This window comes from Phycisphaera sp. (assembly GCA_025916675.1).
Taxonomy (GTDB): domain Bacteria; phylum Planctomycetota; class Phycisphaerae; order Phycisphaerales; family UBA1924; genus JAHCJI01.
Genome location: CP098402.1, coordinates 2,132,978 through 2,363,663, shown reverse-complemented (window position 1 = coordinate 2,363,663; position 230,686 = coordinate 2,132,978). Strand labels below are relative to the sequence as shown.

Sequence of the window (230,686 nt, the reverse complement as noted above, 5' to 3'; positions counted from 1 at the left end):
GTGGTCAGGACGTGCAGCAGGTCGCCGGCCGCGGCGAGCAGGAACGCGCCGGGCAGCTCAACGTCGCCCAGCAGCGGCAGCGCGGTCGGGTCGGTGGCGTCGTACAGCTCCACGCGCTGCTGGTCGGAGGCCACCGCCAGCACGGCCGCGGCGGTGCTCCCCGAGGGGGCGGCCTGGGCTAGGTTGGTGATGCGGGCGGTGGTGCGGTGCTCGGCGATCTCGGCGGGGCTGGTCGGGTCGGTCAGGTCGATCGAAACGACGAGCCGGTCGTGGTAGGACCACGCCGTCTGGCCGACGACACTCGCGCCCTTGTACGGCCAGGGCAGGTCGAGGTTGGCGACCAGCCGCAGGTCGGTCGGGTCGCTGGCGTCGATGACGCGCCAGTCCTCGCCGGGCGCGAGCAGGTACCGGCCGTCGCGGACGAGCTCGGCAACGGGCGTGGGTGGGACGAGGATCGCTTCGACGTAGGCCCCCGCCTGGCACAGGGCGCTGCGGGTGTCCTGGGCCGCGGCGGGCGGGGTGGCGGACCCCAGAAGCAGATTGAGACCGATCAGGGCCGCCGCCGGGCGGCTTGTGAGATTCGTACGCATGGTCTCTCCTCCGGCAGGCCGTGCCGCCGCGTGAGGATACGGGATGGCGATGGTGGGCGTTTCGGCGTGGACGCGGCTTTATGCCGCCCCGCGTCCCGACGACGCGCGGGGCATCGGCACCGCACCGATCCCCTCGCCCGCCCGGCAGCCAAACTCGACGGTGACCGGGTTGCTCCAGGCGCTCGCGCGGCCCGAGGTCCGGTGCGCCCGCACGCGGTAGAGCACGGTGGCGACGCCCCGCGGCACCCTGCGGTCGCGCACGCGCTGGTGGCCCGTGCTGGTGACGTGCTCCCAGGGCGTCCGCGGCCCTTCGAGCGGGACCACGCTCCGCTGGATGTCGTAGAAGACGCGCTCGCCGCAGGGCGTGAAGCGCAGCTCGATGGGGCCGTACGCCAGCGTGCGCACGCGCTCGAGCTGCGGCGTGGGCGGGGCGGGCCGCGCGCCGGGCTTCTCGGGCGGCGCGATGAGAGCGGTGGCGTACACATCGGGGTCACCAGTGGTCTTGGCGTAGGCGTCGATGGTGCCCGTCGCGGCGCCGAAGCTCGCGCGCAGCTCCGCGACCGCGGTGCGCTTGTCGTGCATCGCCGCGTCGAGCGCCGCTTGGGCCCGCCGCACCGCCTGGGCGGCGTCACGGGCCCCGGCCTGCTTCTCGTCGAAGGCCCCCACGGTCTGTGGCGTCATGCCGATGTCCGCGGGGTCGATGGCGTTCCAGCGATCGGCCAGCATGCGGCATTGCAAGAGGAACGCCGCCTCGCCCTTCTTCGCCCGCCTGGCCATTGCCGAAGCTCCGCCGCACGGTGACACCCGACCGCCGCCCGGCCCGATGCGGGCGGCCTGTTCCATGGTCGGCACGATCCGGGGCCGGCTTGAGCGGATGCGCCGAGCGAGCGCGAGAATGCGTCGCCGGCCCGCGCGGACGCGTCGATGGGGGGTGCGGACGCGTTCTTGGGGCGGCCGGACGCGTCCTCGGAGGTCGGGAACGCTGTCCCGGGGGTCGGGACAGCGTTTCCAGGGGGCCAGGACGCGTTGGGACCGGTTCAGGATGTACGGGGAGGGGCTCTTCGGGCGTGGGATGGGGGTTTTGGGGCTCTCGTCGTGGCCCTCGGGCGGTCCCGGCCGTCTGGGCCAGACGCCCTCGCACTCGTTCTGGCGTCGCTCGTGGGGTACATTGTCCCCCTGGGCGCCACCGATGGGGTCCGATCGGGAAGCGACGCTCGCCCTGGTTGTCTGGGGCGGGGAGGAACGGCGGCGATGGTGCTCCGACTCGATGCCGACCGCATCACCGACTGGAACTCGTTCCACAACGTGTTCGCCGAACTGCTGGGGTTCCCGGGCTTCTACGGACGCAACATGGCCGCATGGATCGATTGCCTGACCAGCCTGGACGAGCCCGCCGATGGCATGACAACCGTCCACGTGGAGCCGCCTGAGGTCCTCACGCTGCACATCGATCACGCCGCCGCGTGGTCGCGTCGGTCACCCGAGATGTTCCGCGCGATGGTGGACGGCGCGGCGTTCGTCAACTGGCGCCGGTTGGAGATGGACCAGCCGCCGGTGATCGGCCTGTCGTACTTCGAGGCCCAATGAAGGTGGCACGGTCCGACTCGGGGCCGGAGACCCTGGCTCTGATCCGCCCGCGCCCACCAAAATCCCTTTGCAAAAGCCGGCCTTTCTGGTATGCTGCCCGTTGGACACCCACGAGCATCCGAACAGACCCCGCGAGGACACGCCATGACGATTCGATCAGAACGCGCACGCCCGATATCCCGCCCGCTCGCCCGCGTGATGCTTGCGATCGTGACCCAGAGCCTGACCCTGTTCCTGGCCGTCGGCGAGACCGCGTTCGCCCAGTCGTGCGTGCCCACCTGGGCCGAGGGCGTCTTCTGCGTGGAAGGCCTGGATTGGGACGTGCGCGCCGCCGTCGCCTTCGACGACGGCACAGGCGAGAAGCTCTACGTCGGGGGCGATTTCGTGACGGCGGGCTGCGAGGTGGTCAACCACGTGGCGGTCTGGGACGGCACGCGGTGGGCGGGGCTGGAGGGGTCCGATGGCGTGGGCGTCGACCGGATCGTGTGGTCCATGGCCGTGTACGACGACGGGGCTGGTCCGGCGCTGTACGTGGGCGGAGAGTTCCGAACCGCCGGCGGGGTCCCCGCCGAGTACCTCGCACGGTGGGACGGCTCGGCGTGGTCCGCCGTGCAGGGGGCTTCGGGGGCGTCCGCTCGATCGGGCGTCGACGCCCTGCACGCCGGGGATGATGGCTCGGGGGCAGCGCTCTTTGCCAGCACGCGGCTGAGCGCGGCCGGCGGCGCGCCCTACGGCGTAGCGCGATGGGACGGCGGCGATTGGTCCATGGTCATGCCCGCGGGCGGCTCGGGCTTCGCGCGGCCCAGTGGCACCTCGGGCAGCATCCAGACCATCGGGACCTTCGACGACGGCTCGGGACCATCGCTCTACGCGGGCGGCCTGTTCGAGACCGTCGATGGCGAGCTGGCCAACAACCTCGCCCGATGGGACGGAACCGCGTGGCGCGGCCTGCGCACCCCAGGCGGCGGGACGGCCGGCGGCACGGGCGTGGATGGCACCGTCTACGACCTGGAGATCTATGACGACGGCCGGGGCGATGCGCTGTACGTGGGCGGCTTCTTCCGGGAGTTCGAACGCGGGGCCACGGCGAACTACATCGTCCGATGGGATGGCGCCGACTGGGAGACGCTCGATGGTCCCAGCGGCACGGGCACGACCAACGCCGTGTTCGCGCTGGCCACCTTCGACGATGGCCAGGGCGAGCACCTGTACGCCGGCGGCCAGTTCTTCTCGGCCGGCGGCGTCTTCGCCGATGTGGCGCGTTGGGACGGGGCGCAGTGGTCGGCGCCGCCCGGTGACGTCCGTTCGGATTTCGACGGCCGTGTGTACGCCCTGGCGGCATGGGATGGCGGCGACGGGCCGGCCCTCTTCGTGGGCGGCGACTTCGAGCAGATCGACACGATTGGCGCCCTGCGGGCCGCGCGGTTGCGTCCGGGGGCGGGGTGGGAGAGCTTCCTGCCGATCGTGGGCAATGGGCTCAACAGCGTGTCGGACCTTCTGGTGTCGAACGAGGGCGGCGTGGACGTGTTGTACGCGGCGGCCGGCGCGTTCGAGCCATCCGGAGAGATCCGGAGCATCTGGGCGCGGTGGACCGGCGAGCGATGGGTCGAGCCGGTCACCGAGGGCGATGCGCGTGTGTGGTCGGCGCGGGTGATGCATGAGTTTGATGATGGGGCCGGCGACGCCCTGTATCTGGCCGGTACGTTCCGTACCCCGAGCGGTTTGGACGTTGGCACGCTCGCGCGCCGCGAGGGCCTGCGTTGGCAGCCATTGCTCGGCCCCGGCGGTGGGGGCGCCACCGGCGGCAGCATCAGCGCGCTGGCCGGCTTCGATGATGGAACGGGCCCGGCCCTCTATCTCGCGGGTGGGTTCACCGAGGCGGATGGCGCGGTTGTCAACCGGATCGCGAAGTGGGACGGTGCGCAGTACGTGCCCCTGGCCGGCCCCGCCGGTGTGGGCGTCGACGGCCAGATCAGGTCGCTCGCTGTCTTCGATGATGGGAACGGCCCGGCGCTGTACGTGGCTGGCAACTTCACGCAGGCGGGCGGCGTCCCGGCGAGTTCCATCGCGCGTTGGGATGGATCGGCATGGTCGGCGGTCGCCGGCCCGATGGGCGAGGGGCTTTCACGGGAGGCCTGGGGGCTCGCGGTGTACGACGATGGCTCCGGCCCCGCGTTGTATGTTGGCGGCCTCTTCGACACGGCGGGCGGGGTGGAGGTCGACCGCATCGCGCGGTGGGACGGCGTGCAATGGACGCCGCTGGTCGCGCCCGGGGGCATCGGCGTCCGCGGCCGCATCGAGACGCTCGAGGCGTTGGTCGATTCGAATGGGCCGGCGTTGTATGCGGGCGGCTCGTTCAGCGGGGCCGGAGGTCGGACGGTCAATCGCATCGCGCGGTGGGACGGCCAGGACTGGTCGCCCCTCGAAGGTCCGAAGGGCGTCGGTGTGAGCACGCAGGTCGACGCGATCGTCAGCGTTGTCGAAGGAGGCCGTGCGGCCGTCTATGCGGGCGGACGGTTCCGGGTTGCCGGCGGTGTCGCGTCGAGCGCGATCGCGCGCTGGTCGTGCGAGGCGCCCGCCTGCCCCGCCGACCTCGACGGCGACGGCGCCCTCACCATCTTCGACTTCCTCGCCTTCCAGAACGCCTTCGACGCGATGGACCCGGCGGCCGACTTTGACGGCGATGGCGCCTTCACGATCTTCGACTTCCTGGCGTTCCAGAACGCGTTCGATGCGGGGTGCGTCTGATCCTTGCCGATCATCAAAGAAATCGATTCGATTGAAAACGCCGAGCGTTGGCAAGCCAGCGCTCGGCGTTCGTGTTCTTGAAAGGCTTGGACTGGCGAGACCTACTTGTCCTCGTCCTTCACCTTGAACTCCGCGTCGATCACGTCGTCGTCGTTCTCGGCGGCATCCTTGGGCTCGGCCTGGCTGGCGGCACCGTCGCCGCCACCGGCGGCGGCCTGGGCCTCGTACACGGCCTTGCCCAGCTCCATGCTGGCGGTCTCGAGCTCCTTGGTCGCGGCCTCGATGGCGGCGATGTCGTCCTCCTTGAGCTTGCTCTCAAGATTCGACAGGGCGCTCTCGATGCTGCTGCGGACGTCGCCGCTGACCTTGTCGCCGTGCTCGTCGAGCGCGCTGCGGGTCTGGTGCAGCATGCTGTCGCCGCGGTTCTTGGCTTCGACCACCTTGCGACGCTTCTCGTCCTCTTCGGCGTGGACCTCGGCGTCACGCTTCATCTTATCGATCTCCTCCTCGGACAGGCCGCCCGAGTTGGTGATCTTGATGTCCGCGCTCTTGCCGGTCTTCTTCTCGGTCGCGGTGACCTGCAAGATGCCGTTGGCGTCGATGTTGAACTCGACCTCGATCTGCGGCATGCCGCGGGGTGAGGGCGGGATGCCCTCGAGGTCGAACTGGCCCAGCAATCGGTTGTCGCTGGCCATCTTGCGTTCACCTTGAGAGACCTTGATGGTCACGCTGGGCTGGTTGTCGGTGGCCGTCGAGAAGGTCTCGCTCTTCTTGGTGGGGATGGTCGTGTTGCGCTCGATGAGCGGGGTCATCACGCCGCCCATGGTCTCGACACCCAGCGAAAGGGGCGTGACGTCCAGCAGCAGCACGTCCTTCACGTCGCCCTTGAGCACGCCGCCCTGGACGGCGGCGCCCACGGCCACCACCTCGTCGGGGTTCACGGTCTTGTTGGGCTCCTTGCCGAAGATCTCCTTGGCGATGGCCTGCACCTTGGGCATGCGGGTGCTGCCGCCGACCAGCACGATCTCGTCGATCTTGCTCGCGTCGAGCTTCGAGTCCTTGATGGCCGCCAGGCAGGGCTCGCGGAGCCGCTTGTACAGGTCCTCGCACAGGCTCTCGAACTTGCTGCGCGTCAGCGAGATCTGCAGGTGCTTGGGGCCGGTATCGGTCGCCGTGATGAACGGCAGGTTGATTGAGGTCTCCTGCATGGTCGAGAGCTCGACCTTGGCCTTCTCGGCGGCTTCCTTCAGGCGTTGCAGAGCCATGGCGTCGTCGCGGACGTCGACGCCCTCCTGCCGCTTGAACTCGTCGGCCAGGTAGTTGATGAGGCGCTGATCCCAGTCGTCGCCGCCCAGGTGGGTGTCGCCGTTGGTGCTCAAGACCTCGAACACGCCGTCGGCGACGTCGAGGATGGAGATGTCGAACGTACCACCACCAAGGTCGAAGACGGCGACCTTCTCGCTCTTCTTGCGGTCGAGGCCGTACGCCAGCGCGGCGGCGGTGGGCTCGTTGATGATGCGCTTGACGGTCAGGCCCGCGATCTCGCCGGCGTCCTTGGTCGCCTGCCGCTGGCTGTCGTTGAAGTAGGCCGGGACGGTGATGACCGCCTCGGTAACCTCCTCGCCCAGGTAGTCCTCGGCGACCTTTTTGAGTTCCTGGAGGATGAACGCGCTGATCTGCTGGGGCGTGTAGCTCTCGCCCCGCACGGTGACGTTCACGAACTCGTCGGGCCCGCCGGTGACCTCGTAGGGCACGTTCTTCTCTTCGCTGGCGACCTCCTTATGGCGGCGGCCCATGAAGCGCTTGATCGAGTAGACGGTGTTCTTGGGGTTGGTCACCTGCTGGTGCTTGGCCTGCTGGCCCACCAGGCGCTCGCCCTTGTCGGTGAACGCGACGACCGAGGGGGTCGTGCGGTTGCCCGAGGCGTTGATGAGCACCTTGGCCTCGCTGCCTTCCATGACGGCCACGACCGAGTTGGTCGTGCCCAGGTCGATTCCGATGATTTTTGACATGGTTGTGGCCCTCCTTACAAGACCGGCCGGCCGGCCCCGCGGCCTTCCGTACTCAGAGGTGTTGCAAGGGCGATGCCAACGGAAATCATGCGGCCCAACGGCCCTGAAACGCCGCGAGAGGGGTGTCGGGATGCAGGCCCTGGCAACCCGGTGCCGATCTGGCAGGCTGCCATTTGGAGTCAGGGTGGCGGCGGTGGCGGCGGGACGCCGTCCGCGGCCGTCCACGGGCCGGTGCCGCTGGTCATGGTGTTCAGGTCGGGCAGGGGCGGCAGGCCGGCGGCCACGCGGCTCGTGTTTTCCATGCCGATCCTGTACATCGGTAGCATCGAACTCGACTGCCAGCCGGTCATGTGGATCGAGTGCCAATCGCCGCCCGGCGTCGCGGGCATGACGATGAGCAGTGTCAGGCCCGGATCGTCGCCCGGCTTGATGCCGTGGTGGGTGAAGATCAGCCGACCTACGCGATGGGCGGTTACGTCGGCCGGCCAACTTGATGTAATGGCCGCCAGCGCCGCCTCGCGATCGCGCGGTCGCATGGCTTCGAGGGTGCTGGCGGTGTGCGAGCCGATGGTCACGTCAGGGGTCGAGGGCTCCGAGAAAGCGCGATGCGTGATGCCCATCGCCGGGTCCATGAGGCCTGCGCCGTGGAGAGGGGGAGACCCGTAATTCACGCCGTACCTCAACTCGTCGACGAGGGCGACGACGTCAGGGTCGAGCCCGGTGCCCTGTGCCCAACCGGGCGGGGGCACGGGGCTGTAATATGAACTGGTGGTACCCAGGCCACCCATGGTTCCGAAGATCATCCACGCGTACAGCCCGATGCCCGTGGCGGCGGTGATCACCGGGAGCACGAGCGTGGCCACGATGGCCGAACCCAGCCGGCACTTGTGCGCCGCCCGCACCGCCGCGGGGGCGCACGCCGTCCAGGCGACAAACCCCAGGAACCAGCCCATGCACGGGATGAGCGCGAACATCCACGCGCCGCTGGTGAACGCGATGGCCTGGAGCGTCCGCCCCATGCCGTCGGGCGTGGACTGGCGGAACAGCTTCAGCACGCCGTGGGTGACCGCCGCCCACAGGAACATGTACAGCGCGGGCACGAGCACGCCGGAAATCAGCATGAAGGCCAGCACCCCAACGCCCGAGCCCCCGCTGGCGATCATGAGCAGGACGCCCATTACGATGCCCAGCAGCCCGGCCATGAAGAAGTTCAGCGACGCGAAGACCACCGCCTTGCCCGTGGTGCCGAAGACTGGTGTCGCCTCGAGCATCCGTCCCGGCTGGCCGATGCCCGCGGCGATCGCGCCGAACCAGCGGCGCTTTCGGTGCGGGTCGAGCCAGGGGTTGGTCGATCGCGTGGGCTCGCGCTTGCCCAGCGCGTCGGCCGGCAGAAGCAGCATGTCGTCGATGGTGACGTGCCCGCCGCACGACACGCAATCGAATTCGCTTGGCTCGAGCTCACCCTTCTCGCCCGTGCCGTAGTAGGCTTGCGAGCAGTGCGGGCAGCAGAACTTGACGGCGTTGGCCAGGAAGTCGAACTCGCTGGGCTTGAACGGCCGTCCGCACTCGGGGCAGGGGCCGGCCTTGAGGTTCCACAACTCGTACTCGCAGCCGGGGCACTTCATGGGTTGATGCGAGCCTCCTCGCGGAGCTCGCGCCGGTGACCGGGCAAGACCAGCCAGATGATCAGGAATGTTGGCCACGCGATGGCAAACAGCCCGCCGATGACCCCCATGGCCAGCCCGAAGCCCGACCCGAGCACGGGCATCGCCGGTGGCGGCGCGCCGCCCTGGGACTGCTGGGCCATCTGCTGCTGCATGCCTTGCATCTGCGCTTGCTGCACCTGCCACTGCACGATCGAATTGGGGATGTGCAGCACGACCACGATCACGAGGAACGCGATCGCCAGAGCCATCGCGCTCGGCCGGCGTCGCAACAGTTGGATGCCAAGGGCCAAGTGGATCACCGTGATAAGGAATCCGGCGATCGACAACGCGATCAGCGCTCCGGTCAGGTGGGCCGGCGGCTTCATCCACTCATCGATCGGCAGATGCTGCATCGCGAACACGCCGGCGGTCTGGAACAGCCGCATCAGCAGCCCGACACCCGCGAACACGCAGCACAGGATGCCCAGCACCTTCGGCCAACTTGATCGGTGGGCGGCCAGCGGGGCGGTCGGCAGCGTGGGCGGTGCATGAGCCGGCACGGCCGGTGGCGGGGCAGGGTCGTGTTCCATGGCGAGGGCTCCCGGCAAGGGTGATCGGCGTGCGGACTGGGGACAGCATACCAGCCATCGGCCGGATCGGCGCACCGTATTGTCTTTCGATGAACGCCCAAGACCATTCCACCCCCGGGGACAATAACAGAGCGCTCGTGGTCGGCGGCACGGGCATGCTCGCCGGCGTGGTCGAGGCCCTGGCGGCCCGAGGCTGGCAGGTGGCCGTGTTGGCCCGGGGCCCAACGAGGCTCGATGCGCTCGCAAGCCTGCCCGGCGTGACGCCGCTCAGAGCCGATTACACCGATGCGAAGGCGTTCGCAGACGCCGTGCGGAGCGTGCTGCCGGTTGATGTGGTCGTCGCGTGGGTCCACTCGACGGCCCCGGAAGCGCCCCAGCAACTGGCCTCGCTGGTGACCGGGCTCGCCGATTCCGTGGACTTCTACCACGTGCAAGGCAGCGCCGCGGGGCGGGCACCGGGCGACGACGAGATCGCCAGCGTGCCCGGCGTGGCGTACCGGCGGGTGGTCTTGGGCTTCGTCGTCGATGCCGGCCGCTCTCGGTGGCTGACCGACCAGGAGATCAGCCAAGGCGTGCTGGAAGCCATCGATCGGAGGGCGTCCTGGCATGTGGTCGGGCAACTCGAACCGTGGTCTCAGCGGCCCTGAACATGCCTGGCTCGGCTTAAGGGTTTGCTTCGAGCCGATCTTGATGAACTATCCGGACCAGTCGCAAGCCCTTGCATCCCCGGCACCAGCCGAGGGTTGCCTTAACCGCCGACCGGTTGCCGCCCAGCCGGATGCCCCCGACGCTGGCGAGCGTCCGGGTCCGGCCGCACCGCGTGCAGCAGGCGTGCCAGCCAGGGGCGAGTTGTTCGGGCAAGTCGGCGGGTGGGGTCGATCGGATGATGCGGGCAAGCCTGGGCCATACTACAGCCGCGACGGCGATGCCGCCAATGAACGCCAGGATGACCCAGAGCCAGAACGTCATGCTGCTAATGTACTCGGAAACGGGGCGATCCACTTCCAAATCGAAGTCCTGATAACGTCGGACGGGTTGGTATTTTGTATTTTCAGGAATTTTTGAAACTTGATCGCCGATTGCTATGATTTGAGCATGTCGATCGCACCACTGCCCATCCCGACCACGGCTTCCCTGTCCGATCCTCGCTTGGAGGCCATCCGATCGAAGGTCGAAGCGGGGCAGCGTCTCTCGCTCGACGACGGCGAGGTGCTGTACGCCACCGACGACGTCTGGGGCGTGCTCGCGCTGGCCGACTTCGTCCGCCGCCGCATCCACGGCGATGCGGCCTACTACAACATCAACCGCCACATGAACTACAGCAACGTCTGCGCGCTGAGCTGCAAGTTCTGCGAGTTCTACCGCAAGAAGGGCGACGACGGCGCGTACACGCGCGACATGGACTACATCCGTGATCAGGCCAAGGGTGCCATCGAGAGCGGCGCCACCGAGATGCACATCGTCGGCGGGCTGCACCCCTACCTGCCGTGGGACTATTACACCGAGATGATGCGGACCATCAAGGAGGCCGCGCCCACCCTGCACATCAAGGCACTGACCGCCGTCGAGATCGTGCATCTTGCGAAGATTGCGAAGAAGTACAAGCGCGACGACCGCCAAGCCGGCATCCGCTGGGTGCTCAGCGAGCTCAAGGCCGCGGGCCTCGACTCCCTGCCCGGCGGCGGGGCCGAGGTCTTTGACGACCGCGTGCACGACGAGGCGTACAAGGGCAAGATCCGCAGCGACGAGTGGCTCGACGTGCATCTGGTTGCGCACGAGCTTGGCCTGAACACCAACGCGACCATCCTCTACGGCCATATCGATCAGCGCCGTGAGCGGCTGGTGCACATGGAGATCCTCCGCCGCGCGCAGGATCAGGCGCTCGAGCGGTTGGGCTACACGGGCGAAGACGGCTTCATCGAGCCCGGCCTTCCCGCGACCGCCAACGTCACCGCGCCGGTCATCACGCTCTCACGTGAGGGCACACCCAAGCCCACGCCCGCCATGGCCGCAGGCAAGGCCGGCTACTTCCAGACCATCACGCCCCTGCCCTTCTTCCCCGACGGCAGCGAGATGGAGCACCTCTACGGCCCGACCGGTCTGGAGAACCTGCGCACCATCGCCATCGCCCGCCTGATGCTCGACAACTTCCCGCATGTCAAAGCGTTCTGGATCATGCAGACCCTGAGCATGGCCCAGTTGATGCTTGAGGCCGGCGCCGACGACATCGACGGCACTGTCGTGTGGTACGACATCACCAAGGTCGGCGGCGCCAGCACGCACCAGGAGACGACCAGCCTCGACCTCCAACGCGCCATCCGCGAGGCCGGCTTCACGCCCGTCGAGCGCGACACGCTGTACCGGCGTGTGGAGCGGGAGGGGAAGGAATGGCGGGTGGTCGAGTAGACGACGGCTCCGGCCGAGCCCCGAGCGCAAGCGAGCGGGTCTTTGGCGCCCGGTCCTAAGGAGATCCCCGGCTAGTGGCTGGGGCTCGGATGGAGCCAGAACACCATCTGTTTCAACCACTTCCACCCACACCCGACACCAACCGTCAAGATTCCATGAAACCAGCCACCCAGGCCAGGTTCCGGCCGGGCTTGAGCGGCGGACAGCGATAGGATTGCGCAAAGATTGCGCGTGGGGCGGTGTGGCTCCACGGCGACCCATCCTGGCTCATTCCCAACGGAGAGAGACGATCATGAAGACCGCCTTCGCCCTCGTGGCCCTGGCCGCCGCCGCCACCACCGTGTCCGCCCAGAGCGACGTCGCCTACTGGTCCTTCAACAACCAGTCGCTGCCCGGCGGCGGCTTCGGCTACACCGCCGACGAATTCCCCTTCCCGGCCGAGTTCGGCGATCAGGCCGGCACGGCCGAGATCTCGCTGATGGGCGGCATCCTCGACGAGACCACACTCAGCGGCGGCGGCGACGAGGTGCTCCGCTGGGTCCAGTCCTTTAGCGGCACCGACCTGGGTGCCCAGTTCGGCGAGGGCAGCGGCGGCTCGCTGGCCATCCAGGGCGGCACCGACACGTTCAACAACGGCTCGATGGTCATCGCCAGCTTCAACGCCGCGGGCCTCGAAGACCTCGCCTTCCAGTTTGATGCCCGCCGCACGAGCACCGGCTTCAGCATGATCACCATCGACCTGTTCGACGGCGGCACGCTCGTCTCGACCATCGAGGCCGGGCTCGACCTGACCGGCGACTTCGCAACCCAGATGTATGACATCAGCGACCTGGACGGCGTCGCGGACGCGCAGATCGTCCTCACGCTCGACGGCGCGACCAGCACGAGCGGCAACGTCCGCACCGACAACTGGTTCATCCAAGGGGGTGCCGGCACCGGCGGCTGCCGCGCCGACCTCGACGGCGACGGCGTGCTGACCCTCTTCGACTTCTTGCAGTTCCAGAACCTGTTCGACGCAGGCGACCTGGCCGCCGACTTCGACGGCGATGGCAGCCTGACTATCTTCGACTTCCTCGAGTTCCAGAACGAGTTCGACGCCGGCTGCCCGTAAGCCGCGGCAGTTCCGAGAATAACCCACCGGCCACGCAGCGATGCGGGGCCGGTTGTCGTTTGGGGCGAACCGGTCTGGGCCGACCGAATTCCTCGGCGTCACCGCGCACGGCCTGGCGTGGACCATGCGCGCCGCATCTATCGAACGCATGTGACGCATCGTGCGCGAGCTCGTCAACAACCGCTCGGCCTGCGGCTACCCGTGCGAGGGTCTGACGACCAACGCCTGTCCCGAGCGTGGTACGGCCCAACCCTCGCGATGATTATCTACGGGCAGCCGATGTCGAACTCGTTCTGGAACGCGAGGAAGTCGAAGATGGTGAGCGCACCATCGCCGTCAAAATCGGCCAGCAGATCACCGTCCTGGAAGAGGTTCTGGAACACCAGGAAGTCGAAGATGGTCACGGCCCCGTCGCCGTCCATGTCCACGCGGCATGAGAGCGCCCCGCGCCCGAAGACCACCGCCACCTCGCCCGCGCCATCGCGCCCACCGGGCGACGCACCGGCCAACCCCAGCAGCAGGTCGTCGCGCCCATCGCCGTTGAGGTCGGCCCGGCCGGCGATGGAGTCGATGCCCACGCTCCCGCGGATCGTGAATCCGAGTACGCCGTCGAGTTCGGTCACATTCATGACGTCGGGGAAGCCGCCGCTGCTCGCCGTGTCGCGACCAAAGAGGACATGAGCCCCGTGGATGTCGGTCGCAATGAGATCGTCGTAGCCGTCACCGTTCACATCGCCCGCGCCGGCCACGCGCGTGCCGAGCAAGTCGCCCACGGCCGCACCGTTCAGGCGGAATCCCTCGCCCTCGCCCGGGTCGATCAGATCGATCAGCGGGGCCAGCCCGGGGCGACCGAACACCACCAGCACCGCGCCGCGCGAGCGTTCAGTATCGCCCGATTCTCGGCCCGGCTCGCCGATGGCCAGGTCATCGATGCCATCGCCGTTGATGTCGCCCACGACGGCCACGGCACTTCCGCTGCCGGCCAGCTCACCAGAGCCCACGAGTTGGATGCCCAGGTCGCCATCCAGGTCGTCGCGATCGAGTTGGTCGGGAAACCGTTCGCCCGCGGTGGTGTCTCGCCCGAAGATGACATAGGTCGCACCGGTAAGCTCGTCGTACGCGTGCGAGGGCGCGATGGTGTACTCGCGGGGCGTCCCGAACACGGCGTCGGCAAGCCCATCGCCGTTCACGTCGCCCACTGCCGTCGAGGTGCCGCCCCCGTTGGCGTACCAGATCGAGTTGAAGACGAATCCGCTGCTGCCATCGAGGTCGTCCGCGCCGAGCGATTCGGGGAACGCGCCACCGCCAGGAGCGCTGCGACCGAAGAGCACGTAGCTGTCGCCGTAGCAGTAGCCCTCGAATGCCCCCGCCGCTCCGATGGCTACGTCGTCCACGCCGTCGCCGTTGATGTCGGCGCCGCCGGCCACCGCCGACCCGCTTTCGGCGAAGATGCACGGCCCGAACACGGCAAAGCCGTCGTTCCCTCCGAGCGTCGCGACGTCGATGGACGCCGGGAACGCCCCACCCGCATCTTCGCGTCCGAAGATGGTGTACGACACACCCATCGGGTAGGGCCCCTCGTAGGGGTTGCCCGGCCAGGTGAAGGGCGCGCCCACGAGCGCATCGCCGAAGCCGTCACCGTTGATGTCGCCCGCGCCGGCAACCGCGAAGCCAAGGCGGTCGCCCCATGCCGTGGGTCGCGAGGTGAACAGCCGCGCACCGGTTTCGCCATCGAGGTCGGCCAGGCCCACGCGCGCCGGCCACGGCGTGCCGCGACCGAAGACCAGGTACGCCTCGCCCGGCCCATCGGCCCCGCCAACGAACGGCGCGCCGATCATCGCGTCGGCGATCCCATCGCCGTTGATGTCGGTCGCCGCCGCGACCGCCAACCCAGCCGAATCGCCAGCCGCCACGCCCTCGAGCGCGAAACCAGTCGTGCCGTCGAGCGTGCTCAGATCGAACACGGCGGGGAATGGCTCGGCCAGCGGATCGTCTTGTGGGTCTGCAAACGCCGACCACGAACCGGCCATGCCAGCAAGCGTCGCGAGCAGGATCGAACGGCGGTCTGGGGCCTGCGGCATGGTCTTTCTCCTCTTGTCTCCCCGCGGAACTCCGACGAGCGGCAGGGCAGCGCCGGCAAGCCGCTACGACTCAAAATCGGCCAGCGACCCGTCCAGATTGAGGGGCATCGCCGTCGCGACGCACAAGCACGCGCCGCCCCTTTGTGTTCCTGCCCATAACGACATCCGCTTTCTCGGACCAGAATACAGCCAATCCCCGGGCGATGCAAGCGCAATTTTGCCATGCCGGGGCTCTCCAAGCCCCTGGTGACTTCGTGCCATTGCCTGTCCTGGATGTCAGTTTCCTATTTCGGCCGGGGAATCACCAGCACGACCCAGCACCAACGCCGCGCATTGCCCGCCCAACGCGTGCGTACAGACGAGCACGCGGCGGAGTTGCATCTCGCGCGCCGGGGATGAGTTCGTTTTCAGATTGCCCCGGCCTGCCCCCGGCTGCGCCCGCGCCGGCAAGTGCTGACGCTCCAACGCCATCGCCGCGGCGGCCACCAGCAGCGACCCACCCGCCGCCATCGTCTCGCCAATCATCGGCCCGAGCCAGAACAGCTCAACCCCTCTGGCGTGATCCCCAAACGCTGCGTGCAGCGCCCGAGCCTCGGCCTCATCGAGCGCCACCTCACCCGCGCCGTGGCAGAAGACGGCGTCAATCTCCCCCGGCCGCACACCCGCATCATCCAAAGCCCGCCCGATCGCCTGCGCCAACGCATCATCGAGCCCACCGGCCGAGCCCCCGGCCGTGGCCCCAAGCCCCGCCATCACCGGCCCGCCGTCGCTCCAATTCGTCGGCACAGCCTGTGCCGCGCCGAAGCCCAGCAGTGTCGCGATCGTTTTGGCACTTCGCGCATCCGCCGCCTCGGGCGTTTCCAGGAAGCAGATCGCCGCCCCCTCCCCCGGCACGCTGCCCTGTGCATCGGCATCAAAAGGCCGCACGATCCTCGAAGGATCATCAAGACCTGCCGTCTCTACCAATCGCCCCGCCAGCCGCAAACGCTCGATCGCAAGGTGGTTCACACGGCTGTCGCCGCTGCCCGCCAGGCTCGCATCGGCATCACCCCGCTCGATCACGCGCATCGCTTCACCGATAGACAGCAGCCCGCTGGCCTCGCCCGCCGTGATGGTGTTGCTGGGCCCCTTGGCCTGATGCAGGATGCTCACGTGGCACGCCAGCATGTTGGGAAGGTACTTGAGCATCCACAGCGGGGTGAGCTGGCCCATGCCCGTTTCTCCCCACTTGCCCATGTCCCAGTTGCCGTCCTCGTCGGCCGCCGCGTGCATGGCCCGGGCGAGCTCGGGGATTTCCGGCGCGATCAGCGCCGCCCCCACGTGCGTGCCCAGGCGATGGGGCGGGTAGGGGGGCGTTGCCCCTTCCTCTTCGTCCGTTCCGCCGATGGTGCCTAACCGGGCGCTCCGCGCCGCCTCGTTCGCCGCGACGACCGCCAGTTCGGTATCCCGCGCCATCACCCGCGCAAACTTCCGGTAGCTCTTGGGCAGGTGGTCCTTCATCGCCAGCTTCGGGGCCTCGGCGGCGTACTGGCAGTAGAACGAACTCGCGTCGAGCGTCTCCGGCCGCCCGATCGCGCACCGCCCCGCACAAACGCCATCCCAGAACGCCTCCACCCCAACCCCGAACGGGCTGACAACCCCCAATCCCGTGATGGCAATCGGCGTGGCCATGGGGCCACTGTAGATCCCCGGGTGCCACGGCTTGCCCGTCTTCGGCAAGCCGTGCTCCGCCCTCGGCCCCCCAAACCACGGCTTGCGAAGACGACAAGCCGTGGCACCCAGCCCGCCTGTCAGCGCCCAAGCCCCACCCTGCCGATACGGTCTCTCGTGGCCGCACGCTCACCCATATCCCGATTCGACACCGGCTGGCCCCTCGTGCTGGCCGGCCTGGCCCTGGTCGCCGCCGTGGTGCTCATCCCCGCGTGGGAGCAGCTCGAGCGGACCCGCTTCGAGCGGGACAAGCTGCTGGCCATGGACGCCCAGGGCCGCGAACGCATCCGGCGCCAGGCCCGCTACCTGGCCGCCCTCGACCGCGGCGACGAGGCCCTGGTCCGCTCGCTGGCCCTGGATCAGATGCGGCTCGTTCCCGCCGGCCGCACCGCCGTGCTCGAGCCCCCGCCCCCCGGCCCGGTCGACGTCTACGCCCAGCTCGAACCCGCCCCGGTGACGATCCGGGCCGTCCGCCCGGCCGACAGCGTCCTGGCCCGCCTCAGCCGCAGCGACCGGCTGCGGCCGTGGCTGCTGGGGCTCGGGGCGTTGATGGTGCTGGTGGGGGTGCTGCCGCAGGGGCGGAGGTAAGTATCACGCGTTGCTGGCACTTCGCCGCTCCGCTCCGCCATAGCGTCGAGCGTGCGAGTCCCCAAAATTGCATCACAAAACAATAAGAAGTCTCGGACTCAGCCGAACCCGGTAGGGCGTGGCGCCATCCCGTTGATCAGAAGAACGGGGCCCGGGCTCGCCGCTCAGGTCGCGAGGGTTGGAAGCCGGCCATCAGCACCCCCCGGGCTCCGGCTGGTCGGCCGGGCCGTCCTCGCGCGGCGTCTCGAACAGCGCTTCCATCTGGTTCACCAGGCGTTCGACGCTCGTGACCTCTTCGGAGAGATCGGCGCGCACCTCGTCGGCGAGCGGGCCGTGCTCGCCCTGGACCCGCTTGAGCCTGCGCACGGCGAACCGCATGAGGCACAGGCTGTTGCGCAGGTCGTGGGCCAGCACGCGGGCCTGGGCACGGGCGCCGGCGGGATCGCCCGGCGAGCCACCGGTCGGACGGTCGCCGGCGGTCATGGCGCCGTGTCCCGCGTGTCTTGCATGAGCGCCTCGAGCTCGTCGAAGTCGTACGGCTTGGCCAGGTGGGCGTCGAAGCCCGCGGCCGTGGCCTTCCGCACGTCGGTGTCGCGGCTGTAGCCCGTCAGGGCGACCATCCGCCCTGCGTAGCCGCCGGGGCCGAAGCTGGCCGTGTCGGCCCGGAGGACCGAGGCCACCTCGTAGCCGTCCATGCCGGGCAGGCCGATGTCCAGCAGCACCACGCCGGGGCGCCACCGGCGGGCCATCGCCAGGCCGTCGAGGCCCGTGTAGGCGGTCCGAACGGAATACCCCTCCTGCTTGAGCGCGGCGGCCAGCATGGCGACCAGGTCGGTGTTGTCGTCGACCACGAGCACGCTGGGCTTGCCCGTTGGGGTGCTGGGGGCACCGGCTGGGGCGGGGGCTGCCCGGCCGGCCGGGGTCGGGCCCCGGGGGGCCGGGGGCCGGTCCACCATCGGCAGGCGCACCACGAACTCGCTGCCGGCTTCGCGGCCGGGCGCCGGGCTGAGCGCCTCGATGGTGCCGCCGTGCAGCTCCACCAGGCGGCTGGCCAGCGAGAGGCCGACGCCCAGCCCGCCCTGGGCGCGGTCCAGCGAGTGGTCGGCCTGGGCGAACAGCTCGAAGACGGTCCGCAGGTGCTGCGGATCAATGCCTATCCCGTTGTCGCGCACGCGCACGACGGCCGTGGGGCCGTCCGGCTCGCCCGCGCTCCCTGGCACGCTCCCCCGCTCGGCTTGGCACTCGACTTCGCACTCGACCTCGATGGCTCCCCCCGGCGGGGTGTACTTGGCCGCGTTGCCCAGCAGGTTGGTCAGGACCTCTTCCAGGCGTGTGGCGTCGGCGTGGACCCAGGCTTGCTGGCCCGGCCCGATCCGGGCCGGATCGGTCCGCCCGGGATCGTCGGACACCGTCAGCCGCAGGGTGTGGCCGCGCTGCTCGATCGTGGGCGACATGGTCTCCACGGCGTGCCGCACGATCTGGCCGAGGTCCACGACGGCGCGCTGGAGGTGGATGCGGCCGCTGATCACCCGGGCGACCTCCAGCAGGTCGTCGACCAGCCGGGTGAGGGTGCCCACCTGCCGCTCGATGATCTCGCGGGCCTGTTGGTGCACCGGCGGCTCGCCGGGCTGGGCGTTGGCCTTGAGCACGTGGGCCGCCGAGCGGATGGGCGCCAGGGGGTTGCGCAGCTCGTGGCTGAGCATGGCCAGGAACTCGTCCTTGCGCCGCGATTCGTCGGCCAGCGACAGCGCCTGCTCGTTGATCTTCTGCCGCATCAGGATCCGCTCGGTGACGTCGGCCAGCGTGCCATCGAAGCTGTCCAGCTCGGGCCCGTGCGCCCCTTGGACGACGTTGGCCCGCCCCTTGGCGTGGACCCAACGCACCGAGCCGTCGGCGAGCACGATGCGGTACTCCGAGTCGTAGGGCGCCGGGTTCTGGGGGTCCATCGCCGCCGCGACGGCTTCCTGCACGTGCTCGCGGTCGTCGGGATGGATAATCCCCATCGCGGCCTCGTAGGGCAGATCGCCATCGGTCACGCCGAAGATCTCGCGGAACCGCGCGTCGGTCTCCAGGGACATGCCCGCCGGATTGACGTGCCAGGTGCCCAGGTTCGCCGCGTCGAGCGCCAGCCGGCGCTGGCGCTCGCTGGCCAGCAGCGCCCGCTCGGCCTCCTTGCGTGCGGTGATGTCCAGGGCCACCCCCGGCAGGCTGACCGCGCGGCCGGCCTTGTCGCGACGCACTCGGCCGCGGGCCAGCACGTGGCGGGTCTCGCCGTGGGCCAACACGCGGTACTCGCTCTCGAACGCGTCGCCCCCCCCGATCGCCTCGGCGATGTGCCCCTCGACACGCTGGCGATCGTCGGGATGGATGACGGAGGTGTAGGCCTCGAGCGGCGTGCCGTTGACCGCCGTCGCGTCGATACCGAAGAGGCGCGAGAGATTCGCGTCGCCCTTCACGACATTGCGCACGATGTCGTACTCCCAGGTGGCGATCTCGGCGGCGCTGAGCGCCAAATCCAGGCGGGACCGAGTCTCGGTCAGGGCCCGTTCTTCCCGCCTGCGCTGGCTGATGTCCTCGATGACCAGCAGGATCAGCCGCGAGCCGTTGCCGGGCTTGCGCACCTTCCGGGCGTTGAGGGCCATGACCCTAGTCCCCATGCCCGGGAAGTCGTGCTCGACGACGAAGTCCTCCATCACCCCGTTGTCGGGCAGGACCCGCTCGAGCAGGTTTCGCAGCGCCGGGATGTTCCATTGCCCATCGCCCAGTTCGTACACCAATCGTCCCACGGTCGCCCCGGGGTTGGTCGCAAAGACCCGATAGAACGCCCGATTGGCCGAGACCACCCGCAGATCGGCGTCGAGCACCAGGAAGCCGTGGCGGAGGGTGTCGATGATGTTCGTGGCGTAGTCGAGGGCGTCACCCACGAGCCGCTCGTGCGTATTACGCTCGCTGATATCGCGGAAGACCAGCACGGCCCCGGCGATCTCACCGGCCGGGTTCGGGATGGGTGCCGCCGAATCGTCGATGGGCCGCTCGGTGCCGTCCCGGGCGATCAGGATCGTGTTGTTGGCCAGGCCAACGATCCTCCCCTCACGCAGGGCCCGCAGGGCGGGGTTTTCCACCTCGGTGCGGGTCTGCTCGTGCACGATGCGGAACACGTCGTCCAGAGGCTTCCCGGCGGCTTGCTTGGTGGCCCAGCCGGTCAGCGCTTCGGCCACGGGGTTGAGAAAGACCACGCGGCCCTTGGCGTCGGTCGTGATGACGCCGTCACCGATGCTGGCCAGTGTGACCCGGAGGGACTCACGCGACGCCAGGATTGCTCGATTGGATTCCATCGTGGGGTCCACAACTGCCCGAAGTCTAGCTTTGGTGGGCTCGCCATGAGATTCTCTTCATGCGCGTGTTCAACCCAGGCGGGCCACGGCCATTCCATAGAATCGATCGTGCCCCTCACCTTCCGCCCCCGACACCGCCTCACCCACGCGCGAGAGTTCCAGGCGGTCTACGCCGCCCGGTGCCGCAAGAGCGCGGGGCTGCTGACGGTGCATGCCAGCCCCAATCACCTGCCCGAGCCGCGGCTGGGGCTCAGCGTGGGCAAGAAGGTCGGCAAGGCCCACGACCGCGTGGCCGCCAAGCGGGCGCTACGCGAGGCCTTTCGCCATATTCAGCACGAGCTGCCGACGTGGGAAGTGGGGCATGAGTCAGGCCGCTACGACATGATCATCCAGGTCCGCCCCCACGAGCGATTGCCCGCCGCCGAGTACCAGCGGCTGCTGCTCGAACTGGCGAGCGCCTGCCACGAGGTGTGGGCCAAGCGACTCGCCCGCGGCGAGCGGCCCCAAGGATGGCCAGATGCACACGCCGGACCATGACGGCCCCCGCCCCTGGCGCTCGACCCCTCTGCGCCGCCTGGCCATCGCACCCTTCGTGCTGCCCATCCGGGCCTACCGCCTCACGCTGAGCCCGTTCCTGGGCGGCCAATGCCGCTTCGAGCCCACGTGCAGCCACTACGCGCTGGACGCCTACCACACCCACGGCCCCCTCAAAGGCACGCGGCTGACGATCTGGCGACTGCTGCGCTGCCAGCCGTTCGGCAAGGGCGGCTACGACCCGGTGCCTCCGGCCGATCGAGCTGCGGGCGGCCAGGCGAGACCGGGTTCTCGGCCCAACCGTCCTAGTCAGGGCTAACATAAGCCACCACGCCGGCCTCCCTCCCAACCGGCCCCGCTTTGCCCAGTTGGAGCTCGTTCTTGCCCAGGTTGCCAGCGGCCGCCCGTCGCGCCCAACTCCTCAAGACCGCCGCCGAGCTCTTCGCCGAGCACGGGTACGCGCGTGCCACGACGAGCCAGCTCGCCAAGGCCGCCGGCGTCACCGAGCCGATCATCTACCGCCACTTCGGGTCCAAGCGCGACCTGTTCATCGCCCTGGTGAAGCAGACCAGCGAGGAGACCATCGGGTTCTGGGAAGAGCAGCTCGACGCCGCCCAGACCCCCGCCGAGCGGCTCTCGACGCTGGTGGACGGCAACCCGATGGTGCACCCCAGGTTCCAGAGCGCCTACCGCGTGATCCTCCAAGCCATCACCGAGGTGGGCGACGACGGCATCGCCGACGCCCTGCGTGAGCACATGGAGACGGTCCACAGCTTCCTGGCCCGCGAGATCGAGAGCGGCCAGGAGGCCCACAAGGTCACCGGCCGCTACAGCCCGGAACTGATCGCCTGGCTGCTCATCGACGTGGGCCTTGGCTTCGGCGTGCTGACCGCCTGGGGCCTGGAGGGCCACGGCACCGACGCCAAGGGCAAGCACGTCAGCGACGCCATCAAGCGCATGCTGCTGGGCAAGGCCAAGGCCGCCCCTTCCGAGCGCTGATCCCGGGCGAGTTGACGCCTCTACGCTCTGGGCGTGCCGGACCTGAAGATCGCCAACTCGATCACCGAACCCAAGAAGCTGACGCCCGCGATGCGCCAGTTCCACGAGTTCAAGGACCGCTTCCCCGGCTGCGTTCTGCTCTTTCGCATGGGCGATTTCTACGAGATGTTCTACGAGGACGCCGTCGAGGTGTCCAAGGCCATCGGCCTGACCCTCACCGAGCGCAGCCCCGGGCAACCGATGGCCGGCGTGCCGCATCATCAACTGGACAACTACCTCCGCAAGCTCATCGACAAGGGCTTCCGCGTGGCCATCGCCGACCAGGTGCAGGACCCTAAAGAAGCCAAGGGCGTCGTCGAGCGCGCCGTCACGCGCGTGCTGACGCCCGGCACGCTGGTCGATGACGACCTGCTCGAATCACGCCCCGCCGGTGGCACGCTCGCCGCGGCCTACCTCGATGGCGACGGCGTGTCGCTCGCCGCGCTCGACGTCTCGACCGGCGCGTTCACGCTCGACTCGGCACCCCTGAACGACCTGCTCGACGGCCTCTCGCGATTGGCGATCGCCGAGTTGCTGCTGCCCGACGACTGCCCCGCGGGCCTGCGCAGCCGCATCGAGATCGAGGCAGGGCGCTCGGGCTGCGCCATCACCGAGCGCCCCGCGTGGCACTTCCGAAAGAGCGAAGCGATCGAGGCGGTGCTCAAGCATTTCTCGGTCGGCTCGGTCGAGGGCTTCGGCCTGAGCGACGACGACCCCGCGCTCGTCGCCGCCGGCGCGGTGCTGCGGTACGCGGGCGAGACGCAGACGCCCGCGGGCACGCTCGCGAAGGGCGCGCTGACGCCGTCGCTTTCCTATATCCGACCACCCAAGCGTGCCGCGCCCGGCGATCGCCTCGTGCTCGACGCCACGAGCCTCCGCGCCTTGGAGATCGAACGCACCATCCGCCGCGGCGGCACCGATGGCTCACTGGCCGGTGAGGTCTTGAACGGCGGCCAGTGCATGACCGCGCTGGGCCGCCGCCAGGTCGCCACGTGGCTGCGCGAGCCGGCGGCAAAGCTCGATGAGATCACCGCGAGGCACGCCGCCGTCGCCGCGCTCGTCGAAGATTCCAAGCAGGCCAATGAACTGGCAAAGGCGCTCGAACCCATCCAGGACATCGCCCGCATCGCCGCACGATTGGCCCTCGGCCGGGCCGCGCCGCGAGACCTCGTCGGCCTGGGCCAATCCCTCGCCGCCATCCCGACCGTGTGTGCCGCGTGCGAGAACACGCCATCGCTCGCCGTTCGGGCGAAGGAGTTGGGCCAGACCCTCGACGCCCTCACGCCGCTGGCCACCGAGATTACATCCGCCTGCGTCGACCGCCCCCCGGCCCGCCTCGCCGACGGCGGCCTCATCCGTGATGGTGTCGACGCCGAGCTCGACGAGGTCCGCGGCCTCCAGCACGACGCCGGGCAGTGGCTCGCCGACTTCCAGCAGCGGCTGGCCGAAGAACTCAAGATCCCCGCGATCCGCGTGGGGTATAACAAGGTCTTCGGGTATTACATCGAGCTGACCGCCACCCAAGCAAAGGAGTACGGCGACACGCTCATCTCCGCCGGCCTCAGCCGCAAGCAGACGCTCAAGAACGCCGAGCGGTACGTCAACGACGAGCTGCGCCACTTCGAGCACCGCGTGCAGACCGCCGAGGCGAGGGCGCTCGAACGCGAGAAGGCCATCTTCGATCAATTGTGCCTCAAGGCCCGCGACCAGCTCGACGCCATCGCCGTCGCTGCTGAGGCTATCGGTGCATTGGATGCCCTCTCCTGCTTCGCCGCCCTCGCGCGCAAACGCCGCTGGGTGCGGCCCGAGATGGTCGAGGAGGCCAACCTCGAGCTCGACGCCGCCCGGCACCCCGTGCTCGAACGCACGCTCGCGGACCGGCTCGTTCCCAACGACGTGGCCCTCAACGAGTACGCGCGCCTCGCGATCATCACCGGCCCGAACATGGCCGGCAAGAGCACGTACATCCGGACCGCCGCGCTGCTGGTCGTGCTCGCGCACGCCGGCAGTTTTGTTCCAGCGGGGTCCGCCCGCATCGGCCTGACCGACCGGGTCTTTACCCGCGTTGGCGCCGACGATGCGCTGCACGACGGCCAGTCCACCTTCATGGTCGAGATGGCCGAGACCGCCGCCATCCTCAACAACGCCACCGACCGCTCGGTCGTCGTCCTCGACGAGATCGGCCGCGGCACGAGCACGCTCGATGGCCTCAGCCTTGCGCGTGCCATCGCTGAGCGGCTCGCCGGTGACGCCAAGAACCCCGGCCCACGCACTCTCTTCGCCACGCATTACCACGAGCTGACGACCCTCGAAGAAGAACGCGCCGGCCAGGTCCGCAACCTCGCCGTCCGCGTGCGTGAGGTCGGCGACGAGGTCGTCTTCCTCCACCACGTCGAGCCGGGCCGGGCCGATCGCAGCTACGGCGTGCAGGTCGCGCGGCTGGCCGGGATCCCGCCCGAGGTCGTCGAGCGGGCCGCTCAGGTTCTCGCCTCGCTCTCGGTGCGAGAGGACGGTGCCGCGCCCGCGCCTGCCAAGCAGGCCCCCGAGCCCCAGATGCCCTTATTCGCCAGGGCGGCCCCACACCCCGCTGTCGATCGCCTCACGGAAGTGAGGATCGAGTCGCTCACGCCCCTGGACGCCTTCGACCTCCTTCGCGAACTCCGAGGCCTGGTCGAAGAACAGCCGTGAACGTCCGAGCCATCATCTTCGACGTCGACGGCGTCCTCGTCCGCACCGACGTCCTGCACGAGAGGTCCTGGCGGGCGCTCGCCGAACGGGAAGACCTGCCATTTCCGGACGACCTGCCCGACAAGCTCCGGGGCGTCAGCCGCGAGCGCTCGCTCGAACTCGTCCTGGGCGATGCCTTCGACCGCTACACACCCGAGCGGCGCACGGCCCTTACGGATCAGAAGAACGCCGCGTTCCTGAATGCCGTACACGCCATGACCCCCTCCGAGACCCTCCCGGGCGTGCGTGAACTCTTGCAATCCCTCCGCGAAGCGGGCATCAAGCTCGCCGCCGCATCGGCCAGCCGCAACGCACGAGTCGTCCTCGATCGTGTCGGTCTCACGAGCCTCCTGCACGCCACCGTCGACGGCAACGACGCCCCCAAGGCCAAGCCCGACCCCCAGTGCTTCCTATTGGCCGCTGAGAAACTAGAAGTACCGCCCGCGCACTGCGTCGTGGTCGAGGATGCCCCCGCCGGCGTCGAAGCCGCCATCAACGCGCGCATGGCGGTGGTGGGGGTGGGCCCGGTCCAGCACGACTCGCGGGTGACGCTCGGGGTTCCATCGCTCGCGAGCGTCACGGCGCGCGACCTCACCGCGCTGTCAGTGTGAGTCCGTCGCGTACGCTTGCCGATGAAGCCCGCGACCCTCGCCATCCTCCTCGCCATCGCCGCCGGTTTATGCTGGGGCATCGGCGAGGTCTTCACCCGCCAGGTGCTGCACTCTAAGGAGATCGGCCCCTTCGCCGCCCTGCTCGTGCGCACGCTCGTCGCCCTGCCGCTCATCGCGCTGGCCTACCTCGCCGCCGCGCACTCGGGCCTGCTCACCAGCGAGATCCCCGGCTGGCGCGTCAACCTCTCGACGGCCAACTGGCTGCGGCTCACGCTCGGTTCCGGCCTGCTCGCCGCCGCCCTCGCGCTGGTGTTCTTCTATGCCGCCCTGAGCCTGGGCCAGGTCTCGGTGGTCAAGCCCATCGCCTTCGCCGTCGCCCCGGTCACGGCGGTCTTCGTGGGCGCCCTCATGCTGGGCGAGCCCCTGACCATGCGCAAGTGCTTCGCCATCGCCTTCATCGCCGTGGGCATCGTGCTGATGGCGGCGCCCTCGAAAGCGCGGGTGGAGGCGCGGCAGGTCGTCGATGGGCGTGAAACCGAGCCGAGCGGCTGACCAGGCGGCCATCTTTGGTTCTCCGCTTTCCTATTGCCTCGTGCCTGATCCCCGATGCCCTTTCCTCACGCGCATCCAGTATCGAACGCCGCCCGGAAAGCCAGGAAGTCGAGGATCGTCAACGCACCGTCGGCGTCGAAGTCGGCCCTCGGATCGCCGGCTTCGAACAGGTTCTGGAACGCGAGGAAGTCGAACACGGTCGCCATGCCGTCACCGTTCAGGTCGACGCGGCAAGAACCCGGCAGCCGCAGCCCGGTGATGAGGAACGCCGAACCGCGGTCCTCGAAGTTGCCTTTGCCCGCGATGGCGGTGCCATCGCCCGAGATGGCGCTGGCGTCGATCAAGTCCCAGCCGCTCAGGTCCACACCCGTACTCTCGAGGTAGGCCTGCAGGTCGACCATGCCGGTCGCTTCGGTCCAGAAGATCGGCCGCCTGCTGCCCGCCGCGAGGCTGACCGCCTCACCCACGGCGATCGCGCCATCGTCGCTGAGCTGGAACAGGAAAGGATCGTACAAGCCATCGGGTACGGCCAATTCGACGTAGCCGCCAGCCTCGGTCCATCGGTAGACCGTGCGCGAGCGCCCATCGGCGTCCTTGAGTTCGCCGATGATCACGCCGGCGTCGTCGCTGGTGGCGCGGATCTCCGCCGACGCCCAGGGCTCGGGCACGCCCAGATCCTCGGCCCCTGCCGCTTGGGTCCAGCGGTAGGGGTGGGTCTTCTCGTCGACGCCGGGCCGCCACCCGGAGCCGACCACGATCGTGCCGTCGGCGCTCACCGCCTTGGCTGTGGTATTGTCCCAACCGGGCATGTCCAGGGTCTCCATGCCTTCCCCTTCTCGCCACCACCACGCGTTGGTCCCGGTCCCGCCGTCGCCCACCGCGACCCGGCCGTCCGCGCTGGCGTCCCACGCGACGCGGGTCCGCGATGGGAGGTCCACGCCCAGGTCCTCGCGCCCCGTTCCCTCGCTCCATCGGAACGCCCGCTGCCCGTCGCGGGTCCGGAACTCCCCGAAGGCGTAGCGGCCATCCTGATTGGTGGCAAAGGCGAGCGACCGGACCCCGTCATCGAACAGTGCCTCGACGTTGCCCGCCGCGTTCCAGCGGACGGCCGAGATGGTCGAAGCGCCGGCGTGTGACCAGCCCACGACCACCGAGCCGTCCGCGTTGATGGCCCGGGGCTCACCCCCGCGGAGCCCCGGGCTGGGCAACAAGTCCAGTTCGATGATGGTCGGACCTTGGGCCATCGCCGCCGCCGTGCCACACGCGGCGGCGGCCACTGCGGATGCCCTCATGGCGGTGGGGCCCCAAGAGCTGGGGGAATGGCCCATGGGTTGGCGTGGGGCGATGGATCGTGCCATGGTCTGGCTCCTCATGGTCTGGCTCTTCAATGTCCGGGTCCTACGGATCGGCGACCAACCGCGTGGCGGTCTCGGTCCGGAGTGTGGTTCTGTGCTTGAGCCGCCCTGGGGGTTGGTTGGGCGGCCGGGGGCGTGGGCCAGCGTGGTGTGCCAGCCCGAGCCTTGCGGTCGTGTGCGGATGCGCGTTGCAGGATGATACGTCCGGGCATCCGTGCGGGTTGCTCACCATTGGGCTATTGATGCGTTTTGGAGGACGCCTGCGGCCTTACGGAGTCCATTGCAATCGACATCCGGGATGGATGCAAGGCGAAGCGGGCCTTTCTTGGATTGGGGTGCCTCTCCCCGCGCCGCATCGGCTCCCGTGCCGCCCGCCGCCGCCCCAGACACCCCCGGCACGACGCCAGGACCCCGCGTCTTTGCCGCAGAAGTTCGTGTCAACTCGGCAAAGACCCGAACTTCTGCCCCGATGTCGCCCGCTCCTGGCTCGAAGCCCCCCGGCAACGCCCCAAGGAGCGCAGCACCTGCGCCCATGACGGCCGGCATCATCGCCCGCGCGGCTCGGGATCAAGTCCCCCTGGCGATCGGCCGATGACTTTCTGGACCCACCCCGCCGCACGGCGGAGCTCAAGAAAGGACCCGATCATGGCCCGCCGCGCCCCGCGCATCGACGCCCTGTTCCTGCTCAAGGCCCGATTGCTCGCCAGGCGATGGCAGGAGCAGGGGGCCGCCAGCCTGGGGCTCGATCCCGCCCACGTCGATGCGCTGATCGCCCTGGTCGAGAGCGCCGACGAGGCAACCGCCGAGAATCTCCGCGCGCAGAGCCTGGCCCGGGCGGCCAACCTGTCACGCCGCACCGCCATGAAGAAGGCCCGGGCCGCCTTTGGCGCCCTGGTCACCAGCATCGACGGCTACGCCAGGTTCACCGGCGACCGGGGCGTGTGGGCCCGGGCGTTCATCGCCCCGCCGGCCGACCCCGGCCCCCGGCCCGCCCCCGCCGCCCCGCGAGATGGCGGCTTCACGCTCCAGAGCCGCGGGTCGATCGAGGTGCGCTTCAAGGGCACCGGCGAGGGCGTGCTGTACGAGATCCAGCGGCAGGTGGTGCCGCTCGACGGGCGCCCCGGCCCGTGGGCGACCGTCGCGAGCGGGACCGGTAAGACCTGGACCGACGAGTGCCCGCCCAGCGGTGTCCAGGAAGTGCGCTACCGCGCCCGCGCGATGCGGCCGGGCCGCCGCGGACCGTTCGGGCCCGCCAGCGTCAGCCGCTGGTCGAACGCGGTAGCGGCGACGTTCGGGTGCGGTGACGTGGTGCCGGTGGTGGAGTTGGCGCCGGGCAAGGCGGCGTAGGAGAAGAGTTCAACACAGAGACACAGAGGCGCAGAGAAGAGCCTGAGGTGCGAGGCGGCCCCGCTCAACCCTCCTCCAATCTGCTCATCGTTCCTCTGCGGCTCTGTGCCTCTGTGGTTCGCTTCACTCCGAGCCCTCCGCGACCTCCGCGTTCAAGCCCTTGTCAGAGCCCCACGCGGAGCGGCTTACTTCCGCCGGTTCGCCTTGCCCATCATCTTCGCCCGGATCGCCGCCGCGCGCTCCTCGGCGGTCTTAGGCCGGCTCGCGGGCTCTTCCGCTGGTTTCTCTTCCTCGGCCGGCACGTCGGGCTCGTCCGCCTCGCCGCTCTCTTCCTTGAGCAGCCGCTCGCGCGCGACCTCGTAGCACGTGGCCAGCAACCCAACCAGCGGGAACTTCGCGTCCTCGAATGGGCTCGAGCCCAGGCGCCGCAGCATGGGCGTGGGCACGGGCGGGGGTTCAAGCGCGAGATCGAGCGCGTCCAGGTCGGTCGGGCTCTCCCAGAAACGCTCCAGCATCGCCTCGTCGTCGGGCAGGGCTGCGTCGCTCGCGCCCTCGACCCGGGGCTGATAAATCGGCTTGGGGTTCGCCCCGCCCGCGCTGAGCAGCCGCCGGTGGCTCATGCGTTCGGCAAGCTCGCCGTCGGGCAGGCCGCGGAGCGTGAACGCGACCGACGGGTCCGCCGCGATGCGCTCGCTCAGCAGCATGACCACGCAGCACGCGTGCTTGCTCCAGCCGCCACCCTCGGTGGAATCTGGGCACGTTGTGACGATCTTGACCGCGTCGGACGCGGCCGGCAGCAGGCTCAGCCCGAGCGGCTCGAACACCTGCTCGACGTCCTGCGGTAGCCGGCCACCGAGCACCTCGGCGGCGATATGCGGCTGCTCGTTGAGCTGGTCGGCCACCGCGTCCCACTGCTCGGGCGTGAACGCGTCGACCTTGAGCTGGATGTCGTAGCTGCGCGTGCGCCGCCCCTGCACCGCAGCACGCACGAGGCCGGGCTCGACCACCAGGGTGCGCGTTTGTCCGAGGCGGGCGTACTCGGTGCCCTCCTCGATCGCGTTGGGCCCGGCGCTCAGTTCGAGCAGGCGCATCAGCCGCCGCTCGGGCACGCTGGCCAGCTCGTCGCCCTCCTTGCGCTTCAGCCGGATGCCGCCCGACACCCGCCGCGGCTTGGTCGGCAATGGGCGCGGGTGCGGCCGCATGGGCGCGTTGGGCTTGGTCAGGCTCTCGCGCAGCGCCTGCACCGCCTTCTCGGTCGTGTCGGGCGTCGCGTCGGTCGAGGCGTCCGAGGCGATCTTGCCGGGGATCTTGGGCCTGGCCGCGGGCTTGGGGTCGGGTTTGGCGTCCGGTTTATCGCTGGGCTTGTCGGGCATCACGCGACCTCTTCATCGCCAACGGCGTCGCCGCGCAGCGTCAGCAGGTCGCGCAGCTGAGAGGTATCCAGTTCGGTCAGCCACCGCTCGCCCGCGCCCACGATCTGCTCGGCCAGCTCGGTCTTCTGCTCGATCATGGCGTCGATGCGCTCCTCCAGCGTGCCGCGCACCACGAACTTGTGCACCTGCACCCGCTTGGTCTGGCCGATGCGGTACGCCCGGTCCGTCGCCTGGTTCTCCACGGCGGGGTTCCACCAGCGGTCGAAGTGGAACACGTGCGTCGCGGCGGTCAGGTTCAGGCCCACGCCACCGGCCTTGAGGCTCAAGATGAGCAAGGGCGTCGTGCCGTCGGCCTTCTGGAACTTGTTGATGAGGTCCTGCCGCTGCTTCTGCGTCGTGCCGCCGTGCAAAAACAGCACGGGCTTGCCGAGTTCCTGTTGCAGCAGCGAGACCAGCAGCCGCCCCATCTGGCGGAACTGCGTGAAGAGCAGGGCTTGTTCGCCCGAGGCCTGGACCTCCTGGAGCATCTCGACGAGGCGCACGCACTTGCCGCTGCGCGTGGCGTCCGGTGCGCCCGGTTGGCCGAAGTCGTGGTCCTTCAAGAGCTGCGACGGATGGTTGCAGATCTGCTTGAGCCGGATGAGCGTGCTCAGCACCATGCCGCGGCGGTGCATGCCCTCCACGCGATCAATGTCGCGCAGCATCGTGTTGACCGTTGCTTCGTACAGCGCCGCTTGCTCGCTGGTCAGGTGGCAATACTCGCGGCTCTCGACCTTCTCGGGCAGGTCGCCCGCCACGCCCTCGTCGGTCTTCAGGCGACGCAGGATGAACGGCCGCACCAAGCGACGCAACTGCTCACGCCGCCCGCGGTCGCTGTAGCGCTCGATCGGCAGGCTGAATCGCCGCCGGAAGTTGCCGATGGTGCCGAGGTAGCCAGGATTGCAGAAATCGATGATCGACCACAGCTCGCTCAGGCGGTTCTCCACGGGCGTGCCCGTCAGCGCCAAGCGATGATCGGCGTGCAACTGCCGCACGCTCTGCGCCTGCTTGGCGGCGGGGTTCTTGATGTTCTGCGCCTCGTCGAGGATGATCCGCCGCCACGGCATGCGCGCCAGCAGCTCCTGATCGCGGTGGGCCAAGGCATAGGTCGTGAGCACCACGTCGGTCTCGCCGGCCCTGGCGATGAACGCGTCGTCCTGGTGCCGCTCGGCCCCGTGGTGCACCATGACCTTCAAGGAAGGACAGAACCGCCGCGCCTCGTGCTCCCAGTTGCCCAGCACGCTCATCGGCACGATCGCCAGCGTCGGTGGCACGGGAGCCTGGGCGTACGGCCCCTGGCTGTGCAAGTGCCGCTCGCGCGCCAGCAGAGCCAGCACCTGGATGGTCTTACCCAGGCCCATGTCGTCGGCCAGGCACGCGCCGAAGCCGAAGCGTTCGAGGAACGCCATCCACGCCACGCCGCGGAGCTGGTACGGGCGAAGCTCGCCGTGGAACGTCGGCGGCGCTTCCACCTCGGGCAGGCTCTGGCTCTCGTCGCTCGAGCCGAACACCGCGCCCAGCCAGCCGCTGGTCTCGATGCCCACGATCGGCAGCGCCGCGCCCTCCTCGTCCATCGAGCCGTGGGCCATGCGGATGGCCTCGAGCACCGTCATCTCGCCGCCGGGGTGCTCGCGGATGAACTTGGCGGCGGCCTTGACGTCCTCGGCCCGGACTTCCGCCCATTGGCCCCCGACGCGCACTAGCGGCGTCGAGCCGTCGCGCGCAAGCTTCTCGAACTCGGCCAGCGTCAGCTTCAGCCCGCCCAGCGAGATCTCCCACGAGTACCGCACCAGGGTCTGCAAGCCGAGCTGCGACTTGTGCGTGTGCGGCGCGCCCGGCACACCCTCGTCCTCGGGTGCCACACCCCAGCCCTCGGCGTCGCCGGTCAGGCTCTCCATCGGGTCGCTGTCCAATCGCAGCGTGGCACCGACGCGGATGCTGGGCGAATCCCACCACGGCGGCGCAACGACGGTGATGCCCTGCTCGCTCAGCACCGGGGCCGTATCGCGCAAGAACTGGTACGCCTGCTTGGTGGTCAGCTCGAGCCGCGTCGGCTCGCTCTGCCGCAGCGCGCCCTCGAGCTTGTCGAACAGCCGCGACGCCCGCCCGAGCTCGCTGAGCATCAGCTGCTGCGGGTCATCGAGCTGCCGGCCCTCGACCGTCACGCCCCGGCCCGTCAGGCTCCATACCTCTTCGGCGTCGACCTCGACGTTCTCGGTGCCCACCGCGCGCAGGTGGAACGTGAGCGCCCACTTCGTGTCGCCCGGCGGCGGCTGCAAGTCGGGCAGTTCTTCGGTATTCACCGGCTCGTGCAGCTTCAGGCACAAACGCCACAGCGCACTCGCGCCGCGCTCTTCCAATCGCGCCAGCCACCGCCGCACGCCCCGGGCCGCGTCGGTCCGCTCCGATGGCTTAATGCCCGACTCCTGGGCCCCGTCGAGCAACCCGCTCAGCCACGCCACGTGCGTGTCGTGCTCCTTGTTCTCGACGGCTTCGACGAGCTTCTCACGCCCGAACGCCGCCCGCGCCTGCGCGTCGAGCACCAGCGTCAGGAAGTCGCTCAGCACCAGCCACGGGTCGTGCTCCAGGTCGTCCACGCCCGCGCTGCTCGCGAGCGGCATCGCGTTGAGGAGCGCGCTCGTCGCCTTGGCCGTGTGCTCGTCGGCCAGCCACGGCTGCCAGCACCCGAGCAGCCGCCCGTCGGGGTGCTGCCGCAGGCTCGGCACGAACCGCTGCTGGATGACCAACTGCCGAACGAGCGCGAGCGCCACGATGAAGTGCCGAACGGTGGGGGCCACCAGCACGCCCGCCTGCGGGGTATCGCCGCTGGCCGCCAACTCGAACCGCCCCTCACCCAGCGCGACCTCCGAGGCGCCGCTAGCCAGGTCGTTGATCGCATCCAGCACCGCCGCCGCATGATCCGGACCAAAGCTCACGCCCTGGATGGTGACCTTCTCGAACCCGGCGCCATCCTCTTCGGAGCCCTCGCCGCCCGGCCGATCGACCACGCCCGCCGCCCGCGCCATCGCCGGGCTGGGCACGCGGCCGCCCAGCGGCAGCCGCAGGTCGATCTCGCCGGCCTCGCCGTGCTCGCCGAACTTGGAGCCGAGCGCCTCGACGACCCGCCGAACAAACGCCTCGCCCGCGATCCACGCCGTGTCTTCGGACGAGTTGGCATCGCGCGATGGCGCGACCTCGGCCCACAGCCACAGGCGGCCGGCAACCCACGCCGCGTGCAAGCACGCCGGCTGGCGTCGGACGGCAGTGCTCACCATGGATAGCCCCCAGAGCCGGCCAGGCCAAAATCAGACAGAGAAGTAGGGGCGCAGGGACTCGAACCCTGGACCTGCGGATTAAAAGTCCGATGCTCTACCAACTGAGCTACACCCCCAAAAGGCGGGCCTTCTCGCACGACGGCGATTCGCTCGCCACCAGAGGGACATTGTTGGGACCAATCTTGCCCAAAGCCAGAAGCACCAATGATCCACGCCAAAACCCGCAGGTTCCCGTTCTGGCAGGGTGCTCGATGCTGCCAATAACCCTTGCACGATGGGAGCCCTTCAAGTACACTGGGCCTGAGAAGGAGCGACGAATGAATCCTGCCGCCAGCACCACTGCAATCCTGCTCGCCCTCGTGGGGTTCCCAAAGTGGTCCCTTGCCCAATCGTGCGCCGTGCTGAACGCCTTCCCCGACGAGCAACTCGTCGCGGTGGGCGGCGGCCCCAACGCCATCGTTGCCGCCGATTTCAACGGCGATGGGTTGTTGGACCTGGCCTCCAGCAACGCATTCAGCGACAACCTCTCCGTCCTCATTGCCACGGCCCCGGCCGAGTTCGCCCCCAGGATCACCCTACCCGCCGGCAACTTCGCGGCCGGGCTGGTGGCCACCGACCTCGACGGCGATGGTTTTATTGACCTCGCCAACGCCAACATCATCAGCGGCAACGTCTCGGTGTTCCTCGGCAACGGCGACGGCACTTTTAGGGCCGAGCGACGCTACCGCGTGGGATTCGAGCCCAACCTCCTGGTCGCCCTGGACGCCAACCGCGACGGCCTGCTCGACCTGGTCTCGGCTAACCGCGCCAGCGACTCGGTCACCGTGCTGCTCGCCGACACCGAGGGTGGGTTCGCATCGGGTGGCGCCTTCGCCGTGGGCGATCGACCAGAAGGCCTGGCGACTGCCGACTTCAACGGCGATGGCATCGCCGATGTTGCCGTCACGAGCCGTGAGGACGATGAGGTCTCGATCCTCCTCGGCGACGGTGCGGGCGGGTTCGCCCCCCAGACGCGCTGGCCCGCGGGCGATGGCCCGCACCGGCTGAGCGTGGCCGACCTCGACAACGACGGGGCGATCGACCTGGCGATCCCCGGCTACGGCGACGACGTCGTCACGATGGTCTTCGGCAACGGCGACGGCACCTTCGGCGACCCCGTCGCGTTCCCCAGCGGCGGGCTCGACCCTTGGTGCGTCACCACGGCGGACGTCAACGGCGACGGCCTCATCGACGTGGCCGCGGTCAACACCGCTTCAGACACCATGGGTGTGCTGCTGAATCTCGGCGATCGCCTGTTCGCGCCGGCCGAGTCGATCGACGTTGGCCGGGCGCCGCGGTGGGTGGCGGTCGCCGACCTCGACGGCGACGCCCGTCCCGACCTGATCGCCGCCAACCGCGGCAACAACAACCTGTCGATCTTCCTGAACCAGTGCGCCCCGTGCGTGGCGGACATGGACGGCGACGGCGAACTCACGTTGTTCGATTTTCTGGCGTTCGGCGTGCTCTACGACCTGGGCAGCCCCCTGGCCGACTTCGACGCCGACGGCTCCCTCACCATCTTCGACTTCCTCGCCTTCCAAAACGCCTTCGACCTGGGCTGCCCATAAGAGGAGATGGCAGTTGGCAATGGGTAGTTGGCAGCTGGGCGGATCGCAGCGATAGGCTCGCTTCTTTCCAATTGCCTATTGCCCATTGCCAATTGCCCCTCTTATCTACGACTCCGCGTCCGTGATGACCCCCCTCCCCCGCCCTTCTACACTCGCCACCATGCGCACGAGGCTCCTCTTCGGGCCCATCCTGATCGCCCTGCTGCTCGCGGGCCTCTGGCTCGACCAGGCCATCGAGGGCATCCAGTGGCCCCTCGACTACCCCCCCCTGGGCTTCGACGGCACCGCGCCGCCGGGGGTCGTCGTGCTGCCGGTCATGCTGGTCATTGCCGCCCTCGGGGCGCGCGAGCTGGCCATCATGCTCAAGGCCAAGGGCATCCACGCCTCGCGCCTCACCCTGGCGGTCACCGCCGTACTGGGGTTGCTGGCCTCCACGCCGCTCTTCGCCACGCTCGCCAAGGGTGACGGCGCCGCCGGCCTGGCCTCGGCCGCGAGCGCGATGGTGCTCATCGGCATCCTCCACCACGCCCGGACCAAGAACAGCCAGGGCGCCATGCTCAGCATCGGCGCGGTCCTCTTCGCCTTCGTCTACCTGGGCCTCACCTTCGGCTTCCTGCTGCGCATCCGCCTGGACCACAGCGCCTGGGTGCTCGTCTGGGTGCTGGCCACCGTCAAGAGCTGCGACATCTTCGCCTACTTCACCGGCAAGGCCATCGGCAAGCGCAAGCTCATCCTCTGGCTCAGCCCGGGCAAGACCTGGGAGGGCCTCGTCGGCGGCGTCATCGGTTCGGCCGTCGTCGGCGGCGCGGGGCTCGCCCTGCTCACCTCGCAGGACATCTTCGACCCCGGCGGTTCGCCCGCCACGCTCGCACTCGTGGGCGCCGTCGCCGGCGCGTGCATCGGCCTGGCCGGCCAACTGGGCGACCTGATGGCCTCCATGATGAAGCGCGACGCCGGTATCAAGGATTCCAGCACCATCCTGCCCGGCTTCGGCGGCATCCTGGACGTCATCGATTCGCCCATCCTCGTTGCCCCACTGGCCTACTGGACGCTGGCCATCTGGGCCTGACTCCGGCGAAACCAGTCGCGTCGGCGACGCGACACCGCCGCGTTCGGGTTTTTTCACCTGCCACGCTCGTTCCCGACGCGTGCGCTACACTCTCTTTCGATAGTTTGGACCGAGGGAGCTCAGCGTACATGACGATGACGGAAACCGATCGGTTGCTCAAGGTTTTCAGGGTCGATAACAGCATCGACGGGTTGCAGGGCAGGCTCCGCGCCGCCGAGCGATTCCTGGCCGAGCAGGAGCGACAACTGGCCGCCATCACCGATGAGCACAAGGCCAACCAGAGCGAACTCCGCAAGACCAAGGCCGCTGCGGCCAACGCCGAGGGCGAGGCCAAGCGTCTCGAGGCCCACATCACCGAGCTCCGCGAGAAGATGAACTCGGCCGCCTCCAACAAGGAGTACCAGGCCTACCTCGCCGAGATCGCCACCTTCAAAGAACAGCAGGACGAGCAAGAGTCGGTTGCTCTCGAGCTGATGAACCGCGTCGAGGCGCTCACCGCCTCGGGCCAGGAGATGGCCAAGGCCAAGGAAGAACGCCAGGGCGTGCGTGCCGTGGCGCTGAAGCAGCGTGACGAGCGTGCCTCGGAGATCTCCGACCGCCTCGACGAACTCAAGAAGGAACGCGAGACCATCGTCTCCGACGTCCCCGAGCATACCCTGACCCATTACCTCCGCGTGCGAGGCCAGCTCGGCGACGAGGCCATGGCACCCGTCGAGGTCGTCGACGTCAAGCGTCACGAGTTCGTGTGCGGCACCAGCATGCTGGCCGTCCCCATCGAGATCGTCAGCGGCCTGCTCAGCCACGGCCGCGTGACCATGGATCCCCAATCGGGCTGCATCCTCTACCTCAGCGAAGAGGCCCGCAAGGCCATGGAACCCGCCACCAAACGCTGATTCAGCTACACACCAGAAACAAACGAGGCCCGGGCGTAAGTTCGGGCCTTCTCTTTGCTTTGCGCCCATAGAAAAACCCGGGCAATCACCCGGGCTGAACCGATTCGCAATTCACGTTGGGGTCGCGGAGTCAGCCGGCTGCCTTGGCGGCCTGAGTCGCACGATACTGCGTCAGCCAGCGGGGGCGCGGTGCGTCGTCGTCCATCGGGTCGATGTGGACGCGGCGGCCCTGGAACACGACCTTGCCGGTCGTCACGCTGAAGAGCGTGTCGTCCTTGCCACGCTGCACGCCGAAGCCCGGCTGGAACTTCGTGCCGCACTGGCGCACCAGGATGTTGCCCGGCTGGGCGAACTGGCCGCCATAGAGCTTGATGCCCCGGTATTGGGGGTTCGAGTCGCGACCGTTCTTTGACGATCCCTGGCCCTTTTTATGCGCCATGGCGAGATACTCCTGGAAGCTGGCCGGCGTCTGTTCCTCATCAAAGTCGAGGGGCCGGGTCAGGATAGTAGCGAACGATTACCGCATGATCCAGCGGGTCTCGGACCGCGTGATCGGGTCCGAGCCCAAGCCGTCGACGTGCCCGGGCACCTCATGCACGGCCATGAGCGTCTTGCGGAGCACGACGTCCCTGGGGTTGCCGCTCTCGCGATCGATCAGTTGGATGCGGGCCGTCTCGCCGCTGAAGCCGGCCATGTAGACCCGAGTCTCGTCGGCCTGCACGTCGCGGACCGGCCAGACGACCAGCCCGTCGCGGGCGTGGGCTTCGCCACGCCGCAGGACGCCGATCATGTTCACCTGATCGCTCAGCAGTGGGTTGCTGAGGCGGTCCAGCAATTCACGGGTCACGCTGGCGGGCACGCCCTGGCCGGCGACGACGTTGGTGCCGGTTTCGGTGCTCAGCTCGAAGCTGGGCGCCAGGAGGATGTCCTGCTCGGTGTTATTGGTCACGGTGTAGGTCAGGTAGTAGTACAGCATTGGCCCCTGGCCTGGGGTCTCGACGCTGGCCACGCGGAGCGGCCCGACGTCGAGGTCGAGTTGCCAACGCAACGGGATGGGGTTGGGCTCGGGGGGCAGGGCGGCCGAGGCGGCGACCACGCCCACAACCACCAACAGGACGGCGAGCACGCGGGAAGGCAGATTCAGCAAGGCCATGGAATTCTCCGAGGCGAGTGGGACGGCCCGAACGCGGGCAGCTGCGAACCAGGCAGAGATAGGATTCTGGGCCCGAGTAGGCCTTCGGCCAACCCTACACCCCAACAGTCTATATTCGTTTCCCCGCCCGCGACGGCAGCTCCGCCGGGGAATTTGCCGGGTTCTGCCACTCCGCACCGCCGCAACGGGTCCAGACGCCCAACGGATACGAGCATGGACGCCAGCGGTTTCCCACAAGATTGCCTGCCAAGGTTGCTGCCTCCCGATCTGAGGCTTGCCGCGGCCGAGCGCCTGGTTGAGGCCACCGGCCCGGCCGCCCGCCAGGCCGCCCGCCGCATCGTCGAGGCCGGGCCCGACGGTGGGGTCGCCTTCGACCACGTCTTCGCGACCATCGACACCGACCGGCGGGCCGTCCGCGAGATGGCCCTGGCGATCCCCTCCCCCGGGCGGAGCGCCCTGGTATTCCTAAGCCGGCCAGACCCGACCGACGACCGGCCCGCCGAGCGTGCCAGGTGCGCCGTTTCCCTTACCGAACACCTGGCATCACTGCCCGGGCACACCATCGACATCGCCCAGGCCCTGCCGGCCGTCGGCGAGCGGTGGGCCGTGGACGCCCTTATGGCCGCCGGCTGGAGGATCGTGGGAGAACTCGCGTACATGCGGCGGCCCCTGAGCGCCGAGGACGCGCCACGCCAGGGGCTGCTCCGCCATCGCGAGCCCGAGCCCGACCTTCCCGATGGGGTCGAACTGGAGTCCATCAGCATCCCCGAGAGGGGCACGCCCAACCTCGGCCTCCTCGTGGCCGCACTCGACGATTCGTACGCCGACACCCTCGATTGCCCCGAGTTGTGCGGATTGCGTCGCACGAGCGACATCATCGCCTCCCATGCGGCGATAGGCCGTCCCGAGTTGGCGATCTGGACGCTCATCCGTCACGAGGGCCGCCCGGCCGGCGCTGTCCTGCTCGCGGGTTTGCCCGAGCAGCGCTGCTACGAACTGGTCTACATCGGCCTCGGGCGGTCGCTACGCGGCTTGGGGTTGGGTGAACTGCTCATGCGGCGTGCCATCGGCCAACTCTCGGCGCGCGTGAAGCAGAGTTCGGCGCGCTCCGGGTGGTCGCTCACGTGCGCCGTCGATACCGCTAACACGCCGGCCGTGCGACTGTACCAGCGATTGGGTTTCACACCGTTTGATCGGCGCGTCGCGTGCGTTCATAACCTGGGTAGCGAGCTATCCACTGCCGATGAAGGCCGCTAGCGCGTTGCGGTACGGGGTCTTGCGCGACCAGTTCGGGGTACTCTCCACGATTTGTCCACAGCCAATGTTGATAGCTTGCGCCGCGCTTGTGTATAAAGAAATTATAAAGCTCTAACCCGTTGAGGAACCGGGCTTTTCGCCGAGTATTTGGCCCGAACACCGAGATTATTGGTAGCGAAGCGGCGACAACTCGGATACATTCTGTCGGCGTCGAAGGAATGGCGTCGCGTCGGGGGGCCAGAAGACCAGAGCAGCCAAGCCCAACAGCCATCGGGCACCACCGCCGTGCGTACTCCGGCGGTTGTTCAGCACGCTCCGATGGCCACCACGAGCTTCTTGGGCGAGGCGGCGGCACAGCGCGGGGATCGCGCGGTCTACGGCCCAGCGTCGCATGGATGAACGGATTCTTTGGGACGAGCGAGCGCATCAAGGCCTTGGGCCGTGATGGGGGTATTCGTGTGGCCCGAGAATGGGCCAGAAGGGTTCGCAATGGCAGCGACCAGCAGGGACAAGACCGTTCGGGCAGACCAGCCGCAGCGCGCCGTCCGCTTGCATCCAGGTCAGGGACAGAACGGCTCAGCGGCGGGGCCTGGTGACCACATTGCGAACCTGAACCTCGTGCCCGCTCCGAGTACGTCCAATCCCTCACGTGTGCCCACACGCCTGCCCGGCCGAGACGCCGCCGGTGAGCGTGTGCGCACCCGCCACATCCATCCCGGCCGGGGCGACGCCCCCGCCGCCGAGCCGGCTGATGTATCCGCCACAGCGCCGACCACCAGCCAGAACCTCGAGCGCCTGCTCGCCGGCAAGGTCGGCACGCTGACTTTTGAGCGGTACTTCCAGGGCCAGGCCAAGCTGGAACGCACCGAGGACGGCCTGCGTGTGGTCGTGGCTTCCAAGTTCCTGGTGCCCATCGTCGAGGGCCGCTTCCGCCGGCACCTGGTCGAGATCGCTGGCGGCGGTGCGGTGAGCTTCATCGACAAGCCCGAGGCCTTTCCTGCCGCTAAACCCCCAAAGGCCAAGGCCATCCGCCAGAAACCCCAGGAAATCGCGCCCAAGCCCCACGCAGCCCAGCGCGACCGCACGCTGCGGCTGGAAGACTTCGTCGTCGGCGAGAGCAACCGCCTCGCCCACATGGCCGCCCTGTCGATCAGCGACCCCAACGCCACCCCCCGGGCCGGCAACATGCTCGTGCTCCACGGCGGCTGCGGCTTGGGCAAGACCCACCTGCTCCGCGGCATGGCCCACAACTACAACCGCCTGCGCGGCTCGGGCGGCAAGGCCAAGTACCTGACCGCCGAGCACTTCACGAACGGGTTCCTGGCAGCCCTGCGCACCGGTACCACCGATCGCTTCCGCGACCAGTACCGCGGCGTCGAGTTGCTGTGCCTCGACGACGTCCATTTCCTCGCTACTAAGGAGGCCACCAAGGCCGAATTGCTCCACACCCTCGACCAGATCATCCAGGGCGGCTGCCGCCTGGCGCTGGCCAGCGACGAGCACCCGCGCCAGGTGAATGGGTTGGGCAAGCAACTCATCAGCCGCCTGCTGTCGGGGTTGACCATCGAGCTGGGCTCGCCCGAGCAGGAGCTGCGCGAGGCCATGGTCCGCAAGCTCGCCCGCCAGCGTGGGCTCACGATGGATGACCAGGTCGTGGCGGCCATCGCCCAGGGCGCCGTGGGCGAGGACCACGACAGCGAGCCGGGCTCGTTTAGAGACATCGAGGGAGCGATGGCCCGCGTCGACGCCTTCCATAACCTGCTGGGCCGCGTCGGCGGCCAGCCCGCGGGTGACCTTGTGGCCATGTCCACCGTCCACCAGGCTCTGGGGGTTCGTGCGAACGTGGCCCAGAAGGCCGGACCGGTGCGCGTCGAGGCGGTCATCGAGGGCGTGTGCGGGTTCCTGGGCGTGGGCAGCGCCGAGTTCGCCGGCCGCGGCCGCCACCGCCGCGTCGTGCTGGCTCGGGCGTTGGTCGCCCTGATCTCCCGCCAGCTCACCACGGCCAGCTATCCCGAGATCGCCAGCGCCATGGGCCGGCCGAACCACTCCTCGATCATCACCGCCGTCCGGCGGATCGAGCGGCAGATCGCCGATGAGGAACTGGTCGAGGTGGGCTGCGAGGCCGATGGGACGGCCATCGCCGAGCTCGCCGCATCGCTGGCCAAGCGGATCCGGCCCCGGGGGCGATAGAGTTCCCCAAGCGAGGCGGATCACAAGCCAACGCCTCAGGACACGGGAGCCGATTTGTCACCCAGCGACTACCCCAGCAGGCCCGCATCGCGACCGAACGCCAACCAGGAGATCGCCCTCAGCGGGCCAGATATCTCCGAACTCGAGATCGAGGCGGTCGCTCGCGTCCTGCGGTCGGGCCGCCTGAGCATCGGACCCATGCAGGAGGCCTTCGAGGCGTCGGTCAGCGAGGCCGCCGGTTGCGACCACGGCGTGGCAGTCAATTCTGGTACTTCGGGGCTGCACCTGGCGCTGCTCGCCCTGGGCATCGGGCCGGGCGACGAGGTCATCACCACGCCATTCAGCTTCGTCGCGTCGGCCAACGCCATCCTCTATGTGGGCGCGACGCCCAAGTTCGTCGACCTCTGCCCGCGCAGCCTCAACATGGACCCCGACAAGGTCGAGCAGGCCATCGGCCCGCGCACCAAGGCCATCCTAGCCGTCGAGGCCCTGGGCAACCCCACCCACATGGACCGCTACGCGGCCATCGCCAACAAGAACGAGATCCACCTCGTCGAGGACTGCTGCGAGGCGCTCGGAACCACCTACAAGGGCCGCAAATGCGGCAGCTTTGGGCGCGTGGGCGTGTTCGGGTTCTACCCCAACAAGCAGATCACCACCGGCGAGGGCGGCATGATCGTCACCGACGACCAGCACCTGGCCGACCTGTGCCGCAGCCTGCGCAACCAGGGCCGCACCATGCCGAGCGAGCTCGACCAGGAGGGCAGCAGCGGCCTGGGCCTGTGGCTGAGCCACGAACGTCTTGGGTACAACTACCGCCTCAGCGAGATCGCCTGCGCCCTTGGCGTCGCCCAGATGCGGCGGCTCGAAGAGATCCTGGAGCGTCGCCGCCGCGTGGCCGGCGAGTACCTCGACCGCCTCATGGGCATCTCCGGCATCATCCTGCCGACCATCGAGAGCGGCACGAGCATGAGCTGGTTCGTGTTCACCATCCGCCTCGAACGCGGCTACACGGGCGAGGAGCGCGACCGCGTCATCCAGGGCCTGCGCAACCACGACGTGGGCTGCGCCCCGTACTTCCCCTGCATCCACCTGATGCCCGAGTACGTCCGCCGCTTTGGCTACGAGCGGGGCATGTACCCGATCGCCGAGAGCGTGTCGGACCGCACGATCGCCCTGCCGTTCCACAACGGGCTGACCGAGCGGGACATCGACATGGTGGCGCAGACCCTCAGCGTGATCCTGTCGCGGGAAAATCTGGCGCGGGGGTGAGGGCGTCTGGGGTTTCCGGCCGGCAATATTCCGCCTACCATCCCGACCCACCGGCCAGATTCAGGCCGGCCGTACGCCCGTGGTTCGAGACCGAGGATTGCCCTGATGCCCTACAAATGCCATTTTACCGGACGTAAGACCCGCTTTGGCAAGTCCAAGGCCTACGGCGGTGCCAAGATCTCCAAGGGCGGTTTCGGCCTGAAGACCACCGGCATCACCCGCCGCACCTTCCGGCCCAACCTCCAGAAGGTCAACGCCATCATCGATGGCAAGCCCGTACGCGTGCTGGCCAGCACCAAGGCCATCAAGAGCGGCCTGGTGGTCAAGCCCCTGAAGCGCAAGTATGGCTATACCCGCCAGCAGAAGGAACAGGCCGGCGGTTGAGCCGGTTCCTGCCCGAGGGCCATCCCGGCCCGCGGCGCGATCTCCTGAACAGCGCCAGCACGTGCCCGTAGGATCCAACTGGGGCCGGCACCACCGCCCGGCCCGGGGTGTGCAGCGTGAAGTGCGACCTATGCGAAGCCGAAGCGACCGTCCATGAGACGCAGATCGTCAATGGGCAGGTCATGGTGCGCCGGCTGTGCGAGCGGCACGCGGGCGAGGTGGGCCTGACCGGGCACTCGAGCGTGAGCGTGCCGGGTTCGGGCGCGTCGGTGGTGCTGAGCGTCCAGCAGCAGGGGGCAACCCTCAAGTGCGAGACCTGCGGGCTGTCGTACGCGGCCTTCCGCCAGCACGGGCTGCTGGGCTGCCCGGTGTGCTACGAGACCTTCGAGGACAAGCTGGCCCCGCTCATCGAGCGGGCCCACCAGGGCGGTACCCACCACATCGGCAAGACGCCCCGGCGGATGCTGGCGGCGGCCAAGGACGGCGACACCGAGGCCATCGAGCGCGTGCTGGGCGGCGCCCGCGAGCGGGCCGAGCGTGTGGCGCTGCTGCGCAAGCAGCTCGAAGAGGCGCTGGCCATGGAGCAGTACGAGCGCGCGGCGGCGCTGCGCGATGAGCTTCGGCGGTTCGAGGCCGAGTCGTCGCAGGAAGAAAGCTCCAAAGAAGGCCCATCGGGCGAGAACGGATGAACACGGGCAACGCCGAGAACGCGGGCAACTGGCTGGCCGTCGCGGGGCGATCGGGCGATGTTGTCGTGTCGTCGCGTGTGCGCATGGCGCGCAACCTGGCGGGCTTCCGCTTCCCCAATCGCGCGCCCGCCAGCGAGCGCAGTGCGATCCTCACCAAGCTCAAGCCCATCGTGCTCGGCTCTCGGCTGAGCCCGCAGATGGAGTGGGTGGACCTGAGCTCGACCACCTCGGGCCACCGCACGTCGCTGGTCGAGGAACGACTCATCAGCCGCCAGCATGCGATGGGCAAGCCCGGCGAGCCCATGCACGCGCGTGCCGTCGCCATCGGCCTGCCCGAGCGCCGCCTGTCGATCATGATCAACGAGGAGGACCACCTGCGCCTCCAGGTCATCCGAGGCGGCTTCGACCTCTCGGGCGCGATGGACGAGATCGACTCGGCCGACGACGCCATCGAGCAGCGCATCGATTACGCGTACAGCCCGCGTTTCGGCTACCTCACCGCGTGCCCGACCAACGTGGGCACGGGCGTACGGCTGAGCGTCATGCTGCACCTGCCCGCCCTCAAGATCACGCGGGAGATCGAGAAGGTCAAGCGAGCCGCCGACGACCTGGGCCTGACCGTCCGCGGCTCATACGGCGAGGGCAGCGACGCGACGGGCGACTTCTACCAGATCAGCAACCAGACCACCATCGGCAAGAGCGAGGCCGTGCTGCTGCGCGAGATGGAGGCCGAGATCATCCCCTCGGTCATCGCCTACGAGCGCACCGCGCGCGAGCGGCTGATGAAGGGCGGCCGCCGCGGCATGGAAGACCAGGCCTGGCGGGCGGTGGGGGTGCTGCTGCACGCGCGGCTGCTGAGCACCGAAGAGGCCACGCAGTTGCTTAGCCGTCTGCGCCTGGGGATCGCGCTTGGCGTGGTGCCGAATCTCGACCTGCCGCTGGTGAACCAGTTGCTCGTCGCGGTGCAGCCCTCGCACATCCAGATGGCCATCGGCCAGGAACTGACGCAAGACCAACGCCGAGAGGCGCGCGCGTCGCTCCTGCGAGGCAAGCTCGGCGAGGCGTTCGCGCCCAAACGCAAGCCGCCGAGGCTGATTCGGCCCGACACGCCCGAGCCACCCGCTGGCCCCAGCAACCGCCCGCCAGATGGCGGAGACCGGTAGGCGTGTGGTGCGTGGGGGCGTAACCAATATCGTGCGAAGCGGCCTGCTCAACATCGAGCGGGCGATGCTCAGCGATCGTCCCGGCCCGCTCGAAGCATTGCGCGAGAGTGGGTTCGTTGCCAACGACAGGGACGACTACTGCCCGCGCTGCGGGCGTGGCGTCGGGCCGGGTGAGTTCGTCGATGGGCGATGTAGCTCGTGCCGCGAGTCGCGTGTGGCGTGGGGCGGCTGCGTGCGGCTCGGTTCGTACGACTTCGCGCTGCGCGAGGCGGTGCACGACTTCAAGTTCAACCGCTGGCACGCCGTGGGCGAGCACCTCGGCAGAGCCCTGGGCGCGGCCGTCGCCGAGCGGTTACGGCTCGTCGCGCGGCACGCCGGCGAGCCCGAGGCCCAGGTGCTTGGTCGGTCCATCGTGGTGCCGGTGCCGATGAGCTTCTGGCGCCGGGCCAGCCGGGGCATCGACCACGCGACGTGCCTGGGCAAGGCGGTCGCCGAGGGCTCGGGGCTGTCGTGCCGGAGGACGCTCGTCCGCCAGCACCGGCCGGCCCAGACCGGGCTCTCGGCCGCCGCCCGCCGGAAGAACCTCAAGCACGCGATGCAGCCCCGGGTGGGCCCCGAGGCCCTGGCGGGCGTGCGGGTTGTGGTGCTGGTCGACGACGTGATGACGACCGGTGCCACGCTGACCGAGGCGTGCCGGGCCGTTCGGGCTTTAGGAGGATCGAATAGCGAACTGGTGATCCTTGCGGCGTGCATCGCCGTGAGCGAGCCTGGCCGGCAAAAATCGGCCCTGGGGCCCGATGGGGAGGGGTTGCCGCTGGTGGTGTCGGGCGCAGATGCTGCCAAGGTCCAAAAAATGTGAAGGTTCTACGCTCGCCTAGCTTGACGCTGGCTGAGGGTGGTGTATCATCTCAACCGCTCTGGCGAAGGCCAGAACCGGGACGGACGACGGCTTGCGGATGCGGGCCCGACTCCAAGCTCTTTGAAATCTGAGCGGTCGAGATGCCCTCGAGAGTGTGTGGCCTTGCCAATGCGGATCATCACCCGCAAGCCCGTAACTGGGTCGGTAAGGCCGGTCAAAACCGGTGGCTGGGATTTCACAGATCCTAGTCGTTGGCACACTCTCGTGATGAATTTGAGTATGCCAACTTAGACCGTCGTCTTTGCCGACGACGGCTCGTGATCACTTGTGATCGCGAGAATGACCGGCCGCTGTGCCTCACGAGCTTTGCTTGTTTGGGGTGCAGCGGTTACAACGGATCATTCCGAGATTGGCGGCAACCGGGTGAAAGCTCGGTTGTCGCTTCAATTGAAGAGTTTGATCCTGGCTCAGATTGAACGCTGGCGGCATGGTTAAAGCATGCAAGTCTGGGAGAACCTTCGGGGGAAACCGGCGAAAGGGCGAGTAATGCGATCGAACGTACCCCAATGTGGGGGATAGCGTCGGGAAACTGGCGGTAATACCCCGTGTGCTCTACGGAGGAAGTTGGGAGCGGCGATCGTCCTATCAGGTTGTTGGCGGGGTAAAGGCCCACCAAGCCGAAGACGGGTAGCGGGTGTGAGAGCATGGCCCGCCGCATCGGAACTGAGACACTGTCCGGACTCCTACGGGAGGCTGCAGCGACGAATCTTCCGCAATGCGCGAAAGCGTGACGGAGCAATGCCGCGTGTAGGATGAAGGCGTTATGCGTCGTAAACTACTGTCAGACCCTAGAACCAACGATCAGGGTCAGAGGAAGGGCCGGCTAAACTCGTGCCAGCAGCCGCGGTAATACGAGTGGCCCAAGCGTTAATCGGAATCACTGGGCTTAAAGCGTGCGCAGGCGGACCTTCAGGCGTCCCGTGAAATACCCCGGCTCAACCGGGGAATGGCTGGGCGAACCGTTGGTCTTGAGGCAGGTAGGGGGGTACAGAACTGTCGGTGGAGCGGTGAAATGCGTAGATATCGACAGGAATGCCGAAGGCGAAGGCGGTACCCTGGGCCTGTCCTGACGCTCATGCACGAAAGCGTGGGGAGCAAACAGGATTAGATACCCTGGTAGTCCACGCCGTAAACGATGCACACTAGATCGGAGTGAGTCTGACCTCTTTCCGGTCGAAGCGAAAGCGTTAAGTGTGCCGCCTGGGGAGTACGGTCGCAAGGCTAAAACTCAAAGGAATTGACGGGGGCTCACACAAGCGGTGGAGCATGTTGCTTAATTCGAGGCAACGCGAAGAACCTTACCTGGGTTTGACATGCACGGATTAACTCTGTGAAAGCAGAGCCACGCCCGCAAGGGTGGAACGTGCACAGGTGCTGCATGGCTGTCGTCAGCTCGTGCTGTGAAGTGTCGGGTTAAGTCCCTTAACGAGCGCAACCCCTATCGTTAGTTACTAACGCGTTATGGCGAGGACTCTAACGAGACTGCCGGTGTCAAACCGGAGGAAGGTGGGGATGACGTCAAGTCCTCATGGCCCTTACGCCCAGGGATGCAAACGTGCTACAATGGCGCGTACAGAGCGATGCTAACCTGCGAAGGTATGCAAATCGCAAAAAGCGCGCCCCAGTTCGGATTGCAGGCTGCAACTCGCCTGCATGAAGCCGGAATCGCTAGTAATCGGAGATCAGCTACGCTCCGGTGAATACGTTCCTGAGCCTTGTACACACCGCCCGTCAAGTCATGGAAGCCGGGAGCGCCCGAAGTCGCCACGATTCAGTGGTGCCTACGGCGAGTTCGGTAACTGGGACTAAGTCGTAACAAGGTAGCCGTAGGAGAACCTGCGGCTGGATCACCTCCTTTCTAAGGGATTTCCTTAGACTCGCGGAGTGCCCTTTGACCAAGGTATTCCACGGAGTGCGAACTCCAGCGAGCGATCAAAATCGTCAGTACACTCTCGTTCGCACCGCTGCTCAGGCTTGCCTGGGCAACAACGCGACGAGCCAGCCGGTGACGGCTGGCGAGGATAATCTCGACCGCTTTGGACTTGAGACGGCCCGGAGCAATCCGGGCCGTTTTCTTTTGGCCCGTGTTATTTTTTTGTCCCGGTTCCAAGCCCCAATCGCGAGCGCGGGGTGCTTGGATACCCTCCCGCAGATGGATCCACACCAACCGATGCAGCCAAACGACGCCAACGCCCAGCCCATCAAGCTCGACACCCAGTCGGCCACCCGCCGCGGCAGCACCGACGATGCCCGCGTAATGGCCATCGACCTGGCCCGCGCGCTGACCGACGACAAGTGCGAGAACGTGCTGGTGCTCGATGTTTCGGGCGTGAGCCCGGTGACCGACTACATCGTCATCGCCTCGGGCACCAGCGACCGCCAGATGAACTCTGTGCTCGATAACGCGATGGAACTGGCCGAAGAGGCTGGTATGGCGGCGGTGAGGCACGCGAAGGACGAGCGGGCGACCTGGCTGCTGGCCGACTTTGTCGACGTGATGCTGCACATCTTCGAGCCCAACACGCGGGCCCACTACGACGTGGAGAGCCTCTACCCAGACGCAACGGAGGTGGCGTGGGCCCGGCCCGACCAGATCGACCGCAACCGCGCGGGGCTCAAGCCCGACGAGCGATTCCCGCAATGACTGGGGGCGGCCCGACCAGCGTGCGAGTCGCCCTAGCCGATGGGGGCTACGAGGCGCACGTGGGCCGGGGGTTGCTCGGGCAACTCGGTACGCTGTGCGGGCGTGCCGGGATCGAAACCAGTCGGGTCCATGTGTTCGAGGACGAAGGCGTGCCGCGTTCGTTGCGGGATGCGGCCGTGGCGTCGTTCGATCGCACGACGGTCACGCGCTCTACGTTCCGGCTCGATGAGCCCTCCAAGTCGATGGCCACGCTCGAGCGGATGCTGGTGGATCTTGCCGAAGCGGGGCTGGAGCGGACCGACCTCGTTGTTGCGCTCGGCGGGGGCATCCTGGGTGACGTCGCCGGCCTGGCGGCTGGCTTGCACCGCCGCGGGGTCCGGGTCGTCCAGTGCCCTACGACACTGCTGGCGATGGTCGATGCCTCGGTGGGCGGCAAGACAGCCGTGAACCTGCGGGCCAGCATCGGCGGCTCGACCATGCTCCTGAAGAATGGCGTGGGCGTGTTCCACCAGCCCTCACTGGTTGTGGCCGACGTGGACGCGCTCGCCTCGCTCGAACCGCGCGAGCTGCGGTGCGGCATGGCCGAGTGCATCAAGCACGCGGTGATCGCCGGCGAATCGGGCCAGGGCCTGCTCTCGCTCGGGAGGCTGACCGAGTCGATGCCCAGGCTGCTCGGCGGAGATACGGATCTGCTGGTGTCGCTGGTCGAGCAGGGCGTCGGGCTCAAGGCCGGCATCGTTGCCGGAGACGAGAGAGAGACCGCGACCGGCTCTACGCCCGGCCGCCGCGCGCTCAACCTGGGCCACACGTTCGCGCACGCCATCGAAGGCTGCGATGGCACCCGTGTAGAGATTGATGGAACCAGCCAGCACCCCAAGCACGGCGAGGCAGTAGGGATCGGCCTGATCGCGGCCGCCCGGCTGGCCGAGGTTGTTCGGGTCGGATCTGCGACAGTCCGTGAAGGGATCGAAGCTGCCGCCCTCGCGGCCGGGTTGCCCACGAAGCTGAATGGGGCGCCCGACGGGACAACACTCATCGCCGCCATGAGGCAGGACAAGAAGGCCAGTGGTGGCGGGATGCGTCTTGTTCTACCCACGAACATCGGGGTCGTCATGCGGGATGACCCAGGAGATGAGGCACTCGATCCGGCTTGGCAATGGGTGCTTTAGCCCAATTTCTTATGTCGCCTATCTCAATTTTTGCTGGTAGGTTGGCCAATCCGGGCGAACTGGAGCCATCTTTGGAGCCGTTCGTACGAACATCCCGATAACGCGGCCGGAAGGGTTGAGAGAGGGAGGTGTTCTGGCCGCGTTCAAGCCAGGATTTTGAACCGTTGCGTTCACCGGGTAGGCCTCCATGCGCACGATCGCCATCGTGAACCAAAAGGGTGGCTGTGGCAAGACGACCACGGCGATCAGCCTGTCCGGGGCCTTGGCCTCTCAGGGAACGCGGGTGCTGCTGGTGGATATGGATCCCCAGTCCCACTGCGCCGCGGGGCTGGCCATCCCCGAAGCGCACATCGAGAACGACGTCGGCGACGCCATGCTGGCCGACGATCCGCGCAACCTCGACCTCACGAAGCTGCTCTGGCGGATTGGCCGCAACCTCGACCTGGTCCCCAGCCGCATGAAGCTGGCGGGCCTCGAAGCCAGTCGGGGCGGCCTTGCTTCGCTGGAAGACAAGGACCAGCGGTTGGCCAAGCTGCTCGGCTCGATCGAGGGCTATGACCTGGCCGTCATCGATTGCTCGCCGTCCATCGGCCTGTTGACCTACAACGCGCTGTGCGCCGCCGATGAGGTGCTGATTCCCGTCGAGATGAGCTATTTTGCGCAGCAGGGGGCGAGCCGCCAAGTGGCCACGCTGCGGAGCCTGGGCCAGCGGCTGGGTCGCCAGGCGAAGCACTGGATCGTGCCGACGATCCATGAGCCCGATGCCGCATTGCCTTGTGAGTTGCTCGATCAGCTACGTTCGCGGTTTGGCTCGCAGGTGTGCCCGATGGTGATCCATAAGGACGAGAAGGTGAAAGAAGCGGCCACGTTCGGCCGCCCGGTGGGCGAGTACGCCCCTGAATCGCAAGCGGCCCGAGACTACACCGAGCTGGCGCAATGGCTGCTGGGCCAGTGTGCGACCGTCGCGGTCGAACTTGTCGATCGCACGGCGCCGCCACCACCGGCCCCGATCCCCGCAAGCGAAAACAGCACGCCAACCGAATCCTGGGACAGGATTGTGGAGCAGCCGAACAACCAGCAATCGGTCGCCCAAGTGGCCGAGCGCGCGCGGCGGGCGATGGAGTTGGAAGAACCCGTTGCAACAACTCCGCAATCGAGCCAGCAGCCGGCAGACAGCAGGTCGACGACTTCGACGCCCGCACCCAATGGCACGCTCGAATTGGAGCGTTTGCTATTGCCCATGCGAGGATCGGAGGCCTTCGGCACCCATCCCGTTTCGGATGGCGTGTGGCTGGTCCAGCCCATCGGCTTGGGTATCTGCGTTGCTGCCGCCGGAGAGTTCAACAACTGGTCGGCCCAGAGCCATCGCTTCACACGGTATGAGAACCTTGGTGTCCATGCCCTGAAGCTCGCGCTGCCGCCCGGCCGGCACGCGTATCGGCTGACGGTCGACGGATTCTGGACGGCCGACCCGTTCAACCCGATGGCCGAAACCAACCCATTTGGCGAGCCCAACAGCATCGCCGAAGTCCCCGGCGGACCAAGTGCTTCGCTGGGGACGGGCACCGGAGGCCCACAGCCTGCCGTGTAGAGTCAGGCACCATGCTCGGAGGATCCCCGGGCGGGACGCACGCGACGGAGCGCACCATCATGTCCAACCAGCCGCCATCAACACCGATCGCACCAACCAATGGTTCGCTGCGTCACTTGCACGCCGCCGATGAGAATGGGCGGTACGCACGCGCCGACACCCCCGAGGGTGTGTCCGATGAACTCGCCGCGCTGTTCCTTGGCGGGGGTGATGATGAGGCCGAGGCGCCGCGTGAGGCTCCGAGGACACTGACCGAACTCAAGCCAACAGGCGTTTCGCGTAAGCCGACGCTCTCGCTCTTGGTGCTGGGCAACCTGCCCGTGTTCGCAGGGGCGTGGGCCGGCCAATATGCACGCGACCGCCAGAGCGCGACGGGCCGCCCGCTCGGCTTGCTGACGCTGGGTGATGAGGCCGCGCGACTCGAGGTCTTCGGCGCACCAACCACCGATATGGGGCGGGGAACGGATCTTGCAAGGGCCTTGACCACGCTCGGACGCATCGGGGCCGACCTCATCGTGCGGTTGCCCGAAGCCGAGGCGGGATGGATCGGCGGCGAGTGTGATGCGGCCTCGATGACGATCCTGACCGGTGCCGATGATCCGGCGATCGTGGGGGCCTACCAGAGCTTCAAGTCTATCGCCCAAGACCTGCCCGCCGATGCGCAGGGGCCAGCCATGCGTGTAGCGATTGCCGGGTGTGATGAGCCCATCGCGGCGGATGCGGGCGCCAAGCTTGCCGACGCGACCGAGCGGTTCCTTGGCTTCAGCGTCGATCGCGAGACGCCGGTGCGGCGTATCGACGCCGGTGCGTCGGTGGAGTTCTTCCACGGGCAGCCGCCGGCGTGGGCGGACGTGCCCGACCTGCTCGCGCAGTTCGTGAGGCAGCCCCGGTCGGTCGATCCGATCGAGGTGCGTCCCGATGCGGGCGAGGGATTCGAGCCCCGCCGAGTCGTTGCGCCGGTTGGCTTCGAGGCCGAGGGTGCCGACATGCACGCCCCCAAGCCGGCGGACGGGAAGGCGATAGCCCCCGAGTCTCAACCCAAGATCGAGCCACAACCCAAGATCGGGCCGCAAGCCAGCCCTCTGCCCGAGGGCCTCGAACCGGTGGACGTGGCCTGCCCTTACGCACGGGGTGTCGGCATGGCGGTCGACGATGCGGGCGTGCTGCACGCCGTGGCATGGGCGGCTGACAGCGACTCGGCTTCGACGGCGGTGCGCGATCTGGTGGTCGCGTCGAGCTGGCTGCGCGATCACTCCGAATTGGTGGCCGTGGTCATGGGGCGGCCGCTCTCAGCATTGCCCAGCGTGCGGCACCTGGTGCTCCGCGAGGGGCGCGGTGCGCTCGGCCTGGCGATGGGGGATCTGCGCGTGCACGTGACGGCCCCGGGCGCGAGCGGGCTCGTCGCGCTGAACTGAGTTCGGAGGGCGTGCTCCCTGGTGCTACGAGATAGCCCGGGCTAGCGCCCGGGCCTCGTGTTCGATCGGGTTTGTTGGTCGGGCCTAGGCGGTCTTCTTCGACTCGACACGCAGGTCATCCAGGTTCATCTTGCCCTTCAGGTCTTCGGCGTCGATGAGGTACTTGTCGCCCTTGTGGTCACGCTCGGGCAGCTCGTAGAGCAGCTCGAGCATGAGGTCTTCCATCACACCGCGTAGGGCGCGGGCGCCGGTGTCACGCTTGAGGGCGCGAGTGGCGATCTCCTTGAGCGCCGACTTGGTGAACTGGAGCTTGGCGCCCTCCAGATCGAAGAAGTGCTGGTACTGACGCACCAGGGCGTTCTTCGGCTGGGTGAGCACGGTCATCATGACTTCCAGCGTTAGCGGCATGAGCGGGCTGATGACCGGCAGGCGGCCGACCAACTCTGGGATCATGCCGTACTCGATCACGTCCTCGGTGGTGGCCTGGGCCAGCAGCGCGCCGCTGCGCTCGCCGACCTGCGAGGCGTCCTCACCCGAGCTGAAGCCGATGCGGCTGCGGCCGATGCGCCGGCGGATGATGTCTTCGAGGCCCTGGAACGAGCCGCCGCAGATGAACAGGATGTTGGACGTGTCGACCTGGATGTACTGCTGCTCGGGGTGCTTGCGGCCGCCCTGGGGTGGGACGTTGGCCACGGTGCCCTCGAGCATCTTGAGCAGGCTCTGCTGCACGCCCTCGCCCGACACGTCGCGCGTGATCGAGACGTTCTGGCTGGTCTTGCCGATCTTATCGATCTCGTCGATGTAGATGATGCCGCGCTGGGCCGCGTCGAGGTCGAAGTCGGCGGCTTGCAGCAGCTTGAGCAGCAGGTTCTCGACGTCCTCGCCGACGTACCCCGCCTCGGTGAGCGTGGTGGCGTCGCCGATCGCGAAGGGCACCTTGAGCATGCGCGCCAGCGTGCGCGCCAGCAGCGTCTTGCCGCTGCCGGTCGGGCCGATGAGCATGATGTTGCTCTTGTCGAGCTCGACCGAGTTGTCGTTGCTCTCGAGGTGCAGCAGCCGCTTGTAGTGCGTGTGCACGGCCACGGCCAGCGTCTTCTTGGCCTGATCCTGGCCGATGACGTACTGGTCGAGGAACTCGGAGATGTTGCGCGGGGTGGGTACCTCGCCCAGCGCGCTGCCGACCGCCGAGACCTTGCGGCGCTCCTGGCGGAAGATGTTCAGGCACAGGTCGGTGCAGGGGTTGCAGATGTAGACCTGTCCCGGGCCCTCGACCATGGGGCCAACCTCTCGGCTCGACTTGCCGCAGAACGAGCACGTGGTGACGCGCCGGCCCTGGAAGCCGTCGCCGCCGGTGGGCTTCGTCTTGGATTGGTCGTTACCGCCGTCTCGGGTGTTCTTTGCCATGCTCTTCCCACTGCCTCACCACCGGGCCCCTCGCCCGAGCGTTCAGGACTGTATCGACGCGTTTCCCGCTTGTCTGGATGCAAAAGGGCCAGATCCAGCGTGTTTTTACTACCGTTCAGAGGTCGAACCGGCTTCGCCGCGTGGGCGATTCCCGCCGGTTGCCCTGGCGCCCGCCTTGGGCGCGTTTTGGGACCCTCGGACCTTGGCGATCATCGCTTCTCGGACCTGCTCGTATTCTTCTTTGGACATCTCTCCGCGATCCACCATCGCCCGCATGTCCTCCATCGTCGTAAAGGCACCCGGGTCTTCTCTCCTTTGGTTCTCCATCCATCGCCGGATCATCAGGAGGATGATCGTCCCGATAACAACCGCGACAATGAGCACGCCCACCCAGATGAGCATCTGGCCCATATCGCCGCCGCCCCGGCCGGCTTGCGCAAGCATAACCCCAGGCACTACCCCCACGTGCTGGTCCCTCCAGATGAGATGAACGAGCGGATGGGCTGGACGAGCCTCGGCATGACCGAGTTCTCGATGATCCGCTCACCGCAACTGCCCAGGTCCGCGAACTCGAGCTTGGGCGTGGTGACGTCGTCCATCGGACCGTGGCGGCGGACGGTCAGATAGACGCTGATGGGCTCGCCCTCGGTGGGGCGATCGGCCACGGTCGTGGGCCGGGTCTTGATCTCGAAGTAGGCCTCGCACCGTCGGGGGATGCCGTCGCCCCGCAGCGCGACGCCAAGTATCGGCTGGGCATCGATGGGTGCGGCCCCCATGTCGTCGACCAGGCCCGCGAGTGGAGAGCCCCGAAGCAGCGATTCGAACACGATGCGGTCGTGGTCGCCGCTGGCCTCGATATCGAAGCCGAAGAGGGTTTCGTAATAGTCGATGTCCAGCGGCGAGATGCCCAGGTAGTACGGCGCGAGTTCGAGGACGGCCCCGTGGAGCGCGTAGGCCTGCTCGAACGATTCGGGATTCACCGCGCCGGCGCGCACGCAATTGCCCCGGACGGCCACCCAGTGCTGGGGATTGATGCCCGGGGCCGATTCGAGGGCGAGCTCGCCCTGGACCTGGCGGAAGGTCTGCAGGCCGGGGAACTCCTTGCGGAGGCGGTCGAAGAACTCGACGGTGACCTGGCGCGAGGTGTCGAGCTCGTTGTGGAAGGCGAGCTTGAGGTTGACGTACATGTCCGAGCAGAGGGCCTTGTAGCTCTCGATGGATTGGCTGTCGATGGGCATGTGGGTCATTCCTTTGAGCCGACGTGCGGACCGGGTTGTCGGCACCAGAACCGGTGCCTCGCTCGGGGAGGGAGCGAAAATCAGCGGGCGATCTGGAAGGCCGCCTCGTGCTCTTGCACGGGCAGTTCTTCGCGGTTGGCCCGGTCGATGCAACCATGCATCGCCCGGGTCAGTTCGCCGAGGAAGGCCTCGACATCGCCTGGCTGGCCCTGGGCCTCGAGCCAGACGGTGCCGTCGGGCTCGTTGCGGACCAAGCCCGTGATGGGCATGAGCTGGGCAAGGGACCGGGCGGTGGCCCGGAAGCCCACGCCTTGTACCCTGCCGAGATAGCGCACCGCGGTTCGGATCGCCATGATCGCAGAGCGTATCCACGAATCGGTCGCGGCGTGGGTGTTGGGGCGCGATCAATGGCGTACCGTGGATCTTGGGCGTTGCGCAACGGGGTGCCATGAGCGATCGAGGGGACATCGAGCGGGTTCTGGCGGCCACCGACATCGTGCGGGTGGTGCGCGAGCGTGTGGATCTGCGGGAAAAAGGCCGAGAATGGGTGGGGTTGTGCCCGTTCCACGACGACCGATCGCCCTCGATGTTCGTTTCGCCGGCCAAGCAGATTTTTAAGTGCTTCGCGTGCGGGGCGGGCGGCGACGCGCTGTCGTTTGTGCAGAAGTACGACGGGGTGGAGTTCCCCCAGGCGCTCGAGCACCTGGCCGAGGGGGCCGGCATCGAACTGACCCCCCGCGGCCGGCAAGCGCCCAGCGGGCCGGGCCGGAGCGAGCGGGCGGCGGCGATCGACGCTAACGCCTTCGCGCAGGAGCACTTCCGGAAGTCGCTGGTAGACCCCAACGCGGGCAAGGCCGCCCGAGCGATGATCGAGGCCCGGGGCATCTCGCCCGAGATGGTCGAGGCGTTCGGGGTCGGGGCGGCCCCCGAGGGCTGGGACGGGCTGGTGCAGGCCGTGCTGCGGGCCAAGCGGCCGGTGGAAGCCTTCGCGGCGGCCCAACTGGTGAAAGCCCGCGAGCAGGGCGGCGGGCACTACGACGTGTTTCGCAACCGGCTGATGTTCCCGATCCATGACCAGGGCGGGCGGGTGATCGCCTTCGGCGGGCGGCGGCTGAGCGAGGATGACCCGGCCAAGTACCTCAATAGCCCCGAGAGCCCGGTGTTCAAGAAGTCGGGCGTGCTGTATGGGCTCTGGAAGGCCAACGCCGGGATCCGCCAGGCGGGCTACTGCATCGTGACCGAGGGCTACACCGACACGATCGCGTGCCACCAGGCGGGGTTCACCAACACGGTGGCCACGCTCGGCACGGCCTTCACGGCCGAGCACGCGGCATTGCTGCGGCGGCTGTGCAGCCGCGTGGTGCTGCTCTTTGATGGTGACGAGGCCGGTCTGACGGCGGCCGACCGGGCGGTGGGGGTGCTGTTCGCCGAGCCGCTGGACGTGCAGATCGCCATCCTCGGGCGCGAGGGCGGGGCCAAGGACCCCGACGAGTTGCTCAAGCAAGAGGGGGGCAAGGAACGGTTCGAGGCCATGCTGCGCTCGGCGGGTGACCTGCTGGCGTTCCGTTTCGATCGGCTGAAGGGCCGGCTGGAGGGTCGGGGGCGTTCGGCGCTGTTGAGCGGCGTGGAGGAGGAGGTCCGATGGCTGGGTGAGCACGGATTGCGGAGCATCGAGCCGGCGCGGCGGGATCGGATTCTGGCGCAGCTCGGCAACCTGAGCGGGCTTGATCAGTATCGCCTGCGTGAACTGGCCCTGAGCGCGCCCTGGCGGGCGCGCGGGGGCGATGCACCCATGCCGGCCTCTGGGGAGGGGCGGCCGTCCACGGAGTTCTCGGTGGGCGACAAGCTGGTGGGCGTGGTGCTGCTCGAGCCGGCGGCGTGGGGATTGCTCAGTGAGGACGACGCCACGATGCTTCGCGACACGGTGGCCGGTGGCCCCAGCGAGCCGGTGGCGGCGGCGGTGGATCGCTTGGCGGCCGAGGGCGAGCCGCTCACGATGGCGGCGCTGCGGGGTGAGTTGGACGAGGAATCGCTGCAGTGGGCCAGCACGCTGGTGGCGTGGGCCGAGCGGCAGGCTGGTGGCGGGCGCGGCATCGAGGCGTCGGCGGTGGACGAATCGGTCCGGGAGGCCGTTGCCGGGTTGCTTCGGCAGATGCTGGGGCGGCAGTCGAGCCAGGACGTGGACCCGTTCGAGCGGATCCGGGCCCGCAAGGAGCAGCTGGCGCGGTTCCAGCACGACCCCGGGCGTATCGCCAGGCCGTCGTAAAAGGTTTTCGGGCCTAGGTTTGGGGGTTCCGGTGGGTCTTTCTGCGGGGGCGCGGGTAAAGTCTCTGTTGGACGCTTCATGCGTTTGGCGGGATGTGTGTTCGATTTCCCGAAAGAGTGCAGGAGGGATGGGCTTCACGGGCCCGAGCGTGCGATGACCGGATTTCCTCCTTCGGTAGCTGGGATGCTGGAGTCGGCCGCTGGCCGTCGATGGCTGAGCTATGAAGAAATCAACGCGGCGGCCCCCGATGAGTGGGTGGGGCCGCGGTCGCTGCACACCTTCCTCGCTCGGGTGGACGAGCTGGGAATCGAACTGGTCGACGAGCCGACGTACCGGGCACGCATGCGCCACCAGCCCGGCGGTGCCCCGACGGTGGCAGATGTCCCCGAAGCCAAGAAGGATCTCGTTCCAGAACTCGAGGAGACCGCGCACGACGTGCCCTCGGATGATCGCCCGGTGGAGGACCCGGTGCGGAGCTATCTGGCGCAGATGGGCTCCATCCCGCTGCTGACGCGCGAGGACGAGACCCGGCTGGCCAAGAAGATCGAGACCACGCGCATCGTGTTCCGGCGGCGGTGCCTGCAGTGCGATTACGTGGCCACGCAAGCCGTGGAACTGCTGCGGCAGGTGCAGGCCCGCAAGCTGCCGTTCGATCGCACGCTGCGGGTGTCGACGATCACGCCCGAAGCGAAAGAAATGCTTGGCCGCCGGTTGCCGACGAGCCTGCCGACGATCGAGGCGATGCTCGAACGCAACCGGGCCGAGTGGGCGCGGGCCGAGCGGGCGTGCGCGACGGGGCGTGGGGCTGACGGCCGGCTGACGGTACGAGCCGTGCAGGAGCTGGCGGCGATCGAGCGATCGCTGCGTGCGCGGCGGCGGCGGATATCGGCTTTGATCGAAGAGTTGGAGCTGCGCACGAGCAAACTGGTGCCGATCTTGCGGAAGCTGCGGGCGATCTCGGGCAAGATGCGCGAGATCGAGGGGCTGCTGGCCAAGGACGAGGGCGCCGAATCCAACGGGGTCTCGGCGGACGACGACGACCGGCTGGTGATGCGCGATGAGCTCGAGGGGCTGCGGTCGCTCGTGCTCGACACGCCCGACGCGCTGGCGCGGCGGGTGGCCGAGCTAAACTGCGTGTTCTGGGAGTACGAGCAGGCCAAGCGGGATTTGTCGGGCGCGAACCTGCGATTGGTGGTTTCGATCGCCAAGAAGTATCGCAACCGCGGGCTGAGCTTCCTGGACGTGATCCAGGAGGGCAACACCGGACTGCTGCGCGCGGTGGACAAGTACGAGTACAAGCGCGGGTACAAGTTCAGCACGTACGCGACGTGGTGGATCCGCCAGGCCATCACCCGGGCGCTTGCGGACCACGCGCGGACGATCCGCCTGCCGGTCCACATGATCGACACGATGGGCAAGATCCGCACGATCCAGCGTCAATACATGCAGGAGCACGGGCAGGAGCCGACCGATGAGCAGATTGCCGAGGTCGCCGGATGCACGTCGGCCGACGTGCGCAAGGTCATGAACCTGACGCGCAGCCCGGCGTCGCTCGATAAGCCGGTGGGGTCCGATGACGGCTCGATGATGGACGTGCTCGAGGACAGCCGCAACGGCGCGCCTGCCGACGGCATGGCCCAGGACATGTTGCGCGAGAAGCTCGAGCAGGTACTGCGGACGCTGAGCTATCGTGAGCGCGAGATCATCAAGCTGCGCTACGGCATCGGTGATGGGTATACCTACACGCTCGAAGAGGTCGGCCGGATCTTCAAGGTCACGCGCGAGCGCGTGCGGCAGGTCGAGAGCAAGGCCTTACGCAAGCTGCAGCACCCGCTGCGATCACGCCGGCTCGAGGGCTTTGTCGACCGGGCGTGAGGCCTTGGCTTCGATGATGGACTCGTAGATCGACTGCACCTCGGCCAGGTGGGCGGGGTAGCTGGTCAGGTGTGGCGTGATGTCGTGGATAGTTTTGGCGCTGGGCAGGGCCACGTTGCCGCACACGAGGTCGGTGATGCGGTCGGCCAGGGCCCGGGCGTCTCCCGAGGGGAAGAGCAGGCCGTTGGTGGCGCCGTCGCGGTCGACGATCCACTCGGGCGGGCCGCCCAGGCGGCTGGTGATGACGAGTTTGCCGGCGTGCAGGTGCTCGAGCAGCACGAGCGGCGAGTTTTCCATCCAGATGTGGGGGAGCAGGCCAACGTCGTACTCGGGGACGGACGCGGCGCGCTGCATGAGGTCGTATGCCCCGGCGAACTGGATCTGGGGGTAGCCGCTCAGGAGCTTTCGGAAGGCCCAGTCTCCGCCGGAGGCGCGCACATGGAAGAGGCAGCGTTGGCGGGTGTCGGCGGGCAAGAGGGCGATGGCGTCGGCCAGCACACGCAGGCCCTTGTTGGGGCGCACGGTGCCGAAGAAGGCGAGGCGGAGCGGTCGTTCGTCGGCGGGTGTCCAGGGCGCGCGGTCGTAGCCGGGCTGGGCGATGGCGGCGCGGTGCATGCGATCGAAGTGGGGCTGACCCAGACGGACGGTGCGTCGCTTGGCGGGGTCGAGGCCCATGGATTCGTGGACACGGCCCAGGAAGTCGCTGGGTGGCGTGACGACGCTGGCGGCGTTGAGGGCGGCGACGCCGTCTGCTCGGCGGCGGCCGTAGTCGTTGAGGACCTTGAGGTGGATGTCGGTGTTGGCGAGCATGCGCTCGTTGGTGTCGTCGGGCAGGATGGGCGCGGGTTTGGGCAGCTCGCGCGGCTCGGCGCGCACGCCGTAGGTGCTGGCGGGGCCTTCGGCGGTGGCGGCCGACTCGATGGCGCCGTTGTCGTAGCCCAGGTAGCGCAGCTCGTCGGTGGGTGTGTTTTCTTTGGAGCGTCCGCTGGCGATGGATTTGGCCGAGGCGCGCGCGTGGCCCGTGATGGCGTGGCCGACGAGGCGCTGGGCGGTCTGGCCGAGGCGTCGCTTGAGGCGGCGGTTTGCTGGGCTGGGCGCATCGAGGCATGTGGCGCAGCGGTTGCCGCCGTCGTAGTCGAGGCAGACCTCGTGCTCGCTGTAGAGCAGGTCGACTTGCGGGCACACGTACGAGTAGTTGTGCGTGGTGGCAACGACGGGGATGCCGCCGGCTTCGATCGCGGGGATGAGATCGAGGCTCAGGCCCTCGGTCGAGTGGGCGTGGACGACTTCGGCGTCGATGTCTCGCAGCCAGCGCAGGACGAGCTTGGTCGTGCTCGGGCTGGATCGTTCGGAATCAACGTTGCGCAGGTTGATGGCCGAGGGCGCGAGGTTGGGGCTGTTGAGCAGCTCGAAGTTTCGCACGCCGCGCCAGGGCTTGATCTCGCGCACGAAGGGGCCGGGGCGTAGGGAGTATCGCAGGCCCGAGCCCAGGTAATGCACGCGATGGCCGGCCTGGGCGAGGCCGATGGCCAGCTCGGACGCGTTGAGGTTGTAGCCCGAGCCCTCCTCGGCCTGCTTGCTGAGCGCGGCCCAGCCCAGCAGGGCGATCGTGCGTGGGCGGTCGGCTTGGGGCGGCGTGGTGGTGCTCATCCGAAGGGGGCCGGGGGCTGCTGGGGCTTGTTGCGCAGGACGTACCAGATGGCGCGCATCGTCGTTGCGCTCCAGCGGCAGAAGAACGCAAGGCGGCACCCGAGGCTGTCGTGCTCGACCTGACACCGATTGGGATCGCGGTGATCGATATGAAGCGTGGTGGGGCAGCGCAGAAGCGGGAAGTCGTTGGTGTTGTTGAGCACGACGCAGGCGTCGGGTGCGTTTGTCAGCAAGGGGAGCTGGCGGCGCAGGCGCGAGCGGGTGGAGGGGGCATAGGTGATGTCGCCGGTGCCCGCATCGTTTCGCGTGATGAAGCGTGGCCTGGGGCAGGTGTTGCCGAGGGCGCTGCGCAGTGTGGTGGTGATGTCACGCGCGAGGGTGGCCTGGTCCGCGGTCATGCAGAGGAACGCGAGGCTCGCGTCGGCGCGGTTGAGATTCAGGCGTTCGAGCGCGGCGGTGATGGGCTCGTGCGGCGGCTCGGCTTGTGTGAGCCTGCCGGCGGTGTTGGTTGCGGCGTCGCTGGCGGTCTTGCGGAGGATCTCGGCGTGGTACAGGCGGCGGCGCAGGCCGGCGGCCAGGCTGGATCGCAGGACCGATCGCATCCATCGGGCGGTGCTGGTGCGCCGCGCGCTGCCAGAGAGGCCCTTGCGCATGGTCCAGATGGCGTTGCGCTCGGCGTAGTAGAGGCGCGTGGGCGTGAGCTTTTGGAACCACGGCGTGTGGTAGACCACGGCGTCGAGGTCGCACACAACCTTGGAGCCCGAGCGGCCAACACGCAGGCACCAGTCGGCGTCGTCGCAGTAGATGAAGTAGCGGCGGTCCCAGTAGCCGACTTGTTGCACGACGCTCCAGCGGGCGAGCATGCTGCACGCCGAGACAACGTCGACCTCGCGCACGCCCGCGAACTCGAGGTCGCCGCGGGTGTCGCCGACGGCATCGACCCATTGCGCATGCGTGTCGCGCAGGCGGTGGCCGGTGTGTGGGGTCTCGGCCATGCGGCCCTGGCGCGGGTCGTAATAGATGGTGGTTTCGTACGTGGTCTGGCGGTCGGCGATGTCGACGGCGCGCGAACCGACGAGCCCGGCTGCGGGATCATCGGCCGTGGTTTGCAGGAGCGAGGCGAGCGCGGTGGGATCGGCGACGGCGTCGTCGTCGAGCAGCCAGAGGAAGTCGATGGGGGTGTCGGTCGTCAGGATGTGTTCGACGGTCAGGAAGCCGGTGTTGAAGCCGCCGGTGCCGCCGAGGTTGGCGGTGTTGCGGACGAGGGTGACGCTGGCGAGGCCCGCGGTGTTGGCGTGGCCAGTATTGGTTGCGTCGAAGGCCGGCTTGTCGGCATGGGTGGTGTTGTTTCGTACGAGGCGCTCGGGCTTGAGCCAGCCGGTCAGGGCTTCGGTCGTGCCATCGGTCGAAGCGTTGTCGACGACAACGAGGTGGATGGCACCTTGGTCAACGTGCTTCTGTGCGAGTACGGATTCGATCGACCGGCGGACTTCAGACACGCGGTTCCACGTCACCATGACCACGGCCACGCTGGGCGTGGCGGTCGCGGGGGGCGCGGTGGAAGCCGCGTGGCGCTGGTTGGCCTGTGAGGATGCGTGGGCGTGTTGGGTCAACGTATGGTGTGGGGCGGGTGTTGGTTGGGTAGCGGCCGTCGGGGTCACGATACGCCTCCCGCGCCGGTTTGCTCCATGTAGATCGGCTCCATTTCCTGTGCGTGGACAGGCATCGTTTTGGGTGGTCGAACGCCGGATCGGAGCCGGGCGACCATGGCGGGCTCGTTCACGCAGCGCGCGATGGTGGCGGCCAGGGCGAAGCGGTCGTTGGCGGTGAAGAGCAGGCCGTTGGTGCCGTCTTGGACAAAATCGGGGATGCCCCCGGCGTTGGCCCCGATGACCGGAAGGCCGTTGGCCTGCATCTCGAGGACGGTCTGGGGCCCGTTGTCCCACCACACGCTGGGGACGACGCCGGCGTCCTGGCCGCCGCACATCCAGGGCAGGTCTTGCGGCCCATACTCGTAGCCGTAGCGGAGGGAGGCCAGGCGTGGCTCGAGGCGGCGGAAGCGGTACTCGATGGTCTTGCCGGCGGCGGCGAAGACCGAGAGGGCCACGTTGCGCAGCGTGTCGGGCGTCACCATCTCCAGGCTGTCGGCCAGCATCGACAGCCCCTTGTACCAGTTGTTGACACCGATGAAGACCAGGCGCAAGGGCCGGGCGTTGATGGTTGGTCGTGGGGGTGGATCGAAGGCGAGCTCGGCGTTGTGCTCGCGTAGCTCGTTGGCGATGGTGCCGATGGTGAGCGTGTGCACGCGTGAGGCGTCGACGCCGTGGGCGATGAACTTGTTGGCGACGAAGTCGGAGACGGCGTGGACGGCGTCGCAGCGGTTGAGCGTGTCGATGAAGGCCTGGCGGCGGGTGCTGTAGTCGGTCGGTGTGCCGTGGTGCGTTGGTTCGGCTCGGGGTGTGTTGTCGAAGGGCTGCCAGGTCGGGTCGCCCGGGATGCACCAGCGGCGGGGCGTGTCCCATGATCGCAGCAGCGCGCTCATCCCGCGGGGGTCGTGGTTGGGGTCGATGGCGGGCGGTGTTTCGTTGAGCGCGACGCCCTCGGCCGGGAGCACGGGCAGGGGCACGCGCTTGGGTTCTGCAGCGGGCGCTTCGAAGGGGGGCGGCTCCTTGGGCCAGGCCTCGGCGCGGCGGGCGCGTTCGTGGGCGGGGTCGGGCGCGGGGATGCACTTCTCGCACGCTCTGCCGCCGTCGTAGTCGGTACACAGCGTGCGGTGCCTCTGCATCAGGTAGACCTGCGGGCACAGGGGGTGGTAGTTGTGCAGGCTGTAGACGACGCGGCAGCCGGCGGTTCGCGCGACATCGAGGCAGCCGAGGCTGAAGCCCTCGAGCGATTGGACGTGCAGCACGTCGGGCTTCTCTTGCCTAAGGATCTGCGCGAACGCGGCCTCGAGTTCGGGGCTGCCGACCTCGGCCAGCGGCTCGTTGAACTGCAAGAGGCTGGGCGCGAGGACGGGGCTGTTGGCGATCTCGTAGACGCCCATGCCGAACCAGTCGGCGTGGCGGTGGGGTGTGCAGGGGCCGGGGCGGTCCTTGTGGCGTTTCGAGGCCGGGGTGTAGGCGGTGCCGCTGGCGATGGTGCTGACGCGGTGGCCCCGGGCGGCGAGCGCGAGGGCGAGGGCCTGGGTATAGCCGGCGATGCCGCCCTTGGTGGCACCGTCGTAGGCCTTGGGCCAGTTGAGCATGCAGATGCGCACGGGCGAGGGTAGGGGAGGGTTCTTCTGGTCGCTTCGCCAGCGGGGCCGGTTTGCCTTGCCGCCTCGGCAGCGGGCCCGCGCGCTTCGGGCTTGCGCTCGCGTGGGCGAGTGGCTTGCCGGACATGTTCTGCCCCCAATAGGCAACGGGCGCCGTAAACTGCATTTTCATGCGGGCCCGGCGGCTCCGTTGCGTCGATTGTTTGTCGCCTCGCCGACGGCGGGCCGGTTCGTGCCGGTTGTGCCGCCTGTACTACTTGTATCGAGCGGATCGGGGTGTGACTTCAGTTGGTGAAGGGGGAAATCTGAAAATTGTTGGGAATCGGGCCTGGGGGGGTTGTGGAGGGGTTCGGAATCCCAAAATACTGTCAGCGGGTCTCTTGGATGGGCCCAGGCCGAAGCGATTCGGTCACCGTATCGGCCCATCGTGTAGTAGCCAAACTGATGGCGCCGTCCGCCATGTGCTTGGAGTAGCGGCCCGGGAACAAGCCGTTCTCGTCCTCGCTGAGCGTGCGTATCACCTTCGCAGGGTCAAACCGAAGCTCGGCAAGCTTCATGAGTGTGTCGAACTCGCCTATGGACAGCAGGAGATAAGGGATGGGGGTGCAGCCCTTGTCCGCGAGCCGCTTGGCAATGCGGTTCCGAAGCAGATCGCCCTGAACCCCGAGCACCTGTCCGAAGCTGACGACGACACCAACGCATGGCTTGGGACCGATGCCATGTTCCGCCCACTCGCCGCGGTTGATCGAGGCGGCGTGCTGGCAAACCTGCTCCATCGCGTCGGTCAACCGCTCGATGATCTTCTCGACGTCCTCCGTTCGACCGAGCGAGAGGAGGCGCTGGCTCGCCTGCAACGCCTTGCACTCGACGAGCACGTGGCACTCCGGGCCCGTGATGACGACATCGGCACTCTTCGTTCCAATCTCGCTACCGAGGTTACTGGGCAGGTCATGCTCTTGGATGACGGTCTGCCCCTCGATAGTGCTCGCCGCGAGATGGCCTACAAGATTCTGAAATCGGAACCCGAAGGCGGTACGAAAGGCGTTGCCATGTGCGGCATTCAGGTCGTGCCACATGCTTCGTGTGATGCGTCCGACAACGTAGTCTGGCACCGGGGCGATCCACCTGTCGTCAGCAGTCTCAATGAATGGACGGTCCTTGAGGGGATTGAAGGCATACATCCAATATCGATCGTCGGCCAGCGTCTCTATCTCCTGATTGGCTCGTGCGCGAAAGTCCTCCGGCGTACATGCCAGTCGCCTTGTGACGGCAAGCCAGTATCGCTCCATGTTCTTTCCAAGCATGGAGAGGTGGTCAAGGACGTAGCCCTTGCTCGCGATGCCCGACATGCGGATCCCCCCGGGGGTCTGCATGGCTGCGAGAGACATCGAAACGAAACCCGCCCGCATGAACTCGAACGCTGGAAACCCGAGCGCTGCATCGATGCCTCGTGGGACATCCATCGTTTCGCCCGGACCAACCGGCATCGCGTCGGTAAACAGCGCAAAGGCGAGGCCGATGGCTTGCTTCGGGTTTGGCTCACGCTCCGTCTGGGCAGAGCCGTATCGCATCAAGAAGCCGAGCACGTCGGCCGTACCCGAGGCCAAATCGGCAGACGCCGGATCGTTCACATGCGAGTCCCAGATCAACCGCACGACGCGCACCAGCGTGTCGCCGTCCATTGGCCTCCCCCCGCGCTCCGCACAATGCAGGAGGATCACGCGGGCGAGGTTGGCGCCGTGGAACAACGGTTGGCTCTGCACGTCCGCGCTGTCGAGGAGATGGCGGAGATAGTCATCGCAGAGTTCGCTCTGCCAGAAGGCCTGCGCATGGCGGCAGGTCAGGAGGGCGTGCTTGAGATCGATGGGCCGCAGGAGCGCGGCGATCTCGTCGAACACGGCTCGATGGTCGAATGGGGGTGGCGGTGGAAGCTCAGTTGCCATGGTAGGGTCACGATAGGGTGTGGGGGTCAGGCTAAGGGAATCAGGTCTCGCCTTTTCAGCCTGTTCCAGCAACGGCATATGCCAAACAGTGGAGACGCGAGGCGCTCAGAAGCGCTTCTCGAGGGCTATCCGCTGCTCGCAGCCCGGATAGGACCGCCCCCGATCGACCGGGGACCGCTCCCGAGCCGCTCCGCCGCCGGTCCGATCATGTTTCGGGTCCCGGTGTGCGGGGGCGTCCGTCGCGTTTTCGCTTTGGGTGGGAGCGCTACGCGGGGGCGGTGGCGGGCGTGGGGGCCGCAGCGCGGTGGGCGCGGCGGCGCTTCAAGCGGCGGACGAGCCAGACGGTCAGGGCTATGGCGTTGGCCAGCAGGAACAGGAGCAGGCCGCCGGCGACCAGGGCGGCCTTGGCGATGGTCGCGTCGTGGCCGCCCAGGCCGAAGAAGCCGTCGGGCATCTCGGGCATGCTCGATGGCTCGGCCCAGGCGGCGAAGAAATCGGGGTGGGTGTCGGGGTGCTGGCCCTGTTCGAGGCGCGTCGTGATGTAGGCGGTGCGGGCGGCGTGCCGGGCGTCGGCCTCGGCGCGGGCTTCTTTATAGAAGCGTTCGAGGGGGGCGGCGCTGGACAGGTGCGCGCGGGCGTAGCGGTCGGCCTCGAAGCCCGAGGCGTCGTAGTCGGGGTGCAGGCTCCGGCCGCCGTCGTTGGCGATTTCCTCGGCCCGGAACCAGGCGAGCGCGGCGATCGAGCTGTCGCCGCCGCCCTGGAGCGCCCCGCCGAGCGAGAAGAACACGTCGAAGCTGTTCCACGCGTTGCCCAGCGCGACGAGCCCGGCCAGGCCCTCGCCCGCGTCGGCGTGATCGGTGCCTTCGAGTTGCCCCAAGAAAAAGCTGCCCTGATGGACACCCAAGGACGGGTCGGCCGCGAGGATGTTCGAGGGTGCATCGTACAAAGGCTCACGGGCGGGTGGCCGCAGGATCCAGTCGAGCGCCATGAGCTGGTAGCGTTCGCGGCCGAAGTGGGCGTCGGGGTTGAGCTGGATGGCCTGGTCGATCAGGTCGCGGGCGCGCTGGATGTCGGCGAGGTCGGAGCGGTCGGCACCGCTGCTGATCCAGCGATGGGCGTGGAAGGTGCCAAGGTTGGCGAGGTACCGGTACTCGTGTTCCTCGTCTGGTGCCGCGTCAAGCGCACGACGCTTCCTGGCCATCCACGCGACGGCTTCGTCGTAGCGGCCCAGGCGATCGCACGCGACGCCGGCGTCGTCGTAGGCGGCGAGATCGGTTGGGTCTGTCTCGAGTTCCTTGGCGACGCGCTCCAGACGCATCTCGTAGTAGAGCGGCGGGTAGCGATCGAAGCGGCCGACGATGGTCTCGACCATGCCCGGCGCGCCGGCGGCCTCGGCGCGCAGGGTGTCGCTGTCCCAGAGGCAAGCGAGTTCGTTCGTGCGGGTGCCTGGCAGTAGGAGGGCGGCGGCCACGGCCAGGAGCAAGACGCCGGTGACGAATGTTCGGGCGGCAGTCATACGGGACAATACGGCCAGGATCGTGTGCGGTTCTCACGGCTCTCATGCGCCGCGGGGTGCCGAGGAAATGGCCCTTGTTTGGAGGGGCGGTTTCTGGTATGCTGGTTTGACAGAAGGAGGCCCTAAATGCCGCGCATAGACCAGTCAGTCGCTCTTGCCCGAGCCGCGATCTCGAACGCCAATCGACCGGGACATCGCGGGGGGCACGCCCCGGGCTCTTGGATCGGGGGCTGGGTTGTTGTCGGGTTGCTTGTGGCGTCCGCGCCATCGTTCGCGCAGCCGGTGGAGTGCGTGCCGGTCGAGGTTGGCATCAACGGCGGCACCGCGGTGGGCTCGGAGGTCCGCGACAGGCTCGCGTTCGTGGCCAATGCGGAGACCGGGTTGCTGGTGTTCGACGTGACCGATCCGGCCAACCCGGTGCGGGTCACCCAGCTTGATCTCCCCGGCCGGGCCCAGACCGTTGATCTGTTCGATTCCGACGAGGGGCCGCTGGCGTACGTTGCGTGTACACAGGATGTGCACGAGCGTGGTGGGGGTGTGTACGTCGTGGACATCGCCGATCCCGCCGCGCCGAGCCTATTGGGTGTGGTGGGCCAACCCTGGAGCGCCTTCGACGCCCGGGTGTACACGGGGCGGATCAACGGCCCGCACCTGTACGTGTGCGAGGGCGCCGGTGGGCTGTCGATCTACGATCTGAGCCGCGACGCCCGCGAGCCGTTGACGGTGGCCCGGTTCGATGGGGGCGGCAGTGCGGCCGATGTCGATTTCATGCGCGTAGATCGGCAGGACATCGCGATTGTCGCCGGCTTCCAGGCCGGTGTTCACTTCGTGGACGTGACCGATCAGGACGACCCGGTGCTGCTGTACACAGCGCCCGAGCCGGAGCGCAGCATGGCGGTCCAGGTGTCGTTCCGGCGCGTGTACGTGGCCGCCCAAGGCGATACGCCGACGGGCTGGGACGAGCGATTCTGGGCTTATGACGTGCTCGATCCTTCGGCGCCGCGGCTGGTGGGCAGTTTCGCGCTGGAGAGCTGGCCCTCGGACGTGGACGTGAAGCGGCGGGTCGGCGCGGGCGATCTGGTGTATGTGGCCGAGGGCTACGGGGGTCTTGGCATCTTCGAGGAGGTGAGCGATGGCGTGTATGAGCGGCTTGCGACCGTCGCCGAAGACACCACGGCCTGGGATGTACATCTGGACGGTGACCTGGCGTACGTCAGCGGCATCGACGGGGGGATGACGGTGCTTGACGTGGCAAACCCGAGCGTGCCAGTGGAGGTCGGCGCCTTCACCCAGCTCGGCCGGGTGCGCGGCGTGTTCGCGCGCGGTGGGGAGGACCACGTCTATGTCTCGGGCATGGGTGTGGTGGACGTGACCAATAAGGCCGACCCGCGGTTGATCGGATATCCCGATGGGGCCCAGCCGGTGTCGGCCTGGGACGTGGCCTTCCGGGGGGATTTGGCCGTGGCGTCGGGATCGCGCGGGATCTACACCATCGACCTGACCGACCCGCTCGCGCCCCGCGTGCTGGCCACGGCTCCGCCGAGCTCGGGCGGGCATGCGGCGGGCGTAGCCATCGACGGCAACGTGGCCTACCTGTGCGGGCCAGACGATGACTTCGAGGTACTGTCGTTCCTGCGGTCCTATGACATCAGCGATCCGGCGGCGCCGGTCGTCCTTGATGAGATCGAAACGGTGGCGTCGGGCTATGACGTGGACGCCGCCGATGGCATGGTGTACTACGCCAACGGCAGCCTGGACATCGTCGACGCCTCCGACCCGATGGACCTGGCGGTGGTCTTTTCGCAACGGCCGGCGTTCGTGACCGATGCGGTCGCGCGCGATGGCGTGTTGTACGCGATCGATTCGACCGTCGGATTGCGGATCGAGGACGTGACCGACCCGGCCAATCCCCTCCGGCTGGGGACGCTTGGCGGGTTCTCGCCCCGCGGCACGCTCGTGCTCTCGGGTGACCGGGCGTTCATCGCTGACGCCAACAGCGGCGTGGTCATCGTTGATATCCAGGACCCCACCGACCCGAGGCTCATCACGATGGTGGACACGCCCAGCGAGCCGACCGGCGTGGCCGTCGATGGCCGGTGGATGTACGTTGCTCTGAATAGTGATGGCTTGAGGGTGTACGACCTGGGCCCGTGCGATCCGTGCGCGGTCGACCTCGATGGTGATGGCGAAGCGACGTTGTTCGACTATTTGGCTTTCGGCGGGCTCTTTGCCTTGGGCGACCTGGCGGCCGACTTCGACGGTGACGGGGATCTCACCATCTTTGACTTCCTCGCGTTCCAGAACGCGTTTGACATCGGCTGTGGGTAGGGCTTACTGCTCGACGCTGCCAACCCACACGCGCTCGACCGGGTTGGTCCCGAAGGAGTGGGCGAGCTCGCGTTCGTTGGTGTGGTGCAGGAGGATGGCGTCGGCGGTCGCGCCAGGCATGAGCGTGCCGTGGTCTTGGAGGCCGAGCATGCGTGACGGTGTTCGCGTGGTAGCGAGGATGGCTTCTTCGGGAGTGATCGGCGGCGAGCCGTTGAAGCGGCAGGCCAGGGCGATAGCCATCGGCATGGATGGGCACGGGGCGCTGCCGGGGTTGAGGTTGGTGGCGATGCAGAGGTTGGCGCCGTTGTTGAACAACGTGCGTGCGTCGGCGTATCTCTGATCGACATGGAAGCCGCTGCAGGGGAGGACGACGGCGTGGGTATCGCTCTGAGCGACGCGTTGTAACAACTCGGGGCTGCTGGCTTCGAGATGGTCGACGCTCAGGAAGTTCCGTTCGAGCGCGGCCTCGACCATGCCGAAGCTGGTAAACTGGTCGGCGTGGACGCGGCAGGGATGGCCGGCGGCCTGGGCCCTGTCGAACAGTTCGAGGCACTCTTCGAGGTGCCAGGCGGCGGGCTCGGCGTAGGCGTCGATGGCGATGCCGGGAAACTCGGCGGTGACGGCGGGGAGGGTCTCGTCGATGGTCGTGCGGACAAACATGTTGCGCGGGATGTTGGGGTCGAGGGCGTGGCCGATGCAGGCGGTGGGAATCGCCGTGCCGGGGAAGCGGTTGTTGGCGTCGGCGATGGCGCGGAGCATCTTGAGCTCGTCGGCGGTGGTGAGGCCGTAGCCGGACTTCACTTCGACGGTGGTCGTGCCATGGGCGAGCATGGTGTGCAGGCGTTCGAGCAGGAGATCGGCGAGTTCTTGCTGCGAGGCGGCGCGGATGGCGCGGACGGTGGCCATGATGCCGCCGCCGGCTTCGAGGAGTTCGAGGTATGACGCACCGGCGAGGCGGGCGGCCCACTCGTCGGTCCTATCGCCGGCCCAGCAGGCGTGGGTGTGGCAGTCGGTGAAGGCGGGCATGAGCACCTTGCCCTGTGCGTTGACGTCGGCGCTGCCGGGCGGGTCGCCGGTGTGGACTTCTTCGACGCGACCGTTCTTGAAGCGCAGCCAGCCGTGCTCGATGAGGCCGAGGGGGCCTTCGCCGAGGGATGGGTCGAGGGTGAGGATTCGGGCGTTGGCGATAGTTGTCATTGGTTGCGGGGGTCGATGACATCGAGGGCTTCGAGAAAGAGGTAAGCCGCAAGTTGTGCGGTGCGGTCTTGGTCGTCGTGCGGCGGGCTGAGTTCCATGATGTCGAAGCATCGCAACGAGGGTGAGCGCAGGTTGTCCCGGATCCAGCGTCTGGCCGTCTGGGCCAGAACGCCGCACGGGTTCGTTGCGCTCACGCCCGGTGCCTGGGACACGTCGATCGCGTCGAGGTCGAGACTTGCGAAGTAAGGCAGGCGGGGTTCATCTTCCTCGTCATCGGTCTCGTCGACAACGGGGTCGTCGAGAAAGAGCACACCGCCGCGGTGCTCCATGAACCACTTCATATGCTCATCGGAGTTGACCTTGCGTTCGTAGCCGGCGATGGTGAGTGATTCGATGCCGCAGTCCTCGACGAGTCGGCGGAAGGGCATGCCCGAGCCCTTGGTCTCTCTGACGTCGAGGTGCGCATCAAGGTAGATGCCCTCTCGCGGTGCGTCGTCGCTGGCCAGGCCATTGATGACCCCACGCACGAACGCGAAAGTCAGATCGTGTCCGCCGCCCAGGCCGATCGGGAAGAAGCCGGCCCTGACGAGCGCCGCCGATGCTTTACTCACGCGGCGGTGGGTCTCGTCGAGATCATCGCCCGCTGGCAGCACATCGCCAGCGTCGTAGACCTTTGGCCACAATCCGAATGACGGCTTCTTGACGCCCATCGTCGAGAGCACACGTCGGATGGCACTTGGTCCTTCTTTCGCCCCGGGCCTGCCGTTATTGAGCTTGACACCGGTGTCATCTGGCATTCCCAAGATTGCGAAGGGTTTGCGATAAAACGGCTTGGGCTGGTACGCGTCGATCGGTTGGACACGCTCCGAAAAGCGCCCTTCGTGCAGCTCGATCGGCGTCTGCGGCGGTGTCGCGTATGGAACTTCCATGAACGCTCCTTACGGCGTGAAGTGCGTGGGCGAGCCCGGGCCGACGGGCAGGCCCAGGGCGAAGACCCAGACGTAGAACAGGATCATCCAGCCGATTAAGAACGCAATCGAATATGGGAGCATGGTCGCGATCATGGTGCCGATGCCCAGCTTCTTGTCGTATCTCGCGGCGACGGCCAGGATGAGGCCGAAGTAGCTCATCATGGGTGTGATGATGTTGGTGGTGCTGTCGCCGATGCGGTAGGCGGCCTGGATGACTTCGGGTGAGTATCCGACGCCCATGAGCATGGGCACGAAGATTGGTGCGGTGGCGGCCCACTGAGCGCTCGCGCTGCCCAGCATCAGGTTGATGAAGCAGCACATCAGGATGAAGGGGATGAACACGATCGGCGAGTCGATGCCCAGGGCCCGGATGCCGTCGGCCCCGACCACCGCGAGCATGCTGCCCAGGCCCGAGTACTTGAACATCGCCACGAACTGGGCGGCGAAGAAGACCAGGACGATGTAGAGCCCCAGCGTGCTCATGCCGTGGGCCATGGCGTCGATGATGTCGCGGTCGTTCTTCATGGTGCCCACCGCCCGGCCGTAGACGAAGCCGGGGATGATGAAGAAGACGAAGATCATGGCGACGACGCCGCGGAGGAAGGGGCTGGGCATGAGCCCGCCGGTGTCCTGGTTTCGCAGGACGCCGTAGCCAGGGAGGGTGTTCAGGACGCGATTGATCGCGAGATCGCGGGTGATGACGAGTTTCCGCTTTTTCGCGGCCAGGACGGGTTGTTCTCCGGCCTCGTCCGCCTCAGCGTCTGGTGCCGATTCGACCCGTGGTCCGGTGGTTGGGGGCGAATCGATCGTGGCTTCGACTGGCGGACCCATGACCTCCGCTTCGAGTTGCTCGCGGTCTTCGGGGCTCGCGCTGAGGTACTCGCTGAGGGCGACGTCCTCGCCGACGTAGACCGCTTTGGTAATCTGCGGCCCGGCGACATACGCGAACGCCAGGGCGGTGAGCAGTGCGGCGATGCCCGCGCGCTTCAAGCCGCGCTTCTCTTCTTTCGTCAGCTTGCTGAGCGACGGGTCCTTCTCGACGGACTCCTCGGCATTGGCGGGGTCGTACTTGCCCAGGCGGGGCTCGACGATAAAGGTCGTGACGGCCCATCCGACGATCGTGATCATGAACACGCTGACGATCATGAAGTACCAATTGACCGCGGCGTGGACCTCGTAGCCCGGTGCCACGATCTGGGCTGCCTCTTGCGTGATGCCGGCCAGCAGCGGGTCGATAGTGCCGATGAGCAGGTTGGCGCTGTAGCCGCCGCTGACACCCGCGAAGGCGGCGGCCAGGCCGGCGTAGGGGTGGCGGCCCAGCGCGTGGAAGACGACCATCGCCAGGGGGATGAGCACGACGTAGCCCATCTCGCTGGCGATGTTGCTCTGCACGCCGGCGAAGACGACGACCAGGGTGACGAGCTTGGGCGGGGCGGCCAGCACCATGCTGCGGATGACGGCGCTCAGCAGGCCGCTGCGTTCGGCGACGGCCACGCCCAGCAGCGCGACGAGCACGGTGCCCAGGGGCGCGAAGCTGGTGAAGTTGGTGACCAGGTTCTGCACGAGCCAGCGGAAGCCCTCGCCGCTCATGATGTTGGTGGCGACGTACCGCTCCTCGACGAATCCGCCGCCGGGCTCCATCTTCTGGAAGACGACCTCCCACTGGAGCCACGAGGCGATGCCACTCACGATGGCGACGGCCAGGGCGAGCAGGGCGAAGAGGGTGACCGGGTGGGGCAGGCAGTTGCCCAGCCATTCCACGATGCGCAGGAAGGTGGCGAAGGCCCGGCCCGGGGCGGCCAGCAGCGTCTTTGGGGGTGCTTTGGGTTCGGGCATGCCCGCAGGATACGCCCCGGCGTGGGTTGGGCGAATAAGCTACTGCCATCCGAGATTGGTTTCTGTTCGCAAACCCCGGAGCCGTGTATGTCCACCGAAGGCCAGCCCGTCGCCCAGAACGACGATCGGGTGACCGAGATTTTCCATGCCGCCGCGGATCTGGCGGCCGAGTACCTGAGTCGCAGCGACGACCCCCGGCAGCCGGTGACGCTGAACCCGCCGCCCAGCGCGATCCACCAGCGTGTGCCGCTGACGCTCGACGGGCCGGCTGTGCCGGTCGACGAACTCATGGAACAGGCACGCGACCTGATGGAACTTTCGGTTCGCACGGGCAGCGCGAACTTCTCGAACCAGCTCTTCAGTGGTTTCGATCCGGTGGCAGTCGTGGGCGAGTGGCTGACGGCGGTGCTCAACGCCTCGATGTACACCTACGAGGTGGCGCCGGCGATGACGCTGGTGGAGCGCGAGGTGATCGCACGCATGGGGCGTGCCGTTGGTTGGGAAGGCTGCGAGGGGCTGTTCACGCCCGGGGGAAGCCTCTCGAACCTGATGGCGATGCTGATGGCGCGCCAGCGGGCGCTGCCAAAGGTCAAGAGCCGCGGGCTGGGCGATGCGAAACCGGTCGTGTTCACGTCGGCCGAGTCGCATTATTCGATCGAGCGAGGGGCGGTCATTCTTGGGCTGGGCACCGATGGCGTGGTGCAGGTCGGCCAGGACAAGCACGGGCGGATGCGAGCGGACGCGCTCGAACACGCGGTCAAGAAGGTCCGGGCCGAGGGCCGCCAGCCGATGATGGTGGTGGCCACGGCTGGATCGACCGTGCTCAGCGGGTTCGACCCGATCGCCGAGATCGCGGACACCACCGAGCGTGAGGGCCTGTGGCTGCACGTCGATGGGGCGTATGGGGCGAGCGCGTTGCTCAGCGAGCAGCGGCGTGGGCTGCTGAAGGGTGTTGAACGCGCCGATTCGTTGACATGGTGTGCGCACAAGATGCTCAACGTGCCGCTGAGCGCATCGGTGATCATCGTGCGCGAGCCGGGGTTGCTGCACCAGTGCAACGCCGTGCACGCCGAGTACCTGTACCACGCCGACAACGACGCGCCGGATCTTGATACCGGCGAGATGAGCATCCAGTGCGGGCGGCGGGTCGACGCGCTCAAGGTCTGGCTGGCGTGGAAGGCGCGCGGCGATGCGGGGATGGCTGAGATTGTCGACCGCAAGTTCGAGCTGGCCAGCGAGATGCGGCGGCTGGTGAAGGAGCGAGCGCGATTCGAGCTGCTGAGCGACCCCGACGAGGTGGGTGGTGGGTGCAACACCTGCTTTGTGTACCACGCGCCGTCGCTCGATGGGCTCTCGCCCGAGCGGAAGCTGCGGGCCCTCGACGCCAGCACCCATGTGCTGCGCGAGCGGGTCAGGCTGCGCGGGCGCGTGCTGACCAACTACGCGCCGGTCTTTGGCGTGCGGGCCTTCCGGCACGTTTCGGCTAACGACCAGGCGACGACGGCGGAGCTTGCGTTCATCCTCGACGAGATCGAGGCGGTGGGTCGGGACCTTGACCTGAGCCCGCTGGCTGATGCGAGTACCCTGCCAAGCCCCTGATATCCGCCGAGAACCGCCCCTAACTTGACGCGAGCGTGTGATAACGGCGCGAAAGCGTGCCGTTGGGTGTTGCGCTCTGGCTCTTTGGGCTGTATGCTGGGTGAAGCGGCGTGGGGATTCCTGCGCCGCCACTATGACCTTCCCGAATTCTGACGAGAGCAGAGGAGATGAGCTGATGGCGACCCCGACGACCGCGCGGAACGCGCGCCCGTGGAAGATGTTCCTGACGGCCGGCCTGGCCCTTGGCCTGGCCGGTGGCGCGGCCCTGGCGACACCCGAGTGCCCGGCGGACATCGATGGCGATGGCGCCCTGACGATCTTCGACTTCCTGGGCTTCCAGAACCTGTTCGACGCGGGCGATCTCGCGGCTGACTTCGACGGTGATGGTGCCCTGACGATCTTCGACTTCCTGGAGTTCCAGAACCAGTTCGATGCCGGCTGCCCGGTGGGCGGCGTGACCGAGACCGAATTGGCCGCGACCACCGTGGGCGGGTACCCCTTCTCGAGCTTCGTTGACGCGTACAACACGGGCTCGACGGTGAACGTGGCGATCGACCCGAGCCAGTTCCCTAGCATCGAGGGCGTGACCGCCGACGTGTACGTGGTGGCCAACAAGACCGCCGCCCAGTGGGACGCCGACCCGAGCCTGACAGACGTGCGCGGCGGTGGCGCGCAGTCGGTCGATTTTGTTGCGGGCACGATCCAGGACAACACGTTCGCGATCGATGGCTCGACGACGCTGGCCGGGCCCGACGGGCAGGACATTGCCGGGGTCTATGACCTGGTGGTCGACGTCGATGGCGACGGCATGCTGGGTGCCGGTGACTTCATCGACGGCCGGGGCGACCTGGGCGGCTTTGCGATCTTCAAGGACCTGACCCAGCTCGGCCCGTACTCGACCGCTCCGGCGCTCGATTACGCGGTTTCGTGGCCGGGTATCATCTCGACGCGGAACCGCCAGATCACGGTGTATCCCGACAACATCGCCGACCTGCCGCCGCTGCCGCTGATCATCGTCAGCCACGGGAACGGCCACGACTACCGCTGGTACGACTTCCTTCAGCAACACCTGGCATCGCACGGCTTCATCGTGATGTGCAACCAGAACGACACGCAGCCGGGCATCGAGACCGCCTCGACCAGCACCTACCTGCACACCGACGCGTTCCTGGGCTCGCTCGACACCATCGGTGGCGGCGTGCTGCAGGGGCAGGTCGACACCAGCCGCATCATGTGGATCGGCCACAGCCGCGGTGGCGAGGGCGTGGCGCGTGCCTTCACCCGCGTGCGTGACGGCCTGGTGACCACCGAGAACTACGACTCGGACGACATCACGCTGGTGTCGAGTATCGCACCGAACAACTCGCTGGGTTCGGGGAGCACCGAGCCCGGACTGGTGAACTTCCACCTGTTGTGGGGTTCGGCCGATGGTGACATCTCGGGCGCGCCTTCGGCGGGCGTAAGCTCCTTTGCCATCCATGATCGCGCCGAGGGCAACCGCTACTCGACGTACCTGCAGGGTGCCGACCACAACGACTTCAACTGCTGCGGCTTTAACGACTTCAGCGGGCCGGCGGGCACTGAGATCGGCCGCCCCGAGGCCCAGCGTGTGCAGGAGGCCGTGTACTTGGTGCTGGCCAAGCTGCACGCCGAGGAGAGCCTGGGCGGGCAGATGGCCACCGAGTACCTGTGGCGCCAGGCCGAGAGCCTGGAGAGCCTGAGCGTGAGCCAGAGCACGATCGTGGTGCGTGAGTACCGCGAGACCACCGATGGCGACGACTTCTACATCGACGACTTCCAGACCAACCCGGCCGTTGACCAGAGCAGCTCGGGTGGCTCTGTCATGTTCACCGTGAGCAACGCGGCGGAGATCCTGCAAGCCGATTCCGACGGGTCGTATAGCTGGACGGGCAGCCAGCCGAGCAACGGCATGACCCGTTCCAGCGGCGGCGACGACTCGCGGGGCATGGTGTTCGACTGGACCAGCGACAGCTTCATCGAGTTCGCGGTGATCCCCGGCGAGCGCGATTGGACCGACGACTTCTTCCTGAGCTTCCGCGCGGCCCAGGGCACGCGGCACCCACAGACGATCGCCGAGCTGGGCGACCTGAACTTCACCGTCTCGCTGCGGGACGGCTCGGGTACCAGCAGCTCGATCAACACCGGCGTGTACGGCGGCGGGGTCGAGGAGCCCTACCAGCGCACCGGTGCGGGCTCGGGCGCGGGCTGGCAGAACGAGTACGAGACCATCCGCATCCGCCTGAACGACTTCCTGACCAACGGCAGCGGGCTCGACCTGGGCGACATCGAGGCCGTCCGCTTCGACTTCGGCCCCAGCTTCGGTTCGGCCGTCGGGCGTCTTGGCATCGATGACATCTACGTGAACAACAACCGCGCCCCGCTGGGCATCGACTTCGATCTCGAGACCCTGTTGCCCGACATCGTCGCGCCGGGCCAAGAGGTGACCTTCCAGGTCGAGATCCAGGCCAAGGACGGCGAGGCCATCGTCGGCGGCTCCGAGGTGCTGCGGTACCGCTTTGATGGCGGTTCGTTCATCGACGTGGCCCTGACCAGCCTTGGCGGCGACCTGTACGAGGGCACAATCCCCGCGGCGGCGTGCGGCGACAACCCCGAGTTCTTCCTGGCGGCCGAGGGCACGGTGAGCGGCGAGGTGATCTTCCCGCCGACTGCGCCGACCGACGTGTTTAGCTACGAGGTTGCCAACCAGACTTTCATCGTCGATCTCGACTTCGAAACGGCCGTGGGCTGGACGGTCGAGAACATCGAGCTGACCGATGGCCAGTGGGACCGGGGCGTGCCCGCCGCTGGCGGCCGTGGCGATCCGTTCGCCGACTTTGACGGCTCGGGTCAGTGCTGGGTGACCGACAACGTGGCGGGCAACAGCGACGTGGACGGCGGGCCGACCATCCTGACCTCGCCCGTGTACGACCTGAGCGCGGCGCCCGACGCGCGGCTCAGCTACGCCCGCTGGTTTACCAACGACGATCTGGACGTCGATTCCCTCGACGTCGAGGTGTCGAACAACGGCGGCGTGTCGTGGACGCTCATCGAGAGCACCGGGGACGCCCAGGGCTGGAACAAGATGACCTGGACCATCGGCGACTTCGTGCCGGTGACCAGCGAGATGCGGTTCCGCTTCCTGGCCACCGACAATCCCAACGACTCGGTGACCGAGGCCGGCCTGGACGCGTTCCAGATCTTCACGGTCAGCTGCCCGTAGTCACGACAATTCGAGGTTTAATCGAGCGGGGCCCGCGCACAACGCGGGCCCCGCTTTTTCGTGCGTGGATTTCAGATCGATTCGGCCACGATCGACGAGACGCCCAGCGTGCGGCGGGCGCGTTCGGCATCGGCCTGGGTGCGGAAGCGGCCGGCGTGGATGAGGTAGAGCACGCGGCCGTTGCGGGTCGCGATCTCGACGCTGGGTTCGCCGAGGCCCGCGCTGCGTGTGGCCGAACTGACCTCGGTGACGCGCTGCGAGGCGCGGCTGCGCGTGCTGTAGGCGCCGAGTTGGAGCGTGTAGCCGCCGGCGACGAAGCCGGGGTCGTCGGGGCTGGTGGCGTCGAACATGCCCATGGCCCGCCGGCGCAGGCGCTCGGCATCGGTGGATCGGCCGGCTCGGTCGTAGGCGTCGGCGGCCACACGCGCGGCTTCGCGGCTGTCCTGGCCCGTGAGCTGGACGCTGGCGGCCTCGAGCGCGCGAGCGGCGGTGAGCGGGTCGCCGGTGCGCAGCTCGATGAGCGCAAGCCCGGCGCGGGCCCGGGCGGCGGTGTCGCCCGAGCCGCGGGCGATCGGTTCGAGCCACTGGCGGGCGGTCGGGTCGTCGCGCATGGCCTCGGCGGCGAGCCCGGCCACGAGCGAGGCGTCGCTCGCGCCCCCGGGGCGGCCGGCGGCGGCTCGGGCGCTCACCAGGGCGAGCGAGTAGCGGCCGGCCTCGTAGTGTTCGCGGTACGTGGGCTGGCCACCCCCGCCCGTGCACCCGGCCAGCATGGTGGCCGCGAGGATCAGGAGCGGCCAGATACCCGGGCGAGCGGGAGACGACATAGTTAGTGGTTGGTCTACCATGTTGCGGAGATCCTTCGCGTCTCGCGCTCGCCGGGATGGATACCGGCGAAACTGGACGCAAATGGGGGACTGAGCCTTGAGCATCCAATGGGCACTGCTTCGGAGCCTGATCCGTCATGGGCGCAAGACGCTGGTCATCGACGATCGCAAGAGCTACACGGGCATGCAGATCCTGGCCGCCAGCCTGTTCGTGGCGTCGGAGATCGAACGCCGGTGCACGACCGACACGGTGGGCGTGCTGCTGCCCACCGGCGGGGGCTTCCCAATCGCGGCTCTTGCGGGCTGGATGCTTGGCAAGACCGTCGTGCCGCTGAACTACCTGCTCAAGCCCGAGGAGCTCCAGTACGTCGTCGAGCACTGCGGCACCGACACCATCGTGACCGCCGGTGCCCTGCTCGAACACCTGGGCTGCGAGCCCAAGTGCAAGAACCTCATTAAGCTCGAAGACGTGAACTTTAAGGGCGTGCCCGAGCTGCGCTGGCCCGCGCGGTCGGCACCCGACGATCTGGCGGTGCTGCTCTACACGTCTGGCACCAGCGGCCGGCCCAAGGGTGTCATGCTGACCCACAGCAACCTGCTGAGTAACGTGTCGCAGATCGACCGGTTCGTGGAGTTCACGCGCGACGACCACACGTTCCTGAGCGTGCTGCCGCAGTTTCATAGCTTCGGGCTCACGGTGATGACGCTGATGCCCCTGTTGCTTGGGCAGAAGGTGGTGTACACAGCCCGGTTCGTGCCGCAGATGGTCGTGCGGTTGTTCCGCCAGCACCACCCCACGGTGTTCGTGGCCATCCCGTCGATGTACGGGGCGCTGCTGTCGGTCAAGTCGGCCAAGGCCGAAGATTTTGCGAAGATCCGCTACGCGGTGTCGGGCGGCGAGCCGCTGCCCGAGGACATCTTCCGGCGGTTCCAGGAGCGGTTCGGCATCGCGATCCATGAGGGCTACGGGCTCACCGAGACCAGCCCGGTGTCGCACTGGTGCCGGCCCTCGGAGTTCCGCGTGCATTGCGTGGGGTTGCCGCTGCCGGGCGTCGAGCAGCGCATCACCTGCACGGCCGACGGGCACGAATTGGCCGATGGCCAGGACGGCGAGATCCGCGTGCGCGGGCCCAACGTGATGAAGGGCTACTTCAACCAAGACCAGGAGACGGCTCGGGTGTTCGACGCCGAGGGCTTCTTCCGCACGGGCGACATCGGCCACGTCGACGAGGTCGGGCGGCTGCTCATCACCGGGCGGCTCAAGGAGATGATGATCGTCGGCGGCGAGAACGTGTTCCCGCGGGAGATCGAAGAAGTGCTCAACTTCCATCCCGAGGTGGCCGCCTCGGGGGTCACCAGCCGCATGTGCCCGATGAGGGGCGAGGAGATCGTGGCCTTCGTCGAGCCCGAGGAGGGGGCCTCGCCCGATCCGGCGGCCCTGAAGGGCTGGTGCCGCCAGCGGCTGGCTGGGTACAAGGTGCCGCGCGAGGTGCGGGTGATGGAGGCGCTGCCGAGGAACCCAACGGGCAAGATCATGCGGCGGGAGCTCAAGGTGCTGCTGGAGTGCGATGAAGAGGCTACCGTGACGCCCTGAATCGGTTGAGACCCCGGGCCCGCGCCCGGGGCTCGTTTTTTCGCTCATTCGACCAACGTAAGGAACCGCCCGCGTGGAACTGTACATCGACACGGCCAACCTCGACCAGATCCACCAGGCCCACGACATGGGCGTGCTGGATGGCGTGACTACCAATCCGACGCTCATCGCCAAGGAGGGCGTCGACTATGGCAAGCGGCTGGCGGAGATCTGTGGGGTCGTGAGCGGGCCGGTGTCGGCCGAGGTGATCGCGACGGAGTTCGACGAGATGCTGGCCGAGGGCAAGGATCGCGCGACGATCGCCGAGAACATCGTGGTGAAGCTGCCCAGCACGGTCGATGGCTTGCGCGCGTGCAAGGCGCTGAGCCACGAGGGCATCCGCACGAACATGACCCTGTGCTTCCAGTCGCTCCAGGCGCTGATGGTCGCGAAGGCCGGGGCGTTCCTGGTCAGCCCGTTCATCGGGCGCATCGACGACATCGGTGAGGATGGCATGGAACTGATCGTGAAGATCCGACAGATCTACGACAATTACGGGCTGCCCACGAAGATCCTGGCCGCGTCGATCCGCCATCCCAACCACCTGCTGCAGTGCGCGATGGTGGGGGCGGATGTGGCGACCGTGCCGTTCGACGTCATCGGCAAGGTGATGAACCACCCGCTGACCGACTCGGGCTTGGAGCGCTTCCTGGCGGATTACAAGAAGGCGTTCGGCTAAATCTCGTTTCGCAATCTTGCGATTACGTCGACTTCGACCGGCGACGCCAGTGGGAGCGATGAGCAGCCCACCGCGGCGCGCGCGTGGCGGCCGGCGTCGCCGAACACCTGCTGGAACAGCTCGCTCGCTCCGTTGGCAACCTTGGGATGGTCGGTAAAGCCCGGCCCGCAAGCCACGAACACGCCCACCTTGATGATGTCGGCGATGTTGTCCAGGCCGCCCGCGTACTCGTGCAGGGCGGCCAGGGCGTTGATCGCGCACGTCCGAGCCATGCTCTGGGCCTGTTCGAGGTTGATGTCCACGCCCACGAGCCCGGTCTGGGGCAGCTTGCCGTCGATGAAGGGGAGCTGGCCGCTGACGTAGGCCGTCGCGCCATCGAGACGGACCGGGATGTATGACGCGACGGCAGGCGGGGGTTTGGGGAGTTCGATGTCAAGATCGGCAAGAGTTTGTATTGTGTTTGGCATTTATAATCTCTCGTTCGATTTGATAGTATTTTGGATGGGTATGAACTGTATCGATTTCATGGTTTCGGACGCAGAACGCAACCGATGGCCTTGAAATCACGAATCGATTCCAGTAATCTGTACGCGCTGTGCGCAGCGGGAAGGGATCGCAAGCGGGTATTCGCAACACCGTTCTGATGGGACGACTTCGCTCGCCCAACGTCATCAGCACCCACTTGAGACGCTCTTCCGACAACTCGACGACCGCCCCGGCCGGCACCACTGGTGCCCACATCAGGCCGCTGGTGGTCAGCCCCGCCCGGGCATCGTCTATGGCGATGCTTCTGGAATAGCCGAGAACAGGTCGGCGGGTGCATGGTTTGCTTTCGGCTCCGCTTGGTCCGCACGGTTTTGCGGATCGCTGATGATGACCGATCGCCCCGGGCACGTTCGTGCCGCGTTGCGATCGGACGTTTGGAGAACCGTTCCATGAAGACGATCAAGAACCGCAAGGCGTTTACGCTGATCGAGTTGCTGGTGGTGATTGCGATCATCGCCCTGCTGATCGGCATCCTGCTGCCAGCCCTGGGCAAGGCTCGCGCCACCGCCCGCCAACTGAAGGATTCGACCCAGGTCCGCGGCATCGTTCAGGCGATGGCCATCTGGGCCCAGAACAACCAGGAAGATTACCCGATCCCCAGCCGCGTCGACCGGAATGGCGACACCGTCGCGTCGAGCACCGGTACGGGCCCGGACTTCAGCAAGGACACGACCGGAAACGCGATGTCGCTGCTGATCTTCAACGGCTTCTTCCCCGTTGAGCTTTCCATCAGCCCGGCCGAAGCCGGTGCAGCCGAGCGTAAGGACAACTACCAGAGCGCCAACCCCGAAGAGGCCGCTGAGCCCGCTTCGGCGCTCTGGGACCCGACCTTCAAGGGCACACCCTTCGACGCCAACAGTGGCGTGCGTTACCCGACCGAGTACACCAACATCAGCAACAACTCCTACGCGCAGATCGCCTACTTCGGCGCTCGCAACCGCACCTGGAGCAACACGTTCAGCTCGACCGATGCCATCCTGGGCAACCGCGGTCCGGCGTACGAGGTCGGTAGCGGTTCCGAAGAAACCCTGACCTGGCGTCTGCTCGAGGACGAGCCCTATGGTGATCAGTCCAAGACGCTGCTCATCCACGGCTCGAAGACCAACTGGGCCGGCAACATCGGCTACAACGACCAGCACGTCGAGTTCCACACCCGTCCGGATCCCGAGACCCTGACGTTTACGTTCCCCGGTACAGGTGACGCCTTCAGCCGCCCGGACAACCTGTTCGTTTCCGAGAACGACGCGAACGGCACTCCTGTCAGCGAGTCCATCTCGGGTGGCACCGGCGCCATCCCGGCGAAGGTCCGCATGACCTCGACCAGCACGGGCACCAGCCAGGCGCTGGACATGACCAACGCGTACCTGCGTCCGATCGGTACCGTGCAGCGCTCGGGCATCACCTACACGGTCGAAGGCTGGATCGACTGAGTCTGCTTTGGCGGACACTTGGGCCGGATTTTCGGCCTGAGCCCTTGATTATTGACGCCACGGGCTTGCGAGGGCCCGTGGCGTTTTTTGCGGGAGCCCGATTGGGCGGAACCTGATGTGAAGCTGGGCCGTAGAATGACGGGGGACTACTCCTTGTGGGAGGCGAAGTTATGCGACGGCGTGCATTCACTCTGATCGAGTTGCTCGTGGTCATCGCGGTCATCGCGTTGCTGATCGGCATCCTGCTGCCAGCCCTCGGGCAGGCCCGGCTGGTGGCCCGGCAGGTGAAGGACGCGACGCAGATCCGCGGCGTGGCTCAGGGCATGGCCATCTGGGCCCAGTCCAACAACGAGGTCTACCCGAGGCCCAGCGAGGTCGACCGCAGCGACGCGACGGTGATGGCCAGCGAGCCGGAGATCAAGGACAACACGGGCAACATCCTGTCGCTGATGATCTTCAACGGCATCGTGCCGACCGACCTGCTGGTGAGCCCGGCCGAGGTGAGCAATCTCATCGAAGTCGACCGCGGGTACGAGGACGCGTTCCCATCGGCCGCGCTCGACCCTTCTTCGGCGGTGTTCGACCCCGGTTTTGCCGGGGTTCCGATCGAGCGTACGGGCAGCGCGGGTGGGCCGGTGCGGCGGCTCGAGGGCGGTATCGGATTCACGTCATACGCGCATAGCGCGCCGTTCGGGGATCGTGAGAAGATCTGGGCCGCCACCAACGAGCCAGGCCAGGCCCTGATCGGCAATCGCGGCCCGGTCTACGGCGGCGACCCAGGCGAGTGGTATCTGGCGCCCGGATTGTTCGGTCGCAAGAGCAAGACGCTGAAGATCCACGGGCGGTCGACCGAGTGGTCGGGCAACATCGCGTACAACGACCTTCGCGTGGTGTACGAGACCCAGCCGGACCCGGCGACGCTGACGTATGTCTTCCGTGAGTACGACAAGCCCACGCAGGCGGACAACCTGTTCGTGAACGAAGACGACCGGCGCGGGAGTCCGGCGCAGCCCGATCAGAGGCCCGGCACTGGCGCGAACGCCTTGCTCCGGAGCTACAAGAACGTGCGGCGTGAGGGCTCGGCGTTCATCGTCGATCCATTCTGGGATTGACTCTCAACTGCTGACCTTGAACGCCTTGAGCGCACGGTCGCGCGCATCGGCGTGATCGACGATCGGTTTGGGATAGTCCACGTCGTCGAAGAGGGACTCGTGCTCCCACGGGGCGTGGATGCTGTCGTCGTCCACGCCGGACAACTCATCGACGAATTTGCGAATGTATGAGCCGTCCGAATCGAACTTCTTGCTCTGGCTCGTGGGGTTGAAGATGCGGAAGTAGGGGGCCGCGTCGGTGCCGGTGGCGGCCGACCACTGCCAGCCGCCGTTGTTGTTGGCCAGGTCTGCGTCGACGAGGTTCTGCATGAAGTACCGCTCGCCCCAGCGCCAGTCGATGAGCAGGTCCTTGGTGAGGAACATCGCCACGGCCATGCGCACGCGATTATGCATCCAGCCCGTCTGGTTGAGCTGCCGCATCCCGGCGTCGATGATCGGGTAGCCGGTCTTGCCCTGGCACCAGGCGGCGAACTGGCCCTTGGCCTGGTCATCGGTGCGCCACTCGATGTCGTACTTCGCGTTGAACGCCCGGTGCCGGCTGACGCGTGGGAAGGCAACGAGGATCTGGCGGTAGAACTCGCGCCAGACGACCTCGCTCATCCAGTGGACGGGGCCCTTGCCGCCCTTATCGAGCTGGCCTTTGTTGGATTCGAGCGCGGCCTCGATGCACTGGCGCGGCGAGATGGCACCCACGGCCAGGTACGGGCTGAGCGTGCTCGTGCCGTTGATTGATGGGTAGTCGCGGTCCTCTTTGTAGGCATCCAGGCGGCCTTCGATGAAGCTCCGGAGCCGCGCGCGGGCATGGTCTTCGCCGGCCTTCCAGAGGTCGGGGCGGCCGGCGTCAGAGTCGAAGTCACCGAGCGCGTCGGGGATGGCATCGGGCGTGGAGACCATCTCGGGCTGCTTCTTGGCGAGCCCCTGGGCCTTAGGGGCGTTGCCGTCGTTGTAGTAGGCGTACCACTTCCGCTTGAACGGCGAGTAGACGGTGTAGGGCTTGTCTTCCTGGGTGCGCAGCTCGCCGGGGGCTACCACGGTCTGATCGTGGAAGGTGCGGACCGAGTGGCCGGCCTTAGTAAACGCGGCGGCGACCCTGGCATCGCGGGCGCGCTCGTTGACCTCGTATTCCTCGTTGAAGAACAGGGCGTTGCAGTGGTGCTCGCTTGCCAGATCGATCAGGTCGTTCTCGATGCCCTTGAACGCATCACGCTCGATGATCTTCAGGGCGATGTTTCGGTCTTCGAGGCCCGCCCGGAGTTCGATGAGATTCCGGCGGAGGAAGCCGACGCGTGGGTCGCCCCAGTCGTGCTCGCGCCATTGCTTGGGGCAGACGGTGAAGACGGCCAGCACGCCCTTGGAGGCCGCCGCGCAGGCGGCACAGAGCGCGGTGTTGTCGCGGGTGCGGAGGTCGGCTCGGAACCACATCAGGGCGCGCATGGCTTGGTCCTTATCTCTTGATTTCGCCGATGCCGAGCCTCTTCCGCAGAGACGTGGCGCTCACGCGGATGGAGATCTTCTCATCTCGGGGCATCTTCTTGACATTCTTCATGATCAGCGACATGCGGTTGTTGCCCTTGAAGCGATCCTCGTTGCGGATCAAGAAGTCCCAATAGAACGTGTTGAACGGGCAGGCCTTGCCCTTGCTGGTCTCGCCCGTACGGGCCTTGGCATCGTATGGGCAGTGCTTGCAGAAGTTGCTCATCTTCCCGATGTAGTTGGCGCTCGCGGCGTAGGGCTTGGTGGCCACCACCGGACCGAAGTCGTCGGTGCCATCGGCGTACATCGACATGCCGATGGTGTTGGGCGTGGTGACCCAGTCGACGCTATCGGCGTACATGCCGAAGTACCAATCGCCGATCTGTCGTGGGTGGATTCCTGCGATGAGCGCGAAGTTGCCCGTGACCATGAGGCGGGGGATGTGGTGCATCCACGCGTGGTCAAGCACGGGCTGGATGCACTCCTTGAGGCAGCGCATGTCGGTATCGCCCGACCAGTAGAACTCGGGCAGGTCGCCGTGCTGGTCGAGGTAGTTGCGGTCGCGATAGCTTGGGCCTTCTCTCCAGTAGACACCGCGGACATATTCGCGCCAGCCGATGATCTGGCGGATGAAGCCCTCGACCGAGTTGATCGGAGCCTTGTTGTTCTTGTACGCGTCCAGGGCGGCGTCGATGCAGTCCTGGGGATCGAGGAGCTTGAGATTGAGCGGTACGCTGAGTTGGCTGTGGAAGAGCCAGGGCTGGCCGGTCCACATCGCGTCTTCGTAGGGGCCGAAGTCTCGCAGGCCGCTCTCGATGAATGCCTTCAGGGCCTTCTTTGCCTGCTTCGCGGTCACCGGCCAGCCGAATTCATCGAGGCTTCCCGGGGCATCGGGGTAACGGTTCTTGACGAGTTCGATGACCTCATTAGTAATGCCATCCGGATTGAATCGCAGCGGCGGTGGGGCATTGGGACCGTGCTTACCGAACGTCTCGCGGTTGTCGTGGTCGTAATTCCACTGGCCGCCTTCGGGCTTGCCATCGCCGTCGACGAGGATGCCAAGGGCCTTGCGGCGCTCGCGATAGAAGTACTCCATCGTGAGTTCTTTCCGACCGTCTGCCCACTCGTTGAACTCTTCGAGCGAGCAGGTGAAGTGCTCGTCGTCGAGGATCTCGGTCTTGATGCCCGTGGCGTCTTCCCAGTTCTCCGCTTCCTTGAGAATCCTCCAGTCGCCCGGATGGACCACGACGATTCTTTCGGGGTTGAGGAACTTGGCCGCACGCTCGACCTCGCCGGTGAGCGTTTGGGTGTTGCCGCGTTGATCAACTGGCGTGTAGCGGACGCGGTAGCCCTTCTGGTCGAGATCGAGAGCGAAGTGTCGCATGGCCGAGAAGAACAGGGCAGTCCGCTGCCGGTGGCTCGGCCCGAGCGCGGCCTCTTCGTCGACTTCCATCATGAGCACCGCGTCGGCGTCTTTGTCCAGGCGCCGCAGGGCGGGGCTGTGGCTGTCGAGTTGATCGCCCAGCACCACAGCCAGCGTGCGCACGGAGCCCCGTACGTCGCTTGGTTGCAATCTGAAGATACCTGAAGCCATCAGTGACCATATCGGGGATGGCTTGGGTCGAGCCCTCATGCCAGCAAGGGTGGGGCAAGTGACCAATGGCTCCGGGCCATCCCTAAATATAGACTATCTGTGAGAGATTGGTTATCGCTCAACCGTGGCCCAGCGGCTGCATGCGTCGATAAGGCGCGTGGGATCGATGGGCTTGGTGAGATAGTCGTCGGCACCAGCCTGATAGCCCCGGCTCCGGCTGTCGCTCAGGGCGTGGGCAGACAGGATGATGATCGGGCGGTCATAGCCGTGATCGCGCAGGCGTTTAGTGGCTTCATAGCCGTCAATGCCAGGCATGTCTACGTCCATAAGCACAACACTATACGGCGACACATCTGCATTAGTAGAATCCAGAGCCAGCGAGAATACCTCGTTACCGTCGCTTGCGAGGTCGACTTCGGCGCCAGCGCGGTGAAGGTGCAGTGCGATGAGGCGTTGGCTGTCAGGGCTATCCTCTGCTAGTAGTATACGGCACTCTGAGAGTTCGGTGACCAGAGCATCGTCCGAGTTGGTTGTCGTGGCATGGCGGTGCTGCACGGAAGACATGAGTACCGAGCGCGCCTTGGCGGCTGATCGCCAGGTAGCAACCTTCGAAGTGTGTGAAGTATGGAGAGTGATAGTGAAGGACGATCCTTTTCCGATTGCCGATTCGACGGAGAGTTCGCCATCGAGCATGTTCACGAGTGTGTGGGCGATGCTCAGACCCAGGCCGGTGCCACCGAAGCGGCGTGTTGTGCTGTTGTCGGCCTGACAGAAGGCCTCGAACTTGGAAATCTTCACGATCTGCTCTGGAGTCATACCCGGGCCTGTGTCGCGCACGACAACCGTAAGGGACCGGTCTTTAGGACATGCTGAGACATCGACGCCAATCTGGCCACTGTCGGTGAACTTGATGGCGTTGTAGATCAGGTTGAGCAACACCTGGCGGATCCGAACTGGATCGATCTCGATAGACGTTGGTGTCGGCGAGATGAATGAGACCTTCAAGGGGAGGGACTTCTCCTTTGCTCTGGGCTCGGCCAGAGAAATAACGTCGGCAAGCACATCGGTAGGATCGACGGCGCAGCAATCTATGGTCATCATGCCAGCTTCGATCTTGGAGATGTCGAGCACGTCGTTGACTACTTCGAGCAGGTGTTGTGCATTGCGTGCGATGGCGTCAATCGCAGGCGCCGTGTCGATAACCCCCTCCCCCCGCCTGCGCAGCAGATCGGCGTAACCCACGATCGATGTCAGTGGTGTTCGGACTTCGTGACTCATGTGAGCCAAGAAGGCACTTTTTGCTTGGTTGGCATCGTTGGCACTACGGCGTGCGACCTCGAGGTTTGATGCGGTTCGACGAAGTGTCAGTTGGCTGGCAGCTTGGAGTGCCAGAGCTTCGAGGTAGCCGATCATTTTGCTGGTGGCCTTGCGGGGCTTTTGATCGATGACACAAAGTGTGCCTGCGGGCAGGCCGCCATCAAGAATCAGAGGAACGCCGGCATAGAAGCGGATGTTTGGAGGACCCAAAACGAGAGGATTGTCTCTGGTTCGTTCATCGAGCAAGGCATCTGGAATGATCAGCGGTCGATCGCGAAGAATCGCATAACCGCAAAATGCAGACCCTCTGGGGGTCTGGGGTGCATCGAGGCCTACACGACTCTTGAACCACTGGCGGGTGTCATCCAGTAGCGAGACGAGGGCGATCGGCGTATCGCACAGCATGGCGGCCAAGCGAGTGAGGTCGTCAAAGCACGCTTCTGGCGGTGTGTCAAGCACGTTGCACGAAATCAACGCTGCCAAACGATCATTTTCATTCGTTGGAATCGGTGCTGGTGGCATGGTATCTACCCATGGGCCGAGACATGTAGGTCCGTACATGCCATCGGTCGATCCTGACGTCGCCTTGATGGCTTCTCTGGTTGGGATCGGGATTCTCGTTGTCAGGGCGATATCCTGGGGCTATGGACACCAGCAGCCAATCGCCCGAGAAGCCCGAACTCGCCATCACCGCCTCGAGGCACCTGATCGAGTGGATGGCCGGCCAGGGGGTCAGCCTGGGCCTGAGCACGTACCAGGCGGGCAAGCTCTTCCTGGTGGGTGTGCAGCCCAACGGCCGCCTGAGCGTGTACGAGCGCACCTTCAACCGATGCATGGGCCTGCACGCCTCGGCGGATGGGCAGACGCTGTGGATGGCCTCGCTCTACCAGCTCTGGCGGCTGGAGAACTACGTGCCCAAGGGCCAGGCCACGCCCGATGGCTACGACGCGCTGTACGTGCCCACAATGGGGTACACGACCGGCGATGTGGACGTCCATGACATCGTCGTGCCCCAGGGCAAGCCGCCGGTGTTCTGCGTGACGGCGTTCAATTGCCTGGGGACGGTCAGCGAGACCCACAGCTTCAAGCCCGTGTGGACACCGCCGTTCATCAGCGCGCCGCTCGACGCGCCTGTGGGCGAGGATCGCTGCCACCTGAACGGGTTGGCCTCAGATCCGGTCACCGGCGAGCCTCTGTATATCACGGCAGTCAGCAAGAGCGACGTGGCCGACGGCTGGCGCGATCGGCGTGATGGTGGTGGGGTGCTGATCGACGTGCGCACGAGCGAGGTCGTGGCCGAGGGGCTGAGCATGCCGCACTCGCCGCGGGTGCATCCAGATCACCCGGGCAAGGTCTGGCTGGTGAACGCGGGCACGGGCTTCCTGGGCTTCGTTGATCTGGCGAGCGGCACCTTCGAGGAGGTCGCGTTCTGCCCGGGCTTTGCACGTGGCATGACGTTCATCGGCAACCACGCCGTCGTCGGCCTCTCGGCCGCGCGAGAGAACCGCACGTTCGAGGGCCTGCCCTTGCAGGACAATCTCAAGGCCAAGGACGCCGAGGCTCGGTGCGCCCTGCACATGGTCAACCTGGAGACCGGCACCACCGACCACTGGCTGCGCCTGGAGGGCATCGTGCGCGAGCTCTACGACGTGATCGCGCTGCCCAACGTGCGGCGGCCGATGTTGCTTGGCTTCAAGACCGACGAGATCCGGCGGATGCTGCGGATCGAGGCACCCTGAGTCAGCAGCCCGCGTCGAACTCGTTCTGGAATGCGAGGAAGTCGAAGATAGTCAGCGAGCCGTCCTCGTCGAAATCTGCTGCCAGGTCGCCCACATCGAAGGCGTTCTGGAATGCGAGGAAATCGAAGATGGTGAGTTCGCCGTCGCCGTCGAAGTCGGCCTTGCAGAGTGCTACAAAGAGGTATGCTGCTCCGGCTTGTACGCCAGACGCGTCGTCCAGGGGAGCTCCGACCGCCAGGTGTCGGCCAGAAAGATCTAACCCCGTTCCGAACCGTGCCCCGAAGCTTGGTGAGCCGGCCCGGATGGGTTCCATCGGCGCTCCCGTCGCCGCATCGTACACGTACACGATCCCCGAATTTGCAACGTCACCATCGAATTGCGGTGCGCCAACGAGCACCGTGTCACCGTCGGTGGCAACGAACAGTCCGAAATTGCCGAGCACCCCGGCATCCGCCTCGGCGAGCATGGTGACCTCTCGTGGGTTACGCGGGTCGGTCAGGTCGTACACGTAGGCTGCGCCAGCGCCACTCACGCCCGGCACGTCTGCGTCGGGCGCTCCGACCACGGCGACCGAACCGTGCAGTGCAACGGACTTGCCGAACATGTCAAAGTCCTCTCCGTCGCTGGCCGTCAGCTTGGCGAGTTCCACGGGTCGCAGCGGATCTGAGATGTCGAACAGATACGCCGCGCCGGACGACGGCCCGATCTCACTGTCCCTCGGCGCGCCGACAATGGCATGCGAACCCTGGATCGCAACCGCGGAGCCAAAGCCCGCACCCTGGTTGCCATCGCTCGCTTCCAGTCGGCCGAGTTGGGCAACCGCGTCGGGGATGCTTAGGTCGAGCAGGAACGCCGCCCCCGCTGCCAATCGAAGGCCCATCGCGTTGGGCGCACCGGCGATAGCCAGATCTTCCTCGATGTCGAGCGAGAATCCGAAACGGGAGCCAATGCCAAGGCCGCTTGGCGCGTACGTGTCGAGGAACTCGCCCGTGGCGGGGTCGTACAGCAGGATCGCGCCCGTCGGACCCGCGCCGACATTGAGCCCCCACGCCGAGACGACGGCCGCTGTCGGCCCCAGGCTGGTGGCATATCCGTACCAGTCGGTACCGACCAGATCGAAGCCGTCGAGCGTACGGACGAGCGAGCCGGTTCTCATATCAAAAAGGAATGCCACTCCGGCGTCGGCGGCGGCGTCGTCGTCGGCCGGAGCAGTGACGAGCAGGCGATCGCCGAACACTGCAGCATCAGAGCCGAACTGATCGAAAATGCCAGGATCGGGTGGCATGACCTGGTCTACCCGCACGAATTGGGCGAGGGCGGCAGGGCTCGCAAACGCAAGGGCTCCGAGAACAACGGATATCGCGAACGGCCAGCTTCCACGGTGAATTCTCATGCTCGTCTCTCTCTATCTCTATCTATCGTCACTCTACTACATTATACAAATTAGCAGCCCGCGTCGAACTCGTTCTGGAATGCCAGGAAGTCGAAGATCGTCAGGCTGCCGTCGCCGTCGAAGTCGGCGGCCAGGTCGCCCGCGTCGAAGGCGTTCTGGAAGGCCAGGAAGTCGAAGATGGTGAGGTCGCCATCGCCATCCAGATCCACGCGGCAGGTGTCCCGCAGCACGAGCACGAGCTCGGGGTGGAGCGTGGCATCGGAGAATTCGCTGCTGCGGAAGTAGCCATACCGTGAGGCGCCGGCGGTGCTCTCCCGCAGTTGGGCAACCGCGAAGCCGTTATTGGGCGCCCCGCCCACGATGTCGCGCACCAGGGCGGACACGTCGTAGTCGAGCCAGCCGACCGAGCCGCTGGCCCCCACGCGTCGGCTGTCGTTGCCCGCGCGGTCGCCATTGGCGGGCTTGGTATCCCAGGTGACCGTCGACTCGTCCCAGTCGCTGAGCAGGGCGAACACGTCGTCGCCCAACCCGCCGGCCGCCGGCTCGGTGCGGTGCTGGAAGATGCGCAGCGTGGCGGTCTCGATCTGGTCGGGGTTGGTCAGGTCGCTGAGGTCGAACATCAGGTAAATGCGACCGAAACCCAGGCCCCAGAAACTGCCCTTGCCTGCTGCTAGTTCATCAGCCGAACCGAAGTTGGTGCCGGGCATGGTGCTCTCGACATACGTGTCGGCGACGACGGGGCGGGTCTCTTCCTGTGCCAGGCCGATGGCCGGTGCGGCTAGGACGAGGGAGGCAGCAAAAACGGTGGCAAACTTGGCGTGCATGGTGCATCCTCTCTAGGGGGCAACTCCAATACTGTTATAAGGCGGTTACGTCGCGCCGCCGAGGGGCGTGACGGGCCGTCCGAACACCCCGGGGTTCCTGCTATGTTCGATATAGGACGCGGCATGCTGGTTTGGGGCCTGTTGGCCTGCGTGGGTGCCGTGCTCGGTGCCCGGGCGGTTGCCCAGCCGGCGGCGACGCTCCATGGCGAGGTGCAGCAGCGGCTGTCCGACATCCAGGAGCGGGGGCCGCAGGAGATCGTGCAGGACAAATCCAGGGACGAGTTGCTGGGCGAACTGGACGTGTTGCTGGCGTCGGTGGCCTATGGCGGAACCCAGCGAGACGCGAGGCTGCTGGTTGACGTAGCCGCCACCCGTCGCACCATGGCGCTCGCGGGTGCGGCAACTCGGGGCGATCGGGCGGGGTTGTACGAGTACCTGGCCGCCGACAAGGGGACCGGCCGCGCGCTCGTCTTTCTGGTATCACCACGCGACAACGCCCAGGGTGTGCTGCGCACGCTCGCGGCGTTGCGTGAGAAGTGTGGTGATGATGTTGTTGATCGGTACCCATCGCTCGTAGCGGCGTTGTGCGTGGTACATGACGGATCCGGGCCATTCGCGCGGCGCGTGAACGAGAATACTGCGACGTCCGCCGGGCCAGTCGCCCTGTTTGGCTACTACACGTCGAACGAGCGGCAGATGCAGTTCGGCGTGCGTGAGGTGCCGCCGGAATTGCTGGTGTTCGTGGTCGATGCCGCTGCCAGCATCGACGAGATGGAGTGGGCCCTGGGCAAGCATCGCGGCGATCGGGCGGTGGGGGAGCGATTCTTCGACATCAAGTACGACTACGAGCACGCCAACACCGGCAGGCCGAAGGCTGTCAGCGAGCAGGGTTTCACGCTGCCCAACATCGCCAGGCTCGGCGGCGTGTGCGCCGACCAGTGCCACTTCGCGGTGACGGTGGGCAAGGCCATCGGCGTGCCGACGGCCTACGTCACCGGGCGTGGCGGCGAGGTCGGCCACGCCTGGGTTGGGTACCTGGAAGCCAAAGGCCGCCGGGCCGATTGGAATTTCAACGTCGGGCGGTACCAGGAGTACCAGGGCGTGCGGGGCACCCTGCTCGACCCGCAGGCTCGCGTGATGATCGGCGACGACGAGCTTGGCTTGCTCGCACGATTGACCACGGTAAGCCAGACCCAACGCTTCACCGCAACGGCATGGCTCGACGCGGCCGAGGCACTCAAGGCCGGCATCAAGCCTCTCGACATCGGCGAGAAGCGGCGCGGCTCACCCGAGCGAAACGGCCGATCGGGCGTGCTGGAACTCGCCGAGATGGCGCTGCGCGAGAACCCCGCCGATCGCCGAGGCTGGGCGATCGTGCGTGAGGCGGTGGACGACCCGGGCATGGCGATGGCCGACCGGGTGCGTTGGTCGAAGATCATCATCCGGTTGTGCGAGGACGCAGGTGCTGAGCACTTTATGGTGAGCGTACTCGAGCCGATGGTGGCGTCGATGGACGATTCCGACGACCGCATCTCGACGTGGGAGCGCGTGCTCGACCACGTGCGCACGAAGAAGGACCTGCGGGCCCGCATCCGCATGCTGCAGGCCGGCGATGCCATCGAGCGGGGCGACAAGCACGGGGCCTACCTCGCAATGCAGGACGTGATCGATACCTCGCTCAATGACACCCGCATGTCGCGGTACGCCGTGGCTGGGGCGGTGAAGATGCTCGAAGAATCGGGCAAGCACCGCGAGGCGGCCCAATTGCTGGGCGACGTGCTCAAGCGTGTCGACCGGCCCACCCATGCTGCGGTTTTCTCGGCCAGCAGCAACTACAACGCCATCCGGGCCATGGCCGAGGCGTACGCGGCCAAGCACGGGGTCTCGGTGGCGGGGCTCTAGACGACTGGGCCCCTATCCTGCCCGAGACCTTGAGCAGGAGAGCCGCAAATGACCGCCACGACCGCCACCCGCCCCTTTAACGCCCGCACCGACGACATCCTCGCCCAACTCGAAGAGGGCGGGCAGTACAAGCACCTCCAGATGCTGGCCGGCCCGATGGGGCCGACGGTGAGGCTCCGCGACGCCAACGGGAGCTACCGCGAAGTCATCTGCATGTGCTCAAACAACTACCTGGGCCTGGCCAACCACCCCGAGGTGGTCGAGGCAGGCATCGAGGGGCTGCGAAAGTACGGCGCGGGCACGGCCAGCGTACGGTTCATCTGCGGCACGTTCGATTGCCACGAGGTGATCGAGAAGACCATCGCCAAGTACATGGGGACCGAGAGCTGCTACACGTTCGTGAGCTGCTGGACGGCGAACGAGGCGCTCTACCCCACGTTCGCCGAGCCGGGCGATATGCTGCTGTCCGACGAGCTGAACCACGCCTGCATCATCGACGGCATCCGCCTGGCGGCCGTCATTAAGAAGGGTGTGATCAAGGGCGTCTACAAGCACAACGACCTGGGCAGCCTGCGCGAGAAGCTCGAAGCGGCGCGTGCGAATCCAGACGTGACCGGCCAGGTCTGGGTCGTTACCGACGGCGTCTTCAGCATGGAGGGCGACATCGCCGACCTGCCCGCGCTTCGGAAGCTCTGCGACGAGTTCGACGCGATGCTTGTGGTCGACGACAGCCACGCCCACGGCGTGATGGGGGCCTCCGGCCGGGGCACTCATGAGCATTACAACATGTGCCCCGGCGCCGATGGCCACGACGCGAGCCTGGGCGAGGTTGACTTCTTCACCGGCACGCTGGGCAAGGGCCTGGGCGGCGGCGCGGGCGGGTTCATCGCCGGGAGTCGTCGTGGTACGGAGCTCATCGTCCAGCGCGGCCGGCCGACGCTGTTTAGTAACGCCCTGCCCTGCACGGTCGCGTGCAGCGCCAACAAAGCGATCGAGATCGTGATGCGCGAGCCCGAGCGCGTGCAAACGCTGCGCGACATTTCCACCTACGCGCGCACCGAGATCAAGAACGCCGGCTTCGAGGTCATCGATTCGCCCACGGCCATCTGCCCGATCATCGTTGGCGAGACGAGCAAGGCCATCGCGATGAGCAAGCGGCTGCTGGAACTGGGCGTGTTCGTGATTGGCTTTGGCTACCCCGTCGTGCCCGAGGGCGAGGCGCGGCTGCGGTTGCAGTTGTCGGCGGTGCACACGAAGGAGCATGTGGATCGGGTTGTCGATGCGTTGAAGAAGCTGTAACCTGCATGAAACGCAAGCCGCCAACCTGCCCGCACTGCGGCTATGAGCTCACTGGTCTCAAGCAAACGACCTGTCCGGAGTGTGGGGGTGATGCCTCACCGGGCACCCCACCGGCGCATTGGGCCGCAACCAGCCAGTTCTACTGGGTGACAGGACTGAGCCTCATGGCAATGTTCTGGGCTCTCTTGCTTGCGAACCCACTCGCGAGATACTACCAACGGGGATTCACGGATCCGGGTTGGGACGGATTGATGGTGTTCTGTTCTGTTCTGTGTTGCTTGGGATGCACTTGATTGCCATCGTGCTGTGTGTACGCCGTCGCCAACGATTCCGATTCAAGAACCCCGTGGATGCCTTCCTCGAGATCCTAATCCTGGGTTCGATCGAGGTGCTCCTGTTGTGGGTTGTGACAGTGGTTGCGTAAGGGGAATGTATGACCCGCACCAACATCTCCACCAACGGCCCCTACGAAGCTACCAACGGCTACAGCCGCTGCGTCAAGATTGACCACGAAACTCATACCGACTTCTTCTTCGCCGGCACCACGGCCATGAACCCCGATGGCTCGATCGAGTGCGAGGGCGACGCGGGTGGGCAGACGCGGGCGATCCTCGAACGCATCGGCGCGGTGCTTGCCGAGCATGGTGCCGGGCTGGAGCACGTGGTCTCGACGCGGATGTACGTGGCCGACGCCGCGCACGCCGAAGCGGTGGGGCAGGCCCACGGCGAGGTGTTCAAGGACATCCGCCCGGCCGCCACGCTGCTCGTGGTGGCCGGGCTGGTGGATGGGCGGATGCTTGTGGAGATCGAGGCGACGGCGATCGCGCCCCGATAGCTCCCACAGTTTGGTTCAGCAGCCCGCGTCGAACGCGTTCTGGAACGCCAGGAAATCGAAGATGGTCAGGCTGCCATCGCCGTCGAAGTCGGCGATGGGATCGCCCGCGTCGAAGGCGTTCTGGAACGCCAGGAAGTCGAAGATGCTCAGGGTGCCGTCGCCGTCGAGATCGGCCGGGCAGACCGGGGCCTGGCACTCGTCGGGGATGTTGTCGAGGTTCAGGTCGAGGCTGTCGCCGTTGGCGATGTCGACGATGTCGTGGACGCCGTTCTCGTTGCAGTCGAGGGGGATGACGCCGCCAGGGAAGGTCGGGCCTCGGGCATCTTCCTGGCTGCCGTTCGCCGCGCCGGGGCCGCCTTGTCCGGCGGGGCCGACGTCGTAGGTCACGTCGGTGAGATCGACCGCACCGCCTCCGGCGACCCACAGGCCGATGCTCGGACCGCCGGCACCCCGCCGCCGTTGCCGCCGTTGCCGCCGCGTCCGCCGTTGCCACCGCGGGCACCGTTGGAGCCGTCGTCTTGCTCGCTGGAGCCGCCGTACTGGTTGCCGGCCGTGCACACCCACACGCCGCCGGAGCCGCCCATGCCGCCCTGACCGCCGATGCCACGGTTGCCGCCGTTGCCCCCGCCCTCGGTCGTGAAGGTCGAGCCCGTCACGATGACGCCGGTCGAGTCGTGGATGACAAGGCCGATGGATGCGCCACCGCCGCGGCCGCCCGATCCGCCAAAGCCGCCGCTGCCACCGGCGCCGCCGCCTCCGCCACCGCCGCCCCAGCTGTTGCAGCTGCTGGTACCGCCACCGCCGCCGCCGCCACCACCACCGCCCGAGCCGTGCTCGCCGCGGGCGCCGGCGGTGCCGTTGCCGCCGGTGTAGAGGCCCGCCGAGAGGCTGCCCTCGACGCCCGGGAACCCGGCGCGGCCATTGGCGCCGTTGCCGCCGTCGCCGCCGAGGAAGGACGGCAGGCCAGGAAGGTCGAAGGGGCACCAGTTGCCAAAGCCCGCCAGAACGCCCGAGCCGCCCACGCCGGGGTTGGGGCCCTGCCCCCAGCTTCCGCCCACGCCCCGCCGATCGTCACGCCCCGGATCGCCGCCCTTGCCACCGGCGAAGCCTGGGCCCGCGCCGCCGCGTCCACCGCTGGGGCGTATGCCCGTCGAGCAGAACAGGTCGCCGTCGTCCTCGACACCGCCGCCACCGAGCCGGCCGTTCTCGCCGCGCGAGCCGTTGCCCGCGGTGCCGCCGGCCTGGCCGTTCGCGGCCTGGCGCGCGATGAACTCGCTGTTGCTGATGAACACGTCGGCGCAATCGAAGAACGAGAGGCCATACGCGCTGTTGCCGACGACACCGGTCGCCGTGACGCCGACGCCGTCCAGCAGGATGCCGAAGCGGCCCTGCACGAGCGGATTCGACAGCCGGATCTCGGTGCGATTGGCGTCGGGATCGCGCGACCAGTCGTCGGACGCATCGAAGCCGCCGAGGATCTGCTGCTGGCTGAAGACCGAGCCCGCGTCGTAGGTGCCCTGATCCACGTAGATGGGGCGATCGGCGGTGTACAACGCAGATGCCCGGGCGAGCGTGGCTACGGGCAGGTCCCGCGTGCCGGGGTTGGCGTCATCGCCCAGCGATGCCGAGACGTAGACCGGCCCCTGTTGGGCGAGCGCATTGGTGGTGGCCAGGGCGGCCAGAAGGACGGTGGCGGTGCGTGTGAAGTTACGTTGCATGTCTGGGCTCCGGTTCGTGGATGTTCCTTGCGAGCTGGCGAGATCGCACGCCGCTCCAGCCGGAACGCGACAACCGCCGCCGGAACCGGCAGCGGTTGTCGAAAAAAATGGGGAGTCGGATCGTGTTCGTGCGTGGTCTCAGCAGCCCGTATCGAACGCGTTCTGGAAGCACAAGAAGTCGAACAGCGTGAGCGAGCCGTCGGCGTCGCAGTCGGCCGCCGGATCGCCCGTGTCGAAAGCGTTCTGGAAGGCCAGGAAGTCGAACAGCGTCAGCTCGCCGTCGCCGTCCAGGTCGGCGTAGCACGGGGGCACCTCGCACTCATCGGGGATGCCGTTGAGGTTGACGTCGGCGCTGTCGCCGTTGGCGATGTCCAGGAGGTCGTGCGTGCCGTTCTCGTTGCAGTCGGGTATGCGGCTCGGATTCAGGCCACGCACGTCGGTGCCAAGCGAGTTCTCTCGCACGCCGGGTCGTGCGCTGCCACCCGTGCCGGGCTGGCCAGCCGGCCCGATGTCATAGGTGATGCCCTGCGCGCCCACGGCGGTGCCCACGGTCCAGATGCCTACCGAGTAGCCGCCGGGCCCACCGCCGCCGTTGCCGCCGCGTCCACCGTTACCGCCTCGTCCACCGCGGGCGTCGTTCGAGCCGTCGTCCTGCTCGCTGCTCCCGCCGTAGACGTTGCCTTTCGTGCAATCGGCTCCACCGCCCGCGCCACCCGCGCCGCCGGCTCCCCCTGCACCACCGTTTCCGCCGTTCCCACCACCGGCGGTGATGATGTCGGTATCCAAGACATCGATCGTCGACTGATAACTGATCAGACCGATGGAGGGCTCGCCACCTTCGCCCCCCAATCCGCCCCGGCCGGCGCCACCGCCCTGGCCGCCTCCGCCACCCCCGCCGCCATAGCTGTCGCACGAGTCGGTCCCGCCTCCGCCGCCGCCCCCGCCGCCACCACCCGAGCCGGAAGTGCCGAATCCACCTGTGGCACCCATGCCTCGCCTGTATCCATCCGATGCAAGGAACGGGGCCTGACCAGCGTCCATCGCGTTCGCACCGGCGTCACCCGCTCCGCCGTCCTGGCCGAAGATCGATGGAAGGCCAGGAAAATCGAAGGGGCACCAGTTCCCGAGGCCAGCCAGCGTGCCGGAACCACCCAAGCCCCGCCGGATTCCCGACCCGCTCGAACCAGCGATCCCACGAGCACTCCCAAGACCACCAGAGCCACCGGTTCCCCCCGAACCGCCGGCACCGCTACGCCAGCCGCCGTTGCCACCCCAAGGACGACTGCCCGACGCGCAACCAAAGCCGCCGTTCTCGCGCCCACCCTGGCCGGCCTGGCCTGGGTTCCCGGCAACCCCTTGAGCACCAGTCGCGCCGGCGTTGCCGTCCGCGCCGGCCAGGCACTCCAGCGTGCTGTCGATGATGACCACGCGCTGGCTGCTTCGCACGAAGAGCGACTGGGTCGATCCGGAGAACCGGATACCTGCGAGCAGCACGTCGTTCTTGGAGACGATCGGCGCGGTCTCTTCGATCGTCGTGATAAACAGGGCTGGGTCGCGGGCCCAGCCGTCGGCTGCGTTGAATCCGCCGATGAGTTTCTCGGCGTTCAGGACCGTGCCGCCTTGGTAGACGCCCTGGTCGAGGTAGATCCGTCGCAAATCGCCCGACGGCAGTGCCCGCGCTGCGGCTAGCGTGGCCACGGGCAGTTCCTTGGTGCCGGGGTTGGCGTCGTCGCCGAGGTCGGCCGACACGTACACGGGCGCCTGGGCCAGCGCGTTGGTTGCCGCGAGGGCAGCCAGCGTGCAGGCGACGGTCCGGGAAGTCTTGATCTTCGGGCTCATGGTCGTGCTCCTGGGGTACGATGTTCGAGATTCGATCGGTTGGCGGGCAATTGCCCTTGCACCGCCCCGCCCGAAACGCGACAATGGCTGCAGGCCCGGCAACGGAAATCTGAGGAATCTCGAAATCGAGCCCAACGCCGACCAACGCGAGCCGACCATGCTGCTGCTGGCCGCGGCGGCGGGTGATGCTGGTGCCGCCGAGCGGTTGGCCCCGATGGTCTACGACAACCTGCGTCGCCTCGCGTCGGCGCGCCTTGGCGGTGGTGGTGGGCAAGCCGACTGGACCTGCCAGCCCACGGCTATCGTGCACGAGGCGTACCTGCGCCTGGCCGACCAGGACAAGGTCGACTGGCAGGGCCGCACCCACTTCTTTGCGATCGGCGCGGAAATGGTGCGCCGGGTCATCGCCGACGAAGCAAAACGGCGCGGCCGACAGAAGCGTGGCGGTGGGTGGGGGCGCGTCACGCTCGACGGCGCGGCGCTGGAAGCGGGGTCGTTGCCGATTGACCCGCTCGACCTCGACGAAGCGCTCACGAAACTGGCCTCCGTTGATGAGCGTGCCGCTCGGATCGTCTCGCTTCGGTTCTTCGGTGGCCTGACCGAGCCCGAGGCCGCCGCGGTGTTGGGAGTCAGCGAGCGCACGGTGCGCGGCGATTGGCGCAGCGCGAAGGCGTTCCTGCGCCGAGAGTTGGCCCAGGCCGAGACCGAAGATGCCAGTTGACGACCTCTACCAGCGCGCCAAGGCGATGTTCCTCCGGATCTGTGACGCTCCGGCGGGCGAGCGCGCCGCGCTCGTCGAGACGCTGTGCGAGGGCGACGAGGATCTTAAGAGCGAGGTCCTCAGCCTCCTGAGCCACGACATCGAAGACGACGCCTTTGGCGACGGCCTGCCACCGGGCACCGAGGTTGGCGGGTTCGAGATCGTGCGTGAGCTTGGTGCTGGCGCGATGGGCGTGGTCTACGAGGCTCGCCAGCGGACGCCCGATCGGGCGGTGGCGCTCAAGGTCGTCAGGGGTGGGGCCGCCTCGCCCTCTTTGCGCCGCCGGCTCGAGCACGAGTCGGCCGCTCTTGCCCGTCTGCAGCATCCCGGGATTGCGAGCGTGTACGAAGCCGGGATCGATCGCGACACCGGCGCTCCATACTTCGCGATGGAACTGGTCGATGGGCGTCCGCTGACGGCATACGCCAACGAGCATGATCTGTCGATCGACGCTCGTGTGGAAATGCTTGCCTGCATAGCCGACGCCGTGCAGCACGCGCACCAGCGGGGCGTGATCCACCGCGACCTGAAGCCGGGCAACATCCTTGTTGATGAGCAAGACCGCCCCCGCGTGCTCGACTTCGGTATAGCGAGGCTGAGTACCGACGGCGATCACGATGCCACGATGCGTACGCTGCCCGGCCAGGTCGTCGGCACCCTGGCGTACATGAGCCCCGAGCAAGCAGCGGGCGATCCGGCTGCCGTCGACGCCAGGGCGGACATCTACGCACTGGGAGCCCTCGGCTACGAGCTGCTCTCGGGCGAGTTGCCGCTGGCCGTACGCGACAAGCCATTAGTTGAGGCGCTGCGGTTGATCCAGCACGACGAGCCACGCGCCCTTGGCACGCTCAACCGCCGGCTGCGCGGTGATCTGGAGACCGTGCTGGCCGCGGCTCTGGAGAAGGACCCCGCGCGCCGCTATCCCTCAGCGGCCGCGCTGGCCGGGGACTTGCGACGTGCTCTACGCGATGAGCCGATTATGGCGCGTCCGGCGACGACGCTGTACCAACTCCGCAAGTTTGCGCGGCGGCGCAAGGGGCCGGTGATTGCCGCGGGCATCGTTGCCATGGCGCTCGTGGTCGCGAGCGTCGTCAGCGTGGCCTTCGCGCTCAATGCCCAGCGCCAACGCGTCCTGGCCGAACAACGCTTGACCGACGTACGGGCGCTGGCCAACACGATGCTCTTCGACCTGCACGACCTGATCGAACCGCTGCCCGGCGCGATCGAGGCCCGCCGCCAGCTCGTGCGGACGGGCCTGGAGTATCTCGACCGCTTGGCCCAGGACGCCGGTGACAACGTTGAACTGCTGGAAGAATTGGCCGAGGCATATTTTCGAATTGGTGACATCCAGGGCAATCCCAACCGGGCGAACCTGGGCGATCCCGAGGCGGCGATTGACAGCTACCAGCGCAGTATCGAGCTGCGCGAGCGGCTCGCGCGAGCGCATCCGTCCGAGACGTCCACGATCGCCCTGGCTCGGACCCAACTCGCGATCGGTGAGACGCTCACCAGCACGCCGCGTGCGGGTGAGGTAGTGACACACACCCGGCGTTGCCTCGACACGCTCGAACGACTCGACTCGCCGGATGCCGACCATGTGCGTGTCATGGCCGAGCAACGCCTCGGCACGGCGATGCTCAACATGGGCCGAGCCGACGAAGCGATCGATCACTTCCAGCGTGCGCTCGATGCGTCCGAGCGGCTGGCGGCCGATGGCGATCCGGTGCTGGTCCGCCGCCTGACCATCGGCCTGAATGGCATGGGCCTCACGCTCGCCCGGCTCGATCGCGCGGAGGACGCCCTGCCCCACCTCGAACGCTCGCTCGAGTTACGCACGGCAGCGGTGGAAAGAGACCCCCAGAGCGTGCGCGCCCAACGGGATCTCGCGCTGGTCCGGCATCGCCTGGGCGACATCAAGGGCGACTTGGGCGAGAAGGGCGCCGCCGTTGAGATTTACGCGAAGGCCCGCAATACGCTCGCGGCCATCGCGAAAGCCGACACGAACGACGCCCGTGCCCACTTCGACTGGTCGGTGGCCGAAGAAAAGCTGGCCAACGCGTTGCTGGAGGTCGATCGCATTGCCGATTCGCGCGACGGCTATGCAGCAGCACGGGACTTGCGCACCGCTCTGGCCGACGCCAACCCGACGAACCAGCTCTATCGCATGGCTTCGGCCATCGCCATCGAGCGCGTGTCGCATTGTTCACGTCTGTTAGGAGAGCACGAACTGACGCGTGCGGGCTATCTCCAAGCGATAGACATCGCCCTTGATGGCTTGGCCGATGATCCGAATGATGTGCGATTGTGGACGGTGCTAGGCATCTCGCAGAAGGGCATGGGCCAATCGTACCTCGACGCGCCAGACGCGAACAAGGACCTCGCCCGGCGTTGGCTGACCGAGGCTCGGGCTTCACTCGAAGATATGACCGCGCGCGGCGTGACGCCCACGCGCTCGACGCTCTCGCTGGCTGCGGTCGACGAGCTGCTCGCAAGGTGCGAGTAGTTGATAACGCGCGTTTTCTATCGCTGCTTGTGTCTACATCATGGCGTTCGCTAGACGAAACTACTGAAGAGGTACGCCAGCGCGTGGCAAGCACGGCCAAGTAGGTAGTGGAGCGTATACAGCCCCCCAGCTAGGAAGCACATCAGGCACGGGTAGCGAGCCCAGGAACGTGGCCCCCATGTCGTCCTCCCCAGTTTGCCGGGCTCGCTCCGCCGCGATACAAACGCTCGAGACCACCCGCGTGTTGTGCCAGCGGGGCAGCAGCGTGTAGCCGGTGATGGCGATGACAGCGAAGTAGGAGACGCCAAAAAGACGGAACTGGCCAATCGTGCGCTGGCGCTCCCAGTTTGCGGTGTGTCGTTCGATGCGGATCATGCCCGACCCGAGCAGCGCACCCCGGAGCATGCTGGGAGGCGGGCACGCCGGAGTGCCAGGGACGGGCCTCGCGAGCCCCTCACGCGGCGGGCACGGGTGGGGGCGGCGCGTCGTGCGGTGCGTGGACGCATCGCTCCACGATGTCGCGCAGGTCTGCGTCGGTGGGCAGTTTCGCGGCGGCGAGCTTCGCGTCCCTGGCGTGCTCGAAGGCGATTTCGAGCTCGGTGAGCGTGGGCGCGAGCATCGTCAGCGACTCGGCCATCACCGGCAGCACCAGCCGCCGCGCCGCGCGGCGGGGCGAGGCCACCACACGCCAGAGCACGATGGCCAGCATGACCACGGTGAACACCGCCGCGAAGCGCCACCAGCCCTGGCCCATCGACCAGCCTAGCGCTGTGGCGACCATCGCCACGATTAGGGTGAAGGCCAGCACCGCCGTGACCGATTCGCTAGGCCCCGCGGCCCGGGCGAGGCTCGTGGCGTGCTCGCACCAAGACACCCGAGCGGTGATGGCACGCAACCGCTCGGGATCGCCCTCGGCCAGGGCACGGACGTAGGCGTCCTCGGCCCGGAGTTCGGCCGCGTCGGCGCGGGCATCGAACTCCATGAGGTTGATCAGTTCGGCCAGCGGGATGCGCTTGTGGATGTGGGCGGGCACGTCACCGGGGATGCGGTAGCGCGGCGTGGACCGGCGGGTGCCGTTGGTCCCGGGCGGATCGCGCAGCTCGAGCATCACCGTTTCGCCCTGTTCGACCGGGATGAGGTACAACCGCACGCGGCGGCGGTAGGCCCAAACCTCGAATTCCATCACCCGCCGGCGTAGCGGGCACGCCAGGGCGGTGTAACCCAGCCGTCGGGCCTTGATCGATCGATCAATGCTGATGAGCATGATGGGAACGCCCCGCTTCGTGGTGCCGATCGGCCGCCATTCGCTTGCAGCATATGGGCTTCGGGCTGTAGGGTTGCGGTTGGGCGTCCAACGGTGCCACCGCCCTACCATCCCCCATGGCCTCGCGCCGCCGATATCCCAAGCCCGGCCCGCCCCCGGAGGGACCCGGGGAACAGACGCCCGCCGGCGGTGGTTCTCCCGATGCCATGCCCGACAGGCCCCTCCAAGTCGTCGATGCCGAGAACTGGTGGTCGCCCGACGACGCGAGCCTGCCCGTGGGCCAGACGCATGAGGAAGAGGACGAGGGCCGGCCCATTCCCGCCCGCCGCCTGCTCATCGCGGGTGTGCTCATCTTCATCCTGACCACCGTCACGGTTGTGTTCCTGCCCGACATCGTCGCCGTGCTCTCCCCCATGGGGGCGATGATCGCGTTCGCGGCCATCATCGCGTCGGCGGTCGTCACGGCCGCGCCGAAGCAGCCAACCGGACGCGCGGCCATGGACGACAACGCCAAGCCGGTGAGCTGTGGCGGGCCGCGTCCCATCGGCGAGATGTCTCGACGCATGGCCAACAAGAAAGATGACGGCTGCGGGCCAAGCTGCGGTTGCTAAACGGTGCGTCGGGTGAACAATGCCCGATGCCCCCACCCCCACACCTCTTCGATCTCGTCATCGCCTGCGATTGGTCGGCCGCCAAGGGCCGCAAGCCCGAGCCCGGCGAGGATCGTTGCTGGCTGGCGTGGCGTACGCGCGAGACGCTTAATCCCGATCCCGAGTACATGCCCACCAGGCTCGAGGCCGAGGCCCGCATCCGCGAACTCCTCGACCAGCACCGGAGTGCCCGCACGCTCGTTGGCTTCGATTTCGCCATCGGCTATCCGCTGGCCGAGAACGGCCAGCCAGTGCTGCCCATCGGCCGCGACTTGTGCGCGCTCTACGCGCAGCGCATCACCGACGATCCCTCCGGTGTCAACAACAGATACGAAGTCGCGCAAGACCTCAACGCAAAGATCCGCGAGACCACGGGCGCGCCGCACGGGCCGTTCTGGGGCAGACCAAAAGAAATGAAGCACCTCACCGGCCTGCCGATGGGCCGCGAGAAGCCGACAGGGGTGCCGCAGTTCCGGGCGGCCGAGGACGCGGCCCGAGGCGGTGGGGGCGGCAGGCCGCAATCCCCCTGGAAGCTCGCGGGCATCGGCAGCGTGGGCTCGCAAAGCCTCATGGGCCTGCCGACTGTTCATCGATTACTGACCGATCCGGCGTTCGCGCCGCGCACACACCTGTGGCCATTCGAGCCCGCACCGGAGCACCCCAGCGCGATCACGATCGCCGAGATTTACCCCAGCCTGTTCCCGCAGAACGCGCCCAAGCACTGGTACAAGGATGCTCGGCAGGTGGTGGATTCCCGAAACGCGCTGGCGGAGATGGCGAGCCTCGAACAACCCGCACACGAGCGGGCTGCGACCGAGGGCTGGATCCTGGGTGTGGATGGGGGCGTTCCGGGCTAGGCTCTGGCATGCCCCGCGTGCTCGTCGGCGAATTGATGGACGACCCAACGCTCGACCCCGCCGAGCACGCCCACGCCCTGCGCGGCCTGGCACGCCTGAACGCCATGAGCCGCGCACCAAGCGTGCTGTATCCGATCTTGCGGCGTGAAGCGGCACGGCTCGACCGCCCGCTCACCATCGTCGACATCGCGACCGGCAGCGCCGACGTGCCGGTCGCGCTCCTTGAGCGTGCGAGTCGCGATGGTGTCCGATTCGATATCACCGCCTGCGATATCAGCCGGGTCGCGCTCGAGCACGCTCGCGATCGGGCACGCTCGGCCAACGTCACGCTGGCCGCCCATCAGCTCGACATCTTGAACGAAGACGCTCCGCAAGCCGACGTGCTGGTGTGCTCGCTGTTCCTGCACCACCTGACCGACGAGCAGGTCCGCCTCGTGCTCGGCAAGATGGCCGCGGCCGCCCACCGCATGGTGCTCATCAGCGACCTGCGGCGTGGCCCGTGGGGCACCACGCTGGCCGCTGTCATTCCGAGGCTCGTCACGCGTTCTCATGTCGTTCACGTCGACGGCCTGCGATCCGCTCGTGCCGCCCTGAGCATCGGTGAAGCCCGGGCCATGGCACGGGGAATTGCTGAGGGCAAGGGCTGGACCGTCGCCAGGGCGTTCCCCGCGCGTATGCTCATCCGATGGTCACGGGACGACGGCTCGAAGGACGGTACGACGCGGTCGTGATCGGGGCCGGCCCGGCCGGCTCGATGGCCGCGCTGTCGCTCGCCCGACGCGGCGTCCGCACGCTCATGGTTGATAAGGCACACAAGGGCCGCTGGAAGGTCTGCGGCTGCTGCCTTGGTGCGACGGGAATCGACGCGCTGCACGACGCCGGTCTCGGTCGCGTCCTCGGCGCTTCATCGCCGCTCGATTCGTTCACGCTGGCGGCAAGGGAAACACGGACGACGCTCCGATTGCCCGGCTTTGCTTCCATCTCTCGGGAGTCGCTCGACCGATCGCTCGCCGAGGCAGCAGAAGTTGCGGGTGTCGAGACGCGCTGGAGCACGAGCGCCAGCGCATCATCCGACGGCACGGCGGCGCTGAACGACGGCACCGAGATCCGCGCGGGTGTCATCATCGACGCCAGCGGGTTGCAAGGCCAACGCGCAACGCCAACGCGGGTCGCTCGGGCGACCCGGATCGGCCTTGGCCTAACCACGGCAGGCTCCCGTTGCGAACCGGGTGAACTCACCATGGCCGTGGGGTGCGGTGGGTATCTTGGGCGCGTGGCGTTGCCCGACGGCCGTGTTGACTTCGCCGCCGCCGTGACGCCGGGGTTCGTGCGCGGCAGTGGATCACCCATCAACGCGCTACGAACCATCTGGCACAGCGCTGGGCTCGATCCTGCCGACGTCCCCGATGGTGCCTGGCGAGGCACGCCCGCCCTGTCGCGGCGCCGCCACGCGCAGGAGGGGCGCATCCTCAGAGTGGGCGACGCCGCCGGCTACGTCGAGCCGTTCACCGGCGAGGGCATGTCGTGGGCGCTGCTGGCCGCATCACGCATCGCCGATGACGCGATCGCCTGCATCGAGCATGGTCCCGATGCGTCGGCGTGGGAGGGAACGCTGCATCGCCTCCTTTCCAGACGCCACGCTCGATGCCGTGCCGTGTCGAGAGCCGTCCGGTCGCCATGGCTCGTCTCGATGGCGATCCGAATGTCGAACGTGGCACCGCGCCTGGGCTCCCTTGCCAGCGGCACCCTGAGCGGTGCCGCGCGGAGCCCCGCGTGAGCGCCCGCCTGCTCGGCATCGGCACCGCGACGCCCACGGGCCGGCTCGATCAGGCTGCCACCGCCCAGATGGTCGCGGCCATCGGCGGCGTCCGGCCATCTCGGGCCCGCGCGATGGCCCACCTCTACGAGCACACCGGCATCGAGCACCGATCGATGGCCATCTTCGAGGGCACCCGGCAGGCCTTCTACAACGGCACCGTGCCTGATACTGCCGAACGCATGCGCACGTTCCACAGGCTCGCGCCCCCGCTTGCCCATCGCGCGTGCGAGAGCGCGTTGCACGATGCCAACACCGATGCCACCGCCATCACGCACCTGGTCACCGCCAGTTGCACCGGCCTGGCCTCGCCCGGCGTCGACATCGCGCTCATCGGGTCATTGGGTCTTTCTACGACCACACAGCGCGTCAACATCGGCTTCATGGGGTGCCACGCCGCGCTCAACGCCCTGCGCACGGCACGCGCGATCGCGCTCGCCGAGCCCGACGCCCGCGTGCTCGTGTGCTGCGTCGAACTCTGCTCGCTGCACATCCAGGCCTCGCAAGACAATGGCTGCCCGGTCGCCGACGCCCTCTTCGCCGACGGCGCGGCCGCGTGCGTCATTGGCAATCAGGAAGGCGCGAACGGCCCAACGCTCCGCCGCAGCGCGTCGATCCTGCTGCCCGATAGCCTGGGCGCCATGGGCTGGACCATCGGCCCCGCGGGGTTCTCGATGGTCCTCTCCCCGGCCGTCCCCGACATCCTGTCACGCTACGTCAAGCCCTGGGTCGGGGGCGTGCTCGCCGAAGAGGATCTTACGATCAACGATGTAAAGTCATGGGCCATCCACCCCGGCGGCCCCCGCGTGCTCGAGTCGGTCGCCGGGTCGCTCGGCCTGCCCGAGGGCGCCACCGAGGCCTCCGCCACCATCCTCCGCGAGCACGGCAATATGTCGAGCGCGACGGTCCTGTTCATCCTCGAGAAGTTATCCCAAGGAAACATAAGAACACCAGCGATGGCGCTGGCGTTCGGGCCGGGGCTGACCGGCGAGGCGTTGGTGCTGTCGTAGTTGTTGTGGAAGGCGCGGGGGCGATCTTCTCAAGCCGCGGCCTGGGCCGACTGGAAGTTCCCACCGGCCGCGAAGCGCACGAGCGCGGGCGCGCTGGGCTGGGTGTACACCCCGCCCTTCTGGCCCTTGACCTGGTAGATCGCCATGGCGGTGCCCGCGGGCACGGTGCTGTCGGTGAAGGCGAGCGCACCCACGAAGCCGATGGCCTCGAACGCGCTGGGCGGGCCGTCGACGGGCACGATCGAACGCTCGACGGCGTAGGTCGTGCCGCTCGAGAGGCTGCCGTCCCACTTCAGTTCCAGGTCGCCGCTGGTCTGCAGGCTCCAGCTCAGGTTGCTGGCCGGCTGGGCGGGGATGGGCTCGGGGGTCTTGGGCTGGGGCAGCAGGGCCAGGTCGAGCAGCTCGGGGTCGCCGTCCATCTCGGCCTTCAGGCGGATGCCCTTGATGAGGTCGCCGCCCAGGCCCTTCATGTCGGCGATGGCCGCGTCCTGGCCCGAGACGGCGCCACGCGAGTTCTGCTGGGCGATCTGGGCCGCGTCGTACGCGGTGCGGGCCGAGTCGGTGAGCGCCAGAAAATTCCCGGCAACGATGGGATCGATCCCCAGCGGCGCCGCGTTGGTCACCCACACGGGCGCGCGCTGCTCGAAGAAAGAGATGCTGTCGTTCTTGCTTTGCGGCACGATGCCATTGCTCATAACAATGCTCCTAAGCCGTCCACCGTCCGTGGGGGCCGTGGCGGCGATGCGTTCGGAGGGCCGCGACCATGCGGCCCGTTTGGAGGGGATCGGCGGGTTGTGAGGGCGGCTTGAGTTGGAGTGGCAAGATATCACGAAGATTGCATTGCAGCAATACCCACGCATCCTGCCGGGGTCCAGGTCGCGTTGTCGGGCACCAATGCACATGATATGGCGATCTCAAATCAGATCTTCGGGACGGCACCCGACTAGCGCAATTAGTTCTTGGTTTCGTGCCTGATCGCCTCTGTACCATAATTCTTGTCTGTGTGGAGATAGAGGCGTGGGGAAGCGAGTATTGTCGTAAAGGTGCGTCGGAACTTGATGACGTGGTCTGTCGTATCGCTCTCGCACAGGAAAGGATTGGCTGATGACTCTTGCCGAAGTCGCGATCTGGGGGGCGCTCGGTGGCTTCTGTCTCGAAGCCATGAGGTTGTCGATCAAGCACTCCAAAGAGAGTGAGGCGGACTTCCGCCGGCTGCTGCGGAGCCGGGTGTACTGGTTCCTGACCGCGCTCAACATCGCCGTCGCGGCGATCGTGGCGGCCGCGTTGCAACAGAAGATCGGCGACGATCGCGTGTTCGCGTTCGCCTCGGGCGTCTCGGCCCGCACGATCATGCAGGAATTACAGAAGTACGCTGCCTATCGCTTGGGCCCGCCCCAGGGCGACGGGCTCTCGCTCCGCCGGATCGTGGACTGATCCATTCCATTGCGATCGGAGGTTGGGATGCCGGATCTGAACAAGGTGCTGGATGGAGCGGGTGTGGCCTTCCTGATCGGGGCTGGGCTCGCTGCCACCGCCGTGAGCACGATCGTTGTGAAGTCGTGCGTCCGGCAAACGGATCGGGTTGCAGAGGCGGCCGGCTCGGTCGCCGACGGGCGGCTCGACGACGCGATCGAGGTAGTCGTTGGGGGCGGCAGAGGGCCGGGGCTCGACTTGGCTGAGAAGATGGACCGTGAGCAACGCGATGATCTGCTTAAGCAAGTCGTCCCGGGCCTGATCGAGGACGCTGTGGGCAACAAACCTATTGAACAGTGGGACCGCAACGACTACAAACGGTTGTACACTCTTCAGGACCGGCTCCGAATGATGTCCGTGTCCCAACTCCGCGACGAGTTGGCCAATCAGAAGAGGCACGATTTTTACCAGCTCGAGCGAGATCGCCCACCGGCGGTCCGGCCGGATCTGCGCCGCATCTTAGACGGGTTGGGTGACTGGACCCTCCATCGCGGCACGGTCTGGGTGCACGAGTCCGGAGAGATGTTCGCGTACACGCCGGGAGCCCACGACACACCGATGTTCCGCGGCAACAGCCCAGCCGACAAGGCCCTGCGGCATCGATGGGACGAGAGCATGAAGGAGGTCCGTCCGGGCGTCCGGGTGGCCACGTCCGTCGAGCCGCCGTTCTCCACGTGGGCGTACGACGGCCCGATCGAACGCATCCACATCGGGCTGAGCCTTCCCGACGAGTCGCAGTGGTCCAAGGTCTACGACCAACCCGATCCCGGCGCGAGCGAAGCCGCAAGCGAAACCGCGAACGGGCCGACGCCGGGGCGAGCCGACCTCAGGGCGACCCTGGCCGCCAAGCGCCGCATCCACGGGGCCCTGCGCGAGTCCAGCACAGCGGAGTGCCAGGACCTACTCCAGGCTGACAACGCCACGCAGGCGGCGTTCGACCTGATCGACAGCGCGAGCCCGGGCGACCTGGTCATCATCGCCGGCCACTCGACCCTGCCCCACGGGGCGAGCCCCACCGATCGCGTCATCCACCTGGGGGGCGGGCCTGTGCGCATCGCCGAGTTGCACGAGCATGCCGCCCGGGGCCCGGTCCGCAAGCGGCTCATCGTGGTCACGTGCAAGGCGCCCGACCTCAAGCTGAAAACCAACCTCTACCCCAAGGACATCGGCTCGCTCGTCGAGTACGCCATCCAGACCCACCAGCGGGGCGAGGTGGAGACCTACAGCGAGATGCTGCTGGCCCTGCGCGTCCGCCGCCTGGCGGACCACCTCGAGACCTCGGTGCTGTGCGTCTCGGCGATCGCCTCGGTGCCCATCGGCATCCGGGCCGGCCAGGAGGCCCACGAGGTGCTCGTCAGGATGATCCAGGTCGAAACCAAGACCAAGCCCGAGACCGAGGCCGAGAAGGACGAGTAGCCCACGAGCCAGTGCCAGCAGCGCGGGCATCATCGAGCGGGCTCCCCGGTGGCCCGGACCGTGCGCACCCGTGGGCGTCCACCAATCGCCGATTCCCGGCCTCCGACCACGGTTTTTCGCCCCGGCCTAGCCGCTCACAGCCCGCCCGACGCCCGGATAACGGGCGGCCGCGCTGGACGAGGCCGGCCATTCGTCGAGCGCGGCCGCCCGTTTGCCACGCGCGGCCGGCACGTCGTCGGGCGAGGCCGGCCAAGGGTCGAGCCCCGGCGGCCATCCGTTCCGCGTCGCCGCCGATGTGTCCGGCGGGTGGGTCCACGCGGCGGGTGATCGGGCCCGGCCGTCTGGCGGATCGCCCCGTTTGGGGCCCGGTCCGAGCGTCGAGCGCGACGATCGCGCTTCGGCGCGTTGGTGCCCCCTTTCTCACGAAAGGGGCTCGTCGGATCTTGGTGTTCGAGCCCTTCGCGGCCTTCGCGTTCACCCCATCAACGGACGCTCGGGCGTTGGTCCGCGTGCTCACGCCCGCGGCTCGGACGGAGGACGTGCCTCCGCTCCGGCCCCATTGCCTATTGCCAATACACCGTGCAAGGCCATCACTGGCAATTGGGATTTGGCAGTTGGCAATTGATCCGGAGTGTTCACGGCGTCGATGTCGGCGCCATGCCGAAGACCATCAGGCTCGTCGCCGTGCGGCGCATCGGGGCGAGCAGGATGAAGGGGCGGTCGATGCTGGCCGTGCGGCGGGGCAGGTAATCCTCGCTCAGCACGCGCGTTTCGGTGCCGCGGCCGGCCTGGGGCCCCGGCGTCCACAGGACCAGGCCATCGGGCGTCGAGCACAGGGCGCGGCCATCGCCGGCGTCGACCGCCGCCACGCTCTTGGGCGCGAGGGCGACCAGCGTGCGGCGCGAAGCGTCGATGGCGGCGCAGCGGTCCATGCCGGGGTGGAAGAAGATCGGGCCGAGCGCCGACTCCGTCGGGGGGTTTGTGGCGCCGGCGAGCGCGTCGCTCGCCGACAGCCCGTGCACCGCCGACTGCGAGGCCGCGACGATCTGGGCGGCGCCGTCGATGCCGCCGCTCGACGCCAGGTCGAAGCGGCGGACGATGGCGCCGATCTCGTTGCCGGGCGTGGTACCGCCGCCAGTGGTCAGGTCGATGAGCAGCAGCGTGATCGCGCCGCCGTCGCCGACGGCCAGGCACGTCGCGTGCCGGCGATCGGGGCCGACCAGCGGGAACACCAGGTCGGCGTCGGGCAGCACCAGGGTGCGTTCGGTGCCATCGCGCTCGCGGTGCACGAGCGTGGAGCGTGAGCCCGGGCCCGAATCCAGACGAACGCGCTTGGCGTACAGGATCGCGCCCGCGTCGGCGAACACGGCGTGGGCGGCGACGGCGTCGCTCCGCACGAGCCAGCGGATTTGCGCGGCTCCTTCGCTCCGGCCATCGGACCACCCCGCGATGCCGATCCACCGCGAGCCGTCGGGCCGCGGCGACTCAACCAAAACCCCCTCGGGGCTGGCGTCGCGGCCCAGCAGGATGGGGGCGTTGAGGTCGAACACCTCGACGCGCGGCTGCACGCCGCCGATGCCGCTGGTCAATGGCGAGATCGACACCGTGGCGTACGAACCGGTCGGCGTGGGACGGGGCACGTCGATCGCCAGCCGCTGCTCGCGCGGCGGGGCGGGGCTGTCCTGGGCGGCGATGAACCGGCCGTCGGGGCTCACCATCGGCACGCTCAGGCCGTCGTAGGCCACCGAGCCCATCGCGTCGACCGCGACCGTGACGCGCGAGCCCGAGGTGCCACCGAGCACCGGCCGCGCGAGCGGGTCCTCGGGCAGCTCCGGCACGGCGCGCGACCGCTCGTCTCGCTGGTCACGCAGCTCCTGCGTGCGGCCCTCATCGACCACACATCCGCCCGCGGCGAGCGCGAGCACGAGCACGGCGGCCCACTGGTTAGCCCTGGTCCGGCGCACCATCACCCTCAACAGAGCCGATCGGAAGCTCGCCCTCGAGCGGCTCCTCGATGCCCATGTTCTCGCGCTGCATCCGCAGACGCAGGCGGTAGGCCTCGTTCATGAGGTCGGCCTCGTCGCCGTTCTCGACGATCACCGGCGTGATGAAGATCAGCTGCTCGGTCGTGCTCGCGCTCTGCTCGCGCGAGCGGAACAGCCAGCCCAGCAGCGGGATGTCGCCCAGCAGCGGGATCTTGCGGACGACCTCGGTGTCCTCGTTGCGCATGATGCCCGAGATCACCAGCGTCTGCCCGCTGCGAACGATGAGCTGCGTGGTCGTCTCGCGGCGGTCGACCACGACCTGCCCGCTGGCGTTTTGCTGGCCGGGCGCGACCGAGCTCAGCTCGATATTCACGCGCAGGTCGACGTCCTTGTTCGGAGTCAAGCGCGGCCGCACGCGGAGCTGGATGCCCACCGCGCGATACTCGAAGCCCTGCGTCGTGCCGCCGGTGTCGGTGGTCTGCGCGTTGGTGATAAACGGGATGTCCTGGCCGTCGAAGAACTCGGCCTCCTGGTTATCGCTGGTAAAGATGATCGGCCGGCTCAGGATGCTCACGTTCGTCCGCTCGTCGAGCGCCTGCAGCACGGCGTTGAGGTCGATGCCCACGTTCAGCACGCTGGTGTCGAAGAGGTTGCCGAAGACGCCGCCCTCGGACGCGGTCGTGCTCGACACGAAGCCGATCGAGTTGTCCGTGCGGCTGGGATTGATGCTCGAACTCGACCACCGCAGCCCCAGCGCCTCGGCATCGTCGCGGCTGACCTCGGCGATCACGGCCTGGATGAGCACCTGCCGGCCCGGCTGGTCGAGCTGCTCGATCAGATCGATGATCGCCGCGCGATACTCGGGTGGGCTGAGCACCATGATGGCGTTCTGCCGCCACACCGGCACGATGCGCAGCTTGCCGATCAGGTTGCTCGGCCCCGCGTTGTCGGTCTGCTCGCGGGCGGTCTGCCACCAGAAGGTGATACTGCCCGGGTCGTTCTCGGTATCCGCCGCGGCATCGGTGGTCGCGTCATCCGCGAACGGGCTATCGCCCGCACCCGAGCCGGTCGAGAGCCCGCTCTCACTCCGGGGAATACTCGCCAGCGTGCCGTCGAGCGCCAGCAGCGCGTTGAGCTGCTCGGCGACCTCTTCGGCCGACACGTGCTTGAGCGACACGATCGCCGGCAGGCCAACGCTCTTGGGCTTGTCGATCTCGCGGATGATGTCATCGATCACCGACAGATTGTCCGGGCTCTTGGCGATCACCGCGATCTGCCCGGCCGAAGGGATCGCCTCGAACGCGAACTGCCCGGCCAGCCGGCCGACGCCCTGCGACGAGCCGCTGGTGCCCTGGTTGGCCTGGCCACCCTGGTTGCCCTGCCCGCCGCCGCCACCGGCCGAGGCATCGGCCTCGCCGAACAGCCCGACCAGCAGGTCGCGCACGGCGATCGGGTCGCTGTTCTCCAGCGTGTAGATGCGCGGCGTGACCGTCTCCTCGGGCAGCGGCTGGTCCCACTCCTGGTCGATCAGCTCGCCGATCTGATCGAGCACGCCCTGCTCGGCGGCCACGGTGACGGCATTCTGCTGGGTGTTGGCCGTCACGCGCAGCTCGGCCGTCGACGCGCCACCCGACCCCTCGTCTTCGCCGCCGCCGCGACCGAAGAAGCGGTTGAAGTTCTGGCCGCGGTTCTGCTGGCCCTGCGTGCTCGCACCGCTCTCGCCGAAGAGCTCGGTGATGTTCTCGGCGATCAGCTCCGCGTCGGCGTAGCGCAGCCGGAATGTCTTGGTCACCAGTGCCCGCGAGCCCGGCTGGTCCATGCCGTTGATGAGCCCCTCGATCCGCCGCAGCAGGCCGATGTTGCCAAGCACCGCGATGTGGTTGCTCGCCTCGTCGACCGTGATCTTCGCGTAGTCGGGCACGACATCGCCCAGCGCTTCGGCGAGGTCGGAAGCCTCGGAGTTGTTGATGCGATAGATCTTCTCGGCCATGGAGCCAAGGTCGGTCCGGTCCAGCACGCTCTCGCTCGGGCCGATCACCGGAACGTCCTGGCGGATCACCTCGGCGATATCGCGGATGAGGATGATGTCCTGGGTCTCAACCACCGCGACACCGTTCTGCTGGAGCGCGAGGATGACCAGGTCGAGCGCCTTCTCCCTCGGCACCGGATTGTCGCTGATCACGGTGACCTTCGCGGTGAGCTTGAACGCGGGGGCGATCACGACCTTGCCGGTCGCCTCAACGATGAACGGCACCAGATCCTCGACCGTGGCTTCCCGGAACGTCAAGGTGGTCGGCGGGCCTTCGAGCACGCGGCGGCCGTTCTGGCCGCGCTCGGGCGGCGTGCCTTCCTGCTCATCCTGGGCAAGAGAGGCCGAGGCCGCGAGCCCGGCCGCGCACAGCATCGCGAGCACCGAAGATCGCGTGAGGAGGCTGGATCGAACGTCAGACTTCATGGAAACCTCGCTTAGCCCGCCGACGACGAGTCCCGCTCGTCCCGGGGAATGACAATCCGATCCCGATCCATCAAGGGCACGTCGAACTCGATGCCTTTCCACAATACCTTGATCGACCACGGCGCCGATGCCTCGAGCACCTGCAATCCATCGTCCTCGCCATCGCCAACCGACAGCATGCGCTTGTCGTCGAACAGCACGCTGCCGTTCACCACGGCCACGACATCCGGCCCGCCGTACGAACTCGGTGCGGGAGGCGGGGAAGGCGGTGGCGGCGGCGGTGGGGGCGACGCGGGAGGTGGTGGCGGCGGCGGCGGTGGGGGGGGCGCACCGGGGACAAAGAACGGCGAACGCCCGTCCAATTGTGCGCGATACGCGGCCGTCACGTCGCCGAGTTCGGTGGCCTCGTTGGCGATCGGGTCATCCGATGGCAGGGACAACATCGCCGACTGCGCCACGCCACCCAGCCCGACGACCAGAGCCACGCCCGCCGCCGTGCCGGCAGCGCCAACGAGAATCCAAGCCGATCTCGGAGCGATCATGACGCGCCTCCCGCCGTCTCACGCGCCTTGCTCCCGAGCGCCCAGGCCTCGACCGTCAGCGTGGCGGATACCTGCCGCGAACCATCATCCGCCCGTAGCACGATCACACGTGTTACGGCCGCCACGTCCGGGCTCGCTTCAAGGGCCCCAAGCACGGTGCTGAAGGCCTCGGGCGAGGCGTCGAAGCTCAGCGTGCTCACGAGCTTCACCAGCGAGCCGCGCCCACCGAAGTACTGCGTTGCCGGGCCGTCGGCCAGGTTCTGCTCGCTGGTTTGCGTGCGGGCCCCGGAGACACCCGCGTCGCGCAGCGCCCGGTCGACCGCCCGGTTGAGCGCCGTCGCCCGCTCGCTCCGCGGTCCGGGCAGCTCAACCTCGCCATGCAAGCGCGAGCCAAGGGCGATCAACTGCTGGTGGCCCTGCGCCCGCTGGCCCATCGCGTTAACCGCTCGGATGCGGGCCGCCATCGCGTCGGCGTTCCCGTTCGCCTTGACGGTGGCGTCGATCACCGGCTCGACCACCAAGAAGTACGCCCCGATGCCAAGCCCGGCCAGCACCAGCCAGCGGACGGACCTGGGCAGCCCGCCGTACCAGGCCAGCGGCCCCGAGCGCGTTGTGCTTGCTGGTACGGTCATCCGCCGCTCCCCACTTCACGATAGCGTTCGATGAGCTTGGTCGCCTCTTCCGACAGCCTTGCCCGTGTGCCCTCATCGTTGTTGGTATCGCGCGATGCGCTCAGCCGCACCCGCCACTCGCTCATCAGTTGTGCCCGGTCCATGCCGGCGATCTGCTCGTCGGTGATCGGCGTCGGCACGCCGTCGACCGATGCCGGCCCACTCTCGCCCGAGGGCCGCCGATCGCCCGACGCGCTCCGGCCAGATTCGATCGCGCCATCGCGCTCCGATCGATCGCTCGAACCGTCTCGTGCGGCGGCGGACGGCCTCGCCCGACCACCCGACGAACTCGCGGCCGCGATGATCGGCGTCGTGTCGTTGGTCGCGCCCTCGCCATACAGCACCTCGGCCAGCGGCATCTCGGCATAGTCCATCGGCACGCTGCCCCGCGACACCGCGTTTCGAACCCGGGCACTGATCTGGAACTCGACCGAGTCTTCGACTACCTCGCGCCGCACGACCGTGACCGCTCCGAGCGTCCCCAGGTCGTTCAGTGCCGACTCGAACTGGGTCAGCAGCGTCTCGGGCGGCCCCTCGAGCGTCGGCCCGCTCGGCGCGACCTGGACAAAGCCCTCGATATCGATCTGCGCGGTGCTGTCCATCCGCACGCTCTGCACCACGACGTGGACCGGAGCCGCCGCGCTCACCTCGGCCAGCATCTTAGTCATGGGCCACACGCGCTCGTTGAGCTGCCCATAGATCGACGCCTTGCGAGCGTCGGCCTGATACCGCTCTCGCAGGGCCTCGGCTCGCCGCTCCTTCGACACCAGCATCGCCTCGCGCACCTTCGCGGCCAGCAACGGCGAGAACAGCAGCACCAGCACGAACACCGCGCACGCCAGCGCCACGTGCCGGGGCGAAACCAGCCATGCGTCCACACGCTGGCCGAGCGTTGCCCGCGTCGTGGGCTGGCCGGCGCGCAGCCCGGCGAGCGCCCGAACCGCCGCGTCATCGGAGAGCGCCAGCATCGCCGCACACGTGGGCAAGAGCACGCCCGCGGCCTCGCCGGCATCCTGAGGCCACCCCTGCACCCGACTGGCGATCGCGTCGCCCACGCCCCGCGACCAGCCCACACGCCGGCCATCCCAGGGCGAGGCCGACCCTGCCAGCGCCGACTTCACCTCGTCGTCATGGAGCCCAACCGCCCCGGCCGCCTCGCGCAGCCGGCGTTCGACGTGCTCGTCGCTGCCAACCACGCCTGGCACCTCGCGCAGCGCCCGCACCAAGAGCCCCTCGGGCCCGCTGGCCGCCACGATCAGCACGCCCTGGGCGTCGTCGCTGGCGTACGCACACCCCTGGGCCAGCGAGACCGCTAGGCCAAGGGCCGCCGGCGCTGTCGCATAGGTGGTGTGCGCTTCGTCCGCCGGGTCCCCATCGCCGGCCATCCAGGCCGTGAGCAGCGCCGTATGGCCCTGCCCCTCGGTCGGCAGCGCACCGCAAGCGCGGCGCCACGGCGGCACGCGCTCGGGCAGCTCGCCGTCGCCCAGCACGTCCAGCACGCGAACCATCTCATCGCTCGGCAGGGCGTCCACACCCCGGCAGCGCACCAGCGTGCGCGCCCAGGGCGTCACGCCCACACGGGGCATCTCGCTCGAACCGGACACCGAGCTCGCACGAGTCGACAGCCGGAAGCGCTGGCCCGAGCCCTGGAGCACAACCTCGGCACCACGATCGCCCGCGCGATCGAACGCGACCACCCCGCGGGATTCCGTCTGTTCGCGTTTCTTGGCCAAATGCTCCCCTTACCCAGCCTTGCCTATCGGATAACCACGTCACGGATGACCACGGGCAGCCGAGACCGATCCACCGTTGCGATCAGTTCTACGCGCATGCCAGACGCCTCGTCCACGCCCACGCTGCGAATCACGAACACAGAGCTTCGAAACCCGAACACCTGGATCAGCTCCTGCACGCGCCCTCGCGTCAAGCCCGGCACGTCGAGCATGTCCGCCACGGTCCTGAACCCCAACGCCCGCCCGGCTCGCTCGCGGATCAGGATCTCCGCGACCGAACTGGTGACGCCGGGCGCATACGCCAGGGCGTCCTCGGAGATCGTGTTCAGGTTGATCCGCCCGGGCAAGGTCGGCCCGGTGTCGTCTAGCCAGGGCGAATCGAGGGCCGCTTCTTCGAGCAAGAGACCGATCTGCTCATCGGTCAGCGGTTGGGCCCGCGGATCGATCGCTTGTCCGGTCAGCCCCGGCAGCGACCGCAGCGGCGTGTTGATCAGCGCCTCGAGCGAAGCGGCGTTCGTGCCGGCATACTGCGCGATCACGTCGGCCTGCTCGGCCGTAATGCCCACGCGGCCGACAAGCTCCGCACCGCCCAGGCCAAGCCCCAGCCGCACACGCGGCTGCCCCGACAATCCGAATGTGCTCTCGGCGCTCACCACCGTCAGGATGCCCGACCAGCCCGCTTCCAGCACGCCGTCGGCGTTATCACGCGGCCAGACGTCGTCGCCATCGTTCTCGTTGGGGTCGAGCACGCCGTTGAGGTTCCAGTCCTCCTCGCGCACGTCCATGGGCAGGATGCCCAGGAGCAGTTCCAACTCCTCGATGGTTTGCAATGGCCCGTTCCGCGGCTCGTACGAATGTTCCTGAGAGAGGTACGACCCGATCTCGGCCCCAAGCGGGCTCACCTCGTCATCGGGGTCCGTCCAATCGATGATCCGCGAGATCAGGTCCTCGGTCATGTTGGGCAGCCAGAACAAGTCCTCGCTCGACATGCGCGCGATGTTGATGCGAGCGCCGGCATCGGCCGGCCCATCGAACCGCTCGCCGCCCTCCCAGTGCTCGATCGAGTACGACCCGCCGCCGACAGTGCCACGGGCCGCATCCGACATCCGGTCGTACACGTCGTACGCGTCGGTCGGGTGCGGGTCCTCGGTGTCGTCGGCAAGGATGGCGATCATCCGCTCCATGCCCGAGATCGCCGCCCAGCGGGCGCGAACCTCGGCTAGGCTGTCACGAGCGCCGAACGCCTGCCCGATGCCCGCCGACTGCACGCCCAGCACGAGCACCGCCGTCAGGCCGATGACCCACAGCGCCAGCACCGTCGCGAAGCTCCGCCGGGCGTGCCTCATCCGCCACCCCCAACGGCCTCGCTGGCGGCTTCGACCTCGGCAAGCGTGGGTTGCCCGAACACCCGCGGGATCGACGCTACCCGCCGAGCCACAGCCGATCCGCGCCCATCGGGCGTGCGCGTGCGCACCTCGATCAAGACCATGTGCGGCAACCCGGTCTGATCGGAATCCCACGCGGCCCACACGCCCTCGGCATCACCGGCCGTCACCGAAAAGGAGACCACGTCACGCGCCACTTCGGTCGCCACGCCGCCCGCGTCCTGGTACTCATCGAAGCCCATGTCCGCCCGGCGCCACAGCGCCGGTCCCTCGGCACCGCCGCGCACCTTGAACCCAACCTCGAACTCGCCGCCCTCGCTTTCGAGCGCGGCGTTGCTCACCGGCCGCACCGGCTCCAACCCGCGGGCCAGCATGTAAATCGAATCCTGGGCCGAATCACCCCGGCCGCCATCGCGGATGACCAGCCGTGTCTGCGTCAGGTCCTGACGCCGGACGGTCTGGAGCACGGCCCGTTGCACCATCTGTGCCGCCCGATCGGCGCTGGCCCACGCGCGAGCCTGCGCGCGCGAGGCCTGCCGAGCCGAGGAAAGCCGCGCGACCGAACCGGCCACCAAGGCCGAGATCATCACGACAATCCCCGCCGCCACCAGCGTCTCGACGAGTGTGAACCCGTGTTGGTGCCGCGTCGTGTGGATCATCGGTCGATCGGCTCCGGCGGCTGGCGGTTCGGGTCGGGATCGTCGCCCAGCCTCGGGGCGATCAGGGCATCCAACTCGAAAGAACGCGACTGACCCGTTGCCGATTGCCACCGCACGCGAATATTCACCTCGTCGGCCTCGCCCGCGCGTCCGGTGTCGATGTCCACCTCGTACTCGAACCGCTCGAACGGCTCGCTCGCCCTCCCGCGAGAACGCATCACCTGCGTGTACTCGTCGGTGCCATACGCGTGGATGGTCGACATCACCTCGTCGGCCACCATGCCCGCCTGCCGCAGGTCGGCGGCCTCACGCTGCATCGACAGCGCCCGCGTCGAGACCGCCAGGATGCCGCCCAGCGCAACGCCAAGCAACACCGTGCCAACGATCACATCGACCAGCAGAAAACCACGTTGACGTGCGGAGCGCCTCACCACGGCGTGCTCTCCATCCCGGTCGCGTCCAGGTCCACGCGGCCCGGGGGCTCGATGAGCCGTTCGCCCTCGACCACCACCGCACGCAACGCGCCGGCCATCAACGCGACGCTCACACGCGCATCGCTCCCGGCCAGCCCGAGTTCCACGCTCCTGCCGCCGCCCAACTCAACGATCCACGGCGTGCCCGAGACCGGTTGCCCGTCCAGGTACACCTCCGAGATCGTCCCGTGATTTAGCGTCACCGCCGGCATGAACGGATCCCGCCGCCAAACCCACACCTCGTTGCGGCCCGATGTCTCGAGGACCCGCCGCTCGACTTCCACACGCTTCGCCTCGGCCCGCACACGCAGCGGTTCCGACGCGATCGCCCCGCGCCCGGCCGCGTTCGAGAGCAAGCCGGCCACTGCGTCCGCCTCGGCCGACACCCCGCGCCCGGCCATGGTCGCCACGCGCGGGACCATCAGGCCCAGGATCAGCCCGACGATCACCAGCGTCACCATCAACTCAACCAGCGTGAACGCCCGGCCCATCATCGCTCCAGATCAGGAATGCCCGCCGCGCCGATCACGGCGCGACGATGTCCGCGTCCTCGCCCTCGCCGCCCGGCTGCCCGTCGGCACCGAAGCTGATGATGTCGAAGTCGGTGTTCTTCTCACCCGGCGCCAGAATGATGAACGGGTTGCCCCACGGGTCGTTTAGCGCCTCATCGTTGCTCAGATATGGCCCGTTCCAGGTGCCGCTCATGCCGCTGGGCTCGACGCGCAGGAACTCGAGCGTGCCCGAATCGGGCAGCTTGCCCATGTCGATCAGGAACACCTGAACCTGGCCCGCGATGCTCGACGCGTTGCTCTGCGCGGTCGCCTGGCGGCTCTGCCCGATGCGGCTGAACAGGCGCGGCACGACGACGGCCGCGATGATGCCCATGATCGTGATGATCACCAGCACCTCGATAATCGTGAATGCTCGCCCGACCCGACGCCGCTGGCGACGCTTGTTCTGGTTCATGCTCTGCGCTCCATATCCAATTCCACTGTTCACATCGCGTTCCCGGCCACGTCCTGCAATTCGAGCATCGGCAGCAGGATCGCCAGCACGATGAACCCAACCACTCCCGCCATCATCACCACCAGCAATGGCGGCAGCAGCGTGGTCACCATCTTCAGCGTCGCCTCGGTGCGTTCTTCCATCGCCCGGGCCGCGTGGCCCAGCAATTCTTCGAGTCGTCCGGACCGCTCGCCCATCGCCACGATTTGCACGAGCATCGGCGGGAAGTACCCGCTCTGTTCCATGGGTGTGGCCAGCGTTTTGCCATGCGATACCTGAGTCACGACATCGTCGATCACGTTCTCGAGCGCCCGGTTGTTCAGCGTCGCCCGCGTGATGCGAAGCGCCTGCAACAAGCTGATGCCCGAGCCCGTCAGCGTGCCCAGCGTGCGCGTGAACCGGCTCACGGCCACGTCGCGTGCAAGCAGTCCAATCAACGGGGTCGCCAGTAGCGCCTTGTCCATGCTCAGCCGGCCCTCGTCGCTTCGCCGCATCGCCACGAAGCCCGCGATCAGCAGCCCGAACAACGCCAGCAGCAGCCACCACCAGCCGAGCACCAGGTTCGCGAACGCCTGAACCACGAGCGTGGGCCAGGGCAGCTTGTCGATCGCGCCGGCCGCCTCTTCGAGGATCTTCGGCGCGATCACGGTCGAGACCAGCACGATCGACGCCAGGCACAGCACCATCAGCAGCCCGGGATAGGTCGTCGCGCCAACCAGAGCCCGCCGCAGCCGGACGTCGCGCTCGAGCAAGTCGGCAAGTTGCCCGAGCACCTCGCCCAGCTTGCCCGACGCCTCGCCCGCGCGCACCATGCTCACGCTCAGATCGCTGGCGAGCTCGGGCGACGCCTCAAACGCGTCACCGAGCCCACGGCCCGCCTCGACCTTCTCGATCACCCGCTCCATCACCGCCCGCTGCGCCTTGCTGCCCCGCTGCCGCGCGATCAACCGCAGCGCTTGCACCAGCGGCAGGCCAGCGTCCAGGCCCGTTGCCAGCTCACGCATCACCGCGGCCCGTTGCGTGCCGCTGTATCGGCCGCTGCTGAGCGAAAAGCCACGAGCGGTCGCACCCTGCTCGTTGTGCTCCGCCGCCACGCTCTTCGACGCGGTGAACGCGTCCATCGGCTCGACCAGCAGCGGCGTCATACCACGGCGCGAAACCTCACGGATCGCCGCCGCGCGCGTCGGCGCGTCGATGATCGGGGCGTCGCCCCCGCCCGCGCACTGCACGCGAAAGCTCGGCATCAGTCCGAATCCTCAAGCAGCAGGTCGGTGCCGCTATCCTGCGTCGCCCGCAGCACCTCGCCCACGGTGGTCAGCCCTTGCTGGGCCTTGAGCAGGCCGTCGCGTCGCATGGTCAGGTGCGAGGGACCGGCCGTCTCGAGCAGCTTGTGCGCGTTCACGCGCTCGCCGATGGCCGTGCGCATCGCGCGGGTCACGGTCATCAGTTCGTAGAAGCCGATGCGACCCTTGAAGAACGACATGCCCGCGTCGTGCGAATCGATCGCCTCGCCCTGTGCGTCGGCGAACAATGCCCGCTCCTGCGCGGTTAGCCGCAGCATCTCGGCATCGGTCGGCCGGTGGGGGAACGCGAACTTGCTCGACAAACGCCGCCCAAGCCGCTGGGCGATGACCGCTTCGAGCACGCTGGCCAGCAGGAAGGGCTCGATGCCCATATCCAGCATGCGGCCCACCGCGCTTGCCGCGTCGTTGGTGTGGAGCGTCGACAAGATCAAGTGGCCCGTCATGGCGGCGCGCACCGAGATTTCGGCGGTCTCGCCGTCGCGGATCTCGCCGACCATAACCACATCTGGGTCCTGCCGCAAGATCGATCGCAAACCCGACGCGAAGCTCAGCCCACGCTTGGGATTGACCGGAATCTGGTTCACGCCCTCGAGCTCATACTCCACCGGGTCTTCGATCGTGATGATCTTCTTGCGTGGGTCGTACAGCTTGCTGAGCGCCGCATACAACGTTGTTGTCTTACCCGAGCCGGTCGGCCCGGTGACCAGAACCATGCCGTGCGGGATGGCGATCAGCCGATCGATCTCGATGCGATCGGTCTCGCGCATGCCCAGCGTCTTCAGATCGAGTTGCAACGACTGCTTGTCTAGCACGCGCATCACGATCGATTCGCCGTAGATCGTCGGTGCCGTCGAAACGCGGATGTCGATCTTGCGACCATCGAACCGCAGCGTGATGTGCCCGTCTTGCGGCGCGTACCGCTCGGCGATGTTCATCCCCGCCATGATCTTGATTCGGCTGGTGATTGCCGGCTGCAACCGCTTGGGAGGCGGCTGCTGTTCGACCAGCACGCCGTCGATGCGGTACTTCACCTTCAGATCCCGCTCGAACGGTTCAACATGTACGTCGCTGCCGCCAAGCCGGATCGCTTCGAGGATCAGCAGGTTCACCAGGTTGATCAGCGAGGGCTGCTCGGCCATCCGGTGCAGGTCTTCGGCCTCGATCGACTCGAGGTTGGCCAGCACCTCGTCGTCGCCCTCGCCCAGGCTCGCCGCCATCGCTGCCGCCGTCGTGCCATACTCGCGCTGCACGAGCGCCCGGAACGCGGGTTCGGCGATAGCGACCGGCGTCACCGGCCTGTCCACGATCAGCGATGCCTCGTCGGCCGAGGCCCAGTCTTGCGGGTCGAGCATCGCCAGAACAACCCGATCTTCACTCTCCCCGATGGGGGCGCAGTGCAGACGCGCGACATCATCGCCGCCCATCAGCCGCGCGATCGCACGCTCCACGGTCGGGGCCTCGGTCAGCATCGGTGCGGGAACCTTCGCGGAATCGGAAGCGGCCCCGGCAACATGGCCGTTGCTGGAGCCCACATCCGACGATCGATCTGTCGCTGCTGCACTATCCAATGTGGATCAGCCCCCACCAAACTGCCGCAAGACCTCGTCGGCATCAAATCCCGAGTCGCCCACCTCGGGCATGCGTTCGATCTGATCGGATGTCAGGATCGACCGCACCCGCTCGATGAATCGCTCGTCGATCTCCTTGCGGGCCTCCTCGGCTTCGTCGGCCTCGGAGTTTTCACCCCCAAAGCCCCACCAGCCCTGCTCGCCCTCGGCCTGCTGGCTGTCGATCGCCTTGGCCCACCGCTCGTTCACCGGCGCGACCTCGCGCTGGTAGCTCGAACGGATGGCGTCCAAGCTCTCGCTTTGCGATGCCGACAAGTCATCGAGCTTGCCGGCGGCCTCGATCTGGCGCTCGGCCTTGCTCTGGCGGTATACGGTCGGCCACGAACGACGCTTGACCTCGCGATCCCACCTGGCCTGATTCTCGGCGGGCAGGATCTGCATGATCTGGCGAGCGTACCGGGCGTTGACGGCCTTGCCCTGGGTGCCCAACTCACGCAGGTCGGCCATCGCTTCCTGCATCTGCGTCATGGCTTCCGCATCGAAGCCCATGTTCTCGCTGTCTTCGTCCATGTCCCGCATGCGCTCCAGCCAGCCACGTGAGAACTCGGTCGATCGGTCGATCAAGCGTGCGTAGATAGGGTCGATCTCCGCCTCATAGGCGAGCAACGCCTCACGAGCCGCCTCATTGCCCGAAATCTCGACCTCACGGGCGATTTCGTGCAGGTCGAGCGTCCCCCCGCTCACCACGCTCATCTGGCTGGCCATCTCCACTTCCTCGCGACGGCGGGCACGCTCGACCCGGACAAACGCCTCCTGCTGCGCGGGCTCGATCGCGAGCATCTCGAGATCGTTAAAGAACGTCTCCTCCAGATCCTCCAACCGATCGATGAACCCCAGCATGATCTTGCCCATGGGCTTCATCATCTTCTGCCAGTCACCGGTCTTACTCGCATCTTCCTGGAGCGACCGCATCGCGTCCTCGATGGTGTCACTGGCCCGCTTGAACTTGTCGATGTAGTCGCGATGCAGCATCTCGGCGGTCTCACGCTGCAACTCGTCGAAGCCCAGGATGTCCGAGTACGTGCCCACTGATTCGCGGCTGATGGCGAACTGCATGGTGTCACCCATGCCCCCCATGCCGCCAAACTGGGCCATCGCCGGAGAGGCCAGGGTGCCCAATAAAGCACAAATCAAAATCCAAACAAAGCCCGCGCCCGTGCGACTGCTTCTCGCCAATGCTCGCATGATGCTCTTCCCCTGTTGCCCGGCCGGGTGCCACCCACGAATGGAGTGATCGGAACCCACGGAAACCCTTCCGAGACTAGCACTTATTTCGGGACTTCGCCCCTGAAGTTGCACGCCCCCGGGCAGAAGCAGACGCACTTCTCGTTCATTCTACGGCCTATCCACCGATCCGGATCGATCGACGGGTGCCCCCACTTGGGTTAAATCGCACCTCGTCGAACGACTCACTGGCCGCAGGAAGCTCGGCCAACTGGTCCTCGCTCAGGATCGCGGCCAGCTTCGCTTCCAGCCGCTCGTCGAGTTCCTTGACCGCCTTGCGGGCCTCGTCGCTCGGCGTGGGCTCCTGGCCGTCGATCATCACCATCACCCCGGGCGGCAGCGTGTTTTCCTTCTCACGTTCCTTCTCGGCGGCCACCCACCGGTCCCGGGCCGTCCCGACATCGCGGCCGTGCTGCTCGGTCACGGCGTCGAGCTGTTCCTTCTGCTCGGTGGTGAGGCTCTCAAGCGCGTTCGCCGCTTCCAGCCGCCGCTCGCCATCGGTCTGTCGGTACACGCGCGCGAACGACTTGCGGATCCACTCCTGTTCGATCGAGTTGTCCTCGATCGCGCCGCTCAGGTTGCGCACGGCTTGTTCGCTGGCCGACACGATCCGCGCGTCGATGGCCCGAAGGTCCTCGTACGGATCATCGCCGCCGCCGATCATGACGATGCCGCCCTGGAATCCTGCACCGCCGCCGATGTCCTCCGCCTTCCTCGCACGTTCCACCAGCAGCCCGTCCACCTGCACGGCCCAGCGGTCCAGCACCTCGGCCACGTCCTGCCGGGCATACACGGACTCGAACTGTGCCCGCACCAACTCGTCCAGATCCACGCGCGCCTGCGAGCGGGTGAGCGAGCCCATGTGCTGCCCGCGCCGGTGCAGCCGTTCGGCCTTGGGCCAGAGCGCTTCCTGGTCGCCCGTAAGCATGGCCCGAACGTCTTGCAGGAAGGTGCTCTCCAGCGCGTCGACCGAATCCTGGTACGAGCCGGTGACTTCTTTGATGCGCGTGAACATCTCCGAGAAGTCGCCCTCATCGGCCAGCTCGCGGGCGCTCTCGATGCTCTGCCGCATCGCGTCACCGAGCGCCTGCCGCTTGCCGGCGACCTCCTTAAAGAGTTCCATGGCGACCTCGCGCTGGAGCTCGTCGAGTTCCAGAACCTCGCCGATCCGTTCCACCCGATCTCGCGACAACGCACGGCCGCTTCCCGGCCCGGCCGGCGAGGCTGACGAGGTGACCACGACCGACTCGACCTGCTGCCCCAAAGCCGGGGCACCCATCGACAATCCCAGCCCAACAGCCGCCAGAACAAGTGTTGTCCGCATCGCGAGGCCTCCTGCACAACGCCAAGGGCGAACCGGCCCACACAGCCGGATCACAAAAACGGCGCGGCGTTCCATCCGTTCGGATGCGCCGCGCCGGCCATGCCGTCACCCCGCACAGTCTACCGAAATCCCCCGATTCAGAACTCGCGCTGTCGAGTCCGCTGGGGCTGCCGGTCGCCGCCACGCTGCCCGCGGGCCCGATCTCCACGGCCCTCGCCGTCCTCATCGGTACCAACGGCCGCGTCGAGCTTGGCGGCCTGCTCCTCGGTGAGCACGGCCTTCAGCTGCTCCACGGTCTTGTTGACCGCATCCCGCTTCTCGCGGAAGAGCTCTCGCGTGCCGTCCTCGTTGCCGCGTCGCCCCCCGCGCATCATGTCACGCAGGTTCATGTTGACCTCGTTGCTCTCGATGGTGTCGGCCAGCTTGCGGTTCACCTGGTCCATCCGGCGCGCGGTCGACTCGGCGATGCCGTTGATCTGCGATCGCTGGTCGTCGCTCAGGTCATCGAGCCCGCGCGCAGCCTCAATCGCCCGGTCGGCCCGGTTCTGGCGGTACACGGTGGGGAAGCTCGCCCGACGCACCGCGGTCTGCATCGCGGGCAGCTTTTCTTCGGGAATCACGGCTTGCAAGCGACGCGCAAAGTTGCGGTGGGTGTCACGCACCCGTACACTCGCGTCGCGAGCCTTCTCGAAATGGTCCTGCAGCGACTCAAAGTCCCGGTCGCGGAACATCTGCAGGCCCTCCTCAAACATCTCATTCCGTGCGATCAGCACGCGATCGAGAGCCAACTCGTAATCAGCCAGCACCATCGAGGCTTCCGAAGCCGGCTCGCCGTCGAGTTCCAGCGTGTCCACGATCTCGAACAGGTCCACACGCTCGCCGCTCATCAGCCCACGGGGCAGCGTCGTCGCGCGGCGGTGGGCCATCTCGACCCTGGGCCAAGCCTCGGCCTGCTCGGGCGTCAGCATCATCTGCAAGTCGCCCATGAGCTGGCTTTCGAGGGTCGCGGCACGCTCATTGGAGGCTTGGCTCAACTCTCGAGCGTTCTGGAAGGCCGAGCCATCACGCGTCTCCTCGAATTCCTGCCTGGCGTTCCGCATCGCCTCGCGGACCTCGTCCATCGAAGTTTGCACGCTGTCGATGTACTCCTCAAGCATGATCTGGGCGATCTCGCGCTGGTCGGCGTCCAACCCCAGGATGTCGGCGTAGTCCTCGAGTTGCTCGCGGTTAACCTGCGGCCCATCGGCACCGCCGAATCCGCCACCACCGCCAAACTGGCCAAACGCGGGCTGGACCACGGCAAGGGCCGACGCCACGCTCGCACACCCGATCAAAATCCTACTCATGAGGCTCGTCATCGTTGGTATCTCCAGTAGTGCAGGCGCACCGCGCCCTCGCGGCCTAACGCACGGGGCAATAAGAGTATTGCTGGCCCGCCGAGGTTCGGCCGGCTCGCAACCGACAAACCCGCCTCGTACAATCCCCTTCCAATGCTCCGAAAAGTCCTCCACAGCAAGATCCATATGGCCGCCGTCACCGCTGCCCGGCCCGATTATGTCGGCTCGATCACCATCGACCGCCGCCTGCTGCGGGCCACCGGCCTCCGCGCCAGCGACGCCGTCGAGATCGCGAACGCCACCAACGGCGAGCGCTTCGAGACCTATGTCTTCCTGGGCGACGACGGCGCCATCGAGGTCAACGGCGCCGCCGCCCTGCTGGTCAAGCCCGGCGACAAGCTGATCATCATGCACTACGCCTTCATGGACGAGGCCGAGTACAAAGCCCACCACCCCCAGGTGGCACTTGTGGGCGAAGGCAACGCCCTCGACCGCGTCGTCGCCTACGACCCCTGGCCCTAAGCGGGCTGCTCCGCGGGCGAACGAACGAGCGCCTCGTGCGCCGCCCAGAACTTCTCGAAGCTCGCCGAGATCGAGAACTTCTGCGCCCAAGGGATTCCCGCCGCCCCCATCGCCTGGCGCTTGTCGTGGTCGATCACCAGGTCGCCCACCGCATCCACCCACGCAGGCGTTTTGTGGCCGGGCAGCACCATGCCGGTTACGCCGTCGTCGACGACCTCCTTCGGCCCACCCTGATCCGCCACGATCACCGGAATGCCGCTGGCCTGGCTCTCGAGCACAACCTGCCCCAGCGTATCGGTCAGCGATGGAAACACGAACATGTCCGACGACGCGTACAGCGTTGCCAGTTCCGTCGCATGCTTGAAGCCCGGGAACACAACGCCGTGCCCGTGGAGCGTCGATTTCATATCATCGAGGTATGGCCCGCCACCCACGACCACCAGCCGCGCATCCACGCCCGCCGCCTTCGCACGCTCGCGCACCTGGGGCCAGATGCCCGTCAGCATCGGCAGGTTCTTCTCCGTGCTGATCCGCCCCACGTACAGCACCTTCACCGAATCTCGCGGCAGGCCATACTCGTCCCACACGCTCGCGTCCTTGTGCTTCGCATCGAAGTCATCGAGCTGGATGCCCGGCTCGAGCTTGGCCATGCGATCCCGCGAGAAGCCCAGCTTCTCGAGCGACTCCATGTACTGCTCGCTGCGAGAGAGGATCAGCTTGAACGGCTTGTAGAAGAACTTCATGTACTGGGCCGTCACCGCCCCATACATCTCGTCGTTAAACAGGTGGTCCATATACGCCGGGAAATCGGTGTGGTACACGCCCGCGATCGGGATGCCGCGCTTTTTGGCAAAGTCACGCCCCACCTTGCCCACCGACCCCGGCGTCGAGACATGAACCACGTCGGGCGCAAACTCCTCTGCGCGCCTCACCATCGCGCCCTTGGGCGGGATCACCATGTCCAGCTCGGCGTACTTGGGCATCTTCATTGCGAACTTGGGCGCGACGTTGTAGAAGCATGGGTCGTCGGGTACCTCGAACCGTGTCGACGTCGCGATCAGCAATTCGCATCCCGCCTTGAGCGACTCGTGCCCCATGTTGCGAATGAACCGGCTCACGCCATTCACATCGCCAAGCGTGTCGGTGAACAGCATCAGCCGCATCAGTCTCTCCAACCGAGCCGCGAGCGTAAGCTCGAGGCCTTAGATTGAAACGAACCCATCAGAAGGCCACGCGCTCACGCACGCGGCTCGGACAGAGCGAGGCCCATTCTCATCCCATCTTCTCGACAACCGCCTCACCAAACTCACTGCACTTCAGCAGCGTCGCTCCATCCATCAACCGCTCGAAGTCGTACGTCACCGTCTTCGCGCCGATGGCTCCCTCGACGCCCTTGATGACCAGGTCGGCCGCCTCCGTCCAGCCCATGTGGCGGAGCATCAGCTCGCCCGACAGAATCAGGCTGCCCGGGTTCACCTTGTCCTGGCCGGCGTACTTCGGGGCCGTGCCGTGCGTGGCCTCGAAGATCGCGTGCCCCGTGTCGTAGTTGATGTTCGCCCCCGGCGCGATGCCGATGCCGCCCACGCACGCCGCCAGCGCGTCGCTCACGTAATCGCCGTTCAGGTTCATCGTCGCGATCACCTCGTAGTCGGCCGGCCGCAACAGGATCTGCTGCAAAAACGCGTCGGCGATCACGTCCTTGATGACAATCTTCTCGCCGTTGGGCGCGGTGAACTCGTGCCACGGCCCGCCATCCAGCGGCTTGGCCCCAAAGTGCTCGGCCGCTACTTCGTAGCCCCACTTCATGAAGGCGCCCTCGGTAAACTTCATGATGTTGCCCTTGTGGACCAGCGTCACCGAGGGCCGGTCGTTGTCGATCGCGTACTGGATCGCCGCCCGCACAAGGCGCTCGGTGCCCTCCTGAGACACGGGCTTGAGCCCGATGCCCACCGAGTCGGGGAAGCGTACCTTCTTCCAGCGATCGGGAAAGGTCTTCGTAAAGCCTTCCTTGAACTTCGCGAGATCGTCGCTGCCCGCCTCGAACTCGATGCCCGCATAAATGTCCTCGGTGTTCTCACGGAAGATCACCATGTCCGTCGCGCCGGGGTTCTTCAGCGGGCTGGGCACGCCCGTAAACCAGCGCACGGGGCGCAGGCACGTGTACAAATCAAGCTGCTGCCTGAGCGCAACATTAATGGAACGAATCCCCCCACCTGTGGGGGTGGTCAGCGGGCCCTTGATGCCCACCAGGTACTCGCGAAACGCATCCAGCGTCGCGTCGGGCAGCCAGTCACCCGTCTTGTCGTGAGCCTTGCCACCGGCAAGCACCTCGTGCCAGTGGATCTTCCGCTCCCCGCCGTACGCCTTCTCAACCGCGGCATCGAACACCCGCACGGAAGCCGCCCAGATGTCCGGCCCGGTGCCATCGCCCTCGATAAACGGGATGATGACGTGGTTCGGGACATTCAAGCGACCATCGCTGGTCGTGATGGGCTCGGCAGTCGCGGGCATCGGCGTGTCTCCGGAGTCTGTAGGGCGGTCGAATCCTCCAGCATAGGAACCCCGCGACACCCGTTTTGTTCACTCGTACAGCTTCGCCAACTCTGACCAGAACCCCGGATAGGTCTTCCGAACACACCCAGGGTCGGCGATACTCACATTGGGCCGATGCAGCGCGATCAAAGACAACGCCATCGCCATCCGGTGATCGTCGTATGTATCGAAGACGACAGAAGGGGCCGAAGCCGACTGGTCGAGCCCGTTCGCGGGCGGCTCGATCCGCACCGCGCCGGCCTCGCCGTGCACGTCGAGTTCGACCTCCACGCCAACCTTGGCCAACTCGGTCTTGAGCGCATGCAATCGATCGGTCTCCTTGACCCGCAGCGTGTGCAGCCCGCGGAGCATCGAGGGCCCGTTCGCCATGCAGGCAAGCACAACCAAGGCCATCGCCGCGTCGGGCATGTCACCCATGTCGGCCATCACTGGCGATAACGCCGATGCCCCCCGCACCGCCAGGCTCGGCCCGTGCGGACCATCATCGGCCGACACCGACCTGGCTTCCGCTCCCATCCGCGCGAGCACCGACGGGAACAGCAGGTCGCCCTGCAATCCCGACTCATCAACGCCAGCTACTGTCACGCGCGCCCCAGGAACCGAGGCCGCAGCCGCCCAGAACACCGACGCCCCGCTCGCATCGGGCTCGATGTCCAACTCGAAACCGGCCGACAGCGTCCCGCCCCGAGAGGTCACCCTCATCACCCGCGAATCCGCCGACGACCGCACGGTGATGCCGAGTACGTCCAGCAGCCCCAGCGTCATGCGCACATACGATGCGCTCGTCGCCTCGCCATAGATCTCGACCGACAGCCCGCCCGGCAGGAAGGCACCAAGCAGCAGCACCGCCGACACAAACTGGCTCGACGGCAACTCATCAAAAACCACCTGGCCGCACTCGGGCAAGCTGGCCGGCGGCGTCACACGGATGGGCGGGCGGCCCGGCTCGCCAAGGCTCTCGATCTTGGCTCCGAGATCACCCAGGGCGCTGGCAAGCTCGCCAATAGGCCGCTGGCACATACGCTCGTTGCCAGTGATGACGACCGGGACGGGCGACAACACGCACGCCGCCGCAAGGAACCGTACCGCCGTCCCGGCGTTCTCCAGATCGAGCGTGACCTCGCCACCGCTCGTGGGCTTCCACCGACCGCCGACGCCGCGCACGCGGATGGTCGTCCCATCCACCTCAACGCCGGCACCGAGCGCGCCCAGTGCCCCGGCCATCACGCGTGTGTCGACCGCATCGGTCAGTGCGCCACGCAGTTCGCATCCCCCGCCCGCCAAGGAAGCCAGCAGCAACGCCCGATTGGTCAGGCTCTTGCTGCCCGGCGGTCGGAGCGTGACATCGAACGGGCTCTGGCCACGGATCGAACGCAGCGTCGGCACCGGCAACGGATCAACGAGTGCGTCGAGCGGCGATGCCAACTGTCCGGCCAGTTGCTCCGCGGTGATCTGTTGGGCATGATCGGGCATGTGGGCTCGCCTCGTCTCCGCTGCGAGCATTACGCCCCGCCGTCGGCATCCGTGTCGTCACCAGCCGTACGAAATACGGCCACGACGTCCGTAATCGGCACCACGAACAGCCGGTTATCGCCCTCGAAGTCGACCGGGATCGCCTTGCCGGGGTGAAACAGCACCCGTTGGTACTGCCGCACCGGGTAGTCCTCGTCGCCGGCCACCTGGCTCGAGATCGCCACGACCCGACCGGTCAGCGTGGGAATCTCCATCTTATCGGGCAGGTGCAGGCCGGCCTTGGTCTGCTTCTTGTCCTCGTCCTTGCGGATGAGCACGCGAGCGCCGATCGGTTCGACCGTCTCGATCCGTTTGGCCGAACGAGCCTGCGCCATCCAATCCGCTCCTTCCAAGTACCAAGGCCTCCTACGGCCCGCACGTTCGTGTGAGGTTGACCAGTCTTGCGACCGCTATCCTAGCTCCGCCCGTGCATCCCACCGACAGCCCCTCGAGAGATCGACCACATGCACAACCAACTACTGGCCTTCATCAGAGACGTGCCCGACTTCCCAAAGCCCGGCATCGTGTTTAAGGACTTCACCCCGCTCCTGGCCGATCCCGCCGCGCTCGCGCTCGCCGTCGAGCTCATGGTCAACCCCTTCCGAGGCCAGGGTGTTGACCTGGTCCTGGGGGCGGAGTCTCGCGGCTTCATCTTTGGCACCGCGATCGCGCAAGCCCTGTCGGCTGGATTCGTGCCGATCCGAAAGGCCGGCAAGCTGCCCCGCCCAGTCCATCATGTGGAATACGAGCTCGAGTACGGATCTGATCGTCTCGAGATCCACGCGGGCGATGTCCCCGCAGATAGCCGGGTGCTGATTGTCGACGATCTCCTGGCGACCGGCGGCACGCTCCGTGCGTCGGCAGAGTTGACCGCGATGGCGGGGGCACGGGTTATCGGCGCGACCGTCCTCATCGAGTTGGCCGCCTTGGCGGGCAGAGCCAAGCTACCTTCTATTGACCCGCTCCATGCGGTCCTGAAGCTCTGAGCCCACGATCGACAAGTAGTTGAGTGGCAAGCGATTGCGCTGCACACAAAAAACACGACCCCGATTCTCATCGGGGTCGTGCCAATCAAATCAATCTGCGTCCGTCAGGCCGTATTAGCGGCGGCGACGGGCGGCGGCCAGGCCGCCGAGGCCCAGCAGGGCCAGGCTGGCGGGGGCGGGAACCACGGTGATCGTGGCGGCGCCCTCGCGGATGTCGGCCAGACGGCTCTCGCTGAGCGAGCTACCGCGATCGACGTAGACGTCGAAGCGGCTGGTTTGCGTGCTCAGGTCGACAACACCCTCATCGCCGGTGGCCGAAGCGGTGTAGGTGGCGCTCCAGAACGCGATGGGGTTGCTGGAGTCGGCGTAGATGCCGGCGGGGGGGAAGTTCAGCTGGCCGGCGATGATGCCGTCCACGCCGGTGGCCGAGCCAGCGCCACCGCTGGTGCCGGGGCCGTTCATGGGGGCGATCAGAGCGATATCGCTCCAGCCGGTCGAGCCGACCGAGCTAATGAAGTTAGTACCGACGCCGGCGACGGCGTAGTCGGTACCGCCGTAGCCGGCGCTCAGGGTAACCATGGTGCTCTCACCCGGGTTCAGGGTGGGGTTGGCAACATCGATGTTAATGGACTGGGCGGCGGCAGCAGCGGCCACACCAGCAACGGCGAGAATAGCAGCAGTCTTCATCTGGATCTCTCCTCTTGAGCTCAAGAAACCTTGTCTCGTGTGTGTAAACAGCAATTCTTCGATCCATGGCTTGCTGACCGGTTGGATCGATTCAGTGAAATTCTAACCGAATCGCCAGCAGCGTGCAAGCCAAAGTGGTCAGCTCTGCACACTAATCAGATAGACTGGAACGATAATAGTCCTATAATAATTGCATGCAACCTGCTAATTTGCATTTTGATTGTCATCTACAAGCAGCTTCAGGTTGAACCTGCACACAAAAAACACGACCCCGATTCTCATCGGGGTCGTGCCAATCAAATCAATCTGCGTCCGTCAGGCCGTATTAGCGGCGGCGACGGGCGGCGGCCAGGCCGCCGAGGCCCAGCAGGGCCAGGCTGGCGGGGGCGGGAACCACGGTGATCGTGGCGGCGCCCTCGCGGATGTCGGCCAGACGGCTCTCGCTGAGCGAGCTACCGCGATCGACGTAGACGTCGAAGCGGCTGGTTTGCGTGCTCAGGTCGACAACACCCTCATCGCCGGTGGCCGAAGCGGTGTAGGTGGCGCTCCAGAACGCGATGGGGTTGCTGGAGTCGGCGTAGATGCCGGCGGGGGGGAAGTTCAGCTGGCCGGCGATGATGCCGTCCACGCCGGTGGCCGAGCCAGCGCCACCGCTGGTGCCGGGGCCGTTCATGGGGGCGATCAGAGCGATATCGCTCCAGCCGGTCGAGCCGACCGAGCTAATGAAGTTAGTACCGACGCCGGCGACGGCGTAGTCGGTACCGCCGTAGCCGGCGCTCAGGGTAACCATGGTGCTCTCACCCGGGTTCAGGGTGGGGTTGGCAACATCGATGTTAATGGACTGGGCGGCGGCAGCAGCGGCCACACCAGCAACGGCGAGAATAGCAGCAGTCTTCATCTTGGTCTCTCCTCTTGAGCTCAAGAAACCTTGTTCGGTTCGTTTCGATTCACACAACAACAGTTCGTCGATCCAAGACTTGCTGACCCGTGGATCGACATCCAGAGTGTAACCGAAGTCAACGGTGCCGACAAGCCATTTTGCACGCTATGTTCACTCAAATGTGCCGATCGTGACGATAAATAGACCGATAATCATCTTGATTGCCCCAATATGTAAGAAATGTGTTAGGTAAATTGCCGTCGGCACGCAATACAAGACTCTGCAAATGCGTGATTTAGACCGAAGGGCGATAGCGACAGCACACGCGATAAAAAACGCGATCCCAACTCTCGTTGGGATCGCGTTAATTTAGTCAAAGACTGGTCGCAGGTGCCGTTTTAGCGGCGGCGACGGGCGGCGGCCAGGCCGCCGAGGCCCAGCAGGGCCAAGCTGGCGGGGGCGGGAACCACGGTGATCGTGGCGGCACCCTCGGTCAGGTCGCCCAGACGGCTCTCGCTGGTCGAGCTCATCATGTCGATGTACACATCGAAGCGGCTGGTATCGGTGCTCAGGTCGATCACACCCTCGGCCGAAGCGGTGTAGGTGGCGCTCCAGAACGCGATGGGGTTGCTCGAGTCGGCGTAGATGCCGGCGGGCGGGAAGTTCAGCTGGCCGGCGAGCACGCCGTCCACACCGGTGGCCGAGCCAGCGCCAGCGCTGGTGCCGGGGCCGTCCATGGGGGCGACCAGAGCGATGTCGCTCCAGCCGTCCGAGCCAACCGAGCTAATGAAGTTGGTGGCGATACCGGCGACGGCGAAGTCGGCGGAATCGAAGCCGGCGGTCAGGGTGACCGTGGTGCTCTCACCGGGAGCCAGGGTGGCATCGGCAACATCGATGTTAATGGACTGGGCGCTGGCGGCAGCGGCAACACCGGCGACGGCGACGAGGGCAAAAGCCTTCTTCATATCTACATCTCCTCACGCGACCGGGGCCGTGTGCCCCGAAAGCCTTGGTTCATCAGTCGTCTGCTTGCGACCTATTCACCAACAACCTACCACCGATCCCAAATCACGCCAGCAATCAGCACGCATTTTTTTGCGTAGTACCCACTGTTCGTCCCAGCTCGCGAGTTGATACGTCCTATAAATACGGATTACCCCTATCAGATACGCGCCAGGCCATTATTTCAAACACAAACCAAATCTCCTTCGACTCGATCCACCGGGGTGCCCAGCATCGTTGCAACCGCTCGCTGATAGATGCCAACCTGGCCTCGCCCTGCCTCATCAATGGCCCCGGTCTTGAAGTCGACGACCAGGCACCGCTCGATCGTTCCCGCCCGCCGGCCCACCACGAGCCGATCGACCCGTCCATGGATCAACGCTGGCTTGCCCTCGAGTTCGACCGCAACGGCTAGGGCACGCTCTCGATCAACGCTCAGGTCCAGGCCTTCTGCCCATCGCTCGGCGATTCCACCCCTTGAGAGCACCCCGGCGAGCTGGCCCGAAGCGAGTGCCGCGCTGATGCGTGCCGCCGCTTCCTTCGTATTGGGGCCATGCTCTCGGACCCAGGCCATCGGATCTTCGGGCATGTCTTCAAGCCACTCGACCGCCTCGAGCAGCCGATGGACCTCGGTACCCAGATCTGCTGCGGGATTGTCCGCTGCCAGCAGGCCGGCAACGCCCTGCCGATCCCCCAAGCTCGAGGGTTGGACCATCGCCACGCGCCACGGCTCACGGGCATGGGCCCACTTCGGCGACACCGCGTCAGGCGAGGCCCATGCGGGTGTGGGTTGCCGGGTTGGCTCGGTTCTATCTTGATGGTCCCCGGCTGGATGGTCCTGAGCAAGCCGCTGGCCGTGCCCCGACTCGTTCTCGGTCCCGCTCGCCCCAAGCCCGGCCCAGGCCACCGCCCCGAGCCCCCTCTTGGATGGGCGTACGAGCAGTTCCAGATGCGTCTTGGCTCGCGTCATGCCTACGTATAGGAGGCAGAGCTCTTCGTACGCGGCCCGCTCGCGCCAACGCTCGTACATCTGGCTCAGCACCGAGCTGTGCTCACGGAGTTCCTTGGTCCCCGCCAGGCTCATCCGTGTTGGCGGTGCTGCGGGGTCGAGGGCTTCCTGTCCTGTCGCATCGGCCAGGAACGACGGGCTCCGTGCCGCGAGCGGTCGATCGAGATCGGTAAGGACCACCGCGTCGAATTGCAGGCCCTTGGCCCCGTGCAGCGTGAGCACCCGCACCACGCCGCTTCTTCGTGGTTGCACCCGGCTTGCCCTGGCAGATTCGATGAAGTCATCGACACCGGCCCACTCGGCCCCGTCGGCTTCGTACGCCTCGGCTTGCGAGACGAGGTCCAACAGCCGCGCTCGACCCCGAGCATTGGCACCGGCGTTCGCCTTCATCGCCAGCCACTCGACCGTACGCGCCAGCCCATGCTCGAACAGCCGGCCGCCCAACGCGTGGGACAGCGCACCCGCCCCGGCTCGATCATCCAACCGTTCGAACCCCAGCTCGACCCCCAGCGGGCCGGTCGCCACCGCGAATCGCGCCGGCCCATCACCGGGGTGCTCGGCCAGGTGCAAGGCCGCGAGCACGGCCTCGACCGCCGGATGATCGCACGGGCTAGCCGAAGCGTCGGATACCGCTGGAACGTTGCGCGACGCGAGTGCTGAGACGAGGGTGCCGATTGGCCTCTGCCGGCGCACGAGCACGGCGATGTCCGCCCCGGGCCGCTGGGTGTGCAACCGAGCCACACGGTCGGCGACGAATTCCATCGCTTCGGTTTCGCTCTCGGGGTCTTCGATCGCCGCGTCGATGTCGACCAGGTTCACCAAGGAGGGCGACTCCACCGCCGACTCGTGGACCCGGAACTCATCGGTGAACCGTTGCGCCGCGGCGGCGTGGTCGGTGAGTGCTTCGTTCGTGGCCAGTGAACCAAACAGCGTGTTGACCGCCTCCACGATCGCCGGCGCACATCGATACGTCTTCGAGAGCGTGTCGCTTCGCATCTGCGGCCACCGAACGGCGACGTGGGGCAGCAACTCGGCCTGCGCATTGCGCCAGCTGTACAACGACTGCTTGACGTCGCCGACCACGAACACCGAGCGCGGCCGCTCACCGCCGGCCACGGCCTCGTCGATGAGCGGCTCGAGCACGCGCCACTGGTCGATCGAGGTGTCCTGGAACTCGTCGAGCAGCACGTGGTCGTACTGGGCGTCGAGCCGATAGGCGACCTGCTGGCTCTCTAGATCGGTCTCGGCCAACGCCCGCCAGAGGTCGCCCAGCGAATACGCTCGGCGTTCTTGGCGCACGAGGTCGTCCAGCTCGACCGCCCGCTTCAACAACGAGCCGGCGGCGAGGTTCCGCGTGTGCAGGGCTTCGAGCTCGGCTCGGATTGCGCCGTGCAGGATGGTCTGGAGTTCGGGGATCCACGCCTCGGGGATATCGATCTTGTAATACGTGGGAGACGTGCTCCCCGAATCGGCGAGCATCTTCTTTGTCAACAAGGTCGCAAACTGATTCCCCGTGATGCAGGCCGAGATCGAATCCACCGCCTTGGCGAAGTTCTGGTTGGGCAAGCCCTTCTTGGTCGTCGGGCCGGGGAGTGATCGCAGCCGCTCTGCGGCGGCATGGACTTCTTCGAGGCTCGGGCCGTGTCCGATCTCGGGATCCAGACACCGCCACGCGTCATCGCTCGCCCGCCGCAGTTCCTGGCCCGAGTCTCGGAGCAGATCGGCGAGCCTGGCATCGCCCCTCGCGTTCCCGTCGCTACCCGTGAGCGTCCGAATCGGCTCGCGATCCTCGGCGGTCGGGAGTTCGGCGAGCACGCGCTCGACGACCTCGGCGCGAAGCTGCCGCTCGAGGTGATCGAACGCCTGCCGCCAGGGCGCCGCCAGGCCAAGCTCGGGTGCGAGCGAGCGGGCGAGGGTCTGCGCGAGGCTATCCAGCGTGCCGATGCGGACGCGATGGATGCCACGGGACAGCCGTTTCAGAACGTCCAGCCATCCCGCGGCGTCGAGCGTGGTGCCGGTGTGCGCCGAGAGCTCGGCGGCAGCCCCCTCTTCGCCAGCTGCCTTCGCGATGCGCGACAGCAGCCGTTCGCGGATCTCGCCAGCCGCTTTGCGCGTGAATGTAGCCGCGAGGATGCGTTCCACCGGCACGCCACGAGCCAGCAGCCCGGCCATGCGGTTGGTGAGCGCGAACGTCTTGCCGGTGCCCGCCGAGGCCATGACGACCTCGAACGAATCTCGCAGCGCAGGGTGATCGCTCACGAGCCACCTCCCGCCGGCGGCGCCACGTGCTCGGGATCCAGCAGCATGCCCACACCGGCCAGTCGCGCGTGTGGTCCCTCGTACCTGGGCTTGCCGATGTCGGCCATCGCCCCGACACCCGTGCGTACGCGACGGGCGATGTCCGCCGCGCAGTGCTGGGCGTCGAGAACGTCGTCGTGCTCCCAACAGGCTTCCAGGACCTTGGCCTCCGAGCCCGCGAGCGTGATGTAGCCAAGCGTGGGTGGGTGCTCGAGCTCGTACACCCGGGCTACCGGCTGCGCGAGCACCTCGTACAGGGGCAGTTGCAGATCGATCCACGATCCGTCACGCCGCCTGTGGGTCTGCTTCGGAGACCTGCCCGTGTCGGCAGTCTTGTAGTCGAGCAGCGCCAGCTTGCGATCCCGTTCGTGCCAATCGATCCGATCGATGGCGCCGCGGAGCGACACGCCCGTATCACCCAGCAAGGGGTGTTCGGCCGGGCTCCACTCGACCTCGATGGTGCGCCACCCCGCGAGCCTGCGATCGGCTTCCACCGCGGCGTACGCCGCCAGCCGGCGTTCGGCCGCGTCGATCTGCGCGAGCGTGGTAGCGCTCCGTTCCTGCCCGGTGAGTTGCTCGGTTGCTTCCCACAACCCGGCGTGCATGAGTTGGCGGATCTTGCTCTGGTCGGTGATGTTCCGCGTGCCGGGTTCGAGGGCGAACCGGCGGAGCGCCTCGTGGAGCAGCGTGCCAAAGGTATTGGCTTCGAGCCTGGCGATGAGCGACGGGGGCTCGACCTCGCGCAGCTTCAGGGCGTGGCGCAGATAGAATAGGTACGGGCTTTCGAGGTATGTCCTGAAGCTCGTCACGGCCATGCTGTCGATCACCGGTGCTTCGCGCAACACGCCCACCCGATACTGGCACGCATCAAGTTCGGGCTCGGCTGGCGGCGTCTCGAACGCCGAACGCACACGCTCCAGCACGCGCGCGGGCCCATCGCCCGAGCCCCGCAGCAGCAACGTGCTGGGCAGCAGCGGTTCGGCCGAGGTGTCGACCGTGCCCAGCACGAATCGCACGCGGCGCGTGCCTCGAAGGAGTGTCGCCAGGCTGGCCGCATCTCGTGCGAGCTTGCGTGATTCTCCGGGCAACCCAAGCGATCTGCGGAGGCTCTCGGTCAGCAGCGGCCCGGGCGTGCTCGCGCCGGGCAGGGCCGAGTGGTGTGCGCCCATCACCACCAGCGCGGGTGATGGATCGAGCGGCAGTTCGAGCCAGCCCAAGACGTCCACGTCCTCGCCGCCCGGCTCGCCGGGGGTGCCGCGTTGGGCGAGTTGAGATAGGACCAGCGAGATCGCCTCGTGTGCGGGCACCCGGCTCGCATCAATCGGTCCGGGGAGTGCCGCGAGCGTGCGGAGTTGTTGGCCGATGGCCTCGACGGCGGCGATCGAAGCCGGGCCCAGCCCTTGCTGTGCCGGTTCGAGCAACGCAACGAGGGCCGACTCGATCTCCGGGGCCCATTCTCGGAGCGTCCGCGCCCTGCCACGCAGCGGTTTGATGGCCCCAGCCAGCGCCCGACGCGCATGGATGACGATGCGGCGCGCACGCTTTGCCCGTTCGTGACCCTCGGGGAGCGTGCCGAACGCCGAAGCTGGCAGCGCCGCCGCCTCATAGTCGTCCAGCGCGCGGGGCAGTTGCAGGAACCGCTGGTCGTGTTCGGCGAGCGAGGCCACCACCATCGGGCAACGCAGCACGCGGGCCATCGCCGCGAAGCTCCGTTCGCGCAGGAGCAAGCCAATATCGCCGAGCAACTGTCCGGGGCCAGACGCCGCAGCCGGAACACCCCAGGCGACATGCACGCTCAGGCCATGCCCGCCGGCTGCCCGCCGAACCGCACCGGCGAGCGACTCGTCGGCAGTACCGATCGCGCTGGTATCCAGGTCTGCTGCCGCTCGCACGGCCATCGCGCCCTGTTCCTCGGGCCCGCCGGTGACGAACACATCTCGCGGGTCGACATCGATCTCCACGTTATGCCAGTACGTCTCATCCACAACGCCGTCGTCGTGCAACCCCGAATCGAGCGCTACCAGCGCGTGGACCTCGCACGTGGCGCGTCGCAACAGCGAACGCGCGAGGTTGGTCATGTCAACGCAACCCAACAGGACAACGGCGTCGAGCCCCATGCCGAGGCTGGCTTCTGTGTCGATCGCGTGCAATGACGGATCGGCCAGCCCCGATTGCGCGAGCAAAGCCTCGTAGCCCGCCTGCAACGCCGCCATCGCGTGCCACCGCTCGGGCTCCTCGAGCGGCGGCAGTTCGGCCCCGGCCACGTCGGCGCATCGCAGGCCGCCTCGCGCGAGTTCCTCGGCGGCCTGCGCGAGTTCCTCGGCCCACCTCGCCGGATCATTCGCGTTGGGCAGCACCGCCCGAAGGGCCTCCCGCGGTGCGCCATTCAACACAACCCGCCACGCCAGCGTGCGGTGGACCTCACCAGCCGGCAATGCCGCAGGCGCCAGCGTCTCGGCCAATCGGCCGGCGGTCACGGTCTGCGGAGGCCAGAACGCCAGCCCGCGATCCTGGCAGGCCCGCGCGAGCAGGGTGATGAGCACACGCCCCGCCCGGGCACCCGGCGTGGCGACCAGCGTCTTGGAGAGATCCAGGGCACCCTCGCCCGCCCGGCCAAGCAACCACTCGACCGCGGCCCCCATTGGGGTCATCGAGGGGTCGAGCCGGTGGGTCTTCATGATCACCCCTTCCGTGGGACTCGGCCCAGCCGCTCGGGCCGCGAGCAGGCATAGTGTAGACCGAGCGATGTCCAAAACCCAAACAAAACCTGGGTCGACCCTCGACCGCCTCCGCGGCTGGTTCGCCGATCGCGGCTGGCAACCCCACGCCTTCCAGGAGGAATCGTGGGCCCTCCTCGCCGAGGGTCGGAGCGGCCTGATCCTCGTCCCAACGGGTTCGGGGAAGACCTATGCCGCCTATCTCGGCCCTCTTGCGGAGCTGGCCGACGCCGGTGCCAAGCCCCGCGGCCTCTCCATCTTATATATAAGCCCGCTTCGCGCTCTGTCCCGGGATATCGAGCAGGCCCTACGAGCCCCAATCGAGGCGTTGGACCTGCCCTATTCGGTCGAGAGCCGCACCGGCGACACGTCGAGCACGATCCGCAGCCGCCAGAGACGAAGCCTGCCGAGCGTGCTGGTCACCACGCCCGAATCGTTGTGCCTGCTGCTGACGCAGGAGGGGGCCCTCGAAAAGTTCTCGGACCTTCAATCGATCGTTGTTGACGAGTGGCACGAGCTGCTCAGCAGCAAGCGCGGAAGCCAGGTCGAGCTCGCCCTGGCGCGGCTGCGGAAGTTCGCTCCCGGAGTGCGAACCTGGGGCCTGAGCGCGACCATCTCCAACGCGCCCGAGGCTGCGGCCGCGCTCGTCGGCACCGGAGCCGAGCCAGCCGTCGTCCGCGCCCCCATCGATCGCCCGGTCATCGTCGAGTCACTCCGCCCGACCAATGTCCGCCGCTTCCCCTGGGCCGGCCACATGGGCCTGGCCATGCTCGACGAGGTGCTGAGCTACCTCGACCCTTCGAAGCCGACGCTCCTGTTCACCAACACGCGTTCGCAGGCCGAGAAGTGGTACCACGCGATCGCGATCAAGCGGCCGGAGTGGGAGGGCCGCATCGCGCTGCACCACGGCTCGATCGATCGCGAAGAGCGTGAGCGCGTCGAGCTTGGCGTCAAGGCCGGCGGCATCGGCATCGTGGTGTGTACGAGCTCGCTCGACCTGGGCGTCGACTTCGCGCCCGTCGAGCGGGTGGTGCAGATCGGCTCACCAAAGGGCGTGGCGCGGATCATGCAACGGGCCGGCCGCGCGCGGCACCGGCCCGGCGAGCCGTGCGAGATCACGTGCGTGCCCACCAATGCGCTCGAGTTGCTCGAGATCGCCGCGGTCCGCGAGGCTATCGATGCCGGTGCCGTCGAGCCGCGCGATCCGGTAAACCAGCCGCTCGACGTGCTGGCCCAGCACATGGTCACGGTGGCACTCGGGGGCGGGTTTGTTGCCGATGAACTGTTCGATGAAGTCCGCACGGCGTGGTCGTTCCGGTACCTTTCGCGCGAGGCGTTCGATTGGACATTGCTGCTGGTCACCCAGGGCGGCACGACGCTGAGCGCCTACGAACGCTTCCACAAGGTGGAATTGGTGGAGGGTGTGTACCGCGTGCCCAATAAGCGTGTCGCGCAGTTGCATCGGCTGAATGTCGGCACGATTACCGGGCCAAGCACCATCGAGATGCGGTTCGTGAATGGTCGCAGCCTGGGCCACGTCGAGGACAGCTTCGTTGGGCGCTTGCGAGAGGGCCAGCACTTCACGTTCGCCGGCCAGGTGCTTCGGTTCGTTGGCGTGCAAGCCGATGTTGCGCTGGTGCGGCGCGGCTCGAAGAAGACGAACCTCACGCCCATCTGGGGGGGCACGAGGCTACCGATCAGCGAGAGTTTATCGCGGGCGGTCCGCAAATCGTTGGAGGATTCTGCGCACGCCGTCGAGACGGGCGACGCGGACGGGTTGCCAAACGAACTGGAAGCGTTCCTGCCGGTGGTTGCGTCGCAGTCGCGTCGATCGATTGTTCCCGCGGCCGATGAGGTGCTGTTCGAGATGTACTCCGGCCGCGACGGCCACCGGCTGTTCGCGTATCCGTTCGAGGGCCGGCTGGTTCATAGCGGTATCAGCGCGCTGCTTTCGCTCCGGCTTGGCCGAATCACGCCGGCGACGTTCACCACGACGTTCAACGACTACGGCTTCGAGTTGCTATGCCCCGAACCGTTCGCGTTCGAGGACTATCTGACGCCCGAGCTGTTTTCGCGAGGGAACCTGGTCGAGGATGCCCTGGAGAGCGTCAACACGGCCGAACTGGCGCGTCTCCAGTTCCGCGAGGTCGCGCGGGTGTCGGGGCTGGTGTTCCAGGGGTACCCCGGCAGCCGAAATCGTGCCGCGGGCAAGCACCTCCAGGCGTCGAGTGGGCTGATCTACGACGTGCTCCGCGAGTTCGACCCGGATCACCTGCTGCTCACGCAAGCCAGGCGTGAGGTGCTCGAAAACCAGTTCGAGCAAGGCCGCTTGGCCGCCGCGCTCGATCGGATCGCGGCGAGCCGGTTTCGAGTTGTCACGATCGAGAAGCCCAGCCCGCTCGCGCTCCCGCTCATGATCGAGCGGATCGGCAGCCACACCATGTCGAGCGAAGACGTCGAGGCCCGCCTGGCTCGCATGCAGGCGGAGATGCAGGCCGAATCATGAGCGTGGTGATCGGGGACGTCACAGTGACGATGGCGGGCCACGAGCTGTGGCTGTTGCCCGAGCGTGCGGTGTATTGGCCAAGCCATCGATGGTTGTTCGTGGCCGATACGCACTGGGGCAAGTGCCAGGCGTTCCGAGACGCGGGCAGCGCGTTGCCCGTGGGTCCATTGCAGGCCGACCTTGATCGCTTGTGCGCCGTGGCGAGGCGGGTCGAGGCCGAACGCGTGGTGGTTCTGGGTGACTTGGTCCACAACCGTTCGTCTCTGGCCGGAGGCATGGACGATCTGATCCAGAAGTGGCGGCCATCGTTGCCGTGTGATTTGGCCCTCGTCCCCGGAAATCACGATCGGGTCGTCACCAGCCCTCGCGCCTCGGGCTTGCTCGAGCGGTGGGGCATCGTATCGCTCCCGCCCATCGTCGATATCGGTGGCCTGAAGCTGTCCCATGAGCCTCCAGTCGCGGCATCGAGTGCCACGCTCTGCGGCCATGTCCATCCCGCGGTGCGCATGCGTGGCCGTGCCGAATCGATGAAGCTGCCCTGCTTCTGGCACAGCGTGGAATTCCAAGCATTGGTGCTGCCCGCATTCTCGAGCTTTGTTGATGGGGCAATCGTGAAGGTCAGTCCGGGAGACGCGCGATGGGCGACGGCTGGTTCTCGCGTAATCCGGGTGTAGGGGCAGTGGTTTGGGTTGTGAGCAGGTCTTGCAACTCATTGGCGAGTCGGTCCGCGCCAGATGTCAGCATGGCTAGGTGTTCAACGTCGAGCACACGGATATCAACGGGCCCACGAAGGGCCCGTCCGAGTCCGTTTGTTGCCGCGCGACGGACCGGGCGTACGTGCTTCCATGCCGGGCCGGATCGTATGAGCGTGGTCGGGATATCCAATGTTGGCGGCGACCACCGAACAAGCTGGCCGTGAATGCTCTGCCATGCTGCTCGGCTGGCTTCCGCGGCGTGGGCGTCGCCGCTGGCGTGTTGCGCCTTGGCCTTGTGCGTGGGTATTCTGGGTCTGCCAAACTGCCGGACTCGCGCGTTGATCTTGCCCAGATACCACGCGGGTGTGCGACTGAGATATGGCGGCGCGTACGCGTCGAGCAGCACGACCCGGTCGATCGTGTGGCCGAGCTGGGCGAGCTTGTTGGCCATGTCGAGCGCCACCAACCCGCCGAGTGAATAACCCATGATGGTCAGTGGGCCGCGTCGTTCGTTCGTGATGGCGTACGAGTGCGTGAGCGCGGTGAACCGAGCAAAAAAACGCTTGGGGTCGAACGTTGTCGCTTCGCCCAGCGCGATCGTGGCCAGGTCAAAGGCGAGCATGTCCATCGCGGGCGTACCGTTCTTGTCCAGCTCTGACCAGAACCGATAGAAATCGATCGCACGACCGGCAGAACCCGGGATCGCGACGCACCATGGTGTGTCCGATCGACATTCGCCGGCATCGGTTGTGGAGAATTCGGCAAACGGATGCTCGATGTCGTCGCGAATGCTCTGCACCAACCCATCAAAGGTGGGGCGGCGGAGGAACTGGTTCAGCATCAACTTCCGGCCAAGACGCTTGTGGATAGCCGCGGCCATCCGCATCGCGAGAAGGCTTGTTCCGCCGCCATGGAAGAAGTTGCTGTTCTTGTCCGGGTGAACACCTAAAAGGTCGTGCCAGAGGTGGGCGAGCTCGTGCCGTTCGTGGATCGAACCGATTGGTTCGGTGGTGTTGCTCGTCGCGATTGATGCTCGCGGCGTGGAGGTGTCTGGGCTTGTCGAGCGATCGAGCAGGATATCAACGATGCGCGATGAGAGCTGGTCGAGCGATTCGGTTGTGAAGTGGGACTGCGATGCTTCGAGCCATACGCGCAGCCCGGCCGATCGCCGTTCCACATGCAGGCACAATCCGAAACGAGCAGCAGAGACGCCTATATCGATTGGCACCGCCGTGGTCTCACCCAACGGGCGGGGCGCGTCGTCGATGTGGCGATAGGTGAGCCCGAAGCGCGTCGCATCGTCCGCGCGCGCCGAATCGGACCCGCGGACGACATCGATCAGCGACTCGAGTGGCAGGGTGTTGCTCTCCTGGGCGGCGAGCATCTGCTGGTGCAGGGTGTGCGTTACCGAGGCGAAGTCCTCACCGGCGGCTTCGATCAACCGCATGTCGAGGCAGCAGCCAACAACACGCTGGAGTGTGTCGCTGGGGCGGCGGGCGAAGGGCGACATGATCCACCGTCCTGGTGGGCCGTAGCGCTCGCGGAGCGCGATGCCGAGTGCGGCCGCGGCCAGAGCGGCCGGGCCCACGCCAAGTTGTGCGGCACGAGTGTCCAGCGCCTCGGTCGTCAACGCCGGATCAGAAATCAGGTGATTCAAGCCGGGCTGCGGGCCCGCGGGCGGCAGATCGGCGGTGGGGGGGTGGCCGCGGGCGATGCGCTCTGCGAGATCTGAGGCCAAGTTATCGCTGCGCATCATGCTCTCGGCGCGCACAAAGGTGGTGTATGGCTGGGCAGCGGGCAATGGCGCACCGGCAAGCAACTTGTCGAGTTCATCGGTGATGATGTCGAGCGACCACTCGTCGATGGCGGCGTGGTGGAACACCATGAGCACGAGTTGCGAGCCATCGCTCACGTCCCAGACGTGCATGCGTGCTGGTGGGTCATCGGGGCCGATGGTGCGGAGCGCGGCGGCGCGGACGGACGGATCGCCACCGTCTGGCGCGGCGAGGCGGTCGTGTTCGGCGTGGAACACATCGGCCCGGTGTGGATCGTGTTCGGCGAGCATCGGGCCGGTGTCGGTGAAGGCGACGCTGGTGCGTAGGGCGTCGTGTCGGTCGAGCAGCGCGAGCCACGCCGCGCGGAGGCGATCGGTGTCCATGGCGGTGGACAGGTGCCACGCGTGATGCACGAGCATGGCACCGGCCGTGGCGTCGCGGGCGTGCTCGAGGCTGGCACGGCGTCGGATGTCGCCAACGGGATCGATTGCGTTATCGGAGCGTTCGTCGCTGGCGGGTGGTAACTCGTCGACCAAGTCAGCGATGCTTGCGATCGTCTGCCGGCGGAGGATCTCGGCGGCGGGCAGCGCCACGCCGAACTCGCGGCGCACGTCGGCAGCCAGACGCATGGCCAGCAGCGAGTGGCCGCCGGCGTCCTGGAAGCGTTCATGTGCGGCGACGGCGTGGTTCAGCCGCCGAGAGAAGAGGTCGATCAATCGTGCCTGGGTGTCGGTCGATGCGTGTTGCGGATGCCGCGGTGCTTGGCTCCTGAGTTGGGCGAGTAATGCGTTGCGATCGGCCTTGCCCGTGGTGCCGATGGGCATGGTGTCGATGGCGATGAACCGCTCGGGTATCATCGTGGGTGGGAGGCGCTCGGCGAGCTGGTCGCGCACGATCGCCGTGGTGGCATTGGCAGATGGCACGAAGAACGCGATCATGCGCCGCGTTTCCGCCGAGTCGCCCGTAACCGCGACGGCGGCCTGATCGACGCCGTGGCACGCGGCCAATTCGCTCTCGACACCGTCGGGTTCAACGCGGTGGCCGCGGATCTTGGCCTGGCGATCGACGCGGCCCACGAACACTGCGGCACCATCCTCGCGCATGCGGACGAGGTCACCGGTTCGGTACCAACGCTGGCCGTCGGAATCGATGGGGAACTTCTCTGCGGTTCGGGCTTCGTCGTTGAGGTAGCCCAACGCCAACCCCGCGCCACCGACGATGAGTTCGCCCTCGCTGAGCGGCTGCGTTGGCGAATCGGCGGGAGCGCCGGGTTCAACGATCCGAATCGTGCTCCCGCTGATCGGCGTGCCGATGGGGATGCGATCGCCCCGGGCGTCTTCGTCGGAGATCGTGTGGCACAGGCTGAAGGTCGTGTTCTCGGTCGGGCCGTAGCCGTGGATGAGCCTGACGTCCGGGCATCTGGCCTTGAAACGCCTGATATGGGGGACGCTCTCGCGTTCGCCACCGGTGAGGAGCTGGCCCATGCCCGCCATCGCGGTCGGGTGCTCGTCGACCATCGCATTGAAGAGCGAGGCGGTGAGCCAGGTGTCGCTCACGCGGCCCTTGGTGAGGTAGTCGGCAAGGTCCTCGAGGCTCGGCACCGGCATGGTCTGGACGACACAACAGCCGCCGTGCAGCAGGGCGCCCCAGATCTCGAGCGTGGACGCGTCGAAGGCCACCGCGCTCATGACGCCCCAGCGGTGGTGGGGGCCGAAGCTCGCGAAGTCGGTATCGATGACGAGGCGCACGACGGCCCGATGCGGGACGACAACGCCCTTGGGCGTGCCCGTTGTGCCGCTGGTGTACATGACGTACGCCGGAGCGTCGGGGTTGGTGTCGGCTTCGGGCGAGCCACTTGGTTCACCCGAGTCGGCCACGCTGGCCGGGTCGAGCATGCCGGGTTCTTGCCCGACGACAACCGGGGAACCCAGCGGTTCGAGCATGGCCTCGCGGCGGGGTGCGGCAGGGTCGATGGGTGCGTACGCCGCGCCGCGGCGGAGGATGGCGACGACGGCGACGAGGTAGCCTGCGCAGCGCGGCATCACCAGCGGCACCAGAGAGCCGGGCCCGATGCCCTCGCGCGCGAGGCGAGCGGCCAGGGTTCGGCTCGCCGCGTCGAGCTGGGCGTACGTCAGCGTCCGGCCAGTTGGCCACTCCTCGATGGCGACACGCCGGGCGTGCTGCGCCATGGCTCGCTCAAGGTGGTAGACAATGGTGCCGCCGGGGGGCATGGGACCTCAACACAAAAGGATGCGAGCGTGGGGAGCCGTACAACATATTCGGACGATTTGTCGGCCCACCTTGGCCAAATCCGGCCGAACCGGGCGTCGTATGGGCCGATTCGCTCCGGCGGGTCAGGCCGATTCGATCCAGCCGCCGCCGAGCACGAGATCGGGGTTTTTTGTGTCGTAGAGCACGGCCGCCTGGCCCGGGGCGATGGCCCGCTGGGGCTGTTCGAACTCCAGGGCGAAGCGGCCGGACCGGCCGGAGGGTGTCGAGCGATCGCCGTCGGGCAGGTGCGTGATACGGGCGGAACACTCGTATCCGTGGGCGCGGTAGCGCACGAGCACGGTCGAGCCGTCTTCCGGCTTGGGCCCGAGCCAATTGGCTTCGCCAACCTCGACGGCGGCGCAGTGCAATGCGTCGGCCGGGCCGACGGTGACGGTGTTTGCTGCGGGATCCTTCGAGACCACGTACAGCGGGTCGGCGGCGGCGATGCCCAGGCCGCGGCGCTGGCCGATGGTGTAGCGGTGCTGGCCGGCGTGGTCGCCCAGGGGCTTGCCGTCGAGGGTCAGCACCGAGCCCGCGGCGGCGAGCTCGGGCCGGCGGCGTTCGACCAGGCCCGCATAGTCGTCGTCGGGCACGAAGCAGATCTCTTGGCTGTCTGGCTTGCTGGCGACGTTCATGCTAAGGGCCTGGGCGGCGTCGCGCACCTCGGCCTTGGTCTCGAACTCGCCGATGGGCAGCACCATCTCGGCCAAGCGATCTTGTGGTGCGCCGAAGAGGACGTACGACTGGTCCTTGGCGTGGTCGCGGCCGCGCAGGAACCGGGTCGTGGGACCCGAGCGGTCGACGCGGGCGTAGTGGCCGCTGACGACCACCGAGGCGCCCACGCTTTTTGCGTAGCTATGGAGCTTGCCGAACTTCAGCCAGTCGTTGCAACGCACGCAGGGGTTGGGCGTGCGACCCTGGGCGTAGGCGTCGACGAAGTAATCGATGATGCGGCCGAAGTCGTCGCGGAAGTTGCACACGTACAGCGGGATGCCCAGGTCGGCGGCGACCAACCTCGCGTCGTGGGCGTCGCCGACCGAGCAGCAGCCGCGGTGGCCGATGCGGGTGCCCTCGGCGTCGAGGTCCTCGTCGGGCGAGCCCAGGCGCATGAAGCAGCCGACTACATCCCAGCCGGCCTGCACCATGGCTGCGGCGGCGACGGACGAATCGACCCCGCCCGACATCGCCACGAGGGCCTTGCGGCCGTCGGCGGGGGGGATGGATTCGAGGACATGGGCTGGGATCTCTGTCGGCACCGGCCATTGTAGAGGAACGCGTGAACCCGGGGCCGGGCCAACAATGCCCTTCTGATCACGAATCGAACCCGAACGGCAAGCGAGATTGAGAGCGGAGGCGAGCGTTGGCGCAGGCAGATCTTCCCAAGGGCACGGCGGTGATTGGTCAGTCTGGAGGGCCCACGGCGGTCATCAACCAATCGCTGGTGGGCGTCGTCGAGGGGCTCAGGCACGGCCTGCACAAGACCGGCCATGCCACGAAGATCCTGGGCATGCGCAACGGCGTGCGGGGGCTGACCGAGGGCCGCGTGACCGACCTGACCGATATCGATCAGGTCATGCTCGACCGGGTCTCGCACACCCCCAGCGCGGCCCTGGGCAGCACGCGCGACAAGCCCGACGCGTCGTACTGCGGCCGCATCTTCGAGAGCTGCAAGACCCTCGACGCACGGTACTTCTTCTATATCGGCGGCAACGACAGCAGCGACACCTGCCGCATCGTGAGCGAGGCGGCCAAGGCGGCCAGCTACGACCTGCGATGCATCCATGTTCCCAAGACGGTGGACAACGATCTTGAGGGCAACGACCACACGCCCGGCTACGCGTCGGCCGCGCGTTTCGTTGCGTTGGCGCACATGGCCGACGGCATGGACAACGCCGCCCTGCCGGGCATTAAGATTAATATTGTCATGGGCCGGCACGCGGGCTTTCTGACCGCCGCCGCCGCTGCGGCTCGGCACGAGGAGCACGCGGGGCCGCATCTCGTCTACGTTCCCGAAGTGCCGTTCATCACCGACCGCTTCATCCAGGACGTGGCCGAGGTCTACGACCGGCTCGGGCGCTGCCACATCGCCGTGAGCGAGGGCATCCAAGACAAGGACGGCGTGTCGATCGGCGCGCTGCTGATGGGCGAAGAGAAGGATGCGCACGGGAACGTGCAGCTGAGCGGGTCTGGCGCGCTGGGCGACCAGCTCTCGGGTTTGCTCAAAGCCAAGCTGACGCCCGAGGGCGGCACGCCCCTGCGCGTCCGGGCCGACACGCTGGGCTACCTGCAGCGCTGCTACCCCGACGCCAGTCCCGTCGACGCCCGCGAGGCCCGCATGGTGGGCGTCCATGCCGCGAAGCTCGCGGCCGAAGGCAAGGCCGGCGTCTCGGTGAACCTCGTTCGGAAGAGCACCATCGGTCCGAATGAGGCCTACGAGTGCGTGGCCGACCACCAGCCGCTGGAGGCCGTGGCCGCCAAGACGCGGCACATGCCCGAGTCGTACATGAAGGGGCACAACGACGTGAGCGAGAAGTTCATCCAGTACGTCACGCCGCTGCTGGGGGCGTTGCCGCCGTTCGAATTGTTGGAGTAGAGGCTCGCTATGACTCGGGCATCTTGACCCCGCACTCGGGGCAGCGAAGCAAGCCCGAGGCGTCGTAGCCGCAGTCGGGGCAGATGCCAAGTGGCGGATCCGTGAATGGCCGGGCCCGGTGGGCCGTTGGTGCCGCGACGAGAGCACCCACGCTCGCGCCGATGACGCTGCACAGCGCGGCGAGCGCGATCAGGTCGATCCCGTTGTCCCGCAGCATGCCGTGCGCGAAGAGTGCTTCGCTGATGATGTACCCCACAATCATGGAGACACCGGCGGCCAGGGCCATCGCCCACATCATGCGGGAGATCGCCGCGTCGCCGAGCCGTGCGGCGGCGAGCGAGGCCACGCCCATCGGCAACGCGACCACGATGGCCATCAGCACCGCCGCGAGCACGATGATCAACAACGCGATCGATCCGAAGGCGTCGGCTGGCCCTAGCAGCGCCCACGCGAGCACCGGCACGTGCCCGATGAGCGAGGCCACGCACGCCCACACCACCGGCATGCCGAGCATGCCCATCGTGCCCGTCGGCGGGCGCCGCGGCTCTCGACGTGCGAGGATGGACACCGCCGCCGCGAGCACGATCGCCGGCGAGATGAAGTAGACCAGGCTCGACGGCCACCCGAACACGGCGGATGGTACGGCGGGCGCGATGGCCCCACCCCGGAGCCAGCCGTCCAATCCTCCGTGACCTCCGCGACCTCCGCGTTCAAGATCTTCAACGCGGAGGTCGCGGAGGTCGCGGAGGTCGCAGAGGTCGCAGAGGGGGGGATGGGCTCGGGCGTGCCGTGCCTCGTCGGGCCAGCCCGGGGCTCGGTCGGCGGTGACCGGGCTCCGGGTTGCTGTGACCGAGCCTCGCGCTGCGGTGACCGAGGGCTGCGCTCCGGTGACCGAGCCTCGTGCTGCTGTGACCGAAGGCTGCGCTCCTGTGACCGAGCCTCGGTTCCCGCCGACCGAGAGCCGGTCACGGCTGACCGCGGGCCGGTTCGCGACTATCGGGGGCGGATATGGTCCGAGAAGCGGCTGGCGCGGGCCATTCCGTGTTGCGTCGGGGGCCCGCTTCGGGTACGCTGGGCCATTCGCGGCCAGCGTCGCGGGGAGGGCGAGCGATGCGGAGCGGATTTCTGGCGTATGTGGTGATGCTGGCGGCGGTGCTGGGCGGCCTGTCCGGCCCGTTCGGTGGCCGGGCCCTCGGGCAGACCACCGTGGGCGGGGTGATCAGCACGGACACGACCTGGACGCTGGACGGGAGTCCGTACACCGTCGAAGAAACCATCGAACTCATCGGCGGCGCGGTGCTGACCATCGAGCCGGGGGTCGAGGTCGCCTTCGAGGCGGGCACGGCCCTGGACTCGGGCCTGGGCGTCCTCATCGCCGACGGGCTTGGCGGGAGCGCGATCGTGCTGCGGTCGGCCAGCGGCGAGGTGGGCGATTGGCAGGGCGTGGTCTCGAGCCTCGACGTGCCGGCGGTCACCACGCTCGGGGGCGAGTACGTCAGCGGCCCGATCTTCCGGAACGTGCGCATCGTCGAGGCGGTGCGCGCGGTGGAGGTCGGCCCGACGCCGAATTACTTTGAGGGCGTCGAGATCGAGCGGTGCCAGGAATCGGGGGTGTACTTCGTCTTTCTGCTCGAAGAGCCCATGTGGATGAAGGGCTTGGTCTTCCGTGATGCGGGCATGGGCATGCGTTTCAGGGGGGGCTCCTCGTCGCGCCTGGTGCTGCACGACTGCCACTTCGAGGACAACGCCAGCGGCGGGCTGGTCATGGACCGATTCACCAGCCCGGGCAACGGCGAGCTGCTCCGTTGCGTCTTCCGGGGCAACGGCTCCTCGGCGTCGACGCGCGACGACGGCGTCGGGGGCGCCCGCCTCAAGGGCAGCTGGGACGTCCGCGCGTGCCTCTTCGAGCAGAACGTGCTGAACGATTCGAGCGTGGGCGGCGGCGGGCTCGCGCTCGATCCGGTCGACGCGACGATCATCGACTGCGACTTCCTGTCCAACACCGCCCGGGCCTCGGGCGGCGGGGCCGACGTGCGGCAGCGGATCGCCGCGTCCAGCGGATCGGTCCGCGTCGAGCGGTGCCGGTTCATCGGCAACACGTCCATGCAATCGTCGGGAGCGGGGCTCCTGGCCGAGGTGCCTGGCGGCCAGTTCGAGGTCGAGATCCTCGGCTGCACGTTCGAGGACAATCATGGCGACCGCAACGGCGGCCTGGCCGTGGCCATTGCCCGCGGTGTGGTCGCGGGGAATACCTTCGAGCGCAACTCGGCCGTCCGCAGCGGCGGCGCGGTGCGGATCTTCCGGGGCAGCGATACCCTCGACCTGGTCATACGCGACAACGAATTTCTCGACAACACGACCGATGGCCGTGGCGGCGGCATCGACGTGGGGAGCACCCCCGGCGGCGTGGTGCGCATCGAGTCCAATGCCTTCCGCGGCAACGCGGCCGACATCGGCGGGGCCATCGGGGGCGTCGTGCCCAACGCCAGGATCGAGGTCGTCGGCAACGCCTTCGAGGGCAACGTCGCGCGCCTGGGCGGCGCCGTGAACGTAACCCTGGGAACCTTCCAGGCCGCGACGCTCGCCGCCGAGGGCGACCTACGCAACCGGTTTACGGGCAACACGGCGGACCTCGGCGATGACATCTACAACGACGCCCGCGTCGGCATCGACGCCACGGGCAACTGCTGGGGCACCGACGACCTCATGGCCATCGCCGAACGCATCTACGACGCCGCCGACGACCCGACCAAGGGCGCCGTCGCGTTCGACCCCATCGCGACCGAGTGCGGTTGCCCCGCCGACCTCGACGGCGACGGCAGCCTGACCATCTTTGACTTCCTCGCCTTCCAGAACCTCTTCGACCTGATGGACCCCGCCGCCGACTTCGACGGCGACGGCGAATTCACGATCTTCGACTTCCTGGCGTTCCAGAACGCCTTCGACGCGGGGTGCCCGTGAGCGGGGTCCCTACTCGGGCACGATGCGGATCAACTCCCCATCACGCTTGTCGGTGAGGATGTAGAGGTACCCATCGGGCCCCTGCCGCACGTCGCGGACGCGGGCGTTGAAAGGCAGGGTCTCGTTGCCTTGGACGGGTTTCTCGCCGTTGGTCTCGTCGATCATGACCCTCCGGACCTGGCGGCTGATGAGCCCGCCGGCGAAGAGGTCGCCCTGCCATTGTGGAAACTTGTCGCCCGTGTAGAAGGCGAGGCCGCACGCGGCGAGCACGGGGGTCCACACGCACACCGGGTCGGCCATGTCGGGCAATGTGACCTTGTCGCTGATCTCGTCGCCGTTGTAGTGGATGCTGTAGGTGGCCTCGGGCCAGCCGTAGTTGGTGCCGGGGGTGATGCGGTTGAGCTCATCTCCCCCTCGAGCCCCGTGTTCGGTGGCCCAGACGTTGCCGGTCGCCGGGTCGATGGCCATGCCCTGGATGTTGCGGTGGCCGTAGCTGTAGATGAAGTGGCCGATGTCGTCGCGGTCGGCGAAGGGGTTGTCGGCGGGCGCGGTGCCGTCGTCGTTGAGGCGGAGGGTCTTACCGAGCGCGTTGTCGAGGTACTGGGGGTTCTCGCGGGTCAGGCGGCCGCCCGCGCGGGTGGGCGGGTTGCCGCCGTCGCCGGTGGACATCAAGAGCGTGCCGTCGGGCAGCCAGAGCAGGCGGCTGCCGAAGTGCTGGCCGCCGGGCTTGTCGGGCGTGACGCGGAAGAGCTCTTCGACATCTTCCATGCGCACGCTGGTGAGGGTGGCGCCATCGGGCGCATCGGGCTGGTCGGTGCGCTCGATCACCAGTCTGCCGCGCGAGAGCACGGTGCGGTTGGCGCGGGCGTCGCCGGTGGCGTGGGTGAAGTAGACGAGGTTGTTGGTCTCGTAATCGGGATGCAGCGACACGTCCATCATGCCGCCCTGGCCCAGGCGGCTCGATTCGGGCGCGTCTTCGATGGGCGTGAGCGACCACTGCGCCATCGAGCCCGATCGCCCCGGCGGCTCGGCCAGCAGCACGCGGCCGCCGCGCTCGGTGATGAGCATCGAGCCGTCGGGCAGCCAGGCCATGGCCCAGGGGCGGTTGAGGTCCTCGATGACCGTCTCGGTGCGGTAGCCCGTGGCCTTGGGGCTGTCCTCCTCGCTGTCGGAGTAGATGGGCGAGGGGCCCGATGTTGGCAATTCGGCCCGCTGGCCGCAGGCGGGGAGCGTGAGGGCGAGGACCGTGAGTAGTGCTGTTGGGATCAGGGTCGTTCGGATCATGCGTGATGGTACGGGGCATCAGCCGCCGACGGCCTCGCGCAGGCGATCGATGTTGGCCAGCATCACGTCCATGTAGTCGCCGCCGTCGGGGGTTCCCTCGGCGGGGCTGAAGAGGGTGCTGGTGACGCCGAGCTCGTCCCGCAGAGCGGTGACGATGGCGTCGGTGGGCTGGCCCTCCCAGAGCAGGATGACCGGCTTGTCGCCCTCGATCACATCACGGACCCCGGCGACGATCGCGTCCATGTCCTCGCTGTCGGGATCGAGGTCGAGGTTGGTGATGCTCCAGCCCATGTCGCGGATGAGGTAGTTGTACGCGGGGTGGCTGGCAAGCAACTGGTGCTCGTCGACTAGCGGGGCAAGGTCCATCAGCGAGGTGCGCAGCATCTCGAGGTCTTCGATGAGCGAGGCGAGGTTTGCGTCGAAGGCGTCGGCGTGGTCGGGCCAGGCGGCCTTCATGGCTTCGGCGATGTTCTTCGCCTGCAAGATCGCGATGTTGGGGCTCACCCAGGTGTGGCCATCGAGGCCCGCGTGCGTGTGCTCGCCGCCCGGGCCGTGGCTGTGGGTGGTGGACTCCATCGTGATGGACCCGCCCGTGGCGTCGAGGGCTTCCGTGTCGAGGCTCTCGACCGTCCGCGCTCGCGGCAGGGCGGCGCCGGCGACCCACTTCTCGAATTCGGCACCGTTGGTGATGACGAGCCTGGCGTTCTGGTATTCGGAGATGGCGTCGGCGTCGGGCTGCCAGAAGATCGGGTCCTCGCCCTCGGGCAGCGGGCTCCGCACGGGCACGAGGCCGCCGGCGATGCGCTCGGCGAAGTATTGTGTGGGGTAGAAGGTCGTGAGTACGGCGTCGTCGAGCGAGGCCGCCGGGGCGTTCGGGCTCGATTCGTTGCAGCCGGCCAGCGAGAACATCAGGATCGAGATCGAGACGGTCAGGGCGCGTGCGACGTGCATTGGGGAGTCCTCCTCGGCTCGGATTCGCGGATCATACGAACGCCGATGCACCGCTCGCGATGGCGAGGGTGATCCATGCCAACCCAATGGCGATCATGGCGCCGAGTAGCACGAGCGAGCCCAACTCGCCTCCGACGAGCACGCCCGCCGTCCAGCGCGAGCCGCCCATGTCGGCCAGCGTGCGCAGTTCTTCGGCCCTCAGCCGATACCCCAGCATGGCGATGAGCGTGATGAGGGCGGTCGTGCTCAGGCCAAGCACGATCGAGATGGCATCGAAGACCAGCCGCAGGCGCACGACGAAGGCGATCAATTCGTCGACGACCGCCGCGGGCTCGATCGCCTGCACGTCGTCGCTGGCGTTCAGCCGGGCGGTGAGGATGGTGGCGGCCCGATCGTCGTTGGGGTACAGCAGCACGGCGGTGAGCGGGAAGGCATCACGCGAGCCGTGGATGTGGAAGCTCTCGGCGTTGTCGATGGTGACCTCTTCGTAGGTGCGCAGGGCCTCGCTCAGGGCGACCTGGCCGTCCTTCTTCGCGATGACCAGGTCCGGCCGTTCGATGGTCTGAGCGTCGTCGTGGCCGTGGGCGAAGCCTTCGAGCAGCCAGGCGGTCTCGAGGTCGACGAAGATGGCCTCGTCGTCGCTGGTGCCGGTGGGGGCCAGCACACCGACAATGTTGAGCTTGAGCGATGGGGACTTGGTGATGTTGTACGCCTCGGTCACGTCGCTGAAGATAGAGGCCCCAGCATCGAGTTCGTGGCGCGCTGCGGCTGATGCACCCGCGACCGCCTCGCCCATGCGGGAGTACAAGCGGCCATCGACGAGCGGCAGCGGCACGCTGGCGCGCTGGAAGTAGCCGATGTCGGTGGCGACGACGGGATCGCCCGCGGCGGTGAACCGGGAATGGATGGGGATCGCGGTGGCCAGGGGATCTTGGGCGAGCGTCTCGAATTGCTTGAAGGCCAGCGGGTCGAGCGGCGCGGGACGGAAGTAGAGCGAGGCGAGCACCAGGTCGAACCGCCCGCCCTTGGCACCCACGACCAGCGGGGCCATCTCCGCGCGCTCGCGTTGGGCGCTCTCGAAGCGGCTGGCCAGCGATCGGCTGAGCAGCGGTACCAGCATTGCGACCGCGACACAAGCGATAAGCAGGATTGATCGACCGCGATGCCGCCACGCGTGCCACCAGATGAGCGGGAGCAGCTTCATACCGTCGCCGCCTCGCGCGCGAGTGCGCCCATGTCGAGGACTTCCTTGAAGTGTGGCAGCAGCCCGTGGTCGTGCGTGACGAGGAGCACCGTGGCGCCGGTGCGGTTGGCCTGTTCGAGGATGAGCCCGATGATCGACTCGGCCCGGGCGGGGTCGAGGTTGCCGGTGGGCTCGTCGCAGGCGATGAGCTTCGGATTCGTGATGAGCGCCCGGCAGATGGCCACGCGCTGCTGCTCGCCCTGGCTCAGCCGATCGGGCCGGCGTTTGAGCGTGTGGGCGATGCCGGTGGCCTTCGCCAACTCGTTCGCGCGATCGCGGGCCTCGCTGTTGAGCGCGACCGCCCCGTGCAGCCGCAGCGGGAGCAGGATGTTCTCCAAGGCGGTGCAATAGTCGAGCAGGGCGAACCGCTGGAACACGAAGCCCACCGCCGAGATCCGCACCGCCCGGCGGCGGGCGTCGCTCAGTTGGTCGAGCTGGTGGCCGGCCAGTTCGATCGTGCCGGCAGTCGGGGTCAGGATGCCCGTGAGCAGGCGCAAGAGTGTGGTCTTGCCGCAGCCGCTGGGGCCGACGACGGCGGTGTGATCGCCTTGGTGTACGACGAACTCGGGCAGGTCGAATAGTGGGCCTTCGGTGATGTCGAAAGAGAAGCGGAGGTCGGTGGCTCGTAGCAGGAGATCTGGCACAGGTAGTGATAGGCGAGCCATCCGCAGGGTGCCTAGAACGACTCCCTCGCGGGCTCGGGCTCCAGCCCATCCTCGTCCACACGCCGCTGCTCGCGCATCTGCTGGTCCACGATCCGCCAGCCCTGCTCGAGCCCGGCCAGGGTGTAGACCGCCTCGTACTCGTGCACGCGCGTGTGGCTGTGGCCCCAGTGGTAGACCGTGCCCTCGACGCGCCAGCGGTCGAGCACGTCGATTCGTGCCCGGCCGTCCTCGTCGAGCGTGATCGATTGCACCTCGAACTCCAGCGGTTCCACGCCGGTGATGATGCCCAGCATGCCGCCCTGCTCGGCCTGCACCAGCGAGTTGTACACCTGGGTGTAGAGCGTCTTGAGCAGCGGGCCGCTCACCGAGCGTTCGAGGGCGTCGTAGATCTCGCCCTCGCTGCCATGGTCGAAGGCCTTGTAGAGATTGGCGTGCAGTGGCTCGAAGATGGCCTTGACGCTCTCGTCGGTGGGCAATTCCAAAGCGCCGCCCGTGCCAGGGATGGGCACGAGGGCCACGCGCATCACCAGCGACGCGGCCACGCCCGCTCCGACAGCAATGCCCAGCGTGATGCCCCCCAGCAGCGCGCCGTTCTTGCGCATCACGATGATGGCCCCCGGCAGGCCAAAGAGCACGATTGCAAGCCCCAGCAGCGACACGTGGTTGGACGCGCGAGCCGTGGGCACGGGTGGCACGGCGGCGTAGCGAGAGTCGCCCGATTCGTCGGCGTGCCACTCGATGGTGGGCTTGGCCTTGCTGAAGGGCGCGATCTGCACGCCGCCGTCGGAGGTCTGGAGCAGTGCTTCGAGCACCATGAATGGTGCCTTGCCGTCCGGGCCGGTCAGGCCCTCCATCTCGGCGGCGACCTGGTCTCTTGGATACGTGGGCCAGGTGACCTTCACGATCTGGGGATCGTCGGTTGGGTACCGCGCGGTGATCGCGCAGCGGATGAGCGCCCGGGCACCGAACTTCGGGAACACGCCGATCATCCACTGTTCGGGCTCGGCAAAGAACGCGTACTTCTGGATGTCTGGCGCGATGACCCGCCCATCGACTTCGACGACAACCCGGGAGGCCATGAACTCTCGCAGGCCCCGCTCGAGGGCCTCGGCTTCGACCTGGGCGACCTGATCGAGGGCCTCGCGCGGCAGGGCGATGGCCTCGTCGATGAAGGCGAGATTCAGCCCAACTTGGAACGTGACACCCTCGGCGTCGATGGCCAGCCGCAGGTCGGCATGGGGGCCGTCCTGGGGGTGGGCCATGGCAAAGGGGGCAAGCAACAGGGCTGCCAGAAGGAGGAGAATTGGGTGACTCGGGGAAGTCCGCACGCAACGATAGTACTCCGGCGCATCTATATTGCACACAGACAGCCCTGACGTGGCGGGAACCCCCGCGCATCCCCCTTGGGCGAAAGGAACCCGATCCATGGACCAGACCAGCCTCCGCCGTCCCGCCGTTCTTCTTGCCCTGGCCGCCGCATTCGCGACCGCTGGCACAGCCTCCGCCCAGAGCGACAGCAGCGTCCAGAGCGTTGAGGGCTCGCCCATCGCCGACGCGCTGGCCCAGATGCCCGACGACGTGCGGACGTTCGACATCCACATCTCGACGCTGGCCAGCCCGTACATGCAGGGCCGCGTGCCGGGATCGGAGGGTGCCGAGCGGGCGAAGGACTACATCGAGCACTACTTCCGCGACGCCGGCCTGACGCCGGCATTCACAGACGAGGATGGCAACGAGTTCTCGAGCTTTCGCCAGCCGTTCCCGCTCTCGGGCACGTGGACCGTAGAGCGCGAGGCGATGTCGGCGAGCTCTGGCGGCAAGCGCATCGAGTTCGAGGCCGAAGAAGACTTCATGCTTACGGGCATGGGCCAGAATGGCACCACGTCTGGCGAAGCCGTGTTCGTAGGCTACGGCATCGAGAACGGGCCAGATGGTTACAACAACTTCGATGGGGTTGAGTCGCTCGAGGGCAAGATCGCCGTGATCTTCCGGTTCGAGCCGATGACCGAACAGGGTGAGAGCCAGTGGAACGATGGCCGCCGGGGTTGGAGTGGAAGGGCTGGGTTTGCGAACAAGGTTGGTGCGGTTGCCAAGCGCGATCCCGCGGGCATCGTCATCATCAACCCGCCCGGTTCTTCCGATCCGCGTGCCGGCCGGCTCAATCGGTTCCAGGGCATGGCCCAATCGAGCGTGCCCGTGATGATGTTGTCGTCCGATGCGGGCGACCGACTGTTGGAAGCCATGGGTAGCGATACCACCATGCTCGCGTTGCGTCGGCACGCCGACGAGGACGCATCGCCGATGGAACTCGGCTTCGAGATGGAACTCGATGGAATGGCCGAGCGCAAGAGCCTGATGGCCGAGAACGTCGGTGGCGTCATCAAGGGCGTGGGCGACCTGGCCGACGAGTGGATCGTCGTGGGCGCCCACCTGGACCACCTGGGCATGGGCTACTTCGGCTCGCGCTCGGGCCCGGGCGAGTTGCATCCCGGCGCCGACGACAACGCCTCGGGCACGGCCGGCCTGCTGCTGCTGGCCGAGCGCCTGGGGGCTCGCCTGGCCGATGACGGCACGGCCCGTCGGTCGATCCTCATCATGGGCTTCGACGCCGAGGAGAGCGGGCTGAACGGGTCGGCCTATTACACCCGCAACCCCATCGCGCCCATCGAGGATCACACCCTGATGTGCAACTGGGACATGATCGGCCGCGTCGCCAACGAGCGGCTGCTGCTTGCCGGCGGGTTTACGGGCGAGGGCATGGCCGACTTTATCGAGCCCTACTTCGCCAAGAGCGGGCTCGAGATCGTCGTGCCCGAGACCATGAGCGGTGCCAGCGACCACACGCCGTTCTATCGCGCCGGGGTGCCCGTGCTGTTCTCGATCATCGCCGATTTCCACGCCGACTACCACACGCCCGACGACCAGGTGTGGAAGATCAATCGTGTGGGCGCGGTCAAGACGGTGCACTTGTACGAGAGCATCGTGGCCGACGCGTCGGTGCGTCCCGAGCGGTTCGCCTACGTGAGCCCCGAAGAGTCGCGCCGCCAGCAGGCCGCAGCCGCCGAGGCCGCGAGGCCGCAGGTGAGCGTTCGCGTGGGCGTAGTGGTCGACAGCGACTCGGAGGGCGATGGTGTCGTGCTCGCCGAGATCACCGAAGACTCGCCCGCCGCCAAGGCCGGGTTGCGGCTGGGCGACCGCCTCGTGCGGTGGGATGGGCAGAAGCTGACCGACGCCGACGGGTGGCGGCAGTTGCTGGCCCGCCACACCGCCGGCGATGCCGTGAACGTCGGCGTGAAGCGTGGCGACGAGGAGGTCACCCTCACCCTGACTCTCGAAGGGCGATAAGCCGCGGTTCCAGGGTCGATAATTAGGGTAATCTAGGTAACTTGTCGCTTATGCGACGTTGCCGCCGTCGTGATCTTCCCCAATTTGTGTGAATACCCATTCATCCGGACATCACCCGTCCGGATTTGTGGTATGTTGCCCAATTGGAATGCATCCCATCCAAGAGGGAGATTATCGATGCGACAACAAGAGACACTCGCCATCCTGACCACCGTTGGTCTGTCGGCGTCCGTGGCGCTCGCCGGTCCGGCGGACGTTTCGGACTTGGTCGGCCCTGAAATCCAACCAAGCAACACGGGGGCCGCGTGGCTCACATACATCGGTAGCTACGCCGGCCCCTCCAACGTCGCGCAGAGCGTCGATGGGCCCGCTTTCGCTGATGAGGGCATGAGCAGCATGTTGTTCCTCACGTTGGCTGGTCCGGGCAACATCGCGACGGGGTCGCCGGTAATCTTCGATCTGTCTGCCGGTGGCTTCGGCGATGGCCCTGCCACGCCGGGTGTTCTCTCGAAGGCCACGCCGACCACCCCCGACCTGATCGGCAGCCTCCAGCCCGATGAGCAACCCGGTGTGGTGACCCGTCCCGGGTCCGGCCAAGCCGAAGAAACCGATCCTGGCGGCTTCCAAGTCGTCGTGCCACTGCCCGGTGCCGGTGCATTGGCCGCTGGCGGTCTGGCGTTCGTAGCGCTGCGTCGCCGCCGCTGAATACGAACAGTTGATCTCACAATCTCAAGCCCGTGAGTTCGTTCTCGCGGGCTTGTCGTTTATTGGCAGGTAAGGTGTGGAATTGGGCAATCTCGGGTTGTGATAACTTGCTGGTTGGGCCAGGCAATCCTATGGCAAATTTCAATTTTTCTTTGTTTACCGGTATTCCCGCATCCCAGGCCGTGGTACAGTTGTCATAGGAGCGGATCAACATATTTGTAGAGAGGGAGAGTCCCATGCCTCGTGCCATGATTGCCAGTCTTGCCGTGCTCGGCCTGAGCACGGGAGCTGCCCTAGCCGACAGCGTCGACATCCAAGGTGTCGTCGGAAGCAGTACCGAACAAACCGGTGCGACCTACTCCGGCTCGCTCGAGTACAACTTCATTGGTGGCTCGACGGGCGAGCTCAAGGTCTCGCTGACCAACGACACGCCGGCTTCGGTAGGCGGGTTCCTGACCGGGTTCCTGTTCCGGGCCGACGCGGTCACCGGAACGGGCCTCAGTTCCGCGAATCCGTCCGAGTTCTTGCATACTGGTTCCGAGTCGGGCGCGCCCTTCGGGACGTTCGACGGCGGGGCGGCCCTGAACGGCAGCTTCCTGGGCGGGGGCAACCCGTCCGATGGTCTCGCCGTCGGCGAGAGCGGCATGTTCATGTTCAGCATCACGTCGGCCACCGCCTCGACCATCTCGGCGGCCGACTTCCTCGGCTCGCTCAACGAGCCCGGCTTCCTCGTCCGCTTCCGCGGCCTGACGGGTGGCGGCTCGGACAAGGTGCCCGGTGGCGGCTTCGAGGTTGTGGTACCCTTGCCAGGGGCTGGCGCTCTGGCTGCCGCCGGCTTGGCGTTCGTTGGCCTTCGCCGTCGCCGCTGATCGACCTGAGAGTTTAGATGACTTGAGGCCCGCGAACCCGCGGGCCTTTTTATGCGCGCACGGCGGTGATCACGCGGGGACGCCCGGCGAAGTCTCGCACGATCTGCGCATCACGGTATCGATCGTCGGCGGTGAGCCCCCGCAGTGCCTCGCCGGCGCGCGCGGTGGCGACCTCGATCGCGAGCAGCCCGCCCGGGCGCAAACGATCGGCCGCTTGTTCGATCAGCGGTCGGACAAGATCGAGTCCATCTCTCCCGCCCCGCAGGGCGTGCGTTGGTTCGTGGTCCTTCACGTTGGGCGCGACCGCTTCCCACTCGTCGTCGGGGATGTAGGGCGGATTGGCGACGATGGCGTCGTAGCGTTCGCCTTCGGGCAGGGCAGCGAGCAGGTCGCCCTCGAAGGTCGAGATGCGGTCGGCAAGGCTGGTTCGCTCGATGTTCTCGGCGGCGAGTGCCAACGCGTCGGTGTCGATGTCACAGGCGTGGGCGATGACGGTGGGGGCCTGGCTCGTGATCGCGATGGCGACGCAGCCGCTGCCGGTGCAGGCGTCGGCGACGAGTGGTGGGTGATCGGTGACGGTCTTGATCGCGGCAACAACTTCGTCGACGAGGGTCTGGGTTTCTGGGCGTGGGATCAGGGCCCGCTTGTCGGCTTTGAGCGCGATGCCGTAGAAGCTGGCTTCGCCCACGAGGTACTGCACGGGCTCGTGACTCAGGGCCCGCTTGGCGAGGGCGCGTAGGGCATTGAGCTCATCGGGCGAAGCGGGGCGGTCCGCCTCCATATACAAACGAAGGCGCTGGCAGCCGATGACGTGGGCTATCAGTAACTCGGCGCACAGGCGGGCGTCGTCGATGCCCTTGTCTTTGAGGGCACCGCGGAGCCAGTCGAGCAGGCGGCGTGTGGTCCAGGCCTCTGCGGCTGTGGTCATGGGGCGCTCCAGGAGTCGGCCAGGGCGGCGAAGATGAGGGTATCGCTCCATCCGATGGTGTCGACCCAGCGGTGCTGGCGGAGCGTTGCTTCGAGCTGGTAGCCCGCCTTGAGCGCGACGCGCGCGGAGGGCTCATTGTCGGCTGAGCAGGCGATCTCTAAGCGTCGCATGCCCATGCCGCCGGCCGCCTGTGTGCGGAGCGCGACCTCGGTCAGGCCGACAACCGCCTCGGTGCAGATGCCCGCGCCGCGGCGCTCCTCGATGACCCAGTAGCCGGTCTCGGCCTGGTGCGAATTCGGCACGAACGTGTGCAGACCGGTGCCGCCGAGGTACTGGCCGGTCGAGCGATCGAAGATGGACGTGTGCATGTTCTCGGGCACATCGGATTCGAGGTCGCGCAGGAAGCGTTCGATGGTGAAGTGGGTCTGGCCGATCGAGAGGTTCTCGGTGTTGGGCCACGGCATCCACGGCACGAGCGACGGGCGGCTGGCCTCAATCGCTTCGAAGACGGCTTGTACGTCGTTGTGCGAGAGCGGGCGGAGTATGAGCCGTTCGGTTTCGATGGGCAGGGGCCACGTTGCCGGCTTGGTCCAGGGCTTCGGCGCATCCATCACTTCCCCTCGTACCAGTTACTCGCCACGCTGGCCTCGACCACCAGCGGCACACGCAGGTCCATGGCGCTCTGCATCCGGTCAACGATGAGCGTCTTGGCCTTCTCGGCGTCCTTCTTGTCGGCCTCGAAGACGAGCTCGTCGTGGATCTGGAGGAGCATGAGCACACCCTCGATCTCGGGCTTTTTGCCGCGGCGCAGGTGGGCGGCGTGGGGGCTCAGGCGGGCGTGCAGGTCGACCATCGCCAGCTTGATGAGGTCGGCGGCCGAGCCCTGGACGACCGAGTTGATGGCCATGCGTTCGGCCAGCGACTTGCGGTGGGGGTTCTTCGCGTCGATCTCGGTGATTGGGCGGCGGCGTTTGAGCATGGTCTCGACGTAGCCGTTGCTTCTCGCTTGCTGGATGCACTCTTCGAGGAAGGTGGTGATGCCGGCGAACTTCTTTTTGTAGCCCTCGATGATCTCGCCGGCCTCGGTGTTGCCGATGCCCAGGCGGCGGCCCAGCCCATAAGCGGTGACGCCGTAGATGATGCCGAAGTTGACCATCTTGGCACCGTCGCGCTGCTCGCGGGAGACATCCTTGGGGGCAACGCCGTGGATCTGGGCGGCGACGGCGCGGTGGATGTCTTCGCCGGCCTCGAAGGCGGCGATCAATGCCGGGTCTTTGGACAAGTGCGCCAGGATGCGCAGCTCGATCTGCGAGTAGTCGCCCGCGATCAGCACGCGGCCCTTGGGCGCGACGAACGCGCGGCGGATCTCGCGGCCGACCTCGCTGCGGATGGGGATGTTCTGGAGGTTGGGGTCGCTCGAGCTGAGCCGGCCCGTGGCGGCGACGGTCTGGTTGAAGCTCGCATGGATGCGCTTGGTGCCGGGATTGATCTCCTCGCGCAGGCTCACGAGGTAGGTGTTCACCAGCTTGGTGAGCTGGCGATACTCGAGGATGAGCTGCGGCAGCGGGCTCTCGATGGTTGTATCCTGCGCGAGCTTGTCGAGCACCTCGGCGTCGGTCGAGGGGCCGGTCTTGCCGCGCTTGAGCGGCTTGATGCCCAGGCCCGGGTCGGCCGCGTCGGGCTTGTTGAACAGGATGGTCGCGAGCTGCTTGGGCGAGTCGGGCTCGAACGTGCGCCCGCAGGTGGCCATGGCCTCGTCCTGGATCTCTTCCTTGAGCTTCTCGATGCGGGTGTTGAGGCGTTGTTCCTGCTTTTCCAACTCCTTGGGGTCGACGAGGATGCCGTTGTATTCCAGCTCGGCCAGCACGTCGATGAGCGGGACTTCCACGTCGTCGTTCAGAGCGGTCAGGCCCATGTCCTTGATCTGCGTGGCCATGATGCCGTGGAGCTGGAGCGAGACGTCGGCGTCCTCGGCGGCGTAGGGGCCGGCCTGGTCGAGGGGCACCTCGTCGAAGCGCTTCTGCTTGTTGCCGGTGCCGATGAGCGTCTTGATGGAGATGTTCTCGCGATTCAGCAGGGCGAGCGAAAGGGCGTCCATGCTGTGCGACGATCGTGAGGCGTCGATGAGGTAGCTGGCGACCATGGTGTCGAAGGCGATGCCCGCCAGTTCGACGCCGGCGTTGCGAAGAACGAGGATGTCGTACTTGAGGTTGTGCCCGGTCTTGGCGGGTGTGTCGGCTTCGAGGATGGGCTTGAGCGCGTCGAGCACGGTGGCTTCGTGGAGGTGGGTGCCTTGCTTGGGCGAGCGGACGGGGACGTACCAGGCCTCGCCCGCCTTGACCGAGAAGCTCAGGCCCGCGAGCTCGGCCCGCATGGCGCGGATGTTGGTGGTCTCGGTGTCGACGGCGAAGATCTTCGAGCCCTTGAGGGCTTTCACAAGCGCGGTCAGGTCCTTCTTCGTGCGAACGATGGTGTAGTCGCCGTTGGCTTGTTGCACCTCGGACGGTGCGTCGAAGAGCCCGCCCTGGCCGTCGTTCTTGGCCTTCTTCTCGGTCTTTGTTGGCTTGGCCTCCACCTCACCCTCGGCTGGTTCGATATCTCCCATCAGCTTCTTGAGCTCGTCCTGGTAGCGGTTGAAGCCGAGTTCCTTGAGGATGGGCATGAGGGCTTCGAGCTTTAGGCCGCCCACGCGGGCTGTGTCGAGATCGAAGGGCACGTCGATGTCGTCGATGAGCGTGACCAATTTGAGGCTGGTCTTGAGCACGTCGCCGGCCTCGCGCAGCTTCTCGCCGCGCTTGCCTTTGACCTTGTCGGCGTTGGCGAGCAGGGCTTCGAGGCTGCCGTACTCGGCGATGAGCTTGGCGGCGGTCTTGGGGCCCACGCCCTCGACGCCCTTGATGTTGTCGACGGTGTCGCCCGCGAGCGCGAGCACGTCGCGCCACTGCGCGGGCGTGACGGCGAACTCCTCCTTGAGCGACTCGGCGGTGATCAGCTCGTCCTTGTGCACGTCGTAGAGCTCGAACGCGCCGCGCGTGCCGTCTCCCGCAGGGTGCAGGAGCTGCTTGAGGTCCTTGTCCTTGCTGACGACGCGGATGTTGGCCTTGTCCGCCTGCGTGCGCGCGAGGGCGGCGATGACGTCGTCGGCCTCGTACCGCTCCTTGCCCAGCACGGGCACGCCGATGGCTTCGAGGATGCTCAGGCAGCGCTGCACTTGCTCGGGCAGGTCTTCGGGCGGCGGGGGCCGCTGGGCCTTGTAGTCGCTGGCGATGTCGCTGCGGATGGTCTGCGTGTCGCCCGAGACGTCGATGGCCACGGCCAGGTAGTCGGGCCCGTCGCCCACCAGCCCGGCCCCACCCTTCTTGCCGGCCAGCAGCTTGAGCAGCATGCCCACGAACCCAAAGGTCAGGTTGGTGGGCTCCTTGGTGACCGGGCTGGTCATGGGCGTGCGGATGGCGTGGTAGGCCCGGAAGAACTGGGCGTAGCCGTCGATGAGGTAGAGGGTCTTGAGGTTCTTGGCAGCCATGGTGGGCGATGCTATCGGCCATCCAAGTGGATTGGAATGCCGGGGCTGGCCTGTCGGTTGGCCTATACTCATGCCTCAGCGGACGCTTCCGACGCAACGGACCGACGACCGCACCCGAAGCTCTGGACCTGGTTTGACTGCCCGGCCCCATCTTCGGTACGAGTCAGTTGGCCTTTTCTGTGCGTCGCACCCGCGGCGGGGCCATTGATCAATCGACCTCCCCAGGCTGGCATGCACGCCAGCCGCGTTGCCCGTATGGGCCGAAAGCAGAGCACTTGTCCAACAGTTCCGTGATCGATTCCACCGCGCCTGCCAACACCAAGACAGACACCCCCAGCTTCGACGACCTGGGCCTGGCCGATCCCATCGCCCGGGTGCTGGCCAAGCGTGGGTACACCACGCCCAGCCCAATCCAGGCCCTGGCCATCCCCGAGGTGCTGGCTGGTCGCGACGTCTTCGGCACGGCCCAGACGGGCACCGGCAAGACGGCGGCGTTCGCGCTGCCCATCTTGCACGATCTCTTCGAGGCCGGCCACGCCGACAAGAAGGGCCGCGGCAAGCACGGCCGGGCGCCCCGCGCCCTGGTCTTGTGCCCCACGCGCGAGCTGGCGGTGCAGATCTTCGACTCGTTCGTCGCGTACGGCCGCAACCTGCCGCTTCGGCACACGGCCGTCTACGGCGGTGTCAGCCAGTACCGGCAAGAGAAGTCCCTGCGCGGCGGCGTGGACGTGCTCGTTGCCACGCCCGGCCGCTTGATGGATCTGCACGAGCAGGGCCTGATCGACCTTGGTTCCATTGAGGTTCTGGTGCTCGACGAGGCCGACCGGATGCTCGACATGGGCTTTTTGCCCGACATGCGCAAGATCGCGGCCCTCACGCCCGACACGCGGCAGACGCTGCTGTTCAGCGCGACGGCCAGCAAGGCTATCAAGGCGCTGGCCAACGGCCTGCTTAAGGATCCCGCGCACGTCCAGACCGCGCCCGAGTCGACCACGGTCGAGCGGGTGCGTCAGCAGGCCTACATCGTGCCCAAGGAGAACAAGACCGCCCTGCTCAACACCGTCATGATGGCGGCGGCCAGCGGCGGCGAGGGCATCGGCCGCACGCTGGTCTTCACCAAGACCAAGCACGGGGCCGATCGCCTGGTGAAGCAGCTCAACCGCGACGGCGTGGGCGCGAGCGCCATCCACGGCAACAAGACGCAGAACGCCCGCACCCGCGCGCTCGATGCCTTCAAACGCGACCCCCAGGGCGTGCTCGTCGCGACCGACGTGGCCAGCCGCGGCATCGACGTGAGCGGCATCACCCACGTGGTGAACTACGACATGCCCGCCGACTCGGAGACGTACGTGCACCGCGTGGGCCGCACGGCCCGCGCCGGCGCTTCGGGCGTGGCCATCACGTTCTGCGAGCCTGCCGAGGTGCGCGACATGGCGACCATCGAGCACCGCACCAAGGCGGTCATCGAGGCGGGCGAGTGCGGGGCCGACCTAGCCAAGGGCTACGTGAAGCCAGAGCGCGGCTCGCGGCCTTCGGGTGGCGGCGGCGGTGGGAACTATCGCGGCCAGCGCTCCGGTGGCGGCTATCGCGGCGGTAAGCCCGGTGGGCATCGTGGCAAGAGCGGTGGGGGTGGATATGGCGGCGGTCGCTCCGCTGGCCCCGGTGGCCGGTCGGGTGGCCGGCGTCGGAGCAATTCCAACAGCCACGGGTAAATTCGCTTCGGGCTGTTGAGTTGTGTCGATCGTGCGTTCTTGGTTCTTCGCCGCTCGGCGGAGCCCCCCTTGAAGACAAGGGCGGCTGAGCCAGCGCTCGCCCAACGGGGGTGCTTTTGAGCGCTCGCGTTGCTCGCTTGCGGCCTCACGGCCGGGCGGCAGAAGCCGCCGCGCCGGGACATGCGCCCTGCGCCGGAAGACCGGCTGGTGCGGATGCCCCGTCGCCCGGGCGCCTTGTGCCGGTGTGCGCCGTGGGCTCTTGACGCCGAAGCATCCGCCGAGCGAGTCTTCGAGCGAAAGCGCATGCGAGAGGCGCGGCCGCTGAGCGGCCCGGCCGTGAGGCCGCAAGCGAGCGAAGCGAGCGCCCAAGAACAACCAAACGGAGCGCAGCTCTGGCGCAGCCGTCTTCGGCTCCGCCAGAGCGTCGAGCGTACGAGAACGCTCCAATACGACAACTCGAGCGTCCAAGCCCGCTCCAACAGCACAACACGAACACCCAAGAACGCGCGATCGACACAACCGAACAACCCGAAACATCCGGGCCAAGCCGTCCCTACCCCGCCGCGCGCTGCAGCGCCAACCCACCGGCCATGGCGGCGCGCGTCTGCGCCGGCGCCGAGCCCAGCCGCATCACGGTGGGCACCCCCGCGACGGCGTGCGGCCCGTACTTGGCCACCACCTGGTAGGCCACGCTGGGCGTGCCGGCGGGCAGGGTGCGATCGACGAAGGCCTTCTCGTGCGTGTCGCCGATGGCCGTCCAGCCCGTTTCGCCCTCGAGTTGGCGGCGCACCGCGTAGCGCGTGCCGGCGGGGCCCTTGCCCGTCCAGGCGAGCACGGCGGCGCCGTTGTTGTCCAGGCCGGTCGTCGGCTGGCCCGGCTCGTCGGGGGCCGGGGCCACGCCCGGCTTGTTGGCGTAGCTCAGCCAGGCCGTGCCGTACACGGCCCGCTCGGCGGCGGGGTCGCCCTGGGCCTGGCCGGCCTGGGCCGCGGTGGCCTTGATGGTGACGATGGCGGTCGACACCTCGGCCTTCATGGCGTCGGCCAGGCGGTGCCAGGTGGCGGTGGCCGCCTTGGCCCGGGCCCGCGCGATCTCGGCCTGGATCATCGCCTCGCGGGCCGCCTGGGCGGCCTGCACTATCGATTGCACGCCTTGCTCGTCGAGCCCGATCTCGCCGGCGACGTCCTCCCAGCGGTCCAGGTGCGAGAGGGTCCGCTCGAGGGCGTCGGTGCGGTTGTATGGCAGGTTGCGTCCCATGGGGATGGTCTTCGGCGGGTTGCCGGGGCCACTTGAGCGGAATCTACGGGAGCCGATGGGCGAGCACGCGGGGCCAATGGCCGCGCCCGGGGGCCGGGTGCCCGCGCGACCGGGCCGTGTGGGTGCGCCGGGGGACCCGCTGGCCGCGCCACCGGCCCGATTGATCGCGCAACCGGAGCAGTGGCGCGTCCACCGGGGGTGGGGGCGCGGCCGTATCGTCCGCGTGATGGCCGATGGGACGACCAACCAGAAGCGGCACCGCGTCGTGACGGCTCGCATGGTGGTGGCGAGCGCCCTCGTGGGGGTGGTGCTGGCGGTGGCCAGCGTGCCGGTGTCGGCGGCGATCATGTACGGCGTGCTGTGGACGACCGTCGTCTCCCACGCCCAGTTCGAGGACGGTGCCGCCAGTGTGGAGGCCTTCCGCACTGTCGGATTTGGCGCGGAATTCTGGTTCGTGTCGGCCAACGGCGCGTTGGCACTCAAGGATCTGAGGGACGTGTCCGAGGTCCCAGTGGCGGCGACCGATCCACGCCCCGGCTATGCGCGCCCCGCGTGGGGCGGCACGCCGGCAAACGCTTCCTACTTGCACGTTCGCCACGGCTGGCCGTGGCGCGCGGCCGAGGGGCGCCAGGTCTACCCCCCCGGCCAACTCTCCTCCCTCGTGCGCATGACGTACTGGAACATCGGCCCCGGTCGCCATCTCGTCCCGCTCGCGCCTGTCTGGCCTGGCCTGGTGGCCAACACGCTTTTTTACGCGACGCTCACGCTCGTCCCGCTCGCGGGCCTTCGCTCGTGGCGCACGCGACGCCGACGCAAACGCGGCCGGTGCGTGGCGTGCGGGTACGAGCTCGGTGAGGGCGTGGGCGTGGGCGTGTGCCCCGAGTGCGGGCTGGCGAAGCGTCCGTTGGCGAAGGGGGCCTGAGCGATGGCCGGGGCGAAGCACTGCGTCGTGACCGTTCGCATGGTGCTGGCGAGCGCCCTCGTGGGGGTGGTGCTGGCGGTGGCGAGTGTGCCGGTGGGGGTGCTGATCGCGCAGGCTCAGCAGAAGCCTCCCTTCCCCGCCGCGGTGATCGACGTCGTGCTTGATCGGGGCGACTACGGGGTGTGGATCCACCGGCACGACAGCTTCGGCTACCACATCTGGAACGCGGCGAACCTGCGCTTCAGGCCGAACAGGCAGTTTCCACCACACTTCAACATGACCAGCCACGATCCGCGACCCGAGTATGTGGCTATCCAGAGCGATGATCCCGACTTTTCCATCATGTGCATCCGTGCCGGCTGGCCGCTGCACGCCGCGCAGGGCAGGACGTGGTCGACGGCGACCAGCAATAACGAAGAGTTCCTGCCCGAGCCCAGGCTGTTCGGGAGGGACTGGACGGTGCCCGTTGGCCCGATCTGGCGCGGGCTGCTCGGCAACACCATCTTGTATGCCGCCATCACGCTTGTATTGCTGGTCGGCCTGCGCCTCGTCCGCACGCGACGCCGTCGCGCTCGCGGCCGGTGCGTGGCGTGCGGGTACGAGCTCGGTGAGGGCGTGGGCGTGGGCGTGTGCCCCGAGTGCGGGCTGGCGAAGCGTCCGTTGGCGAAGGGGGCCTGAGCGATGGCCGGGGCGAAGCACTGCGTCGTGACCGTTCGCATGGTGCTGGTGAGCGTCGTGGTGGGGATGGTGCTGGCGGTGGGGAGCGTGCCGGTGGGGAAGATCGTCTCCGATCGCGTGCTGCGCACCCCCAATGCGCAGGCATGGCAGGGTCGGTTCTGGCTCAATGAGGGCGACCACCAGATCTTTGTCTATCACCGTCGCGATCCGTTCCGAGCGCATTGGGAGTCGAGCATCGTGCCGGCGGGCATGGCGGATGCGCCTGGGCCCGAGTTCGAGCGGCCCGCGTCCGACCCGCGCCCGATGTACGCGCGGCGGGCGTTCACCGGGCACGTGCAGTCGATCGTGTCGACGTCGGCGGGCTGGCCGTGGCTGGCCGCCCAGGGGCGGGGGGTCATGGACGGCACGCCCTCGCGGGTCTGGCGCGAGGGGATCCCGACGGTGGCGATCGGCCCGGTTGCGTTCAAGCTGCCGCTGCGCCCGATCTGGCCCGGCCTGCTGGCCAACACCCTCTTCTACGCCGCCCTCACGCTCTCGCTGATGGCGGGGTGGCGCTGGCTGCGCACGCGCCGGCGCCGCGTTCGCGGCCGGTGCGTGGCGTGCGGGTATGAGCTCGGCGAGGGTGTTCGTGTGTGCCCCGAGTGCGGGCTCGACGCGGTACCCAATGCCTGATGCCCAGTGCCCGATGCCTTCTGCTTACACCCCATCCTCGTACAACGGATCCCCCTTCAGCGCGGCCGCGGCCTCGTCGCCGGTGGGTTGGGGTGGGGCGTCGACGACCATCTTGCGGTGGCCGATGCCGGCCTCCTCGAAGGGGGCGCCCTCGGGGTGCCAGCCGAGCTTGGCGTAGAAGCCCACGGCGGGGTCCTGCGAGTGGCAGTAGAGGCGGTTGATGCCCAGCTCGCCGAAGGCGCGAGCCTCGGCGGCGACCACCAATCGACGGCCCAGGCCTTCACCTTGGCGCTGGGGGTCAATGGCCATCTGCATGACCTTGGCCCGGGTCTTGCCGTCCTCGGCGGGCTCCTCGTCGGTCAGCAGCAGGAGGCAGCCGACGACGCGGGGGCCGGTGGGGTGGTCCAGGACGGCCACGAAGTGCTCGGCCCGCTCGTCGACGCCGGGGTACTCGGCGGTGAACCGCTGGTGGTCGTAGCCGATGGAGTTGAGCAGCACCGACTCGCGCAGGGCGACCGAGCTGGGGTACAGCGGGCTCTGTGGCGTGATGCGTTGGACCTTGATCACGGGGCAGGATAGGCACTTTGTAGTGGTTGGCGGGTTTGCCCGGACGGGTGCGCCTTGGTGTGTGCAACCGCGGGCCGTGCCGGGCGGAAAGAATGGCCCCATGGGAGGGCAATCATGACCGCCACGCTGACGATCCGAGACGAGGGGCTCTCGAGCCGGGACGCCCAGGGCGAGCGGGAGGGGCACAGCTTCGAGCTGACCTTCCCCAGCGAGACCATCACCGTGCGCGAGCTGATCCGCGAGCGGGTGTACCAGGAGGTGGCCGACGAGAACCTGAGGCGGCGGTCGGGCACCGCCGGCCGTTTCAGGGGGCTGGTGCAACCCTCCCCCGAGGAAGCCTCGCCGAACGCGCCGAAGCAGGGCCCGCGCGAGATCGACTGGAAGGCCCAGTTCGAGCTGGCGACCCAAGCCTTCGAGGCCCGCCGCGTGCTGGTGCTGGTGGGCGAGGCGCAGGCGACCGAACTCGACGAGACGATCACGATCGGCAAGGGGTGCGAGGTGACGTTCCTGCGGTTGGTGCCGTTGGTGGGGGGGTGAGTACGCCTCAGGCCTCCGGCGTGTGGAAGTATGGCAAGCCTCGGACAGAGTTTGTGCAGCGGTTGGTGCAGTCGTGCCAGTTGTTTGCTCGATCGTCGAATAGCCCGAGGATTGCGGTGCTCCTGGCCCAGTGCCGAAAGCTGCCAGCGGATCAAGCCGTCGATGTGTTGTTGGATCTTTTCGATCAGGCCGGGCGGATGTCGGAGGCGTGCCCATACGAGGGTGAGAAGCGATTCTGGGCATTGATGAACTATCGCCACGACGTAGCGCACGCGATGGTAGTCCCAGAATTTGCCTCCGCCATTATGCGTCGGAAGCTACCACTGACGATCGACCACGCGCTCACGATGATGGCATGCGCGATCAAGCTCGAGGTCTACTCCGACGAGGCGATGCAACTCATCACGCCGGTGGTGAAGCTGTGCGAGCAGCGTTGGGGCGAGTGGGGCTCGGATGATCGCGTGCGAGATCAGATGGCGAAACTTGCGGACATGGGCCGCTCGATCGAGAATGCGCCGCAACGCAAGCTGGTCATGCGCATCGACCGACTGCTGGAGACACCCAAGGTGCCGCAAACAAAAACAGTTGAGAACGCTGAACCCCGTTCCGAGCCCAGTGAGGACGCGAAGGGTGTGCTGACGGCGTGCTTGTCGCTCATCAATAGCTACTCGATGGCAGACCAATTCGCTCCACCGGATGTGAACTCGATGTTTCGGGCGCTCGAAGACGACGTGCGGGCACTCTCGCGGCCCGATCGGGCGTGGCTACTGATGCGCGTCTTTGACGAGCTCTGCGACGCGTGGGACAAGGTTCGTGGCAAGGGCACGACCCAGCAGGACAAGGTCGAGCGTGGCAAGTTGGAATCCAAGGTCCAGCAACTCATGAAACTGATGGCCGTGGCGTTGTCGCACAAGCTGCCGCTTTCGGCTGCCGACTTCAGCCGGATCATCGATGGATCGGTGAGCCGGACGAATCGATCGGGGGTGTACCAGCCGCACTTGTACCCGATCATCCAGCAACTTGACCGCTGGAACCAGGACGTACTTGATGATGTCGCTTTGCAGGGGTCGCTGCGCCTCCTTGTCGAGAAGCTTGAGAATGAGGCCTACGACTGGCGGAATCTTGCTGCGCGCGTGCGCAAGATGGTGCTTGGCGACCTCAACTTACCTATGCAGAATGGTGAGGCGTGGACTGATGCTGCGCTGGCGGATATCGGCAAGCTCAAGCCCAACAAGATCGCCGCGTGGAACGCGTTGCTTGGGCACTGCCTGAGCGCGTCGGCCGGGTCGCCGAGCAAGAAGTGGGTGGCCGAGGCCCAGCGGATGGCGAAAGAGATCGGGCGGGCGAAGGTGAACACCGCGTTGCTCAGGTGGCTACCACTGGTGGACAAGCCTCGCACGCAGCCGTTGCAGCAGCGGTGGTACAACCACGATTTCGACGGACACCTCATCCTCGACCACCACGCCACCATCCTCAAGGGGCTCTGTTGGATGGCGGCAACCGAGGAGTCCGACGAGATGGCCCGCACGCTCGGGGCGCTGGCGATCTCGTGCTATCGCAAGCTGCCCGGCGTGGGCGCTCGGGCGGTGAAGGTTGGCAACGCGGCGGTCTATGCGCTTGGGGCCATGCCGGGGACGGCGGCGCTCGGCCAGCTCTCGCGGCTGCGCATCAAGGTGAAGTTCGGCACGGCCCAGGCGATGATCGCCAAGGCGCTGGACCGGGCCGCCGAGCGCGAGGGGCTGCCGCGGAGCGAGATCGAGGAGATGGCCGTGCCCGCGTACGGGCTCGAAGGGGTCGGCTTTCTACGCGAGCAGCTCGGCGAGTGCGCGGCGGAGATCCGCGTGGGCGAGACGCTGGCGGCGTCGCTGCGCTGGACCAACGACAAGGGCAAGGCGGTGAAAGCACCGCCCGCGGCGGTCAAGCGCGACCACGCCGACGATTTGAAGGATCTGAAAGGCGCGCTCAAGGACGTGCAGGCGATGCTGCCGGCCCAGCGGGATCGGATTGACGGGCTGTTCCTGGAGCGCAACCGGTGGCCCTTGGAGACGTGGCGTGAGCGGTACCTGGACCACCCGCTGGTGGGCGCGGTGGCGCGGCGGTTGGTCTGGGTGTTCGATGATGGGACAAGAGCGACCGCCGCCGCATGGCTGCGCGACGATGCCGATGGCCCGCCGCACGCCGATGGCCGCCTGGTGCGTGCGGATGGCAAGGCGTTCGAGCCCGAGCCCGGATGCGCCGTCACGCTGTGGCACCCGATCGACGGGGATGCGAAGCCGGGCGAGGACGCGCTCCGCGGGGACGTGGCGGTGTGGCGTGCGTTCTACGAGGACCATCGCATCCGCCAGCCCTTCAAGCAGGCCCACCGCGAGGTGTACCTGCTGACCGATGCCGAGCGAGCGACCGAGACATACTCGAACCGCTTTGCCGCCCACATCGTGCGGCAGCACCAGTTCAACGCCTTGATGCGTGAGCGGTACTGGAAAACGCAAACGCGGCTGATGGTCGATGCGGAGTATGGCCCCGCACATCGCCAACTTCCAGCGTGGGACCTGCGTGTGGAGTTCTGGATCTCGGGCGTGGGCGACGACTACAACGACCAGTTCGTGCTGGATTCTGGGGCGTTCCGCTATCTGGCCACCGACCAGGTCCGCTTCTACCGTGCCGAGCAGCGCATCCAAGACGACGACGCCGTCGCGATGGACCAGTTGCCGCCCATCGTGCTGAGCGAGTGCCTGCGGGACGCGGACCTGTTCGTCGGCGTGGCCAGCGTGGGCAATAACCCCGAGTGGGCCGACGGCGGGCCCGAGGGGCGGTTCCAGACCTATTGGCAGGAGTTCAGCTTCGGCACTTTGGGCGAGAGTGCCCAGACCCGCCGCGACATCCTGTCCCGCCTGATCCCGCGGCTGGCCATCGCCGATGTGTGTACGCTGGACGATCGCTACCTGGTCATTCGTGGCACGAAGCGGACGTACAAGATCCACCTGGGTAGCGGCAACATCCTGATGGAGCCAAACGACCAGTACCTGTGCATCGTGCAGGGGCGGGCCGACGACGGCACGGCCGGCCGGGGCGTGTTCCTGCCCTTCGAGGGCGACCGCACGCTAGCGATCATCCTGAGCAAGGCGTTCATGCTGGCCGACGATGACAAAATCAAGGACCGCACGATCCTGAGCCAGATAGGGCGTTAACGCACGCCACGGCCGCCGGTGATGCTGTGGAACGCCTCGCCCCAGAGCCGCTGCTCGACGCTCTCGCGTGGCGTGGCCAGGCGGGCCGAGCCGTCGAGCATGATGAGGGCGGCCCTGCCTCCCGCGTGGCTGCGGCCCATGGCGTTGATCTCGGTGGGGCCGTGGCTGGTGAGGGCCTCGCGAAAGTGTCCGTTGTTGCCGAAGATGTCGCCGGCACTCGGGTAGGCGAACGGAGCATCGGTCGAACCGGCGACGGGCTCGCGCTCGGGGCTGCGACCAGACGACGCACCCACGAACGGCACGATGGGCCGGTGGCTCATGATGGTGGGGCCTTGGGCGAGGGCGCCCCAGTCGTCGCCGGCGTACCACTCGGTGAGCAGCAGCGTGGTGGCGGGGGAGATCGGCTCGCTCTGCCGCGTGAGCCATGAGCCGGCCTGCGGAACCGTGCCCGCGTTCGAGACGAGCCGATAGTGCCGATCGGTGCCCGAGTAGGCCAGTGGCTCGGGCGGCATGATCGCGCCGTTGACGGTGAAGGCGGTGCGCTCGGCTTGGTCGACGTGATCGCCGGCCTTGGGCGCGCCGCCGTCGGGGGCGAGGGGGCTGGTGAAGTCGGTTTCGGCCAGGTAGCCGCCGGCGATGAGCACGGCAGAGTGGTGGGTGATGGTGCCGTCGGGCGCGGTGCGGTAGGCCGGGGGGTAGAGGCCGGTGTCGGTGGCGAGGGATTCGATGCCGTGGGCGACGGTGCGAGCGTTGGCGATGGCTAACTGCGAGGCTGAGTTGGTCTGGCTGAAACCCAGCATGGGGGCGGCCACGGCAGCGGCGAGAGTGAAGGAACAGATGGAAGCTATGACTTCGTGGAGGGCTAGTCCTGGGCGGGTGTATCGTGGGCGAGAACGCATGGTGACAGCCCCTTTCGAGCGTATATGGTTCTGTGTCGACCGAGCCAGTGGCAGATAGGAGAAACCGATGCCCGACGGTAGCAACAACACAACGCACTCGCTGGAGTACCGCATCGAGCAACTCGAGGCTGAGTTGTCGGCCTTGCGTAACGAGGCGGCCGTGAGCGTGTCTACCCAGTCTTTGCGGCTTGTAGACGAGAGTGGCATCGAACGCGCCGTGCTCGTGGCCGACCGCACTGGTCCCACTGTTGTTTTCCATGACGATACTGGCACTGTGCGTCTGAAGCTATCGCTGACGTCCTCGGGCCCTGGTATGACTCTGGCCGACGAGAACGGCCATACCCGCGCCTGGCTCGGGTTCACCAAGGAGGCCTTGCGTATCGGTTTTGCCGACGAGGACGGCAATAGTCGGGCATTTTTTGGGGTCATGCGCTCGGGTCAGCCGGTGGCGAAGTTCTACGACGAGACGGGCAACGTGGTGTGGAGCGCGGAGTAGTCGTTTTGCTACTGTAATCGTTGGCACGAATACCTATGGTGCTGGCCATTTGGGCGTCTCGCCTTTTAGCACCGCTACCACATCTCGCACCACCCAACTCATATTCAACCGTGCCGGCGCGGTGGCGGCGGCGATGTGGGGGGCCAGGTGGGCGTTGGGCAGGCCCAGAAGCGGGTAGCCGGGGTCGAGGGGCTCGTGGGGATCGTGGACGTCGAGCAGGGCGCGGGCCTTGGGGTTGGCCTTGAGCCAATCGGCCAGGGCGTTCGGATCGATTGCCAAACCCCGGCTGGTGTTGACGACGATGGCGTCGGGGCGGAGCGTGCCCAGGAACCCGGCGTTGACGAAGTGGTGGTTGCCGTCGCGCCAGTCGATGTGGATGGTCAGGGCTTTCGAAGTCTGCTGGAGTTCTTCGAGCGAGACGGGCTCGCAGCTATGACGCTGGTCGGCTGGGATGTCCTGGATGTCGTGGTATCGCACGGTGCAGCCCAGGGCCGTGAGCACCTTGCCCACGCGGCTCCCGATGCGGCCAAAACCCAGGATGCCAACGTCGAGATCGCTCAGGTGGCAGTCGCCCTGGAGTTCGTTGCGCGCATCGTGCCAGTCTCGGCCTTCGAGCGGGGCGTCGAGAAACACGCGAGGCCGCAGCGCGTCGAGCAGCAGGCAGAGCACGAACTCGACGACGGCCTGCGTGTTGGCCGCCGGCGTGTGCACGACCTCGATGCCGCGGGCCCGGCAGGCGGGGATGTCGATGTTCTCGAGCGCGACGCCCGCGCGGCCGACGACCTTGAGGTTGGGTGCCCGATCGAGCAGGGCCCGGTTTATTCGTGTATAGGTCCGCACGACGAGCCCATCGGCTTGGGGCAGCAGATCCATGAAGCCGGGGTCGTCGTAGGGGCAGACTCGCAGGTCGACGCGCTCACGCAGCCAGGCCTGAGCGGTGGGGTCGAGCGTCTCGGTCTGGATGACCAGCGGCTTATCCCGGCTCACGGTTTTTGTCCTACTCGCCGCTCTCGGCCGGCTCGAGGATCGCCCTCATCGGTCCCCTGCTGCGAGACATCAGCGGATCGGCACCAAATGCTCTGATCTGCTGGACGCGGAGCTCGCCCAGCTCGCGGTGGGTGGTCGCGACCACGGCCCGGCCCTCGGTATCGACCTTGCGGGCGAGCTCGAAGGCCCGCGTCCGGTCGTGGCCAAAAAGCCGGCCGAGCAGGTCGATGACGTAGTCGTACGAGTGGTCCTGATCGTCCAGCAGCACGACGTTCCAGGGCCTGAGCGGCTGGGAATCGGTCGTCGGAGAGGGGCTGGTGTTGGGTTTCGCTGGTGCGTGTGCCATGGTGTTCGTGATCGTAGCGGTCTGGCAAGATGTCGTGTGCGGGCGAAAGTTCTTGATGCGTTTGGCTTGTTGCGCCGATAACCCTCGCAATGTGAACAAGTCTTCATGGGGCGATGGCCTGTGCGTTCTCCAGGCAGCGCGGAAGCGGAGCCTGCGCCAATGAATAAGAGTGATTTAGTTGATCGTGTCGCCTCGAGCCTTGGGGCCACTCGTGGAGAGGCCGCCCAATATCTCGATGCCGTCCTCGAGGGCATCACTCGGGGCTTGATAGAGGACGGGCGGGTCAAGATCACCGCCTTTGGCGGTTTTACCCGCCGGCATCGGGCCGAGCGCAATGGCACGAAACCGACAACGGGCGAGCCCATCCGCATCCCGGCCAGCGAGACCTGCGGCTTCAAGGCCGCCCCGGCGTTACGCGAACGGCTGACCGAGAGCGCTCGGCCACCGGGGCAGGTCGAGAGCAAGCCCACGGCCCACCAGGACGCCGCGCGCTAACGCCGATCACCCCTCTCGAACGAGCAGCACGACGGCGTGGGCCTCGATGGCCTTGCCCTGGCCCACCGGGCCGACGTGCTCGCCGGTCTTGCCCTTCACGTTCACGCGATCCGGCGGAAGGTCGAGCATTTCGGCAATGCGCTCGCGGATGGCGGCCTTGTGCGGGCCGAGCTTTGGGGCCTGGAGCAGCACGGTCAGATCGACATTGGCCAGCCGCCAGCTGGCATTCCGCATGAGCCGGACCGCCTCGGCCAGAAATCGTGCCGAATCGCCGTTCTCATTCGCCGGGTCGTCGTTGGGGAAGAGCTGCCCGATGTCGGGCAAAGCGGCCGCTCCCAGGATGGCGTCGGTGAGCGCGTGGAGGAGGGCATCGCCGTCGGAGTGGGCGACCGGGCCGATCGGACGGTCCGTGTCCTGGGGTATCTTCACGCCGCCAACGACCAGCGGCTTGCCCGATCCGTGGGGTGCTTGGGGCTCCAAGCGGTGCAGGTCGTAGCCGTGGCCGATGCGCAGGGGTGGGTCATCCGATGATCGGCCGGGTATTGTTTGGGTCATAATGGGGCCTTGGCGGGTTGGGTGCCGGTTGGTGTGGGGCCGGCGGGCTGTCCTGACGATAGAGGGGAGATAGGGTTGGGGACCAACGGGGTCCTGTTGGACCCGGATTGAACCCATCACGCCGCCCGTCGTACGTCGATCGGGTCGCAGACGCAACCGCCGCCCCCTTGCCCACATCCGCGGAGCCTTCGATGAAGACAAGCCCTCGCCACTCCCGTCCTGTCCGCATGGCCGCCCTGGCGCTGGCTGGTGCCGCGCTGGCGCTGCCACTTGCCGGGTGCTACACGTCGAGCGATAGCTACCCCTACGTCAGCCGGACCTACAGCCCCAAGACCGTTCTGCTGATCGACACCCGCACGGGCGAAGAACTCTGGCGGTACGACCTGGGCGTGGGCAACTCGATGAAGATCCGCTTCCTGTCGGGGGACAAGGACAACATCATCATGCCCGACGAGATGCGTTGGGAGGTTAAGTCGGGCCAGAGCGGCGACATCATCTACGAGGGCGAGATGCCCTGCCCGCCCGAGGGCGTCCGCCGCATCGACTGGTTCGAGCGTGACAAGCCCGAGTACCCGCGTCTTGAGACGCCCGAGGGCGAGCCGACGCCGCTGCCGCCGACGGGTGGGGAGCCGGTTGAGGGTGGCGAGGGCTGAGCATCGCTGATCCTGTTGACGAGGCCCGGGCGCGAGCCCGGGCTTTTTTGTGAAATAGCGGTATGGTTCAATAATACTGTAAGATCATCCGAGTCTTGGAGATGTCATTGGCGGGCAGACGCGCATCGAACTTGCGATCAAAACCCAGGCCCCGTTGGCGCCGGTGGCCGATGGCGCTGCTCTCGATAGGCGTCGTGGCCGTGGCGTTTGCTAGTTTAGTCGCCTTCGAGATGGCGTTTGACCTGGGCGGCACCACCGGGCGTGGGGGTACGGTGGCCGGCTGGTGGCACCCGCGTGGCGGCCCGGGCAACGGTTCGCGGTCCGAACTCCTGCACTTTGCATTGCGTCGTTCTGGTGTCGGTCCACTGCTCGATACGACCGAATGGCAATTTCACCTCACCACGAACGATGCCCATGTCGCCAGACCCGACCCAGCGATGCTGACATGGGCACAGGCACAGATCCGTGCCGACTTTGCATCGGGTGACACCACGCACGGTTGGCCCGGAGACAAACTCGACCCCAGGCCTGTGGCCCTGGACCTGCTCTCGCGTGGCCAACTCACGGCCGTCATCGTCGATCGCCACGCCCGCATGTGGAACATTGTGTACATCGCGATACTCCTGATGGCGGCCCTGGCAGCGATCCACCTGCTCGCCTCGCTTGCCATGACCATCCACGACCGCGAGTTCAGCAAGGGACGGGTCGTGCCCGCGCTGTCACGCTTGCACGCCGCGATGTTGCTCTCTCTGTGCATCCTCTTGCCGGCGACCGGGTTGCTGTGCCTGTTCTGGTTCCAACTACCCGACCCGTGGTGGATGTTCGCGTTTGCGCCACTTGTAGTCCTCGTGGGCGTGTTGTCGGTGTGCCTGCCCACAATTGCCGGTCGCCTTCGGCGTGCAGCGAGGGCGCACAACCTGCTTTGCACCGCCTGTCTGTATGATTTGCGAGATCTGCCCGAGGCAGGTCGTTGCCCGGAATGCGGACGCTCGTACGAGCACTCAGCGACGATGCGGGATTGGACGGCGGTTCGTCACAACCGGCCGTAGTAGTCACCGCAACCCGGTGAAGCAAATGCTTACACGCTCGCCGCCTCCGCAAACCGATCCCGCACCGACTCCGTCCCCTTGCTCTCCCGCTCACTCACCAACGCCTCAACAAACTCACCAACCGGCAGCGCCCCGAGATCCTTCTGCACGCCTCGCGCACGGATCGAGACGGCGTTGTTCTCCTGGTCTCGCGGGCCGACGACGGCCAGGTAGGGGATGCGCAGCTCGGCGGCGTTCTTGATCTTCGCCTGGATGCGGCCGTCCGAGTCGTCCATGGTGGCGCGGATGCCCGCGGCCTTGAGGGCGGCGACGACCCCGAGCGCGTAGTCGTTGGTCTTCTCGCTGATGGGCAGCACGCGCACCTGCTCGGGGCTGAGCCACAGGGGGAACGCGCCGCCGAAGTGCTCGATGAGCACGCCGATGAAGCGCTCCATGCTGCCGAAGGGGGCGCGGTGGATCATCACCGGGCGGTGGGGCTTGTTGTCCTTGCCGATGTAGGTCAGCTCGAAGCGCTCGGGCAGGTTGTAGTCCACTTGGACGGTGCCGAGCTGCCACTCGCGGCCGATGACGTCGCGGACGACGAAGTCGATCTTGGGGCCGTAGAAGGCCGCCTCGCCGGGCTCCTCGGTAAAGGGCACACCCAGCGACTTGGCCGCCTCACGACAGGCCTCCTCGGCCTTGTCCCAGTTGGCCGCGTCGCCGGTGTACTTGCCGCTATCGGGGTCGCGCAGGCCCACGCGGACGCGGTAGTCCTCCATGCCCAGGGCGCCGAAGATGATCTTGACCAGCTCGAGGCAGCCCTGGACCTCCTCGCCCACCTGCTCGGGGGTGCAGAACAGGTGCGCATCGTCCTGGGTGAAGCCGCGCACGCGGGTCATGCCGTTGAGTTCGCCCGATTGCTCCCAGCGGTAGACGGTGCCGAACTCGGCCAGGCGCAGGGGCAGGTCGCGGTAGCTGTGCGGCTGGCTGTCGTAGATCTTGATGTGGTGCGGGCAGTTCATGGGCTTGAGCATGAAGCCCTCGATCTGGCCGACCTTGAGGTTGTTGCTGAGCTGCGCGCAGGTGCAGCCCTCCTCGCTCAGCTGGTGCATGTGCTCGCGGTCGACCAGCGGCGGGAACTGGCTGTCGGCGTAGTACGGAAAGTGGCCGCTGGTGCGGTAGAGGTCGAGCTTGCCGATGTGCGGGGTGAAGACCTCGTGGTAGCCCTGGCGGGTGAGCTCGGTGCCGATGAATTGCTGGAGCTCGTGCCGGATGACCGCGCCGGCTGGGGTCCAGAGCACGAGGCCCTGGCCCACGGTCTCGTCGATGTGGAATAGCCCCAGCTTCTTGCCCAGCACGCGGTGGTCGCGGGCCTTGGCTTGTTCGAGGCGATCGAGGTACTCGGCCAGGTCCTTCTTGCTGAAGAAGCTGGTGCCGTAGACGCGGGTGAGGCGGTCGCTGTTCTCGTCGCCGTGCCAGTAGCTGCTGGCGAGGCTCATGACCTTGAACGCGCCGATGCGGCCGGTGCTGGGCACGTGCGGGCCCCGGCACAGGTCCTCCCAGTCCTTGCCGGGCTCGCCGGTGGCGTAGAACGAGAGCTTGAGCGAGCCAGCCTCGTGCGCGCGATGGGCGTTGTCGAGCTTGTACTTGCTGCCCTCGCCCTTGAGCTTCTCTAGCCCATCGCTGTATTCCATGTCGTAGCGAGTGAAGGGCCGGTCTTCCTTCACGATCTTGGCCATCTCGGCCTCGATGGCCTCGAAGTCGCCTTCCCTCAATGGACGGTCCTCGGGGAAGGCGATGTCGTAGTAGAAGCCGGTGTCCAGCGGCGGGCCGTACACGAGCATGGCCCCGGGCACGACACGCTGGATGGCCTCGGCCATCACGTGAGCAGTCGAGTGCCGCAGCAGGTACATGGCCCCCTCGTCCGGCTTGCCATCGCGGGTCTTCTCGGTGAGCAGTGCCAGGTTGCAGTTGGCGACGATTGGGGCGTCCAGATCGGCCAGTTCGCCGTTGATGCGGGCCCCCACGGCGGCCTTGGCCAGCCGGGCGCCGATGTCCTGGGCGACCTGGAGGGGGGTGACCGGCCCGTCGAAGTCGCGGGTGGAGCCGTCGGGGAGGGTGATCTTGACTGGGTGGCTCATGGGATTGCTTCCGTGGGCTGGGGGCTCTTCGAATAAGGGTCAAGGGTAGGGGGTCGTTCAGGATTGCTGGCCAAACAAAAACCCGGCCATGCGGCCGGGCTCGGGGATCGTGTGTGGGCACGCCGAGACTAGCCGCGGGGGCGGGTTTCCGTAGTGGTCGTGGTTGTGGTGGTGGGGCGTGGCATGTGGGAGTATATCGGCCAGGTGGCGGCACGGCTGGAATGCGGGAGTGGCGGCCCCGTCCTTCCGAGCCGCGCTGCGTGAGCACGCCCACTCCATGGGGGGGTAATGGGTGCCACGGCTTGCCCGTCTTCGGCAAGCCGTGCTCCCCTCCGTACGCCCGCCCTAGGGGCTCTTACCCGCTCCTCCGCTCCCAGCGGGGGAGCTGTCGAGGTCTTCCGAGACTGAGGGGGTCTGGCGGCTTTACAGAGACTTACCAATCCCAAGATCCGAGACAGCTTGCCAGACTTGCTCCATCGCCTTTTCCTGGTTGGCGTAGAAGGCGCTCTCCCGGATTCGGCAGAATCGCATCCCCGCCCGCTCGAGTTGTCGCTGCCGGTGTACATCTTGGGCGTACTGCTCGGGTCCGTGCCAATGGTCGCCATCGCACTCGACCGCGAGACGCCTGAGTTTGCCGTCGACTTCCCCTTCGATCACGAGATCGATCTGGTACCGTGCGAGCTCGTACTGCGGCGTCACGCTGTAGCCGGTGTTGGCGATCCGCAGTGCGACATCGACCTCGAACCAACTATCGAAGGGGTGAGGTTGCGAACCCGGGTACCGGTCGCCCTTCACCGCGGCGCGATCAAGCTGCTCGACACTCACACCGGTCGACCTTTCGAAGGTTCCTCGGGGGTCTTGGAAGAAATCGAGAAGCCGCCGCCGCACGCAGTTGGGATTGAGGTCGTTGGGTGTGGCGGTGTGGAACAACCACATCTGGTCTTGAGCACGACTCGCGGCCACATTGAAGCGGCGTTTGTCGTCCTCCTTGGTCAACGCACCAATGCGTTCGTTCGGGGCCGCCACCATGCTCAGGAACATAACGTGACGTTCGTCGCCCTGGAAGGCGTAGGCGTCGCCGCACAGGATCCGGCGCTTCTCGATCTCTTCTGGACCCAGCCGATCGAGCAGCAGGTTCTCGATCATCGGGGCTTGGCCGGAACCCTGGAGCGTGATGACGCCCATGGTCTTGCCGCGGTACCGGGGATCGTTGCAACACTCCGCAATGGCATCGGCCAAAGCGACGGCTTCGGGCTTATTAACCACGCGCTGCCCCCTGCCCTCCCGATGGCCTTCGGGCACGCGCCGGCACACGAGGGGCTCCAAACTCGGGCGGTCCTGACGAAGCGGGATCAGCGGGCTCGCCGAATAACACAGGTCGTTGCTGAATCGGATAATCTCGGGCACGCACCGGAAGTGCTCTTTGAGCACGATGCTGTTGCCAAACCATCGGTTTGCCGCGTCGTAAAGGCTATTGCCCTTGCGGAACAGGTCCTTGTGAACCAGGAAGTCCAGGTGCTTGCGGATAAGCATCTCAACCACGTCGCCATCCATGAATCCAGCGGAAGGCGAGATCTGCTGGTCGTCCCCGACCACGATGACGCGCTTGGCCAGGTACGCGAGTACGAGGGCGTCCTGCGCACACTGCGAGGCCTCATCCACGATGGCCACGTCGAACATGCCCGCCTTGGGCTGGATGGACTCGTAAAGCCGGTGCAACGGCATGACCCATGCCGGGATGGCCTCCCGGCATGCTTCGAGATGACGCTGAGCGTCCCGGCGATACTTCTCGGCGTGCTTGCCGGTGCCTTTGCCAACCTTCTGAACCGCGTGCTTCCACCCCTTCAGGTGGCTGGCGTGCGCATCATTCATCGTCGTGAAGCACGACAGCCACGCCTTCTCCGCCGCCAGATTCTCCACGGCCTGCTCGATCCGCCGGCCCGTGTCCTTGTACCGACGCTCCAGTTCCTCCGAGTCATCCTGCTCAAGCAGGGCGCGCACCGCTTGGCGGCTGCACGCCCAAGCCCAGGCCTTGTCCAAATCCGCCAAGCGCTCGGGCCATCGGTCATCGTCTGGCTGCGCGTGGGCAGTATCGACGAGCCTTGGCAGCACCTCAGATAGTCCGCGTTCCAGACTCTTGCGCCGGGCCAGATCGGCCGATCTCTTCCACAGATCTTCGAGACTTGGACACATCGCGGCAAACCCGTGCGCATCACGCTGCTCGATGATGCGTCGCAGCTCCGTGTTGATGGGATGCGCGTTGGCATCGCCCTCACGCGGCAGCGCGCGGGCAGTGGCCCGCCACTGTTCTTCGAGACTGGACAGGTCCAGCCGGCTCAACGCGTACTGCGCCGAGGCCGCGAGCTCGGCGGCCGTCTGCGGATCGCTCCACGCCGGCATCGGCGATACGCCAGCGGCAAGGGCGCCTTGTTGCGACGGGCCGAGCAGCTCGAAGGCTTCCAGGATGGCCGCGAGCACCTCATTGTGTTCCTCGATCTCGGCGACCCGATCGGCCAGCAGGGGGTGCTCGGCGTGAGCCTTGCCCGCCCATAGCCGGCAGAGCCGCCGCACGGCCAATTCGGTCTCGGTTCGCTCGATCAGCAACCGGAGCCCCGCCGCATCCTCGCACGGACGCCCCGCGATGCGAACCGGCCGGATCAGCTTGGCCGCGTTCCGAACGGCTTTCGGTCTGCGCTTGAAGGGGCTCCATCCCAACCGCCCGCCGGCCTCCAGGTGCTCCACCAGGCGGGTTGCCTCGAATCGCATGGCCTCGGCGTCGAGGCTCTCGGGAGCACCGTGGACCTGCTTCTCATCCGCATCGCGTGCCCGTGCTCGTAGGCCATCGATCAACCTCGCCGAGCCGTCGAGCAGCTCGCGCCATGGCGTCTCATGCTCGCCCAGGACCTCGCGCACCGCCCGGTCGCTCCACGGGAGCTGCCGCGCGGTCGCCTGCTCGATCTTGGCCCGCAGGGCCTGGCTGGTGGTCGCGACGATCTCGACCGAGTCTCGCGGGGTGCGTCTGAGGGCCTCACCCCATCGCCCGGGCTCGCTCCAGTGCGCAGCCTCAGACTTTGCGTCCCGCTCGCGTCCGGCAAGGCTTGCGAAGTCCTGGGGCGAGGGAAGGTCATGGCGGCGAGGATACGACTGGGCCAGCTCTCGCTCATCGTCCGCCGAAATGCTGCGCAACAGGCCGAGAAATTCTCCAAGGTCATCGCGCACGATCGGATCAAAGCTCGCATCCTCTTCGGGCTCGTCCTCGAACCAGCCAAGCCGCGCCGCATCGGCCTCAATATCCCGCGTGATCCGGGCCAGCGTGCCCTTGTAGGCACCATCGCCGAAGCTGTGCTGGTAGGTCTCGCGCTCGCGGAGTTGGCGGAGGTCCGAGGCAAGCCCCGCCTGCTGGGCACGAAGCCCGTCGAGCGTCTGCTTCAGCTTCGCGATCGTCTTCGCGCTGTGCGCTTCGGTCCATTCCTCGCGCTTTCCCAGGATCCGGCCGACACACTCGCCGAGCGAACGCATCTCGTCACGCCCGCGTCCCATGAGGCCGACGCACAACGGGCGGATGGCTTCGGGCAGCTTGCCACCCTTCTCCCCATCACCGACGAGCACCTGAAGGGCGCGAGGCGTCTGAGCGGTGACGAGGACGCGCTGGCCGGTGGCCAGCAAGTGGCAGATGAGGTTGGCGATCGTGTGGCTCTTGCCTGTTCCGGGCGGTCCCTGAACGAGCACGCCGTGGGCGTGGCGCGCCTTGTGGACGATGGCCTCCTGGTCGTCGTTGGTCGGCAGCGGCATGTAGACCGGCTCGGGAAGGTCGACCACCGGCGATCGCTCATGGTCGTCATTTTCTGGAGCATCGACCGTTGCTTCGACGGCTAACTGGAGCAGGGGCGTGAGTGCTCCGGCTTCTTCCACATCGAGCGAGATGGCATCGAGCACCTTGAGCAGGTCGCGCGTCGATCGCTTGCGCAAGATTAGCGCCGGCGCGATGTGGACGCGCGGAGCGGCATTGGCCTGCCCCGGACGCTCCATTGCCCGCTCGTACTCGCCATCCTGGTGCAGGGCCCGGGCGGCCGACCGCAGCGCGTTCTCAATCGGGCCCAGTTCCCAGGGATCATCGTCGGCGATCAGTGCAGCGCCGCTCATGCGCTCTTGCAGGTCGGTCGGCCGCTGGTCGACGGGGACCATGTCGAGTTCCACACGAAGCTTCACCCCCTCGGACGCGGGCCGCAGGGTGAACACGCCCTTGTTGGGATCAAGCTCAAGTTCCACGTTGGCGCACAACAGATGCCGTCGCACCGGCTCACCCGATTCAGGTGCCCACGCGAGCAGGCCGAAGCCCATGACCAACTCGTAGGCCTCGCCCAGTCGTTCCTGGGCCTGATGGATCTCAAAGAACTTGCGGTAGATGCGGCGGTTGTGCAGCCAGGTCTGGATCCGATCGACCCATGGGCGCCACTGTTGCTCAAGATATGCTTGCCATGCCTCTGCGACGTCAGGATGGTCGGCGAGCGCAAGCTCGTGCGCATTTGCGTCGCTTGCGCCATCTTTTGAAACCGCCGGGCTGGCGAACAGCTTCGTCGGCTCCTCCCATTGCGTGATCTCGGCCGCGTCCTCGCGGATGGCGTCTGTTTCAGGTTGAGCCTCGGCGGGTACCAACACGCGATCGCGAAGAGTGGGCTCTTGCTCGTAGTCGTCCCACACCCCTTTAATCCACCGCTCGCAGACCTCGGGAGGGAGCGGCGCTGGGGGCTTGCGCTGGTTGACAACTTCCGCCCAGAATTCATCGCCGTGCGTCCAGAGCTCCCCCGGCACCCTGCACACACAACCCGGTGCGCCAGCGATGTCCTGGAGCCACACACAATGCTCGTAGGACTGCGTATCCCGGACGGACTTGATGCTCAGTTCGGTAATCTCACGAAGGAATCGCAAGAGCCCGAGGACTCGCTGCCTTACGTCGGTTGTCGGATTCGGAGCCGCCTCTGCTTGTTCCCCGTTTCGAATCTTGTCGGGCAAAGGTGGCGGTCCCGACCCGGTAGCTTCAGCAGGCGATGGATCGTCTTGCCCCTCCTGTACGGGTGACCATTCATTCGATTTTTTATTCTTGCCAAACCATGCCATTGCTAGAGGATAACCCCGTAAGGCATGTTATGGGTTCGAGCTGTTAACCAGACACCTTGTGCCCAGGGCCCCTGCCGGCGGCTCGTGACCCCACCTCACGACGGGGATTCGTTGAGCCAGAGACCCGAGAAGCCTCCCGCATCCCGTCCGATACCAGCCGCAATCCCAGGATAACCCCGCTCCAAACAGAGAACGAAGATTTTTTCTGGTCAATGTTCGCGTTAGCCGCCCTGGAGGGAGCGTCAGGAGGCCCCGAGCGCAGGACGTGCGCCTCGGATTGCCAGGACTCGCGCGAGGGCTGGCAATCGGCGCGAGGGTATTGGCGGCCCTCGCGCGAGTTTCGGCGGTCCGCGCGAGGGAACTGGCGGGCCGCGGGCGGGAAGCGCCGGCCCTCGCGCGAGCGCTGGCGATCGGCGCGAGGGTATTGGCGGCCCTCGCGCGAGTTTCGGCGGTCCGCGCGAGGGAACTGGCGGGCCGCGGGCGGGAAGCGCCGGCCCTCGCGCGAGCGCTGGCGATCGGCGCGAACCTCCTGCCGGCCCGCGCGATGGTGGCGGCAGGATTCACGGGAGGGCCGGCGCTCCGGGCGAGGGTGGTGGCGATCCGGGCCGCCCCCCCCCCCGCGCGGGGCCGGTCCGAGAAACGCCGGGGCCGGGTCACGACGCGGCCCCGGGCGCGTCGCGGCCCAACGTCCGAGAGCGCGGGGGCTCCCGGCCCCCCTCACTCCAGGTGCGCTTGCCCCACGTCCTCGCAGATCATCTCGCGCGGGGCCCAGACGGCGCGGAGGCGTTCGAGCGGCTGGCCCACCGGCTCGGCGGCGTCGTGGAAGGTGCTGTGGTGGATGGGCATGAGGCGGTTCGCCCCCATACGGCTGGCCATGCCGGCGGCCTGCTCGGGGGTGGCGTGGACGCGGTCCCAGGGCTCGTAGCTGTTGCCGATGCCAAGGATGGCGGTGTCGATGGGGTTCGTGTCGTCGGCGAGCGAATCGAACGCGTCGGTGTCGGCGGTGTCGCCGGCGAAGAGGAGCTTTCGTTGGTCGTCCTCGATCACGTAGGCGTTGTAGCCGCGGAAGCGGTCGATGAGGTAGCGGGCGCCCCAGTGCTTGCAGGGCCAGGCCGTCACGCCGAAGCCGTTCAGGTCCTCGGTCTCCTGCCAGCGGAGCTCGATCACGTTCTTGAAGCCGCGGCCGCGATCGGGCAGGAGTTTCCGAGTGTGCTTGGGCACGACGACGGTGGTGGTGGGGCTCACGAGCCGCTCCAGCGTCGGCTTGTGCCAGTGGTCCATGTGGGCGTGGGTGAGTACGAGCACGTCGATGGGCGGCAGGTCGTCGACGGTCGCGGGCAGGGCGATCGAGCGGCGGCGTCCGGTGGGCTTGCCTCGCAATCCAACTCCGGCGTGCTCGGCGAAGTGGGGGTCGGTCAATATTGTCTGGCCGCCGACGCGGAGCATGCTGGTGGCCTGGCCGAACCAGAAGGCCCCGAATTGGGCCGAGTCCCAGGCGTCGCGGTCGGGGAGCGAACCGGCGGGGGCCATGGGCTCGGCGGGGGATCGCAGGCCGGTCCGCTCGCCCACGCGCTCGGCGACGATGGGCCGCCATTGGCGGGCCAGGGCCCGGGCCACTCTCATGATGCCGCGTTTTGGGCCCGAGTTGGGATAGTCACCGGTCATCTCCGCCAAGCATAATCCCCTCTGGGACTCGTTTATTGGCGGTTTCCGGGGCAGCCGATCGGGAACCTCCCGCCCCCCGAACGCATAGGATGTAATCAAGACACGGACATTCGTGCTGGCCAGCCTTTCGCGTAGACCCGGGCAATCGATCCGGCGAGCGGGGGCGGCCCATCGGGAGCGGGTGATCCGTTTCGGAGACCATATCATGACCTCCACCGCTACGAACACCAGCACGAGCAAGGTCGTCGATCCGCTCGACCTGATCGACATCGACCACGTCCGCTTCTACGTCGGCAACGCCAAGCAGGCGGCCGTGTTCTACGCCCAGCTCTTCGGCTTCCAGGTCTCCCAGGTCGCCGACCTGACCACCGGCAGCCGCGAGACGGCCCAGTACCTGCTCACGCAGGGCAACATCCGCCTGCTGCTGACCACGCCGCTCACGCCCGATCACGCGATCAACGAGGAGTTGGTCAAGTTCGGCGACGGCGTGAAGGACGTGGCCCTGACGGTGGCCGACGCGACGGCCGCGTACGAGCAGGTGCTGCGCAACGGCGGCGAGAGCGCGTACGAGCCGTACACCCAGAGCGACGAGAACGGTTCGGTGACCATGGCCGGCGTGAAGGCCTATGGCCGGGCCGTGCACAGCTTCGTCAGCCGCGAGGGCGCGTACGCGCTGGACAAGGTCAAGAGCGGCGACGCGTTCGCCCCGGGCTTCCGCCAGTTCGGCGCGTTCTCGCTAAACGACTACAACAAGCAGCACCCCTGCGGCCTCAAGTTCGTCGACCACTGCGTGGGCAACGTCGAAGAGGGCAAGATGAACTACTGGGTGGACTGGTACGAGAAGGTCATGGGCTTCGCGATGTTCAAGCACTTTGATGACGCGGACATCTCCACCGAGTTCAGCGCGCTGATGAGCAAGGTGATGGCCAGCGGCAACAACCTCATCAAGATGCCCATCAACGAGCCCGCCCCGGGCAAGAAGAAGAGCCAGATCCTCGAATACCTCGAGTGGCACAGCATGGTGCCGGGCATCCAGCACCTGGCCCTGCGCACCGACGACGAGCTCAAGAGCGTGGCCGAGCTGCGCCGCCGCGGCGTCGATTTCCTGAGCCTGCCGGACACCTACTACGAGCTGGTCTGGGACCGCGTGAACAAGATGCTCACCGAGAACGGCCACGAGGCGGTCAAGGAAGACCACACGAAGGTCAAGGACCTTGGCATCCTGGTCGACGCCGACGACGAGGGGTACCTGCTCCAGTTGTTCACCAAGCCGCTGCAGGACCGCCCGACCCTGTTCTTCGAGATCATCAGCCGCCGGGGTTCACAGAGCTTCGGTAAGGGCAACTTCAAGGCGCTGTTCGAGGCGTTGGAGTTGGAGCAGGAGAAGCGGGGGAATCTGTAAGTTTTCTTCACGCTTTAACAAGTCGAACCCGTGAACGCACGACGAGAGGAAGCCACGCAGGCTTCCTTTTTATATTTGTGGCCCGTGCGTGCTCTGACGCCACTACGGTGAATGTGTTTCCCCGTGCATTGGGCCGTCGAGCCCTTGGCGATCAGCCTACCAGCTATGCTCTTATGCGAGCTTCACGACTTGCGGCCCTCGGGCACGCGTCGAATCACGCTCGCGGAAAGCCGGCATTATCCGCGCCGCATCGATTGGATTGCTCCGACCACGCCGACGCCCGCGCCCTTCTCTGAAGTGTGCGGGGGATCGTTCTGGGATGCGCACGTGGCGATGGGCCGACGTTCTTTGTACCAACCAACTCCGCCGCACGCGCGGCGAATTCACGACGCCGCACCCGCGGCGATACATCACCGCCGCACGCGCGGCGATCAACAAAGGAGTCTTCGCATGACCATCGAGAACAAGAACGAGCAGACCATGAAGCCCGACGCGTCGGCACCCAAGCCCGCCGAGAACAAGACCGGTGAGAACAAGCCCGGCGATAGCAAGCCCGGCCAGGGCGTCGGCGGCGACAAGCAGCCTAACCAGCAGCAAGGTCAGAAGCCCGCGACCACCAAGCCGTAGCGCAAGCGGGTGGGCCTGATCCCAAGGGCCCATCGACCGGGTGACTGAAGAGAGGAAGAGAGACTGTTCGGGGCGTGAGAGCGTCCTGGGCGGCATGGCGATCGCGAGTCCCGGGAGCGGGGGACACGGCGTAACATACGATGGCTTCGCAGGCATCAAGATTTACGCACGCATGTCCAACGACCGAGATCAAACAGCACGCATCGGTGGATCGGGACGCAGCGGCAAGGCCCTGTTCCAAGCCACCAAACCCTTTGGCGTCGAGTCGCCCGGTCGCACGTGGTGGTACGTGCTGTCGACGCTCGCGGCCATCGTGGTGGCGCTCGCGATGGCCGTGATATCGCCCTGGGTGCCCGTGCGGCTGACGGCATCGGTGCTGGGCGGGCTGCTACTGGTCCGCGGGTTCATCCTGTACCACGATTTCATCCACAAGGCCCTGCTGCGCAACTCGCGCTGGGGCAAGGTCATGTTCTACCCCGTGGGGATGCTGATGCTCACGCCGCCAACATACTGGCGGCACAGCCACAACTTCCATCACGGCAACGTTGGCAAGCCCCTGGAGCCCAAGACGGCCATCGACGCGGGCATCGTGGGCGCCACGATGGCTGGGGCGGGCATGGGCACCGACGAGCCAGAGGGCCACGCCGAGGCGAGGGGCGCCGAGTTGTTGCTGATTTCCGACCTAGGCTCGTTCCCGCTGATGTCCACCGAAGCGTGGCAGCGTGCGACGTTTCCCCAGCGTCTTCGCTACCGCGTCAAGCGGCACTGGGCGACCATCGCGCTGGCGTATGTCACGGTCTTCTTCTTTAGCCTGAGCCTGCTGCCCACGCTGCGCAACCCGCGTCGATACTGGGATGGGGCCATCGCCATCGTGCTGCACTTGGGCGTGCTCGCGGGGCTGTGGCTGCTGGGCGGATTCTGGGCGATGTTCTTCGGGCTCATGCTGCCCTTTGCCATCGCCTCGGCCATGGGCGCGTACCTCTTCTACGCCCAGCACAACTACGAGGGCATGCGCATCCTGCTGCCCGACCACTGGTCGTACTACCTCGGCGCCACCGAGTCGTCCAGCTACATGCGGTTGGGCAAGGTGATGCAGTGGTTTACCGGCAACATTGGCTACCACCACATCCACCACCTGAACCCCCTGATCCCCTTCTACCGCCTGCCCGAGGCGATGGCGGCCATCCCCGAGTTGCAGGACGCCGTGGCGACGTCGTTGCGCCCGCGCGACATCGTGGCCTGCCTACGGCTGAACCTGTGGGACCGCGAGCACGAGCGGCTGGTTCGGTACCGTGAGGCGCGGGCCTAAAATGTTTTTCATCCACCCCGCACGGCGGCGGGGCGGCAGGGGAACCCCATGGCCACAGCGACCACGGTCTCAACCACCACCCCAACAACTCCCGCACGGACGCCCCGTATCGGCCGCATGGCCTTCCTCCGCTGGCCCCTCATGGACTACCGCAACGCGGTCGACCTCGCCGAGCCCAACGAGGGGCTCACCGGGCACATCGGCAACGCGAAGTACAGCCTGCGGCTGCAACGCTACTGGTGGGCGGCCCGGGCCATCCAGGACGGTGCTCGGCAGGCCGCGAAGGAGGGCCGCGAGTATGTCGTGGTCGATCTTGGCTGCGAGCGTGGGTGGATGAAGCGGTTTACTGAGGGTGAAGAGGACGCCCCGACCAACATCCGTTGGATCGGCCTGGATGGCAACCTCGACCATCCCTCGCTCGAGGCCTCGCATTACGACGAGACGCACGCGTGCGACTTCCTTGCGGCGCTGCCCGTGCCGGACGACACCGCCGACGCGGTCGTGTGCCTGCACGTGTTCGAGCACCTCAAGGACGTCGAGGGCCCCGCGAAGGAAGTCGCCCGGATGCTCAAGCCCGGCGGCGTGTTCCTGGCGGGCACGCCGGTTGGCCCGACGCCGCTGGCGATCATGCGCACGAAGCAGCTCGTCGAGCGCGACCGCCAGGGGCGTAACCGCCACTGGGGGCACATCCGCAAGTTCTGCCCGGCCAGTTGGCGCACGCTGTGCCGGCACGCGGGGCTGGACATCGAGATGATGACCGGCTCGCACGCCATCCGCCAGACCAAGAGCCCGCTGGAGAACTTTGGCTGGTGGATCCGCCTGAACCAGCTCTGGGGCGTGCTCTTCCCGAGCCTGGGGCAAGAGGTGTACCTGGCCGCGCGCAAGCCGGCGGCGGGCGAGCATGTCGAGAAGCCCGGTTCTCTGGCGCGGTTCTGGGGGTATGCGGATTGGTCGCTGCCCGTCGCGGCTGTGCTGGTGCTGGTGGCTTTGCCGGTGGTGCTCGTCCTCAGCTGATCACGATCATCCGGTGACTGGGCCGCCCGTGCCGCGCATCCGCGTGTGCGGAGGTGCATCATGTCCGCCGCACTCGTCCTGACCGTCCTTCGCCTGCTCCCGCTTACGCTCACGGCCCACCCCGGCTCGGGGCTCGAGGTCGCCGCCGACGGCACGATGTACGTTGCCGACGTGGGTAGCGAGACGATCTGGCGGGTCGCACCCGATGGCTCGGTGTCGCCGCTGGTCACCAACAGCTGGACGCACGAGATGCAGTTGCTGGCCGACGGCACGCTGTTGTACGAACGCGAGCACACCGGGTATGAGCAGGCCCCCCAATCGCTCCGCACGATCGCGCCCGATGGCCAGAGGGCGGTGCTCATCCAACCGCCGCCCGATCGCGGCCGCTTCGGCTCCAACGCCTTCTGCCGCGGGCCCAACGGCGTGGTCACCTTCGCCCACACCGTCCGCGGCGAGGATGGCAAGTGGCGGGCGATCATTCGCCAGCGCGATGCCGACGACCACGACGGCTCGCGCGTGCGCACCGTTGCCGGGGCGACAGAGGGTGGGTTGTACCTCGACGGCCCGGCGATGGAGGCGACCTTCCGAATGATCGTCGACATGCGGCTGCTGGCCGACGGCACCATCGTGCTGCTCGACCGCGACCGCGTGCGCCGGATGACGCCGACAGAGGATGGCTCCTTCACTGTGACGACTCAGGGCCCCAGCCTCATCGACGCCAAGCCCGCCGACCCGCCCACGCGCGGCGGGCCCGAGACCACGTGGAACCGCTTGTACGGGCTGGCGGTCGACGCGGAGGGCAACGCCCTGGTCGCCTACAACGCCGGTCGCCGCGTCCTGCGCATCGCGCCCGATGGCACGCTCACGACGCTGCACACCAGCGACGACGATTGGGCGCCGGTGGGGGTAGCTATAGGGCCGAGCGGCCGCGTGCATATCAGCGAGATCAGCGATCGGGGTGGGCGGATCCGGGTGGCGCGGGTGGAGAACGGCGAGGCGAGCGTCGTGGCGTCGATCCCGGCGGTGTGAGGATTGGCAATCAGAATTCCGCGAATGGCAGCCGATGAGGTTGCACTGGCGGGCTCACTCGCGGCCACCAGGTTCGAGTAGGCCGAGGCCGGCGGCATTGGCTCGGGCGAGCTTGATCCCGGTCAATTCGCAGGACGCAGCAACGCGATCGTGAACCACTCGCGCTCGTCACTCCAGGCCCGGTCGACCCCCAGCCCCGCGCTGGCGGCCAGCGACTCGATGCGGCCCATGTCGTACTTGTGGCTGCTCTCGTTCCAGAGCGTTTCGCCCCGGGCGAACTCGAACCGCTCGCCGGCGACGGTGACCGCATGGGCCTTGGTGGCCTCCAGGTGCATCTCGATCCGCGCATCGTCGGCGTTCCATCGTGCGTCGTAGTGGAAATTCTCAAGACTAAAATCAGCGTCCAGCTCGCGGTTCATGCGGGTGAGAATGTTCAGCTCGAACTCGCGCGTCACGCGCGCGGGATCGTCGTAGGCGGGGATGAGCACCGATTCGTCTTTGATCCGATCGAAGCCGATGAGCAACGCTCCGTCGCCTCCTGCCAGCTTGGCAAGGGTGCTCAAGAGCTCGCGCTGCACGCCAGGCATGAAGTTACCAATCGTGGAGCCGGGGAAGAAGACCAATCGCGGGTGCAGGCGGGCGATGGCATCGGGCAGATCGATGGGATGGGTGAAGTCGGCCCAAAGCGGCACGATGCTCAGCGATGGGTGCCGCGACGCGAGCGTGCGGGCCACGCTGCGGAGCTGCTCGCGCGCGATATCGACCGGCACCATCGCGCGCGGGTGCTGCAGGGCTTCCAGGAGGATCTCGACCTTCTCGCCCGCGCCGCTGCCCGGCTCGACGATGGTGGCGTTCGGGCCGATCTCACGGGCGATCTCGCCGGCGTACTGGCGGAGCAGGGCGATCTCGGTCTTCGTCGGGTAGTACTCGGGCTGCTCGGTGATGCGCTCGAAGAGCCCCGCGCCGATGGTGTCGTACAGGTACTTGCTGGGGATCGATTTTTGGTCCTGCGCAAGCCCAGCCAGGGCGTCGGCACGGAACGAGGCATCTTCGGCATCGCGTCCCTGGGATTCGTCGGCATCAGGCCGACTATGCGATTCGGAGAAGTCGAGCACCACGGCGCGGCGCTCGACGCTTGGGTCGGTGTCGGTTCCAGTGGTTGGCATCAGGCTGTGTCTTTCGCGAGTCGCACGCCGGAGAACTGCCAGCGCTTGGTGGGGTGGAAGAAATTGCGGTACGTCGGGCGGATGTGGTCCGCGGGTGTTGCGCACGACCCGCCACGCAGCACGTACTGGCTGCTCATGAACTTGCCATTGTACTCACCGAGCGCTCCGGTTTCGGCGGTGTACCCCGGATAGGGGTCGTAGCCGCTGCGGGTCCACTCCCATACGCCGCCGAACATGCCGTCGAGGTGCCCGGATCCGCTCGACGGTGCGCTCGGGTGGAAGACGGCGCGCTCAAGCAAATGGGCGTGCTGGAGCGCATCGCGCCAATGGACGCCGGCACGCTCGAGATCGCGCAGGCACGCGGCCTCCCATTCGGATTCGGTCGGCAAGCGTGCGCCCGCCCACCGCGCGAACGCTTCGGCCTCGAAGAAGCTGATGTTTGTGACGGGTTCGTTGGGATCGACGGTGCGCTCACCATGCATAGTTGCGACGCGCCAGGTACCGTCGCGTCGCGTCCAGTACATGGGCGCTACCCAGCCCTCAGCCTTCACCGCCGCGGCACCCTCGTCGAGCCATAAATGCTCACGGGCGTAGCCGTTGTCCTCGATGAACTCGATGTACTGCCCGCAGGTCACCGGCCGGCTGGCGACGGCGAACGGACGCAAGTACACCTTGTGGCTCGGCTGCTCGTTGTCATACGAGAACTCCTGCCCGTCGCAGCCCACCCAGAGCAACCCGGCCTCGAACTCGACCCACTCCGTGGGTAGGCAGGGGTTCGATTCAGACGTGTCATGCGGGCGCGGGTCGTACGCCTCGCACGCCGCCCCGCACCACAGCGCGTGGCGGATGTCGGTGAGCAAGAGCTCCTGGTGCTGCTGCTCGTGGTTCAGGCCGATCTCGGTCACGCGTGCCGCTTCTTCGCTCAGGCGATCGCCCGAGAGCAGCTCCATCATGCGTTCATCGACATGTGCGCGATACGCCAGGATCGAATCGAGCGAAGGGCGGGTCATCATGCCACGCGAGTGCCGCGGCTGGCGATCGCCGATCTGCGTGTAGTAGCTGTTGAACAGGTAGGCGAATCGCTCGTCGAATCGGCACCCGGGATCGACGCGCGAGAGCACGAATTGCTCGAAGAACCACGTCGTGTGCGCCAGGTGCCACTTGGCCGGGCTCGCGTCGGTCATGGATTGGACAACGCAGTCCTCGGGAGACAACGGCGCACGCAACGCGTCGGTTGTCGAACGGACCGCCTCGTACCGGTCGGCCAGGGAAGCACCGACGAGCGGCGCGCTGCTGATGCTGAATCCCATGGCGCCCGTCCCTTCGTGCTGGGCAGTTCCGTTCGCAGGAGGTTAGCGCCGGTCGGGTGGGGGGTCATCCCGCGGGACGGACATAGCGGAAACTCAGCGGTACATGAGGGATTTCTAACGCTTTTCGCCCCGCACGCCGGCCGGGGAGATCGCACGCTCGGCCGTGTCGAGCAGTAGCGTCAGCACGATGGCCATCAGGGCCGCGGGGATGAGCCCCGCCAGGATGAGCACGGTGTCGACACGCCGGATGCCCGCCAGGATCGGGTCGCCGTACCCGCCCGCGGCGATGAACCCGCCGAGCGTCGCCGTGCCCACGTTGATGACCACCGCCGTCTTGATGCCCGCGAAGATGCTCGGCAGCGCCAGCGGCAGCTCGACGAACAGCAGCGTGCGTCCGGTCGGCAACCCCAGCGAGCGTGCAGAGTCGCGCACCGATTGCGGGATCTGCGTGAGCCCCGCGTGCGTCGTGCGCACGATGGGTAACAGCGAGTACACGAACAGCGCGATGATCGTGGGGATCTGCCCGGTGATCGCCAGCAGGCTGACCAGCAGCGCGAGCAACGCGAGGCTGGGGATGGTCTGCAAAATGCCGCTGGTGTTCAGCACGACCTGCTCGAATCTCTTCGAGTGCGCGGCCAGCACGCCTAGCGGGATGGCGATGGCGATGGCCAGCAGCATCGACGCGCCGACGAGCACGGCGTGCTCGACGGTCGTGCGTGGGATGTCGGCGGCCGCGCGCCGCACGCGGTCGCCGAGCGTCAGCGTGCCCACCGCGGCACCGCCGGCGTCGAAGTAGTTCTTCGCGACCTCGGCCTCGGTGCGCCCGTCGACCTCGACCTGGGCGTTGAGCGCCGACATGGCCGCCTCGTCGAGCACGCCGGTGAGCGACTCGATCGCGCGCATCGCCGCAGGATTGCGCTGCGCGAGGTCGGCCCGGTAGATCCACACCGCGTCGTAGCGCGGGAAGTGGTCGATCGTGTCGCGCAGCACGGCCAGGCCCATGCTCTGGATCTTCGCGTCGGTGGTGTAGATCTCCTTGGCGTCGATGGCCCCGCTGCCCAGGGCCTGGTAGCCCAGGTCGTGGTCGATGCCGCGGATGTCGGCCTGCGGCAGGTCGTAGGCGGCCTTCAGCGGCCGCCAGCCATCGTCCCGCTCGATGAACTCGTTGGTGAAGCCCATCCTGAGGTCCGGGGCGTCGCGCAAGTCGGCGATGGTCTCGAGCCCGTACTCCTCGGCCGTCGCGGGCAGCACGCCGATGGCGTAGGTGTTGTTGAAGCCGATGGGCTCGCTCATCGCCAGGCCCAGTTCGGCCAGAGCCGCACGCAACTCGGCCTCGGTTTCCATTCCCTGATCGGCGAAGATCTCGCGCAGCAGCGTGCCGGTGTACTCGGGATACACGTCGATGGCGCCGCTCTTGACCGACTCGAACACCAGCCGCGTGCCGCGCAGCGAGTCCTTGTACTCGACCCTGAGCCCCTCGCGCCGGGCCCTTTCGGCGAGCAGTTCGCCCAGCAGCACCGATTCGGTAAAACTCTTCGAGCCGATGGTCAGCCGCCCGGCGGGGGCTTCTTCTTCCTGGGCGACAACGGCGCACGCGAGGCACAGCACGACCAGGACCGCAAGCCGCATGACGGCAACCCACCTCACGACGCCGCCCCTTCCATGCCGTGCAGCCGCCGCTGGGCGTTCACGAACCGGCGGACGAAGTCGCTGGCCGGCTCGCGCAGCATCGCTTCGTGCGGACCGTCCTGCGCGATGCTGCCATCGTGCAGCAGCACCACCCGGCCGGCCAGGTGCTGGGCCTCGGCCAGGTCGTGGGTCACCAGCACCACGGTCTTGTCCAGCCGCTCGAAGAGCGCCTTGAGCTCGTCCTGCAAATCGGCCCGCACCATCGGGTCGAGGGCCCCCAGCGGCTCGTCGAGCAGCAGCGCCTCGGGCTCGTTCGCGAGCGCCCGCATAAGCGCCACGCGCTGCCGCTGGCCGCCCGAAAGCTCGTGCGGGTATCGATCGAGCAGCGACAGATCGAGCCGGGCCATCTCGGCCAGCTCGGCCGCGCGGTCGCGGGCCTGCGGCTTGCTCCACCCCAGCCGCCGCCCCAGCAGCGTCACGTTCTGCCGCGCCGTCAGGTGCGCGAACAGGCCCCCCTCCTGCACGACGTAGCCGATGCGCCGCCGTGCCGGCGTCAGCGCGGCACCAACCATCTCGGCACCATCGAAGCGGACCACGCCCGCATCGGGTGCCAAGAGCCCGTTCATCAGCCGCAGCAGCGTCGACTTGCCGCACCCGCTGGGCCCGATGAGCGCCACCGTCGTGCGCGGCTCGATGGTCAGGTCGATGCCGTCGAGGACGACAGCTTCGCCGAAGGCCTTGCGGATGCCGGTGAGGGCGAACATGGGGGAGGTTAGGGGGGCAGGAGTGGTGGGGCGGTCCTGGTTGCTCGAGTTGTGTTGTTGGACTGGGCTTGCACGTTCGACGCTCTGGCGGAGCGGAAGACGGCTGCGCCCGGGCGGTTCGTGGTGTTCGGCTTGTGCTGACGGCCGTGCTTGCACGTTCGACGCTCTGGCGGAGCCGAAGACGGCTGCGCCAGAGCTGCCCCATCGTTGCTTGTTTTGGGCGCTCGCTTCGCTCGCTTGCGGCCTAACGGCCGGGCGGCCGGGGCCGCCGCGCCGGGACATGCGCCCTGCGCCCGAAGACGGGCTGGTGCGGATGTCCCGTCGCCCGGGTGCCTTGTGTAGACGTGCGCCAAGGGCTCTTGACGCCGAAGCATCCGCCGAGCGAGTCTTCGAGCGACAGCGCATGCGAGAGGCGCGGCCGCTCCTGTGGCCCGGGCGGTAGCCCGCAAGCGAGCAACGCGAGCGCTCAAGAACAACCAAACGGAGCGCAGCGGAGGCGCGGCGGTCTTCCGCCCCGCCGCAGCGGCCGAGCGCCAAGAACGCGCCATCGGCACAATACAAGAGCCAGAACCACCCGACCCCATCACCACAAAACCGCCGCGGGCACCCATGGGGCGCCCGCGGCGGTTCGAGGTATACGAATTCACGACCCGCGGCTCAGGCCGCCGTCTTGGCGTCCGAGGGCATCTCGAACACCGTCGCCTGGTTGCCCGCGCCGAACTGCACGCCGAAGACGGCCGGGTTGCCGTCCTTGGTCGAGGTCTGGGCGGTGATGCGGTACACCACCTGGGCCGTGCCCGGCGGGATGGTCGCGTCGGTGAAGGTGCGCTCCTTCGCGTTCGCGAAGAAGGTGAAGGGAGATTGGCTGGCCACCTGCCGCTCGACGCGGTAGGTCACCGGCCCGGTGCGCGGCGGGTTGGGGCACTTGAAGCGCAGGGTGATGGCCCCGCCCTGGAGCAGCTCGACCTTGAAGCTGGTCGCCGTGCCCGGGGCGGGCGCGGGCTGCGGGTCGGCGGGCGCGGGGATGGCGCCCAGCGTGTAGATGCTGGTGGGGTCGTCGCTGTTGCGAGCCGTCGCCCGGATGATCGCCACCTGCCCGCTGGCCAGGGTGCGCATGTCCTTCACCGCCTGGTTGTAGCCCGCCACCGCGCTGCGGTACGCGTCCTCGGCGGCGTCCAGGTCCGTGCGGCTCTGCTGGGCGACGGCCGTGAGCGAGGCCAGCTCGGCCACGTCGGCCGAGTCGAGCTTGAGCGCGACGGCGTTGTCGTTCCATGGGGTGATGTGGGCCAGGCACCAGGGGATGGCGTCGGTGCCCTTGCGTGGGACGGTGCTCATTGCTCGGCTCCTTCGATGGCGGCGCGCGCCACGCCGGTGCTGGTGCGGATGTGCGGCCCGGCCCCTGCGCTGGGGGCCGGCAACGGCAGAACAGAATCATGGAGCATCGATCCGTCTCCTGCGGCAACCCGGAACGGCGTGGGCCCGCGGCGAACAAGGAAACTTCCCGGACCACAACGGCCGGGTTTCTCCGGGTATCGAGCATGCGAGAGGGCGACTCCAGTTGGAATTCTCGGTCTCCTCATTTTTTTAACCTCCGGAGCAATTTTGATCGGTTTATGTTTGGAACATCCGCTTGGGCGCCCGCGCAAAATGGGGTGAGGGCCCGAGAAGGGCGGCACACAACACGCTTGGGCGCTGGGTGGAGCGGCTGGCGCGCGGAGACGGTCAGCTTGTGCGCCGTGTAAAACGGCTTGCGCGCTGATGCGAGTGGAGTGCTCGCTGACATGGAACGTCGGTGGGCTGGGGCGATCGACTTGTGCGTTGACGCGAGCCGCTCCCCAATGGCCCGGCTACCCACTACCCCGCGCATTTCGTCCATATCACAAGCACGCAGGCCGGGATTCGACTGGCAACTGGGAATTTCATTCGCATGTTCCCATGCTCGTTCTGACGGCGGTGGTACTTGTACTAAGCTAGGGAAGTTCCCTGTATTGGTCCTAAATATTTGCGATGCAAGTGGTTACGTAGTTGGACATGCTTGGTGAAATTCAACAACGAAGAAAAAGTTACCGCTCCATCCGTTTTTTCGAGTACAACATCCACATCTCCACTATTTCGGTGGCGTAGGCGTTCAAGGAGCCGATCCAATGCTCGCACGGATACAAATAATTGTTGTCGGAATGTTCTTTTTCTGCGTGGCCGCAGAGGCGGCGAGCCAGAACTGCAACTGTGGTACGCTCCCTGCCGGGGAGTTCAATTTCTACGTCGATGCCGCCGCAACCCCGGCGAACCTGACCTGGTGCCAACGCATCAACAACATCAACGCCCCATACCGGACGCTCGCGGAGGCGCGAGATGCCATCCGCAGCTACAAGACGCAATGCCTCATGGGCGCAGAGTTGGATCGAGACATCACGGTCTGGATCCGAGGCGGCGTGTACGAGATGTTCGAGACCACAACGCCGCAAGGCGTTACCGGCGAAGACACATTCGAGTTAGAGGCGCAGGACTCGGGCAACCCCATCGCGGGCTACTACATCACGTACCGTGCCTATCAATCGTCCCCACAGTTCAACCCCGAGGACGTCTTGCTGACCGGTGGAGTAGAAGTGGACGGCTGGACGGCGGGGGGTGTTCAGTCGGACGACGCGGGTGGCACGATGAGCCGGTGGTGGGGGACTCTCAATATTGACTGGCCAACTTCTGACATTTACATCGACAACGAACGCATGACGCTGGCGCGAGAGCCCGACCTGGGTGCCGGAGAGCTTGGGACCGGATTTGCATACATCCTCAAATCCAAGGTCCACGATGATCTGGGTCCCACTGATACGTTTGAACGGTCGTACGAGATCGATGATGGGCTTCGCATGCGAGGCTCAGCGGCGTGTGGTGGCGGCAATACCGGGTACATCGAAGCGGTCGCGATCCATGAGTGGAACGTGCACAGGAGCATGCCACTCGGGACATCAACGTTCGCGGGCCCCGGAGGCACGATATCTGGCAACGCCACGCTTATTTTTTCGCCCGATGCGCCACTGGGAAAGATTGGCGGCGCGCCTGGTTGCACAGAAGGTGCAGTGAGCTATTACCCTGCCTTCTTTACCATTCGAGGACGAGGTCTAGATTCCCACAGCCAGATGTGGCCGGATGTCACAATGAAGACCACTTGGCCAACGGGGTTTGAGCCTCATGCCCCCAATGGTGGGGCTTGCGAGCTGAATACTACCAAGGACGATCGCCTGTTCGTGGAAGGCGACAAGCGATTCATGGACCAGCAGTACGAATGGTACCAGGCGCAAACCAGCGTGTGCCAGCAGGTCAACATCCGTCTTCCCCACGCTGCTGGGGTTGACATCATCGATCCAAACACGGCGACGACGATTTTGCCGAAGCAACAGACCCTGGTTCGATTGACGGGCTCCCAAGAGGCGCCGGTGAAGGGCGTGATATTTCTGGACCTCATGTTTGGGTTCACCAACTACGTCCGGCCCGGCCTGCATGACGAGACGGAGTACACCCCTCAGTCGATTAGTTCTCGCGGGATCCAGCACATCGACAATCCATGGACTCCAAAGATCAAGCAGGGTGTCGGCCAGAACGTGCTCCCGGCCGCATTTGAAGCGAAGTACGTCGAAGGCCTGTACGTCGTCGGTTGCCGATTCGCGCATACCGGTGGCAACGCGATCAATGCCTTCACCCCCGTTCGCCCAAGCTACTTCTGTGGAGATCCAGATATCGATGGGATCCTCGTCCAGCAGACCGAGTTCTTTGACATTGGTGGCACCGCGCTCGCGCTTTCCAAGTTCGATGAATTCGTCTTCGCCGGGGTCCAGTTCGATGCGGTCCCTTCGGGCCCCGAGGCCGAATTCAGCATCCACAGCCCAGCGAATGTCATTGTGTCCGCCAACTACTTTCACGACATCGGTGTTCGGTACTACTCCTCGGCCGCCATCTGGTGCCGAGGGACGCAGGACGTCGAGATCTATTTTAACGAGATCGACGGGTCGATGGACTCGGGGATCTATGGCGGCGTCAGCAACCAGATGGTTGAAACGACCATAGTACAGGACATTTGTGGCGTGATCGACATCACGGAAACTTGCGGCAGACCTGCGACGGGCGTTGACAAGGATGCTGACCGATACACCTCACTTCGTGGGGACTTTATCGTTCTCGGGAACCGCGTGCTGAACACGATGGGCGTGATGACGGACGGCGCGGCGATCTACTTGCGAGGATCCCCGGGGCAGACTTGCTACCCCAGTGCCGCTCGGATCTCTCCATTGTGTGACTGCGACGGGCCTTTCGGCTCATGCACCAGCCCGAAGCGAGCATGGGTCGCCGAGAACTACGTAGACGACGTGGCGCCGAACGGGCGGCTCCCGAACAGCAATGCGGTCGCGCACCTCTACTTCGACAACTGTTCTGCGAACTGGTTTGTCCAGCAGAACGTGTTTCTTGATGAATTCGATCGATCCGACATCATCAATGTGCAGGTATCCAGGGGTATCGCAGAGAGTGGCCAGGCGGCACTCCCGATCACGTTTTGCTGGGATACGAACTACTACGAGGGCCCCGGGGTGGGTGAGCCGCGTGAATTCGGTCGAGCATTCATCGAAGACAAGTTGATCAAGTACATGACATGCACCGACCCCGATGGAACTGATGCTGATGCCGTGTTGCCGGCTGTGACAATGCAGTTCGCTCGCGACACGAATATGATGGTCAAGCAGGTCCCACAGGACATTATTGATGCCGCCGCGATCCCCTCCCTGCATCCTCGTGTCAAGGGATACCAGTCGCCACTGATTCACCCTTAGGTTTGCGGCATCAATTCTTGTAAGGAGTTTTATCCGTCAGGGCAATACTGGCCAATTTATTGTGTCCCGTCCACCTCAACCTCGCGCCACTTCCCCTCCACGTGTCGCACGATCGTGCCGGTGTGCAGGTACAAGAGCTGCTCGGCGATGTTGGCCGCGTGCTCGGCGATGGCGTGGGTGGCGGTGGCGATCTCTAAGAGGATGAACGCGGCGGCGGCGTCGAGCTCGTTCGCCCGCAGCTTGGCCTCGGCGTCACGCATCAGGGTGGCCTTGAAGGCTTCGACCGTGTCGTCGCTGAGGAGGACTATGCGGGCCAGCCGCGCGTCGCCGGTGGCTAGGGCCTTCACCGCGTCGCGGACGATGCCCACCACGCTGTTGGTCAGCACGCGGAAGGTGTTGGGCGGGGCGGCCCCAGCATCGGTGAGGCGTTGGCCCAGCGTGGCGCAGGCGAGGGCCGCGTCGGCGATGCGCTCGAGCTCGTTGTTGACCTTCACGATGGTCAGCAGGTTCCTCAGGTCGGCGTCGGGCAGGCGGCGGGCGCCCTCGGTCGCGTCGGCCAGCAGCGCGACGGCGGCCTTCTCGATGCCCACGTCGGCCTTGTCCACCGCGTCCTCGGCGGCCTCCATGCCCAGCAGCCCATCGCGGCCGGGGGCGAAGATGTGGTCGAAGCCGCCCTCGACCATCTGGAGCACCAGCGTCCCCTGATCGCTCAGGCTCGTGCCCAGCGCGGCCAGGCGTTCCTTAAAACCCTCGGGGGTGGTGGGCATGGGGCGGATCGCTCCGTTCGAGAACCAGTGGGGCACCAGTTGGTGCCCATAGCGGACGATAAGAGAGGGTACCCACGGCGGCAGCCGGATGGGGGGGCCTAGCGTAGCCCCAGGCCCGTTTTTGACCGTCCCATACGCCGATCTGAGCAGGAGCCCGACACCCTATGAACGAGTTCTGCGTCGAGAGCCTCAGCGCCCGGTGGATCCTGGATTCCCGGGGCAACCCCACCGTGCGGGTCCAGGCCGAGCTGGCCGGCGGGGCCGTGGGCGTGGCGATGGTCCCCAGCGGGGCCAGCACCGGCGAGCACGAGGCCGTCGAGCTGCGAGATGGCGACAAGGGCGTGTTCGGCGGCAAGGGCGTCAGCGCCGCGGTGCGAAACGTGGGCGAGAAGCTCGCCCCGGCCGTCGTCGGCCTCGACGCCCGCGACCAGGCCGCCCTCGACCACACCATGCTGGCCGCCGACGGCACCGACAACAAGGGCAAGGTGGGCGCGAACGCGATCCTGGGCGTCTCGCTCGCGTGCGCCCACGCCGTGGCCGCCGAGGCGGGGCTGCCGCTGTATCGCAGCGTTGGTGGCGCGGGCGGCCGCACGCTACCCGTGCCCATGCTCAACGTCATCAACGGCGGCAAGCACGCCGACAACAACCTGGACTTCCAGGAGTTCATGGTCCAGCCCTGGGGCTTCGACGACTTCGAGACCGCGCTCCGCGCGGGGGTTGAGATTTATCATTCACTGCGCGGTCTGCTGCACGAGGCCGGACTGAGCACGGCTGTTGGCGACGAGGGCGGCTTCGCGCCCGATTTCAAGAGCGCCGAGGAGGCGTTGCAATACCTTGAGAAGGCCACGAAGAAGGCCGGGTACGCGTGGGGCACGCAGATCTCCATCGCCCTCGACCCCGCCGCCAGCGAGTTGGCCAATGAGGCGAAGAAGGCCGGGAAAGAAGGCTATAAACGGTTCAAGAGCGACCAAGCCGTCATCACCAGCGACGAACTCATCGACACCTGGGCCAACTGGTGCGACAACTACCCCGTGCGCTCCATCGAGGATGGCCTCGACGAGAACGACTGGGCCGGCTGGAAGAAGCTCACCGAGCGGCTGGGCGACAAAGTGCAGCTCGTCGGCGACGATTTGTTCGTCACCAACATCAAGTTCCTCCAGCGCGGCCTGGACGAGGGCTGCGCCAACGCCATCCTCATCAAGCCCAACCAGATCGGCACGCTCAGTGAAACCCTTGAGGCCGTCGACCTCGCCCGCCGCAACGGCTACGGCGCGGTCATGAGCCACCGCAGCGGCGAGACCGAGGACAGCACCATCGCCGACTTGGCCGTCGCGACCAATTGCGGACAGATCAAGACCGGCGCGCCCTGCCGCAGCGATCGCAACGCCAAGTACAACCGGCTGCTGGTGATCGCGCAAGAACTCGGCAGCAGTGCGCTCTTCGCCGGGAGCGCGTGAATGGCCGGCACTGATGCCACACCCAAGCCCATTGACACCAAGGTGCTCTACGAGGGTGCCAAGTTCAACGTCGAACTGCTCACGCTGCCCGCGGATGATGGCACGCGCGAGATGGCGATCGTCCGCCACCCCGGTGCCTGCGCCATCCTGCCCATCCTGACCGAGGCCACCGAGCACGAACCCGCCACCCTGGTGCTCATCCGCAACCAGCGGCCCGCGGTGGGGCAATCGCTCTGGGAGATCCCCGCGGGCACGATCGATCCGGGCGAGGAGCCGCTCGTGTGCGCCGGGCGCGAATTGATCGAAGAAACCGGCTACAAGGCCGCAACATTGGAGCCGTTCGGGCGGTTCTATACCACGCCGGGCATGACCGACGAGGTGATGCACGTGTTCGTGGCCCGTGGGCTGACCCACGTGGGCCAGGACTTGGACGAGGGCGAGCACATCGAGGTGCACGAAGTGACAGCCGACGAGGCGCTGGCGATGATCGACGACGGCCGGCTGATGGACGCCAAGAGCGTGATCCCCATCGTGCGCGCCCACGCCGCCGGCCTGCTGGGGCTTGGCCAGTGACGGAGAACTGGAGAGGGAGCGGCCCGCGCGGCTTCATGTCGCGCGTCTTCGGCGAGGGCGACAACCCCATGCGCTGGGCGCTGCCGCTCTACCGGCTGTGGGGCATCACCGTCAAGCTCCACCTGTTCTTCATCATCTTCATCGCCATCGAGTTCATCCGCTCTGCCGGGCCCAGCAGCTATGGGTTCACGATGACTGCGATCTGGCTGACCTGCCTATTTGGCATCGTGCTGCTGCACGAGTACGGCCACTGCTTCGCGTGCCGATCGGTGAAGGGCGAGGCCGACGAGATCCTGCTCTGGCCGCTGGGCGGTCTGGCGTACTGCCGGCCGCCACACGATTGGAAGTCCGAGTTGATCACGGTGGTTGGCGGGCCAGCGGTCAACGTGGCGCTGCTGCCGATCTTCGGGCTTGCCACGTACTTCGTCACCGGCAGCTGGCGGTACGTCTTCTTCAACCCCTTGGAACTCGTCGGGCCGCCCGGTGGCTACGCCGAGCGCACCATTTTCCTGCTGCACGTCATCAATACGCTGTTGCTGGCTTTCAACGTGATGCTGCCGATGTTCCCCATGGACGGCGGCCGCATCGTGCAGTGCCTCATGTGGCGCAAGATAGGCTACGAGAAGAGCCTGTGGATTTCCTGCAACATCGGCTTTGGGGCCGCCGTGGTCGTCGCCGTCTTTGCCTTCGGGTTCGACAAGATGCTTCTATTGGGCATCGCTCTCTTCGGCGGGCTCACCTGCTGGCAGCAGAAGCAGAGCCTCAAGATGATGGGCTTCGAGCCCCAGTACGCCGCGGCCTACCAGGCCACCGATGACAGCCGCCCCAAGAAGCCCTCACGCGCCCAGCTCTCGGCCATCAAGAAGCGTCAGGAGGAAGAGGCCAGGTTCGATAAGCTGCTTGAGAAGATCGCCGAGCAGGGCATGAGCTCGCTCACCCCGCGCGAACGCAAGTTCCTCGACCGCGTATCGGAGAAGAAGCGCCAGGGCAAGGCCGGATAGGCGATAGGATCAGGCCGCGAGCCGCACCACCCGCAAGATTCGGGCCGGTTTTCCCAAGTATCCTCCCAGATCAAGGACGATGAACGCACCATGGGGCTGCACGATCGAAACTACATGCGAGGCGACCAGGCACCGCCGGGCTTGAGGCCCGATCGCGGTTGGCCTGTGTCAGCGACGATTGCGCTGATCATCGCTAACGTCGCGATCTTCCTGTTCCAGTTGGTCGCTCTGAACGCCTGGGGGCTCCAGTGGATCCGCCAACCCACGGATGCCGTTCCTGGCATCGGGCCAGTCGACGCCGTGACGCTCTACGGCCACTTCTCGACCAACGAGGTCATCTTTGGGCTCGAGTTCTGGCGCTTCCTCACGTTCCAGTTCCTCCACGGCGGCTGGATGCACCTGATCTTCAACATGTTCGGGCTGTTCATCTTCGGCCGGCTCGTCGAGGACCAACTCGGGCCCAAGAAGTTCCTCGCCTTCTACCTGGTCTGCGGCATCTTCGGCGGGCTCTTATACCTGCTGCTTAACCTGCTCGGCGGCGTGATCGGGCTCAATCTGCCGCTGCTGCTGCCCGGCGACCCGGCCACGCCGTTGGTTGGTGCGTCCGCCGGCGTGTTCGGCATCGTGATCGCCTGCGCGTACATCTCGCCCAACACCGTCGTGCAGTTGCTCTTCCCGCCCATCCCGCTCAAGATGAAGACCTTCGCCTACGGCTTCGTCGCGATCGCGTTCTTCATGCTCTTTACGGGTTCCAGGAACGCCGGCGGCGAGGCGGCCCACCTGGGCGGCGCCATCGCGGGCTTCTACTTTATCCGCAACACCCACCACCTCATCGACTTCTTCGACGTCTTCGGCGATTCCCGCAAGCCAAAGGGGCCAAAAGGACCAAGGGGTGGCAGGGGACGGCCAAGGGCACAAGGCGGGATCAGCCAGCAGGAGGTCGACCGTGTGCTCGACAAGGTCCAGGCCTCGGGCCTGGGTAGCCTGACCGACAAGGAAAAAGAAACCCTCCGCCACGCCACCGACCGGCAACGCCGGGGCTGAGCGGGCATGGCCATCACCTTTGATATCGCGACAAAGAGCCGCAGCACACAGGGCCGGGTGGGAACCGTCACCACGCCCTACGGCGTGTTCGACACGCCAGCCTTCATGACCGTGGGCACCCGCGCCACGGTGCGGGGCGTGACCAACGAGCAGCTCCGCCAGGTCGGCGCGCAGGTCGTGCTCAACAACGCCTATCACCTCTGGCTGCGTCCGGGGCCAGAACTCGTCGACCGCATGGGTGGTGCGCACGCCTTCATGGGCTGGGACGGCCCGATCCTCACCGACTCGGGCGGCTACCAGGCGTATTCGATGGCCGACACCAACGCCATCGACGAGGACGGCGTCACGTTCCGGTCGATCCTGGATGGTCGGAAGCTCCGCATGACGCCCGAGGCGTCCATGGACATCCAGAACAAGATCGGCGCCGACATCATCATGGCCTTCGATGACTGCCCGCCGGCGATCGAGTTGGCCGATGGGCCGGCCTCGCAAACCCGCCTCAAGCTCCAGGCCGCCCACGACCGTGATCGCACCAGGAATGGCTACGACCACGCCGCCCGCCTCAAACTCGCCAACGAGCGCACCATACGTTGGCTCGAGCGCTGCGCTAAGGCCCATACCAAGCCCGACGCGCAGGCTCTCTTCGGCATCGTCCAGGGCGGCACGAGCGAGGACGCCCGACGATGGTCGGCCGAGCGAGTCACCAATGTCGACCTGCCCGGCTACGCCATCGGCGGGGTGAGCGTGGGGGAGACCAGCGAGGACATCGCCCGCATCGTCCGCTTCACCGCGCCGTTGATGCCCGAAGGCAAGCCCCGATACTTGATGGGCGTGGGCTACCCGCGGGACATCGTGGCGGCGGTCTGCGCGGGGGTCGACATGTTCGACTGTGTGCTGCCAGGCAGGAATGGCCGCAACGCCAACGCCTTCGTGCCGCAGGGCCAGATCAGGCTCCGAAACGCCAAATTTACCGAGGATCCCGAGCCCCTGGAGCCCGGCTGCGATTGCCCGGCCTGCCAGCCCACGCACGGCCGCTCGGCCAGCCGGGCCTATATCAGGCATTTGTTCATGTCCCAGGAGATGCTGGGCCCGATCCTGGTCTCGCTGCACAATCTCCGGTTCTACCAGCGGCTGATGATGGACCTGCGGGCCACCATCGCCGGCGACGATTGGGCCGGGTTCGCCGATCGCTGGCCCTCCGCGGCGTCGGGCATCCCACAGGCCGCTTACCATGCCCCCCGCGTCGGCCCGTCCGGCGTTGGTGAGGTTTGATCCGCCCGGCTCTCTGCCGGGCCCAGCAACGAATAGGACCGCGCGACCGTGGATGGCATCTTTTCGCCCAACTCTCTTCCCGTTCTCGACTTCTCCAGTTTCTCGACCACCCTGGCCTATCAGGAGGCGGGGCCGCTGAGCGGTGAAGCGCCCGCCGGCAGCACGGCCCAGCCCGGCACGACGGGAGCCCCCGGCACGACCGGTGGTGGGGGTGCCCAACCGACTGGCCAGCAGGGCGGCCCGGACATGATGCTCATCCTCATGCTGGGCATGGGCGTGTTCCTGGTGATGATGATCTTCACCGGCGGCCGCCGCCAAAAGAAAGAGAAGCGCGAGCGCGACGATATGCTCAACGCCCTGAAGCGCAACGACAAGGTCCAGACCATCGGCGGCATCATCGGCGTCGTGGCCGAGGTGCGCACCGACGAGGTCGTGCTCAAGGTCGACGATTCGGGCCAGAACCGCGTCCGATTCGCCCGCAGCGCCATCCAGCAGGTCATCTCGTCTCGCGGAGGGTCGGCCGAGGCCGCCCCGGTCGAAGAAGAAGCCCTGGCCACGAACAGCTAACCGACTGACTAAATGAGAGACCGGCCGGGCCCGATCGAACAACTGATCAGATTAAGGGCGACCGAGCACGCTCGACGAGGAATCGTGACACCATGATGCGCAACCGACTGGGATGGGGCCTACTGGCGATGGCGATGCTCGCCTTCGCGTTCTGGGGCTTCATGCCCCCCAAAGAGAAGCTCCGCCTAGGCAAGGACCTGGCCGGTGGCGTGACGCTCACCTACGCCGTCCAGATCGAGCCCGGGCAGAACGCCCAGGACATCCTCAACCAGCTGGCCACCGTGCTGGGCGAGCGCATCGATCCCGGCAACCAGATGGACATCAGCATCGTGCCTGTGGGGCGAGACCGCCTCGAGATCACGATGCCCCTGCCAACCGAGAACGTGAAGGTCCTCCGGCGGGAATTCGACGCCGAGCTCGAGCGTATCCGCCAGTACACGATCGACCCGGTGCGGTTCGAGCGCCTGATGGGCGAGGACGCCCAGGAGCGGGCCGCCTCGATCGAAGAGATCAGCACGAACAGCCCCGAGCTGGCCGATCGCCTCCAGACCGCCGCACAGGCCTACGACCGCCTCGTCGCGGCCGAGAACGCGTACCGCGACCTGCTGAGCCAGGCCGACCCCGATCCGGACGCGCTCGACGAGGCCGAGTTCCAGGCCGCCGACGCGGCGCTCGATTACGACGCGGCCCGCGACGCGGCCCTGAAGCTGTCCATCACCCCGGCCGAAGTGCGGCGCGTGCTCGAGTTCTCGCGGGAAGAAACCCGCAAGATGGACACCGTCGCCAACGAGCCCGTGACGCTGCCAAGCCCGTTCCAGCGGGCGTGGGACGCGATGATGGCGCGTGCCGGCTCGGGCGAAGCCGAGGGCGAGAGCTCGCTCCAGGCCCAGCTCAAGCGCATCGAGGCCTCGTACGACACGTACACCGCCGAGCGCCGCTCGCTCGACGACCCGCAGGACCTCAAGCGGCTGCTGCGTGGTTCGGGCGAGCTCGACTTCCGCATCACCGTCGATGCCAATAGCCGGGCCGACGAGACCAGCCTGCGCGAAGAGCTTCAAGAGCTCGGCCCGCGCAATGCCAGCCCCGATGGCGCCGTGTGGCTCCAGCTAGCCAAGATCGAGTCGTGGTTCGACACGATCGCGCAGTCCGAGGCGCTCGAAGCCGACCCGGTCGGCTTCTTCGCCAACCGCGGCGGCGACGGCTTCGTGGTCGAGCCGTACGACGGGCAATACTGGATGCTGGTCTGGGACCAGGTCGGCAACCGCATGACCAGCGCCGAGGGCGACTGGCAGGTAACCCGTTCTTACCAGGGCCGCGATGAGCTGGGGCGCAGCAACATCGTCTTCAACATGGACACCCTGGGCGGCCAGCGCCTGGGCGAGCTGACCCGCGAGCACGTGGGCGACAACATGGCGGTCATCCTCGACGATCGCATCATCACCGCCCCGACGCTCCAGGGCCGGATCTCAACCAACGGCAGCATCTCGGGAGACTTCTCACCCGAAGAACTCAGCGACATCATCCAGATCCTCAACGCCGGCGCACTCCAGGCCCGCCTGTCGCCCGAGCCCATCAGCGAGAACACCATCGGCCCGAGCCTGGGTAAGGACAACCTCGACGCCGGGCTGCAGGCCGGCATCTACGCCCTCATCGCCGTCAGCATCTTCATGGTGCTCTACTACTTCACCTACGGCATCATTGCGGTGATCGCCCTGGGCTGCAACGCCGCCCTCATCCTGGGCGCGATGGCCCACAACCAGTCGGCCTTCACCATGCCCGGCATCGCGGGCGTGGTGCTCACGTTCGGTATGGCGGTGGACGCTAACGTGCTCATCTTCGAGCGCATCCGCGAAGAACTGCGAAACGGGCTCGACCTCTCCCAGGCCGCCAAGCTGGGCTACCAGCGGGCGCTGTCGGCCATCGTTGATGGCAACGTGACCAACCTCATCGTCTGCGTCGTGCTCGTTGGCGTGGGCACGCAAGAGGTCAAGGGCTTCGCGATCACCCTGGGCGTCGGCGTGGTCTGCACCATGATCGCCGCCCTGGTCATCAGCCGCTTGCTGCTATCGGTGCTGGTCGACGACGTGAACCTCAAGGCGCTTGGCAAGCCCAAGACGTCGATGCTGGCCACGGCCATCCCGCTCATCGATCGCGTGCTCGAGCCCAAGATCAACTGGGTCAGCCTGCGGCACATCACCTACGCCATCTCGCTCTTTGCGGTGCTGGGAAGCATCGCGCTGATCATCACCCAGCGCGACCGCATGCTCGACACCGAGTTCGTTGGCGGCACGCAGGTCGTTCTGCGTTTCGGCACCGACGACGCGACCGGACAGCAGCAGAAGCTGGCCCGTCCCGAGGTGCTCGAGCGCGTGATGGAAGTGGCCGAGGCCGCGCCCCAGGGCAGCGAGCTCGCGCTGCTCGAGCAGGCCGACATCGTGCCGCTCGACCCCGACGACGACGGGGTGACGAGCGATACCTTCCAGATCAAGACGCTGGCCACCAACGCCGACGACGTGCAGGACGCCCTGGCCCGGGCGTTCGAGGACGTGCTCGACGTCCAGGCGGCTGTCAGCTTTGCTCAATCCGACGAAACCGACGCACGCCGCGCGCCGGTCTACCCGATCTCGAGCCCGACCCCGCTGGGCACCCACATCGGCCAGCCTCAGTACCGCGACGAAGTCGACGGGTACGTTGGCGGTGCCGCCCTTGTCCTCCAGGACATCACCCAGGGCCAGACGCTCGAGCAACTCGAACAGCGCATCGATCTGCTGCGAGGCCAGGCCGACTTCTCGTCCACGCTCGGTCGCCCGCGCGAGATGCGCGTGCTCGATCGGTACGACGATGGCACTGTCCGCTCGGTGGTGCTGCTGACCATTGATCCCCAGACCAGTTACTTCGGCGATCGGGATCGCTGGTGGCAGGACGTGGGCCAGTTGGAGTGGCGTGTGCTGCGCGAGGCGCTCACGACCTCGACGACGCTGGCAAGCGTCAGCAACTTCAGCCCGGCCATCGCCCAGGAGTTCCGGGGCCGCGCCGTGTTCGCCGTCGTGATCAGCTTCGTGCTGATCACGATCTACATCTGGGTCCGCTTCGGCTCGGTCCGCTACTCGCTGGTCGCGCTCACGGCGCTCGCCCACGACGTGCTCATCGCCCTTGGCATGATCGCCATCGCCGAACTGGTGTACGAGTTCCCAAGCGGGGCCAAGGTCGCCAGCAGCCTCAGCGTGCTCCCCTTCCGCATCGATCTCAACACCGTCGCCGCGCTGCTGACCATCATCGGCTACTCGCTGAACGACACGATCATCATCATGGACCGCATCCGCGAGAACCGGGGCAAGCTGCCCTACGCCAACCGGCGCGTGGTGAACCTGTCGATCAACCAGACCCTCAGCCGCACGGTCATCACGTCGGGCACCACCCTGTTCGCCGTTTCCGTGCTCTACTTTATGGGTGGTGAGGGCCTGCGGCCGTTCGCGTACGTCCTGCTGATCGGCGTCATGGTGGGTACCTACTCGTCGGTCGCCGTCGCCGCGCCGCTGGTGTGGTCGCGCAAGGCCGATCCCTCGGGTGGCACCGATGATGCCGAGGCGGCTAGCGGGTTTTCGGGCTCCCAGCCCGCCCCCACGACAGCCCAGGAGCCCGACCAGCCGATGAGCTAATCGCATGACCACCACGCCACAGGCCAACCCGGGCTCGTTCCGGCAGACGGCGATCGGGCTGCTGGCCCTGGCCGCCCTATGGAATGCCGTCTACTGGCTGTGGCCAGTCCACCGCGAGGCGCCCGTGGTCATGGCTAGCACGGTGGACGAGGAAGCTCAGCCCGAGCACGATGCCGATCCCGAGCCACCCACGCTGACCATGGGCGATCCCGATCCCGAGCCCGCCCGGCCGCTCATCATCGATCCTGTGGTGCACGACCCCGACGGCGCGTTGGGCGTGCTGCCGCCGCAGTTCCACATGCACACCACGACCAGGAACGATCGAAACCTTGGCGACATCGCCAGCCATTACTACGGCGACAAGAAACTCTCGGCCATCATCGCCCAGGCCAACCCCTTCAAAGATCCCAGTCGCCTGAAGGAGGGGCAGGTCTGGCGCGTGCCGATCAACCCGGACAACATCCAGGGCATCATCGTCGACCCCCTTGGCAACCCGGCCGAGGTGCCGCCACCGCAGGCCCTGTCGACCGAGTACACCGAGTACGTCGTCAAGGACAACGACAACTTTGGGGCCATCTCGAAGTTCCACTACGACACGACCCAGCACGCCGAATTCATCTACGCCTTCAACAAGGAGCGGCTGGGCCTCCGGTCGATCCGGTCCATTCGCCCGGGCCAGGTGCTGCACATCCCCAAAGAGCCGAAATAGCCCCTTGGTCGACCTACCCTTGGCGGCATGCCCGAGCCATCGACCTATATCGTGACCGGCGGTGCCGGCTTTGTGGGTTCCAACTGCTGCGCCGCCCTCTCGCGCGCTCGGCCCGACGCCCAGATCATCTGCATCGACGACTTCCGCGTGGGCTCGTTCCGCAACCTCGTCGAGGCCTACGACCGCCACGAACTGGGCCCGGTCTCCTGCGAGGTCATCGCCCAGGACTGGACCTACCTGCTCACGCTCATCGGCCACAAGTCGGTGGGCCTCGTCCACATGGCCGCCATCACCGACACCACGGTCGAAGATCAGGCCCAGATGCTCGACGACAACGCCGGCCCGGCTTGGGACGGACTGCTCGAGTCCGTGCTCGAGGCCGGCCACAAGCTGGTCTACGCCAGCAGCGCCGCGACCTATGGCACGCCCACGCAAGCGGCCGAGCACCAGCCCTTCCCCCTCGATGCGGCCGGCAAGCCCGACAATATCTACGGCTTCAGCAAGTGGGTCATGGAGAACAGCCACCGCCGCGTGCAGCAGCAAGACTCGAACGCGTCGATCGTCGGCCTGCGCTTCTTCAACGTCTTCGGCCCGGGCGAGTCGAACAAGGGCGCGATGGCCTCGATGGCCTACAAGCTCGCCCAGCAGATGCTTGCCGGCACCGCGCCCCGGCTGTTCACGCCGGGCGACCAGGCGAGAGACCAGGTCTACGTCGACGACGTGGTCGATTGCGTGCTCGCGGGCCTCGGCCTTGGCGACTTCAAGCAACCCACGCCGGGCGTGTACAACCTGGGCAGCGGCAAGCCCACAACCTTCAACCAGCTCACCGACGCCGTACGGGCGGGTCTCGGGCTCAAGGCAAGCGAGTTGCCCACCGAGTACTTCGACATGCCCGCCAACGTCCGCAGGTTCTATCAAGACTTCACCCTGGCCGACATGGCCCAGACCGAGCGGGGCCTGGGCTTCACGCCCACGTACGACCCCGTCGAAGCGATCACCGGGTACGCGTCGTACCTCAAGCAGCACAGTGGAGCCAAGCGTTGAGCAGCATCCGTCGCATCCTGGTCACCGGCGGCGCCGGCTTTGTGGGCTCGCACCTGTGCGAGCGTCTGGTCGATGAGGGCCAGGACGTCATCTGCGTCGACAACTTCTTCACCAGCCAGAAGAGCACGATCGCCCATTTGTTGGAGAGGCCCAACTTCGAGCTCATCCGCCACGACGTGACCCATCCGCTGTGGCTCGAGGTCGACGAGGTCTACAACCTCGCCTGCCCCGCCGCCCCGGGCCACTACCAGTACAACCCCATCAAGACCATGAAGACCAGCGTGCTGGGCGCCATCCACCTGCTCGGAATGGCCAAGCGCTGCAACGCCACCATCCTCCAGGCCTCAACCAGCGAGGTGTACGGCGATCCCGAGGTCCACCCCCAGCCCGAGAGCTACCGCGGCGCCGTCAACACCATCGGCCCGCGCGCCTGCTATGACGAGGGCAAGCGCGCCGCCGAGACGCTCTTCTTCGACTATCACCGACACAACGGCGTCAAGATCAAGGTCGTCCGCATCTTCAACACCTACGGCCCGCGCATGCACCCCCACGACGGCCGCGTGGTCTCGAACTTCATCCGCCAGGCGCTGCAGGGCGATGACCTGACCATCTACGGCGACGGCAGCCAGACTCGCAGCTTCCAGTACGTCGACGACCTGGTCGAGGGCATCCACCGCATGATGCACGGGCCCGACGACTTCCCGGGCCCGGTCAACATCGGCAATCCTGGTGAGTTCACCATCCGCCAACTCGCAGAGATGGTCATCGAGCTCAGCGGCTCGAAGTCGAAGATCGTCACCCAAGAAGCCGTCGCCGACGACCCCAAGCAGCGCCAGCCCGACATCACGCTGGCCAAGGCCAAGCTCGACTGGCAACCCACGATCGCGCTCCGGGAAGGCCTCCAGAAGACCATCGAATACTTCCGCTCGATCGACATCGATGGATTCAGGGCACCAACACCGAACTACTAGAGGATTCATCGATGGCCGACGCCATCACCGTCAAGCCCGCACTTCAAGGTGACGCCCCGCATTGGCTCGCCATGCGCCAGGCTCTTGGGCCCGACTGGGTCACGCCCCACGCCGAGCGCATGGTCGCGGAGTACTTCGACACCGGCACCATCGACCACCTGCCCCACACCGTGCTCATCGCGTGGCGTGGCGACGATCGCGTGGGCATGGCCGAGGTCTCGCTGCGCCAGTTCGCCGAGGGATGCGAGAGCTCGCCCGTTGGCTACCTCGAGGGCTGGTTCGTCGACTCGTCGTGCCGCGGGATGGGCGTTGGCAAGGCACTCGTCGAGTCCGCAAAAGCCTGGGCCCGATCGAAGGGGTGCAGAGAATTCGCCTCCGACGCCGAGATGGACAATCTCGCCAGCCAGGCTGCTCACAAGGCCCTGGGTTTCGAGCCAGTCTGCGATATCCGCTGCTACCGCATCTCGCTCGGTTGAACGCTTGGCTCAACCAGACTCCGCCGCCTCGCGCACCGCTGCGGCAACCTTCGGCGGCACCGACAGATCCAGCGGATCGGGCAGGATCATCTCGGCGGTGGGGCTCTCCACCGCCTCGGCCAGCGCGAACGCGGCGGCCAGCTTCATCTTCGACGTGATGCGTGGTGCCCGGCAGTCGAGCGCGCCACGGAAGATGCCCGGGAATGCCAGAACGTTGTTCACCTGGTTCGGGAAGTCGCTGCGGCCGGTGCCGATCACCGCGGCTCCGGCGCTGCGGGCAACATCGGGCATGATCTCGGGCTCGGGGTTGGCCATCGCGAGGATGATCGGGTCGCGGGCCATCCGCTCGATGTCATTGCGAGCCAGCAATCCACCAACGCTCACGCCGATGAACACGTCGGCCCCTTCGAGCACGTCATGCACGCTGCCGCTCCTGCCGTGGCGGTTCGTATAGGACAAGAGGCTGGCCTTCTCTGGGCTCAGTCTCTCTCGTTGGGCGTGGATCGCCCCCGTCGAATCGCACACGATGATGTCGCGCACCGGCACGCACAGGGTCGGATCCTGGTTCACGCATCGCAAGAGCTGAGCGATAGCCGTGCCGGCAGCACCCGCGCCCGAGACCACGACAGTAAGATCGCTGAGTTCCTTGCCGACCAGCCTGGACGCGTTGATCATCGCCGCCAGCAGCACGATCGCCGTTCCGTGCTGATCGTCATGGAACACCGGGATGCCAAGGTCTTGCAACTGCTGCTCGATCTCGAAGCACCGGGGTGCGGAGATGTCTTCCAGGTTGATACCGCCGAACGTTGGCGCGAGCAACCGGGCAACCCGGACCAGTTCGCCGGCATCCTGCGAATCAACGCAAATCGGCCACGCGTCGACATCGGCAAACTTCTTGAACAACGCCGCCTTGCCTTCCATCACCGGCATCGCGGCAGTGGGTCCGATGTTGCCCAAGCCCAGAACAGCCGATCCGTCGGTCAGGATCGCCACGGTGTTGCCCCGGCACGTCAGATCAAACGACCGTTCCACGTCTTTGGCGATCAGCAGGCACGGCTCGGCCACGCCCGGCGTGTACGCGATGGACAGGTCGTCGCGAGACCCGAGCGGCACCTTGACGCCAGTCTCGATCTTGCCGCGATGACTCGAGTGAAGCTCGACAGACCGCTCGCCAAAGTCACTCATGCGAAGTACTGCTTCCCGTCAATGGCATCGACCCTCGTGCCGTCGTGATCACCCTCGACGACATTGTCGGACAAGTCCGCGGCGCGAGACGACAATCGAAAACTCGCCGCGACGGCCGGGATGCTCTCCGCGCAGAGGAAAACCCCGTTCTGGACGAATCCAGCCCGGGGTTTTTGGTGGGTCTGGTTGGCACCTGGTGAGAGGGGCCGATCGGGCTTAGCGGCGGCGACGAGCGGCGGCGAAGCCGCCCAGGCCGAGCAGAGCCAGCGAGGCCGGCGCGGGCACCGGAGCCACGCTGATGGTCAGGTCGTCGCTGATGCCGATCCAGCGGCCCTCGGTCCAGCCGACGCTCGAGACGCCACGGCCAGACATAACCAGCGACTCGCCCTCGAGGAGGGTGATGCCGCTCAGGTCGACTGCCGAGGTCGCGCTGTCGCCAACACTCGTGCCAGCGGTGGGCTTGCTCAGCACGTCGCTGAAGAGCACGTCGTACTGGCCGTCAACGGTCTCACGGGCGATCACCAACTCAACGTCGATGTCGGTGCCGCGCAGCTCGTGGCCGGTCCAGAGCACGTCGAACTCGCCGCTGATGTTGAGGTTGAGCTCCGGCGTGCCGTCGGGCATCATCCAGCGAACGATCGGAGCCTCGTCGTAATAGCTCCCCACGAGGTTGTGGGTCATCTTGCCTTGACGGATGGGCGGGTTATCGTCGTTGCCCTTGCTCCACACGCCGGTTCCGTGTCCCCACCAGTTGTTGTCCCAGCTCAGCAGCGTGGTCTCCTGGGCGTACCACGGGGTGTCGCTGCTCAGGCCGCCGCCACCTTGTGAGTACTCGTACTGCCACACGCCAACGCCGTCAAAGCCGGGGCCGGGGTTGCCGGAGGTGCTGCCGGGGATCACGCCGGGGGCCCAATCGCTGGCACGGTGCCAGGCATCGCCCGCGTCGTACTGCGCCAGCGCCGTCTGGGTGGCCGATAGGGCCAGTCCGGTCGCAAGCGTAAGGATAATGCTCGGTGTCTTCATAGTCTATCTCCCGCTCTCTTCTCACAGAGACTCGAAGACAACATGCCCCAAGACTGGCAATTGACCAGCAAATCCCAAAAAAAGACTCGCGATCGTGGTGGACACCCGTTCGATCAAAAGCCAGCACTCGGCACGGTCGCCCTGGCCTGCCGATAATCAGGGCATGGCCCACCCAAATTCCTCGAAGAAGCCCCTCGTGCTGTGCGACGGTGACCTGCCCGGCATGGTGGCCCTGAGCCTGGCCCAGGATGCCCTTGGTGGCCTCGGTGCCAGCGGCGTGTTATCGGGACCAGTGACCCAGAGCAGCGCCGAAGGCATCAATTCCCGCATTCGTGCGATGGCCGACGCCCAGGCCGCCGAGTGCCTCGACTTCCCAGCAGTTGCTCCGGCCTCGCTCAGCACCGGACACCGCCGCACCCGCTATCTATCCGAAGCGGTCTACCACGCGATCTCGAACGGCTACACCACGCTGGTCTGCCCGTGGCAGGCCGAAACGTTCGATCCCGAGAAGACCCGGGACGCCGACGAGCTGCCCGGCGTCGACGGCCTGGCCCGAGAACTCGACCGCGCTCTGCTTGTGTCGCGGTTGGTCACCCTCGACGCGGCCGAGCATGGCGTGGGCGTGTTCGAGGTGCAGACCCCGCTGATGGATCTGAGCGACACGCAGGTGGCCGAGATGGCCCTCGACCTGGACGTGCCCATCTGGCGGGCTTGGTGGTGGGAGGCGACCACCGGGAAGCGGACCAAGGACGCGGTGCTCGCCGATCGTGCGAACGCGTGCCGCGATCGCTGGTGCGGTGCGCTCGAGGCGCTGGGTTGGTCGGCGACGGCCGAAATGACCGCGGCCCGGTGATCCCAGGCCGGTGGTCCCAAAGAGGGTTTTCGGATCGCCGCCTCAGCCTTGGTTGAGAGTGCGGTCCGGGTTCAGTCCGTGTCGGGGCTCGCGTCGGTGCGCTCGCCCGATGCGAAGTCGTACGTGCCCATCTGCTTGATGGGTGGCGAGTAGATGTGCAGCGTGATCAGGTCGACGCCCTTGGCCTGCATGTTGGCGACCTGATGGATGTCGTCGTCCTCGGCCGCACACACGGTGCCCGGCTCGAGCATGCGACGACCAGTGGGGCACACCATGCCGCAGGCCGTGGGCTCGTATCGGATCTCGGTACCCTGGCCCTCGATGACCTTGAACGCACAGCTCGAGCCCTCGTGGTCGTGGATGGGAGTGCAATCGCCGCTGCGCCAGCACAAGGCCAGCAACTCGAACCACTCGCCCCGCGCGATCGTGTTGCGCCGATATCCCCTCGTGCCGAAGACGCACGCCGGCGAGATATCATGGCGGGTGATATCGAGCGTTTGCAACTCGCGTTCGAGCTCGCCCAAGTCCGCCCGCGCGTCGAGCGCGGACAGGTAACCCACCAGTTCGGCGAGCTTCGGGGGCACCTCACAGGTTGTTATGGGCGTCGTCATAGGGTCGCACGAGCAGTATACGGGCGTTTTTGCCCGTCGCCGACTTCGACGGCCAATTCGGCCTTGAGCGCCTCCGCAAGATATGAGTACTGCTCGGGGCTGTTGTAGAGCTGGGCGGAAAGCCGCACACACCGTAATGGCACTCCTTGCCGCTCAGCGGTGGGGGGCAGGGTGACCGGAACCTGGATGCCCCAGTTGGCGATCAGGGCGTCCTGGAGCGCGTCATTATGCTTGGTTGGCCGCTCTGAGAGCCGATCCCACGTATCCGCATCGACACCGGGCAGCGACACCATAGCGATGCACGCGGTCATGTCTTCGGGCACAGGGGCCGTCGTACCCAGTTCACGGCTGAGCAACCGCTGGGCGTCGAAGGCCATCGAGGTATTCCGAGATCGGATGTCCGCCCACGACGCATCGAGTGTTTCGGAATCACCGCTCGTGTCGAACGCCTCGGCCGCGAACCGCTTGGGTAGCTCGCCGCGAGTGATAGCCGCCATGATCCGCAGCGCGGCGGGCACAACGAGTATCGCCGTTGGGTCGTTCGTCCCGACGTAATCGAACTCGGTGTGCAGGTGCGGGCGGCCCGGCTGGGGATTGTTTGCCATGTTCGAAAGAACCAGCGGGCGGCACCGCTCCCGCTGATCCGGGTGGACCCACAGCACCGCCGAGCCCTTTGGCGAGCACACCCACTTGTGCAGGTTGGCTGTGTAATAGCTCGGCCTCAGTGTGCCGACATCAAGGTCGATATGCCCCGGCGCGTGCGCGCCGTCGAGCACGACCCGCACGCCCCGGCCCTCGAGTGCTTCCACGAGTTCCTTGGCCGGCAGCACCATCGCGCTCGCGCTGGTGATGTGGCTGAGCAGCGCGATCTTTGTTCGCGGCGTGACCGCGCCCAGCACCGCCTCGATCACACCCTGGGGCGTCGGATTGGGGAAGGGCAGCGTGGCCGTCACTACGCCGAGCCCCGCCGCTTTGGCCATATGCCTGAGGTTGTTCGCGCAGGCCATGTACTCGTGATCGGTCAGCAGCACCTCGTCGCCCGCCTCCGCCTGGCCGCTGGCGATCAGGCTGTGGATCGCCGTCGCCGCGCCGGTCGTAGCGTTGGGCACGAAGACCAAACCGTCGGCATCGCAGCCGATGAACCGCGCCACGTTGGCCCGGGCCCAATCGATCAACCCGAACAGGTCCTCGGCAAAGAACCGCACCGGCTCGCCCTCGAGCCTGGCCCGCCACGCGGCCTGCGTCTCGAGCACCGCCTGGGGACACCCACCGAACGAGCCGTGGTTGAGGAAGGTGATCCCCGGTTCGTGGATCCAATGCCGAGCGAGGAGGCCGGGCGATGGGGGGCTGGTCTTGGGGGCTTGGGTAGGCATGCGCGGGTATCGTTGGGCAGTGAACGTGCGTGGTCTTGTCAGCGGTGTGGCTGTTTCTCTCCTCCTGGCGGCGGGTCTGTCGGGCTGCGCCGACAACGAGCGGTCTTGGACAGACGGGCTCTGGGCCGAGACCCCCCCCGACTATCCATTCGTGCCCAACCGCGTGCTGGTGCATCCCCTCACGCGGGCGGCCACCACCCGCGAGGGCGAGTGGAGGCTGCGGGTCCACTTCTTCTTCCTCGACGCCTGGGACGACCAGGTGAAGGGGCTCGGCCGCGTGCAAGTGCAGCTGTTCGCCGCGGGCGAGGTCGACGGCGACCGAATCGAGCCCGTGGCGTGGGAAGAGATCAACCTCAACGACTTGGAGACCAACCGCAGCCACTACGACCACGTCACCCGCACCTACGTGCTTGAGGTGCCCCAGGAGGCGATGCCCGAGTGGCTGCCCCGAGCACTCGAAGAACTCGAAGCGGCCAAGGCCGACGGCAACGTGGCCTACCGCAGCTTTGCGGGCCGCCTCACCGTCCGTGTGGTCTACCAGGCCACCATGGCCGGGGGCGAGGACGTGGTCGCCAGCAACGACTTCGTGCTGGCACCGGGTTGATTACTTCCCGTCATCCTCGATGATGCCCTGCCGGCGGTACTTCTCGCGGTAGCGGTCGCGCAGCACCGTCTGCTTGTTGCTCAGGTCGACCCGGGCCCCGTCGATGAACGCCGCCTCGATCGTCGTGGTCATCTCCAGCGGGGTGCCATCGGTCAGCAACAGCGTGGCGCTCTTGCCCACCTCCAGGGTGCCGTAGTCGTCGCCGATGCCCATGATCTGGGCCGCGTCGCGGGTGATCGACGCCATCGCGTCGGCCTCGTCGAAGCCCATATCACGCCCGTACGCCACGGCCATCGCCGCCTCGTACGGCAGGTTTCGCACGTTCTCGTCAACATTGCCCGGCGACAGGCACCACCGCACACCCGCGGCTTCGAGCCTGGCCGGCAGCGTAAACGCCTCGTCGTAGTCGCTGTCGTTGCGGCGGGGGAAGCTATGCACACCCCGGACAATCACCGCCACGTCGTGCTTCTTGAGCAATTCGGCCAGCAGCGGCGCATCGCGGCCGCCCATGATGATGACCTTCAGGTCACGCCCCGCCGCCCATGTCACGGCACTCTGGATCCGCTCCACGCTGTCGGCGTTGATGATGAGCGGCTTCTGATCTTCGGCCCCTGGAAGCACGCTCTGCATCGCTTCCAACCGAAGATCAACGGGCGTATTGGGGTCGGCATCCTTCGCGTCGCGATACGCCTCGGCCGTGTCGAAGAGTTCGTCGACCGTGTCCAGCCGGCGACGCACGTCGTCCTCCGACAAGGTCTGCCCGCCGCCGAATGAGCGGTAGCGATCGCGCACGCTCGGCCAGTTGAGGACGATGCCCGCGTTGGCGTTGGCGGTCATGTCCTCCCACGTCCAGCCGTCGAGCTTGATCACGCCCGCCTGCCCGCTCACGAGCCCACCCGTGGGGAAGCTGCCGACGAGCAGGATCCCGTTACTCCGCGCGACGGGCAGCAGGGTCGAATCGGGATTGATGGCAACGACCGCCCGCACCTCGGGCTTCACGCTGCCGGTCTCGCTGTAGTCACGCATCGCCCGCACCGAGCCGATCTCGGTGAGCCCCAGTCGCGTGCTGGCGGCGATCATGCCGGGGTACACGTGCTTGCCCGAGCCGTCGATGATCCGCGTCGTCGCAATGAACATGCGGTCGCCCGAGCCCACGCCGGTGATGGTGCCGTCCTGGAGCAGGATCCAGCCGTCCTCGATCGGATCCTCACCCTCGACCATCGTGTGGATGGTCGCGCCGGTGATGGCGATGGGGTGGTCGGGCACCTCGCCGCGCGGCGTCAGGTCTTGGGCGGCGGCCGTGGCGGCCAGCGCGAGCATCGTCAGGGTTGCAATAGCGCGTCGCATCAGCGGGCCTCCTGTTCCATCATCTCAACATACTCGGCCGGCATCACGCCGCAGGTGCCGCACATGCT

Annotated in this window: 183 protein-coding genes, 1 tRNA gene, 1 rRNA gene and 3 pseudogenes (2 of these 188 cut by a window edge); 90 read left to right on the top strand and 98 right to left on the bottom strand. The window is 67.0% G+C overall.

Translation table 11 applies throughout. The features are described from left to right. Positions 1 to 590: the beginning of a hypothetical protein gene (locus tag NCW75_10125; GenBank protein UYV11653.1), read on the bottom strand. Its footprint begins 1,528 nt before the window's first position; 590 of the gene's 2,118 nt are visible here — the first part of the coding sequence; its start codon is at positions 588 to 590; its stop codon lies beyond the left edge, outside the window. Positions 591 to 668: 78 nt separating this feature from the next. Next, positions 669 to 1,433 carry a hypothetical protein gene (locus NCW75_10120; protein ID UYV11652.1) on the bottom strand — a complete coding sequence of 255 codons (765 nt, stop codon included), beginning with the start codon at positions 1,431 to 1,433 and terminating at the stop codon, positions 669 to 671. 408 nt (positions 1,434 to 1,841) lie between these two features. On the opposite strand from NCW75_10120, the gene NCW75_10115 reads away from it, so the two are divergent. Then, positions 1,842 to 2,177 carry a barstar family protein gene (locus NCW75_10115; protein UYV11651.1) on the top strand — a complete coding sequence of 112 codons (336 nt, stop codon included), beginning with the start codon at positions 1,842 to 1,844 and terminating at the stop codon, positions 2,175 to 2,177. A gap of 144 nt (positions 2,178 to 2,321) precedes the next feature. Further along, positions 2,322 to 4,925 carry a hypothetical protein gene (locus NCW75_10110; GenBank protein ID UYV11650.1) on the top strand — a complete coding sequence of 868 codons (2,604 nt, stop codon included), beginning with the start codon at positions 2,322 to 2,324 and terminating at the stop codon, positions 4,923 to 4,925. A gap of 101 nt (positions 4,926 to 5,026) precedes the next feature. Here the strand turns inward: NCW75_10110 and dnaK are convergent, their stop codons facing one another. The 3 genes from dnaK to NCW75_10095 all read right to left on the bottom strand — a co-directional run bounded on the left by dnaK (position 5,027) and on the right by NCW75_10095 (position 9,173). Beyond that, a complete protein-coding gene (dnaK, locus tag NCW75_10105; GenBank protein ID UYV11649.1) occupies positions 5,027 to 6,937 on the bottom strand; it encodes a molecular chaperone DnaK in 1,911 nt (636 codons plus the stop codon). A 179-nt stretch (positions 6,938 to 7,116) separates the two neighbouring features. Next, the gene (locus tag NCW75_10100) at positions 7,117 to 8,562 is read right to left on the bottom strand and encodes a hypothetical protein (GenBank protein ID UYV11648.1); all 1,446 of its coding nucleotides are present in this window, start codon (positions 8,560 to 8,562) and stop codon (positions 7,117 to 7,119) included. After that, complete coding sequence (locus NCW75_10095) at positions 8,559 to 9,173, bottom strand: hypothetical protein (GenBank protein ID UYV11647.1); 615 nt, start codon at positions 9,171 to 9,173, stop codon at positions 8,559 to 8,561. Before NCW75_10095 ends, NCW75_10100 begins: the two co-directional genes overlap by 4 nt. An 89-nt stretch (positions 9,174 to 9,262) precedes the next feature. Between NCW75_10095 and NCW75_10090 the strand changes: the two genes are divergently transcribed. Continuing rightward, a complete protein-coding gene (locus NCW75_10090) occupies positions 9,263 to 9,820 on the top strand; it encodes an NAD(P)H-binding protein (protein UYV11646.1) in 558 nt (185 codons plus the stop codon). Between the two features lie 16 nt (positions 9,821 to 9,836). Here the strand turns inward: NCW75_10090 and NCW75_10085 are convergent, their stop codons facing one another. Beyond that, positions 9,837 to 10,142, bottom strand: a complete 306-nt coding sequence (locus NCW75_10085) for a hypothetical protein (GenBank protein UYV11645.1) — start codon at positions 10,140 to 10,142, stop codon at positions 9,837 to 9,839. A gap of 126 nt (positions 10,143 to 10,268) precedes the next feature. Here NCW75_10085 and NCW75_10080 point away from each other — a divergent pair, with 126 nt between their 5' ends. Next, complete coding sequence (locus NCW75_10080) at positions 10,269 to 11,579, top strand: radical SAM protein (GenBank protein UYV11644.1); 1,311 nt, start codon at positions 10,269 to 10,271, stop codon at positions 11,577 to 11,579. Between the two features lie 292 nt (positions 11,580 to 11,871). Next, positions 11,872 to 12,690 (top strand): hypothetical protein, encoded by an 819-nt coding sequence (locus NCW75_10075; protein UYV11643.1) that lies wholly within the window; start codon positions 11,872 to 11,874, stop codon positions 12,688 to 12,690. A 266-nt stretch (positions 12,691 to 12,956) separates the two neighbouring features. Here the strand turns inward: NCW75_10075 and NCW75_10070 are convergent, their stop codons facing one another. Beyond that, positions 12,957 to 14,771 carry an integrin alpha gene (locus NCW75_10070; GenBank protein UYV11642.1) on the bottom strand — a complete coding sequence of 605 codons (1,815 nt, stop codon included), beginning with the start codon at positions 14,769 to 14,771 and terminating at the stop codon, positions 12,957 to 12,959. A 276-nt stretch (positions 14,772 to 15,047) separates the two neighbouring features. Beyond that, positions 15,048 to 16,442, bottom strand: coding sequence for a hypothetical protein (locus tag NCW75_10065; protein UYV11641.1), 1,395 nt, complete (start codon positions 16,440 to 16,442; stop codon positions 15,048 to 15,050). A gap of 156 nt (positions 16,443 to 16,598) precedes the next feature. Here NCW75_10065 and NCW75_10060 point away from each other — a divergent pair, with 156 nt between their 5' ends. Then, positions 16,599 to 17,069, top strand: a complete 471-nt coding sequence (locus tag NCW75_10060; GenBank protein UYV11640.1) for a hypothetical protein — start codon at positions 16,599 to 16,601, stop codon at positions 17,067 to 17,069. Between the two features lie 192 nt (positions 17,070 to 17,261). Here NCW75_10060 and NCW75_10055 read toward each other — a convergent pair whose 3' ends face one another. After that, positions 17,262 to 17,552 (bottom strand): hypothetical protein, encoded by a 291-nt coding sequence (locus NCW75_10055; GenBank protein ID UYV11639.1) that lies wholly within the window; start codon positions 17,550 to 17,552, stop codon positions 17,262 to 17,264. Then, positions 17,549 to 20,404: a PAS domain S-box protein gene (locus tag NCW75_10050; protein ID UYV11638.1), complete on the bottom strand. Its 2,856-nt coding sequence runs from the start codon at positions 20,402 to 20,404 to the stop codon at positions 17,549 to 17,551. The genes NCW75_10055 and NCW75_10050 overlap by 4 nt, the downstream gene beginning before the upstream one ends. Before the next feature lie 108 nt (positions 20,405 to 20,512). On the opposite strand from NCW75_10050, the gene rnpA reads away from it, so the two are divergent. The 6 genes from rnpA (at position 20,513) to NCW75_10020 (ending at position 25,866) form a co-directional block, all read left to right on the top strand. Continuing rightward, a complete protein-coding gene (rnpA, locus tag NCW75_10045) occupies positions 20,513 to 20,941 on the top strand; it encodes a ribonuclease P protein component (protein ID UYV11637.1) in 429 nt (142 codons plus the stop codon). After that, a complete protein-coding gene (gene yidD, locus NCW75_10040; GenBank protein UYV11636.1) occupies positions 20,922 to 21,257 on the top strand; it encodes a membrane protein insertion efficiency factor YidD in 336 nt (111 codons plus the stop codon). The genes rnpA and yidD overlap by 20 nt, the downstream gene beginning before the upstream one ends. Positions 21,258 to 21,319: 62 nt before the next feature. Beyond that, complete coding sequence (locus NCW75_10035; GenBank protein UYV11635.1) at positions 21,320 to 21,937, top strand: TetR/AcrR family transcriptional regulator; 618 nt, start codon at positions 21,320 to 21,322, stop codon at positions 21,935 to 21,937. 33 nt (positions 21,938 to 21,970) lie between these two features. Beyond that, positions 21,971 to 24,664: a DNA mismatch repair protein MutS gene (mutS, locus tag NCW75_10030; GenBank protein UYV11634.1), complete on the top strand. Its 2,694-nt coding sequence runs from the start codon at positions 21,971 to 21,973 to the stop codon at positions 24,662 to 24,664. Beyond that, a complete protein-coding gene (pgmB, locus tag NCW75_10025) occupies positions 24,661 to 25,314 on the top strand; it encodes a beta-phosphoglucomutase (protein ID UYV11633.1) in 654 nt (217 codons plus the stop codon). The genes mutS and pgmB overlap by 4 nt, the downstream gene beginning before the upstream one ends. Positions 25,315 to 25,335: 21 nt before the next feature. Beyond that, a complete protein-coding gene (locus NCW75_10020; protein UYV11632.1) occupies positions 25,336 to 25,866 on the top strand; it encodes a DMT family transporter in 531 nt (176 codons plus the stop codon). 65 nt (positions 25,867 to 25,931) lie between these two features. On the opposite strand, the gene NCW75_10015 is transcribed toward NCW75_10020, so the two are convergent. Next, a complete protein-coding gene (locus NCW75_10015) occupies positions 25,932 to 27,158 on the bottom strand; it encodes a hypothetical protein (protein UYV11631.1) in 1,227 nt (408 codons plus the stop codon). A 708-nt stretch (positions 27,159 to 27,866) separates the two neighbouring features. Here NCW75_10015 and NCW75_10010 point away from each other — a divergent pair. Next, positions 27,867 to 28,568: a hypothetical protein gene (locus tag NCW75_10010; protein UYV11630.1), complete on the top strand. Its 702-nt coding sequence runs from the start codon at positions 27,867 to 27,869 to the stop codon at positions 28,566 to 28,568. A 185-nt stretch (positions 28,569 to 28,753) separates the two neighbouring features. On the opposite strand, the gene NCW75_10005 is transcribed toward NCW75_10010, so the two are convergent. The 3 genes from NCW75_10005 to NCW75_09995 form a co-directional block, all read right to left on the bottom strand. Continuing rightward, a complete protein-coding gene (locus NCW75_10005; protein ID UYV11629.1) occupies positions 28,754 to 29,941 on the bottom strand; it encodes a hypothetical protein in 1,188 nt (395 codons plus the stop codon). After that, the gene (locus NCW75_10000) at positions 29,941 to 33,255 is read right to left on the bottom strand and encodes a DEAD/DEAH box helicase (GenBank protein ID UYV11628.1); all 3,315 of its coding nucleotides are present in this window, start codon (positions 33,253 to 33,255) and stop codon (positions 29,941 to 29,943) included. The genes NCW75_10005 and NCW75_10000 overlap by 1 nt, the downstream gene beginning before the upstream one ends. Before the next feature lie 43 nt (positions 33,256 to 33,298). Next, positions 33,299 to 33,371: transfer RNA gene (locus tag NCW75_09995), tRNA-Lys, on the bottom strand. A 201-nt stretch (positions 33,372 to 33,572) separates the two neighbouring features. Between NCW75_09995 and NCW75_09990 the strand changes: the two genes are divergently transcribed. From NCW75_09990 to NCW75_09980, 3 genes are all read left to right on the top strand, one after another. Then, entirely contained in the window at positions 33,573 to 34,862 is a 1,290-nt protein-coding gene (locus NCW75_09990) for a VCBS repeat-containing protein (GenBank protein UYV11627.1), read from the top strand. A 160-nt stretch (positions 34,863 to 35,022) separates the two neighbouring features. Beyond that, entirely contained in the window at positions 35,023 to 35,931 is a 909-nt protein-coding gene (locus NCW75_09985) for a phosphatidate cytidylyltransferase (GenBank protein UYV11626.1), read from the top strand. 128 nt (positions 35,932 to 36,059) lie between these two features. Continuing rightward, on the top strand, positions 36,060 to 36,824 hold the full coding sequence (locus NCW75_09980; protein ID UYV11625.1) for a hypothetical protein: 765 nt from the start codon (positions 36,060 to 36,062) through the stop codon (positions 36,822 to 36,824). A gap of 130 nt (positions 36,825 to 36,954) precedes the next feature. Here NCW75_09980 and NCW75_09975 read toward each other — a convergent pair whose 3' ends face one another. Together NCW75_09975 and NCW75_09970 are read right to left on the bottom strand one after the other, a co-directional pair. Further along, positions 36,955 to 37,263, bottom strand: coding sequence for a 50S ribosomal protein L27 (locus NCW75_09975; protein UYV11624.1), 309 nt, complete (start codon positions 37,261 to 37,263; stop codon positions 36,955 to 36,957). A 78-nt stretch (positions 37,264 to 37,341) separates the two neighbouring features. Further along, positions 37,342 to 37,977 carry a hypothetical protein gene (locus NCW75_09970; GenBank protein ID UYV11623.1) on the bottom strand — a complete coding sequence of 212 codons (636 nt, stop codon included), beginning with the start codon at positions 37,975 to 37,977 and terminating at the stop codon, positions 37,342 to 37,344. Positions 37,978 to 38,190: 213 nt separating this feature from the next. Here NCW75_09970 and NCW75_09965 point away from each other — a divergent pair, with 213 nt between their 5' ends. The 12 genes from NCW75_09965 to NCW75_09910 all read left to right on the top strand — a co-directional run bounded on the left by NCW75_09965 (position 38,191) and on the right by NCW75_09910 (position 52,670). After that, positions 38,191 to 39,234, top strand: a complete 1,044-nt coding sequence (locus tag NCW75_09965; protein ID UYV11622.1) for a GNAT family N-acetyltransferase — start codon at positions 38,191 to 38,193, stop codon at positions 39,232 to 39,234. Between the two features lie 489 nt (positions 39,235 to 39,723). Beyond that, positions 39,724 to 41,424 carry a DnaA/Hda family protein gene (locus NCW75_09960; GenBank protein ID UYV11621.1) on the top strand — a complete coding sequence of 567 codons (1,701 nt, stop codon included), beginning with the start codon at positions 39,724 to 39,726 and terminating at the stop codon, positions 41,422 to 41,424. Between the two features lie 54 nt (positions 41,425 to 41,478). Further along, a complete protein-coding gene (locus tag NCW75_09955) occupies positions 41,479 to 42,696 on the top strand; it encodes a DegT/DnrJ/EryC1/StrS family aminotransferase (GenBank protein UYV11620.1) in 1,218 nt (405 codons plus the stop codon). Between the two features lie 105 nt (positions 42,697 to 42,801). Then, positions 42,802 to 43,080 carry a 50S ribosomal protein L28 gene (gene rpmB / locus NCW75_09950; protein ID UYV11619.1) on the top strand — a complete coding sequence of 93 codons (279 nt, stop codon included), beginning with the start codon at positions 42,802 to 42,804 and terminating at the stop codon, positions 43,078 to 43,080. 116 nt (positions 43,081 to 43,196) lie between these two features. Beyond that, positions 43,197 to 43,769, top strand: a complete 573-nt coding sequence (locus tag NCW75_09945) for a hypothetical protein (GenBank protein ID UYV11618.1) — start codon at positions 43,197 to 43,199, stop codon at positions 43,767 to 43,769. Then, positions 43,766 to 44,932, top strand: a complete 1,167-nt coding sequence (locus NCW75_09940) for a protein arginine kinase (GenBank protein ID UYV11617.1) — start codon at positions 43,766 to 43,768, stop codon at positions 44,930 to 44,932. The genes NCW75_09945 and NCW75_09940 overlap by 4 nt, the downstream gene beginning before the upstream one ends. Continuing rightward, positions 44,916 to 45,791 carry a hypothetical protein gene (locus tag NCW75_09935; GenBank protein ID UYV11616.1) on the top strand — a complete coding sequence of 292 codons (876 nt, stop codon included), beginning with the start codon at positions 44,916 to 44,918 and terminating at the stop codon, positions 45,789 to 45,791. The genes NCW75_09940 and NCW75_09935 overlap by 17 nt, the downstream gene beginning before the upstream one ends. Positions 45,792 to 46,235: 444 nt before the next feature. After that, positions 46,236 to 47,709: ribosomal RNA gene (locus NCW75_09930) — 16S ribosomal RNA — on the top strand. Between the two features lie 294 nt (positions 47,710 to 48,003). Beyond that, positions 48,004 to 48,495 (top strand): ribosome silencing factor, encoded by a 492-nt coding sequence (gene rsfS / locus NCW75_09925; protein UYV11615.1) that lies wholly within the window; start codon positions 48,004 to 48,006, stop codon positions 48,493 to 48,495. Continuing rightward, entirely contained in the window at positions 48,492 to 49,664 is a 1,173-nt protein-coding gene (locus NCW75_09920) for a 3-dehydroquinate synthase (protein ID UYV11614.1), read from the top strand. Before rsfS ends, NCW75_09920 begins: the two co-directional genes overlap by 4 nt. 187 nt (positions 49,665 to 49,851) lie before the next feature. Beyond that, a complete protein-coding gene (locus NCW75_09915) occupies positions 49,852 to 51,255 on the top strand; it encodes an AAA family ATPase (protein ID UYV11613.1) in 1,404 nt (467 codons plus the stop codon). 11 nt (positions 51,256 to 51,266) lie between these two features. After that, positions 51,267 to 52,670, top strand: coding sequence for a hypothetical protein (locus NCW75_09910; protein ID UYV11612.1), 1,404 nt, complete (start codon positions 51,267 to 51,269; stop codon positions 52,668 to 52,670). 84 nt (positions 52,671 to 52,754) lie between these two features. On the opposite strand, the gene clpX is transcribed toward NCW75_09910, so the two are convergent. The 4 genes from clpX to NCW75_09890 all read right to left on the bottom strand — a co-directional run bounded on the left by clpX (position 52,755) and on the right by NCW75_09890 (position 55,665). Further along, complete coding sequence (gene clpX, locus NCW75_09905) at positions 52,755 to 54,074, bottom strand: ATP-dependent Clp protease ATP-binding subunit ClpX (GenBank protein UYV11611.1); 1,320 nt, start codon at positions 54,072 to 54,074, stop codon at positions 52,755 to 52,757. Between the two features lie 108 nt (positions 54,075 to 54,182). Beyond that, positions 54,183 to 54,518: a hypothetical protein gene (locus NCW75_09900; protein UYV11610.1), complete on the bottom strand. Its 336-nt coding sequence runs from the start codon at positions 54,516 to 54,518 to the stop codon at positions 54,183 to 54,185. A gap of 11 nt (positions 54,519 to 54,529) precedes the next feature. Further along, on the bottom strand, positions 54,530 to 55,312 hold the full coding sequence (locus NCW75_09895) for a hypothetical protein (GenBank protein ID UYV11609.1): 783 nt from the start codon (positions 55,310 to 55,312) through the stop codon (positions 54,530 to 54,532). Positions 55,313 to 55,392: 80 nt separating this feature from the next. Continuing rightward, complete coding sequence (locus NCW75_09890; GenBank protein ID UYV11608.1) at positions 55,393 to 55,665, bottom strand: acylphosphatase; 273 nt, start codon at positions 55,663 to 55,665, stop codon at positions 55,393 to 55,395. 95 nt (positions 55,666 to 55,760) lie between these two features. On the opposite strand from NCW75_09890, the gene dnaG reads away from it, so the two are divergent. Both dnaG and NCW75_09880 read left to right on the top strand, forming a co-directional pair. Beyond that, entirely contained in the window at positions 55,761 to 57,578 is a 1,818-nt protein-coding gene (gene dnaG / locus NCW75_09885; protein ID UYV11607.1) for a DNA primase, read from the top strand. Between the two features lie 153 nt (positions 57,579 to 57,731). After that, entirely contained in the window at positions 57,732 to 59,453 is a 1,722-nt protein-coding gene (locus tag NCW75_09880; protein UYV11606.1) for a sigma-70 family RNA polymerase sigma factor, read from the top strand. Here the strand turns inward: NCW75_09880 and NCW75_09875 are convergent. The 5 genes from NCW75_09875 to NCW75_09855 form a co-directional block, all read right to left on the bottom strand. Next, positions 59,418 to 61,103 carry a glycosyltransferase gene (locus NCW75_09875; protein UYV11605.1) on the bottom strand — a complete coding sequence of 562 codons (1,686 nt, stop codon included), beginning with the start codon at positions 61,101 to 61,103 and terminating at the stop codon, positions 59,418 to 59,420. The two genes, NCW75_09880 and NCW75_09875, sit on opposite strands and share 36 nt — an antisense overlap. After that, positions 61,100 to 62,716, bottom strand: coding sequence for a glycosyltransferase family 2 protein (locus tag NCW75_09870; GenBank protein UYV11604.1), 1,617 nt, complete (start codon positions 62,714 to 62,716; stop codon positions 61,100 to 61,102). Before NCW75_09870 ends, NCW75_09875 begins: the two co-directional genes overlap by 4 nt. Positions 62,717 to 62,760: 44 nt before the next feature. Then, positions 62,761 to 64,359, bottom strand: a complete 1,599-nt coding sequence (locus tag NCW75_09865; protein ID UYV11603.1) for a glycosyltransferase — start codon at positions 64,357 to 64,359, stop codon at positions 62,761 to 62,763. 365 nt (positions 64,360 to 64,724) lie between these two features. Then, positions 64,725 to 66,299 (bottom strand): hypothetical protein, encoded by a 1,575-nt coding sequence (locus NCW75_09860; GenBank protein UYV11602.1) that lies wholly within the window; start codon positions 66,297 to 66,299, stop codon positions 64,725 to 64,727. A gap of 265 nt (positions 66,300 to 66,564) precedes the next feature. Next, entirely contained in the window at positions 66,565 to 67,815 is a 1,251-nt protein-coding gene (locus NCW75_09855; protein ID UYV11601.1) for a hypothetical protein, read from the bottom strand. 126 nt (positions 67,816 to 67,941) lie between these two features. Here NCW75_09855 and NCW75_09850 point away from each other — a divergent pair, with 126 nt between their 5' ends. Continuing rightward, positions 67,942 to 70,143 carry a hypothetical protein gene (locus NCW75_09850; protein ID UYV11600.1) on the top strand — a complete coding sequence of 734 codons (2,202 nt, stop codon included), beginning with the start codon at positions 67,942 to 67,944 and terminating at the stop codon, positions 70,141 to 70,143. Between the two features lie 3 nt (positions 70,144 to 70,146). Here NCW75_09850 and hutI read toward each other — a convergent pair whose 3' ends face one another. Genes hutI through NCW75_09835 form a run of 3 tightly spaced genes read right to left on the bottom strand, consistent with a single transcriptional unit; the run spans position 70,147 to position 74,147 of the window. Then, on the bottom strand, positions 70,147 to 71,340 hold the full coding sequence (gene hutI / locus NCW75_09845) for an imidazolonepropionase (protein ID UYV11599.1): 1,194 nt from the start codon (positions 71,338 to 71,340) through the stop codon (positions 70,147 to 70,149). Further along, the gene (locus tag NCW75_09840; protein ID UYV11598.1) at positions 71,337 to 72,269 is read right to left on the bottom strand and encodes a formimidoylglutamase; all 933 of its coding nucleotides are present in this window, start codon (positions 72,267 to 72,269) and stop codon (positions 71,337 to 71,339) included. The genes hutI and NCW75_09840 overlap by 4 nt, the downstream gene beginning before the upstream one ends. Before the next feature lie 9 nt (positions 72,270 to 72,278). Beyond that, positions 72,279 to 74,147: an AbgT family transporter gene (locus NCW75_09835; GenBank protein ID UYV11597.1), complete on the bottom strand. Its 1,869-nt coding sequence runs from the start codon at positions 74,145 to 74,147 to the stop codon at positions 72,279 to 72,281. An 87-nt stretch (positions 74,148 to 74,234) separates the two neighbouring features. Between NCW75_09835 and NCW75_09830 the strand changes: the two genes are divergently transcribed. Beyond that, a complete protein-coding gene (locus NCW75_09830; protein UYV11596.1) occupies positions 74,235 to 75,746 on the top strand; it encodes a PLP-dependent decarboxylase in 1,512 nt (503 codons plus the stop codon). Positions 75,747 to 75,921: 175 nt separating this feature from the next. After that, positions 75,922 to 78,987: a hypothetical protein gene (locus NCW75_09825; GenBank protein UYV11595.1), complete on the top strand. Its 3,066-nt coding sequence runs from the start codon at positions 75,922 to 75,924 to the stop codon at positions 78,985 to 78,987. A 71-nt stretch (positions 78,988 to 79,058) separates the two neighbouring features. Here the strand turns inward: NCW75_09825 and NCW75_09820 are convergent, their stop codons facing one another. Further along, positions 79,059 to 79,811 carry an SPOR domain-containing protein gene (locus NCW75_09820; protein ID UYV11594.1) on the bottom strand — a complete coding sequence of 251 codons (753 nt, stop codon included), beginning with the start codon at positions 79,809 to 79,811 and terminating at the stop codon, positions 79,059 to 79,061. 97 nt (positions 79,812 to 79,908) lie between these two features. Between NCW75_09820 and NCW75_09815 the strand changes: the two genes are divergently transcribed. Further along, positions 79,909 to 81,405, top strand: a complete 1,497-nt coding sequence (locus NCW75_09815) for an AMP-binding protein (GenBank protein UYV11593.1) — start codon at positions 79,909 to 79,911, stop codon at positions 81,403 to 81,405. A gap of 73 nt (positions 81,406 to 81,478) precedes the next feature. Beyond that, complete coding sequence (gene fsa, locus NCW75_09810; GenBank protein UYV11592.1) at positions 81,479 to 82,123, top strand: fructose-6-phosphate aldolase; 645 nt, start codon at positions 81,479 to 81,481, stop codon at positions 82,121 to 82,123. Here the strand turns inward: fsa and NCW75_09805 are convergent. Beyond that, the gene (locus NCW75_09805; protein UYV11591.1) at positions 82,120 to 82,590 is read right to left on the bottom strand and encodes a RidA family protein; all 471 of its coding nucleotides are present in this window, start codon (positions 82,588 to 82,590) and stop codon (positions 82,120 to 82,122) included. The two genes, fsa and NCW75_09805, sit on opposite strands and share 4 nt — an antisense overlap. A gap of 176 nt (positions 82,591 to 82,766) precedes the next feature. Here NCW75_09805 and NCW75_09800 point away from each other — a divergent pair, with 176 nt between their 5' ends. The 3 genes from NCW75_09800 (at position 82,767) to NCW75_09790 (ending at position 85,211) form a co-directional block, all read left to right on the top strand. After that, on the top strand, positions 82,767 to 82,922 hold the full coding sequence (locus NCW75_09800) for a hypothetical protein (protein UYV11590.1): 156 nt from the start codon (positions 82,767 to 82,769) through the stop codon (positions 82,920 to 82,922). A gap of 136 nt (positions 82,923 to 83,058) precedes the next feature. Continuing rightward, the gene (locus tag NCW75_09795) at positions 83,059 to 84,099 is read left to right on the top strand and encodes a prepilin-type N-terminal cleavage/methylation domain-containing protein (protein UYV11589.1); all 1,041 of its coding nucleotides are present in this window, start codon (positions 83,059 to 83,061) and stop codon (positions 84,097 to 84,099) included. Between the two features lie 170 nt (positions 84,100 to 84,269). Beyond that, complete coding sequence (locus NCW75_09790; protein UYV11588.1) at positions 84,270 to 85,211, top strand: type II secretion system GspH family protein; 942 nt, start codon at positions 84,270 to 84,272, stop codon at positions 85,209 to 85,211. Between the two features lie 3 nt (positions 85,212 to 85,214). Here NCW75_09790 and phrB read toward each other — a convergent pair whose 3' ends face one another. The 4 genes and pseudogenes from phrB to NCW75_09770 all read right to left on the bottom strand — a co-directional run bounded on the left by phrB (position 85,215) and on the right by NCW75_09770 (position 89,976). After that, on the bottom strand, positions 85,215 to 86,645 hold the full coding sequence (gene phrB / locus NCW75_09785; GenBank protein UYV11587.1) for a deoxyribodipyrimidine photo-lyase: 1,431 nt from the start codon (positions 86,643 to 86,645) through the stop codon (positions 85,215 to 85,217). Between the two features lie 10 nt (positions 86,646 to 86,655). Then, the gene (locus NCW75_09780) at positions 86,656 to 88,278 is read right to left on the bottom strand and encodes a cryptochrome/photolyase family protein (GenBank protein ID UYV11586.1); all 1,623 of its coding nucleotides are present in this window, start codon (positions 88,276 to 88,278) and stop codon (positions 86,656 to 86,658) included. Between the two features lie 111 nt (positions 88,279 to 88,389). After that, a complete protein-coding gene (locus NCW75_09775) occupies positions 88,390 to 89,556 on the bottom strand; it encodes a response regulator (GenBank protein ID UYV14189.1) in 1,167 nt (388 codons plus the stop codon). Positions 89,557 to 89,706: 150 nt separating this feature from the next. After that, positions 89,707 to 89,976, bottom strand: a pseudogene (locus tag NCW75_09770) (GAF domain-containing protein). Between the two features lie 263 nt (positions 89,977 to 90,239). Here NCW75_09770 and NCW75_09765 point away from each other — a divergent pair. Beyond that, the gene (locus NCW75_09765; GenBank protein UYV11585.1) at positions 90,240 to 91,334 is read left to right on the top strand and encodes a TIGR03032 family protein; all 1,095 of its coding nucleotides are present in this window, start codon (positions 90,240 to 90,242) and stop codon (positions 91,332 to 91,334) included. Position 91,335: 1 nt separating this feature from the next. Here NCW75_09765 and NCW75_09760 read toward each other — a convergent pair whose 3' ends face one another. Both NCW75_09760 and NCW75_09755 read right to left on the bottom strand, forming a co-directional pair. Beyond that, positions 91,336 to 92,619, bottom strand: a complete 1,284-nt coding sequence (locus NCW75_09760) for an FG-GAP repeat protein (GenBank protein UYV11584.1) — start codon at positions 92,617 to 92,619, stop codon at positions 91,336 to 91,338. A gap of 158 nt (positions 92,620 to 92,777) precedes the next feature. Beyond that, complete coding sequence (locus tag NCW75_09755) at positions 92,778 to 93,551, bottom strand: DNRLRE domain-containing protein (GenBank protein UYV11583.1); 774 nt, start codon at positions 93,549 to 93,551, stop codon at positions 92,778 to 92,780. Between the two features lie 123 nt (positions 93,552 to 93,674). On the opposite strand from NCW75_09755, the gene NCW75_09750 reads away from it, so the two are divergent. From NCW75_09750 to NCW75_09740, 3 genes are all read left to right on the top strand, one after another. Next, positions 93,675 to 95,453, top strand: coding sequence for a hypothetical protein (locus NCW75_09750; protein ID UYV11582.1), 1,779 nt, complete (start codon positions 93,675 to 93,677; stop codon positions 95,451 to 95,453). A 48-nt stretch (positions 95,454 to 95,501) separates the two neighbouring features. Next, complete coding sequence (locus NCW75_09745) at positions 95,502 to 96,752, top strand: aminotransferase class I/II-fold pyridoxal phosphate-dependent enzyme (GenBank protein UYV11581.1); 1,251 nt, start codon at positions 95,502 to 95,504, stop codon at positions 96,750 to 96,752. Positions 96,753 to 97,185: 433 nt separating this feature from the next. Then, a complete protein-coding gene (locus NCW75_09740) occupies positions 97,186 to 97,587 on the top strand; it encodes a RidA family protein (protein ID UYV11580.1) in 402 nt (133 codons plus the stop codon). A gap of 15 nt (positions 97,588 to 97,602) precedes the next feature. Here NCW75_09740 and NCW75_09735 read toward each other — a convergent pair whose 3' ends face one another. From NCW75_09735 to NCW75_09725, 3 genes are all read right to left on the bottom strand, one after another. Further along, the gene (locus NCW75_09735; GenBank protein ID UYV11579.1) at positions 97,603 to 97,974 is read right to left on the bottom strand and encodes a hypothetical protein; all 372 of its coding nucleotides are present in this window, start codon (positions 97,972 to 97,974) and stop codon (positions 97,603 to 97,605) included. After that, the gene (locus NCW75_09730) at positions 97,971 to 99,305 is read right to left on the bottom strand and encodes a hypothetical protein (protein ID UYV14230.1); all 1,335 of its coding nucleotides are present in this window, start codon (positions 99,303 to 99,305) and stop codon (positions 97,971 to 97,973) included. Before NCW75_09730 ends, NCW75_09735 begins: the two co-directional genes overlap by 4 nt. A 138-nt stretch (positions 99,306 to 99,443) precedes the next feature. Beyond that, the gene (locus tag NCW75_09725) at positions 99,444 to 99,854 is read right to left on the bottom strand and encodes a hypothetical protein (GenBank protein UYV11578.1); all 411 of its coding nucleotides are present in this window, start codon (positions 99,852 to 99,854) and stop codon (positions 99,444 to 99,446) included. A gap of 7 nt (positions 99,855 to 99,861) precedes the next feature. On the opposite strand from NCW75_09725, the pseudogene NCW75_09720 reads away from it, so the two are divergent. The 3 genes and pseudogenes from NCW75_09720 to NCW75_09710 all read left to right on the top strand — a co-directional run bounded on the left by NCW75_09720 (position 99,862) and on the right by NCW75_09710 (position 104,407). Beyond that, positions 99,862 to 100,068: pseudogene (locus NCW75_09720) on the top strand (hypothetical protein). 1,233 nt (positions 100,069 to 101,301) lie between these two features. After that, the gene (locus NCW75_09715; protein UYV14188.1) at positions 101,302 to 101,865 is read left to right on the top strand and encodes an ECF-type sigma factor; all 564 of its coding nucleotides are present in this window, start codon (positions 101,302 to 101,304) and stop codon (positions 101,863 to 101,865) included. Further along, positions 101,855 to 104,407 carry a serine/threonine-protein kinase gene (locus NCW75_09710; protein UYV11577.1) on the top strand — a complete coding sequence of 851 codons (2,553 nt, stop codon included), beginning with the start codon at positions 101,855 to 101,857 and terminating at the stop codon, positions 104,405 to 104,407. The genes NCW75_09715 and NCW75_09710 overlap by 11 nt, the downstream gene beginning before the upstream one ends. Before the next feature lie 454 nt (positions 104,408 to 104,861). Here NCW75_09710 and NCW75_09705 read toward each other — a convergent pair whose 3' ends face one another. Next, positions 104,862 to 105,671: a hypothetical protein gene (locus NCW75_09705; protein ID UYV11576.1), complete on the bottom strand. Its 810-nt coding sequence runs from the start codon at positions 105,669 to 105,671 to the stop codon at positions 104,862 to 104,864. A 116-nt stretch (positions 105,672 to 105,787) separates the two neighbouring features. Here NCW75_09705 and NCW75_09700 point away from each other — a divergent pair, with 116 nt between their 5' ends. From NCW75_09700 to NCW75_09680, 5 genes are read left to right on the top strand one after another with little or no spacing between them, the layout of a single operon-like run. Then, positions 105,788 to 106,282, top strand: coding sequence for a hypothetical protein (locus NCW75_09700; GenBank protein ID UYV11575.1), 495 nt, complete (start codon positions 105,788 to 105,790; stop codon positions 106,280 to 106,282). A gap of 26 nt (positions 106,283 to 106,308) precedes the next feature. Further along, positions 106,309 to 107,178 carry a hypothetical protein gene (locus NCW75_09695; GenBank protein UYV11574.1) on the top strand — a complete coding sequence of 290 codons (870 nt, stop codon included), beginning with the start codon at positions 106,309 to 106,311 and terminating at the stop codon, positions 107,176 to 107,178. A gap of 8 nt (positions 107,179 to 107,186) precedes the next feature. Next, on the top strand, positions 107,187 to 107,909 hold the full coding sequence (locus tag NCW75_09690) for a methyltransferase domain-containing protein (protein ID UYV11573.1): 723 nt from the start codon (positions 107,187 to 107,189) through the stop codon (positions 107,907 to 107,909). Continuing rightward, positions 107,864 to 108,955, top strand: a complete 1,092-nt coding sequence (locus tag NCW75_09685) for an NAD(P)/FAD-dependent oxidoreductase (GenBank protein ID UYV11572.1) — start codon at positions 107,864 to 107,866, stop codon at positions 108,953 to 108,955. The genes NCW75_09690 and NCW75_09685 overlap by 46 nt, the downstream gene beginning before the upstream one ends. Further along, entirely contained in the window at positions 108,952 to 110,004 is a 1,053-nt protein-coding gene (locus NCW75_09680; protein ID UYV11571.1) for a type III polyketide synthase, read from the top strand. The genes NCW75_09685 and NCW75_09680 overlap by 4 nt, the downstream gene beginning before the upstream one ends. Positions 110,005 to 110,033: 29 nt before the next feature. Here NCW75_09680 and NCW75_09675 read toward each other — a convergent pair whose 3' ends face one another. After that, positions 110,034 to 110,699 (bottom strand): hypothetical protein, encoded by a 666-nt coding sequence (locus tag NCW75_09675; GenBank protein ID UYV11570.1) that lies wholly within the window; start codon positions 110,697 to 110,699, stop codon positions 110,034 to 110,036. Positions 110,700 to 111,108: 409 nt separating this feature from the next. On the opposite strand from NCW75_09675, the gene NCW75_09670 reads away from it, so the two are divergent. Together NCW75_09670 and NCW75_09665 are read left to right on the top strand one after the other, a co-directional pair. Beyond that, a complete protein-coding gene (locus NCW75_09670) occupies positions 111,109 to 111,438 on the top strand; it encodes a hypothetical protein (protein ID UYV11569.1) in 330 nt (109 codons plus the stop codon). A 27-nt stretch (positions 111,439 to 111,465) separates the two neighbouring features. Then, positions 111,466 to 112,893 carry a hypothetical protein gene (locus tag NCW75_09665; protein UYV11568.1) on the top strand — a complete coding sequence of 476 codons (1,428 nt, stop codon included), beginning with the start codon at positions 111,466 to 111,468 and terminating at the stop codon, positions 112,891 to 112,893. Between the two features lie 635 nt (positions 112,894 to 113,528). Here NCW75_09665 and NCW75_09660 read toward each other — a convergent pair. From NCW75_09660 to NCW75_09590, 15 genes are all read right to left on the bottom strand, one after another. Beyond that, positions 113,529 to 114,860, bottom strand: coding sequence for a hypothetical protein (locus NCW75_09660; GenBank protein UYV11567.1), 1,332 nt, complete (start codon positions 114,858 to 114,860; stop codon positions 113,529 to 113,531). Beyond that, the gene (locus NCW75_09655; protein UYV11566.1) at positions 114,838 to 117,333 is read right to left on the bottom strand and encodes a hypothetical protein; all 2,496 of its coding nucleotides are present in this window, start codon (positions 117,331 to 117,333) and stop codon (positions 114,838 to 114,840) included. The genes NCW75_09660 and NCW75_09655 overlap by 23 nt, the downstream gene beginning before the upstream one ends. Before the next feature lie 11 nt (positions 117,334 to 117,344). Continuing rightward, positions 117,345 to 117,875, bottom strand: coding sequence for a hypothetical protein (locus tag NCW75_09650; GenBank protein UYV11565.1), 531 nt, complete (start codon positions 117,873 to 117,875; stop codon positions 117,345 to 117,347). Continuing rightward, on the bottom strand, positions 117,872 to 118,507 hold the full coding sequence (locus tag NCW75_09645) for a type II secretion system protein M (GenBank protein UYV11564.1): 636 nt from the start codon (positions 118,505 to 118,507) through the stop codon (positions 117,872 to 117,874). Before NCW75_09645 ends, NCW75_09650 begins: the two co-directional genes overlap by 4 nt. Continuing rightward, a complete protein-coding gene (locus tag NCW75_09640; protein ID UYV11563.1) occupies positions 118,504 to 120,279 on the bottom strand; it encodes a hypothetical protein in 1,776 nt (591 codons plus the stop codon). Before NCW75_09640 ends, NCW75_09645 begins: the two co-directional genes overlap by 4 nt. Before the next feature lie 23 nt (positions 120,280 to 120,302). Then, positions 120,303 to 121,625 (bottom strand): type II secretion system protein GspK, encoded by a 1,323-nt coding sequence (locus NCW75_09635; GenBank protein ID UYV11562.1) that lies wholly within the window; start codon positions 121,623 to 121,625, stop codon positions 120,303 to 120,305. After that, positions 121,622 to 122,323 carry a type II secretion system GspH family protein gene (locus NCW75_09630; GenBank protein UYV11561.1) on the bottom strand — a complete coding sequence of 234 codons (702 nt, stop codon included), beginning with the start codon at positions 122,321 to 122,323 and terminating at the stop codon, positions 121,622 to 121,624. Before NCW75_09630 ends, NCW75_09635 begins: the two co-directional genes overlap by 4 nt. Further along, complete coding sequence (locus NCW75_09625) at positions 122,320 to 122,757, bottom strand: hypothetical protein (protein UYV11560.1); 438 nt, start codon at positions 122,755 to 122,757, stop codon at positions 122,320 to 122,322. The genes NCW75_09630 and NCW75_09625 overlap by 4 nt, the downstream gene beginning before the upstream one ends. After that, entirely contained in the window at positions 122,751 to 123,287 is a 537-nt protein-coding gene (locus NCW75_09620) for a type II secretion system GspH family protein (GenBank protein ID UYV11559.1), read from the bottom strand. Before NCW75_09620 ends, NCW75_09625 begins: the two co-directional genes overlap by 7 nt. Positions 123,288 to 123,321: 34 nt before the next feature. Continuing rightward, a complete protein-coding gene (gspG, locus tag NCW75_09615) occupies positions 123,322 to 123,762 on the bottom strand; it encodes a type II secretion system major pseudopilin GspG (GenBank protein UYV11558.1) in 441 nt (146 codons plus the stop codon). Positions 123,763 to 123,791: 29 nt separating this feature from the next. Continuing rightward, positions 123,792 to 125,045 carry a type II secretion system F family protein gene (locus NCW75_09610; GenBank protein UYV11557.1) on the bottom strand — a complete coding sequence of 418 codons (1,254 nt, stop codon included), beginning with the start codon at positions 125,043 to 125,045 and terminating at the stop codon, positions 123,792 to 123,794. Continuing rightward, positions 125,045 to 126,574 (bottom strand): GspE/PulE family protein, encoded by a 1,530-nt coding sequence (locus NCW75_09605; GenBank protein ID UYV11556.1) that lies wholly within the window; start codon positions 126,572 to 126,574, stop codon positions 125,045 to 125,047. Before NCW75_09605 ends, NCW75_09610 begins: the two co-directional genes overlap by 1 nt. Positions 126,575 to 126,679: 105 nt before the next feature. Continuing rightward, positions 126,680 to 127,828, bottom strand: coding sequence for a hypothetical protein (locus NCW75_09600; GenBank protein UYV11555.1), 1,149 nt, complete (start codon positions 127,826 to 127,828; stop codon positions 126,680 to 126,682). 247 nt (positions 127,829 to 128,075) lie between these two features. Continuing rightward, on the bottom strand, positions 128,076 to 129,281 hold the full coding sequence (locus NCW75_09595; protein UYV11554.1) for a hypothetical protein: 1,206 nt from the start codon (positions 129,279 to 129,281) through the stop codon (positions 128,076 to 128,078). A gap of 137 nt (positions 129,282 to 129,418) precedes the next feature. Then, on the bottom strand, positions 129,419 to 130,627 hold the full coding sequence (locus NCW75_09590) for a hypothetical protein (protein ID UYV11553.1): 1,209 nt from the start codon (positions 130,625 to 130,627) through the stop codon (positions 129,419 to 129,421). Positions 130,628 to 130,771: 144 nt separating this feature from the next. Here NCW75_09590 and NCW75_09585 point away from each other — a divergent pair, with 144 nt between their 5' ends. Beyond that, on the top strand, positions 130,772 to 131,140 hold the full coding sequence (locus tag NCW75_09585; protein UYV11552.1) for an aspartate 1-decarboxylase: 369 nt from the start codon (positions 130,772 to 130,774) through the stop codon (positions 131,138 to 131,140). On the opposite strand, the gene NCW75_09580 is transcribed toward NCW75_09585, so the two are convergent. The 4 genes from NCW75_09580 to NCW75_09565 form a co-directional block, all read right to left on the bottom strand. Then, the gene (locus tag NCW75_09580; GenBank protein UYV11551.1) at positions 131,137 to 132,303 is read right to left on the bottom strand and encodes a glycosyltransferase family 1 protein; all 1,167 of its coding nucleotides are present in this window, start codon (positions 132,301 to 132,303) and stop codon (positions 131,137 to 131,139) included. The genes NCW75_09585 and NCW75_09580 overlap by 4 nt on opposite strands. 109 nt (positions 132,304 to 132,412) lie before the next feature. Then, positions 132,413 to 133,651, bottom strand: a complete 1,239-nt coding sequence (icd, locus tag NCW75_09575) for an NADP-dependent isocitrate dehydrogenase (GenBank protein ID UYV11550.1) — start codon at positions 133,649 to 133,651, stop codon at positions 132,413 to 132,415. Between the two features lie 69 nt (positions 133,652 to 133,720). Beyond that, the gene (aroA, locus tag NCW75_09570) at positions 133,721 to 135,166 is read right to left on the bottom strand and encodes a 3-phosphoshikimate 1-carboxyvinyltransferase (protein UYV11549.1); all 1,446 of its coding nucleotides are present in this window, start codon (positions 135,164 to 135,166) and stop codon (positions 133,721 to 133,723) included. A 29-nt stretch (positions 135,167 to 135,195) separates the two neighbouring features. Further along, positions 135,196 to 135,540, bottom strand: coding sequence for a co-chaperone GroES (locus tag NCW75_09565; protein UYV11548.1), 345 nt, complete (start codon positions 135,538 to 135,540; stop codon positions 135,196 to 135,198). Positions 135,541 to 135,669: 129 nt separating this feature from the next. Here NCW75_09565 and NCW75_09560 point away from each other — a divergent pair, with 129 nt between their 5' ends. Beyond that, positions 135,670 to 136,191 carry an adenine phosphoribosyltransferase gene (locus tag NCW75_09560; GenBank protein ID UYV11547.1) on the top strand — a complete coding sequence of 174 codons (522 nt, stop codon included), beginning with the start codon at positions 135,670 to 135,672 and terminating at the stop codon, positions 136,189 to 136,191. A gap of 114 nt (positions 136,192 to 136,305) precedes the next feature. Here the strand turns inward: NCW75_09560 and NCW75_09555 are convergent, their stop codons facing one another. The 5 genes from NCW75_09555 to NCW75_09535 all read right to left on the bottom strand — a co-directional run bounded on the left by NCW75_09555 (position 136,306) and on the right by NCW75_09535 (position 144,745). After that, positions 136,306 to 136,878, bottom strand: a complete 573-nt coding sequence (locus NCW75_09555) for a PEP-CTERM sorting domain-containing protein (protein ID UYV11546.1) — start codon at positions 136,876 to 136,878, stop codon at positions 136,306 to 136,308. Positions 136,879 to 137,203: 325 nt separating this feature from the next. Further along, positions 137,204 to 137,776 carry a PEP-CTERM sorting domain-containing protein gene (locus NCW75_09550; protein UYV11545.1) on the bottom strand — a complete coding sequence of 191 codons (573 nt, stop codon included), beginning with the start codon at positions 137,774 to 137,776 and terminating at the stop codon, positions 137,204 to 137,206. 380 nt (positions 137,777 to 138,156) lie between these two features. Continuing rightward, complete coding sequence (locus NCW75_09545; GenBank protein UYV11544.1) at positions 138,157 to 138,723, bottom strand: PEP-CTERM sorting domain-containing protein; 567 nt, start codon at positions 138,721 to 138,723, stop codon at positions 138,157 to 138,159. Positions 138,724 to 138,944: 221 nt separating this feature from the next. Beyond that, positions 138,945 to 142,028: a UvrD-helicase domain-containing protein gene (locus NCW75_09540; GenBank protein UYV11543.1), complete on the bottom strand. Its 3,084-nt coding sequence runs from the start codon at positions 142,026 to 142,028 to the stop codon at positions 138,945 to 138,947. Continuing rightward, a complete protein-coding gene (locus NCW75_09535; protein UYV11542.1) occupies positions 142,025 to 144,745 on the bottom strand; it encodes a PD-(D/E)XK nuclease family protein in 2,721 nt (906 codons plus the stop codon). The genes NCW75_09540 and NCW75_09535 overlap by 4 nt, the downstream gene beginning before the upstream one ends. A gap of 67 nt (positions 144,746 to 144,812) precedes the next feature. Between NCW75_09535 and NCW75_09530 the strand changes: the two genes are divergently transcribed. Both NCW75_09530 and pdeM read left to right on the top strand, forming a co-directional pair. Further along, a complete protein-coding gene (locus tag NCW75_09530; protein UYV11541.1) occupies positions 144,813 to 147,290 on the top strand; it encodes a ligase-associated DNA damage response DEXH box helicase in 2,478 nt (825 codons plus the stop codon). After that, complete coding sequence (gene pdeM / locus NCW75_09525) at positions 147,287 to 147,964, top strand: ligase-associated DNA damage response endonuclease PdeM (GenBank protein UYV11540.1); 678 nt, start codon at positions 147,287 to 147,289, stop codon at positions 147,962 to 147,964. Before NCW75_09530 ends, pdeM begins: the two co-directional genes overlap by 4 nt. On the opposite strand, the gene NCW75_09520 is transcribed toward pdeM, so the two are convergent. Both NCW75_09520 and mnmA read right to left on the bottom strand, forming a co-directional pair. Further along, the gene (locus NCW75_09520; protein ID UYV11539.1) at positions 147,909 to 151,949 is read right to left on the bottom strand and encodes an amino acid adenylation domain-containing protein; all 4,041 of its coding nucleotides are present in this window, start codon (positions 151,947 to 151,949) and stop codon (positions 147,909 to 147,911) included. The genes pdeM and NCW75_09520 overlap by 56 nt on opposite strands. A gap of 165 nt (positions 151,950 to 152,114) precedes the next feature. Next, positions 152,115 to 153,287 (bottom strand): tRNA 2-thiouridine(34) synthase MnmA, encoded by a 1,173-nt coding sequence (gene mnmA, locus NCW75_09515; protein UYV11538.1) that lies wholly within the window; start codon positions 153,285 to 153,287, stop codon positions 152,115 to 152,117. A 104-nt stretch (positions 153,288 to 153,391) separates the two neighbouring features. Here mnmA and NCW75_09510 point away from each other — a divergent pair, with 104 nt between their 5' ends. Continuing rightward, the gene (locus NCW75_09510; protein ID UYV11537.1) at positions 153,392 to 154,624 is read left to right on the top strand and encodes a diphosphate--fructose-6-phosphate 1-phosphotransferase; all 1,233 of its coding nucleotides are present in this window, start codon (positions 153,392 to 153,394) and stop codon (positions 154,622 to 154,624) included. 7 nt (positions 154,625 to 154,631) lie between these two features. Here the strand turns inward: NCW75_09510 and NCW75_09505 are convergent, their stop codons facing one another. After that, positions 154,632 to 155,255, bottom strand: a complete 624-nt coding sequence (locus NCW75_09505) for a hypothetical protein (GenBank protein ID UYV11536.1) — start codon at positions 155,253 to 155,255, stop codon at positions 154,632 to 154,634. 479 nt (positions 155,256 to 155,734) lie between these two features. On the opposite strand from NCW75_09505, the gene NCW75_09500 reads away from it, so the two are divergent. Continuing rightward, positions 155,735 to 157,585 (top strand): right-handed parallel beta-helix repeat-containing protein, encoded by a 1,851-nt coding sequence (locus NCW75_09500; protein ID UYV11535.1) that lies wholly within the window; start codon positions 155,735 to 155,737, stop codon positions 157,583 to 157,585. Between the two features lie 9 nt (positions 157,586 to 157,594). On the opposite strand, the gene NCW75_09495 is transcribed toward NCW75_09500, so the two are convergent. The 5 genes from NCW75_09495 to NCW75_09475 are packed head-to-tail and all read right to left on the bottom strand — an operon-like array spanning position 157,595 to position 162,990. Then, the gene (locus tag NCW75_09495) at positions 157,595 to 158,869 is read right to left on the bottom strand and encodes a PQQ-dependent sugar dehydrogenase (protein UYV11534.1); all 1,275 of its coding nucleotides are present in this window, start codon (positions 158,867 to 158,869) and stop codon (positions 157,595 to 157,597) included. 18 nt (positions 158,870 to 158,887) lie between these two features. Next, a complete protein-coding gene (locus NCW75_09490) occupies positions 158,888 to 159,820 on the bottom strand; it encodes a metal ABC transporter substrate-binding protein (GenBank protein UYV11533.1) in 933 nt (310 codons plus the stop codon). A 31-nt stretch (positions 159,821 to 159,851) separates the two neighbouring features. Beyond that, on the bottom strand, positions 159,852 to 161,024 hold the full coding sequence (locus NCW75_09485) for a hypothetical protein (protein UYV11532.1): 1,173 nt from the start codon (positions 161,022 to 161,024) through the stop codon (positions 159,852 to 159,854). Continuing rightward, positions 161,021 to 161,707 carry an ABC transporter ATP-binding protein gene (locus tag NCW75_09480; protein UYV11531.1) on the bottom strand — a complete coding sequence of 229 codons (687 nt, stop codon included), beginning with the start codon at positions 161,705 to 161,707 and terminating at the stop codon, positions 161,021 to 161,023. Before NCW75_09480 ends, NCW75_09485 begins: the two co-directional genes overlap by 4 nt. Before the next feature lie 32 nt (positions 161,708 to 161,739). Then, the gene (locus NCW75_09475) at positions 161,740 to 162,990 is read right to left on the bottom strand and encodes a hypothetical protein (GenBank protein ID UYV11530.1); all 1,251 of its coding nucleotides are present in this window, start codon (positions 162,988 to 162,990) and stop codon (positions 161,740 to 161,742) included. Between the two features lie 163 nt (positions 162,991 to 163,153). On the opposite strand from NCW75_09475, the gene NCW75_09470 reads away from it, so the two are divergent. Together NCW75_09470 and NCW75_09465 are read left to right on the top strand one after the other, a co-directional pair. Continuing rightward, positions 163,154 to 165,073 (top strand): M28 family peptidase, encoded by a 1,920-nt coding sequence (locus NCW75_09470; GenBank protein UYV11529.1) that lies wholly within the window; start codon positions 163,154 to 163,156, stop codon positions 165,071 to 165,073. 177 nt (positions 165,074 to 165,250) lie between these two features. Continuing rightward, positions 165,251 to 165,778: a hypothetical protein gene (locus NCW75_09465; protein ID UYV11528.1), complete on the top strand. Its 528-nt coding sequence runs from the start codon at positions 165,251 to 165,253 to the stop codon at positions 165,776 to 165,778. Positions 165,779 to 165,794: 16 nt separating this feature from the next. On the opposite strand, the gene NCW75_09460 is transcribed toward NCW75_09465, so the two are convergent. Continuing rightward, a complete protein-coding gene (locus NCW75_09460; GenBank protein ID UYV11527.1) occupies positions 165,795 to 166,028 on the bottom strand; it encodes a hypothetical protein in 234 nt (77 codons plus the stop codon). Here NCW75_09460 and NCW75_09455 point away from each other — a divergent pair. After that, complete coding sequence (locus tag NCW75_09455; protein ID UYV11526.1) at positions 166,015 to 166,647, top strand: hypothetical protein; 633 nt, start codon at positions 166,015 to 166,017, stop codon at positions 166,645 to 166,647. The genes NCW75_09460 and NCW75_09455 overlap by 14 nt on opposite strands. Before the next feature lie 49 nt (positions 166,648 to 166,696). Here NCW75_09455 and prmC read toward each other — a convergent pair whose 3' ends face one another. The 3 genes from prmC to polA are packed head-to-tail and all read right to left on the bottom strand — an operon-like array spanning position 166,697 to position 171,098. Further along, positions 166,697 to 167,575 (bottom strand): peptide chain release factor N(5)-glutamine methyltransferase, encoded by an 879-nt coding sequence (prmC, locus tag NCW75_09450; GenBank protein ID UYV11525.1) that lies wholly within the window; start codon positions 167,573 to 167,575, stop codon positions 166,697 to 166,699. Beyond that, positions 167,572 to 168,186 (bottom strand): GNAT family N-acetyltransferase, encoded by a 615-nt coding sequence (locus NCW75_09445; GenBank protein UYV11524.1) that lies wholly within the window; start codon positions 168,184 to 168,186, stop codon positions 167,572 to 167,574. Before NCW75_09445 ends, prmC begins: the two co-directional genes overlap by 4 nt. After that, the gene (gene polA / locus NCW75_09440) at positions 168,186 to 171,098 is read right to left on the bottom strand and encodes a DNA polymerase I (protein UYV11523.1); all 2,913 of its coding nucleotides are present in this window, start codon (positions 171,096 to 171,098) and stop codon (positions 168,186 to 168,188) included. Before polA ends, NCW75_09445 begins: the two co-directional genes overlap by 1 nt. 290 nt (positions 171,099 to 171,388) lie before the next feature. Here polA and NCW75_09435 point away from each other — a divergent pair, with 290 nt between their 5' ends. After that, positions 171,389 to 172,810: a DEAD/DEAH box helicase gene (locus NCW75_09435; protein UYV11522.1), complete on the top strand. Its 1,422-nt coding sequence runs from the start codon at positions 171,389 to 171,391 to the stop codon at positions 172,808 to 172,810. Positions 172,811 to 173,363: 553 nt separating this feature from the next. Here the strand turns inward: NCW75_09435 and NCW75_09430 are convergent. Next, positions 173,364 to 174,065 (bottom strand): hypothetical protein, encoded by a 702-nt coding sequence (locus NCW75_09430; protein UYV11521.1) that lies wholly within the window; start codon positions 174,063 to 174,065, stop codon positions 173,364 to 173,366. A gap of 226 nt (positions 174,066 to 174,291) precedes the next feature. On the opposite strand from NCW75_09430, the gene NCW75_09425 reads away from it, so the two are divergent. Genes NCW75_09425 through NCW75_09415 form a run of 3 tightly spaced genes read left to right on the top strand, consistent with a single transcriptional unit; the run spans position 174,292 to position 176,337 of the window. Beyond that, complete coding sequence (locus tag NCW75_09425; protein UYV11520.1) at positions 174,292 to 174,987, top strand: hypothetical protein; 696 nt, start codon at positions 174,292 to 174,294, stop codon at positions 174,985 to 174,987. Positions 174,988 to 174,990: 3 nt separating this feature from the next. Next, positions 174,991 to 175,665: a hypothetical protein gene (locus NCW75_09420; protein ID UYV11519.1), complete on the top strand. Its 675-nt coding sequence runs from the start codon at positions 174,991 to 174,993 to the stop codon at positions 175,663 to 175,665. Between the two features lie 3 nt (positions 175,666 to 175,668). After that, positions 175,669 to 176,337, top strand: coding sequence for a hypothetical protein (locus NCW75_09415; GenBank protein UYV11518.1), 669 nt, complete (start codon positions 175,669 to 175,671; stop codon positions 176,335 to 176,337). A gap of 24 nt (positions 176,338 to 176,361) precedes the next feature. On the opposite strand, the gene NCW75_09410 is transcribed toward NCW75_09415, so the two are convergent. Further along, positions 176,362 to 176,904: a GNAT family N-acetyltransferase gene (locus NCW75_09410; protein ID UYV11517.1), complete on the bottom strand. Its 543-nt coding sequence runs from the start codon at positions 176,902 to 176,904 to the stop codon at positions 176,362 to 176,364. Positions 176,905 to 177,018: 114 nt separating this feature from the next. On the opposite strand from NCW75_09410, the gene NCW75_09405 reads away from it, so the two are divergent. Together NCW75_09405 and NCW75_09400 are read left to right on the top strand one after the other, a co-directional pair. Beyond that, positions 177,019 to 177,441, top strand: coding sequence for a hypothetical protein (locus NCW75_09405; protein UYV11516.1), 423 nt, complete (start codon positions 177,019 to 177,021; stop codon positions 177,439 to 177,441). 305 nt (positions 177,442 to 177,746) lie between these two features. Continuing rightward, entirely contained in the window at positions 177,747 to 180,629 is a 2,883-nt protein-coding gene (locus NCW75_09400) for a DUF4132 domain-containing protein (GenBank protein ID UYV11515.1), read from the top strand. Here NCW75_09400 and NCW75_09395 read toward each other — a convergent pair. Continuing rightward, a complete protein-coding gene (locus NCW75_09395) occupies positions 180,626 to 181,441 on the bottom strand; it encodes a hypothetical protein (GenBank protein UYV11514.1) in 816 nt (271 codons plus the stop codon). The two genes, NCW75_09400 and NCW75_09395, sit on opposite strands and share 4 nt — an antisense overlap. 154 nt (positions 181,442 to 181,595) lie before the next feature. Here NCW75_09395 and NCW75_09390 point away from each other — a divergent pair, with 154 nt between their 5' ends. Beyond that, the gene (locus tag NCW75_09390; GenBank protein ID UYV11513.1) at positions 181,596 to 182,024 is read left to right on the top strand and encodes a hypothetical protein; all 429 of its coding nucleotides are present in this window, start codon (positions 181,596 to 181,598) and stop codon (positions 182,022 to 182,024) included. A 33-nt stretch (positions 182,025 to 182,057) separates the two neighbouring features. Here the strand turns inward: NCW75_09390 and NCW75_09385 are convergent, their stop codons facing one another. Together NCW75_09385 and NCW75_09380 are read right to left on the bottom strand one after the other, a co-directional pair. Further along, the gene (locus NCW75_09385; GenBank protein ID UYV11512.1) at positions 182,058 to 183,011 is read right to left on the bottom strand and encodes a hypothetical protein; all 954 of its coding nucleotides are present in this window, start codon (positions 183,009 to 183,011) and stop codon (positions 182,058 to 182,060) included. Between the two features lie 10 nt (positions 183,012 to 183,021). After that, a complete protein-coding gene (locus NCW75_09380) occupies positions 183,022 to 183,357 on the bottom strand; it encodes an ATP-dependent Clp protease adaptor ClpS (protein UYV11511.1) in 336 nt (111 codons plus the stop codon). Positions 183,358 to 183,516: 159 nt separating this feature from the next. On the opposite strand from NCW75_09380, the gene NCW75_09375 reads away from it, so the two are divergent. Next, the gene (locus NCW75_09375; GenBank protein ID UYV11510.1) at positions 183,517 to 183,852 is read left to right on the top strand and encodes an HU family DNA-binding protein; all 336 of its coding nucleotides are present in this window, start codon (positions 183,517 to 183,519) and stop codon (positions 183,850 to 183,852) included. Between the two features lie 6 nt (positions 183,853 to 183,858). On the opposite strand, the gene ispF is transcribed toward NCW75_09375, so the two are convergent. After that, entirely contained in the window at positions 183,859 to 184,407 is a 549-nt protein-coding gene (gene ispF, locus NCW75_09370; GenBank protein ID UYV11509.1) for a 2-C-methyl-D-erythritol 2,4-cyclodiphosphate synthase, read from the bottom strand. Between the two features lie 191 nt (positions 184,408 to 184,598). Here ispF and NCW75_09365 point away from each other — a divergent pair, with 191 nt between their 5' ends. Both NCW75_09365 and NCW75_09360 read left to right on the top strand, forming a co-directional pair. Next, entirely contained in the window at positions 184,599 to 185,060 is a 462-nt protein-coding gene (locus NCW75_09365) for a hypothetical protein (GenBank protein ID UYV11508.1), read from the top strand. Between the two features lie 170 nt (positions 185,061 to 185,230). Then, on the top strand, positions 185,231 to 186,109 hold the full coding sequence (locus tag NCW75_09360) for a hypothetical protein (GenBank protein UYV11507.1): 879 nt from the start codon (positions 185,231 to 185,233) through the stop codon (positions 186,107 to 186,109). 29 nt (positions 186,110 to 186,138) lie between these two features. On the opposite strand, the gene thrS is transcribed toward NCW75_09360, so the two are convergent. The 3 genes from thrS to NCW75_09345 all read right to left on the bottom strand — a co-directional run bounded on the left by thrS (position 186,139) and on the right by NCW75_09345 (position 195,012). Continuing rightward, positions 186,139 to 188,229 carry a threonine--tRNA ligase gene (thrS, locus tag NCW75_09355; GenBank protein UYV11506.1) on the bottom strand — a complete coding sequence of 697 codons (2,091 nt, stop codon included), beginning with the start codon at positions 188,227 to 188,229 and terminating at the stop codon, positions 186,139 to 186,141. Between the two features lie 423 nt (positions 188,230 to 188,652). After that, entirely contained in the window at positions 188,653 to 193,158 is a 4,506-nt protein-coding gene (locus tag NCW75_09350; protein UYV11505.1) for an AAA domain-containing protein, read from the bottom strand. Between the two features lie 906 nt (positions 193,159 to 194,064). Further along, positions 194,065 to 195,012, bottom strand: a complete 948-nt coding sequence (locus NCW75_09345; GenBank protein ID UYV11504.1) for an MBL fold metallo-hydrolase — start codon at positions 195,010 to 195,012, stop codon at positions 194,065 to 194,067. Positions 195,013 to 195,217: 205 nt separating this feature from the next. Between NCW75_09345 and hppD the strand changes: the two genes are divergently transcribed. From hppD to NCW75_09320, 5 genes are all read left to right on the top strand, one after another. Then, positions 195,218 to 196,414, top strand: a complete 1,197-nt coding sequence (gene hppD / locus NCW75_09340; protein UYV11503.1) for a 4-hydroxyphenylpyruvate dioxygenase — start codon at positions 195,218 to 195,220, stop codon at positions 196,412 to 196,414. A gap of 450 nt (positions 196,415 to 196,864) precedes the next feature. Continuing rightward, positions 196,865 to 197,041 (top strand): hypothetical protein, encoded by a 177-nt coding sequence (locus tag NCW75_09335; GenBank protein ID UYV11502.1) that lies wholly within the window; start codon positions 196,865 to 196,867, stop codon positions 197,039 to 197,041. 172 nt (positions 197,042 to 197,213) lie between these two features. Further along, on the top strand, positions 197,214 to 198,350 hold the full coding sequence (locus NCW75_09330; protein ID UYV11501.1) for a fatty acid desaturase: 1,137 nt from the start codon (positions 197,214 to 197,216) through the stop codon (positions 198,348 to 198,350). A 48-nt stretch (positions 198,351 to 198,398) separates the two neighbouring features. Next, on the top strand, positions 198,399 to 199,364 hold the full coding sequence (locus tag NCW75_09325; GenBank protein UYV11500.1) for a class I SAM-dependent methyltransferase: 966 nt from the start codon (positions 198,399 to 198,401) through the stop codon (positions 199,362 to 199,364). A 60-nt stretch (positions 199,365 to 199,424) separates the two neighbouring features. Beyond that, positions 199,425 to 200,393 carry a hypothetical protein gene (locus tag NCW75_09320; protein ID UYV11499.1) on the top strand — a complete coding sequence of 323 codons (969 nt, stop codon included), beginning with the start codon at positions 199,425 to 199,427 and terminating at the stop codon, positions 200,391 to 200,393. Positions 200,394 to 200,515: 122 nt separating this feature from the next. Here NCW75_09320 and egtD read toward each other — a convergent pair whose 3' ends face one another. From egtD to NCW75_09295, 5 genes are all read right to left on the bottom strand, one after another. Further along, positions 200,516 to 201,559: an L-histidine N(alpha)-methyltransferase gene (gene egtD / locus NCW75_09315; GenBank protein UYV11498.1), complete on the bottom strand. Its 1,044-nt coding sequence runs from the start codon at positions 201,557 to 201,559 to the stop codon at positions 200,516 to 200,518. After that, positions 201,559 to 202,869, bottom strand: coding sequence for an ergothioneine biosynthesis protein EgtB (gene egtB / locus NCW75_09310; protein UYV11497.1), 1,311 nt, complete (start codon positions 202,867 to 202,869; stop codon positions 201,559 to 201,561). Before egtB ends, egtD begins: the two co-directional genes overlap by 1 nt. Before the next feature lie 114 nt (positions 202,870 to 202,983). Then, positions 202,984 to 204,516, bottom strand: a complete 1,533-nt coding sequence (locus tag NCW75_09305; GenBank protein ID UYV11496.1) for an ABC transporter permease subunit — start codon at positions 204,514 to 204,516, stop codon at positions 202,984 to 202,986. Continuing rightward, complete coding sequence (locus tag NCW75_09300) at positions 204,513 to 205,262, bottom strand: ATP-binding cassette domain-containing protein (protein UYV11495.1); 750 nt, start codon at positions 205,260 to 205,262, stop codon at positions 204,513 to 204,515. The genes NCW75_09305 and NCW75_09300 overlap by 4 nt, the downstream gene beginning before the upstream one ends. A 657-nt stretch (positions 205,263 to 205,919) precedes the next feature. Continuing rightward, positions 205,920 to 206,597, bottom strand: coding sequence for a hypothetical protein (locus NCW75_09295; protein UYV11494.1), 678 nt, complete (start codon positions 206,595 to 206,597; stop codon positions 205,920 to 205,922). Positions 206,598 to 207,406: 809 nt separating this feature from the next. Between NCW75_09295 and NCW75_09290 the strand changes: the two genes are divergently transcribed. After that, complete coding sequence (locus NCW75_09290) at positions 207,407 to 210,082, top strand: hypothetical protein (GenBank protein ID UYV11493.1); 2,676 nt, start codon at positions 207,407 to 207,409, stop codon at positions 210,080 to 210,082. A gap of 56 nt (positions 210,083 to 210,138) precedes the next feature. Here NCW75_09290 and NCW75_09285 read toward each other — a convergent pair whose 3' ends face one another. Next, the gene (locus tag NCW75_09285; protein UYV11492.1) at positions 210,139 to 210,849 is read right to left on the bottom strand and encodes a hypothetical protein; all 711 of its coding nucleotides are present in this window, start codon (positions 210,847 to 210,849) and stop codon (positions 210,139 to 210,141) included. A 164-nt stretch (positions 210,850 to 211,013) separates the two neighbouring features. Between NCW75_09285 and eno the strand changes: the two genes are divergently transcribed. From eno to NCW75_09230, 11 genes are all read left to right on the top strand, one after another. Further along, complete coding sequence (eno, locus tag NCW75_09280) at positions 211,014 to 212,306, top strand: phosphopyruvate hydratase (protein ID UYV11491.1); 1,293 nt, start codon at positions 211,014 to 211,016, stop codon at positions 212,304 to 212,306. Continuing rightward, positions 212,307 to 212,879 (top strand): NUDIX hydrolase, encoded by a 573-nt coding sequence (locus tag NCW75_09275; GenBank protein UYV11490.1) that lies wholly within the window; start codon positions 212,307 to 212,309, stop codon positions 212,877 to 212,879. After that, positions 212,876 to 213,880: a hypothetical protein gene (locus NCW75_09270; protein UYV11489.1), complete on the top strand. Its 1,005-nt coding sequence runs from the start codon at positions 212,876 to 212,878 to the stop codon at positions 213,878 to 213,880. Before NCW75_09275 ends, NCW75_09270 begins: the two co-directional genes overlap by 4 nt. A gap of 90 nt (positions 213,881 to 213,970) precedes the next feature. Continuing rightward, a complete protein-coding gene (locus tag NCW75_09265) occupies positions 213,971 to 214,924 on the top strand; it encodes a rhomboid family intramembrane serine protease (protein UYV11488.1) in 954 nt (317 codons plus the stop codon). A 6-nt stretch (positions 214,925 to 214,930) separates the two neighbouring features. Next, on the top strand, positions 214,931 to 216,196 hold the full coding sequence (locus NCW75_09260) for a tRNA guanosine(34) transglycosylase Tgt (protein UYV11487.1): 1,266 nt from the start codon (positions 214,931 to 214,933) through the stop codon (positions 216,194 to 216,196). A 48-nt stretch (positions 216,197 to 216,244) separates the two neighbouring features. Continuing rightward, positions 216,245 to 216,763 carry a preprotein translocase subunit YajC gene (gene yajC / locus NCW75_09255; GenBank protein UYV11486.1) on the top strand — a complete coding sequence of 173 codons (519 nt, stop codon included), beginning with the start codon at positions 216,245 to 216,247 and terminating at the stop codon, positions 216,761 to 216,763. 92 nt (positions 216,764 to 216,855) lie between these two features. Beyond that, positions 216,856 to 220,422, top strand: coding sequence for a protein translocase subunit SecD (gene secD, locus NCW75_09250; protein ID UYV11485.1), 3,567 nt, complete (start codon positions 216,856 to 216,858; stop codon positions 220,420 to 220,422). Between the two features lie 4 nt (positions 220,423 to 220,426). After that, positions 220,427 to 221,131 (top strand): LysM peptidoglycan-binding domain-containing protein, encoded by a 705-nt coding sequence (locus NCW75_09245; protein UYV11484.1) that lies wholly within the window; start codon positions 220,427 to 220,429, stop codon positions 221,129 to 221,131. 27 nt (positions 221,132 to 221,158) lie between these two features. Then, the gene (locus tag NCW75_09240) at positions 221,159 to 222,175 is read left to right on the top strand and encodes an NAD-dependent epimerase/dehydratase family protein (protein UYV11483.1); all 1,017 of its coding nucleotides are present in this window, start codon (positions 221,159 to 221,161) and stop codon (positions 222,173 to 222,175) included. Beyond that, entirely contained in the window at positions 222,172 to 223,146 is a 975-nt protein-coding gene (locus NCW75_09235; GenBank protein UYV11482.1) for an SDR family oxidoreductase, read from the top strand. Before NCW75_09240 ends, NCW75_09235 begins: the two co-directional genes overlap by 4 nt. 11 nt (positions 223,147 to 223,157) lie before the next feature. Next, entirely contained in the window at positions 223,158 to 223,622 is a 465-nt protein-coding gene (locus NCW75_09230) for a GNAT family N-acetyltransferase (protein UYV11481.1), read from the top strand. 12 nt (positions 223,623 to 223,634) lie between these two features. Here the strand turns inward: NCW75_09230 and NCW75_09225 are convergent. Next, positions 223,635 to 224,807 (bottom strand): annotated as a pseudogene (locus tag NCW75_09225) (NADP-dependent malic enzyme). Between the two features lie 216 nt (positions 224,808 to 225,023). Then, a complete protein-coding gene (locus NCW75_09220) occupies positions 225,024 to 225,830 on the bottom strand; it encodes a PEP-CTERM sorting domain-containing protein (protein UYV11480.1) in 807 nt (268 codons plus the stop codon). Between the two features lie 163 nt (positions 225,831 to 225,993). On the opposite strand from NCW75_09220, the gene NCW75_09215 reads away from it, so the two are divergent. After that, on the top strand, positions 225,994 to 226,683 hold the full coding sequence (locus NCW75_09215) for a hypothetical protein (GenBank protein UYV11479.1): 690 nt from the start codon (positions 225,994 to 225,996) through the stop codon (positions 226,681 to 226,683). A gap of 71 nt (positions 226,684 to 226,754) precedes the next feature. Here the strand turns inward: NCW75_09215 and NCW75_09210 are convergent, their stop codons facing one another. Then, a complete protein-coding gene (locus tag NCW75_09210) occupies positions 226,755 to 227,267 on the bottom strand; it encodes a cysteine dioxygenase family protein (protein UYV11478.1) in 513 nt (170 codons plus the stop codon). A 23-nt stretch (positions 227,268 to 227,290) separates the two neighbouring features. Next, a complete protein-coding gene (locus NCW75_09205; protein UYV11477.1) occupies positions 227,291 to 228,667 on the bottom strand; it encodes an aminotransferase class V-fold PLP-dependent enzyme in 1,377 nt (458 codons plus the stop codon). A 19-nt stretch (positions 228,668 to 228,686) separates the two neighbouring features. On the opposite strand from NCW75_09205, the gene NCW75_09200 reads away from it, so the two are divergent. Beyond that, complete coding sequence (locus tag NCW75_09200; protein UYV11476.1) at positions 228,687 to 229,271, top strand: hypothetical protein; 585 nt, start codon at positions 228,687 to 228,689, stop codon at positions 229,269 to 229,271. On the opposite strand, the gene NCW75_09195 is transcribed toward NCW75_09200, so the two are convergent. Together NCW75_09195 and NCW75_09190 are read right to left on the bottom strand one after the other, a co-directional pair. Next, positions 229,272 to 230,618: an amidohydrolase family protein gene (locus NCW75_09195; GenBank protein UYV11475.1), complete on the bottom strand. Its 1,347-nt coding sequence runs from the start codon at positions 230,616 to 230,618 to the stop codon at positions 229,272 to 229,274. Beyond that, positions 230,618 to 230,686, bottom strand: partial view of an amidohydrolase family protein gene (locus tag NCW75_09190; protein ID UYV11474.1) — the 3' portion only. 3,165 nt of this gene lie beyond the right edge of the window; the window shows 69 of its 3,234 coding nt (coding positions 3,166-3,234); the start codon falls outside the window, past its right edge; its stop codon occupies positions 230,618 to 230,620. Before NCW75_09190 ends, NCW75_09195 begins: the two co-directional genes overlap by 1 nt.

Coding starts and splice junctions, on each gene's coding strand:
- NCW75_10120 (UYV11652.1), bottom strand. CDS start 1,433: ATGGAACAGGCCGCCCGCATCGGGCCGGGCGGCGGTCGGGTGTCACCG.
- NCW75_10115 (UYV11651.1), top strand. CDS start 1,842: ATGGTGCTCCGACTCGATGCCGACCGCATCACCGACTGGAACTCGTTC.
- NCW75_10110 (UYV11650.1), top strand. CDS start 2,322: ATGACGATTCGATCAGAACGCGCACGCCCGATATCCCGCCCGCTCGCC.
- dnaK (UYV11649.1), bottom strand. CDS start 6,937: ATGTCAAAAATCATCGGAATCGACCTGGGCACGACCAACTCGGTCGTG.
- NCW75_10100 (UYV11648.1), bottom strand. CDS start 8,562: ATGAAGTGCCCCGGCTGCGAGTACGAGTTGTGGAACCTCAAGGCCGGC.
- NCW75_10095 (UYV11647.1), bottom strand. CDS start 9,173: ATGGAACACGACCCTGCCCCGCCACCGGCCGTGCCGGCTCATGCACCG.
- NCW75_10090 (UYV11646.1), top strand. CDS start 9,263: ATGAACGCCCAAGACCATTCCACCCCCGGGGACAATAACAGAGCGCTC.
- NCW75_10085 (UYV11645.1), bottom strand. CDS start 10,142: ATGACGTTCTGGCTCTGGGTCATCCTGGCGTTCATTGGCGGCATCGCC.
- NCW75_10080 (UYV11644.1), top strand. CDS start 10,269: ATGTCGATCGCACCACTGCCCATCCCGACCACGGCTTCCCTGTCCGAT.
- NCW75_10075 (UYV11643.1), top strand. CDS start 11,872: ATGAAGACCGCCTTCGCCCTCGTGGCCCTGGCCGCCGCCGCCACCACC.
- NCW75_10070 (UYV11642.1), bottom strand. CDS start 14,771: ATGCCGCAGGCCCCAGACCGCCGTTCGATCCTGCTCGCGACGCTTGCT.
- NCW75_10065 (UYV11641.1), bottom strand. CDS start 16,442: ATGGCCACGCCGATTGCCATCACGGGATTGGGGGTTGTCAGCCCGTTC.
- NCW75_10055 (UYV11639.1), bottom strand. CDS start 17,552: ATGACCGCCGGCGACCGTCCGACCGGTGGCTCGCCGGGCGATCCCGCC.
- NCW75_10050 (UYV11638.1), bottom strand. CDS start 20,404: ATGGAATCCAATCGAGCAATCCTGGCGTCGCGTGAGTCCCTCCGGGTC.
- yidD (UYV11636.1), top strand. CDS start 20,922: ATGCACACGCCGGACCATGACGGCCCCCGCCCCTGGCGCTCGACCCCT.
- NCW75_10020 (UYV11632.1), top strand. CDS start 25,336: ATGAAGCCCGCGACCCTCGCCATCCTCCTCGCCATCGCCGCCGGTTTA.
- NCW75_10015 (UYV11631.1), bottom strand. CDS start 27,158: ATGAGGGCATCCGCAGTGGCCGCCGCCGCGTGTGGCACGGCGGCGGCG.
- NCW75_10010 (UYV11630.1), top strand. CDS start 27,867: ATGGCCCGCCGCGCCCCGCGCATCGACGCCCTGTTCCTGCTCAAGGCC.
- NCW75_10005 (UYV11629.1), bottom strand. CDS start 29,941: ATGCCCGACAAGCCCAGCGATAAACCGGACGCCAAACCCGACCCCAAG.
- NCW75_10000 (UYV11628.1), bottom strand. CDS start 33,255: ATGGTGAGCACTGCCGTCCGACGCCAGCCGGCGTGCTTGCACGCGGCG.
- NCW75_09990 (UYV11627.1), top strand. CDS start 33,573: ATGAATCCTGCCGCCAGCACCACTGCAATCCTGCTCGCCCTCGTGGGG.
- NCW75_09985 (UYV11626.1), top strand. CDS start 35,023: ATGCGCACGAGGCTCCTCTTCGGGCCCATCCTGATCGCCCTGCTGCTC.
- NCW75_09980 (UYV11625.1), top strand. CDS start 36,060: ATGACGATGACGGAAACCGATCGGTTGCTCAAGGTTTTCAGGGTCGAT.
- NCW75_09975 (UYV11624.1), bottom strand. CDS start 37,263: ATGGCGCATAAAAAGGGCCAGGGATCGTCAAAGAACGGTCGCGACTCG.
- NCW75_09970 (UYV11623.1), bottom strand. CDS start 37,977: ATGGCCTTGCTGAATCTGCCTTCCCGCGTGCTCGCCGTCCTGTTGGTG.
- NCW75_09965 (UYV11622.1), top strand. CDS start 38,191: ATGGACGCCAGCGGTTTCCCACAAGATTGCCTGCCAAGGTTGCTGCCT.
- NCW75_09960 (UYV11621.1), top strand. CDS start 39,724: ATGGCAGCGACCAGCAGGGACAAGACCGTTCGGGCAGACCAGCCGCAG.
- rpmB (UYV11619.1), top strand. CDS start 42,802: ATGCCCTACAAATGCCATTTTACCGGACGTAAGACCCGCTTTGGCAAG.
- NCW75_09940 (UYV11617.1), top strand. CDS start 43,766: ATGAACACGGGCAACGCCGAGAACGCGGGCAACTGGCTGGCCGTCGCG.
- NCW75_09935 (UYV11616.1), top strand. CDS start 44,916: ATGGCGGAGACCGGTAGGCGTGTGGTGCGTGGGGGCGTAACCAATATC.
- rsfS (UYV11615.1), top strand. CDS start 48,004: ATGGATCCACACCAACCGATGCAGCCAAACGACGCCAACGCCCAGCCC.
- NCW75_09920 (UYV11614.1), top strand. CDS start 48,492: ATGACTGGGGGCGGCCCGACCAGCGTGCGAGTCGCCCTAGCCGATGGG.
- NCW75_09915 (UYV11613.1), top strand. CDS start 49,852: ATGCGCACGATCGCCATCGTGAACCAAAAGGGTGGCTGTGGCAAGACG.
- NCW75_09910 (UYV11612.1), top strand. CDS start 51,267: ATGCTCGGAGGATCCCCGGGCGGGACGCACGCGACGGAGCGCACCATC.
- clpX (UYV11611.1), bottom strand. CDS start 54,074: ATGGCAAAGAACACCCGAGACGGCGGTAACGACCAATCCAAGACGAAG.
- NCW75_09900 (UYV11610.1), bottom strand. CDS start 54,518: ATGCTTGCGCAAGCCGGCCGGGGCGGCGGCGATATGGGCCAGATGCTC.
- NCW75_09895 (UYV11609.1), bottom strand. CDS start 55,312: ATGCCCATCGACAGCCAATCCATCGAGAGCTACAAGGCCCTCTGCTCG.
- NCW75_09890 (UYV11608.1), bottom strand. CDS start 55,665: ATGGCGATCCGAACCGCGGTGCGCTATCTCGGCAGGGTACAAGGCGTG.
- dnaG (UYV11607.1), top strand. CDS start 55,761: ATGAGCGATCGAGGGGACATCGAGCGGGTTCTGGCGGCCACCGACATC.
- NCW75_09880 (UYV11606.1), top strand. CDS start 57,732: ATGACCGGATTTCCTCCTTCGGTAGCTGGGATGCTGGAGTCGGCCGCT.
- NCW75_09875 (UYV11605.1), bottom strand. CDS start 61,103: ATGAGCACCACCACGCCGCCCCAAGCCGACCGCCCACGCACGATCGCC.
- NCW75_09860 (UYV11602.1), bottom strand. CDS start 66,299: ATGGCAACTGAGCTTCCACCGCCACCCCCATTCGACCATCGAGCCGTG.
- NCW75_09855 (UYV11601.1), bottom strand. CDS start 67,815: ATGACTGCCGCCCGAACATTCGTCACCGGCGTCTTGCTCCTGGCCGTG.
- NCW75_09850 (UYV11600.1), top strand. CDS start 67,942: ATGCCGCGCATAGACCAGTCAGTCGCTCTTGCCCGAGCCGCGATCTCG.
- hutI (UYV11599.1), bottom strand. CDS start 71,340: ATGACAACTATCGCCAACGCCCGAATCCTCACCCTCGACCCATCCCTC.
- NCW75_09840 (UYV11598.1), bottom strand. CDS start 72,269: ATGGAAGTTCCATACGCGACACCGCCGCAGACGCCGATCGAGCTGCAC.
- NCW75_09835 (UYV11597.1), bottom strand. CDS start 74,147: ATGCCCGAACCCAAAGCACCCCCAAAGACGCTGCTGGCCGCCCCGGGC.
- NCW75_09830 (UYV11596.1), top strand. CDS start 74,235: ATGTCCACCGAAGGCCAGCCCGTCGCCCAGAACGACGATCGGGTGACC.
- NCW75_09825 (UYV11595.1), top strand. CDS start 75,922: ATGGCGACCCCGACGACCGCGCGGAACGCGCGCCCGTGGAAGATGTTC.
- NCW75_09820 (UYV11594.1), bottom strand. CDS start 79,811: ATGTCGTCTCCCGCTCGCCCGGGTATCTGGCCGCTCCTGATCCTCGCG.
- NCW75_09805 (UYV11591.1), bottom strand. CDS start 82,590: ATGCCAAACACAATACAAACTCTTGCCGATCTTGACATCGAACTCCCC.
- NCW75_09800 (UYV11590.1), top strand. CDS start 82,767: ATGGGACGACTTCGCTCGCCCAACGTCATCAGCACCCACTTGAGACGC.
- NCW75_09795 (UYV11589.1), top strand. CDS start 83,059: ATGAAGACGATCAAGAACCGCAAGGCGTTTACGCTGATCGAGTTGCTG.
- NCW75_09790 (UYV11588.1), top strand. CDS start 84,270: ATGCGACGGCGTGCATTCACTCTGATCGAGTTGCTCGTGGTCATCGCG.
- phrB (UYV11587.1), bottom strand. CDS start 86,645: ATGCGCGCCCTGATGTGGTTCCGAGCCGACCTCCGCACCCGCGACAAC.
- NCW75_09780 (UYV11586.1), bottom strand. CDS start 88,278: ATGGCTTCAGGTATCTTCAGATTGCAACCAAGCGACGTACGGGGCTCC.
- NCW75_09775 (UYV14189.1), bottom strand. CDS start 89,556: ATGAGTCACGAAGTCCGAACACCACTGACATCGATCGTGGGTTACGCC.
- NCW75_09765 (UYV11585.1), top strand. CDS start 90,240: ATGGACACCAGCAGCCAATCGCCCGAGAAGCCCGAACTCGCCATCACC.
- NCW75_09760 (UYV11584.1), bottom strand. CDS start 92,619: ATGCCACCCGATCCTGGCATTTTCGATCAGTTCGGCTCTGATGCTGCA.
- NCW75_09755 (UYV11583.1), bottom strand. CDS start 93,551: ATGCACGCCAAGTTTGCCACCGTTTTTGCTGCCTCCCTCGTCCTAGCC.
- NCW75_09750 (UYV11582.1), top strand. CDS start 93,675: ATGCTGGTTTGGGGCCTGTTGGCCTGCGTGGGTGCCGTGCTCGGTGCC.
- NCW75_09745 (UYV11581.1), top strand. CDS start 95,502: ATGACCGCCACGACCGCCACCCGCCCCTTTAACGCCCGCACCGACGAC.
- NCW75_09740 (UYV11580.1), top strand. CDS start 97,186: ATGACCCGCACCAACATCTCCACCAACGGCCCCTACGAAGCTACCAAC.
- NCW75_09730 (UYV14230.1), bottom strand. CDS start 99,305: ATGCAACGTAACTTCACACGCACCGCCACCGTCCTTCTGGCCGCCCTG.
- NCW75_09715 (UYV14188.1), top strand. CDS start 101,302: ATGCTGCTGCTGGCCGCGGCGGCGGGTGATGCTGGTGCCGCCGAGCGG.
- NCW75_09710 (UYV11577.1), top strand. CDS start 101,855: ATGCCAGTTGACGACCTCTACCAGCGCGCCAAGGCGATGTTCCTCCGG.
- NCW75_09705 (UYV11576.1), bottom strand. CDS start 105,671: ATGCTCATCAGCATTGATCGATCGATCAAGGCCCGACGGCTGGGTTAC.
- NCW75_09700 (UYV11575.1), top strand. CDS start 105,788: ATGGCCTCGCGCCGCCGATATCCCAAGCCCGGCCCGCCCCCGGAGGGA.
- NCW75_09695 (UYV11574.1), top strand. CDS start 106,309: ATGCCCCCACCCCCACACCTCTTCGATCTCGTCATCGCCTGCGATTGG.
- NCW75_09690 (UYV11573.1), top strand. CDS start 107,187: ATGCCCCGCGTGCTCGTCGGCGAATTGATGGACGACCCAACGCTCGAC.
- NCW75_09685 (UYV11572.1), top strand. CDS start 107,864: ATGGTCACGGGACGACGGCTCGAAGGACGGTACGACGCGGTCGTGATC.
- NCW75_09675 (UYV11570.1), bottom strand. CDS start 110,699: ATGAGCAATGGCATCGTGCCGCAAAGCAAGAACGACAGCATCTCTTTC.
- NCW75_09670 (UYV11569.1), top strand. CDS start 111,109: ATGACTCTTGCCGAAGTCGCGATCTGGGGGGCGCTCGGTGGCTTCTGT.
- NCW75_09665 (UYV11568.1), top strand. CDS start 111,466: ATGCCGGATCTGAACAAGGTGCTGGATGGAGCGGGTGTGGCCTTCCTG.
- NCW75_09660 (UYV11567.1), bottom strand. CDS start 114,860: ATGGTGCGCCGGACCAGGGCTAACCAGTGGGCCGCCGTGCTCGTGCTC.
- NCW75_09655 (UYV11566.1), bottom strand. CDS start 117,333: ATGAAGTCTGACGTTCGATCCAGCCTCCTCACGCGATCTTCGGTGCTC.
- NCW75_09650 (UYV11565.1), bottom strand. CDS start 117,875: ATGATCGCTCCGAGATCGGCTTGGATTCTCGTTGGCGCTGCCGGCACG.
- NCW75_09645 (UYV11564.1), bottom strand. CDS start 118,507: ATGACCGTACCAGCAAGCACAACGCGCTCGGGGCCGCTGGCCTGGTAC.
- NCW75_09635 (UYV11562.1), bottom strand. CDS start 121,625: ATGAGGCACGCCCGGCGGAGCTTCGCGACGGTGCTGGCGCTGTGGGTC.
- NCW75_09630 (UYV11561.1), bottom strand. CDS start 122,323: ATGATCCACACGACGCGGCACCAACACGGGTTCACACTCGTCGAGACG.
- NCW75_09620 (UYV11559.1), bottom strand. CDS start 123,287: ATGGGCCGGGCGTTCACGCTGGTTGAGTTGATGGTGACGCTGGTGATC.
- gspG (UYV11558.1), bottom strand. CDS start 123,762: ATGAACCAGAACAAGCGTCGCCAGCGGCGTCGGGTCGGGCGAGCATTC.
- NCW75_09610 (UYV11557.1), bottom strand. CDS start 125,045: ATGCCGAGCTTTCGCGTGCAGTGCGCGGGCGGGGGCGACGCCCCGATC.
- NCW75_09605 (UYV11556.1), bottom strand. CDS start 126,574: ATGCTGACCGAGGCCCCGACCGTGGAGCGTGCGATCGCGCGGCTGATG.
- NCW75_09600 (UYV11555.1), bottom strand. CDS start 127,828: ATGGCCCAGTTTGGCGGCATGGGGGGCATGGGTGACACCATGCAGTTC.
- NCW75_09595 (UYV11554.1), bottom strand. CDS start 129,281: ATGCGGACAACACTTGTTCTGGCGGCTGTTGGGCTGGGATTGTCGATG.
- NCW75_09590 (UYV11553.1), bottom strand. CDS start 130,627: ATGAGTAGGATTTTGATCGGGTGTGCGAGCGTGGCGTCGGCCCTTGCC.
- NCW75_09585 (UYV11552.1), top strand. CDS start 130,772: ATGCTCCGAAAAGTCCTCCACAGCAAGATCCATATGGCCGCCGTCACC.
- NCW75_09580 (UYV11551.1), bottom strand. CDS start 132,303: ATGCGGCTGATGCTGTTCACCGACACGCTTGGCGATGTGAATGGCGTG.
- icd (UYV11550.1), bottom strand. CDS start 133,651: ATGCCCGCGACTGCCGAGCCCATCACGACCAGCGATGGTCGCTTGAAT.
- aroA (UYV11549.1), bottom strand. CDS start 135,166: ATGCCCGATCATGCCCAACAGATCACCGCGGAGCAACTGGCCGGACAG.
- NCW75_09565 (UYV11548.1), bottom strand. CDS start 135,540: ATGGCGCAGGCTCGTTCGGCCAAACGGATCGAGACGGTCGAACCGATC.
- NCW75_09560 (UYV11547.1), top strand. CDS start 135,670: ATGCACAACCAACTACTGGCCTTCATCAGAGACGTGCCCGACTTCCCA.
- NCW75_09555 (UYV11546.1), bottom strand. CDS start 136,878: ATGAAGACTGCTGCTATTCTCGCCGTTGCTGGTGTGGCCGCTGCTGCC.
- NCW75_09550 (UYV11545.1), bottom strand. CDS start 137,776: ATGAAGACTGCTGCTATTCTCGCCGTTGCTGGTGTGGCCGCTGCTGCC.
- NCW75_09545 (UYV11544.1), bottom strand. CDS start 138,723: ATGAAGAAGGCTTTTGCCCTCGTCGCCGTCGCCGGTGTTGCCGCTGCC.
- NCW75_09535 (UYV11542.1), bottom strand. CDS start 144,745: ATGAAGACCCACCGGCTCGACCCCTCGATGACCCCAATGGGGGCCGCG.
- NCW75_09530 (UYV11541.1), top strand. CDS start 144,813: ATGTCCAAAACCCAAACAAAACCTGGGTCGACCCTCGACCGCCTCCGC.
- pdeM (UYV11540.1), top strand. CDS start 147,287: ATGAGCGTGGTGATCGGGGACGTCACAGTGACGATGGCGGGCCACGAG.
- NCW75_09520 (UYV11539.1), bottom strand. CDS start 151,949: ATGGCGCAGCACGCCCGGCGTGTCGCCATCGAGGAGTGGCCAACTGGC.
- NCW75_09500 (UYV11535.1), top strand. CDS start 155,735: ATGCGGAGCGGATTTCTGGCGTATGTGGTGATGCTGGCGGCGGTGCTG.
- NCW75_09495 (UYV11534.1), bottom strand. CDS start 158,869: ATGATCCGAACGACCCTGATCCCAACAGCACTACTCACGGTCCTCGCC.
- NCW75_09490 (UYV11533.1), bottom strand. CDS start 159,820: ATGCACGTCGCACGCGCCCTGACCGTCTCGATCTCGATCCTGATGTTC.
- NCW75_09485 (UYV11532.1), bottom strand. CDS start 161,024: ATGAAGCTGCTCCCGCTCATCTGGTGGCACGCGTGGCGGCATCGCGGT.
- NCW75_09475 (UYV11530.1), bottom strand. CDS start 162,990: ATGGCCCACCCCCAGGACGGCCCCCATGCCGACCTGCGGCTGGCCATC.
- NCW75_09470 (UYV11529.1), top strand. CDS start 163,154: ATGGACCAGACCAGCCTCCGCCGTCCCGCCGTTCTTCTTGCCCTGGCC.
- NCW75_09465 (UYV11528.1), top strand. CDS start 165,251: ATGCGACAACAAGAGACACTCGCCATCCTGACCACCGTTGGTCTGTCG.
- NCW75_09455 (UYV11526.1), top strand. CDS start 166,015: ATGCCTCGTGCCATGATTGCCAGTCTTGCCGTGCTCGGCCTGAGCACG.
- NCW75_09460 (UYV11527.1), bottom strand. CDS start 166,028: ATGGCACGAGGCATGGGACTCTCCCTCTCTACAAATATGTTGATCCGC.
- prmC (UYV11525.1), bottom strand. CDS start 167,575: ATGACCACAGCCGCAGAGGCCTGGACCACACGCCGCCTGCTCGACTGG.
- NCW75_09445 (UYV11524.1), bottom strand. CDS start 168,186: ATGGATGCGCCGAAGCCCTGGACCAAGCCGGCAACGTGGCCCCTGCCC.
- polA (UYV11523.1), bottom strand. CDS start 171,098: ATGGCTGCCAAGAACCTCAAGACCCTCTACCTCATCGACGGCTACGCC.
- NCW75_09430 (UYV11521.1), bottom strand. CDS start 174,065: ATGGGACGCAACCTGCCATACAACCGCACCGACGCCCTCGAGCGGACC.
- NCW75_09425 (UYV11520.1), top strand. CDS start 174,292: ATGGCCGATGGGACGACCAACCAGAAGCGGCACCGCGTCGTGACGGCT.
- NCW75_09420 (UYV11519.1), top strand. CDS start 174,991: ATGGCCGGGGCGAAGCACTGCGTCGTGACCGTTCGCATGGTGCTGGCG.
- NCW75_09415 (UYV11518.1), top strand. CDS start 175,669: ATGGCCGGGGCGAAGCACTGCGTCGTGACCGTTCGCATGGTGCTGGTG.
- NCW75_09405 (UYV11516.1), top strand. CDS start 177,019: ATGACCGCCACGCTGACGATCCGAGACGAGGGGCTCTCGAGCCGGGAC.
- NCW75_09400 (UYV11515.1), top strand. CDS start 177,747: ATGCGTCGGAAGCTACCACTGACGATCGACCACGCGCTCACGATGATG.
- NCW75_09390 (UYV11513.1), top strand. CDS start 181,596: ATGCCCGACGGTAGCAACAACACAACGCACTCGCTGGAGTACCGCATC.
- NCW75_09380 (UYV11511.1), bottom strand. CDS start 183,357: ATGGCACACGCACCAGCGAAACCCAACACCAGCCCCTCTCCGACGACC.
- NCW75_09375 (UYV11510.1), top strand. CDS start 183,517: ATGAATAAGAGTGATTTAGTTGATCGTGTCGCCTCGAGCCTTGGGGCC.
- ispF (UYV11509.1), bottom strand. CDS start 184,407: ATGACCCAAACAATACCCGGCCGATCATCGGATGACCCACCCCTGCGC.
- NCW75_09365 (UYV11508.1), top strand. CDS start 184,599: ATGAAGACAAGCCCTCGCCACTCCCGTCCTGTCCGCATGGCCGCCCTG.
- NCW75_09360 (UYV11507.1), top strand. CDS start 185,231: ATGGCGCTGCTCTCGATAGGCGTCGTGGCCGTGGCGTTTGCTAGTTTA.
- thrS (UYV11506.1), bottom strand. CDS start 188,229: ATGAGCCACCCAGTCAAGATCACCCTCCCCGACGGCTCCACCCGCGAC.
- NCW75_09345 (UYV11504.1), bottom strand. CDS start 195,012: ATGACCGGTGACTATCCCAACTCGGGCCCAAAACGCGGCATCATGAGA.
- hppD (UYV11503.1), top strand. CDS start 195,218: ATGACCTCCACCGCTACGAACACCAGCACGAGCAAGGTCGTCGATCCG.
- NCW75_09335 (UYV11502.1), top strand. CDS start 196,865: ATGACCATCGAGAACAAGAACGAGCAGACCATGAAGCCCGACGCGTCG.
- NCW75_09330 (UYV11501.1), top strand. CDS start 197,214: ATGTCCAACGACCGAGATCAAACAGCACGCATCGGTGGATCGGGACGC.
- NCW75_09325 (UYV11500.1), top strand. CDS start 198,399: ATGGCCACAGCGACCACGGTCTCAACCACCACCCCAACAACTCCCGCA.
- NCW75_09320 (UYV11499.1), top strand. CDS start 199,425: ATGTCCGCCGCACTCGTCCTGACCGTCCTTCGCCTGCTCCCGCTTACG.
- egtD (UYV11498.1), bottom strand. CDS start 201,559: ATGCCAACCACTGGAACCGACACCGACCCAAGCGTCGAGCGCCGCGCC.
- egtB (UYV11497.1), bottom strand. CDS start 202,869: ATGGGATTCAGCATCAGCAGCGCGCCGCTCGTCGGTGCTTCCCTGGCC.
- NCW75_09300 (UYV11495.1), bottom strand. CDS start 205,262: ATGTTCGCCCTCACCGGCATCCGCAAGGCCTTCGGCGAAGCTGTCGTC.
- NCW75_09295 (UYV11494.1), bottom strand. CDS start 206,597: ATGAGCACCGTCCCACGCAAGGGCACCGACGCCATCCCCTGGTGCCTG.
- NCW75_09290 (UYV11493.1), top strand. CDS start 207,407: ATGCTCGCACGGATACAAATAATTGTTGTCGGAATGTTCTTTTTCTGC.
- NCW75_09285 (UYV11492.1), bottom strand. CDS start 210,849: ATGCCCACCACCCCCGAGGGTTTTAAGGAACGCCTGGCCGCGCTGGGC.
- eno (UYV11491.1), top strand. CDS start 211,014: ATGAACGAGTTCTGCGTCGAGAGCCTCAGCGCCCGGTGGATCCTGGAT.
- NCW75_09275 (UYV11490.1), top strand. CDS start 212,307: ATGGCCGGCACTGATGCCACACCCAAGCCCATTGACACCAAGGTGCTC.
- NCW75_09265 (UYV11488.1), top strand. CDS start 213,971: ATGGGGCTGCACGATCGAAACTACATGCGAGGCGACCAGGCACCGCCG.
- NCW75_09260 (UYV11487.1), top strand. CDS start 214,931: ATGGCCATCACCTTTGATATCGCGACAAAGAGCCGCAGCACACAGGGC.
- secD (UYV11485.1), top strand. CDS start 216,856: ATGATGCGCAACCGACTGGGATGGGGCCTACTGGCGATGGCGATGCTC.
- NCW75_09245 (UYV11484.1), top strand. CDS start 220,427: ATGACCACCACGCCACAGGCCAACCCGGGCTCGTTCCGGCAGACGGCG.
- NCW75_09240 (UYV11483.1), top strand. CDS start 221,159: ATGCCCGAGCCATCGACCTATATCGTGACCGGCGGTGCCGGCTTTGTG.
- NCW75_09230 (UYV11481.1), top strand. CDS start 223,158: ATGGCCGACGCCATCACCGTCAAGCCCGCACTTCAAGGTGACGCCCCG.
- NCW75_09220 (UYV11480.1), bottom strand. CDS start 225,830: ATGAAGACACCGAGCATTATCCTTACGCTTGCGACCGGACTGGCCCTA.
- NCW75_09215 (UYV11479.1), top strand. CDS start 225,994: ATGGCCCACCCAAATTCCTCGAAGAAGCCCCTCGTGCTGTGCGACGGT.
- NCW75_09205 (UYV11477.1), bottom strand. CDS start 228,667: ATGCCTACCCAAGCCCCCAAGACCAGCCCCCCATCGCCCGGCCTCCTC.
- NCW75_09195 (UYV11475.1), bottom strand. CDS start 230,618: ATGCGACGCGCTATTGCAACCCTGACGATGCTCGCGCTGGCCGCCACG.